Genomic DNA, 227,288 nt, shown 5'->3' on the forward strand with positions numbered 1-227,288 from the left:
CCCAAATCTCCGGGCGAACATCCACCCACGTGCTCCTTGACTCCAAAGTCATTGCGCCCATGGACAACTCCGCCGACAGATCCCTAACCAGCGACGACCGCAACAAGCTCTCAATCAGCAGCCGGAGCGTCCAGCGCGGCGGGGCAGCCAGTCCTCTCGAGCCTCGACCGAGGCAAAACACCATCAGCTACACCCCACCGCCCTGGGCATCCAGGGCACCAACCCCAGACACCTACAAACTTAGGGAATCCACCATGCGTGCCGTAGTCATCGAAAGTTTCGGTGAGCCGAAGGATGTGCTCACCACCGCAGAGCGGCCGACGCCCGAACCCGGTGCCGGACAAGTGCGGATCGAGCTGATCCTCGCGCCCATTCACAACCACGACCTGGCGACCATTCGCGGGGTCTATGGCTACAAGCCGTCGCTGCCCGCGATTCCGGGAACCGAGGCCGTCGGCCGCATCGATGCACTGGGATCGGATGTGACCGGCCTGGAAGTCGGTCAGCGCGTGAGCATTTCCGGCATCCACAATGTGTGGGCCGAGTATTTCCTGGCCAAGGCGACGCAGGTGGTTCCACTGCCGGACAGCATTTCCGATGAGACGGCGGCGCAGTTGCTAGCGATGCCGCTCAGCTCCCTGATGCTGCTGGAAGATCTGCGGGTTTCGCCGGGCGACTGGATTGCGATCAATGCCGCCAATGGCGCGGTCGGTCGCCTGGTGAATGTGCTTGCGCGGCAACGCGGTCTCAATGTGCTCAACCTGGTTCGCGGCCCGGCTTCGGTCAAGGCACTGCAGGAGTTGGGTTTCGAACCGGTCTTCGATACCGAATCCGAGGGCTGGCTGGACCGGGCAGTCGCGACGACGGCGGGTGCGCCGATCGTGCGCGCCGTTGACCAGGTCGGTGGGCGGGCTGCGGATGCGCTGCTTTCGCTGCTCGGCCAGGACGGTGAGCTGATCTCGTTCGGTGCGCTGTCCGGTCAGCCGCTGTCCATCAATCCGGGTCCGCTGATCTTCAAACAGGCTGTGGTCAAGGGTTTCTGGGGTTCCAAGCGGGCCGAGCAGACCAGCAGCGAGGAGATGCGGCGCCTCATCGGTGAACTCGTCGGAATGGCGGCGACGGGTGCACTGCGCCTCGATGTCGAGGCCGTTTATCCGCTGGAGTCCGCCGCCGATGCCGCCGCCGCGAGCGAAACACCGGGGCGGTCGGCCAAGATCGTGCTGTCGCCGCAGCCGGTGTAACCCGATCCGGGTCCGCTATCCGACCCGCACTACGAGTTTGCCGAAGTTACGGCCCTCGAGCATGCCGATGAACGCCTCGGGTGCATGCTCGAGGCCGTCGACAATGTCCTCGCGGTAGCGGACCCGGTCCTCGGCGATCCAGCCGGACATCTCGTGCAGGAAGTCCTGGTACATTTCCCGGACGAATTCGGTCTGGATGAATCCGCGCACCGTGAGGCTCTTGGTCAGAATGCGACCGTAGAAGCCGGGCAGACGATCCGGTCCCTCGGGCGCGCCGGTCGCGTTGTAATTCGCGATGAGTCCGCAAACAGGTACGCGCGCATAGGTATTCAGCAGCGGATACACCGCGTCCGCCACCGCCCCACCGACATTCTCGAAATAGATATCGATGCCGTCGGGCACCGCGGCGCGCAGTTGATCTGCGAAATCCGGTGCGCGATGGTCGATTGCGGCTTCGAAGCCCAATTCTTCACGCACATAGGCGCATTTCTCCGGGCCGCCCGCGATGCCGATCGCCCGCACACCCTTGATACGGGCGATCTGGCCGACGGCGGAACCGACGGGGCCACTGGCCGCGGCGACCACCAGGGTCTCCCCCGCCTTCGGCTGCCCGATTTTCAACAGCCCGGAATACGCCGTGAACCCTGGCATACCGAGCACACCCAGCGCGGTCGATATCGGCACTTTGTCCGGATCCAGCTTGCGCAGCCCCGACGCGGCCGCGACCTGATGCGTCTGCCAGCCCGAATAGGCCTGCACCACATCACCTTTCGCGATCGACGGAGCGCCGGATTCGAGCACCTCGGCAACAGTGCCGCCCACCATCACATCGCCGATCTCTACCGGCGCCGCATAGGACTTGGCGGCACTCATCCGCCCGCGCATATACGGATCGAGGGATAAATACAGGGTGCGCAGCAGCACCTCGCCCTCGCCGGGCTCCGGAAGCGCCGCGGTCTCGATGCGGAAATTCGCCGGGGTGGGTGCGCCCTCCGGCCGGGATGCCAGCACAATCCTCGTCGACTCGACCATATGCCTTACCCTATCGCTGGCCACTCAGCGAAGCACGGAATCGCTAGGTTGGCTAATGGATATCGCGCTGCCACCGATAGAGGACTGTCGACTCCCCTGACGACAGTTCGAGGCTTCACCGACGTTCGTATTCGACTACGACCTGCTCAGGAGTTTCAATTGGCGTCGCAATTTCGCACCCAACGCCCCGCGCGGGCAGCACTCACATCGACCACCGCCGCATTCGCCCTGCTGTTGAGCCTCGGCCTCGGCACCGCAACCGCTCGCCCCGTCGGTCCGTTCGACGTCGGCGGCGCCATCGAGGTCGAATACGACCAGGTGGGCGGTCCCGGCGCGCTCGGCGACCCGACCGCACCGGAAGCTGATGCCGCCAACGGCGGCCGCTATCAGAGCTTCGAACGCAACACCGCGATCTATTGGCATCCCGATACCGGCGCCAATGCGGTCGGCGGCGCGATCCGCGACAAATGGCGTGACCTCGGCTTGGAGACGGGTGTGCTGCGCTACCCCGTCACCCGTCAGCAATCCACACCGTCAGGATCCGGCGCCTACAACCTTTTTCAGGGCGGGTCTATCTATTGGTCACTCGGCACCGCCGCGCACCAGATCGGCGGCGCGATCCGCGATAAGTGGGCGGCCTACGGCTGGGAGAGCGGTGCGCTCGGGTTCCCGTTGACCGACGAGGCGGCCGCGCGCGCGGACAACGGGCGCTACAACCTGTTCCCGGGTGGCGCGATTTATTGGTCCCCGCGCACCAGTGCGCATGTCGTCTGGGGTGCTATCCGCGATCTGTGGGTTTCCAATGGCGCGGAATCCGGGCGGTACGGGTTCCCTACGGGCGAGGAATACGACTACGAGGGCGGGAAGGCGCAGGACTTCCAGGGCGGTCGGATTACCTGGCAGCCCTGATGAAAACAGACCCTAATCCTCGCCCAGCGCCTGCGTCCGGGCGCTGAGCGAACGGCCCAGCCCGGCCACCTCGGCGTCCATATCCGGCAGCCACGCCGGGGTGGTCTTGCTGCCCGCCCGCTCGGCGGAGTGCAGCTGCAGCAGCGGCCGCAGCCAACGCAGCGCGCCGACCCAGGCGGGCACGTTGATCCGTCTGGCGCGCCGCCCGATTCCCCGCTCGAATCTGGCGGCGCACTTCTGCACCGAGGTCGTCTTGCGGATCGGCTTCGGCAGTGCGGCGAGCGCTCGCCCGACCGCGGGCAAGTCGGCGAAACTCTCCCGAACGAGCGGGGTATCGATCCAGGACATGTGCGCGGACCCGACATCGACGCCGTGGTGCGCGACCTCGAGCCGCAACGCGTTCGCGAAGTGCTCGATCCCGGCCTTGGAGGCGTCGTAGGCCGCCATACCCGGCATCGCCAGATAGGCCGCGAGGGAGGAGACGATCAGCACGTACCCGCGCCGCTCGATGACCGATGGCAGGGCGGCGCGGACGGTGTGGAAACAACCGACAAGGTTGACCTCGATCACCCGCCGGAAGGCGGCGGGGTCCACCGTCAGGACCGACCCATAGCTGGCGATTCCCGCGTTCGCGACGACGATGTCGATGCCGCCGAACCTCTCGATCCCCTGCGCGACCGCGGCCTGCATCGCGGTGAAGTCGCGCACGTCGGCGGAAACGGCCGAGACATGCTCGTCGCCGCCGAGTTCGGCCGCGAGTTCTCGCAGCAGGGGCGAGTCGATATCGATGAGCACGAGGTGCGCGCCTTGCGCACGCAGCCGCCGGGCGACCTCTGCGCCGATGCCGCTCGCGCCGCCGGTAATGAGTACGACCTTGCCGGTGAAGGCGGTCATGGTCCTGAATTCTAAACCGTCCGCTACCTGGCAGCATCCACATCGCCGCATCGTCATGGGTTCGCGACCTGGCACCAGGTGGGCCGTATTCGGGGAATGTGCCCCGGGGATCGTTCAGCTGGCAAAACGGTGGGGCCGCTTGCCTTGCGTCCCACCGTATTTCGCTGACTACCCGATCAGGATGGAAGTCGCGGCCACCCGCGACAACGGTCGCGCCCTGAGCGTGCGCAGCGCCCGCCCACAGACAGGTGACACCGGATCCGGTACTCGCCGATGCGGTCCCGACACCGCATTCCAGGCCGCCCGCGGTGACCGCGGCAGCCGCCAGCAGGGTGAATGCCTTGGTTTTCGCACAGTCGTGATCATCAGCACGTCCTCGCCGCGGCGCGGCATACGGTCCAGCCGTCGCCGTCCGGACGCGGTACCCGGGTCCATGTCGTCGTGCCGCAGGTGCGGTTGCCGGAGGAGTCCGAGCCGGACTCGTTCTGGCTGCGGTATTCACGCAGATTGTTCTGTTGTTCGTTGCGCCGCAACGAATTCTGCGGGGTGTGGTGGTAGCCGAACGGATCGATGTGATGCCAGCCGGTGGTATCGCGACCGCTGGTACTGCCGCGATTGTTCGAATGGTCCGAGCGCGCATCCGGATTCGCGAACGCCTCGCCCGCGCCGACCACCGTGCCCAGGGTGATCGCGCCGACGAGCAGCGCGAGAGCTCTGCCTTGTGCTCCGCCGCGCTTGGCCGTGGTTGTTGTTCGATGCATCATGGCCCCTTTGCCTCGGTGCTCCAACTACTGAGACACACAGTAGATGAAGAACCTGAGAAATTTCGGCATCATATGTAGCAGGTATTTTCAGTGCGATTGCGATGGCTAGCACGTACTTGATCAGTAGAATTCGGCGCGGCAAGCGAGGACCTAGGCAGCCCGTGCACGGACGCCCAGCCAGCAGACGCGGTGCCCGCCACACGGTGACGGCACAGAAGATTCACGGCCGACCAGGTGCCGAAATAATTCCGTGCGGGAATAGCTGCGGCCGCGATACGTTGCTTCGGGATGGTTGGTGAAGCGAAGGAGAGGGGCCGGTCGGTGGCAATCGAGGCAATGGAATCGTCCGTCGGTCTGCGATCCGATCGAGGTGCGATCCTTGCTTCGCTGATGCTCGCGACAGGGCTGGTCGCGCTGGATTCCACCATTATCGCCACCGCGGTGCTGACCATCACCGACAGCCTCGGCGGCTTCTCGCAATTCCCGTGGTTGTTCTCGATCTATCTGCTGACACAAGCGGTTACGGTTCCGGTGTACGGCAAGGTTGCCGATACGGTCGGGCGCAAGCCGGTAATCCTGTTCGGCATCGCGGTTTTCGCGCTCGGCTCACTGCTGTGCGGTGTGGCGACGAGCATGTTGGGTCTGATCATTTTCCGCGCGGTGCAGGGTATCGGTGCGGGCGCCATCATGCCGATGACCATGACAATCGCCGGTGATCTGTACACCCTGACCGAACGCGCCAAGGTGCAGGGTTATCTGGCCAGTGTGTGGGCCATCTCGGCGGTGGTCGGGCCACTGTTGGGCGGACTGTTCGCCGAATACGTCAGCTGGCGTTGGATCTTCCTGATCAATATCCCGCTGTCCGCACTCGCCGCGTGGATGCTGGTCCGCAGCTTCCAGGAGAGCACGGTACGGCGCAAACAGCGTGTCGACTATCTCGGTGCGGCACTGCTCACCATCGGCGCGGGTGCGCTGATTCTCGGCTTGCTCGAGGGTGGACAGGCCTGGGCCTGGTGGTCGCCCACCGGGATCGGCATCTTCGTGGGCAGCGCACTCGTGCTCGTGCTGTTCGCTCTGGTGGAGCGGCGGGCCGCGAACCCGATTCTGCCGCTGTGGGTTTTCACGCGACGGGTGATTATCGCCAGCAGTCTGGTCTCGGTGCTGGTCGGCGCGATCCTGCTCGGCATGACATCGTATGTACCGACTTTCACCCAGGGTGTGCTCGGCACCGGGGCGCTGATCGCCGGTCTCACCGTCGGCGCGCTCACCCTCGGCTGGCCGCTGGCCGCCTCCCAGGCCGGAAAGGTCTACCTGCGCATCGGCTTCCGCGCGACCGCGCTGATCGGCAGCACCCTGGCCACGCTCGGTGCCGCCACCACCCTGCTCATCGATGAGAATTCCACGCTGATCCAGGTCGCCGCCTCGTGTTTCGTGATCGGCACCGGCATGGGCCTTGTCGCCACCCCCACCCTGATCGCGGCGCAGACGACGGCGCAGTGGTCCGAACGCGGCGTGGTCACCTCGGCGAATATGTTCGCCAGATCATTGGGCAGTGCGGTCGGTGTCGCGATATTCGGCGCAATCGTGAACTCGCGCGTCGGCGACACCGACCATCCGGCTCCGGCATTGTTGTCCTCGGCGGTGCATCTGGTTTTCCTCGCGGTCGCCGCGATGGCCTTGGTCATGGTGACCGCATCCGCGATGATGCCGCGCCGGGGCGCGAACGTCGCCTAGCGCCAATTGCCCCCGCGGTCGTTGTCTGCGCCGTATGCCGTCCGGAACTCGATCCGCGCGCTGTGGAGGCACGGCCGCCGCCCGACGATCGCCGAGTGACCGGTCAGATCTGTCGTTACCAGGCAGAACGTCGATCGGCGATTTCGGTCAGCGCGCGATCACGCTGCTCGACGGGCAACTTTTCGGCGGCGGCGCGGATCACATCGATCGCGGATTCGGAGAGCACATCCAGCGTGGCGTGAAATTCCGTCCATAGATCGCAATCTGCGGTGGCCCAGAGCATTTCGACGAGCTTGTCCCGAGAGGCCAGATCGACGAAGCGTTCCAGCTGTGCGGCGTCGTCGACAAGAAAGGCCGAGCGGACGAGTGCGGTGCCGTCGAGGGCCGCCTCGGTGGCGCGGGCCGACTTATCGGAAATCGAGGCGACCAGTTCGCCCAGCGTGATCCAATCTTCGCGTGCGGCAAGCTCTTTGCCGACCGCGACAATGGTCGCCTCGGGCAGAGCGCCGTTGATGGCCGCGGCATGCCGCGGATCGAGCAGCGCGGAGATGTCGGCGAGGAAATCGACCGGCAGTCGCTTGGCGACATCCACCGCGTGCGACGGGTCGAGCACGCCGGACATCCGGGCCGCGAGTAGTGCGCCGCGACTGCGCGCCACCATCTTCGCGGTGATCGCCGTCGGAATAACCTTTGATGCCTGGGCAACCCGCCGCAGTCCGGCTTCTTGTCCGGCCACGAACAGATCCGTGACCTGGCGCCGAAACGCGCGCAGATCCGCATCGGGTACGTCGCCGAGATAACCGAGCTGTTCGACCGGAACACCCAGTGTCCGTGCGAGTTTCAGCAATTGCGCCGTCGGTGCCGTCACAATCCGGCCGCCTTCTTGACCGGGCCGCGTAGGAAGCGCGGCAAGAAGTCGAGCATGCCGAAGGCTGCGGCCTTGAGCTCGCCCGCCTGCCGCCATCGGGCATCCTCGATCGCCTGGGCGAGTTCGGCTTGATGCTCCGAGCTCAGCGCGGCAATGCCAGGGGGTAGATCATCGGATATCAGTTCCGCCAGTGTGTGCTCTGCCATGGTTGCCTCCGTCGGGCGCATCGGGCTCGTGATCAACATTGGGACGACTCGCGGCTGGGTGCAAGGAACAGCGCGGGTCATTGACGCCGGTGGCGCGCCGGTCCTACCGTCGGAGCATACGACCGAGTCGATCGGTCACGGGTGGATCGGTGGTCGCCATGGGTGTCGAGCGCACGGTGGATATCGCGGTGATCGGCGCCGGACTGGCCGGTTTGACAGCGGCCCGCCAGTTGCGTCGCGCCGGATTCGATGCGCTGGTCGTCGAGGCGCGGGATCGGGTAGGTGGTCGCACACTGAACCACCCGATCGGGGACGGCAAGATCGTCGAGGTCGGCGGGCAGTGGGTCGGGCCCGGTCAGGACCGGGTACTGGCGCTGATCGACGACTTGCGGCTGGAGACGTTTCCCACCTACACCACCGGGCGGCATCTGTTCGAACATCGCGGGAAGCTGCGGCGCTATCGCGGTCGCATTCCGTTGATCGCCTCGGCCGCCCTGCTGGATGCCTACATCGGTCTGCAACGGTTGGATCGGATGTCGCGCGTGGTACCAGCGGACGCGCCGTGGTCGACGGCGCGGGCGAAGCAGTGGGATACCGAGACCGTCGCGTCGTGGATGCGACGCAATCTGCATTCGGAGATCGCGCGCCGGGCCATCACGATGGTCTGCAAGGCGGTGTGGGCCGCCGATCCAGCCGATGTGTCACTTCTGCATCTGCTGGCCTATCTCAATGCCGGTGGCGGTGTGGATTCGATGATCGAAACCGACGGTGGCGCACAGCAAACCCGCATCGTGGGCGGTTCGCAACGAATCTCGATGACGCTGGCGGAGCAGTTGGGCGACCACGTGCTGCTGAATACGCCGGTGCGCAAGATCGAGCAGTCCCAGGGTTCCGTCGTCGTGCACGGCGATGACACCCGGATTCTGGCCCGCCGCGTGATCGTGGCGATGAGCCCGGCCCTGGCAGGTCGGCTGGTGTACTCCCCTGCGCTGCCCGCCGATCGTGACCAGCTCACTCAGCGTATGCCGAACGGCTCGGTCATCAAGACCATGGCCGTATACGACACGCCCTTCTGGCGGGCGGATGGCCTGTCCGGACAGGTCACCGCTGCCACCGGACCGGTAAAGGTCACCTTCGACAACTCCCCGCCGGACGGACACCCTGGCGTGCTGCTCGCCTTCCTGGAAGGCGGCGATGCCCGGCGACTCGGCCGCTTCCCCGTCGAGGAACGGCGCGATATCGTGATCTCCAGCCTCACAAGGTTTTTCGGCCCGGCAGCAGCCACCCCGATCGATTACATCGAGAAGGACTGGTCCGCCGACGAGTGGACCCGCGGCTGCTACGGAGCCTTCATGCCGCCCAATACCTGGACCGAATACGGCCCGGCCCTACGCGCACCGATCGGCCGAATCCATTGGGCCGGAGCCGAAACCGCGACAGTGTGGATGGGTTATATGGACGGGGCGATCCGCTCAGGTGAACGTGCCGCCGCCGAGATCACCGCGTTGGTCGGAGGGGACCGCAAGCCCACAGCGGTCAGCTGACCCTCCGGTGCTGCTTATTCCGCAGTTGATCGGGTGAATTCGGCCCGCCACCGCTGCGTCTCGTGATCGCTTCGATATCTGCTGACCGAAGTCCCTCGGCCGCAAACGAATTGAGCTCCGACCGGGTCAGCGGCCACGGCGGTCCACTGACCTCCGCAACGTCCGCCCGGATTCCGGCGATCACGATCAACTCACCACCGGGTGCCACGGCCCGTGTCGCGTTCGATCCCGAGTTCGCCCAGCGCCGCATGCGCCCGGCTGTCGAGGGTGAGAAACGCACCGGCGTCGACCGCGGACCGCCGCTCGTACACGGTGGCCGGAAGTCCCGCGCGCGCAAGGGTTCCGGCGAGTATCGTGCCCGCGATACCACCGCCGATGATCGTGACCATGTGCCTCCTCGGGCCGGTGCGGGCCGATGTGCCTACCCACCCCGCCGGTGGCCGTCCCCTATGCGACCGGTCGGGTTACCGCGCCGCCCTTGCCGAGCTTGGTCATCGCCAGATAGCCGCCGCAGACCAGCACACCCCAGACCGCTCCGACGACAATCGCGGTGCGACCGCTCTCGGTCCAGAACAGCAGGACGACGACCAACCCCAGGAAGGCCAGCGCCAGCCAGGTGGTGATCGGTGCGCCGGGCAGGCGATAATCGCTTGCAGGCAGTTCACCACGGCCGACCTTGGCGCGATAGATCAAGTGACACACCAAGATTACGCCCCAGACGAAGATGATGCCGATGGTGCTGACCGAGGTGATGTAGTTGAACGCCTTGTCCGGCGAGATCACATTGACGATCACCCCGATGACCATCGCGGCCGCCGAAGCGGTGATGCCGACATACGGCACCGCACGCGAACTGAGCTTGTTCAGCCCCGCGGGCGCCTCCCCGTGCAACGACAGGGTGCGCAGCATACGGCCGGTGGAGTAGATGCCCGAATTGCACGACGACAGCGCCGCGGTGAGCAGCACGAAATTGATGATGCCCGCGGCACCTGGAATGCCGATCTGCTGGAAAACCTCGACGAAGGGGCTCTTACCCGCGTGGAAGTTGCGCCAACCGGCCACCGACATGATCACCAGGAGCGCGCCCACATAGAACAGGCCGATGCGGAACGGCAGGGTGTTGATCGCCTTGCGCAGCGTCGTGCGCGGATCCCGCGCCTCGCCCGCGGTCACACCGACCAGTTCGACACCGACGTAGGCGAACAGCACGATCTGCAACACCAGCAGCGACTGTCCGAATCCATTCGGGAACACACCGCCATCGGCCCACAGATTGGTGACCGTCGGGTTGGCGGCATGGCCGAAGCCGATCGTCAGCACCCCGATGCCGATGAGGATCATCGCGACGATCGCGGTGACCTTGATGGCGGAGAACCAGAATTCGCCCTCACCGAACAGCCGCACCGAGATCAGGTTGGCGCAGAACATGACCGCCAACACCACCAGCGCGGTCAGCCACGGCGCGATATCGAACCAGTACTGCACATACTTCCCGGCGACGGTGATCTCGGCCATGCAGGTCGCCACCCACACCGCCCAGTACGACCACCCGGTGACGAATCCCGCGAAGCGCCCGAGGAATTCGTGCGCGTACTCGGCGAAGCTGCCCGAGATCGGCCGATAGGTCAGCAACTCCCCCAGTGCCCGCATGATCACGAAGATCGCCAGACCCGCCGCGAGGTAGGCCAGGATCAGCCCAGGCCCCGCCTGCTCGATCGCACCGCCGGCACCATAGAAAAGACCCGTGCCGATCGCACCACCGATCGCGATCATCTGAATGGTCCGCGGGCTCAGCCCCCGGGAGTACCCTTCTTCACCGGATACGGCCGGGTCGGTGGGCGCCGATTCATCTTGTAGCTGACGGTCAGAGGCTGTCATGGATCGTGCGGTCCTTCTCCTGAAGCTCGAGATCGATCAGCCCGTCACGCTACCGGCCGCACCACCGGACCGCCGCGCGACCCGAACCACACCGCGATCAGTGCAGGCGGAAGCCGTGATTTGCCAGGGACTCGCGCAGCCGGTGGCGGCCGTTGAGGCTGGCGGCGGAGGCCAGGCGGGCCAGGACGCGCTCGGTCCAGGAATGCGAAAGTCGCTGTTCGGCGTAGAACTCGGCGATGCGGTCTTCGTAGGCCGCGACATGGGTGCGTTGGGTGGGGAGATCGTAGGTTTCGTGGTGGAGAACGGCCGGTTGCGGGAGGCGCGGTTTGACGCGCGCGTCCTCGCTCGGATCCGGGTGTCCGACAACGAGTCCGAAGACTGCGAAGACCTGTTCGGGCAGTTTCAGTTCCGCCGCAACCTGTTCCGGGTTGTTGCGGATCGCGCCGATGTAAACGGTGCCGAGGCCGAGGGATTCCGCGGCGACGACCGCGTTCTGCGCGGCCAGGGCGGCATCGATGAAACCGACGTAGCTCGATTCGAGGTAGTCGGCTCCAATCAGGGGCGCTTCGCGATCGTCGGCGAGCTGGCGCAGCCGGGCGAAGTCGGCGGTGAAGACCAGCAGCACCGGCGCCTGTTCGATATGTGCCTGACCGCCGGCCAGCGCGGCCAAGCGGGCCTTGCGCGCCGGATCGCGGACGGCGACGACGCTCCACACCTGCAGATTGGAGGAGGTCGGGGCGGACTGGGCCGCCGAGATGAGCAATCGCAGGGTGTCGTCGGAGACCGGATCGGCAAGGTAGCGGCGCACCGAGCGGTGCTCGTGCAGTACCTGCAACACCGGATTCCATTCGGCGGGCGCGGTCGGATTCGGATCCCGATAGCGTTGCTGGACGGCGTGGGCGGGGCTCGGCACGGTCTGCGTCATGCCGATCATCCTGTGACATCTACGGCGCGCCCGTCTGCGGTAACCCTCAGCATGAACCGAACCGAGTACGGTTGGTAAGGCAAGCCTTATTAGCAATTAGTGGAGGTTACCTTGGCACGACCCCGCACCACCCTTACGGTGCAGCGCACCGAGCGGCTGACCCCGCATCTGATCCGGGTGTATTTCGGTGGACCCGGATTCGCCGCGTTTCGGCCGAGCGAGTTCACCGACTCGTATGTGAAGTTCATTTACCCGCGCGACGGTATCGATGTGCTGCGCACCTACACCGTGCGCTCGGTCGATCCGGATGCCGGTGAGCTGGCAGTGGACTTCGTCTACCACGGCGACGAGGGCATTGCCGGTCCGTGGGCCGTTTCGGTGCAGCCGGGCGACACCATCGACTGCTTCGGACCGGGCGGCGCCTATGCGCCGCGTGCCGATGCCGACTGGCACCTGCTCGCGGGCGACGAGGCGGCGCTGCCCGCGATCGCGGCCGCGCTGGAGGCGATGTCCGCCGATGCGGTCGGGCAGGCCTTCGTCGAGGTCGCCGGACCCGATGACGAACTGAAACTGGACAAGCCCACCGGCATCGAACTGACCTGGCTGCATCGCGGCGGACGCGAGCCGGGCGATGTGCTGGCCGAAGCCGTGCGCGCGGCGGCGTGGCGCGATGGCCAGGTGCAGGTCTTCATTCACGGCGAGGCCCGCGCCATCATGCAGGACCTGCGCCGCTACGTTCGCCGCGAACGTGGCGTTTCCGCCGAATGGGCGAACTCGATCTCCGGTTATTGGCGGCGCGGCCGCACCGAGGAGGGCTTCCGCGAATGGAAGGCCGAATTCAAAGCCCAGGACACCGAGGATGCGCCGAACAGGTGAACGGCCGAAATCCCATGACGACCGGATGTTCGCCGGTCGCCATGGGTTTTCGTGGTGTCGCTACTGCTGATTCGCGCGCAGCGCCTCCTGCACGAACTGGGTCGTGTAGGTCTTCGACAGATCGATGCGGTCCTTGACGGGCGCCACATTCTTCGAGTATTTGCCGAGCACGTTCAGCACATTCTCGGCGCCTTCGGATTTCATCAGGCCGGTACCGTTGAACATGCCGATCGAGTCGCGGATGGACTGGACGTAGAGGTCGCGGCCCGCGCTCGCGTATTGCGAGGGCATCTTGGCAGCGATCTCCTCGGCGGTGTGCGTCTTGATCCACTGCAGCGTCTGCACGAAGGCGGTCGCGATCTTCTGCACGATATCCGGATGCGCGTCGACGGTGTCGCAGCGCATGTAGAGCGACGATGCCGGATACAGCCCGCCCAGCGCCGCCCGGGTGCCTTCCTCGGTCCGCATATCCACCAGGATCTTCGCGTCACCGGAGTTCACCATGGTGGCGACCGTCGGGTCTGTGGTCATGCCCGCATCGATGCCGTTGTGGTTCATCCCCGCGATAAAGGTCTGTCCCGCACCGACTTTCACGCGCGTGTAATCGGCGGTGGTCATACCGACCTGTCCGGTGAGCGCCTGGGTGAGGAAGTCGGTCGAGGAGCCGAGCGAGGTCACACCGAGGTTCTTGCCGCGCAGATCCGCCAGCGAACTGATACCGGCAGCATCCGCCTTGGATACGAGTTCCACTTCGCCTGGCACATCGGCGAATTGGACCACCGAGGTCAGGCACTGTTCCTTGGCCTGCAGGTCGATGGTGTGGTCGTAGAAGCCGACCACGGCCTGCACATCGCCGGTCAGCAGCGCGGTTTCGGCACTGGCGCCGGACTGCTCGCCGAGCAGTTTGACGTCGATATCGTTCTTCTCGAAGAAGCCGAGCTTCTCGGTGAGCATGGCGGGCAGGTAGATCACCTTCTCCAGACCGCCGACCATAATGGTGATCTGGGGCCGGCCGTTGGCCATCGGAATGGTTCGGGAATCCCGACAACCGGTCGCCAGCAGCAGTGCCGCGATGACTCCGACAATGATCGTCAGATGTTTGACGTACCGCATGATCAGATCCCGTGATTCGAAGTCGCCTGCGACGGACGCCATTTCAGCAATCGGCCCTCCGCCGCACTGATCGCCCATTCGGCCAGCAGCGCGATGACGGTGATGATGATCATGCCCGCGTAAATACCTGCCGAATCGAAGGTGCCCTGAGCATTGCTGATCAGCAGACCCAAACCCTTGCTGGCACCGGCGTATTCACCGACGACCGCACCGATCAGCGCGAAACCGAATGCGGTGTGCAGGCTGGACAGGATCCAGGTGGTCGCGCTGGGCAATACGATCGAGCTCAGCACCTGACGCTTGCTCGCACCGAGAATGCGGGCGTTATTGATGACATTGCCATCAACCTCACGCGCACCGGTGAAGGCGTTGAAGAATACGGCGAAGAACACCAGCACCACTACCGTCGCGACCTTCGAGCTGAGCCCGAGACCGAACCAGATGATGAACAGCGACGCCAGCACGATACGCGGAACGGCATTGAGCGCCTTGATGAACGGCGCGAGCACCTCGGCCCAGTACCGGCTGCGGCCGAGCAGCGTGCCGAGTACGACACCGGCCACCGCGCCGATGACGAAGCCGAGCACCGCCTCCTGCACGGTGGTGTACATCTGCAGCCAGATCGAGCCGAATTGCGTTCCTTCGGTGAACCATTCGACCAGGCGGTCCCAGATCAGCGAGGGCTTGGAGTAGAAGAACGGGTCGATCCACAGCGTTGCGGTGAGCTCCCAAGCGCCCAGCCAGACCGCGATCAGGGCGATGCGCAGGCCCCAGGTGCGCAGCCGGTTGCGCCGGAGGTTGGTCCGCACGCGCACGAGAATCTGCTCCTCGGTTTCGATTTCGACCTCGGGCGCGGACTTCGCCACATCTTCGAGCACGTTATGCGACACGGGAGGCTCCCTTGCCTCGGGCTGCCTCGACCTGATCGCGCAGCGTTTCCCAAATTTCCTTGTAGATATCCCGGAATTCGTTGGTGAGCCGGACCTCCTCGACATCGCGCGGACGTTCCAGCGAGACCGGGAAGTTGCCGCAGATCGTCGCCGGGCTGGCGGTCATGACAACGACCCGGTCGGCGAGCACGATCGCCTCTTCCAGATCGTGGGTCACGAAGATGACGGCCGCGCCGGTGCCCGCCCACACGCGCAGCAGTTCGTCCTGCATCAGCTGCCTGGTCTGCACGTCCAGCGCGCTGAACGGCTCGTCCATCAGCAGGATCTCGGGATCGTTGACCAGGGTCTGCGCCAGTGCGACGCGCTTGCGCATACCGCCGGAGAGCTGATGCGGGTAGTAGCTCTCGAATCCGGCGAGACCGACCTTGCGCACCCAGCCGCGGGCCTGTTCACGCGCTTCGGCCTTGGACTTGCCGCGCAGGCGCGGGCCGAGGGCGACGTTATCGATCACGCTCTTCCACGGCAGCACCGCGTCCTGCTGGAACATGTAGCCGATGCCGTCCGGGATGCCGTGGACATCCTTGCCGCGCACCAGCGTCCGCCCGGCCGAGGCCGGCTCCAGCCCGGAGACCAACGACAGCGTCGTCGACTTTCCGCAGCCCGTCGGGCCGACCACGGCGACGAATTCGCCGGGTTGCACCGCGAGATCGAGATTGCGGACGGCAGTGTGGATTCCGCCGCCGGTGCCGGGGAAGCGCTTCGTCGCGCTCCGCAGCTCGATGAGTGGTTCGGTCATTTTCTTGCTCCTAGCGGATCAGGTAGAGCGAACCTACGTGGGCCGGGTCACACTTCGAGGCTTGTGCGCACAACCGGCGCAAACGAGGCGATTCGAAGGTTGTGCGCATTCTGCTCACGCCCGTCCGCGTGGTTTATGCTGCGGAAATGGCCAACGACGGCGGAACACCGCGGCGCGCGACCGGACACTTCCGGTTGCGCACCCAGGTGCTGCTGCTGCAGATCGTGATCGTCTCGGTGACCCTCGCCGCCGCGTTCGCGGTATTCGGCTATGTCAGCAGCCAACGGCTCAACGATCAGTACGGGCAGCGTGCGCTGGCGATCGCGCGCAGCATCGCGGCCGAACCGGTGGTGCGCGAAGAGGTCGCCCGGTACGCGCCGGGCACGGTGACGCCCGAGTTGCGATCGCAACTCACCGCGGGACCGCTGGAGCGGATAGCCATCGATACGACGCAGCGCACGGGCGCACTGTTCGTGGTGATCACCGACGATGCCGGAATCCGGTTGGCACATCCGGACGAGGCGCGACTGACCGAACATGTGAGCACGGATCCGTCGGAGGCGCTGGCGGGCCGGGAGGTGATCGTCAAGGAGCGCGGTACGCTCGGACCTTCCGTGCGTGCGAAAGTTCCTGTGGTGGAAGCTGGTTCGGATCGAATCGTCGGTGCGGTGAGCGTCGGAATCTCGACCACCGCGATTCGCGGGCAGTTGCTCTCCGATCTGCGCACCGCCGCGCTGTTCATCGCCGCTGCACTACTGATCGGCGTCGCGGGTTCGGCATTGCTGGCGTGGCGATGGCGCGGATTGACCCTCGGACTCGAACCCGCCGAACTGGCCGAACTCGTCCAAGGTCAGGCGGCGGTGCTGCACGGCATCGGCCGCGGTGTGCTTGCCGTCGATTCCGCTTGGCGCACAACGTTCGTCAATGACGAGGCACGGCGGCTGCTCGGGCTCAGCGCCGAGATCGGCACTCCGGTCGACCAGATCGGTTTGACGCCACGGGTGCTGGAGGTTTTCCGTGCGCTCGACGAACAGCCGACACCCGCCACCATCGGCTCCCATATCGTGGTGGTCGCGGCCCGGCCGGTCACCCGCGACGGACGCAATCTCGGCGCCGTGCTCACCGTGCGCGATCGCACCGATGTCGAGGCATTGACCCGCCAACTCGATGCGGTGCAATCGATGAGCACCGTGCTGCGCGCCCAGCGCCACGAGTTCTCCAACAAGATGCACCTGCTCAGCGGACTGCTGCACGGCGGGCGCACCGAGGAGGCGTCACATGTCATCGATGAGTTGATCGGTGCGGGCCCACTCGGTGCGGCGACGCCCGGCATCGATGCGATCCATGACGCGTATCTGCAGGCCTTCCTCGCGGCCAAGGCGGCGCATTCGCGCGAGAGCGGCGTCGAACTCGTACTCGGCCCGAATACCTGGGTGGACGGCAATCTGGCCGAACCCGTCGATGTCACGACCGTGCTCGGCAATCTGCTCGACAATGCGATCGAGGCGGCACGCGTCGCCGACAATGCGATCAATCAGGTGGAAGTCGAACTGGTGCAGGAGGATTCGACGCTGCACATCGCGGTCGCGGACAGCGGGACGGTGTCGCACCCGAGATGATCGACACCATGTTCACCGAGGGCACCTCCACCCGCGAGGATCACGGTGTGCCGGGCGGACGCGGCGTCGGCCTCGCGCTGATCCGCCAGATCGCCCGCGCGCACGGCGGCGATGTCCGGCTCGCCAGTGCGCGCGGTGGTGCGCCGCCGCTTACCGGCGCCGAATTCATCGCCCGAATCCCCGGAGTACTGGTAGACAGCGAGATGCCATGGCCGCAACAGATCTGACCGTGCTGGTGGTGGACGACGACTTCCGCGTGGCCAATCTGCACGCCGGGATAGTCGAATCCATCGCGGGTTTCACCGTCGCGGGCACCGCCCACACCCTGGCCGCCGCGCGAGAACTCTACGCCGCCAATGCGATCGACCTGGCGCTGGTCGATGTATACCTGCCGGATGGTTCCGGCATCGACCTGGTGCGCGAATTGCACTGCGACGCCATGGTATTGACCGCTGCCACCGAAAGCGCCACCGTCCGAGCCGCATTCGCCGCGGGCGCACTCGCATACTTGGTGAAACCCTTCCCACACACCATGCTCGCGGCCCGCCTAGCCGGATACGCCCGCTACCGCCGCACCCTCGCCGCACCCCAGATCGATAACACGAGCATCGAAGCCGCACTCCAAGCGCTGCGCCCGACCTCGACGCCCACCGCGACCACCGTCATCGCCTCCCCCACCAAAGACCTCGTCCTGCACACCATCCTCGAGGCCACCGCACCGCTGTCCGCCGCCGAGGTGGCCACCGCCATCGGCATCTCCCGCGCCACCGCTCAGCGCTATCTCGCCACCCTGGTCGCCGCGGGCACGGTCCAGATGCGTCTGCGCTACGGCACTACCGGCCGCCCCGAACAGGAATACACCGCCGTACCACCCCGCCGCTGAATACCCCTGTCGATCTCGACCGAAATCGGAGACACTAGCATTAGGCGTGCCTAACCTTAACTAGGTTGGGTGAGTTGTGTGAGTGAGGATCGAGAATGCAGGGCCGCGACTTGGAGCGGCGCCGATGACGGCGCTGGTGGGTGGGGAACATACCCGGCGCGGTTTCGCCATCCGGACGGTCGCCACCTGCGCCGCGCTCGCGACGGCGATCTGGCTGTCGACCCAATTGCATTGCACGCCAGCGCTGCACCATGCGGCGTTGCTCATCCATCTGGCATCGCTGGTCCTGGGCTTCGGCGCGGTGCTTGCGGTGGACTATTTCGCCGTGGCCTGGGTCCTGCGCCGCACACCCCTACGCGAAATGCTGACCGTCGCCGACCGCCTCCAACTGCCCATCTGGCTGGGCGTCACCGGCCTGGTCGCCAGCGGCGTACTCCTCGAACCGAATATCGCCAACCACACCACCCAGACCAAAATGGCGCTGGTCGTCGCCCTGACGCTGAACGGTCTACAAGCATCCGCCTTCACCGACCGAGTCGCGGCCCGCGGCGGGATCCTCGATCGACCACTGATCGCCCGCGGCGCACTGACCCTGCTCATCTCCCAGGCATGCTGGTGGGGTGCGCTGTGGATCGGTTTCTGGAACACCACCAACCACGCATAATCCTCAGTTGGTACCGCTCAGCGCGACGCTCGCACCGACGCCGATGATCATCAATCCGCCGGTGGCACCGACCGATTCGAGGCGGCGCGGTGAGCGGACGAACCATGATCGCGCGGCACCCGCGACCACGGCCCATGTTCCATCGCTGAGTATCTGGATGCCGAGCCCGACCGAACCGAGGGTCAGCAACTGCAAGGGCAATGCACCCGTGGCCGGGTCGGCGAACTGCGGTAGGACGGCGGCGAAGAACACGATGGTCTTCGGATTCGTGGCACCGACGATCACACCTTGCCGGAACATTCGCCGCGGATTCGTATCCGGTGCGTGCGAATGCAGCGCACCCGCGAGACTCTTCCGCTCCCGAATCGCCATGACGCCCAGGTAGATCAGATAACCCGCACCCACCACCTTGACGATCGTCAGCAGCACAGCCGACGCCGCGAGCACCACGCCCAACCCCAGCGCAACGGCAATCAGCGGCAGCGCCGACCCCACCGTCGCCCCCAACACCGAAAGCAATGCCGTGCGCCGACCGTGCGCCAGGGCCCGTCCGATCGCGAAAAGCACATTCGGGCCAGGAATTACGATGATGATCAGTGCGGCGACAGCGAAAGCGGCCACGTGGGAGGCGGGCACCATTCGTCGGAGCCTACGCCCCGACCCGGCCAGGTGCCGCGTCGCCGAACCCGCCGATTACGCGGACCGATCGGATTCGAATGTCGTTCGGTCCGCGAGCAATACGGCGAAAGTGAGTGTCCATGCGCCCACCGCCACCAGAAGCAGCAGGTCGCCGAGCGCGCGCAGCGCGGGCAGGTCGATGGCCGCACTGGTGGTCAGCGTCGCGACCGCGGTCATGCCGAGCGGGAAAACCGTGGCCCAGCGCCGGATGTCGTACTCGGGTCGCGGGCGGATCACCTCGGCGACCATCAGGATCGTGTAGCCGAACAGGTTGCGGCCGAGGACGATCAGCGCGACCACCTCGAGCAGCCGATGCACGGCCCCGGTCCACTGGTGTGCGCCGACAAGTCTGGCGGCTGCCAGTGTCGAAATCGCCAGTGCACCGGTGGCGACCCATTGATCGCCCGCACCGATCCACACCTGCCGAATATCGAAATGAGCGAAGGCCGCGAGATAAAGCAGCACACCGATACAGAACAACGCCAACGCCACCCAGGCGAGCCAATCACCGACATCGGCCCGCGCCAGTGTCCCCGCCAGCACCGCGAGGCCCTGGGTAGAAACACAAACCAGGAATGCCCCGCCCGCCATCCGCCGATTCCAATGCCGCAGTACCGCGAGCAATAGTCCGGGCCAGATCGCCGCGGCAAGCACCAATAGTGCGCAAGCCGCAATCTGCCAGCCCGACAGTGACAACCGCGTCCCGAGCACCGTTGTCGCCGCGACCCCGGTCAATGCGGGCGGGGTATCGGCCTCGGCATCCCATTGCGAACGATGCCACAGCAGTCGCGTGCCGAAGTCGATCGCGAGCAGCAGCCAGACCGCCGCCGCGAGTGCGAATATCAGCCACGAGACGACTTCGAATCCGGTGAGATGCAACCCCACCGACACGATTCCGGTCGCCATGACGAACGACCCCGCCATCGGCGATAGATCCTGCCACCATCGTTGTGCCACCCCGATATCACATCTCGAAATGTGATCTTGGTCAAGCAACTCGGTAGCAATCTATTTCGGCGCGGCGAGTCCACTATCCCGGTATTCGCGGCGGCCGATGCGAATGTATCGGGAAGCCGAGCGTCGAACCGGTGATCCGATCACCGTATGGGTGTAAATCCAGGCCGATCGCATACTGCGCCGGGAGGATCAGCAATCCAAGGGCAAAGGCGCTTTGTTGCGGGCGAATCGAGATGGGGTCGTCGAAATCATCGCCGCAATTCATGTGCACACCATCCAAACCGGTCATATCCCAATACGTTGCGCGGCAATCGATTTGAGGCGGTCACGGAGGGGGTCGCTATCGGAGCCGAAGAATTGTTCGTCGGTGTCGACGACGATGCGGATGGCGCGGCGGGCCAGGGTGCGGCCTTCCGCGGTGACTTCGATGCGCAGGATTCGGGCGTCGTCGGAGTCGGGGCGGCGGGTCAGGAGAGTGCGGTCTTCCAGGACGCGGATTACGCGGGAGCCCATCATCCGGTCGGCGCCTGCCATGTCGACTACCTGCTGTTGGGTCGGTGGTTCGCCCTGCCTGCCGAGCCAACCGGCCGAGGCGAGCAGGTTGAATTGGGTCAGGGTGAGGCCGAGGGGGCGCAGGTTGCGTTCGACGGTGGCGCGCCATTCCAACGCGGCGTGATGCAGCCAGAAGCCCGGACTCATCAGTGGGCCTTGTGGTTCAGCCATGTTCGCCCCCGAGTCGCCGTGCCTCGAGTTCCAGCGCCGCGATGGTCAGCTGCATATCGGCGCGAATGCCGCGCTCCCAGATCAGCCGGAAGATCGGCCGGAACGGGCCGTGCACCTCCATCCGCTTCGCGACACGTACGGCTCCGTCGCCGAGCGGTGCGTAGGTGTAGTGACCGCGGATCTTGCCGAACGGAATCCCGGCCTCACTTGTCCACGAACGTCCAGCATCAACGGCGGTGATGGTGAACGGACCAGCCGGTGCGCCTTTGGGTTTCACCCAGCCCGTGGTTCCCGGCACGAACGGCCCATCGATCCGAGCCTTCTCCTCGTGCGGATCCCAGGACGGCCAGTTGGCCACGTCGGTAGCGGCCCGCCAGATCTCCTCGATCTCTCCGGAAATAACAGCTTCTTCATAGATCACATACATCGGAGCACTCCCCGGTCCGCATTGATTGTTGTTGCGACAACAGTATCTGTTGTCGCAACAACAAGTCAAGAGGTACGGTAGCGTCGCAACGATGAGCCTGCAGGTCGCCATCGTCGGGTACGGATTGGCCGGGTCGGTGTTCCATGCGCCGCTCATCGCCGCGCAGCCGCGGATGCGGGTGGCGGCGGTGGTTACGGGGTCATCCGAGCGGGCGGGGCAGGCGCGGCGCGAGCATCCCGGGGTGCGGGTGTTGGCAAGTGCGGATGAATTATTTGCCGATGCCGCGGGCATCGATCTGGTGGTTATCGCGACGCCGAATCGAACGCATGCGCCGCTGGCTCGGCAGGCGCTGGACGCCGGGCTGCCGGTGGTCGTCGACAAGCCGTTCGCAGTGAACGTGGCCGAGGGCGAGGATCTGATCGCGCGGGCCGAGCGCGCCGGTCTGGCGCTATCGGTCTTCCAGAACCGGCGCTGGGATGGCGACTTCCTGACGGTGCGGCAGCTGATCGAGGACGGGCGGCTCGGCGAAGTACGCCGTTTCGAGTCACGGTTCGAGCGGTGGCGCCCGGTGCCGAAGGGCGGCTGGCGCGAAGTCGGTTCCGCCGACGACGGCGCCGGACTGCTGTTCGACCTCGGCAGTCACCTGATCGACCAGGCGGTGACACTGTTCGGTCCCGCGCGCTCGGTGTACGGCGAACTGGACCGGCGGCGGCCGAATATCCAGACCGATGACGACGCGTTCATCGCACTCACCCACACCTCGGGTGTGCGATCGCACCTCTGGATGAGCGCGGTAACTCCACAGCTAGGACCCCGATTCAGGGTGCTCGGTTCCGAAGCCGGTTACCTCACTTACGGATTGGATCCGCAGGAGAACGCATTGCGGTCGGGCCATCGCCCCGGTGACGATCCTTGGGGCACAGTCGAACCCGATCGGTGGGGAACGGTAGGCGCGGATCCCGACATCGAACCGGTCCCCACACTAGCGGGCGACTATCCGGCGTTCTACAACGCCATGGCCGCCGCAATCCTGGACGGCGCACCCGTTCCGGTCGACCCCCGCGACGCCGTCACCACCTTGCGATTGCTCGAAGCCGCCCGCAGATCGGCGGATCTCGGCGAGCTCGTCACCACCTGACCGGCTCGCGACGACTCAGCGAAGCGCGCCGCGGCCGGATAAGGTGCGGCGGTGCAAACAGCGGAATTCGTCGAGCGCGGCGCCTCCATCGCGGACCGGCTCACCACAACCCAGGCAGCGCCACCATGGTGGTTGGTCATCGCGACAGCAGTCGCGGCCCTGATTCTGGTCGGATACAGCCCGCTGTGGCGGATCACCCGCAATGTGGTCACCATCGCGCACGAGGGCGGCCACGCGCTCACCGCACTGCTCACCGGCCGCAGGCTCAACAGCATCACGCTGCACTCCGACACCTCCGGTCTGACCGTATCGAGCGGAAAACCCTACGGCCTCGGCATGATTCTGACCGCGATGGCGGGCTATCCCTCGCCGCCGCTGCTCGGTCTCGGCTTCGCCGCACTGCTCGGCGCGAACCGGATCACCCTCATGCTCTGGACCGCGATCGCTTTGCTCGCCGCCGTCCTGATCAAGGTGCGCAATGTCTACGGACTGCTGACGGTATTCGGCTTGGGCGCCATCGTCTTCGCGGTGTCCTGGTTCGGAACCGATACGGTCCAGGCCGGTTTCGCGTATCTCGGCGCGTGGTTCCTACTGCTCGCGGGCACCCGGCCGGTGATCGAATTGCAGCGCGGGCGAGTCCGCCGCTGGAATATGCCGCAGGGCGCGGACTCCGACGCCGATCAGCTCGCCCGGCTCACTCATATCCCCGCGCTGCTGTGGGTGTTCGTCTTCGGTGCGATCGCGGTGGCCGCACTGGTCGGCGGGGCGCTGCTGCTGTCGGAGGCCGCGGGTGTCTGTATTCCCAATGTCTCCGGCGGAGAGTGCACCACACCGGCCCTGCCGACCAGATAGGCCCGGTACGCCGCCAGACACAGCGCGAGCCACAGCGCGCCGATACACCAGCCGCCGAGCACATCGGTCGGCCAGTGCACGCCCAGATACCAGCGGGAAAGACCAACAGCCACAACAAATACGGCAGCGACGGTCACCGCGATGCGGCGAGCGGCCGGGCGGTGCAGTCGCGTAAGCACCACCGCGGCAAGGAGTCCGATCACCACAATCGATCCGAGACTGTGTCCGGACGGAAATGCCTGATTGGTCTCGGTGACAAGGCGATCCGCCTCAGGCGGGCGAGTACGACCGACCAGATGTTTGCCGACCACGACGAGCACGCCCGCGCCCGCGGTCGCGACACCGGCCAGCACCGCCTCCGGCCACCGCCGACGCCAGGCCAGCACGAGACACAGGACCATCGCCAGCGCCGTCATCGCCGGCGTGCCGCCCAAGTCGCTGACCCCGATCGCAACCGGCGTGACCAGCCCGGCGCGCCGCTGGATCACCCAATCGGTCCCCGGCTGATCTATCGCGGTAATGCCGTCGCGTCCGAGCACGCTGCCGGTAATGACGAAGACCATCGCGGTCAGCACCGCGATGCTCCGTACCGGTAGCGGGCGATTTGTCATACCTCCACGATGCCAGATTCGCAGCTGTGAGGTTGCTGAGTGTCCGGCCGTGGATCTACCGGATATACCGATCCGATGTCGTAGGGTGTTGGCCGTGAATCGATGGCCGGACCACGCCAGCACCGGACCGGACGAGCACTCGCCAGTGGCCGAGTTGGCTCGCACCCTGATCGACGCGATGTGCGATACCGTCGCGGGCTGGCTGCATCCGCTCGCGGGTGCGGCGACGGTCCCGCTGCTGCTGCTCACCCCACTGCTCATACTCGGCGTGGCCTGGCTGGCGACCCGGGTCGTGCGGCGACGCACGGACACCTGAGTCAGCTCGACTCCCACGCGGTTACCGCCTCGCGGACCAGCTCGGCGGGATCCGCGGTCGCGTCCACGGTGACGCCGAATTCATCCGGGGCCAAGGGCTGCAACGCGGCGAGCTGCGAGTCGAGCAACGTCGCGGGCATGAAATGGCCACGGCGCGTCTCCATCCGGCGAGCCAGTTCCGCGCGCGATGCGGACAGATGGACGAAGAACGCCTCGGGTGCGGCCGCACGCAATCGATCGCGATAGCCGCGCTTGAGCGCCGAGCAGCTGACCACACCGCCGCGCTCGCGCCGCTCCCCCAGCCACGCCGCCACGATATCGAGCCACGGCGCGCGATCCGCGTCCGTCAGTGGCACACCGGCCGCCATCTTCTCGATATTCGAAGACGGATGGAAATCGTCGCCCTCGGCGTATTCGACCTGCAGTGTCTCGGCAATCAGTGCACCGACCGTGGACTTCCCGCATCCGGAGACGCCCATCACGACGACAACCGGCCGATATGTCATGCCTGCGCTCACCACGCCGACCCTATCGGTAGCCCGCGCTACGCCGCCGCGAGGACGAAAGTCTCGGCAACCTTGTCATGCCAGCCCCGCCGGGCGACATGATCGAAATACGGCGACACCGCACACAGCACACCCCAGATAACACAGAGGGCGCTCGGCAGCACGAGAGTGGCCCAGCGGATCAAGGCCGCCGCGAAGCCGATACCCTCCTCCGGCGCGTCGGCGGTGTCGATCCGCGCGACGCGAATGCCGAGCGCCTTCTTCCCGAAGGTCGCGCCCTGGGTCGCGGTCAAGCCGACGTCATAAGCGATGCTCGCGAGCAAGCCGAGTGCAACGACCAGCAGTGCGGCGCCCACGCCGAATCCGGAATCGGTCTCGGCGGGGAATTCGTTCGACGAGTCAGTGCTCGCGACCACGGCCGCGGCAACAATACCGATCGGTATGCCGACGATGACGGTATCGATGAGCCGCGCGCCCAGCCGGTTCCCCATGCCCGCGAGCCGATACCGACCGGAGGGGATTACGAGGTAGGCAGTACTGGACGTACTCAAGGTTCCCCTCCGTGTGTGGTTGCCGACGACCGCGGGAACAGGAGTCGCACCCGCCGAACTCCCCTCCATATGGTCCGGCCGGCGTGATTCCTGTTCCCGCTCGACGACCGGACGTTATGCGGCGGCGCGTGCATGTAGCTACCGATCGGCATGCCGAGTGACGGATCTGCGCAGTTCACGGGCACGCACCGGAATTCCGGACCGGAATGCCGGTATGTCGGTTGCCGTAGCTTGATGCCGCGGAACATCGCACATGCCGCAGGAGGGGAATGACTGCCATCAGGGGAATAGTCGCCGCTGTGCTCGTCGTATTGGCAACGCCGGGCGTCGCGCGGGCCGAGGAGCAGCCGGTCGATATCTTGCAGGCGGGTGCCGACGCCGGAGTCACGAACGGTTTCCCAGGTGTCATCGGATTGGTCCGGAGCGGATCCGAAACGCGTTACGTGCACGCGGGCTACGGCGAGCTGTCGACTCGCACCCCCGCCGACCCGAAGGCACGGTTGCGTATCGGCAGCTTCACGAAGGCGTTCGTGGCCGTGGTCCTGCTGCAACTGGAAGCCGAACAGCGACTGTCCCTCGACGACCCCATCGACCGCTGGATTCCGGGCACAGTGCCCGACAGTGCGGGCATCACCGTTCGCCAGTTGCTCAACCACACCTCCGGGCTGCCGGAATACACCGACGATCCCAGGATCTCACTGCCCTATATCGCCGGGGTCGCGGCGTGGCCCGCGTGGTCCCCCCGGGCGGAGGTCGATATCGCGCTGCAGCGGGGTCGGACCGGAGCGCCCGGCGAGCAGTTCTCCTATGCCAACACCAACTATGTCCTCGCGAGCATGGTGATCACCGCCGTGACCGGTCGACACACGGCCGACGAAGTTCGCGAACGCATCATCGAACCACTGCACCTGCGCGACACGACCTATCCGGTCACCGACCCGAACCCACACGGCAACTGGCTGCACGGCTACACCTGGCAACGCGATATCTCGGTCGCCGACCCGCAGATCTATGGCGCGGCGGGCGCGATGATCTCCACCCTGGACGACTTCGCCACCTTCACCCATGCTCTGTTCTCCGGCCGTCTGTTGCCGCCCGCGCAACAGACCGAACTCACCACCACCGTGCCGACCTCCGATGCGGGCAACGGCTACGGTCTCGGCGTCCTGCATGCGCAGGCATCCTGCGGTCCGGTCTGGACCTACCTCGGCCGGACACTCGGCTACGACAATCGGGTCATCGCCAGTCCGGACGGCAGCCGCATCGTGCTGCTCACCGGCAACGAATTCCACTACCTCGCCGACAACGCCTCCGCCGCACGGTTTCTCGACGATGCGGCCACACGAACCTTCTGCGCACTCTGATCAAGCAGGGCGGGCTGATCAGCAGGGCGGACGATAGGCCATCCGCGGCACATGCGCCTGCCACACCTCCCGGGTCAATACCGCGCGACCGACATCGCAGATACGCGCGATCGCGTGTTGCGGATCCAGATCCCACATGCTCATCACGCCGTTGCCGGTGCCGACCAGATATCGGCCCGCCGGATCGAGGGCCAACTGCCAGCTCGTCGTGCTCGGCACGGTGATCGAATGGCCGAGCGGTCTCGGATGCGCGCGGTCGCTGAAATCCCAGATCCGCACGGTCGAATCCGCGCTCGAGGTCGCCATAGTCGCGCTATCAGGACTGAAGTCGACGGACAGAATATTCAAGCCATGCGTCGCGATCGGCTCACCGAGTTTGCGCACCGCGGCGGGATCGGAGATATCCCAGGTCTGCAGGGTATCTGCCGCGAGACTAACCAGCGTCTTGCTGTCGGGCGTAACACCGATCCAGCCGAACGGTTTGGTCGGCTCGCTCGGAATCTCGCTCAGCACATGGGGTTCGGCCGGATTCGACATATCCCAGAGCCGGATGACGTATCGGTCCTGGCCGGTATGCACCCGATCGAAGGACATGGTGGCCATCAGCTCATCGCCGGAGCTGTACATGGCGAATGCGCCACCGCTGCCGGTGGCCAGCGGCAGCCGACGCCCCAGTGCAACCGGATGGGCCCGGTCGGCCAGGTCCCACGCCTGGAACGACCAGGTCGCGTCGTCGGCAATGGTCCACAGATAGCGACCGCCCGGACTGAACATGGCGGCAAAGACGCCGGGCAGTTCCGCCAGCGTGTGCACATGCGCGGGATCGCTGACATCGTGCAGAATCACCCGCGGCGGTGATCCGACCGTCGATACGGCGGTGCGTCCGTCTCGGCTCAGCGAAGCTCCCGCCGCATACAACTCGGTGGGGCCCGGACCGAGGTCGGCGAGTTTGCGCAGATCGGCGCGATCGCGCACATCCCATAGCCCGACCCGGCCGTTGATCGCGCCGGTCACAATGGTGCCCGCGGCGCTGAATGCCGGCGGCACCGGCAACCACCCGAGCCGCCCGGGAAGCACCGCGGGGGCCAGCGACCAGAGCCGGACCACGCCGAGCGCGCCGGCAGCGGCGACGGTATGCCCGTCCGGGGCGAAGGCCAGCGAGTTCTGCGCGTCCTGGCAGACCAACATGGTACTGACCTCGGGGCACGGTGACGACGATGCCAGCAGCGGTTCGCCGAGCGGCCGGGGATTGGCGCGGTCGGCGATATTCCACACCGTGACGCCATTGCGGTTGCCTGCGGCAAGGACGTCGCTGTCCGGGCTGAACGCGAGCGAGCGCACCGCCGAATTGGCCGTCGCGAGTAGCGAACTGCGAAAGACAGGCCGGACCGGATCGGTGACATCCCACAGTCCGACGGTGGCATCGCCGGTATTCTCCGCCCACGGCGAATCACCACCGCTGCCGACCGCCAGGGTCGCACCGTCCTGGCCGACCGCCACCGCCCGCACCGGCCGCGCCGGGATCGGGATCGGCGCGCCCAGCGGTGTGGGGGCGTCCCCGATCGTCCAGAGTTGGATCGCGTCGTCGTAGGCGACGGCGAGCCAGGATCCCCTGGGGTGGAACGACATCGATCGAACCTGCTGCGGAATCAGCAGCGGGGCACCGATTTTCGTCGGTGCGGCCGGGTTCTGCAAATTCCACAGCGTGACGGTGCGATTGTTGTCCGCCGCCGCGAGCAGCCGTCCGGTCGGACCGAAGGCCACCCGCACGACGCCCCCGGCGATCGGGGCCGTCGCCGGGACCGGGTGTCGCGGATCGTCGACACTCCACAGCTGCAATGCCGTCCCGCAGGCCGCCGCGAGAAGTTCCCCGTCGGGGCTGAATGTCACCGAGGTCGCGGCGGCATCGCAGTTCAATGGCGTGCCCATGGGCTGTGGACGCGCGCGATCGGTGAGATCCCACAGCCGGATGGTGTGGTCTTCGCCCGCCGAAGCGAGCAGCGCGCCGCCTGGTTGATACGCGAGTTGGTCGACCGCGCCGACATGTCCGGACAGCGGAGTGGCCAGCGGCAGATTCTGTGTACTCAGCAGGCGCGAATTCACGTCCCGGTCATCGGGTTCGAGACGATGGGCGACGAGGGCGAGTTGGGCGGACAGGGTGGGATCGGTCGTGCGCAGGCTCTCGGATTCGGCGAGCACCGCCGATAGCAGAGCATTGTCGCGTTGTTCGTCTTTCAGCCGGACCTGGCCGTAGCCGGCGATGCCGAGGACCAGGACACCGACGCCGAGCAGGGCGAGCACCGCACGCGTCGCGGCGGCCCAGCGTCGTGATTTCGTACGGGAAGTCTGTGCCGCGGTGAGGAATTCGGTCACCGTTTCGGTGGCCGGATGCCGGGCGGCGGCTTCTTTCGCGGTCGCCAGCCGGGTGCCGCGGTAGAGCAGGGCCGGGTCATTGCCCGAGGAAAACCAGTCGACCGCATCGGCTTCCAGCCGCTGGCGCACCAGATAGCCGACTCGATCCTCCTCGATCCAGGCCCGCAGTCGAGGCCAGGCGCGCAGCACGATTTCGTGGGTGAAATAGGCGCTGTCGGCATCGGAGGTGACCAGCCTGGCGCGGACCAGCGTTTCCAGCACCGCGTCGGCGGCCTCGGAATCCACCGCGCGGGTGATCAATTCGGCGCGGGCGGCGCGCCGCCTGGTGTCGTGACCGTCCGAGCCGACGCTGACCAGGCTCAGCAGCAGCGGTTTCGCCTCGATCCGCTGAGCGACGGTGAGTTCAACCCAGGCGTGTTCTGCTGTCGCCGCGACCGAACCCGTGACCCCGCCCGCCTTGCGGTAGCCGGCCACCGTCAGGCGTAGTCGTTCCCGATGTTCCCAGGTCGCCGCCATGACATGGGAGAGCAGCGGCAGTGCGCCGGGGTCGTAGCTGCGCCGGCTCTGGTGATCGCCTAGGCCACAGAGTTCGGTGACCACCAATTCGACCAGTCCGGGTTCGAGTTCGAGTCCCGCCGCCGCGGCCGGTCCGGTAATGGCCTCGGACAGTTCGCTCAGGCGCATCGGGCCGAGTACATAACCCCGGTTGTTCAGTGCATCTTCGAGGATCGGATAGTCGAGACACTGTGCGTAGAAGTCGGCACGAACAGCCAATACGACTGTAACCCAACGGCTTTCGTGCGGCGCGGCCATCCCCGCCAACGCGACGAGGAAATCCTCGCGTTCCTGCTCGTCCTGGCAGGCGGTGAACAGTTCCTCGAACTGGTCCACGATCAACAGGCCGCATTTGCCGATCGCCCAGTCGCCGCCAACCGCTTCGGCCAGCGCGGTCCGCGGTTGCGCGCCGGGAGTGAGTGTCTTTACCTGCCAATCCTTTTCGACTTTCCGGACCGCCGGGATCAAACCGGCGTGCAGCAGCGAGGATTTACCCGCACCCGACGCGCCGACCAGGGCGACCATGCCGCCCCCGGGCGTATCGAGCGTGCTCAGCACCAGCTCGGTGAAGTCGTTGGTGGCCCGGCTGCGGCCGAAAAACCATGCGGCATCATCGGATTGATACGACGTCAGCCCCCGATAGGGGCATACGGCGGTGGCCGGATCGTTCTCGGGCTTCCAGCTGACAGCCGCCTGCCACAGCCGCCGCCATTCCGGTAGATCCACCAGCTGGCGTTGCACTGGCCCAGCCGACTTCTTGGCCAGATCGATCAAAGTGAGCAGAATCGGCAACAGCGTCTCGAATTGCGCTGGTACATTGCGGCCCGAGCGCCAATCGCTGATCCGCTGCAGCGATGCGGTACCGCCCTTGGCCGGCCCGCGAGTCGCCTTCATCCGTGCCTCGGCGGCAGCGGCAACCTGCCGCAGTTTCGGATTGCCCGCGGCCTCGAACAAGCTCATCAGACGTTGGGCGAATACCGATCTCGGCGACACGCCCTTGCGTAGATCGGATTCCGATTCGACCGCGCCAACCACGGGCCAATGATAAGCGGGCGCGATCAGACCCGACCGACAAGATCAATCTCGGGCACCATGGTCGGCATGGATCTACGCATCTTCACCGAACCGCAGCAGGGCGCAAGCTACGACACGCTGCTCACCGTCGCCAAAGCCACCGAGGATCTGGGTTTCGACGCGTTCTTCCGCTCCGACCACTATCTCGCCATGGGCGGCCTGGACGGCCGGCCCGGTCCGACCGACGCCTGGATCACCCTGGCCGGGCTGGCCAGGGAGACCAAGCGCATCCGGCTCGGCACCCTCGTGACAGCCGCCACCTTCCGACTACCCGGACCGCTGGCCATCCAGGTCGCCCAGGTGGATCAGATGTCCGGCGGCCGAGTCGAATTCGGACTGGGCAGCGGCTGGTTCGCCGAGGAACATGCCGCCTACGGCATCCCGTTTCCGCAGGACAAGTTCACCAGATTCGAGGAGCAGCTGGCGATCATCACCGGCCTGTGGTCGACCAAGGTCGGCGATAAGTTCACCTTCGAAGGTGCGCATTACGCGATCACGGACTCCCCTGCCCTGCCGAAGCCGGTGCAGGATCCGGTACCGCTGCTGATCGGCGGACACGGTGCGACCCGCACCCCGCGCCTTGCCGCCACCTACGCCACCGAATTCAATATGCCTTTCGCCTCGCCCGAGGACAGCTCCCGTCAGTTCGACCGCGTGCGCGCGGCCGCCGAGGCTCGTGGCCGCCGCCCCGACGATCTGGTCTACTCCAATGCCCTGGTGGCCTGTGTCGGCGCCTCCGATGCCGAGGTGGCGCGCCGGGCCGCCGCCATCGGCCGTGAGGTCGAGGAACTGAAGACCAACGGGCTCGCGGGCTCCCCCGCCGAGGTCGTCGACAAGATCGCCCGCTACGCCGAAATCGGGTCTACCCGTCTCTATCTCCAGATCCTCGATCTCGACGATCTGGCGCACCTGGAACTCATTGCGGCCCAGGTGATGTCACAGCTGTAGATCGTCCACGGTCGCGGATTCGTTGCGGGACAGGTTGATGCCCAGATTCGCCGCCGTCCGATCGATATCGTCCTCGTCGACGCCGCCCATTTCGATGGCGGCGCCGTCGGAGGACAGTACCTCGACATTGAGGCACAGCGACTGGAGCTCCTTCAGAAGCACCTTGAACGACTCCGGGATGCCCGGCTCCGGAATATTGTCGCCCTTGACGATCGCCTCGTAGACCTTGACCCGGCCCGCGATATCGTCGGATTTGATGGTGAGCAGCTCCTGCAGCGTGTAAGCGGCGCCGTAGGCCTGCATGGCCCAGCACTCCATCTCACCGAAGCGCTGACCACCGAACTGCGCCTTACCACCGAGCGGCTGCTGGGTGATCATCGAGTACGGACCGGTCGAACGGGCGTGGATCTTGTCGTCGACCAGGTGGTGCAGCTTCAGGATGTACATGTAGCCGACCGCGACCGGGTACGGGAACGGTTCACCGGAACGTCCATCGAACAATGTCGCCTTACCATCCGCGCCGACCATCACTTCGCCGTCGCGGTTCGGCAGTGTGCAGCCGAGCAGCCCGCTGAGCTCTTCCTCACGCGCACCGTCGAAGACCGGGGTGGCGAGATTGCTGTCCGCGGGCGCGGCCCGCATCTCCTCGGGCAGCGAACTCGCCCAGTCGGGTGTGCCCTGAATCTTCCAGCCCGCCTTGCCGATCCACCCGAGGTGGGTCTCCAAGATCTGGCCGATGTTCATACGACGCGGCACACCGTGACTGTTCAGGATGATGTCCACCGGGGTCCCATCGGGCAGGAACGGCATGTCCTCGGCGGGGAGGATCTTGCCGATGACACCCTTGTTGCCGTGGCGACCGGCCAGCTTGTCACCGTCCTGGATCTTGCGCTGCTGCGCCACATAGACGCGCACGAGTTCATTGACGCCGGGCGGCAGATCATCGTCGTCCTCGCGCGAAAACACCCGAATACCGATAACTTTGCCCGATTGACCATGCGGCACCTTCATCGAGGTGTCGCGCACTTCGCGCGCCTTCTCACCGAAGATCGCCCGCAACAATCGTTCCTCCGGCGTCAGCTCGGTCTCCCCCTTGGGAGTGACCTTGCCGACCAGGATGTCGCCGTGGCGCACCTCCGCACCGACGCGGATGATGCCGCGCTCGTCGAGATCGGCGAGCACTTCGTCGGAGACGTTCGGGATATCGCGGGTGATCTCCTCGGCACCGAGTTTCGTATCACGGGCATCGACTTCGTGCTCCTCGATGTGGATCGAGGTGAGCACATCCTGTTCGACGAGGCGCTGCGACAGGATGATCGCGTCCTCGTAGTTGTGGCCCTCCCACGGCATGATCGCCACCAGCAGGTTCTTGCCGAGGGCCATCTCACCGTTCTCGGTGCAGGGACCATCGGCGAGCACCTGACCGGACTCGACGCGCTGCCCCTCGTCCACGATCGGGCGTTGGTTGACGCAATTGCCTTGGTTCGAGCGGGCGAACTTGCGTAACCGGTAGCTCTTGCGGGTGCCGTCGTCGGCCATGACGGTGATGAAGTCGCCCGAAACCTCCTCGACCACACCGGCTTTCACATTGACGACAACATCGCCCGAATCGAGGGCGGCACGAAACTCCATACCGGTGCCGACAATCGGTGACTCGGAGCGGATCAGCGGCACGGCCTGGCGCTGCATGTTCGCACCCATGAGGGCACGGTTGGCGTCGTCGTGCTCGAGGAACGGAATCATCGCGGTCGCGACCGAAACCATCTGGCGCGGTGAGACATCCATATAGTCGACCTCGTCGGCCGGAACCGATTCGACTTCCTCGCCGAGGCGCCGGGCCAGGATCTTGTCCTCCACCAGGTACCCGTCCGCGTCGGTCAGCGAATTGGCCTGCGCACGCACATACCGTTCCTCTTCGTCGGCGGTGAGGTACTCGACCTCATCGGTCACCCTGCCGTCGACCACCTTGCGGTACGGCGTCTCGATGAAGCCGAAAGGGTTCACCCGTGCGTACACCGACAGGTAGCCGATCAGGCCGATATTCGGGCCTTCCGGGGTCTCGATCGGGCACATCCGGCCGTAGTGACTGTGGTGCACATCGCGCAGTTCGAGGCTGGCGCGTTCCCGGGACAGACCACCAGGACCCAGCGCCGAGAGCCGACGCTTATTGGTCAGGCCCGACAGCGGGTTGTTCTGGTCCATGAACACCGACAGCTGCGAAGTCCCGAAGAACTCCCTGATCGACGCCGTGACCGGACGGATATTGATCAGCGTCTGCGGTGTGATGGCTTCGACGTCCTGGGTGGTCATCCGCTCGCGGACCACCCGCTCCATCCGCGACATGCCGACCCGGATCTGGTTCTGGATCAACTCGCCGACCCTGCGCAGGCGACGGTTGCCGAAATGGTCGATGTCATCGACCTCGACCGGAACCTCGACACCACCGGGCACCGTCATGGTCCTTTCGCCCGCGTGCAACCGGACCAGATACTCGATGATCGCGATGAGATCCTCTTCGCTCAGCACCTGGTCCGTGGTGGTGCTGATGCCGAGCTTCTTGTTCATTTTGTAGCGACCCACGCGCGCCAGGTCGTAGCGCTTGTCCTTGAAGAACAGGTTCTCCAGGAGCGCTTGCGCGGACTCCTTGGTCGGTGGTTCACCCGGCCGCAGCTTGCGATAGACATCGAGCAGGGCATCATCGGTGCCGACCGTATGGTCCTTCTCCAGGGTCGACATCATGACCTCGGAGAAACCGAAGCGCTGCGTGATCTGCTCGGAACTCCAGCCGAGCGCCTTGAGGAAGACCGTCACGGGTTGGCGGCGCTTGCGGTCGATGCGCACACCGACGGTGTCGCGCTTGTCGACATCGAACTCCAGCCAAGCACCACGCGACGGAATGACCCGCACCCCGTGCAGATCCTTCTCGGTGCCCTTGTCGACGCTGTGATCGAAATACACACCCGGCGAACGCACCAGCTGCGAGACGACGACGCGCTCGGTGCCGTTGATGATGAACGTGCCCTTATCGGTCATCATCGGGAAATCACCCATGAAGACCGTCTGGCTCTTGATCTCACCGGTGTTGTTGTTGATGAACTCGGCGGTCACGAACAACGGCGCCGCGTAGGTCATGTCCTTGTCTTTGCACTCGTCGACGGAGGCCTTGACCTCCTCGAAACGAGGATCAGAAAAAGAAAGGGACATCGACCCGGAGAAGTCCTCGATCGGCGAGAGCTCCTCGAGCACCTCCTGCAATCCGCCTGTCGAACTACCCACGCCGAGCTCGGCGGCGCGGGCTTCCCATTCCGGGCCGCCGATCAACCAGGCGAACGAATCGGTCTGCACGTCGAGCAGGCCGGGGACCTCCAGTGGCTCCCGGATCCTGGCGAAGGAAATCCGTTTCGGTGCACCGACCGTCCGGCTCGATTCTGACAAGGTGCGTCCTTCCCCTCACGCAATGCGCGAACATCGCTTGTCTACTGACGAATTCCGCCCCGGTCGCACACCCGAACGAAACTCGCGCACCACGAAGGAAACATCACCACAGCGGATGATGTTTACAACGATTGGTTCGTGAGGTGGACAGGAGGCAACCAGCGCAACGTCCAAAATTACACTCGCACACACTGAATGTCGAGTGCGGAATCAGAATAGAAGACAATGTTTTTGGGCCACGTCAGACCCGCGCTGAATTGCTTCCCATTTATAGAATAACTTGCGGAACCCGCCTACGTCAAGCTTTTCGCCACATTTCAGGCGATGGGCCGGTCCGTTGGCAGATTGACGAAGCTGGGCGCATCCGGATCGAGCTGCAGGTATTGCGTCTTGAGTTCGGTGGCGTTGAGCATCGGTCGAAAAGCCAATGCCTTCGGCACGTTTCCAGCGAACACATCCACCCGCAGCCGATGGCCGGGCAACAAGACCGCCTGCGTCGGGATGACCGCGATATCCAGCGTCATCGGCTTTCCCGGCACGACGGGCAGCATGCTGTCCAGGGTGATCGGGTTGTACGGCGCGGTGTAATCGCCGCTCGCCGAGCGCATACTCCGCGCCTCGTCCACCGCGCGCAGCGACGCGGTGAGCTGGCCGGTGGTCAACACGGTCGACGTGCCGTCGGGCGAGACATCGTTGACGGTGACGTCCCAATAGCCGTCCGTCGCATCGTGAACCGCATTGAGGTGCACATTGATCGGCCCGGAGATCACCGTCGGCTGACTCATCTGCGCGCTGGTGAAGGTCAGCCCGTTGCCCTCGGCGATGCGAGAGTCCTTGGCGCAGATATCGAATGGCGCGGCCAGACCGGCGGAGCCCTGCGCGGCATCGCGTGAGCACGCCATGGTCACCCCCGGCGACACCGGCAGCGCGATGCGCTCCTTCGGCTCCGTCGAGGACAGCGAGCCGTCGTGTACCGCATGCTCGGCGGTATCGCTCGACGTAGCGGACAGGTAGACACGGCGATGCGTGACACCGGTTTCCGGGAACTGCCCCAATGTCTTCCAGCCCGAGCCCTGCTCCCACAGCGTGATCGGCCCGAAGTCGCCGATGCCGTTATCGATGCCCTTGAGCCACTTGTCGAACCACACCCGCTGCAGCACATCCAGCCGCGGCGGCGCGCCGACAGCACCCGTACCGGCACCCGGATTCGCATGATAGGTATCGCCGATCAGCAACTGCTTCTTCGCCTGTGGCAGTGGGATCACGTTGTAGAGTTTGGCCGCGCTGTTGGCGAAGATGTCGTGCCAGCCGCCATACATGAAGGTGGGCACCGTAATTCGGTCGGGATGCCCGAGGATCCCCTGCCGGAATTCACTGTCGTCGTCGAGTGCGGCGGCCAGTGTCGTCGGCACCCGGTCCAGCGACGGGGTGAGCAGTGCCTGGGCCAGCAGATCGGAATTGGTTGCCGGGTCGGCCATCCTGGCCTGGAGCCATTTCCAGTCGAAGGTGCCGTTGAGCATGGACTGCACGTCGGGAATCAACTTCGTCTGGTTCACATTGTTCAACCACAGCGGCAGGAAGGTCGTGCCGATACCGCCGCCCGGCGCGACGACATCGCGCATCAGATCGCTTCCCGCCTCCACCGGGAAGATGGCTTTCAGTGCGGCAGGGGCGTTTTCGGCCGCGCGCAGCTGATTGATGCCCGCATAGGAGCCGCCGCTCATACCGACAGTGCCGTTGGACCACGGCTGCTTCGCCGCCCAATCGATCACCTCGCGGGTGTCCAATTGTTCACGCTTGCCGAGCGTGTTCCAGTTGCCCTGGGAGAAGCCGGTGCCGCGGACGTCCGCGACTACCAGCGTGTACCCGCTGCGGATGAGATTGCGGTCGATGCCGAGCACGGTCTGGATCATGCCGCCGTCGAGTGCCTGCATCAGCTCGCCGAATCCGCTGATCGGCGTGCCGGACAGATTGAGGCGCCGGACGATATCCATGGTGAACGGCCGCAGCCCGGGCGCGGCGAATGCCGAATCGACCAGATTGCTCATGAGTTTGGTGTAGGGCGTGAGGTTCACGATCGTCGGCAACGGCTGGCCGACCACCTTGTTGGCCGCATCGACGGGTCGATACACATTGGCCTTGAGTACGACCCCGTCGCTCATGCGAATCGGGACGTCCCAGTCGATATGGATCTCGGGATACTGCTGCGGGCCGTCGTGCATAGCGGTCCATCGCTCGCCGAGGGTGCTGTCGATGCTTTGCTCGGCAGTCGCGGAGCCCCCGCCACTCGAAGCCAGTGTCACCACGGCCGCGACAACGGTCGCAAGTCGAATCAAACGCGTAAGCGCAGGTGCCACTCCATGCCCCGACAACTCGTGATCCCCTCTCGACTGGTACGCAGCATGCAGACAAGATCGCCCGATTCGACGCGCGACGACCATAGCAATCTATTGGCGAATATTCCGCTAGGTACGGTCCGTTCGGTTCGTCGAATTTCCCCGCAGACTCGCTGGACCCACAACACTGTGTGACCGAACCGTGACCGAGCTACGTCGAATTGCCGATCCGCGCTGCGCCCACGAACTGCGTTATTTCGGAAGTTCCAGGCGATCCGTGATGCCGTCGAGCAGGCTGGTCAGCGTCCATTCCACGGGGTCTACGCCGCTGGTGGTGGTACGCGCGGCGAGCCAGCGGGCGAAGGCCGGGTAGCGACCGTCGGCGAGGATCGGGGCCAGCATCGGTTGCGCGGCGGCGGCCAACTCGTCGTCGGTGTGCAGTCCGGAACGAGCTCGCATGCGGTTCTCCTCGGCGAGTTGCAGTGCGGCGCCGATGAGATGGCCGTCTACGGCGGCGGTGATCAGCGTCATATCGTCGGCGGCGATATCGAGGGGCTCCAGCAGGGCGAAGCGGAAATCGAAGTAGCGCAGCGCATTCGGCCCGAGCGGCGGGCGCGTGTGCACGAGCTCACCGAACCAGAGGTGGCGCTGGATCACCGACCAGGTGGCGAGCGAAAGCTCTTCGAGCGCGGTACGCCAATGGCCCGGAGGTGTCGTGGGTAGCGGAATCTCGCCGTAGACGGCGTCGATCATCAAGTCGACCAGCCCATCCTTGCTGCCGACATAGCGATACAGCGACATCGGCGTGGACGCACCGACCGCCGTGGCGATCCGCCGCATGGTCAGCGCCCGCGCGCCCTCGGCATCGGCCGCGGTCAATGCCGCACGCAGGATGCTCGCCCGGCTCAGCGTCGTGGTCGGTCGGCCCGGCGGTTCGGGTAGCGACCAGATCAACTGTCCGGGCGGCGACGGATCCTCGCTCATGCCTCCACCTCGCCGGCGCTCGCTCACTGCCACCTCCTTGCCGGGCATTCAACCATTCGTGTACAACGTACACATGATGTACAACGTACACGAACCTCGTGTTCTCATCGTCGGCGGCGGATTGGTCGGACTGTCGGCCGCGCTGTTCCTGCGCCGGCAGGGCGTGGCAACGGTCCTGGTGGAACGCAGGCCGACCACCTCACCGCAACCCAAGGCCCGGCGCATCAATATCCGGACCATGGAACTGTTCGGCCAGCTCGGCATTGCCGAGCAGGTACTGGATGCGGCTCGCGACCTCGCAGCGCACCAGCACTTCGCGGCCGGTCCGACGCTCGCGCAGGCCGAACGGATTCCCTTCACACTGCCCGGCGGGGTGCCGGACTGGTCGACCATCACCCCGGCCACCGCGTGCCTGTGTGCCCAGGATCTGCTGGAGCCGGTGCTGCGACGCATCGCGGTGGCTCGCGGCTGCGATGTGCGGTTCGGCGTCGAGCTCACGGACTTCGCCGACGAGCCCGAGGGCGTCACCGCCACGATTCGCGCCGCCGACGGCGTGGTCGAGCGGTTGCGCGCGGATTATCTGATCGCCGCCGACGGTGCGTCGAGTCCGATCCGCGAGCGGCTCGGCATTCCGCGCGATGGTCGTGGCACGCTCGGCCGAGCCGTCAATGTCTACTTCCGCGCCGATCTCGCCGACTTGGTGCGCGGCCGCGAATTCAACCTCTGCCAGATCGAGGGCGCCGATGCGCCAGGAGCTTTCGCCTCGATCGACGGCTCGCAGCGTTGGATATTCACCACCACCGAGGAAGTCGACCGTCCGCTGGACGAATGGCCGAGCGTATTGCGAACGGCCATCGGTGTTCCCGATATGCCGATCGAGCTGCTCAGCGTATTGCCTTGGGAGCCGGGGATGTTCGTCGCCGAGCAATACCGTGCGGGTCGTGTCTTCCTGGCCGGTGACGCCGCTCATGTCATGCCGCCTTTCGCCGCCGCGGGCGCGAATACCGGCATCGAGGACGTGCACAACCTCGCCTGGAAGCTGGCGGCAGTCCTGCGCGGCGAGGCCGATCCGGCATTGCTGGACACCTACCACACCGAACGCCGCCCGGTCGGCTGGTACATCGCCGACCAATCGAGCATCCGAACCGCCGACCTGCGCACCATGAATCGCGAAGCCACCGACGCCACACCACTCGCCGATCCGATCGCCCTCATCCTGGGCAATCGCTACCGCGCGGGCGCGCTCATCGACGACGGCAGCCCGCACACCATGGCGCATCTCGATTCCACCGGCCAACCCGGCACTCGACTGCCCCATCGCCGGCTGCCCGACGGTCGCTCCACACTCGACCTCATCGGAACATCCTGCGCTCTCCTGGTCGGCCCGGCAGGCACCGCATGGAAGACCCAGCTACCGCTGGAAATCCATGAGCTGGACCAGGATTGGCCCGACACCGTCGGCCTCTCCCCCACCGGCGCACTGCTCGTGCGCCCCGATCAGATCATTGCCTGGCGCATGCCGAGCCTGCCGAGCGAGCCGGCCACCGAGCTGAACGCCGCGCTGGATCGCATAATGCGATGACGCTATCTCGGCGGCGTCCCGATGGTCTGGACTTGCCTTCCATCCCAATGGAATTGGACCGGCGTGAGCGTGCCGTCGGGGCAGGCGTTGCAGCTGCCGGGCGTCTTGTAGACCACGCCGACGGTGTCATCGGTCGTGTGCCCCGGATCCAGCGAAGTGAACCCGAGACTCTCCCGCGTGCCGGTACCGACGAATTCGCCCCTGTGGAACAGCAGCACTTGATTCGGCGAACTACCGGTCGCGCCCTCGACCGTAATGATCACGGCCGACAGCGTGACGCACGGATCGAAGGTGCCCTCGAATCCGGCCGGATCAGTGGACCACGGCACCTTGGTGATCGGATCGACGGGCAGCGTGGCGATGGCGGCACCGATCACCGGCGCAGTCAGGTCGACGCCGCATTTCGCCGTAGGCGCGGCACTCGGTGTGGTCGCCGCCGCCGTAGTGGTCGGTCCGTAATCGGTTATCCCGCCATCGTTGTCACCTGAGCTGCACGCGGTCAGACCGAGGAGTCCGATACCGAGGGTGAGCAATACGAGCCGATAGATCTGCATCAAGGGAAGGCCCCTTCAGGTCGGACGAGTATCTCGATCGCGCTCCGTACACCATCATCGCATCGTCTGATCCGGCGATCGCTGCGGCCGGGCTCCCACGGGTGGGGTCGCCGCCCGGACGGTGAGTCGATAACGTCGATAACCGTCCGAGTCCTGATGAGGAGATCTGAATGGGTTCAACGATTTTCGCCGTGTTCCTACCGCTGGCCCTGGCGCTGGTCATGTTCGGACTCGGGTTGACCTTGACCGTCGACGATTTCGCCAGGGTGCTGCGGTATCCCAAGGCGGCGGTGGTCGCGCTGGTGTGCCAGATGATCGTGCTGCCCGCGATCTGCCTGGGTCTGGTCTACCTGTTCCGGCTCGAGGGTGCGCTGGCCGTCGGGGTGATGTTGCTCGTCGCCTCGCCGGGCGGGCCGTCGGCGAATCTGTTCAGCCATATCGCCGGTGGCAATGTGGCCCTGAATATCACGCTGACCGCGATCAATTCGATTCTCGCCGTCTTCACCCTGCCGCTGGTGGTCACGCTGTCGTTCACGCTGTTCATGGACGATGACGCCGCGATCGGGCTGAGGCCGGATAAGTTCGCCCAGGTGTTCGCGATCGTGCTGGTTCCCGTCGCGGTGGGGATGTGGGTACATCGCCGGTTCACCGACTGGGCCGAGCGGATGCGCAAGAACGTCAAGATCGTCTCGGCGGTGGTGCTGCTGCTGGTCGTGGTGGCAGCGGTGGGGCGCGAGTTCGACACGCTGACCGAGAACATCGGCAAGCTCGCCACCCTCAGCCTGCTGCTGTCGACGCTGAGTTTCGTCATCGGGTACACCGTGCCGCGCTTGTTCCGGGTGGAGGCCGATCAGGCGATCGCCTCGGCGATGGAGATCGGCATTCACAACGGCGCGTTGGCCATCGCGGTCGCCTCCAGCGTGCTGCACAATTCGCAGATGGCGGTGCCGCCCGCGGTCTACGGGGTGCTGATGAATGTTCCCGCCGCCATCGCCGCATTCTTGTTGGCGCGGCAGCTGCGCCGCGCGGCTCCCACACCGATTCCGGCCGCCACCGGCTAGGGCAACCGAGCGCGGCCTGGGTAGCCTTTGCGTGTTCGACGTCAGGTGAGAGGACCCCAGTTCGCGATGCGACCGCTCGGCACAGACGATCCCACCCGGATCGGGGACTACCGGCTACTCGGCCTGCTCGGTGCGGGCGGTATGGGCCGGGTGTACCTCGGGCGCAGCGCAGGTGGCCGCACCGTCGCGGTGAAGGTGATCCGCCCGGATCTGATCGGCAACGAGTTCCGGGAGCGGTTCCGGCGCGAGGTCACCGCGGCGCGGCGGGTCGGCGGGAAGTTCACCGCGCCGGTGCTCGACGCGGATGTGGATTCGACGCCACCGTGGCTGGCGACCGGCTACGTGGCCGGATTCTCGTTGACCGATGCGGTCGAGCAGTTCGGCACGTTCAGCGAGAGCACGCTGCTGGTGCTCGCGCACGGTCTGGCCGAGGCATTGATCGCCGTGCACGGTGCGGGGATCGTGCATCGCGATCTGAAACCGTCCAATGTGCTGCTGGCCGTGGACGGTCCGAAGGTGATCGACTTCGGCATCGCGCGCGGCGCCGAGGACAGCGCATTGACGACCACCGGAAATGTCATCGGCTCACCGGGATTCATGTGTCCGGAGCAGGTGGTCGGACCGACCATGGGTCCCGAAGGTGATGTATTCGCACTCGGCGGCGTGCTCGTCTACGCGGCGACCGGGCAGGGGCCGTTCGGCGCCGGCGAGACCGTGCAGATGCTGTATCGGGTGGTGTACGAGGAGCCGCGGCTGACGGCCGTGCCGGACCGGCTGCGACCGCTCATCGCGGCGTGCCTGAACAAGGAAGTGGCGGCGCGCCCGACACCGCAGCAGTTGCTCGATCAGCTTGCCGAACTCGGGGTTCCAGAACGTGGCGGCTGGCTGCCCGCGCCGGTGCTCGAAGAGGTGAGCAGGCGGGCGGTTGCGCTGCTCGATCTGGAATCCGGGCCGGTCGAGGCGGTCGGACCGGATCCGGCACGGTCGGCGGCGACGATTTCGCGGCCGTTACCGCAATCGAATTCGGGGCCGCATACGCTGTCCCGGCCTGCGGCCGATACGGTGGCTTGGCAGTCCGGAAATACCGCATGGCAATCTGGACCCCCTGGGCCGCAAGCCAATTCGAGCCGTGTGTACGCGCCGTATCCGCCCGCGCAGGACCAGCCGGGGCAACAAGCCGCCTACTATTACCCGCCGACTGCGCCGAGAAGTCGTTCACGTCGGACCGCATGGATCATCACGGCCGTGGTGGCCGGTCTCATCGTCGCGGGCGGCGCATTCCTCATCGGGACGCAGCTGACCGACAAATCCTCCGATTCGGCCGCGACAGTGAGCGCTTCGGCGGTGGTCACCTCCGTCGCTCCCACGACGACCGCGACGCCGCAGGCCTCCGCGACAAGCACTTCGGCAGCGGCCACAAATTCGGCGGTACCCGAAGCGCTCGTCGGCAAGTGGACCGGCACCGCACGGGATGCGCTCGCCACCTTCGATATCGAGTTGACCATTCACGAAGGGAAAGTCGGCGAGGAGATCGCCACCTCGGCCAATACCGGCCAGGCATCGCGCAGCCGGTGTGAACGCGCCGAACGTCTGACCAATGCCACCGACACCCAGATCACCTTCGTGGCACGGCTCAGCGGCGGTGCGAGCGGCTGTATGGACGAAGGGTCGACCTCGAAAGTCATCCTGCAACCGGACGGTTCGGTCACCTACAGTTTCAGCGGCGGTTTCAGCGGTGTGCTCGGCGATATCACCGGCACTCTGCACAAGAACTAACGGGCGTGCTCGGTCGGGCGCGCCTTCCGAAGCTTCCGACACCGATCGTCCATCCTGTGGACCGACAACGAGCCGTATCCGTGTGAAGGGATCAATCGAATGCGCGTAGTAGCCGAGGTGCTGGTCGGCCTGGTGGCGTTGCTGCACATCTACATCCTGGTCATGGAGATGTTCCTGTGGACCACGCCGCGGGTGCGCGCGTCCTTCGGCAGCACGGCCGAATTCGCCGAGCAGACCAAGGTTCTGGCCGCCAATCAGGGCCTCTACAACGGCTTCCTGGCGGCCGGTCTGATCTGGGGCATCATCGCCTCGGACCCGGTCGGATTCGCCGCGATGATCTTCTTCACCGCATGCGTTGTCGTCGCCGGGAGCTACGGTGCGGCGACCGCGAACCGCAGGATCCTGTTCGTCCAAGCGCTGCCCGGAGCGATCGCCCTTGTCGCGGTGCTGATCGCGGGCAGCAACTAACGCTTGCCGAACCGTCGACGCGCGCGAGCTCGCTCGATGGCCGCCGCCCAGGACAGCTTCGCGATGGCACTCGCCTCCCGCACCACGGCACGCGGATCGGCCGTGAGCAGATCGGCTCCCTCGCGACCGACCAGCCCGGTCACCCTGCGCCGCGTCGCCGAACTCGCCTTGCTCATATGGCCGCTGTCGAAGGGCGGCTGGGGATCGTATTCGATCATCAATTGGATCGCCTCGGCCTGGTCCTTACCCGCGATCTCACCCACCAGCCACAACCCGAGGTCGATTCCGGCAGAGACGCCCGCGGCGGTGACGATCTTGCCGTCGCGCACGATTCGTTCCTCGGCGCGTGGTTCGGCACCGAGCGCCTTCAGCATCGGTAAACCGGCCCAATGCGATGTGGCGGGCTTACCCTGCAGAATCCCGGCGGCGGCGAGGATCACCGATGCGAACGATGGCGATCTGCATTGATCTTCCCTCCCATGGTGGATCCCGCCCTCGACAGTAGCCGTGACGTCGCGGCGGATGGCAGACCAGCACGTAAGCAGGCACGATCGAGACAGCACCGCCGAATGATCAGTCGGAGGGATACGCATGCGGAAATTCATCGGATTCGCGATCGCCGTGCTGATGATCGGCGCGGTGGCCGGATGCGACAGCGATTCCGGCGCCGGGCCGGACATTGTCACGAGCACCGCGCCCAGCACGCCGTCGGGTGTGCCGGATCTGGCCGCGGGGGAGGAAATCGTGCACGGTATCGACGTGCCGTGGGGACTGGCCTTCCTGCCCGAAGGCGGGGCCCTGGTCGCGGAGCGGGATACCGGCCGAATCATGCGGGTGGTGTCCGGTCGCGAGCCCGAGCAGGTGTACGAGGTTCCGGGTGTGGTCGCGCGCGGCGAGGGCGGTCTGCTCGGACTTGCCGTCGCTGCGGATTATGCCGAAACACGGTATGTCTATGCGTATTTCACCGCCGCCGATGACAATCGGATCGTGCGGTTCCGGCTCGATGGGCAACCGGAGGTCATCTTCGCCGGTATTGCCAAGGCCGGGAACCACAATGGCGGCCGGATCGCGTTCGGGCCCGACGGCATGCTGTATGTCGGAACCGGAGACGCGGGACAGGGCGCCACCTCTCAGGATCCGGCGAGCCCCAATGGAAAGATCCTGCGGCTGACACCCGATGGCGCTCCGGCACCGGGCAATCCGACGTCCGGTTCGCCGGTTTACAGCCTGGGCCACCGCAATGTACAAGGTCTGGCTTGGGATCGGGCAGGCAGATTATTCGCCGCGGAGTTCGGTCAGAACGCCTTCGACGAGATCAATCTGATCGAGCCGGGTCGCAACTACGGCTGGCCGATCGTCGAAGGCAAAGGCGGCACCGATCGGGGATTCACCGACCCCCAAGTCATTTGGAAACCTTCGGAGGCATCACCGTCCGGCATTGCCATCTCCGGCGACACCCTCTATGTCGCGGCGCTGCGCGGCGAGCGATTGTGGACGGTTCCACTACACGACGGCGCACTCGGCACACCGCAGGCCCAGGTGCCCGACCTGGGCCGCCTGCGCACGGTGGCAATTGCCTCGGACGGTGCGCTGTGGCTGACCACCTCCAACACGGACGGCCGCGGTGACGTCCGTGCCGGTGACGATCGGATCATCCGCTTCCCGGCGCGCTGAGTTCCCTTATTTGACAACCTTTCCGACCGAGCGCAGATCGCGGCGCAGCAGTGCGGTCTCCCTGGCGTAGCCACGGCGGCCGAAGACTCGATACAGCAGCCGGAGCGGAGCCGGGATATGTCCGGCGAATTCCGACCACTCGCGCTCATCGGCCTCCTCGGCGATATGACCGAGGAATACCAGGGCCCGCCCCTTCGAAAACGACGCCATACCGCGCTTGCCGAGTTCGGCCCACTCCGATTCGGTCAAGGTCTCGGCCACCATCGGCAGTACCGAATCTTCCTCGAGGCGAAGATGTTCGGTGAGCGCCTCATGTAGTCGACGTAGCCCCTCGACCAGCAGATCCGCTGTTTCCGCACCGCCCTGATGTTCCCACTCGGACAATTCGGAATCGACGCGGCGCATGAGCGCATCGACCTCTTCGTGCTGGGTCTGCATGAGATCGATCAGCGTCGAATCCAACTCTGCCCAACGCAGTTTCGGCCAAACCAGCTCGTCCTCATTGCTGTGATGATGATGCAGGGCGGCGAGCATCTCGCGCGCATGTGCGCTCACGCGCGCTACCTGTTCGGCATCCATGGGCGAGGTCGCCTCGACAATGTCTGCCAGCAAACGGAATTCGCGTCGGAACACCCGGTGCACCAGCACCATGTCGTGGGTATCACAACCCGGCGGCTCGGCCGCCCGGCGGCTCATAACACCTGCTCCAGCGCAGACACAAGATCCCCGATAGTCATTTAGTTCCTCCCGATACTAAATGCACTCCTGTGCAATAAGTGCAACTTAGTATAGTTTTGGCCGAGGTAACACTGTCAAGATGTCACGCGGAGGACACGCAGCGAATGACCGAGCACCGCGCCCGGGTCAGCGAAACCACCCAGGTCGAGGAAACCGCCCAGCTCACTTCGGGCCGCGTCGCGCAGCGCCGACGCACCCGCAAAGCCATCGTCGACGCCTCCATGACGCTGCTGAACCGCGGCATCGAACCCTCGGTCAACGACATCGCCGCCGCTGCGGACGTGTCCAGACGCACCGTCTACCTGCATTTCCCAACTCTCGACCAGTTGATGCTCGACGCCACCATCGGCCTGCTCAGCGCGAATACCGATGAGGCGCTGACGAATATCCATTCCGCGGACCCGCGCGTGCGTATCGCCGAACTGGTGCGGGCGATGGGCGCGGAGATCACCGAGCTGCTGCCGATGGGACGGCGGTTGGTGAAGCTCACTGTCGATCCGCCCACGGAGGACGCACCACCACGACGTGGGCATCGCCGGGTGCGTTGGATCGAATGGGCGCTCGAACCATTGCGTGACCGCATGTCCCAGCGGCAGTTCGACGATCTCGTGTCGAGTATCGCGCTCGTGGTGGGTTGGGAGGCGTTCATCGTGCTGATCGATGTGCGCGGGCTCGAGCCCGATGCGGCCGTCGAGGTATGTGCCGGCACCGCAACGACTCTCGTGGATGCCGCGCTACGCTCGCTCGAAAACTCATAGGCCGCACCGGGTCATCCTGCGGCACCCGGCCATTCAGCCATTGGCATGCGTTGGCCCGAACGCCAGACGGCCAGCGTCAGAGGGACGCCCGGACGGTAGGCAAGATGGGTGACCGAGGGAGCGTCGAGCACCTGAAGATCGGCTCGGGCGCCCACCTCGATGACCCCGACATCATTGCGGCGCAATGCTTTCGCACCCCCCGCAGTGGCCGCGTACACCGCTTCGGCGATCGAGAGGCCCATCTGGAGTACGGCCGTTGCGACGCAAAAGGCCATCGATGTGGTGTAGGAACTGCCTGGATTGGCATTGGTGGCCAGCGCGACGGTCGCACCCGCGTCGAGCAGTGCGCGGGCGGGAGCGAGGGGTTGGCGGGTGGACAGGTCGCAGGCGGGCAGGACGGTGGCGACGGTGTCCGAGGCGGCGAGGGCCTCGATATCGGCGTCGGTGAGATAGGTGCAGTGATCCACGCTGGCCGCGCCGTGGTGGACGGCCAGTTGCACGCCGGGGCCGGTGCCCAATTGGTTGCCGTGCACGCGTAGACCGAGGCCGCGTGCGGCGGCGGCGCGCAGGACGCGAGCGGACTGGTCCTCGTCGAAAGCGCCTGTCTCGCAGAAGACATCGGCCCAGCGCACATGCGGTGCGACGGCGTCGAGCATATCGCCGCAGACCAGGTCCACGTAGGTTTCGGCATCGGCACCGGGCGGCACCAGGTGTGCGCCGAGGTAGGTCACCTCGTCGGCGATGGCGGCGGCGATGCGGGCCGAGCGTGCCTCGTCGGGCACGCTGAGGCCGTATCCGGTTTTGGTCTCCAGGCATGTCGTGCCCTGACGGTAGGCCTCGGTGACGTGGCGACGCAGGTTGGCCGAAAGCTGGTCGTCCGAGGCACTTCTGGTGGCGGCGACCGTTGTTGCGATACCACCGGCACGGTAGGGCTGACCGGCCATTCTGGCCTCGAATTCGGCGGTGCGATCACCGGCGAAGACCAGGTGGGTATGGCTGTCGACCCACCCGGACAACGCCGCGCGGCCGCCGATATCGACCCGATCATCGGCTGCGGGTGCGGATTTCGCCGGACCGATCCAGGCGAACCGATCATCCTCGAGCACGACTGCGGCATCGTGCAGCGGGCCGTCCGGCGCGTTGGTGGTCAGCTCGCCGATTCCGGTGATGAGGGTCGACACGGTGCCCTTTCTGTCGGTGAACATTCCGGTCTATTCGTTGCCGCGTGCGATCAGGGTGAGCACAACGCCCGGATCTCTTCTCGCAGAATGTTTTCGGGACTCTCCACCAGTACATGGCGGCCATCGGAGACCACCTGCCGCCCGGCGATCAGCACCTCGCGGATATCGCCGGCCGAAGCCGCGAACAGTGTGGCCGCGGGTTCGGTGCCCGCGGTCCGTATCGATTCGAGCTCGACGGTGACCAGATCGGCCGCCGCACCCGCTTCGATGCGACCCACTTCCGGCCAGCCGATGGATGCGTGATCTGTTGCCGCACCGAACAACTCCGCAATCTCGAATCGTCCGCGAGTGTGCGCGGCGAGACGTTCGTTCAGCTCCAGCGCACGCCACTCTTCGAAGCCGTCGACGACCGCGTGACTGTCGGTGCCGAGGCACAGCCGGACTCCGGCGTCGAGAAGTTCGCGGGCGGGGCCGATACCGTCGCCGAGATCGCGTTCGGTGGTCGGGCAGAAGCATGCCCGCGACCTTGCCTCGGCCAGCATCTGGATATCGGCGGTGCTCACATGCGTGGCATGCACGGCCACCGTATCCGGCCCGAGCAGCCCGTTGTCCGCCAACAGCGCGGTCGGCGTAAGCCCTTGTGCGGCAAGGCAATCACGATTCTCGGCCGGTTGTTCGGACAGGTGGACGTGCACCGGCCGACCGTCGGCCTGTCGAGCGACCACCGCCAGTGCTCGCGGGGGCACCGCACGCACCGAATGTGCGGCCACACCGGTGCGCACCAGTTCCGACTGCGGCTTGAACGCGGCGCAACGCTCGGCCCAAGCCTCCGCATCACCGTCACTGAAGCGAAGCTGGTGTTCGTCCGGCTGTCGACCGAATCCGCCACTGAGATAGCAGGTATCGAGCACAGTGAGCCGAATTCCGGCCTCCTGCGCCGCTGCTGCCAGGGCCGCACTCATCGCATTCGGATCGGTATAGGCCACGCCGCCGGGGGCGTGATGCAGGTAGTGGAATTCACCGACGCTGGTGTATCCGGCGAGCACCATCTCCGCATACACCCCGCGTGCGAGCCGGTAGTAGGAGTCGGGATCCAGTCGATTCGCGACCGCGTACATCCGCTCCCGCCACGTCCAGAACGTGCCCCGCCCATGGTGGGTACGCCCGCGCAGGGCGCGATGGAAGGCATGTGAGTGCGCATTCGCGAAACCAGGAATGGTCAAGCCGCGCAAGATGTGTCCGTTCGGCGCGGTTTCTCCGGCCACCGATCGGATCGTCGATCCGGCGACATCGATCGTCACCCGTTCGGCCAATCCGTCCGGTAGCCAGGCATATTCGGCCCAATAGACGCTCATTCGGCCGAACTCCCGCGCATCGGATTCCGGTCACGCCGATCCGACATCTGAAACCGCGCCCAGCGCTGCGCGCTCATGTGGTCAAGTCCTCGAGCACGCGAGCCAGGCTCTCCGCACCGAAATCCACATCCGCGGGTTCCGAATATTCCTGCGGCGCATGGCTGATGCCGGTCGGGTTGCGGACATAGAGCATGCCGGACGGCACGTGCGCCGCCAGAATGCCCGCATCGTGTCCGGCGCCGGTCGGTAGGGCGGGCACGCCGCCGAGTACCGCGTCCATTCGGCCCCGCAACGTCTCGTCGAAAACGACATCGTCCGAATAGGATTCCTCGGTCACGGTGACCTCGCAGCCCTCGGCGGCCGCGGCCTCGCGTGCGAATCCGGCGATATCCTCGACCAACGCGGCGGTGCGTCCGTCTCCGGCGACGCGCGCATCCAGCCACAGATCCACCGTCGAGGCAATGACATTCGTGCCGCCAGGCGTCGGTATCAGCTTGCCGACGGTGGCCCTGGCATCGTCGGTGGCCGCGGCTGCCCGGCGGGCAGCCGCGATCACGGCGGCCGCGGGCAGCATCGGATCGTGGCGGTCGGGCATGCGGGTCGCGCCCGCGTGGTTGCCCTGCCCGGTGAAGGAGAACCGGTAGCGGCCGTGCGCGATGATGCTACTGCCGGTGGCGATCGCGCTGTCCAGGCCGATCAGCCCGCGTCCCTGTTCGACATGCAATTCGACGAAGCAGCCGATAGCGGCGAGCGCTTCGGGATCAGCGCCGAAGCGCTCCGGGTCCTGCCCCGCTTTGGCCGCGGCCTCGGCGAAAGTGATTCCGGCGGCGTCGCGCAGTCCGCGAGCGCGGTCGGCGTCGATGGCACCGGTGAGCAATCTGGATCCCAGACACGGCACCCCGAAACGTCCGCCCTCCTCCTCCGCGAACACCAATAGCGCAAGCGGCTTGGCAGGAGTGAAGCCCTTGGCGCGCAGAATATCGACGGCGGCAAGGGCGCTCGTCACCCCGAGCGGGCCGTCGAACGCACCGCCGCCCGGCACCGAGTCCAGATGACTCCCAGTGACCACCGCACCGGAACCGGGCTTCCCCCACCACGCCCAGATGTTCCCGTTGCGGTCGGTCGTCACATCCAGACCGCGCCGGGCCGCCTGCTCGATGAACCAGTCACGCAATTCCAGTTCGGCACGGTCGAAGGCATGTCGGGAGTATCCGCCGCGCCGCGTATCCCGGCCCACATCGGCAATTTCGGCGAGCAGTCCGTTCGCTGTCACTTGTTCTCCTGCATCGGGATTCGCACACCACGCTGCTCGGCGACCGCGCCGGCCCGCTCGTACCCGGCATCCACATGCCGAATCACGCCCATACCGGGGTCATTGGTGAGCACGCGCTCGATCTTCTGCCCGGCAAGCGCGGTTCCGTCGGCGACACAGACCTGTCCGGCGTGGATGGACCGGCCCATGCCGACGCCACCGCCGTGATGGATCGACACCCAACTCGCGCCCGAAGCGGTGTTGACCAGTGCGTTGAGCAGCGGCCAGTCGGCAATGGCATCGGACCCGTCGGCCATGGCCTCGGTTTCGCGATACGGCGAGGCGACGCTGCCGGAGTCGAGGTGGTCACGGCCGATCACCACCGGAGCCTGCAACTCCCCATTGGCGACCATCTCGTTGAAGCGTAGTCCGGCCAGGTGCCGTTCACCGTAGCCGAGCCAGCAGATGCGGGCCGGAAGTCCTTGGTAGGCAACGCGTTCCCCGGCCATGGTGATCCAGCGGCGCAGGGATTCGTTTTCCGGGAACAGCTCCAGCATGGCGCGATCGGTCGCGGCGATATCCGCCGGATCACCCGACAGCGCGGCCCAGCGGAACGGCCCCTTGCCCTCGCAGAACAGCGGCCGGATGTAGGCGGGCACGAATCCCGGGAAATCGAAGGCCCGCTCGCAACCGCCGAGTTTCGCCTCGCCGCGCAGTGAATTGCCGTAGTCGAAGACCTCGGCACCGCGATCGAGGAAACCGAGCATCGCATCGACGTGTTCGGCCATGGATTCGCGGGAGCGGTCGGTGAATTCGTCGGGCTTCTTCGCGGCGTAATCGGCCCAGTCTTCGAGTGCGACACCACGCGGCAGGTATGCGAGGGGGTCGTGCGCCGAGGTCTGGTCGGTGACGATGTCGATCTCGACTCCTGCCGCCAACAGCCTCGGCACTACCTCGGAGGCATTGCCGATCAGACCGACCGACAATGCCTTTCGCTCCTTGCGCGCCTTCGACACCCGACGCACCGCATCATCGAAATCGGTGGCGATCTCGTCGAGATAGCGGTCGTGCACCCGCCGCTCGGCACGCGCCGGATCGCATTCGACGACCAGGGCCACACCGCCGTTCATGGTGACCGCCAGCGGCTGTGCACCACCCATGCCACCCAAACCGGCTGTGAGCGTGAGAGTTCCGGCGAGAGTGCCGCCGAAACGCTTATCCGCCACCGCTGCGAAGGTCTCATAGGTCCCCTGCAGAATGCCCTGGGTGCCGATGTAGATCCACGAACCCGCGGTCATCTGCCCGTACATGGTGAGGCCGAGCGATTCCAGTCTGCGGAACTCGGGCCAGGTCGCCCAGTCCCCCACCAGATTCGAGTTGGCGATCAGTACCCGCGGCGCCCATTCATGCGTCCGGAATACGCCGACTGGCTTACCCGACTGGACCAGCAGGGTCTCATCGGCCTCGAGTGTGGTGAGCGTGCGGGTGATCGCATCGAAACTTGCCCAGTTCCGCGCCGCCTTACCGGTACCGCCGTACACGACCAGGTCCTGCGGGCGCTCCGCAACCTCGGGGTCCAGATTGTTCTGCAGCATCCGAAGTGCGCCTTCGGTCTGCCAGCTCTTGGCCGTCAATTGCGTGCCGCGTGCCGCGCGCACTGTCCGTGTCATCGGATTGCCTCCATATCGACGAATTTTCCGTCCCTCCCGCAGGTCGGTGTCGCACAGCTACGGGTGACCCCGTATGGCCATGTGCGCGAGCCTGATTCGCCGTGCGGGTACCGGATTCCTTCGGGTGTTGTCACGGGCGCTCACTTTCCTGAGGTGCCGAGGTGGGGTGTGACCGCGCCCAGCAGTTCGCCGGAACGGACCAGTTCCGCCGCGGCGGCGATTTCCGGGGCGAGGTGTCGGTCCGGTCCCGGGCCGTCGACCTCGGTGCGAAGCAGAGCGAGGGCCGCTGCGGTCGCCGGGCCGGGACGCAGTGGGGCCCGCAAGTCCAATGCCCTCGCGGCCGTGAGATATTCGATGGCGAGCACCGTGGTCAGACCGTCGACGGCCCTGCGCAGCTTGCACGCGGCCGACCAGCCCATCGACACATGGTCTTCCTGCATCGCGCTGCTCGGAATCGAATCCACCGAGGCCGGCATCGCGAGGCGCTTGAGCTCGCTGACGATTCCCGCCTGGGTGTACTGCGCGATCATATGGCCGGAATCGACACCCGGATCGGCTGCGAGGAAGGCCGGAAGGCCGTGCGAGCGTGCGACATCCAGCATCCGGTCGGTGCGCCGCTCGGCCATGCTGGCGACATCAGCGACCGGAATGGCCAGGAAGTCCAGGACATACGCCACCGGAGCACCATGGAAGTTGCCGTTGGATTCCAGCCTGCCATCGGCGAGCACGACGGGATTGTCGATCGCCGAAGCCATTTCGCGCTCGGCGACCAGTTCGGCGTGGGCGAGGGTGTCGCGGGCGGCGCCGTGCACCTGCGGTGCGCAACGCAACGAATACGCGTCCTGCACCCGGTTGCAGTCCGGACCCCGATGGCTGGCAACGATTTCCGATCCCGCGAGCGCGGCAGCCATGCGCCGCGCCGAGCGGGCTTGGCCGGGATGCGGGCGCAGCGCCTGCAGGTCATCGGCGAAGACCCGGTCGGTGCCGAGCAGCGCCTCGACACTCATCGCGGCGGTGATATCGGCGACGTCGAGGAGTCGGCGCAGGTCATTGATCGCGAGCGCCAGCATGCCGAGCATGCCGTCCGTGCCGTTGGTCAGCGCGAGGCCTTCCTTCTCGGCAAGGGTCACCGGCTTGATTCCCTTGGCGTGCAAGGCCTGTGCCGCTGTCACCACGTTTCCAGCGGAATCCGTGACCTCGCCCTCCCCCATCAGCGCCAACGCGACCGCGGCCAGTGGCGCGAGATCGCCGGAGCAGCCCAGCGATCCGAACTCGTGCACCACCGGCGTTATGCCCGCATTGATCAAGGCAGCCAAGGTGAGCGCCGTCTCCGGTCGCACACCGGTATGCCCGGTGGCCAGCGTGCGCAGCCGCAGCAGCATCATGGCGCGCACTACCTCTGTCTCGACCGCCGCGCCCGCTCCCGCGGCATGCGAGCGGATCAGCGACCGCTGTAGCGCGGCCCGGCTCTCCGGCGGAATGTGCCGGGTCGCCAGTGCACCGAAGCCGGTGGACACGCCGTAGGTCGGGACCGTGCCCGCCGCCAGCGCGTCGACATGCTGGCGCGCGTCGGTCAGCCGCTTCTCGGCGGCCTCGCTGAATCGAACTTCCGCGCCGTCGCGGGCAACGGCGACGATGCGTTCGACGGTCAGCGGCCCGTCCAGTTCCACGGGCGGTAACTGCGTGGTTTCCGGCATAGACCCATTCCACCGCCACCGGGGCGGGTGGAGAATGAGGCTGGGCCAGGATGTGTCTGGTATCCAAGACGCTGGGCCCAGTCGGCTTGGAAGGAAGTGGCGTGGGAACGAGCAGCGACATCCCGGCGCTGCGGCGCGGCCTGGCCGTGCTGCAACTGATGGCGACCCGGGCCGGACCGGTCTCCGCATCCGCGATCGCGCGCGAACTCGACATCCCCCGCTCGACCACATATCACCTGCTCGCCGAGTTGGAGCAAGCCCGCTTCGTCACCCGGCTGCCCGCCGAACGGCGCTACGGCCTCGGTATCGCCGCCTTCGAACTCGGTTCGGCCTATCTGCGTCACGATCCATTGGAGCGGGTGGCCGGACCGTTGCTGCGCGAGTTGGCCGGACGGGTCGGACACAACGCGCACCTCGGGGTCCTGCACGGCAATGAACTGCTGTATCTGATCAAAGAACGCCCGGCACGCCCTGAAACGCTGGTGACCGATGTCGGCGTCCGCCTGCCCGCACAGTTGACCGCATCGGGCCGGGCGATCCTGGCGCATCTGCCCGCCGCCCATGTGCGTGCGCTGTTCCCGTCGGCGGCGGCCTTCGTACGCCGCACCGATCGCGGGCCGACCAGCCTCGCGGCGCTGCGCACCATCCTGGCCGCCGAGCGTCGGCGCGGCTGGGCGAGCGAGGACGGACATGTCACCGCCGGCTTCGCCTCGGTCGCCTATCCGGCGTTCGATCACGACCATCGGCCGATCGCGGCGATCAGCGTGACGCTGCGGCACCACTGCGAGCAGATCCCGTGCGCCGCTGATTGGTCCGGTCTCGCCGCCCAGGTACGGTCCACCGCTGACGATCTCACCCGCCGCATCGGCGGGCGGGTGAACTGACGACGCGAATAGATAGCAATCCCGACGAAATTCCAGGTCTTTCGACTGCATTCGCGACACACCCGACCGGCTGCTGAGACTTCAGCAATCAGACAGTTACGCTTATGGATCACCGACCGGGGCAATGCCTCGCCGGGTGACGCACGACCAACAGCGCCGGATGGGGACAGGAGCACGATGCGAACACCGATGCGCCGCCGCGCCCTGGTCGGGCTCGCGATCATCGCGAGCGCGCTGATGCTGCCGAGCCTCGCCATGCCGACCGCACAGGCCACCATCGCACCATTCGGCCGGGAATTCCTCTGGGGCGTCGCATCATCGGGCTTCCAATCCGAAGGCCGTGCGCCGGACAGCAATTGGACCCGCTACATCGAAACCGGCAAGGCCGGAGACGACTACGAGAATTCGGTCGACTTCTACAAGCGCTACATCTCCGATATCAACCTCGCCGCACATCTCGGGGTCCGGGTGTATCGGATCGGGATAGAATGGGCGCGGTTACAGCCGCAACCCGATACCTGGGACAAGGCGGCATTCGGCTTCTACGACAACGTGATCGCGCGCATCCTCGCCGCCGGTATGCGGCCGATGCTCACCCTTGATCACTGGGTGTATCCCGGCTGGGCCGCTGATCGCGGCGGCTGGCGCAATCCGGGCATGGTCGAGGATTGGCTGGCCAATATGCGAAAGGTGGTGAACCGCTATACCTCTCGCAATCCGCTGTGGGTCACCTTCAACGAGCCCGCCGCCTACATCGGCACCGAATTGCGCATCGGCGCGATCACGCCGGACGAGGCGCCCGCGATGCTGGACCGAATCACCCAGGCGCACAACGCAATCTATGACACCATCCATCAGAACCTGCCCGACGCCCAGGTCACCAGCAATCTCGGCTATGTCGCAGGCGCCGAGACCGAGGTGAATCACCCGCTTGTGGACCGGATCGCCGACAAGCTCGATTTCATCGGCGTCGACTACTATTTCGCGCCCCTGCCGGAAACGAACAAAGCGGTCCAGGGTGGTTCGAACGAGGGTCCGGCGATCTGGGAACTCCCGATTCACACCGAGGGCATCTACTACGCACTGCGCCATTACGCGCAGTTGTTTCCCGACCGCCCACTGTATGTCGTGGAGAACGGCATGCCCACCGAGGACGGCAAACCGCGCGCCGACGGCTACACCCGCTCCGACCACCTCCGCGACACCATCTACTGGCTCCAGCGCGCCAAGTCCGACGGCATGAATGTCATCGGCTACAACTACTGGAGCCTGACCGACAACTACGAATGGGGCAGCTACACACCACGTTTCGGCCTCTACACCGTCGACGTCCGCACCGATCCCACCCTGACCCGCAATCCCACCGACGCAGTCGACGCCTACCGCGGCATCATCCAATCCGGCGGCGTGCCCACCAGCTATCGCCCGACCCGTCCGCCGGTCGAATGCGGATTGGTCGACCCACCCGACAGCTGCGACGAAACCGTCGCCGTTCCCTAGCCGCTGGATCGAGGTTCGCCCGAGCCGGATTCGACCGGCTGATTCAGTCCAGCCGTCGCCGAATTCCGCTGTTGATGCATTTGCCGCCGATGCGATCAGGGTGGCGGGGACCACCGGCCCGACCGGTAGCCAGCGCAAGTCATGCCTCATCGGCAAGATCGCGACGGTATCGGTCGGGCTCCGGCATCTGCGGTCGGCTATCTCTTGTCGGCGGTCAGCTGTCCGGCCGCGCCCCAGCTGTCGGCGGGGGTCTCGTGGATCCACACCTGCACGGTTTCGGCCGGAATCTGGTAGGCGTCGACGAAGGCGTCGGTGATCCGGCGGACCAGATCCCGCTTGAGTTCGACGGTGCGCGGACCCTGCTGGACAGTGACGATGGGCATGACTGATCTCCTCAATGAAAGGGGTTGGGGGCAGACCGCATCCGGGGTTCCGGCTTGTTCTGCGGCCTGTTATCAGTTCACTCGAACGAGGATCGTCGACCAAGGGCCAGTTCGTTCGCGCAGCGATAACGGAGGCTTATCGTCGACGGCTCACTTCGCCAGGAGATCGCGCAACAACTCCGAGCTCGGCGAATCGGTCCCGGCTCGCAGGGCTACGGCAATCGGCAGGCTCAGGCCGCTGTCGGCGAACGGACGGAAAGCCACTCGCGGATTGTGCACCTGGTCGGCATTGGCCGCGTAGATCACCGTCCACATCGCAGCAGCGGTGCCGATAGCGGCCAAATTATCCTGCAGCGTGGTGGCGGTCGGGGCCGGAACCGGCTCGAAACCCGCACGCTGACAAGACATCAGCACCAGATCCACCAGCGCCGGATGATTGCGCCGCTCGGTCATCCGCAGTGGCACCGAGGCCAGATCGGCCAAGCGCACCGTCTGGTGCGCGGCCAGCGGATGCCGGGCCGGAAGCACAGCGACGAGCGGGTCATCCCATGCGCGCAGATACTCCAGTTCCGCAGTGTCGTCGGCGGCGGGCGCACGCACGAAGGCCGCGTCCAATCGTCCGTCGGCCACCTGCGCCAACCGCTCACGCACCGGTAGCGTGACCAACTCGATCCGCACCTGCGGAAGACGCTCGGCAAAGCCATCCAGGATGGCGTCCAGCCGCGCGCCGAGTCCGGTGACCGTGCCGAGCCGGAACACCTCGGCCCGCGCACCGGCCAGATCGACCACCGACGCCCGCGCCTGATCGGCCGCGATCAACACATTGCGCGCCGCGGGCAGAAAACGCCGCCCGGCCTCGGTCAGCCGCACCCGACGCGGCGACCGATCCAGCAGTTGCACCTTCAATTCCCGCTCGAGCCGCTGCACCTGCTGACTCACCGCGGGTTGCGCGATATGCAGTCGCTCAGCCGCACGCCCGAAGTGCAGTTCCTCCGCCACGGTGACGAAATAGCGCAATTGGCGCAGCTCCATGGCGCGGGCTCCTCGAGGTAGCGGTCCTTGTCGATCCATGAAACCAGTTAGGACCAGCACGAGCGGGCCAGGCGCCGTCCGGCTTCGGCTGCTCGTCGCGGTTCAGCACGGTGACACTGCGCGCCAGATCGGTAGCCGGCAACTTCGGGACCGACAGCACAAATCGGCGGGCGCTCGATGCGAGCGCCCGCCGATCGGCTACCAGATTTACTTCGGTGCCACGGGGGCCTGGTTGATCGTGGTGAAGTACTGGATCGCGGCGGCGATGGCGACCGGAGCCGTGACGAAGATCTGTCCGGCCAGGGTGCCGAGCGCGCCGACGGCGATGATGCCGCCGATGCAGCCGATCGCGGCAGCGGGGATGAAGGGGCCGAACAGGCCGACGATGGTGGCCGCGGCGACGGTCGCGCCCGCGATGCCGCCCAGGACGCAGCCGAGGGCACCGCCGCCGAGACCACCGACCAGGGTGCCGATGGTGGCGCCCATGCTGATGGTGCTGGTCAGGCGGCTCCAGGCGGCCTGTTCACGGTCGTAGTCGGACTTCCATGGGGCCTTGTCCTCATACGGCAGCGCGACCGGCTTGTACGCGGCGTGGGCCATATCGAACTGCGGGGTCAGCGTCGCGGTGTGGTCCTGGATATCCGCCGCGATCGGGAAGACGAAATCGTCCACCCGGAACGACAAATCGGTGCCCGCGAGAGTGGTGCCGTCGACGGCCTTGACCTTGAAGACACCGTTCTCCTCGACCAGCGAACCGGCATCGGTCTTGATAATGGTCGAGGACTGGGTCGTGGTGGCCGTGTAGTTCACGACGCCGTTGTCGGTTTCGGGAGCGGCATTCACGGTCCCGGCCGTGACGCCGAGCGCCGCGATCACCAGCGCCGAGGTCGCGGCGAATTTCCTCATCAACATGCTTTGGTATTCCTAACGGGTGGACTTCGGAAGCAACGTCATTAAAGCCGCAGCACGCCGTCCATGCGTAACCAAATCGTTACTATTTGCCCATTAATTGCCGCTGCATCATTCTCAAGTCGATCATGATGTGATATACATCACATTGATGCCTGATTGGCACTTACGTCAGCCGGTTGCACCTCGTGCAGGAAATCGGAACGCCGCACTCGGATTCCGTCATCCGCAAACGCAAATCCTTCCGCGCAAACCCCGCGGCACATCCGTCCCCAGTCATTCCTCGGGTGAAATTAATACGTATTACACATTAGCGGATACATTTTGTGATGTAGCACACATCGATGGTGCATCACCTATCCGAAGTCAGCGAGTTTCGAGGACTGCCATCGCGGCATTGTGCCCGGGGATGCCGCTGACGCCGCCACCGCGAATCGCACCCGCCCCACAGAGGAAGACATTCGGCACGTCCGTGGCCACGCCCCAGCGAGCCGCCGGAGTATCGGCTTCGCCGGAGCGATAAGGGAAGGCCAGGTCTCGGTGGAAGATATGCCCGCCGGGTAGGGCCACCTCTCGTTCCAGGTCTACCGGCGACTTGGCCTCGATACATGGTGCACCCTCCTCGTCGAGCGCGAGGCAATCGACAAGCGGTTCGGCGAGTACCGCATCTAGTTGGGCCAGTGCGGCTTTCACGGCCATCGTCTTCGCCGCCTCCGGATCGGACTCGAAAAGCCTTGCCGGAGTGTGTAATCCGAACAGCGTGAGGGTGTGCAGATCGGAGCCGGGCGCGAGAATCGAGGGATCGGTCAGGGTGTGACAGTAGATCTCCGACGGCGGGGCCGCCGGGATCCGTCCGCCGGACGCCTCGCGATATGCCTGCTCCAGTTGCGAATACGATTCGGCGATATGAAATGTCCCGGCGAATGCGTCGCGCGGATCTGTCGAAACGTCGCGCAACCGAGGTAACCGTCGCAGCACCATATTCACTTTCAGTTGGGAGCCTTCGGGTTTCGGCTCCCCGGGTATGCCCAGCAGCTGCGCGAGCTCATGCGGTGCCGCACTGACGAGCACATGCCGCGCGCTGATCACACCGTCCGCATAGCGCACTTCGGCGGTGAAATCGTCGGATTCGACCTCGGTCACGGCACAACCGGTGATCAGCTCGGCACCGGCGGCGCGCACCGCGTCGGCGAGTGCGTCGGTGAGCGCGCCCATACCGCCGATCGGGACATCCCAGTCGCCGGTGCCGCCACCGATCACGTGGTAGAGGAAGCACCGGTTCTGCCGCAGTTCAGGATCGTGCGCATGGGTGAAAGTCCCGATGAGTGCGTCGGTGAGCACGACCCCGCGCACGATGTCGTCGGCAAAGGTGGACTCGACCGTCTCCCCCAGCGGCCGCTCGAACAGCGCCGCCCAGGTGGCGGGATCGTCGACAACCCGCTCGAGTTCCGACCGCGTCGGCAACGGTTGCGTCAGCGTCGGAAACACCCGCTGCGCGAGCCGCCCGGTCGCGCCGTAGAACTCCTGCCACGCCCGGAAATCCCGGTCCGAACCGGTGAGCCGCACGAAGCTGTCCCTGGTTCTGGCCTCGGAACCGGTATCGACCAGCAGTCCACCGTCCCCGACCGGCGTATACGACGAGATCCGCCGACGCCGCGTCCCGAACCGCAGCCCGAGTTCCTCGACGATCTGCCGCGGCAGCAGGCTCACCAAATACGAATACCGCGACAATCGCGCATCGACGCCCGGGAACACCCGCGCCGAAACCGCGGCCCCGCCGGTGTGCTCCTGCCGCTCCAGCACCAGCACCGAACGCCCGGCTCGCGCCAGGTATGCGGCGGCCACCAGCCCATTGTGACCACCACCGACCACCACCACGTCATAGGAGGAGCGCATCGGTCGCATCCGTCCTGCCTACCACGGATTCCGCGGATCGATCTCCGAATGTGCGATTGCCGAGAGATTACGGCCCGGTTTCCATATTTCCCTGCGATTGACCAGCACTCACTTCACACTTAGCTTCTGGCAAACGCCGTATGAGGGCGGCGTTTTCACCCGGGAGCGATCATGACCGAAGCCACCACACCATCCGATGACGAACGGCGCCTGGCCGAACTCGGCTACAAACAGGAACTGGCGAGATCCTGGTCCGGGTTCTCCAACTTCGCCATCAGCTTCACCATCGTCTCCATCCTGACCGGCGGACTGGCCAGTTATGGCATCGGTCTGGCCAACGGCGGCCCGATCACCATGGCGTGGGGCTGGCCGCTGGTCTCGCTCATGGTGTTGTTCGTGGGCCTGGCGATGGCCGAATTGGCCTCGGCCTACCCGACTTCCGGCGGTCTGTACTGGTGGGCGTCCGAATTGGGCGGTCCGGTCTGGGGCTGGTTCACCGGATGGTTCAACCTGATCGGCCAGATCGCGGTGACCGCCGCCATCGACTACGGCGCGGCCATCTTCACCACCGCGGTGCTCAATGTGATCGGCATCGATATCGGAACCGACCGCACCGCAATCTTTTTGGTCTTCACCGCGATCCTGATCCTGCACGCCGTACTGAATGCTATCGGCCCACATCTGTCCGCGGTCATCAACAACATCTCCGCCTGGTGGCATGTCGGCGGTGTGGCGATCTTCGTCGTGGTGCTCGGGTTCGGCGCGAGCCACCATCAGAGCGTCGGCTTCGTCTTCACCGAAACCGTCGACAACAGCGCGGTCGGCTTCGGCGGGGTGGCGTTCAGCTTTCTGCTCGGGTTGCTGCACGCGCAGTACACATTCACCGGCTACGACGCATCGGCACATATGTCGGAGGAGACCCATGATGCCGCGCGCACGGCGGCCAAGGGCATTATCAATACCATTGTCGTCTCGGCCGTCGCCGGTTATCTGCTCATCATGGCGGTGACCTTCGCCATTCCGAATCTCGACGATGCGCTCGATCCGACGAAGAACAGCGGCTACCCGGTGATCTACATCCTGCAGAACTCGCTGAATTCGTTCTGGTCCGGGCTGCTGCTGATCATCGCCGCGATCGCGCAGCTGTTCTGCGGCTACGCCTCGGTCACCTCGGCCTCACGCATGCTGTTCGCCTTCTCCCGCGACGGCGCTGTGCCGGGATCGGCCTACTGGTCCCGACTTTCGGCCCGCAAGGTGCCGGTGCACGCGGTGCTGTTCATCTCGTTCTTCTCGTTCGTGCTGCTGGTCCCGTCGATGCTGGTGCCCGCGGAGAACGCGCCGACCGCCTACGCGGCGGCCACCTCCGTCGCCACCATCGGCCTCTACATCGCCTACGGGATCCCGATCCTGTTACGCCAACTGCACGGCGGCCGATTCCACACCGGCCCTTGGCAACTCGGTCCCTGGTATCGACCCGTCGGCATCGTCGCCCTGATCTGGATCGTGCTGATCAGCCTGCTGTTCATCCTGCCGACCGATGACCGCGGCTATCCATGGAACAGTGAATTCACTTGGAACACCGTCAATTACGCACCGATCACCCTGGTCGGCGTGGTGGGCGCGATCGGCATCTGGTGGCTCGCGTCGGCCAGACACTGGTTCACCGGCCCCAGGCGAACGGTCGTCGAGACGGGCGAGTCCGAGGCGCCGGTACAGGCCTGACCTGCTCATATCGGTGGCCGCACGTTCGGGATAGAGTCGACGTGTGTCCGTGGAGATCGATTTCCGCGCCGTTTTCGAGTCCGCACCAGGTCTGTACCTGGTACTCGATGCCGACCTGTGCATTGTCGCGGTGACCGACGCATATGCCGCCGCGACGATGACCGAACGACAGGACCTCCTCGGCAAGCACATTTTCCGGGCATTTCCGGACAATCCGGACGATTCGTCGGCAGAAGGTGTCCGTAACCTGCGGGTATCGCTGGAACGGGTGCTGCGGGACCGGGTCACCGATGCGATGCCGGTTCAGCGCTACGACATCCGCAACCCCGACGGCGCCTTCGAACCCCGATTCTGGAGTCCGACCAACTCCCCGGTCCTCGGTACCGACGGCGAGCTGCGCTATGTCATCCACCGCGTCGAGGATGTCACCGATTTCGTCCGGCTCGAAGCATCCGACGCGGCGAAACGAGAGGAAACGGCCGCACTCCGGGCTTCGAGCCAGGAAATGGAACAGGAGGTGTTCGCCCGAGCCCGTGAGGTCGCCGAAACCAGCAGGCAGCTCAAGGAGGCCAATGTCGAGCTGGCTCAGTTGTACGCTCGCGCGAAGGAACTGGACGAACTGAAGAGCCAGTTCGTCGCCAATATCAGCCACGAGCTGCGAACCCCGCTCATGTTGATATTGGCGCCGACCCAGAAGTTGCTCGACCGGTGCGCGCCCGCCGACCGTGATGAGCTCGAGCTGATTCTGCGCAATGCGCGCATACTGCAGCGTCAGATCGACGATCTGCTCGACGCCTCGAAGCTGGAGTCGGGTGCGATACGACCCGATTATGCCTGGATCGATGTCACCGAGCAGGTGCGGCTCGGCTCGGCCTTCTTCGAGTCCATGGCGGTCGACCGCGGCATCCGCCTGGCGGTCGAGGCGCCGCAGCCCGTCCCCGCCGCACTCGATCCCGACCACCTGCAGCGCATTCTGTTGAACCTGCTGTCCAACGCCTTCAAATTCGTCCCCGAAGGTGGCATGGTCCGCTGCACCGTACGCCCTGCCGATGACGACGTGGTCATCGAGATCGCCGATAGCGGCCCAGGCATACCGGCATCGCACCGCGCCGCGGTCTTCGAGCGGTTCCGTCAGGTCGATGGCGCGGCGACCCGCGCGGTGGGCGGCACCGGTTTGGGCCTCAGCATCGTCCGTGACCTGGTGCGCCTGCAGCGCGGTGACATCACTATCACCGACGCTCCCGAGGGTGGCGCGATGATCGTGATCGAGCTGCCGCGAGCCGCACCACCGGGCACCCCGGTCCGCCGCTCGGCCACCGAGCCCACACCGATTCGCGCAGGTAACGCCGCCGACGCGCTGATCGCCGAGCTGACGCCCAAGAGCGGCGAACGCACCACACATGCGGAGACCGAATCGGATGAGTCGGAACCGAAACCGTCGGTCATTGTCGTCGAGGACAATGCCGACCTCAACGCCCTGATCCGGGAAGCGCTTTCCGAGTCCTATCGGGTCACGGCCGCCGACAACGGCGGTACGGGACTGCGGCTGGCCCGAGCACACAAGCCGGATCTGATCGTGTGCGACCTCATGATGCCAGGGATGAGCGGCGACGAACTTCTGCACAAGGTCCGTACCGACCACGAGCTGCGCAACACTCCGGTACTCATCGTCAGCGCACGCGCAGACGAGCGGTCGCGGCTGGAGCTGCTGCGTGCCGGCGCCAACGACTACCTGCGGAAACCATTCGAGGTCGCCGAACTCCGAGCACGGGTGGACAATCTGGTCGACCTCCGGCTGGCCGAGAAACGACTGCGGGCCTTACGGATCATCCACGAACGCGACCGCATCGCCCACGAACTGCACCGCACGGTGATCGATCAACTGTTCGGCATCGGAATGCGATTGAGCGGGATCCGTCCGCTGGCCCGTGTACCCGCCGTCGCCGCCCGCATCGACGACGCGGTCCAAGAACTCGACGCCGTCATCGATCACATCCGCGACACCGTCGCGGAACTCGTCTCGGAAGTCGAAATCGAGACCCCATTCCGCACGGAAATCATGGAACTCGCCAGCGAGGCCGCCGAGGCACTCGGCGCACAGTCCCAAGTCGGCTTCGCCGGACCGGTCAACGACCTCGATCCGGCTCTCACATCCGCAGTGCTCGAAGTCGTGGAACGGGTACTGCAGACAATGCGCCGCCGGGCAGTCGCCGAGGATATCCGGGTCAACGTCCTCCTCGACGACCGCCAATTCGCCATCGTCATGCACGAAATCACTTGGACACCAACCGATCTCGCGATAGCGGAGCATGTGCCCGAACCATTGCCGGAAACACTTGTCGGCTACGGCGCAAACCTGACAGTCACTACGCCCATACCCACCGAAACCGCTTGGTCCCTGACGATCCCGCGCACCGGCAGGTGCTGACCGCCTTCGAGGTCGATTTCGTCAAATACCCCGACCTGGCCGAAGACCCGAAGTACGCCTTCGCTACTGCTGGATGGTATTGGGATTCCAAGGATTTGAACGAAGATGCGGATAAATCGGACATCGACGCGATCACGCATACGATCAACGGCGGAAGCAACGGAAGCGCAGAGCGCAACGAGAATTACAGCCGCGCGCGCAAGGTCCTCGACGCGGAATGATCGAAGCGAAGACCATAGTTCCGCAGTTGCGACGCCCGAGTGGCATATGGCCACAGGACCATATGCCACTCGACGTCTTGCTAATCCTCTTGGGACAGGAACTGTTTCGCGTACTCGTACCCTTCGTCACCTTCGGCCGCTGCCTTGGCGTACACCAGGTGGACGACTCCGGTTTTGAAAGTATTGGACGAAAGCAGTTGCAACGGAAGCGCAGCGTCGGTCTCCTCGAACAATCGCAGGCCCTTGCGCACCGCGATCGGGTGCACCAGCAGGTGCAGTTCGTCCAAGAGCCCGACCTCGAGCAGTTGGCGGACAACCGATACCGATCCGCTGATGCCGATGGGTGCGTCGCCGGGCTCATCCTTGAGCGCCGCGACGGCCTCCGCCAGATCACCTTTCAGCACTTCGGAATTGCGCCAGGTGAAGGTGAGATCCTGATGGGTGACCACGATCTTGCGCGCGTCGCCGAGCTTCTTGGCCATCTCGGCATCCACATCGCCTGCGGCCTCCCGCTCCGGCCAGGCCCCGGCGAACCCCTCGTAGGTCTTGCGGCCCAGCAGCAGCGTGTCGGCCGCGCCGAGCTGGCTGTCGACAGCCGTGGCCATCTCCTCGTTGAAGTACGGGAAGTGCCAATCCTGGGGGTTCTCGACGACGCCGTCGAGTGCGATGAACAGTCCGGCGGTGATTTTCCGCATCGGTATCTCCTTGGTCGGTGGTTGATGCCGTGTCACCAGATCAGACGGACGGAAGCCGGAATAATCATCGCTCGCGTGCTCACCTATTCGGGCGATCGGCGATGCAGGGCGAGTTGGAGTTCGAGCAGCAGGCGATCGGCGGGATCGGTCAGGTCCATCCCGAGAATGTCCTCGACCCGGCGGATCCGGTAGCGCAGGGTATTCGGATGCACCTGCAGCGCCGTCGCGGCATTGCGCACATCGCCGTGTTCACGCAGATAGGTCTCGACGCTTTCGCACAGATTCGCGGAATGCTTACGGTCGTAGTCCAGTAGCTTGCGCAGGCGCGGATCGTGCAGTTCCGGCCGCAGGCCGACGAGATCGAGGATTTCGCCGAGCAGTACCGCGGTGCGCGATTCGGCCAGCGTGGTCACGCGGCCGCGCGGATAGGTCGCGGCCGTACTGTCGAGGACCCGGTCCACCTCGGCGCGCGCGCCCGCGACATGGGCCAGATCCGGTATGGGACAGGCGATGGCGGCGCGCAATTCGAATTCGGCTTCGAGCTGTTCGACCAGCTGACGAGTCCACGCGGTCACGGCATGTGCCGAACGGTATTGCGGCAGTAGCACATACACTCGATCGCCGAGGATGGTCGTCAGCGAATCCCCGCGAAATGAGCTGGCGCGCAGGCGAAGCATATTGCCGAAGGCGGCGGGCGACTTCACACCGGGAGCGACCGCGAAGCCGACCACCGCGGCCGGACCGGTCAGCGACAGATTCAACGCACTCGCCACGGCGGGCACATCGGCGGTAGCACCACCCGTTCCGAACAGCCGCTGAATCAGCAGCGCCTCGGTGGAGGGCGCGTCCAGACTGCGCGAAATCAGCCGGGCGGCAATGGCCGACGCACCGCGCAGGATCTCCGCGGCATCCGGTTTGAACGGCCGGTCGCCCTGCTGCAGCCAGATCGCGCCGAGCACCCGCGGCGCGCTCCCCTCGGCCTGCTCGCGAATGCTCACCACCAGGCGGCGCTTGATATCCAGCTCCTCGTGCGCCGGTATGTCGATGACATCGTCGGTACCGCGCAGCCGATCGAACACTCCCCACTTGCGCAGCACCCGCAGATAGTCGCGCGGCCCCTCCCGGCCGAGGATCGAAAGCACCCGCAGCTGGTCGGCCGCCTGATCCGAGGCCGAATACGCGAGCACATGCGATTGCGGGTCCTCGATGGACACCATCCCGCCCGCATTCTGGGCGACCATCTGCGCCAATCCGAACAGGTCCAGGTCCGCGGCCACCAACTCACCCTCGCTAGCCACGACCACTGCCCACTTTCATACAACTCGCCAATCCGGTCATCCCATCTTTGTCCGCTTGTCCGATTCTGCGGGCTGTTTTGCGGTGTTGACTTCGGCTCACCGTCATATACCAGCGCCGCTCGCGATTGCTTGCAGATCGCTCGAAACAACACAGGAGGACTCATGGACGCCATCGTGTCCACCCCACGCCCGGCCAACGAGCCGGTCGGCACCTTCGCACCGGGCAGCGCCGAACGCGCACGACTGCGGGCGAAACTGACCGAACTCGCCGCGACGCCGACCGAGATCCACCATGTCATCGGCGGCGAGCACCGGCGCACTTCGGGTAAGAGCATCGACGTCGTGCAGCCGCACAACCATGCCGCCGTACTCGGCACCCTCACCACCGCCGAGGCCGGCGATGTCGAGGATGCGATCGCCGCCGCCTCCGCCGCCGCACCCGGCTGGCGGGCGCTGTCCTTCGAGGATCGCGCCGCGATCTTCCTGCGCGCCGCGGACCTGCTATCCGGCCCGTGGCGCGAAACCATCGCCGCCGCAACCATGTTGGGGCAGTCCAAGACCGCCTACCAGGCCGAGATCGACGCACCGTGCGAACTGGTCGACTTCTGGCGCTTCAATGTGCATTTCGCCAGGCAGATCCTGGCCGACCAGCCGATCTCGACCCCTGGTGTATGGAACAAGGTCGAGTATCGCCCACTCGAGGGCTTCGTCTACGCGATCACCCCGTTCAACTTCACCGCGATCGCGGGCAATCTGCCGACCGCGCCCGCCCTGATGGGCAATACGGTCCTGTGGAAGCCGTCGCCCACCCAGGCTGTGGCCGCGTATTGGACGATGAAACTGCTGGAGGCCGCGGGTCTGCCGCCCGGTGTCATCAATATGGTGCACGGCGCGGGCCCGAAGATCTCCGATGTCGCGCTGACCGATCGACGGCTCGCGGGCATTCACTTCACCGGTTCGACCGCGACCTTCCAGCACCTGTGGCGTTCGGTGGCGATGAATATCGCCGACTACAACACCTATCCGCGCCTGGTCGGCGAAACCGGCGGTAAGGATTTCGTGCTGGCGCACAGCTCAGCGGATCCGGAGGTACTGACGACCGCGCTGATCCGCGGCGCCTTCGACTATCAGGGCCAGAAGTGCTCGGCGGCCTCGCGCGCGTTCGTCCCGAAGTCGGTGTGGGCCAAGATGGGCCGCGATCTCATCGATAAGGTCGGTGCGCTGAGCTACGGCGATGTCACCGATTTCGCGAACTTCGGCGGCGCGGTCATCGACCAGCGTGCCTTCGATCGCAATGCCGATGCCATCGCCCGCGCCAAGGCCACCTCGGGCTTGACCATCGCGGTTGGCGGACATACCGACGACACCGTCGGATACTTCGTCGACCCGACCATCCTGCTCGGCGACGACCCGACCGACGAGGCATTCAGCACCGAATACTTCGGCCCGATTCTCGCGGTTCACGTCTACGACGATTCGGTCGCCGGATCCTTCGAGGCGGCACTCGAACTGGTCGACCGCGGTTCGGCCTATGGCCTAACCGGCGCGATCATCGCCGACGACCGCAATGCCGTGGCGAAGGCCACCGAAAGTCTGCGCTTCACCGCTGGCAACTTCTACATCAACGACAAGCCCACCGGCGCGGTCGTCGGTCAGCAGCCCTTCGGCGGATCCCGCGCGTCGGGAACCAATGACAAGGCCGGCTCGCCGCAGAATCTGTTGCGCTGGACCTCCGCCCGCACCATCAAGGAAACCTTCGTCCCGCCGACCGAGCACACCTATCCGCACCAGGCACCCGAGGAAATCTGATGGCCATTTCCGGTCTGCTTCGCCCAGCCATGCTGGCCGCCTCGCGCTCGCCGCGCATGGAGCGCACCGTCACCCGCATGTCGACCACCAAGAAGCTGGTGGATCGCTTCGTTGCCGGTGAATCCGAGCCGAATGCGGTTGCGGCCGTGAAGAATCTGCTGAGTTCGGGTCGCTATATCACCGTCGACTATCTCGGCGAGGACACCACCGATATCGAGCAGGCCCGCAATACGGTGACACACTATCTTTCGTTGCTGTCGCTACTCACGTTGCTCCGTGATTCCGGGGCCGTTGGGCCGCTGGAGGTTTCGCTCAAGCTCTCGGCGCTCGGCCAATCACTGCCAGCGGACGGTCACGCGATCGCTCACGAGCACGCGCACCAGATCTGCACTGCCGCAGCGGATGCGGGCGTGCTGGTCACCATCGACGCCGAGGATCACACGACCACCGATTCGACCCTGTCGATCGTGCGGGAGTTGCGCGCCGACTTCCCGTCGCTCGGTACCGTCCTACAGGCCTATCTGCGGCGCACCGAGGCCGACTGCCGAGACTTTTCCGGTCCCGGCTCGCGAATTCGCCTGTGCAAGGGCGCATATCGCGAACCCGCTTCGGTGGCGTATCAGAGCCGAGCCGAGGTCGACCAGTCCTATCTGGACTGTCTGCGGGTGCTGATGAACGGCGACGGCTATCCGATGGTCGCCACCCACGATCCGGCACTCATCGAGGCCGCCGGGGTTTTCGCCACAGCAACCCGCCGCGGCTCCGATGATTTCGAGTTCCAGATGCTCTACGGCATCCGCGACGCCGAACAGCGCCGACTCGTCCGCGAAGAGCGGCACGTTCGGGTCTATGTGCCCTACGGCGATCAGTGGTACGGCTACTTCATGCGCCGACTCGCCGAACGCCCGGCCAACGTGGCGTTCTTCCTGCGCTCGCTGCGACCGGGCAGCCAGCGCTGATCCTCAGCTCGGCGGCCTTGTCTGTGCAGTCGGACAAGGCCGCCGAAGTTTATTTATCCAACTCGCCGATCACAGCGCGTTTGTGGTCCGATTAGCTGAGTGCTGCTCAGAATGTGATCTGCGTTACTGCACTGTCGGGTAGCGCAGAGGACGAAAGGAAGACCCATGTCCTTCGCGGAGTTGCGCAGCCAGATGTTGCGCCGCAAACCCCTCGAGCAGATCGAGGAGGACGCCGGGCCCGCGGACGAGCAACTGAAGCGGTCACTCGGACTGTGGCAGCTGACGGCGATCGGCGTCGGCGGCATCATCGGGGCGGGCATATTCGCCCTGGCCGGTTCGGTCGCGCATTCCGTCACGGGCCCGGCCGTGCTCATCTCGTTCCTGATCGCCGGTGTCGCCAGCGCCTGCGCGGCGCTGTGCTACGCGGAATTCGCCGGGATGGTGCCGAAGGCCGGATCCGCCTACACCTACGGCTATGTTTCCCTCGGCGAGATCGCGGGCTGGTTCATCGGCTGGGATCTGCTGCTGGAGTACATCGCGGTGGCAGCAGTGGTCGCGATCGGCGTCTCCGGATACTTCAAATTCCTACTGGGACAAGTCGATATCACGCTGCCCGATTGGATGATGGGCGCGCACGGCACCGGCGAGGGCCACGTGATCGACGTCTTCGCAGTGCTGTTCTGTTTGGGCACCGCGTGGTTGCTGTCGCGCGGCATCAAGAGCGTCGGCCGCTTCGAGACGGTCGCCGTGGGTATCAAGGTCGCGTTGGTCGTGCTGATCATCGTGCTCGGCGTCTTCCACATCGACAGCTCCAACTACACCCCGTACTTCCCATTCGACGTGGGCGCGGTATGGACCGGTGCGGCAACGGTCTTCTTCGCCGTCTTCGGCTATGACGCGATGAGTACCGCCGCGGAGGAATCCGTCGACGGCAAGAAGCATCTGCCCAAGGCCATCATCTACTCGCTGGCCATCGCGATGGTGCTGTACGTGCTGGCAACGCTCGTGCTGACCGGGATGCAGAAGTACACCGAGATCAGCCCGACCAGCGGTTTCTCCACCGCGTTCGAGTCGGTCGGCATGCCGGGCGTCGCGAATATCATCGCGATCGGCGCCATCGTCGGCATTGTCACCGTGGTGCTCACCTTCATGCTCGGCGTGACCCGGGTGTGGTTCGCGATGAGCCGCGACGGGCTGCTGCCGGAGTGGTTCGCCAAGACGCATCCGGTCCGCAAGGTGCCGACCCGGGTGACCTGGATCGTCGGCATCGGATCCGCGACGATGGCCGGTCTGCTCGATATCACGGTGGTCGCCGAGCTGACGAATATCGGCATTCTGATGGCCTTCATCGTGGTTTCCGTCGCGGTAATGGTGCTGCGCCGCACCCGACCTGATCAGCCGCGCGCGTTCAAATTGCCGCTCATGCCGGTGGTGCCGCTGGTCGGCATCGGCTTCTCGATCTACCTGATCTGGTCGCTGCCGTGGGAGACCTGGCTGCGCTTCGTGGTATGGCTGGTGATCGGCTTGGCCGTGTACTTCGGGTACTCGCGCATGCATTCCAAGCTGGAGCGCGGCGGGGACGTCTCGCTGGCGAAGTAGGCGCGAATCCGGTTGGGCGGGTGGATAAATGGCCACCTGCCCAACCGAATGGCACTGCGGCGCAGACACGTACGATTGCCGGGGTCGAAGATGGCCGCTGCCTGCGTACTCACATCATTGTCATGTATACGGAATCGCCCGGATTCGTCGGCGAATTATAGGCAGGATGTGGACACCGTCGGTCGCGCGTTGGGTTCTCCCCGACGTGACGAGAACACCTAGGGTAGCTGTCATGACGGCAGCACGAGTGTGGTCGGTTACCTCGACAACCCCGACCGAAGACGACGCGCGGGCCATCGCGAAGGCGGTTGTCGGCGAACGGCTCGCGGCCGGAGCCGAAATCACCGGACCTGCGGCGTCGGTTTTCTGGCATCGCGGCGAACTCGGCGAAGGACTGGAGTGGCGGGTGACGCTTCGCACCGCCACCGCTCGCCGTGAACGGCTGGCCGCGCGCGTCGCCGAACTGCACCCGTGGGACAGTCCCGAAGTCACCGCAATTCCAGTCGAGTGGTGTCTGGACAGCTACGCCGAATGGGTCGAGCGCACTACAACTGGGCCAGAATAGGCGGCCGTGCGGTAGCGGCACGACGCGCGAGTTCGACACCGCCGGTGCCCCTGGTGGCGCACCGCTGCGCGACTTCACGCACTCGGGGCAGCGGGCGCACCGATGCGACGCGACCAGCCAAAGTGAGCGCCTGGTCGATGGCCGTGATGGCACGCGTCTCATTGCCTGCGTCCAGATAGGCGTCCGCAAGCCACGTCAAATAGAGCGCTTTGTCGCGTGCCCAGTGGTCAGGGTAGGCGGTCAGCGCCCGTTCCAGCGGCGCGGTGGCCTTTTCCGGCTGATGTAGCACTGCCCAGACGCGGCCTGTCATGATGTCCAGCTCGGCGTGGTCGATCCAGGCGCACCAGTGCGGAGCCGCCGAGTCGGTACTCTCCAGCGCGTCGCGCGCGATGCCCAGTGCGCGATCCGCCCCGTCGCGGTCACCGGCAATGGCGCACGACCAGGCACGCCGCGATTCCAGCAGGGCACGCGCTTTCGGATGCGCGACGGAAGCGATTGCAGTGCAAGCGGTTTCAGCGGCGCGGGCGGATTCGCTGCTGCCCGTGACATAGGAGATGTGCACGAATGCGTTTGCCGCAAGTTCCGCGCTGCCCGCTTCGTCGGCGGCGCGACGGCTGTAGTCGAACAGGCGCAGCGCCGTATCGGTGAATCCGGCATCGAATGCGGCCCATCCGGCTTGCTGGGCTTGCTCGGAGGCCAGCTCGGTGAGTCTGGTGCGTATCTTCACGGTGCTGCTGGACCGGCTCAGCGTGCGCTCGGTCCGGGTCAACTCCGTGGCGTAGAGCCGGAAAGTGTCGGCGCCGCCGAGATAGCTGTCGAGGTCCGCGAGCCGCGCGAACTTCTGGCGCATATCGTCCACATCGAGAGCACCGATGCGGCGAGGTGGCTCGTCGGCGATCAGAGGCGCAGCCAGACCGGCCCCTACGAGGAAGGCGCGGCGTTTCGTAGCTTCCTCCCGTTCGGCATCGCGTTGGGTCCGTTTCGGATACAGCCCGAGAGCCGCTTCCGTATCGACCTCCAACAATGCCATGAGAGCGCGTCGTGTCGCATGTCTGGGCCAGCGGATCTCGCCGCATTCGATCCGGCTGACGGCCTGTGCGTCCACCGCCGACCGTTGGCCGGTGATTCGCTCGACCTCGGCGCACACCCGCTCGGCCAACTCGGCCTGGGTCCAGCCATGAGCCAGCCTTTGTGACCTGAACTGCTTGTTCATCGTCCGCTCCCCGCGCCCGGATCGACAGCTGCCATTTGCCGATAGTTTTGCGCTGTTGGCCAGGTCGCACAAGCGAGACGCTGATTTCAGCCCCAGCGCGGTCCACAACCCGTCCGACAGCGCAGGGGCCACTCCAAGTGGCAGACCACCAAAAGGGGGCATTCGGATGGGATCGGCAGCCGAGACGGCGGTACTGGACGTGCTCGCGCCCGGCGGCCTGCTGACCGCAGGCCAGATCATGCAACAGGGACAGCTCACCAACTGGAGCGCGCGGCGCGCGATCGGTCGGTTGTCCGACCGAGGTTTGATTGTGACCACGCCGCACCGGGCACGCTGGTCGATCACACCGCGTGGGCGCGCGGCGATGACCGGCTGGAGGGCGCGGCGATGAGGGCGCGGCCAACCGCGCTGGGCTGGATCGATTCGGCCGTGTCGGAGGCTCCACACTGGGACGCGGCGCTGGTGCGGCGGCTGGCGCGCCGTCTCGGCTACCTGCTCGTTTGGCCATCGGACAGCTCCGTACTGCCGCTGGTCGATCAGGTACGTGCTGCCGATGTCGATGCGGTGATCATGCCATCGCCGGGCCACCTGGACGCCATCACGCTGCATGCGGTGATGTGTATCGTGGACATCGAAACCGCCACGCCACGAATGAGTTTCGCGAGATGGGCGACCGTCCGAGCACCGGGGCAACTCGGATGAGCTGCTGGTTCGGGTTGCTGCTGGCAGCCGGGCTGCCGCTGGCGGTGCTCATCTGGGCGATTTGCTGGCCGCGTCGATGAACGGCTTGCGTAGATGATCGACCGATGCCCGTGTGGCATCGGTCGATACAGAAACGGTGTTGGACAGGCATCAATCCAGCGCAATACCCTTCTGACACGTTCGAGCGGAAGTGACCTACCCCACACTTGCGCTCGTACACAGGAGGACACGATGTGCGAAACCAGCAGTTCTGTCGGCATTTTCGGCTGTATGAGCGAGACCGATGCCGCATGAATGATCAGCGAATTCTCATTACCGGCGCCGGGGGCGGTATCGGCACGTTGATGCGGCCGCGTCTACGGCGTCCCGATCGCATTCTGCGGCTATTGGATCTGACCGAACTCCCCGCGCCGACAGCAGGCGAACGGGTCGAGTTCGTCACCGGATCGCTCACCGATCCGGCCACCATGGCAGCGGCCTGCCGGGATGTGGATGCGATCATCCATCTCGGCGGGATCAGCCGAGAAGACAGCTGGGACAACGTTCTCGCCGTCAATATCGATGGCACGCATACGGTTTTGGAGGCGGCGCGGCAAGCCGGTGTACCGCGGGTCGTGCTCGCCTCGAGCAATCATGCCGTGGGATTCCGCGCCGTGGGCGATGAACCGATTCCCGGAGACGCTTCGCCCCGGCCCGATACCTACTACGGTGTCAGCAAAGTGGCCGTCGAGGCGCTCGGCAGTCTCTATCATTCCCGCTTCGGCATGGATGTGATCTGCGTCAGGATCGGATCATGTTTCGAGCGTCCGCACGATGCGCGCGGACTGTCGATGTGGTTGTCCCCCAATGATTGTGCGCGACTGTTCGAGGCCTGCCTGGCCGCCGAGCGACCAGGCTATCGGGTGATCTGGGGCGTGTCCGCCAATACCCGTGCCGTCGTATCCCTGCGCGAGGCCGAAGAACTCGGCTATCACAGCCGCGACGATGCCGAACAGTTCGCCGCCGATATTCCGACTGTCGGTCATCCCCGCCCGTGGCTTATCGGTGGCCCGTTCGTGGAAACACCACTCGGCAAACCGAATCCGCTCTGACCGCCACCGAAAAACGCATCAGCCGATACCCAGACGGAATCGCCTTTCTCCGAACTTCGCACCATCAGCATGTGACGCTGATGACACTTTGCTCCACCGCGAAAGAAGTGCAGCACAATGCAATTCAGAACAACGACGACGGCACCGAAATCGGCGCTCGCGTCCAATGTCAAATTTCTCTATTTCTTCGGCGCACTCGGCGGCATTCTCTTCGGTTACGACCTCGGGGTCATTTCCGGCGTGCTGCTGTTCATCAAGAAGTCCTGGCATCTGTCCTCGGTGACGCAGGGTGTGATCGGTGGCTGCCTGGCCGCCGGTGCGGTGATCGGCGCGGCCATTGCCGGACGGATCACCGATCGGCTGGGACGGCGGCGAACCATCATGTCGGCGGCCGCGGTCTTCGCGGTCGGCGCACTTGGCTGTGCGCTCGCGCCCAATGTGACGACGCTGGTGATCGCCCGTTTCATTACCGGCATCGCGGTGGGGTGTTCGTCGGCGACGGTGCCCACCTACCTGTCCGAACTCGCCCCGACCAGGGCACGCGGCGCATTGTCGACGCTGAATCAGCTGATGATCGTCTCGGGCATTCTGATCGCCTACATCGTGGACTGGGCACTGTCCGGCAGCGGTAACTGGCGCATGATGTTCGCGGTCGCGGCGATTCCCGCTGCGGCGCTGTTGGCGGGTATGTCGGTGCTGCCGGAGACGCCGCGGTGGCTGGTCCATGCCGGGCGCGAGGAGGAAGCGCGGGCCGTGCTGGCGGGTACCCACCGCGCCGATGAGATCGAATCCGAGATCAACAGCATTCGCTCGGTCATTCGATTGGATGAGCAGCAGAAGGGGCGGCTGCGCGATCTGCTGGCACCGTGGGCGCGGCCCGCTTTGGTGGTGGCGCTTATTCTGGCTGTCGGACAACAGTTCTCGGGTGTCAATGCCGTGAATGTATACGCGCCGACCATGTTCAAGGATCTCGGCTTCGGAAATTCGACGTCGCTGCTGGCGTCCATTGTGCTCGGGGCGATCAAGGTGGCATTCACGGCCTGGGTGATCTTCGTCGTGGACCGTTGGGGCCGAAAGCCTTTGCTGCTGCTCGGCAATGTGTGTATGGCCTCGTCCCTGTTCCTGCTCGGCGCCATCGTGCTCGGCGTGCACAATCACACTATTACCGGCCTCACGACGCTGATTCTGCTCAATGTCTATCTCGCGGGTTACGAATTGGGTTGGGGCGCGGTGGTGTGGGTGATGATGGCGGAGATCTTCCCGCTGCGGGTGCGTGGCGTCGGCATGGGTGTCGGCAGTGTCGTGCTGTGGAGTTCGACCTTCGCCATCACCTTCCTGTTCCCGGTGATGAACGATCACCTCGGACTCGGCTATTCGGCGTGGATCTTCGCCGCGGTCAGCGTGGTGATGTTCATGCTGGTGCAGCGGTTCGTGCCGGAGACCAATGGTCGCAGTCTGGAGCAGATCGAGTTGGAGTTGCGGGCCCGGGTCAGCGGTAAATCCGCATGAGCGTGGTTTATGTCTCGAATGCCGACAGTCGCGAAATCTCGGTGCTGCGACTCGACGACGACGGTGCGCTGACGCTCGTCGAGTCGCAGACGGTGGACGGCACGGTGATGCCCTTGGCGATGAGTCCAGACCACCGGTACCTCTACGCATCGCTGCGCTCGACCCCGTTCACGGTGGCGGTATTCGCCAGAGATCCGGCAACGGGGCGATTGACACCACTGTCGACCGCGCCGTTGCCGGACAATATGGCCTATCTCGCGACGGATCGAAGCGGGCGTTATCTGCTGAGCGCGTCGTATTCGGGTGACAAGATCGCCGTCAATCCCATCGCGTCCGATGGCGGCATCGGACCGCCGATCGCGGTGGAATCGACACCACCGCACGCGCATTCGATACTCACCGATCCGTCGAACCGCTTTCTGTTCGCGGCAGCGCTCGGCGGTGATGTGATTCTGCAGTACCGCTTCGATGCCGAAACCGGGCGGCTCACACCGAATGAGCCGCCCCAGGTCGCGACCGCACCCGGAGCTGGCCCACGTCACCTCGTGTTCCAAACGTCCGGCGCGTTCGCCTTCATGACGAATGAGCTGGATGGCACGGTGAACAGTTACCGCTTCGAATCCTCCACGGGCACACTGACTCCCATCGCGTCGGCGTCGGTGCGGCCGCCGGAGTCCGGTGGGCCACCCTGGACTTCGGAGCTGCGCAGCACACCCGACGGCCGCTATCTGTATGTGGCCGAACGGACTTCGAGCACGATCACCGGATTCCGCATCGACCCGGCAACCGGGCTGCTCGATCCGGCCGGACACACCCCCACCGAGACCCGGCCGCGCGGCTTCGCCATTGATCCGAGCGGGCGGTTCCTGGTGGTCGCGGGGCAGAAATCTGATGCCGTCACCAGCTACGCCGTCGATCCCGCGACCGGCTCGCTCACCCCACGACAGCGGCTCGAGGTCGGCCGCGATCCCAACTGGGTCGAGATCGTCGCCCTCCAATAAATACCTTCAAGGTATCGGTTGATGCTGAATTGGCGTTGGACGAGTATCAGTAGCGAGTCATAGCCTGCGGAGAGCGCAATCTGCGGGCGAGGCGGAGTGCACGCCACAACGCAGGAGGAGAACGATGTCGATGCTGTCGCTGGAGCAGGTCCGCGGCTTCGTCACGGTGGCCGAGGAGGGTAATTTCCGGCGGGCGGCCGAACGCCTGCGGATGACGCAGCCGCCGCTCAGCCGCCAGATCCAGAAGCTCGAGCGTGATATCGGCGTGGAACTGTTCGACCGCACTCAGCGGCGGGTCCAACTGACCCCGGCCGGGGAGGTCTTCCTGACCGAGGCGCGCCGTCTGCTGGCGCTGGCCGGTGCCGCGCCCGGCACCGCCCGCCTGGTCGCCGCGGGCGGGGCGGGCACGGTGCGGATCGGGTTCACCGCGGCATCGGGTTTCGGGTTCCTCGGGCGGTTCCTCAATCACATCGAGGCCGGACTCGACCAGGTCGAGATCGTGCTGCGCGAGATGGTGAGCTCCGACCAGTTCGAGAACCTGCGCAGCGGCAGCCTCGATCTGGCGCTGGCCCGTCCGCCGTTCGACCGCACCGAATTCGATTCGCGGCTGGTGCATTCCGAAGGTTTGATACTGGCGGTTCCGGAACAGCACGAACTGGCCGGGGACGGTCCGATCGCGATCGAGGCGCTGGGCGGCGAAACACTGCTGGTGTACGCGCCGGGCCCGGCTCGCTATTTCGCCGATCTGGTCTCCGGCATCCTCGCCGCCGTGCCATACACCGCCACCCATGAACTCACCCAGGTACACACCATGCTCGCGCTGGTGGCCGCCGGACGCGGCCTGGCCCTGGTACCGGAATCCGCCACCCACCTGCATCCCGACGGCGTGCGGTTCCGCCCGCTCATCGGCGTCGAGGATCCCGTTGTCCTGCACGCGATCTGGCGACGTGACTGCGCCAATCCGGCGCTGCACCGAGTCATCGAACTGCTCGATTCGCTGCCGCCCGCTCCTTGAAAGGATCCATATGTCCCATCTGTCCGCCGACGAGTTGGGCCCGGCACTGGGCCGCGGGTTACTGTCCTTCCCCGTCACGCATTTCGATGCCGAGTTGGCCTTCGACGAGGCCGCCTACCGCAAACACATTGCCTGGCTGTCCCAGTACGAGGTGGCGGGTCTGTTCGCCGCGGGTGGTACAGGTGAGGGTTTCTCGCTGACGCCGCCCGAAATCGATCAGGTGGTTCGCGCCGCGGTCGCCGAGACCGGTGGCCGGATCCCGGTTGTCGCACCCGCCACCGCGGGCACCGCCGCGGCGATCGAACAGGCCCGCTCCGCCGAAGCCGCTGGGGCCGAAGGCATTCTGCTCATGCCGCCGTATCTCACCGAGGCCGGGCCGGATGGTCTGGTCGAACATGTCGCGGCCATCTGCGCCGCCACCTCGCTCGGTGTCATCTTCTACAGCCGCGCCAACGCGACATGCAATGACGTGACCTTGGCCAGGATGGCCGAGCGCTGCCCGAATCTGGTCGGGTTCAAGGACGGTGTCGGCAATATCGAGACGATGACGCGCATCTATGCCCGGCTCGGCGACCGGCTCACCTATATCGGCGGGCTGCCGACCGCGGAGACCTTCGCCCTGCCCTATTCCGAAATGGGTGTCACCACATACTCTTCCGCGATCTTCAACTTCGTGCCGGAGTTCGCGCTCGACTTCTTCCGCGCCGTGCGGGCCCGCGACCGCGACGAGGTCTACCGGCGGTTGCGCGACTTCGTCATCCCCTATCTCGATATTCGTGACCGTGCTCCCGGTTATGCGGTGTCGATCGTCAAGGCCGGACTGACCGCCATCGGTCACCCGGCCGGCCCGGTGCGGCCGCCGCTGACCGATCTCACCGTGCCCGAGCTCGCCGAACTGACCGCGCTGGTCGCCACGATCGCATGAACAGCCACAACCTCCGGGAGGATTTGATGGACACCGACCTCGACGAACTAGCGCGGATCATCGCCGCCGCGACCGACGCCGCAGGCCGCCTCGCCGACACCACACCCACCGAACGCGCACAGTGGCTCACCCGGATCGCCGACGCCCTCGATGCCGCCGCCGATGAACTCCTACCGCTCGCCGCGGCCGAGACCCATCTGCCCGAAACACCGCGCCTGCGTGGCGAATTGACCCGCACCGCCTTCCAGTTACGACTGTTCGCCGAAGTGCTCGCCGATGGCGAATTCCTCGCCGCCACCGTGGATCACGCCGATCCGAGCTGGCCGATGGGACCGCGACCCGATATCCGGCGCAGCCTCGTACCGATCGGCCCGACACTCGTTTTCGCCGCGAGCAACTTCCCGTTCGCGTTCAGCGTCGCGGGCGGCGATACCGCCTCGGCACTGGCCGCGGGCTGTCCCGTTGTCCTCAAAGCACATCCGGGCCATCCACGGCTGTCCGAACGGACCGGCGCGATCGTGCGCGAAGCGCTGACCGCGGCCGGGGCACCGGAAGGCACCTTCGCGGTCATCCACGGCGTCGAGGCGGGCACTACCGCTCTGCGCCATCCGGATATCGCCGCCGCATCGTTCACCGGTTCCCTGGCGGGTGGCCGCGCATTGTTCGATATCGCATCGTCACGACCCCGCCCGATCCCGTTCTACGGCGAACTCGGCAGCGTCAATCCGGTAGTGGTACTGCCCGGCGCGATTCGCGCACGCGGACAACAGATAGTCGAGGGGTTCGTCGGATCGTTCACCCTTGGCGCGGGGCAGTTCTGCACCAAACCCGGTGTGCTGCTGCTGCCGTCGGAGCACGGACTCACCGATGCGCTGACCACCGCGGTCGCGGCCGTGCCACGACGGCCGCTACTCAACGAGCACATCGCCAACGGCTTCCGATCGCGCGTCACCACCCTGCGCGAAAATTCCGCAGTCACCGCCCTTTCGGCAGCAAACGATCTGCTCGCACCGACCTTGCTGAGCGTGCGCGCCACCGATTTCCTGTCAGGCGGTGCGGCCCTGCAGGCGGAATGCTTCGGCCCGGCGGCGCTCGTCGTCGAATATGCGAATCCCATCGAGTTGCAACAGGTTCTGCACGAAATAGAGCCCGGACTCACCGCGACGATCGTTGCGGAGGACTCCGAGATCGACGATGTGCGCCCCCTCCTGCCCGCCCTCACCGCACTCGCGGGCCGACTGCTGTGGAACGACTGGCCCACCGGTGTCACCGTCAGCTGGGCCCAACAGCACGGCGGCCCGTATCCGGCCACCACTGCCCCGACCACCACCTCGGTAGGCACCGCCGCCATCGCCCGCTTCCTGCGGCCGATCGCCTGGCAGGGCTTTCCGGATCAACTGCTCCCACCCGCCCTGCGCGAGGCCAACCCGTGGCGGCTGCCGCGTCGCGTCGACGGAAAGCGAGACTGATATGTCCCCCGTTATCACCGATGTTCGACTGACCCCGATCCTCATCGCCGACGCTCCACTGCTCAATGTCGGTGGCGTGCACCAGCCGTATACGCCGCGCCTGATCGTCGAGATCGAAACCGACAGCGGCGCTTGCGGTCTCGGCGAAACTTATGGCGACCGTGTCTACCTCGACCGTGCGGCCGACCTGGCCCCACAGCTGATCGGTATGCCGGTCGCCGCGGTCAACGCCATCCGCCTGCTCGGCGCGAACACCACCGGGGAGGTGCTGATCGACAACCCGATCGCGGGCGGACTGCGCGGCACACTCACCACCGACAAGGTCCGACTCAGCGTGATATCGGCCTTCGAATCCGCCGCACTCGACGCCCACGGTCGCGAACTCGGCCTGCCCGTGCACGCCTTGCTCGGCGGCAAGGTCCGCGACCGGGTCGACTATTCCGGCTATCTGTTCTACAAGTGGGCCGACCATCCGTTCCCCGACGCACCGACCGACGACTGGGGCGAGGTCATCGATCCCGACGGGGTCGTCCGTTTGGCCGAGAAGTTCGCCGCCCATGGCGGATTCCGCTCGTTCAAACTCAAGGGCGGCGTATTCCCGCCCGAGGAAGAAGTCGCCGCGATCGAGGCATTGGCCAAGGCGTTTCCCGATCATCCGCTGCGGCTGGATCCCAACGGCGGTTGGTCGCTGAGCAGCGCAACGACTGTCGCAGAACAACTTTCGGGTGTCGTCGAATACCTGGAAGACCCGACCGTCGGCCGCGAGGATATGGCCGAAGTGCATCGCCGCACCGGAATGCCGCTGGCCACCAATATGATCGTCACCTCGATCGAGGAGGTCCGTCCCGCCTTCGATCTCGATGCCGTCCAGATCGTGTTGTCCGACCATCACTTCTGGGGCGGACTGTTCGCCACCCGCGACCTGGCCGCCGTCTGCCACGCCTACGGCAAAGGCGTCTCGATGCACTCCAACACCCACCTCGGGATCAGCCTGGCGGCAATGACCCACGTCGCCGCAACCGTCCCCGAGTTGACCTATGCCTGCGACACCCACTACCCATGGCAGCCCGAGGATGTGATCGCCGAAGCCATCGTCTTCGAAGCGGGCGCCGTCACCGTCCCCGACGCACCCGGCCTCGGCATCCAACTCGATAGGGACGCGCTCGAGCGCCTCCATCATCGCTGGAAAGCCTTGCCGCAGTGGCACAATCGCGATGATGTTGCGGGCATGCGCCTGGTCGATCCCGCGTACCAGCCGCCGAGCTCACCCAAATATTGAGAGATCGGTCCAGGCGACCGCGCGTAGCGGAAACGAGCCCATCCCACGCACCGGCGCCGGGAGTGCGACCAGCCTGGCACCGGTGTCGGGGACCGCGTCCAGGTTCGTCAGCTGCTCGATGATCGGGATTCCCGCCCCGAGCAGTGTGTGGTGGCACGGCCGCGTCGGCAGGGACGTGTCATCGACGTCGAGCGAGTCGATGCCCACCAGTGCCACATTGGCGGCGACCAGCGCATCGGCGACCTCGCCGACCAAGAACGGGTGGCCGGGGCCTCGATACTCCGACGATCCCCATCGCGCCGACCATCCGGTGTGCACGAGCACCGCCTTGCCCCACAGCCGTGCCGGGTCGCCGATTACATCCGGCCCGACTACGCGGACTCCCGCCGCGCGGATCATGACGATCGGCACGTTGAACAGCCGTTCCAGCGGCAGCTCGGCGATATCGGCGCCATCGGCATGGAAGTGGAAGGGCGCGGTGATATACGTCCCCGTATTGCCGACGGTATCCACGCGCGCGATTTCGTAGGTCATATCGATCAGCGCCGACCGGTCACGTGCAATGTGTGTGGTGACTCGCGGTTCAGGCAGGCCGGGATAGGTGAGCATGCCGTCCGAGATCGGATGAGACAGCTCGACTATCGCCTTGCTCATGTTAGAAACCGTACCCGCAGATCACGCGCGCAGCCCACGCTCCAATATCGCCCACGCCTGCCGGGACGTGGCCTGTCTGGATTTCGGGTCCGTCTTCGCCAGCACGGCCGCCAGCATCGCCACCGCTAATACGACGTCCATTGCCGTGACATCGGCGCGAATATCGCCACGTTGCCGCGGGTCGTCGAGTTTCTGCGCGATGAGCCCGAGTAGCCGCCATGCTGCGCCGAGCAACTGCTCGTCCTCGGTGTTCGACGGATAGATCATGGCGATGAAGGCCGCGGACGCGTTCAGCTGATCGACGATGAGGGCCAGTACGTCCCCGACGGTGGTCGCCGGGTCGGCGGCAAGCTCTTCCAACTCGACGATATTCTCCTCGAATACCGCCAGCGCCATGCTCTCCCTGGTCGGAAAATGCCGGTACAGCACACCTTGTCCGACACCTGCCGCGCGCGCGATCAAACTCAGCGGTGCGTCGAAACCGTTCTCCGCGAATACAGTTCGAGCCGCCCGAATCAGAGCCGCCCGGTTTCCGGCCGCTGCTTTCGGTCCTAAATTCTGTCGGCGCGACGCAGTCACCTGCTCAACGCTACCGCTTGACTCGACCGACGGTCTCCAGCAAACTGTCGAACAAACCGGACAAGACCGTCCGGTTATGTAAGTGAGGAAGAGCATGTCGGTGATCACCCGCCGGACCCTGTTGACCGCCACCGCGGCGGCCGGCGTCGCCATACTCGGCTCACGAACCACCAACCCGACGCACGGCATCGCCGCACGGGTCAACAGCGTCCCGCTCACCCGGGAGGAACGCCGGGTCGTGGTGGTCGGATCCGGATTCGGTGGCGGGGTGACCGCACTGCGGTTGGCTCAGGCCGGCGTCCCGGTGCTGCTGCTCGAACGCGGAATGCGCTGGCCGACCGGGCCGAATGCGGAGACCTTTCCACGCGCCTCGGCGCTCGACAAGCGGGTGCTCTGGTACCGGTCCAGCCCGACATTATTTGGTGTCCCACTGGTTTTCGAACCTTATACCGGGTTGGTGGAGGCGGTACCCGGAACGAATATGACCGCCCTGTGCGCCGCGGGCCTCGGCGGCGGTTCGCTGATCTACCAGGGCATGTCACTACAGCCGACGCAGCCGGTATTCGATGCGAATCTGCCCGAAGAACTCGACTGGGCGACCATGGATCGGGTGCACTACCCGAGGGTGGCGCGCATGCTCGGCCTCGCGGTGGCCCCCGACGAGTTGATCGCGGACCGCAACTACACGGCCGCACGTGTATTCGGTGATCATGTGCGCCAGGCCGGACTGCCGCTGTCGAAGATTCCGATGCCCATCGACTGGAACTACGCACTCGCCGAGCTGCGCGGTGAGATGAAACCGTCGTACACCAACGGCGACGGCGCGATGGGTGTGAACAACGGCGGTAAACATTCGGTCGATGTCACCTACATCGCCGCGGCCGAGTCGACCGGACGGGTAGAGGTGCAGACGCTGCACCAGGTCACCGATGTGGAACGCGGTGCCGACGGCCGCTGGGTCGTATACGTCGAACGGCTCGACACCTCCGGCAATGTCCTGGAAAACAAGATCATCACGGCCAATGCCCTGGTGCTGTCGGCGGGCAGCCTGAACACCACCAAGCTGCTCGTGCGAGCCGGGGCAAAGGGGAAGATTCCGGACCTGCCCGATGGACTGGGTCAGCAGTGGGGCACCAATGCCGACCGGATCTACGTCTGGACCGACCCCATCGCCGATTTCGGTGCGGCACAGGGCGGTCCGGTGGTCTACGGAAGTAAGAACTGGGACGATCCGCAGGCCGCGTTCACCGTCATCCAGGCCTCCATCCCGCCGATGCAGATGGACCCCAAGAGCACCATGCTGGTCGGGTACGGCGTCAGCGCGGACCGCGGCCGGTTCGTCTACGATTCGGCGACCGACGACGCGATTCTGCATTGGCCGAACAACGGCGACGCGAGCATCCAGAACAATCACATCGATCCGGCCGTGCGCCGAATCGCCGGCCCGACAAGCATTTTGGTCGACACCAACGCGCTGTTCCCGTCCACCTGGCACGCCCTCGGCGGCGCGAGCATGGGATCGGTCTGCGATCTCGACGGCCGGGTCCTGGGTCAGCGCGGTCTCTATGTGGTGGACGGCGCGCTCCTGCCGGGTAATGCCGCGGCCTGCAATCCGTCGATGACGATCGCCGCCGTCGCGGAGCGAGCCCTCGACCACCTGGTCACCCAGGACATCGGCACCGCGATCTGACGATTACGGGCGCGGCCAGGGACGGCCGAGATAGCGCTCGATATCGATATTGAAACGCTGCAGGTAATCGGCGAAGGCCGCGGCATCCTGCGGTGACCAGTCCGCGAGGATCGTCGCCAAGGTTTGCAGCGATTCGTCGCGTTCACGGTCGAGTTGCCGTTCGCCTTCGGCGGTAATGCGGAATTTGCGGGCCATCCCGCCATCCGGATCCGGAATGCGTTCCACTACATCGTCGCGCACCATGGCCGCGGTCCGCCGGTTCAGCGTCGACACATCCTGACCCACCGCCTCGCTCAGCTGCCCGAGCGTCATCGGGCCTGCCACCCGCAGCCGATTGAGCAACGTATACGTGTTGCGATCGAGTCGACGCCCGCCGAGCTGCCGGGAGGCGAGGCTGTACCGGCCGAACAGCATGGTCTCGAACTCGATCTTGTCGAGGGTTTTGTCCATTTCGGGGTCCTTCTGCCGATCCGCGCCGACCTGCGCCTGGATTCCGTAGCACCAGGTATACCACGCGATGTGCGTCACACACATCACGTGCAGCTAGCACGCAATGTGTATAAGCCATACAGTGTGCATAGTGCACATTGCATGCGCTCAACATACTTCCCCTGATTTCGACCGATTCGCAGACGCGCGTGAATACTCCAGCCCCCGCTGCCCGGCCAGGCGGCGTCCTCGCCGTGCTGGCAACCGCAGGCATCGTCGCCTCGCTCATGGCGACACTCGTTATGCCGCTGCTCGGCGAGCTGCCGCAACTGCTGCACACCACCTCGTCCAACGCCACCTGGGTGGTTACGATCACCCTGCTCGTCGGCGCCGTGATCACTCCGGTCGCCGGACGACTCGGCGACCTCTACGGCAAGCGGAAGATCCTGCTCGCCTCGATCGTGCCGCTGGTCGCCGGTTCACTCGTCTGCGCCGTCGCGACCTCGATCGTGCCGATGATCATCGGCCGCGGCCTGCAGGGCGCTGGCGTCGGCATCATTCCGCTCGGCATCAGCGCGCTGCGTGATCTGCTGCCACCGGAGCGGTTGGGCGCTGCCATCGCACTGATCAGTTCGTCGCTGGGTATCGGCGCCGCCATGGGCCTGCCGCTGTCCGCGGCCGTTGTGGAATACAGCAATTGGCGGGTGCTGTTCTGGGGCTCGGCCGCGCTTGCCGCGCTGGTCGGCGTGCTGATCTTCGCGATCATCCCGGATACCCCGAACAGCGGCGCCGCCGGACGTTTCGACGCGCTCGGGGCGATCGGCCTCGGCGCCGCACTCGTATCGCTGCTGCTCGCCATCTCCAAGGGTGCCGCTTGGGGCTGGACCAGTGCCGGCATTCTCGGATTGTTCATCGCGGCGGTGGTCTTGCTGCTGGTCTGGGGTTGGTGGGAGCTGCGCATCGATGCGCCGCTGGTCGATCTGCGCGTGACCGCACGTCCGCAGGTGCTGCTGACCAATGCCGCCTCGGTTGTCGTCGGTATCGCCATGTACTCCCAGTCGCTGGTCATGCCGCAACTGCTGCAACTGCCCACCGCCACCGGTTACGGCCTCGGCCAGTCGATGATGGCGATGGGTCTGTGGATGGCGCCCGCGGGTGTCGTGATGATGCTGATCTCGCCGGTGGGCGCCAAGCTCTCCGCCGCCCGCGGTCCCAAGTTCACCCTGGTCACCGGATGCCTGATCATCGCGTTCGGCTATGCCGCCGCCATGGCGCTGATGGGTTCCACCTGGGGCATGCTGGCGGTGACCGTGATCATCAGTGCGGGAACCGGTTTCGCCTACGGCGCCATGCCCGCCCTCATCATGGGCGCGGTCCCGGTATCGGAAACCGCCGCCGCCAACAGCTTCAATACCCTGATGCGCTCGGTCGGCACCTCCGCCGCGGCCGCCGTGATCGGCGCGGTACTCGCCCAGATGACCGTCTCGTTGGGCGGGCACGCCATCCCGACCGAAAACGGATTCCGCGTCGCCCTGCTGATCGGCTGCGGTGTCGCCGTACTCGGCGCCGCGATCTCCGCGGCCATCCCGACCCGCCGGATCCCGGACTTCTCCGAGCCCACCATCACCGCGGAACCCGTCGCCGTCCGGGTGTGACACTCCGCACGGCCCGATCGAGAAAGTGCGCAGCTGCGGTCGGCTACCACTGTTTGCCGGATTCCGCACTCCCAGAATTGATCACGATCTCCATCCGCCACGACCGGCCCCTGATGCGGTGCAAGGCCTCCCAGATCTGGGAGGCCGGCAAATACCCAGTCATCAACTGCCGCCGTAGGTTCGGCGTGCCGGCAACGCAAGTTTCGGTGCAGCGCGAGCGGGTAAAAAACCGAACGCCAGATGTCACATGAAAGACGAAAGGGTTCAACCTTGATCAACGCCAAGAAGCCGATCGCCGTGTTAGCGGCCGCAATCGGGATCACTGCCGGGATGGCGGTGTTCCTCCCAGCCACTGCGGCCGCGGCAACATACGACGGCCAGTGTGGTGCAGGCTTCAAGGTGATCGACTCGCACGAGTTGAAGGGCGGCACAGTCTTTCTCACCTACGACGGCAGGACCAACTGCGTGGTCACCGTGCGGGACAAGCCGGGCGACCCGATCTCGATGGGCGCCGCTGTGCGGCAGTCGAAGGACCACTCCCAGGTGGTCATAAACGACGACCGCGTCTTCTCCGACTACGCGTACGCGAAGGTCGAAGCCGAAGGCAAATGCATCGACTGGGGCGGGCGCATCAAGGACGACCTCTGGGAAGAATTCGGAGTCCACTGCGGATAACCGAGCCTCGACACACCGGCGGCCGCGCGGCCGTCGGTGTGAACGGGAAGTCCCCCCAGACATTATTGGATGTCCTGGCCGGCCGCTTGCCGCATGTTGTCAACGACAAACCCGCCGACGCCCTCGATGCCACGGTGTTCTGTCGTCGGCCGAAGAGGACGTGATTGCCGCGGCGCAGTACGAGGTGAACATCGCCAGTGACTTTGTGCCGCTGGGTATCCGAGCCAGCCGCGGCATTCAACCCTCGGCTTTCGTTATGACGTCCTCCAGAACCGGTATCGCCTGATCATTGCCCTGATGCGGTGGGTTCGGGCATGGTCGATCTGCGTATCTGGAAACCGGCGGACGGGAATATTCATGGGCGGCGATCGGCGACCCCACATTGTGGTGATGGGCGTGACGGGTTGCGGGAAGTCGACGATCGGGCGGCAGGTCGCCGGGTTGGTGGGCGGCGAGTTCCTGGATGCCGATGATCTGCATTCTCCGTCGAATGTCGCGAAGATGGCCGCGGGTATCCCGCTGACGGACGCGGACCGGGCGCCATGGCTCGAGGCCGTGCGCGACTGGATGGGCACGCGAAGTGCCGGTGTGGTGGCGTGTTCCGCGCTGCGGCGGCGGTATCGGGATGTGCTCCGAAATGTCACTGCGCCAGTCGCTTTCGTGCACCTCGATGGCGCGCCTACTACTATTCGGTCGCGGATGGCGGCCCGCCGCGGGCATTTTATGCGGCCGGTCCTGCTCGATTCTCAACTCGCATTGCTGGAGCCCCTCGAGCCGGGTGAGTTCGGGCTCGTACTGGATGTCGGGGCGGGACCGGACGAGATCGCGCGGTCGGTTGTCGATTTCGCGCGGGACCGGGCGGTGGCGCGGTGAGTGCACATCGGAGTTTCGATATCGAGGGCAAGATCGCCCTCGTCACCGGCTCGAGCCGCGGTATCGGATATGCGCTGGCGACTGGCCTCGCCGAGGCGGGGGCGACGGTAGTCCTCAATGGCCGTGACGCGGCGGCACTCGCCCGCAGCCGGGACGAGATCGCGGACAAGACCGGCGCACCAGTCCACGTCTGTGCATTCGATGCGACGGACTCCACGCAGGTGACCGCCGCGGCGCAGCAGGTCGAAAAGGAGTTCGGCCCGGTCGATATCGTCGTGAACAACACCGGAGTCCAGCATCGCAGTCCGCTGCTCGAATTCTCCGACGCCGATTTCCGTCGCGTGCTCGATACCAATCTGTTCAGCGCCTTCTGTGTCGGGCGCGAATTCGCCCGCGCGATGGTCGAACGTGGACGCGGCAAGATCGTCAATATTTGTTCGGTGCAAAGCGAATTGGGCCGGGCCGGTATCGCGCCGTATGCGGCGAGCAAGGGCGGGCTGAAGATGCTCACCCGCGGCATGTGCGCGGATTGGGCTCCACTGGGACTGCAGGTCAATGCGATCGCGCCCGGCTATTTCGATACCGAATTGACCTCCGCGCTTGTGCACGACGCCGATTTCAGTGACTGGCTCACCAGGCGCACACCGGCCGGGCGCTGGGGACGTACCGAGGAACTGGTCGGGGCGCTGCTGTTCCTCGCCTCGCCCGCGTCGGATTTCGTCAACGGCCAGATCCTGTATGTCGACGGTGGTTTGACCGCCGTCGTCTGATCCACTTCCAGCCCGAAAGGCAATCGTGCCGAATATCAGCCGTCCCCGAATCCACCTCGGTCCCGATTCCGATCCCGCCCTCGCCAGGGCGATCGAGCAAGGCGGCGGCATTCTCGTTCCACTCGCCGACGCGGACGCGGTGGTGTGGACGCAGGGACCGGCTGCCTTCCCCGGCCGACTGCCCGACGCAGTGCGCTGGGTGCAGTTGCCCTCCGCCGGCGTCGAACCCTGGATCTGCGCGGGGGTCATTGATGAGACCCGCGTCTGGACCTCAGCGGCTGGTGCGTACGCGCACAACGTCGCCGAGCACGGCGTCCTGCTGCTCCTCGCCGGTGTCCGGGTCCTCGCCGAACAGGTACGCGCGACATCCTGGCACAAGTCGGATTTCGACCCTCGGGTCGGGACGCTGTACGGCTCGACCGTGGCAATCGTCGGCTGTGGCGGCATCGGCCGCGCCATGATCCCCTTGCTCACCGCATTCGGTGCGCAGGCACTGGCAGTCACCCGGTCGGGCGCTCCGGTGCCCGGCGCCGCCGAGACGGTCGCCGCGGATCGGACAACCGAAATCTGGTCGCGGGCAGATCATTTCGTGCTCGCCGCACCGGCGACACCGGACACCGCACACCTCGTGGATGCGGACGCTCTCGCCAGAATGAAATCGACCGCTTGGATCGTGAACGTGGCTCGCGGCTCGCTCATCGACACCGACGCACTGGTACGCGCACTCGAGGACGGATCGATCGGCGGCGCCGCCCTGGATGTGACCGAACCCGAACCACTTCCGGCGGGCCATCCCCTCTGGACGCTGCCCAACGCCATCGTCACCCCGCATGTCGCCAATCCCGCGACGGGCCTCACCGTGGTGCTCGCCGATCATGTCGCGGCGAACGTCGAACGGTTCGCCACCGGACAGCCGCTGCTCGCGACCATCGATATCCGACGGGGTTATTGAGCCGTGCGTCCCGCACTGTTCCTGACGTAGTTGGCGACGACGGCGCGCAATATCTCGCGCACAGCCTCCGCCGGCTTGGACAGCGGCTGATTGGTCGGGGTGCCCAGCGACACCTGGACCGTGATCGCCGGTTCGATGCGGCGCAATTCCAGATTTTCGACGGTCATGATCCGACGAGCCACCGACAACGGTAAAACGGTGGCGCCCAAGCCATTTCGCACTGCCTGCGCCATCAGCGCCACCGACTCGACCTCCCCCACGACATGCGCATGTTCTAGCGCGTGATCGTATGCCTGCTCCACGACCTTCCGGATCGTGTGCATCGGGCCGGGCAGCAGCAGCGGCACACCCTTCAACTGCGCGATCGAGACCGCGGAACCGGTCGTACCGGGGAGCCCGGTCCCGGTCGGTGCGACGACCATCAGTTCTTCGGTGAGCAGTCGCTCGAAGGTCACCCCCTTGATCGGCCCGGCGTCGTACAGCAGCGCCATATCCATCCGGCCGGTCATCATCGCCTCGCTGAGCACGCCGCCGAAGTTCTCGTTGATATGCAGCAGGATGCTCGGATACCTTTCGCGCACCGCGGTCAGCAACGGCAGGGCGATCGCGTTGACCGTGCTGTAGGGCGCCAGCCCGACGGAAACCCCGCCCGCCAGTTCGCGGCCGACCACACCAACCTCGGCCTGTGCGCTCTGCACTTGACGCAGGATGATCTGCGCATGCCGGTACAGAGCCCGGCCCGCGTCGGTGGGTTCGACGCCTTGTTTGTGCCGGATCAGCAGTTGCTGACCGAACTGGGCCTCCAGGGCCGTCATCTGCTGGCTCAGCGCGGGCTGCGCGATGTGCAGGATATCCGCGGCGCGGGTGATGCTGCCGGCATCCACGATGCGCACGAACGAAAACAAACGTCGGGTATCCACGTCGTCGATCCACCTTTCTCGCAGCAACGTCGTCGCACGCGATGATTTCCGTATTGTTGTCCTACGGAAACGCGGCGGTACCGAATTCACGGCCGACATTGTGAGCGCGCCGCATAGCCGCTGCTCAGACACCATAGAGGTTCGTTATTGCCTCACCCGAAACCGGTATTACCCGCGCGAGGGCGAACCTGCGTAGCGTCCTTCTACACCGCACGTTGACTCATACGGTGCTCGCAGTTTCCCACCCAGCGGAGGCATCATGGCATGGCAAATCGATCTCGTCGCCGATATCGGTGAGAGTTTCGGGGCGTGGACGATGGGCGATGATGACGCACTGCTCGACGTCCTCACCTCTGCCAATATCGCCTGCGGCTTCCACGCGGGCGATCCACAGACCATGGACCGGACGGTCCGCCACTGCGTTGCCCGCGGCATCGGCATCGGCGCGCACCCCAGCTTCCCGGATCTGGTCGGCTTCGGTCGGCGGGCCATGGACCTCTCGGCCGACGAGGTGCGCACCGATGTCCTGTATCAACTCGGCGCGCTGCACGCCTTCGCCGTCGCGCATGGCAGCGCGGTGTCGCATGTGGCGCCGCACGGCCGACTGGGCAACCTGGTGGCGACCCGCGCCGACTATGCCGCCGCCGTGGTCGATGCTGTCGGGTCGTTCGATCCGACCCTGATCGTGCTCGCCCAAGACGGCGAACTCGCCGAGCATGCTCGTGCACAGGGGATTCCCGTCGGCATCGTCGGCATCGTGGACCGCGCTTATCGCGCCGACGGCACCCTCGTCCCGCGATCCGAGCCGGGTGCGGTCATTCACGACCCCGAGGTCCTCGCCCGGCGCGCGGTGCGCATGGTGACCGAGGAGTTCATCGAATCCGTCGACGGCACAAGGCTTTCCGTCCAGCCGCACACGCTGCTCTTGCACGGCGACAACGGAGACGCAGTGCGCAATGCGCGGGCGATCCGGGCCGCGCTCACCGGGGCAGGTGTGCACATCGTCCCGCTTCCCGAAGTGCTCGCGGACCATGCAGGCAAGGAGACCGAACCATGTCCGGCGTAGGGGGAGTCGCCTTCCACGTCGCGGACTGCGGTGATTCCGCCGTACGCGTCACCGCGCTGGGGACCGACAGAGAAGAATGCTGGCGAGCTGTGCACGCGATCGCGGCCACCCTGGACACCGATGCGGACCGCTTCGCGATCACCGGCATCATTGCGACCTACGACGCCGTGCTCATCGAATTCGACTGCGCGGCAAGCACTCACGATGATATTCAACAGCTGCTCGCGAATCTACTACGAGAATCGGTGGCACCGAAACAACGCCCGGCCCGGCATTTCGATATCCCCGTGGTCTATGGCGGCGAGTACGGTCCGGATCTCGACGATGTGGCCGACCAGTTGGGGCTGTCCCCGGCCGAGGTGATCCGCGTGCACGGATCGTCACCACTCACCATGCGCTGCTTCGGATCTCCCGGCGGCGCGCCGATGCTCGACGGTCCCGCCTTTCCGCGTCCGGTATCCCGACGTGTCGTGCCGCGCCCACACGTACCCGCCGGAGCCGTCGCGGTAGCCGGTCGACAGGCGGTCGTATCGGCACGGCCCGCGCCCGGCGGATGGCCTGTCATAGGTCGAACCCCGCGCATCATGGTCGACCCGACGACCGAGCCGCTGTCCGCGTTCCGGCCCGGCGATACGTTTCGGTTCCATGCCATCACGGCCCACGAATGGTCCCGGTTCGAGGGAGTGCTGCATGGCTGAGACCATCACCGTAACGACCCCGGGGATCACCACCGTCCAGGATCTGGGTCGCCGCCGAGCCGCCCGAATCGGCCAGCTGACCGGCGGCGCCCTCGACCAGTACAGCGCCGAGGTCGCCAACGCTCTGGTCGGCAGTGCGTGCACAGCGCCGCTGCTCGAACTGGTCGCGCTGGACTTCGGTGCGGTCGCGAGCACCGATCTGCTCGTCGCGATCACCGGTGCGCCCGCCGACGTATGCGTCGACGGTGTCATCCGCGCCCAGTGGGAACCGTTCATATGGGCGGCAGGCACCGAACTCACCGTTCGCGACATCCGCGACGGGCTCCGGGTCTACATCGCGGTGCACGGGACGATTTCCGCGAACTACCTGCTCGAAAGTTGTGCTCCGGACCCGGTACTCGGTTTCGGTCGACAACTGACAGCGGGTGCGAATGTCGACGTCGATGTCGACGGGCCGCGACTCGACCACCCACATTTCCGAATTCCGTTGTTCCACTTCGATATTGCGCGGCCCGCGGGCACCGGAAGTTGGACCGTCGACGTCACCGATGGACCCGATATCGCCGAATTCGGCAGCACCGCGACGCGACTGTTCGAGACCTCGTTCGTCGTCGGCGACAACAGCAATCACATCGGACTCCGGCTGAGTCCCGATGGGGCCGTCCCACAACGAGAGAGCCGAACCGAGGTCCTATCCCGGGGCGTACCGATCGGGGCCGTCGAGGTGCCGGCCGGAAACGAACTGCTCGTACTGCACCGCGGCCGGGGCGTGACAGCGGGCTATCCGGTGCTCGCGGTCGTCACCGCGACCGGCTTGTCGCAGCTGGGCCAAGCCCGGCCAGGTCAGCGAGTCCGATTCCGGCACATCGGCATTCCCGACGCGGTGCGCCGCTACCGCGCTCAGCAGGCCGCGATCGATCGACTACGCACCCGCGTGGCAAATGCCTACGACAGCCTCCGAATTCCCGTCCACGCCAATACTTGCCACCGGCTCACTCACCTGGAGTACCCATGACCGACACGATCTCTCCGGCCCCGGCCGGGTCCGTGCCCACCGACCGAACGCATCCGGCGGGGTCCGGCTCGATCCGCAAGGTCGTACTGGCCGGCTGCGTCGGCATCTTCGTCGAGCTCTACGACAACGGCATCTTCGCCTTCATGGCGACCGCCCTGGCCATCGTGTTCTTCGATGTATCCAAGTCGAGTGACGCATTGTTGCTGGTCTTCGCCGGATATGCGATTTCCTTCTTCGTCCGTCCGCTGGGCGCGGTGATCTGCGGCATCCTCGGCGACAAGATCGGCCGCCAGAAGATGCTCGTCTTCGTCATCATGCTGATCAGCGTCGCGACGGCGGGTATCGGCATCCTGCCGACCTATGCGGCCATCGGCGTCGCCGCACCCCTGCTGTTGGTCGCCTTGCGGTTGGCGCAGGGGTTCTCGGTCGGCGGTGAGGCCGCCGGTGCGATGACCTTCCTCGCCGAACATTCGCCCGAGGGCAAGCGCGGACTGATCACCAGCTACGCCCAGATCGCCTCCTTCCTCGCGCTGCTCACCGGCACTCTCGTCGCCTTCACGATGTCCCCGTGGTTGAACGCGAATGCCATCCACGGCGGCGGATTCGGCAGCTGGGCCTGGCGGATTCCATTCCTCATCGCGATCCCGATGGGCCTGATCGGCTGGTACATCCGCCGCGCCATCAGCGACACCCCGAATTTCGGCAAGCTCAAGGAATCCGGTGGGCTCTCACGCAACCCGCTGAAAGAAGCGTTCGCGACGCCCGAACACCGTAGGGCTATGCTGCTCGCCCTGTTCATCCCGCTGATGAACGGCTCCGGCTACTACGTGCTGTTCTCCTACATGCCGACCTTCCTCAAGGGCGACAAGATCGGATTCTCCACCGGCACAGCACTTATCGTCACCGCCGCCAGTCTGGTGGCGATCAGCATCGCGATTCCGTTCATGGGTGCACTGTCGGACAAGCTGGGCCGTAAGAATGTGATCGCCGGTGCCGCGATCGCGATGGCCATCGGCGCTATCCCCTGCTATGCCCTCATCGCGACCGGCAGTTTCGCACTCGCGGTACTCGGCGCCTGCATCATGGCCGTCATCTTCGCCGGGCACACCGCGGTCATCCACATCCTCATCGTCGAACTGTTCCCGACCCGGGTCCGGTACTCCGCTTACGGCCTCGGCTACAACATCTCCTCGGCGCTGTTCGGCGGTACCGCACCGCTGCTGATGACATGGCTCATCCCGCATTTCGGCATCTATGTCCCGGCCGTCTATGCCGTCGCCACCGCACTCGGCACACTCGCGGCGGTCAGCACCGTCACCGACCGTGCGCACCTGCCCCTACGCGACACGCTCTGACCAGAAGCAGACCGGCCTCACCCGAGACAAGGAGTGTCATGCCTTTCGACGACTACCGAACCGCCCTCGTCACCGGAGCCAATACCGGCATGGGTGCCGCGATCACCGAGACGCTCACCAAGCGTGGCCTCACCGTGTACGGCGTCGCCCGCGATGCCGCACGGCTCGACGAAGTGGCCGCACGGACCGGAATGATCCCCCTGGCCGTCGATATCACCGACACCGCCGCACTCACCAATGCGGTTGGCCACCTCGAAATCGACATCCTGGTCAACAATGCCGGGGTATCGGCCACCGGCAATATCCTCGACGCGGCACCGGAATCGGTCGATGCCATGGTCGATGTCAATCTCCGTGCCGTGCTGCATCTGTGTCGGCTGCTGATACCGGGCATGGTCGAACGAGACCTCGGCCACGTCGTCAATATCAGCTCCATCGCGGGTCTGTACAACTTCTACGGCCACACGGCCTATCACGCGACAAAGGCCGCGATCCACCAGATTTCGCGCCAGCTCCGCAACGATGTCATCGGCAAGCGCATCCGGGTCACCGAGATCTGCCCCGGCCGGGTGGAGACCGAAATCTTCGGACGCAATCTCGGCGGCACACCCGAGGCGATGCGGGCGGCCTGGGAGACCTATTACGAAGGCTACGAATCCATTACGACGAAGGACATCGCCGACACCATCGAGTTCGCGATCGACGCACCGCGGCATGTGAACCTGGGCCTGATCGAGATCACGCCGACGTTTCAGGTGCCCGGTGGACTCGAATTCGTTCGGCGACAGGATTGATACCGCCGATGTCGCCAACCGAATTGCCCTCTCGCACACTGGGAATCGTGGCGCATGCCGCAGGCGATCTCCGCGTCGAAGCCATCGCCCTGACACCGCCGGGATCCTCCGATGCGGTCGTGGAAATCGCGTACGGCGGTATCTGCGGCTCCGACCTGCACTACTGGATCCACGGAGCCGCAGGCGAATCGATCCTCAGGGCGCCGATGTTGCTCGGACACGAGGTAGTCGGCACGGTGGTCAAGCAGGCCGCGGATGGTAGCGGGCCCGTGGCGGGCATCCGGGTGGCGGTGCATCCGGCCACACCGGGTGGCGACAGCCCGCGCTATCCCGCGGAGCGCCCGAATCTATCGCCCGGGTGTACCTATCTCGGCAGCGCGGCCCAATTCCCCCATACGCATGGCGCATTTACGCGTTATGCGGTGCTGCCGTCACGGATGCTCCGTCCGCTGCCCGATGGTCTTTCGCTGCGAATGGCCGCCGTTGCCGAACCAGCTTCGGTTGCCTGGCATGCGGTTTCGAGCGCGGGGCAGGTCGTGGGAAAGACCGCACTTGTGATCGGTTGCGGTCCGATCGGCGCGCTGGTGGTGTCGGTACTGCGCCGCGCCGGTGCCGCCGCGATCACGGCCGTGGACATCCATGACTATCCACTGACTATTGCTCGCGAACTCGGCGCGACCACAACATTGAAGGCCGACGACACCGGCGCAATCGCCGCGGTGGACGCCGACATCGTCATTGAATGCTCCGGCAACCGCTTCGGACTCGAATCCGCCGTTCGCGGCGCCACCCGAGGTGGCCGGGTGGTCCTGCTCGGGCTATTGCCCACCGGACTTCAGCCCGCGCCGCTGTCGCTGGTCATCACGCGCGAACTCGAGGTCGTCGGATCGTTCCGGTTCAACGACGAGATCGACGCGGTGCTCGATGCACTCGCCGACGGGAGCCTGGTCGTCGAGCCGGTCATCAGCCACGAGTTCCCCGTTCGAGATGCCTTGGCGGCCTTCGCCGTCGCCAAGGATGCCGCAGTCTCCGCCAAAGTGCTGCTGGCGTTCTGAACCCTATGCCGATCCGAGGAGAAAGCATGTCCCCTGTCGCCCTCGCCGCCCGTGTCCAGCGGATGCGAGAATCGCCGAGTTCCGCTGCCGCACAACGAGTTCGCGAGCTACGCGCGTCGGGTCGGGTGATCCTCGACCTGACCGTCGGCGAACCGGATTTCGACACCCCCGATCATGTGAAAGCGGCAGCGATCACGGCCATGGACTCCGGGCTCACCAAATACACTGCGGTGAACGGCATTCCGGAGCTGCGGCAGGCGATCGCGGCGCGAATACTGGACCGTACCGGAATCACGATCGGCGACAGCGAGATCACCGTCGGCGGCGGGGCCAAGCAGGTCATCTTCATGGCGCTGATGGCCACGGTCGAAGAAGGCGATCAGGTCATCGTGCCGTCGCCCTACTGGGTGTCCTATCCGGACATGGTCACCCTGCACGGTGGCACGCCCATTGTCGTGGACTGTCCCGAATCGGACCGATTCCTGCTCACCGCAGCCGGATTGGAGTCGGCGATCACGCCCGCCACGAAATGGGTGATCCTCAACGGGCCGTCCAACCCGACCGGCGCGGTGTACAGCGCGGAGGAACTCGCGGCACTCGCCACCGTGCTGGAGCGGCACCCGCATGTGAATGTCTTGTGCGACGAGATCTACGACGAGATCGTCTTCACCGATCAGCGCACCCCGAGCCTGCTGTCCGTGGCGCCGCAACTGCGCGATCAGATCTTCGTCGTCAACGGGGTGTCCAAGTCCTATGCGATGACCGGGTGGCGAGTCGGGTACGGCGTCGGCCACCCACAGCTCATCGCGGCGATCAACAAATTGCAGTCGCAGAGCTCGTCCTGCCCGTCCTCGATCGGCCAGGCGGCCGCGGCCGAGGCGCTTTCCGGCGACCAGAGCTTCGTTTCCGAGTCGATCGTGAGCTACCGTGCGCGCCGCGACCTCATGTTCGACCTGCTCGCCGACGTGGACGGACTCGCACCAGTGCGGCCGCAGGGCGCGTTCTACCTGTTCATCGGATGCACCGGACTCCTCGGCAAGCGGACACTGGACGGACGAGTACTCGACGATGACCAGGACGTCGTTTTGTATCTGCTCGAGACCGCTTCGGTCGCGACGATCCAGGGCTCCGCCTACGGCGCGCCGTCATACCTGCGCATCTCCTTCGCCACCTCGGCTGACGTACTGCGCACAGCCGCCGCCGAAATCGCGAAAGCCATTGCCGCACTGAGCTGACCACAGCCCGACCCATCACGGAGAAACCATGGTTCACGTCACCACCAAGATCGACCGCGCCGACCCCGTACTCATCGACGAACTCGGCGCCTTCTCGGCGGCCACCATCCACGAGGCCCAGGGCCGCAAGGGCGCACTCGACTCGGACATCAAACCCATCGACCGCGACATGTCCTTCTGCGGATCCGCATTCACCGTCGTCTGCCACCCCCGCGACAACATCATGCTGCAGGTCGCGATCAGCTACGCCCAACCCGGCGACGTGCTCGTCGTGGCCTCCGGCGACCAGCCCGCCGGGCAATTCGGCGACGTCCTCGCCAATGCGTGTGCCGCCCGCGGCATTTCCGCCCTCGTCACCGACGGCGGCGTACGCGATACCCGAGAAATCCGCGAACTCGGATTCCCGGTCTTCGCCAAGCACGTCTGCATCGAGGGCACCGTCAAGGAAACCCTCGGCCCCGTCAACCAGCCCCTCGTCCTCGGCGGCCAAGTCATATACCCCGGCGACATCGTCAAGGGCGACTGCGACGGCGTCGTCGTCATCCGACGCGAAGAAATCCGATCCGCGATCGCCGCCTCCCGCGAGCGTGACTCCGCCGAGGCCACCTACATCGAACGCTACAAAACGGGTGAGACCCCCATCCAGGTCTCGAACCTGGCCGCGATCCTGGAAGCCAAGGGCCTCACCGTCGACCAGTAGCCCTCAGAACTCGTCGGGACAGCCGCACGAGCCTCTGGTGTGAAGTACCGCTTCGAGATTCACCACTCCGGGCCGGGGCGTGTGGTCGTCGAGTTGTTGTAGCAGCAGGTCGATGGCCGTCTCGCCCATGAGCCGGGTGGGCTGGACCATGGTGGTCAGGCCCGGGCGGGTGTAGCGGGAGTACTCGATTCCGTCGAAGGCGACCACGGCGAGGTCATCGGGTACTCGCAGCCCGGCGTCGTAGGCGGCGCGGAGCATACCCATTGCCTGCAGGTCGCTGGTGACGAAAATCGCTGTGGGCCGGTGTGAGTCGGCCATGAGGTCGCCCAGTGCGCGGTAGCCTGCGGCGCCGCCGAAATCCGTTCGTACGATGCGTCCTTCGGCAAGTCCGGCGGCCGCCAACGCGTTTCGGTAACCCTGTACGCGGTCTTCGGCGGTCGATACGTGCGGGCCGCTCAGGCAGGCGATTTCGTGGTGGCCGTGTCCGATGAGATGGGCGACGGCCTGTTCCGCGCCTGCGACCGAATCGCACATGACGTGCGCGCAACGCGCCGGATCGATGACGCGGTCCAGTGCCACCAGCACCATGCCCGCCTCCTCGCAGGCGTCGGCGATGCCGGTCTCCCAGGACGACGAAATCGCAAGCAGCCCTTCGACTCTGCGATCGATGAAGGTGCGCACATAGGCGCGTTCGCGTTCCGGGTCACCGGCGGCATTGCCGACGAACAGCGGGTACCCACGTGCGAAGGCGGCCGCCTCGATGACAGCGGACAGTTCGGCGAAGAACGGGTTCGCGCCGTCCGGAATCACCATGCCCAGTGCATGTCCGCGGTTCATGCGCAGGCTGCGCGCGGACATATTGGGCCGATAGCCGAGTTCGGCGATGGCGGCCTCGATGCGGGCCTTGGTCGCGGGCGCGACCTGCCGCGGTCCGCCATTGAGCACATAGCTCACCAGCGCCGGTGACGTGCCTGCCAGCCGCGCCACGTCGGCTCGTGTGACTGCCATCCGAAATCTCTCCTTGCTCCGACCGTCCATCCAAGCACTCCGCACAAGTACTTGACAGCCGGTGACTCGGGTCACACACTACTCATCAACTCGCGTTGATCAACACGAGTTGATACCTGAGATGGATAGGTCGAACTCACGATGAATGCTCGATTCAGGCGTGCAATGGCGCCGCTTGTCCTCATCGGCGCGCTTGCCGCCGCTGCTTGCGGTCGCGGCGGACAGGACGGGAGCGACGGCGACTTCAAGATCGCGATCGTCACCCGGAACTTCACCAACCCCTACTGGGCGGCATTGCGCGACGGCGCCCTCGCGGAGGGACAGAAGCTCGGCGTGAAGGTCACGGTGCAGGCCGGGCAGTCCGAGACGGACGCCGACGGTGAGAACGCCCAGATCTCCACCCTGGCCGCACAGGGTTACGACTGCTTCGGCGTGGTACCGGTCAATGCCACGAATGTGATCACCCCGCTGACGCCGGTGGCGCGCAAGAACATTCCGATCCTCGATCTCGACACCCAGATCGACGCGAAGGCCTCCGCGCAGGCCGGGGTGTCGTATGCGAGCTTCATCGGTTCGGACAATCTCGATGCGGGCCGGATCGCCGGGCAGAAGATGCTCGAGGCGCTCGGCGGCACCGGCAAGGTCGCCATCCTGCAGGGCATCGCGGGCGAGCAGAACGGCATCAACCGTGATCAGGGCTTCACCGACGCGGTCACGGGCAAGCTGGAGATCGTCCAGAAGGCGCCCGCCGACTACGAACAGGACAAGGGCCTGCAGGTCACCGAGGCGATCCTGAAGGCGCATCCGGATATCACCGGCATCTTCGCCGCCAACGACACCATGGGGCTCGGCGCCGCACAGGCGATCAAGAACGCGGGCCGGACCGGTCAGATCAAGGTGATCTCCGTCGACGGCATCCAGGCCGCCCTCGACGCCGTCAAGGCGGGCACCCTGACCGGCACGGTGACCCAATACCCGTATGCCGAAGGTCAACTCGCGGTGCAGAGCTGCCTGGCCCAGCACCAGGGCAAGAAGCTGCCCGAGCGCGTGGTCTCCCCCATCGCCTTTATCGGCAAGGACAATGTCGACCAGCAGATCGCGGCGTTCCCGCGTCCGATCGTCGCCTTCGACAACCCGGTGGAAGGGCTGCTGAACAAGTGACCGCAAAGGCAACCGAAGATCTCCGCGCGCGTGAGGGGCGCACGGAGATCCTCGCCAAGGTCGCCGAATTCGCGGCACCGCTCGCGCTGGTCGTGTTGTGGGTGGCGTTCTTCATCGCCACCCCGAACTTCCTGACGGCGGACAATATCGGCGATCTGCTGGTCGCCTCGACCATCCTCACCGTGCTCGCGCTCGGTCAGCAGTTCGCGATCACCGTCGGCGGCATCGATCTGTCGGTCGGCGCCAACTTGCCATGGGCGGCAGCCGTTCTCGGCTATCTGGCCAGCCACGGCTACCCGATGGCGGTCGCCATCGGGGCCGCGATCCTGAGTGGACTGGCGGTCGGCGTCGTCAACGGTGTGCTGGTCGGTCGACTGCATATGACCGATTTCGTCGTCACGCTCGGCATGCTGAGCGTGCTCAACGGCATCACCCTGCTGCTGACGCACGGCAATACCGAGGCGGTGAGTTCCCGCTTCCTGCAACGGCTCGCACTCGACGGCATCGGTCCGGTGCGCTGGTTCTGGCTGCTGGCCCTGCTCGCCGCACTGGTCGTGGCGGGCATCATCTTCCGCACCCGGATCGGCACCCATCTGCTCGCCACCGGTGGACGACTCGAGGCCGCGCGCGATACCGGTATCTCGGTGAACCGCATCCGGCTGTTCGCCTACGCCATGTCCGGATTGCTGTGCGGCATTGCCGGTGTCATGCTGGTCGCCCGCAACGGCGGCGCGGATCCGTCGCTACAGACCACCTACCTGCTGAGCTCGATCGCCGCGGTGGTGCTCGGCGGTTCGTCACTGTCCGGCGGCAAGGCGTCGGTGCTCGGCACCGTCTGCGGTGCGGTGCTGTTCACCTCGCTGATCAACGGGTTCACCATTCTCGGCATCTCGCAGTACTACCAGCCGGTCGCCGTCGGCGCGGTGCTGCTGCTGGCCGCCGGTATCGCCCGCTTCCGAAAGTAGGCCCAGACATGACGATTCCATTGCTGGAGGCGCGCGAACTCACCAAGTCCTTCGACTCGGTACGCGCGCTGGCCGGGGTCTCGCTGACGATCCCCGAGGGCGAGGTCACCGCGCTGGTCGGCGATAACGGTGCGGGCAAGTCGACATTGGTGCGCTGCCTGACGGGCGTGCAGACCCCCGATACCGGTCAGATTCTGTTCAAAGGCGAACCGGTGCGCCTGCGCTCGCCGGAGGACGCGCGCAGGATGGGCATCGAGACCGTGTATCAGGATCTCGCCCTCATCGATGATCTGGCCGTGTGGCAGAACCTGTTTCTCAACCGCGAGTTGGTATATCCGCTCGGCATCGTCAACCGCAGGGCGATGATCGCCCGCAGCGGTGAGATCATGCGCGATCTGGATGTCGATGTGCCCTCGGTGCGCACCACGGTGCGCCGGATGAGCGGCGGTCAGCGTCAGAGCATCGCCATCGCCCGCGCGGTGGCCTGGGGCAAATCCATGGTGATCATGGACGAGCCGACCGCCGCACTCGGCGTGCGGGAGACCGCGGCGGTCGAGAAGTTGGTGCGCGGCTTGCGCGAGCGCGGGATCACCGTATTGATCATCAGCCACGATCTGGCACAGGTCATGCGCATCTGTGACAACGTGGTGGTGCTGCGGCGCGGCAGATCCGTTGCGGCGCATCGGATCGACGAGGTGGATGGTGACCGGCTGGTCGCACTGATCACCGGTGCCGCACCCGGCAATCTGGAGGTCACCGCGAACGGAGCCGAGTCGTGACGGTTGTCGTCCTCGGCTCGGTGAACCAGGACATCGTCTGTGAGGTGGAGCAGCTGCCACGGCCGGGCGAAACCGTGCTGGCACTGCGCTCGCGAACCAACCTGGGTGGCAAGGGTTCCAATCAGGCCGTCGCGGCGGCACGAGCGGGCGGCCGCGTCGAATTCATCGGCAGAATCGGTCGTGACGCCGATCCCGGATTGCGGAAATCGTTGCGCGAGTGTGGTGTCGAGCTCACCGCGCTGCGTGAGGTGCGGGACGCGCGGACCGGGACGGCCTATATCACCGTCGCCGACGGCGAGAACCAGATCGTGGTCGATCCCGGCGCCAACTTCCGCTGGGAACCCGAATCCGAACTCGACACCATGGCCGAGGCCGATTTGCTGCGGTCGGCGGAAGTCGTTGTCGCACAGCTCGAAGTGCCGCCGAACGTGGTCGAATGGGCCGCGCGGCGGGCGCGCCGGTTCGTCCTCAATGCCGCGCCGGCGACGGCGCTGCCGGATGAGCTGCTGCTCCGCTGCCACCCGCTGATCGTCAACGAATCCGAACTTGCGGCACTGACCGGGGCCACCGCGCGGACACCCGAACAGGCATTCCACCTGGCCCGTTCACTGTGCCTGCGCGGGGTGGAATCCGTCGTCGCCACCTTGGGCGCCGCCGGGTCGGTCTGGGCGCATCGCTGCGATGTGCCTGCACCGGTCGCGGGCGGATATCAGGCTGCGCCACAGGTGAATTCGGTGGATTCGACCGGCGCGGGCGATGCCTTCGTCGGTGCGCTGGCCACCGCACTCGCCGACGGAATGCCGCTGGGCGGCGCCGTGGCCTACGCCACCGCGGCTGGTGCGCTTGCCGTCCAGACGCCGGGAACCCATGCCTCCTACCCCACCGGGGACCAGATCGTCACGGCGCTCGCGGCCATCCCCGTGGCCCAGCCACTTGTCTGACCCTCTTCGAGAAGGAACCGAACCTTGCGCACCAGCGGACTCATTCACGCCGAGTTGCTCGCCGCGCTCACGGCGCTGCGCCATACCGACCTCTTCGCCGTCAGCGACTCCGGACTACCGACACCCGTCGGCGTGCCGGTCATCGACCTCGGCATCAGCTATGGATTCCCCCGGTTCGAGCCGATCCTCGACCTGATCCTCGACGAGGTCACCGTCGAAGCCGCCTGGGGCAGCCGCGACGTCGTGGACCAGAATCCGGAGGCCGCGGCCTTGCTCAGGGGCCGCCTGAACGCGGAGTTGATCGACCACGACGACTTCAAACAGCGCATCGGTGCCTGCCGGTTCGTGGTGCGCACCGGTGAGGCCCGCCCGTATGCCAATGTGTTGCTGCGGGCCGGGGTGCCCTGGCTGTAGCGTTCAGAAATATTGTTACTTGCAACATTGAACCCAGCGCGCGTGCGGCCCGTATCGATTGCGGAATGGTCAGTTGACTATCTACTGTCGGGTGCTCGGATCAATGACTGATTCCACAGGTCACGCCAGCTCGGCGACTGCTCGCAGCTCGCATCGACATGACGTGTGGGTCGGAGGGAGCGGTAGAGATGGATCTTCGCGAGGTCGTGTCCGCGGGTGTGTGGGAGCAGCGACAGCTGCTGGATCAAGGGGTGCTGACGGCCCGTGAACTGATCGAGGCGACCCTCGACGGGATCGACCAGGCGGGCGAGCTCAATGCCTTCACCAGCGTCCTGCACGAGCAAGCCGTCGCCGAAGCCATCGAACGCGATCAGCAGGACGTCGCGTCGCGCGGACCGCTGCACGGCGTCCCGATCGCGGTGAAGGACGAGATCGACGTTGCGGGCGTCCCGACCACTTTCGGCACCCGCGCCAACCTCACCCCGGCGGTCGCCGATGCCGAGGTGGTGCGGCGGCTCCGGGCGGCGGGTGCGGTCATCGTCGGTAAGACCACCATGCCGGAGTTCGGGCAGTGGCCCTACACCGAATCCACCACCTACGGGCTGACCCGCAATCCGTGGGACTCGACCCGCTCGGCCGGCGGCTCCAGCGGTGGTTCAGCAGCGGCGGTGGCGGCGGGGCTGGTGCCCGCCGCGCTCGGCGGTGACGGCGGCGGCTCGATCCGGATTCCCGCAGCCTGCTGTGGACTCTTCGGCCTGAAAACTCAGCGCGGACGGGTGCCGACCGCACCGAACGAACATCTGTGGTGGGCGTTGGGCGTCATCGGCCCGCTCACCCGAAGCGTGCGGGATTCGGCGATCGTCTACGACGTCATCCGTGGCGCCACACCGGCCGACCGTTTCCGCGCCCCCGATCCGGAGCTGTCGTTCGAGGAGGCCGCCCGGCGCACACCGACCAAACTGCGCATCGGCTACACCACGAAATCACAGACGGTGCTCGCGAAGGCGGTGCCCGAACATGTGCGCGCGGTGCACGACACCGGCGAACTCCTTGCTCAACTGGGGCATACGGTCACCGAGATCGATCCGGCCTATCCCGATTTCACGTCCGCCTTCTATCCGCAGTTCTACGGAGGCGTACTCGCCGAGATCCCGCTCGTCGATCATCCGGAACGGCTCGAACGCCGCACTCGCCAAAACCTGATGCTCGGTTCCTGGGCTCGCCGGCCGGTCGTCGAATGGGCCATGCGTCGCGGTGAAGCCTTGGCGCGCAAGGCCGATCGCATTTTCGACAAGTGCGATCTGCTGCTGACCCCTACCATTGCGCACCGTCCGCCGCGGGTCGGCGTCCTCGACAATGTGAACCCCGTCCGCGCACAACTCGCCTCGATCCCCATGGTCGCCTTCACCGGATTCTGGAACGTGACCGGGCATCCCGCCGCCTCGCTTCCGGCGGGCATGGCCAGCGATGGACTCCCCCTGGCGGTTCAACTGGTTGGACCGGCGAATGGCGAGACCACCATCCTGTCCGTTGCCGCCCAACTCGAACAGATCCGCCCGCACCCGCGTCCCGCATAACTCGAAAGCCCGTGCCTGCGCTGCCATTGTCGATAAAATTCGCACCGGAGGTGATGTGCCGTGACAAGCGTATTGCTGATCACCGGAGACGCGGCCGAGGACCTGGAGGTCATGTACCCCTACCAGCGGCTGCTCGAGGAGGGGTATGAGGTCCAGGTGGCCGCCCCCACCGCCAAGAAGCTGCAGTTCGTAGTGCACGACTTCGTCGACGGTTTCGATACCTACACCGAGAAGCCCGGACACACCTGGCCCGCCGATATCGCGCTGGCCGATGTCGATCCGAGTCGGTACGCGGCGTTGGTACTGCCCGGCGGACGGGCGCCGGAGTATCTGCGCGGCGATGCGGAGTGCCGCAGGGTCGTCGAACATTTCGTCGACGAGGACAAACCGATCGCGGCGCTGTGCCACGGTCCGCTGATTCTCCTTGCCGTCGGCGCGCTGAACGGCCGCTCGTCGAGCGCCTATCCGGCGTTGGCACCGGATCTGAATGCCGTTGGCGCGCAATGGGAAGACAGTCCGGCCCATATCGACGGCAATATCGTGACCGGTCGCGCCTGGCCGGATCATCCGCAGTGGATGCGCGCGTTCTTGGAGGTGTTGCGCGCCAAAGCGCCCGCCCCGGGCCAGTGAGGCCTGGCGTCCCGCCTCACACCGCAATACTATCGCGTGTAGTAGACGAGCGGGAGGGGTATTCATGGAAACCATGACAATCGAGCGCTCGACGCCGCCGAATCCGCACTGACACAGGCGAATCGGTAGGCGTCGAGCACCGGTCAGCGGTCGCGCGCGCGGAGTGTCAGGAATGCGAGCCCGAGTGCCGACACCGCCAACCCGCACCACGACGCTATCGGCAACCGCTCACCGACCACGACCACACCGAGCACCGCGGCCACGGCGGGTTCGGCGAGCGTCAAGGTCGTCGCCACCTGCGCGGACGTATGCCGCAGACCGTAGCCGAACAGGCGGTAGGCGACGAAGGTGGTGAACACCGCGAGATGCAGCGCCACCGCGGCGCCGCGACCGGTGTGCAGCCAGGATGTGTCGGTGCACAACACAACCGGCAGCACCAGCAATCCGCCGATGCCGAACATCGTGCCCATCACCGCATTCGACGAATGGCCGTGCGCGATGAGCCTGCCGCCGATCAGCGAATAGACGGCGTAGGTGAGTCCACCGAATGCGGCGAGCACGATGCCGAACAGGTCGACCGATGCGGTCCCACCTGTCATTTCGGGTCCGAGCACGAGGACGGCACAGCCGAGTACCGCCGCCGCGGTGGCACCGATCCACCGCCGAGTCGGGTTACCCTGCCCGGCAACCCAGGCCAACAGCCCGGCGAAAACCGGCGCACTACCGAGGGCGATCACGGTGGCGACGGCCACGCCCGTCCGCGCAACGGCCGGATAGAAGGTCACCGGATACCCCGCCACTGCCAACGCACCGACGACAACCAACCACCACTCGCCGCGCGTGCACCGCAACCGCGTACCGGTGGACAAGAACAACAACAGCCCACCGAACACCAACCCGGCGGAGCCGATCGCCGCCGCGGGCGCGCCCGCGGGAGCCAATGAACTGGTGGTTCCGGTGGTCCCCCACAGCACCGCCGCGGCCAGGATGGGAACCGGACCACTGAACGCCGCGGCACCCGAACGTTCAACCGCGACAAAAGATTTGATATCAGACAAGGCCATGCACTTCCGTCATCGAATTCGACAGGGATTCGAAACGGGCGCACGACATCACACCGAGACTGCCCTCTGGAACAGCCCGGACCGCGAATCAGAAATTCAGCAGGTGCACCCGATCAGGCGCACGGCGGCGGCGTGACAGCACGCCAATAGATATCCACGCGACGATCCTAGCGCAATGACCGGCCCTGGATCGAATGATCTTCGATACAGTTGGCCTGGTGAGGAAGATTGATTCGCCGATCGGCCCTGCGGTCGGTGCAGTGCGAACCACACCCCGTCCGGCGGTGCAGTTGGACGATATCGACCGGATCCTGCTCGATCAGCTCGCACGGGACGGGCGCATGACCAATAGTGCGCTCGCCGATGTCGCGGGGATCGCGCCGTCGACATGCCTGGGGCGGGTGCGGTCGCTGGTGGAGCGCGGCGTGATTCGCGGATTCCACGCCGATATCGATCCGGCGGCGCTCGGCCGGAATCTACAGGCCATGATCGCGGTTCGGGTGCATGCCAATGCACGTCCGCACCTCGCCGAGTTCGGGGAGCAATTGGCCGTACTCGACGAAGTGCTGAACGTGTACTTCATCGCGGGCGCCGACGACTATCTGATCCATGTCGCCACGGCCGACAGCGAGGGACTGCGGGTCTTCGTACTGGAACACCTGAGCGCACATCCCGCGGTCGCCTCCACCGAGACGATCCTCATCTTCGAGCACGTGCGCCCGCGAACCAGCCCGATGGCTTAGCTCGCCCACCCCGCCGGGTGCCATCCCTAGGCGGCGAGTCTCTCGGCGGCGTAATCGTGTGCAGCTGCAACGGATTCGGACAGCAGGTGGCCGCGGTGTGTGCTCAGGCCGGCGGCCAGGCCCGGATCCGCGGCGGCCGCCTCGCGCCAGCCGCGCTCGGCGAGCGAAATCGCGTACGGCAGTGTGGCATTGGTGAGCGCGACGGTCGAGGTGTACGGCACCGCGCCGGGCATATTGGCGACGCAGTAGAAGACCGAATTGTGCACCTGGTAGGTCGGCTCGGCATGGGTGGTCGGTCGCGAATCCGCGAAGCAACCGCCCTGATCGATGGCGATATCGACCAGCACCGAACCCGGCTTCATCTGTGCGACAAGGTCGTTGGACACCAGCGTCGGTGCCTTCGCACCGGGCACCAGCACCGCACCGATCACCAGATCCGCCTCCCGGACCAGACTCTCCACCTCGAAGGTGTTGGAGATGATGGTCCGGACCTGACCGCGATACCGCTCGTCCAGCGCACGCAGTCGCGCGATATTCAGATCCAGCACGGTCACGTCGGCGTGCATGCCGACCGCGACGGCGATCGCATTGCTCCCCGAAACACCACCGCCCAGCACGACCACGTTCGCCGGACGCGCACCCGGCACACCGCCCATCAGCACGCCGCGACCGCCGCCGCTGCGCATCAGGTGATACGCACCGGCCTGCGGCGCGAGCCGGCCCGCGACCTCGCTCATCGGCGCGAGCAGCGGCAGCGAGCCGCCGTTACCGGTGACGGTCTCGTAGGCGATCGAGGTGATCCCGGAGTTCAGCAACGCGTCGGTGCACTCCTTGGATGCCGCCAGATGCAGGTAGGTGAACAGTAGCTGCCCCTCGCGCATGCGCGAATACTCCTCGGCCACCGGCTCTTTCACCTTGAGCACCATTTCCGCGGTGCCCCAGACCTCATCGGCGGTGTCCAGTACCCGCGCCCCGACGGCCGCGTACGCCATATCCTCGAACGCCGACCCCTGACCGGCACCGGCCTCGATGTACACCTCATGTCCGCGCGAAACCAGCTCGTGCGCACCGGCGGGTGTGCACGCGACCCGGTACTCGTGGTTTTTGACCTCTCGGGGAATTCCGATCTTCATCAACACTCCTGTACGTCGATCCAGCGGATTGGCGACACGTGATCGGTTCGATCACCTCAGTGCGAGTATGAAGATCATTCAAGATCAGGTCCATATTCGTGAAGATAGTTCTCCAAGTCACTCATAAAGCATCCTGATATTCATATTCTAGGATTGACGCGCAGCCCGATTCGAAACATATTCGGCCTACCGCTCCGGAATCTGACCGATGGCCCAGTCGGCCCACTCTCGGCTCATCGCATGGAACCGCTTGCCCCACTCCATCGCGATGCGTCCGTAGACGGACAGATCGTCATCGTCCCAGTCGATCGACGCCTCGAGTGCGGCCAGTTCGGCCCCGGCCTTCTCGGATCCGGTTTCGATATCGGACAGGTAGTCGCGGGCGTACGCCCGGGAAACCGCGCCGAGAAAGAAGACGCGCAGCAGCATTTCATTGCGCGCCACACGTTTCGGCTTGGTCGTGGTGAGCCACTCCCGCAGATCCGTCCGGCCCGCGTCGGTGATCGTGTACTCCTTGCGGCCGCGCGGCCCCTCATCCGATACCGCGATCGAGCCCGCATCGGCGAGCTTGGTGAGTTCGGTATAGATCTGACTCTGGGTGGCGGGCCAGACATTGGCCAGCGACACCTTGAATCGTTGCAGCAGGTCGTAGCCACTGGCCGGACGATCGGCCAGCAGTCCGAGCAGGGCATACCGGAGACTCATGCCCTCAGCCTACATTCCACTATTGACATGTCGAAAGCTGAGCCTCTAACTTAGACATGTCAAAACTGGAATATCGAGGAGTTCTCGGACATGTCCTATCTGCGCGCTTTCGCCCCATGGATCGTCTTCGCGGTGGTCCCGTCGCAGTACTGGCAGTGGGCCGCGCTCGCCGCCCTCGGCGTCTCGGTACTCGGCATCGCCCAGCAGGTCCGAGCCGGTCAGCGACTGGAAGCCATGGCCATCGATATCGGCTCGCTCGTCTTCTTCGCGGCGCTGGCCGTCGTCGCCTTCGCCGATCCGGACAGCGCCCTGCACCCCTACACTCCGGCGCTCTCCTCCGGCGTGCTCGCCGTGGTAGCGGGATTATCGCTGGCGGTGCGCGCGCCGTTCACGCTGCCGATCGCCAAACAGACCACACCGCAGGAACTTTGGGATCATCCGGTCTTCATCCGCACGGCGTATGTCATCACCTCGGTGTGGACCGCGAGTTTCGTCATCGGCTGCCTCGCACTGACCGCGCTCGCGCACTCCACCTCGGGTTTGCGCACCATCGTGCAGGTCCTCGCCTTCGTCCTTCCGGTGCTCTTCACGATCTGCTACGTCGCCTACATCCGGGCGAAGGCGAACTCGCTCGACCCTTCCGCATCCTGAACAGACAGGCCCTGTCATGACCACCTCGGTTCCGCACCTGACCGGCAACTACGCAGCCGTCACCGAAGAGCTCACCGCCTACGAATTACCCATCACCGGAACGATTCCCGCCGAATTGACCGGCTGGTACCTGCGCAACGGCCCGAATCCGCATGCCGCGGCCTCCGCGCACTGGTTCCTCGGCGACGGCATGGTGCACGGCGTCCGGCTCGAACAGGGCCGCGCGGTCTCCTACCGCAACCGGTGGGTCCGCACCTCCACCTTCACCGACGGCGCTCAGGTCCGCGATGCCGATGGCAACCTCGATCTCACCGCGGGGCTCGCCAATACACATGTCATCCGGCACGCCGGACGCACCCTGGCACTCGTCGAATCGTCCTACCCGTACGAATTGACCTGTGAGCTGGACACGGTCGGGCCCTACGACTTCGACGGCAAGCTGCGCACCGCCATGACCGCGCATCCCAAGACCTGCCCGACAACCGGCGAACTGCATTTCTTCGGCTACGACTTCACCGCGCCCTATCTGACCTACCACCGCGCGGACGCCGCTGGCAATCTAGTGGTCAGCCGCCCGATCGAGGTGCCCGCCGCGACCATGCACCACGACTTCAACCTCACCGCCAGCCATGTCGTATTCATGGATCTGCCAGTGGTTTTCGATCTCGAGACCGCGAAATCCGGTGGCGGCATGCCGTTCCGGTGGCGCGACGACTACCAGGCCCGGCTCGGGGTGCTGCGCCGTGACGACCCGCACGGCGCGATCCGGTGGTTCCCGATCGATTCGTGCTACGTCTTCCACACCCTCAATGCCCATGATGAGCCCGGCCGGATCGTGCTGCATGTGATCCGCTATCCCAGTCTGTGGCGGCAGGATTCGCACCTTCCGGAGCGCGCCTCGCTCTGGCGCTGGACCATCGATCTGGCCACCGGCACCGTCGCCGAAGAACAGCTCGACGATCGCGACGCCGAATTCCCGCGCATCGACGACCGGCTCGCGGGTCTGGATTCTCGCTTCGGCCACGCCACCGTCGCCGGGGACAGCGGCGCATTACTGCGCTACGACCTGCACACCGGCACCAGCACGGCACACGAATTCGGTCCGGGCCGCATTCCAGCCGAGGCCGCATTCGCACCCGCGGACGACCGCCCCGGCGGCGACGGCTATCTCATGACCTACGTCTACAACGCCGACACCGATCGGAGCGATCTCGTCATCGTCGACGCGTCGGAGTTGGCCGCGCCACCGGTCGCGACCATCCATCTACCCGCCCGAGTGCCCTACGGATTCCACGGAAACTGGCTGGCCGACAAATAGTTTCAGCCGTGGACCGCGAGTACCAGCTTGCCGGTCGAGGCGCGACTGGCCATCAATCGGTGTGCCTCGGCGACCTCCGACAGCGGGAACTCCGCGGTGATCGGCAATTCCACCTGACCTGTGGTGACCAACCGAAAGGCCCGATCGGCAATCTCGCGCAATACCTGCGGCGCATCGGCGGTGAGGCCGAGGATCGAGAATCCGGAGATCGACAGACCCCTCGGATAGAGCTCGGGCTGGCCGATCTGCCAGCCCGGCTCACCACTGGCATTGCCATAGGAGATCAGCCGACCGAACAGCGCCAGCGATTCGAGGCCGCGCCGCAAGGTCTGCCCGCCGACCGGGTCGAGCACGATATCGACGCCGCGTCCGCCGGTGGCCTCCCGGACATCGGTCTCGAAGGTCTCGGCCAGGAAGGCGTCGTCATAACCGAGTTTGCGCGCGTATTCCGCCTTGGCCTCGCTGGAGACCACGCCGTACACGGCGCCGGCCCCCGCCAGCTTGGCCACCTGCCCCACCACGGTGCCCACCCCACCCGCCGCGGCCTGCACCAGCACGGTCTCCCCCGGCTGCAGCTTGCCGACGGTGTTGATCAGCGCGTAAGCGGTCGGCAGCACCGTGGGAAGCGTTGCGGCCGTTCGCAAATCGACACCATCGGGCACCGCGAAGACCGTCGCGGCAGTCACCACGGCGACCTCGGCGTAAGCGCCGCCCTCGGTGATCGCCGCCACCGACTGGCCGACCGTGAACCCGTCGACATCGGCGCCGATCGAACGCACCCGCCCCGAAAGTTCGAGTCCCGGCACGAACGGCAGATCCCGGACCCGATACCCCACCGAACGCGCCTGCAGGTCGGCGAAGTTCACCCCGACATATTCGACATCGATCGCGATCTCACCTGGCCCCGGCTCCGGAGCATCGAGCTCCACCTCCTGCAACACCTCGGGTCCGCCCAGTTCACCGATCTGAATCGCCCGCATAACCCCACACTCCACTCGACAAACACCGACGAGCTAGTTCTAGCAGGAATCGGGGCTACCGGCAGTCCACGACCAGTGCCGTCGCATTGTCGGTGCTACCAGCTTGTAATGCGTTGTCCACCAAGGTTTCCGCGGTGCCGGCCGCGGTTTGCCCCGCGACGAGTATCGACTTGATCTCGACCATATCGAGCCGCTTGTGCACGCCGTCGGTGCTCAACAGCAGTCGGCCCCGGCTCGATCCGGTGGCGGCGCGGCCGATGACATCCGGACTCGCGGTGCGGGTGGAGGTGGTGACGAGGTGGTCCATGCGATTCGCCGGGCGAACCCCCCTGGCGCGCATGAACTCCGCCACGGTGTGGTCAGTCGTGATCTGGTGCAGCACCCGGCCGTTCCAACGGTAGGCGCGACAGTCCCCGACCCAGGCGATATCGCAGGGCCCGTCGGGCTGATCGGCGGCGGGGAGCACGGCGATCACGAGCACGCTGTCGGCCTGCTCTTCCGGGAATTCACGCAGCAACTCCTGCTGGGCCGCGACCACGCCGGCCAGCGCGCCGTTGCCCGCACCGATCCGCGCGGCGACCGAGGCCGCTGTCCGCGCCGCCCTGGCCGCTGGCAGGTTGTCGCCGACCCCGTCGGCGACAACGAACGCGGTACGCCCGACGGCGGGGTCGGTGTAGGTGGCGAAGGCGTCGGCATTGAGCGAGCGCCGCCCACGGGCGCTCACCACACCGGGCGTGATACCGCCGAGCTTTGCCGGATCCGGACGGACGATGGCGATCGAAGCGGTTGTCTGCAAGGTCTGACCTCCTTGGGCTGGACCTGCCCCAACACTGCCGATCCGCACAACTCTGTAACTCCAGTGAACCTCGGTTTTCCGTGTACCGTGCCAAAATTACGTGAGAGAATCCTTTGAATCGTCGGCGGACCCGCCATCGGCATCCGACTGCCGAAATACGATGGCTCGGTGGACAGCGACGACGGCCTCGATCAACTGCTGGCGAACCGCGGTAACTGGGATGCCCGTGCCCCGATTCACGCGGCCAGCGAGTTCTATCGCGATCGCGATTCGTCGTATTGGTTCGCCCCCTTCGAATGGGATGTCCTCGGCGATGTGCGCGACCGCGATGTGCTACATCTGCAGTGCCATCTCGGTACCGAGACAATCGAATTCGCCAAGCGCGGGGCAACGGCGGTCGGTCTCGACTTCTCCCCCGCCTCCATGAGGCACGCCCGAGAACTCGCCGCCGATGCCGTCGAGTACGTGTGCGCCGATGTCTACGATGCGCCGAATGCGTTGGGGCACAGGCAATTCGACATCGTCTACACCGGCAAGGGTGCGCTCTGCTATCTGCCCGACCTGCCGCGCTGGGCGGCGGTGCTCGCCGAACTGCTGCGCCCGGGCGGTCTGGTGTACATCGTCGAATTCCACCCGCTGCTGCACTCCCTCGGACCGACGCCACCGGCTGGCGTCGATCCGGATTCACTTGTCCTGCACGATGATTACCTCGAGGGGCGTGGTGCGCAGCGCCGCGACAGCGACCACACGTACACCGATGGCCCGGCACTGGCCAGCAACACGACGGTATACGAATGGCGCCACGGGCTCGGCGAAGTGATCAATGCCCTGATCGGCGCGGGGCTGCGCATTACCGATCTCACCGAAACCGAGATGTTGCCGTGGCCGCGCTGGTCCCGCATGATCCGCACCGACAACGGCTGGTTCCGGCTCCCGCCGGCGGACCCCATCCTCCCGCTGCTGTACGGACTGGCGGCAACCAAACCGGCCTAGCCGCAGCAAATCCCGCAACTTTGCTACACGATAGCCACCGCACTCCTTACACTGCGACGATCCACATCGAGGGAGCGTCGAGTGTCCACTACCGTCCAGGTCTTGTTCGTTGTCGTCGCCGTGCTCGTCGGCATCATCGTCGCGGTGATATCCGGAATTCTCTCCAAGGTCAGCGGCTCGCCCGCGGGCATCGTGATTCGTGACGGCGGCGTCGCCTTCGCGGGTACGGCCGGTCTGACCCTGCTACTACTCAAGGCCATCGGGGTGCTTTGAGCGCCCGAGGCCGAACAGCCTGAATCAGTTGCCGAAGACGATGCAGGCGAAGCCGACATGTACGCCGGTGCCGACCCGAACGTCGACCGTTCCGATAGGCGTGACGTCCGGGGCCTGCACGGCGCTGAGCGTGTGCGGGCCGGTGGTCTTCGGGATCCAGGTCAGCAGGGCGATACCGCCCAGCGGTCGGACCACTCCGAACAGGACGCCGTTGTCGTAGAAGGAGACCGGTTCGGCGGCATTGCTGACATAGGCCTCGGCGGTGGCCGGGCAGTCGGTACCGTAGTTGGTCGCCATGCCGTAATTCGAATCCGGCATCACCCCCACCCTGGTCACCGCGGCATTCGCCGTCGGCGCGGTGCAGGCCAGTGCGGCGATCGCGGTGCCGAGCACGGTCGCGGTCGTGATCGTTCGGTAGCTCATGATTCCTCGTCGTGCGGTGCCGAGTTGCCAAGCGGAGATCATAGATACTCGCCCGGGCGCTACGCCACGAATCGCCCAGCGTTGCGCAATTATGTACCCGACGGTTCGTTTTGCGGGTCGATATAACTGTCATGCACGGCCCGATCTAGAACGTGTTCTAACGTGTCGGGTATGGACGTGACATACGAAGGCACGAAACGGGAGCTCGCCACCGATCAGGGCGTGCTGCGCTATCACGAGGCGGGCGACGGGCCGCCGCTGTTACTGCTGCACGGCTCCGGGATCGGCGTGAACGGGTGGCGTAACTATCGCGGGAATCTGGCGGTCTTCGCCGAGCACTTCCACTGCTACATCCTCGAATTCCCCGGATTCGGCGTGAGCGACCCGGTGGACGGACACCCCGTGCTGACCGCGGGCGCGGCAGTGCTGCGGTTCATGGACGGGCTCGGCATCGAATCCGCTGCCATGATCGGCAATTCGATGGGTGGCGTGGTCGCGGCGAATCTGGCGATCCAGCATCCGCAGCGGGTGCGCAAGCTGGTCACCATCGGCGGGATCGGTCCGAATATCTTCAGTTCCAGTCCGAGCGAAGGGATTCGGCTGCTGCAGGAATTCGCCGACAAACCCGATCGGGACAAGTTGCTGCGCTGGTTGCGGGCCATGGTCTACGACCCCGCGGTGATCACCGATGAGATCATCGAGGAACGCTGGGCGGCCGCCCAGCATCCGGATACCCAGCAGACCGCCGCCATGATGTACGGCTCGGCCGCGTGGGCCATGCAGCAGAAATTCTTGGCGAATTCGAATACACCGCCCTATTGGTCGATGCTGCACAAAGTGCAATGCCCGACCCTGCTCACCTGGGGTCTGGACGACCGGGTCAGCCCGCCGGATATGGCGCTCGTCCCGATGCGGCAGATTCCCAATGCGGAACTGCATGTCTTCCCGAACAGCGGTCACTGGGTCATGATCGAGGCCAAGGCGGCCTTCGAACGCGCCACCCTGGAATTCCTGCGCCGCTGAGTTCAGGCCCGGTCCGGATAGACCGCGATCTCCACCAGATTGCCATCCAGGTCACGGCAGTAGTGCGAGATCATGTCGCCGAGCGCGCCGGACTTGGTGACCGGGCCATTAGTGATCTCGATGCCACAGGCCACCAAGTGATCTCGCACTTCCTGGGGCGATGCGTGGGTGACGAAGCACAGATCCTCCGAGCCCGCGGCCTCGGTACGCGCTGTCTCCCAGTCCGGGTCGACCGTGCGGGCACCGATCGGCCGCAGGTTGATCTTCTGATTGCCGAAGCACAATGCGGTGCGGCCGTTCGGTCCGAACTTCTGCACCCGCATGCCGAGGACCATTTCGTACCATGCGGCAGTCGCCTCGATATCGACGCAGTTGATGACGATGTGGTCGAACCGATCGACTGTGAACCCCATGATCGGCACCCTACGCCGTACGGCACGCCTTGGCAGTGACCGGAATCTCCGGATATTCCGGCAAGGATTCGTTCGTCTTCGGCGCCATGATGCGTTCCATACCGGCCATGGACTCCAGCACGGGGAGTCGCGTGAGGGTATTCCGAATTGCCATGCCCGAGCGGGTTTTCGGCACCATCAGCCGCAGGTTCGGTCCGATTTGCTGTTTGCGGTCGACCAGTGCGCGGTGGCTCTGCTCGTAGCGGCGAAAACCGGTGCGGTAGTCGCCGTTCGCGGTGGCGAGTGCGCCGGCGAGCCGGTAGGCGCCGACGAGGGCGAGTTCGGCACCGGCTCCGGATGCCGGTGAGGCGCAATAGGCGGCGTCACCGACGAGGGCGATGCGACCGGTCGACCAGGAATCCATGTGGACCTGGCCGAGGGAGTCGAAATACAAGTCCGGATCGGCGAGTGCGCCGTCGAGCAGTTGTGCCACATGCCATGCGGATTCGGTGCCGAACCGTCCGGTCAGCAGCGCGCGGGCCGCGGCGCTGTCGCGCGGATCGAGGTCGAGAAGTGGGCTGCGGAATATGAAGTAGGCCTTGGCCTGTGCGTGATTGCCGGAACGGTAGATACCTGCCATCGCGCCCGGGGTGTTGTAGACGCTGACCCAGCGGTCGGGCCCGAGCGCCGCGTCGGCGTCGCCGAAGGCGAAGTAGTGGTCCAGGTGGCGGACGAAATTCGATTCCGGACCGAAGGCCAGTCGCCGCACGGCGGAGTGCAGCCCATCCGCGCCGATGACCAGGTCGAATCGCTGCTGCGGAGCGTGTTCGAAGGTGACGGTGACGCCGTCGTCATCCTCGTCGAGGGCCCGGATCGAATCGCCGAACAGGTATTCCACGTCGCGGTTGCTGGCGTGCAGGATCCGGACGAGATCGCCGCGCATGATCTCCACCTCGGCGCTGGCGTACTTGTCCTTGATCTTCTGCATATCTACCTGGGCGATGGAGTCGCCGGTGGTGTTCACGAACCGCATCCCGGCGACATCGGCGGCCGCCGATCGGATCTGCGACATGATGCCCATGCGCTCGGCGACCTCTATCGCCTGATCCCGCACGTCCACCCCTTGGCCACCGACACGCAGTCCGGCCGCGCGCTCGACGATGGTCGGCTGGAAGCCGTGCCGCACAAGCCAATACGCCAGGGTCTGGCCGGCGATGCTCGCACCGGAGATCAGAATCCGCATTGCCCGCTCCTTGTCTCGAGACCACCTGACCACTGGTCAGTGAGACCACTGTATGGCGCTGACCAACGGTCAGTCAAGCGGTAGGATCGGTCACCATGGCCGACGATTCGCGTGCCCGCATCCTGCAGACCGCGCTCGACCTGTTCGCCGAACGCGGATACCACACGGTTTCCGTGCGCGAGATCGCCGAACGGGTCGGGCTGACGAAAACCGCTGTGCTCTACCACTTCCCGAGCAAGAGCGATATCGTCGCCGCACTCGTGGAGCCGCTGCTGGTCGACAGCGAAGCGGTGCTCGAGGCGGCGGCACGCGGGCGGGACGCGCAGGCGCGCCGCTGGGCGGTGGTGGCCGGGTTGCTCGAGGTGTGGCTTTCGCACGGTCAGCTATTGCGGATGCAAATGCAGGACCAGGCATTATCCGCCGACGATGCGACCTTCGCGCGATTGCGCACCATCGCACTGTCGGCCCAGGACCTGATCGCCGGGCCCGGCGCCGATTTCACCACCCGAGTGCGTGCCGCGCAGGTCTATGCGGCACTGAGCGATCCGGTGGTCATCTTCGCCGACCGGGCCGCCGACGAGTTGCGCGAGGCGATTCTCGATGGTGCCCGGCGATTACTCGGCACTGCTGCCGATCCACAACCTTCGGCCGCCCACAGCGACCCCGTCCACATACCGGCCGCCAAGGTCCCCATCCGCCCGAACCGCCGCGGCCGCCCAGGCGCAATGACCTCGGAAATGATCGAAACCGCCCGCCACATGCGGGATTCCGGCCGCCCCATCGACGAGATCGCCGCCGAATTCGACATCTCACGCGCGACGCTGTACCGGCACTTGAGCAAGCATGCCAGCAAATTATGAGACCATTTTCGAGATGGTTCGGCGAATACCGCCGAGATCCGAACGGCCGATGCGCGTGGGTCGCAGGCGGAACCGCGGCGGTGGCTGCGCCGGTCGTACAGTTCCTATAGCCGCAGCACCGCCCGCGATGTCCCGAATCAGGGCTCGAGGTCGGCCACTCCTTTGCCGGTAGAAATGTCGAACGGCACTGAAGCCTGGTCGTGCGTGATCAACCAATTGCCGTCGAGCTTCCGGAAGCCGAAAGTGACCCGGACCCACATACCGCTCGTCGCCGGTCCGTTCTTCAGCGTGCCGCTGAGCCGACCGAAGCCGTGCCCGAATGCCACATCGTCGCCCACGGTGAGTGTCAGATCGCGAACCTCATAAGTCACATCTTGGAAGAACATGAACACTTTCGCCCAGTTCTCCAATTTCGCTGCTATACCGACATGTTGCAGCGGCGGCTCGACGTCGAAGGACACGACATCCGTTGCGTAGACCTGCTTCAGGGTCTCGAGATCCTTGGCTCGGATTCCCGCGACTATCTTGTCGACTTGCTGCGCAATCTCGGCTTCGTCTACCTCGCGTTGCGCCGGCATCGCCACTGCGGTACCAACTTCGGAATCGTTCGAAGTCACTGCATTCTCCATTCAAGAAATTTCTGACCGCAAGGCGGTCCTTTGCGGTTTCGATCGTCCGACGACGATGATTCGCCGGAGACGGGCTGCCGGGGTTCAGCGCACGGTAACCGGAGACTCGGCGCGCAGTGGCGCGAGCGCGGCGCTCCAGGCGATGACCTGATCCAGCGTTTTGTTCAGGGCGGCGACATGGTGGTCGCGCGGTGTGAAGGTCGTGTGGTTTTCGAAATCGGTGAGCACCGAGATCGCGACCTGATAGCCCACGTCGGCCATGCCCAGCGTGCCGCAGACCGTCCGCAGCTGCACCACGGCGCGGGCGCCGCCGCTCACGCCGTAGGAGACGAATCCGACCGCCTTGTCGGTCCATTCCGCGCACAGGTGGTCGATGGCGTTCTTCAGCACCCCGGGAACACCGCCGTTGTATTCCGGTGTCACGAACACGAAGCCGTCGAACGGGGCGATCCGCGCGGCCCAGGCGCGGGTGTGTTCATGGACCGATGGGCCGAACATCGGCGGCGCCGGCTCGTCCAGATGCGGTAGCGGGTGGTCACGCAGATCGATCAGTTCGAACTCGGCGTCGCCGCGCTGCGATGCCGTGTCCAGAACCCACCGTGCGACCTGCGGACCGTTGCGGTTGGGCCGAGTACTGCCGAGGATGATGCCGATCCTGATCATTTTCCGAACTCCTGCTTTGCTGACAGTGTCACGACCTTCCGACGACACAGCCGTCCGGAATGTCAGGCCGCCGCACAAATCGGGTCGCTGATTCGTCGATTCAGGTAAGGGACGCAGACCGAAGGAGCCGACGGAGACCGACCCGCACCTCCCCGAGGTGATCAGCGCTTCAGACGGGCCTGGGAGACGAGAGATATCGAGGCGCTGATCGGCCTGGTCGATCCGCAGGCGACCGCGACAGCCGACAGCGGCGGCCTGGCTCCGGCCTTCCTCACCCGATCACCGGCGGCGAGCAGATCGCCCGCGCCTGGATCGACATCGTCGCCCGAGGCCCCGAGATCGCGCTGCTCGAGCGCACGGTGAACGGCCAACCCGGCCTGGTGGCCCAGCTCGCCGACACCATCGTGTCGGTCTACGCCTTCGACATCGACGACGGCCGGATCACCCGCATCTGGGCCATCCGGAACCCGGAGAAACTGCGGCCTTGGACAACCCGCTGACCCTTTTTGTGGGACCCGTGTGGCGATCAGGTATCGACGTCCGCGTGGCCGATCACCGCACCGCGCGAGCGATCACCTGAACGGCTCGGAGGCTGCCGTCGGCCAGTCCACGGGTCAGGTTCTCTGCCTTCTCGGTGAAGTTCGGGACGAAGGCATGCAGCCCAACGGGATCGGGTGGCGAGGCCAGTACCGCCCCAATGGTCGCGGCTGCTTGTTCGGTGCGGTCATTCCACTGCTCGATCACGAAACCCCGCTGTCTCGATCGCCCCGCGCAACGCATCGGAAGTCATCGGCCGGACTATTGCCCCCTGAACGCAGGCCCGGCGCGGAGATTGCCGCCTGGTCAACGGTTCACGGCTTGGCCTGTCTGCTGATCGACGGACCCCTACCCACCGATCCAGCCGCCATCGAGTTCGCAGTCGGGCGGGTGCACGAGCTGATCGACCGGGGACTGCTCGATCAGCGACCGGAAACTTAGCGGATTACTGCTGGGGCCGTCAGGGTGATCGACCGACCCGGGTTGCCTGGAACTACTGCCGCGACCGATTTCCGGAAATGGGCCAGGGAGCTGTCGTCGACGGATGAGGCGACGTCAGTGGACCTGCTCGGGCGGCTCACCGGTCAGCGCGAAGATCGGCGCGGTCAGTAAGAGGCCTGGAACCCGAATCACCGTCCGGAGCAACGGAATGCGCATTCGCCACCTATCGCCCCGACAAGGGGACTACCCTGCGGCGCATGGCAGTTACCTGGCCGGATGAAATCGATGATGTCCTGCACGGTGATCTCACCGTCGGATTGGCCTATATCACTCCGGCCGGTGGGGCGGTGGTGACGGCGGTATCGCCGATCGGGATGCGGGATCGGGAGTTGGGGACGGTCGGGTTCACGACCTCGCTCGGCTTCGGTCGCAAGCTGGAGCGGATCAAACGCGAGCCGAAGGTCGCGCTCGCATATCACGCGCGTGAGCACGGTCTCGGCGACCAGAAAAATCAAAGCTTCGTACTGGTACAGGGCGTCGCCACCTTCGACGCCGAGCCCGACCCCGAGACCCTCGACCGCGTCGGCGAGCAGGCGACGCCCTATCTCGGCGCACCACGGCGCGGCCTCTTCTGGGATCGCTGGCTCAGCGCGTACTACACCGATCGGGTGCTGGTGACGGTCGCGGTCACCCGGATCATCGCTTGGCCGAATCTGGATGCGACCGGCGAACCGGAGGTATTCGGCGAACCGCTGCCCGCCACCGTGGATTCCCAGAAGCCGCCCGCAAAAGGTACCGGCCCCCGGGTGGACAGCGCCAAGGCCGCCGCGCGCGCCACGAAACTGCCGCACTGTCTGCTCGCCTACCGCCAGTCCGACGGCTACCCAGCGGTGGTTCCCGCGCAAGTCACCGGGTCGAGCGAGGCGGGGGTAAACCTCACGGTCCCAGCGGAAATCGCCCAGGGCGGCCGCCGCGCGGGTCTGCTCGCCCATACCTACCGCCCACAGCTCGTCGGCCTCGAATGCCGCCAGCACACCGGCTGGATCGAAATCGACGGCACCGATGCGACCTACGCACCCCACACCGAGGCCGGTTTCATCGCACCGCCCAACAAGACACTGCTGTTGCTGGCCAACGGATTGATGGCCCGCCGCGGACTGGCCCGAGCCCGAAAACAGGGCCGCATCGACGCCTCGAGCTGACCCCGGGAAGACACGAACCCCCTCCCGATCGAAATCGGAAGGGGGTCCGGCTTTTCAGGTGGACTAATCCAGCGTAACCGGCAACCTGGCATGCCCATTCGAGATGAAACTGACCACCGTCCCCAACTCGGACGGATCCGCCGCCAACCGCATATTCGGATAGCGCGCGAAGATCGCGGGCAACGACACCAGCGCCTCGAGCCGAGCCAGCGGGGCCCCAAGGCAATGGTGCACCCCGTAGCCGAAAGCCAAGTGGTCCTTACTGTCTCGGGCCAGATCGAATTGATCGGCGGTCTCACCGTGAACTTTCCGATCACGGTTGGCAGCGGCGTAGGAGGCGAGAATCGGCTCGCCCTTGGCGATATGCACCCCGTCGATCTCGATATCGTCGACCGCGAACCGCAGCGGCAGATGTGCGACCGGCGCCTCGAACCGCAACGCCTCCTCGACCAGATCGGCCCACGTCGCCCGCTCCGCGATCAGTGCGGCGCGCTGCTCCGGATTGGTCAGCAGCGCGAAGATCGCCTGGTCGAGCAGATTGACCGTGGTCTCGTGTCCGGCGCTGATGACAAGCAGCAGCGTATCGATCAATTCCTGCTCGGTGAGCTGGGACCCGTCGTCCTCATCGCGGTGTGAGATCAGCAGACTGGTCATATCGTCGCCGGGATGGTCGCGCCGATACGCCACCAATTCACCGAGGATCCGATACATCTCCATGTAGTTCGCCTGCGACTCCTCCGGACCGAGGGAGGTGTCGAAAATCCCGTCGACGCATTTGCGCAAGCCCGGATTGAGTTCCTCGGGCACACCCATCAATTCGGAGATGACCTGAATCGGCAGCGGATACGCGAAACCCTCACGCAGATCGACCGATTCGCCGGCGGGCGTCTTCGCGAGTTCGGCGAGCAGTTCCTCGGTGATCCGCTCGATCTGCCCGCGCATCGCCTCGGTGCGCCGATGGGTGAACGCGGGTGCGACCAACTTGCGCAACCGCTTGTGGTCCGCACCGTAGGCGGTGAACATATTGTTCACCGCGACCCACAGGAAAAGCGGCCAGTCCTGCGGAATCTCGCCGTTGATGAACGCGGGCCAGTGCTGGCTCGCATCCTTGGATACCCGCGCGTCGACGAGCAGCTTCTTGAGCAGCCCGGCATCGGTTACCGACCACGCCCGCACACCGCCGGGCAATTCCACCAGCGCCACCGGCCCACGCTCGCGCAGGCGTGCGGATTCGCCCTGGATATCGGTTCCCGTGAGATCCAGGGTAATAGGTTGTTGCACTACAGAAATCTCCTTACAGCATGGCTAGCGGAGGGGATTTGGGAAAGGTGACCGGGAGGGATACCAGGGCCCGATGGAACGGACCCGGCCGCCAGGCGAGTTGTTCGGGCTCTGCCCCCAAACGCATTTCGGGAAGTGCGTCGAGCAGCTGGTCGATGGCGTCCTGGACGATGAGATAGGCGACCGACCGCGCCGGGCAGGAATGTGGGCCGACACCCCATGCCAGATGCGAACGGTTGGGCCCGAATTCGCTCACCCCGACGGCGGGATCGTTATTACATCCGGACATGCTGATGACCACCGGTTGGTGGGCGGGCAGCCAGACGCCGTCGATGAGGATCGGCTGTCTCGGATAGGAGACACAGTAGTTCGCCATCGGCGGGTCGGTGAACAGTACTTCGTCGAGTGCGTCACGGGTGGAAAGACTTCCGCCGTGCACGCTGCCCGCGAACCGGTCGTCGGTCATCATCAGCAGCAGTGTGTTGGTGATCAAGTTCTGCTGCGGTTCGATGCCCGCACCGTAGACGGTGACGAGCTGGTGGATCATCTCCTCGTCCGACAGCACGGCCGAATGCGCGATCAGCCGCGAGGTGATGTCGTCGCCCGGAACGCTGCGCTTCAGCGTGACGAGCTGGAACAGCGCGTCGGTGAGCATCGCGTTGCCCTTGTCGGCGTTCACACCTTCGAAGATGGCCGCCATCCCGGTGGCGACCTGCTGACCGATCTCCGCCGGACAACCGAGCATATCGTTCAACACCTGGAAGGTGAGCGGAAATGCGTACTGGCTGATCAGATCGGCCGCGCCGTCACCGCAGAAGGCATTGATCAGTGGAATGGCGGCATCTTCGACGACGGCATGCAGTGCGTGCAGATCGACTTCGGCCAGACTTGCCGCATTCGCCTGTCGATAGCGCAAATGCTCGTTTCCCGCACTGCGCAAGGCATTCGGCCGCCATTCCAGCATCGGCAGGACCGGGCATTCACCGGGAATCTTTTGCTGCCAGATGCGCGGATCTGCCGGAAAGTGGTCGGGATCGTTGAGGATTCGTACGGCGGTGTGATAGCCGATCACCAAAGTCGCTGGTACACCGGGCGATAGGTCAATCGGTACCAGAGATCCGAACTGGCGGCGCATGTCACGGTACGCGCGGTGCGGATCTGCTGCGAACTCCTCCGAGTAGAGCGGTACGCGCGGGCCGTCGGTATCGATCGGCGACCCCAACGCGACAGGGCCGGGCTTTGTTGAATCAGTGTGCAATGCGCGGTTACTTCCGAGACTCCTGGCGATGGAATAGGAACTCGACGAGCGTGATCAGCGATCGCAGACAAGTGCTGCGCTGCCGCGCGTCGAGCGAGGTCAACGGAGTATCCGGAGCGAGATCCAGTGCGTCCCGGATCTCTTCGAGCGGATAGCGCTTGGCGCCTTCGAACTGGTTGACCGCGACCGAATACTGCACCCCGCGCTCTTCGAGCACGGACAGCACCTCGTCGGCCTTCTCGATGCGCCGGGTGTCCACCAGGACCAGGGCGCCGAGCGCACCGCGCGCCAGCTCCTCCCACAGCGGGACGAAACGCCGCTGTCCCGGCGTCCCGAAAAGATAGAGCGCGAGTGTGGGATTCAGCGTGATACGGCCGAAATCCATCGCCACGGTCGTCTGCGATTTGCCGGGTAGCCCGGCCATATCGTCGACGCCGACACTGGCCTCGGTGATCGTCTCCTCCGTGCGCAGCGGTCGGATCTCCGAAACGCTGTTCACGAATGTCGTTTTGCCGACACCGAAATTGCCTGCCACCAAGAGCTTTACCGACCGGGTCACGGTCTCCGGCACATAGTCGACAGTGCGCTCAGGCCGGGAGAGCGCGGAGCCCATTGAGTACCTCCTCGAGCAGGGTGATCTCCGGCATGACTTCGGCCGGGGTCGGAGTGGCCAGATGTTCGCTGTCCAGCAGATCGGCGACGACGATCGTCACGACGGACGGCGGCAGGTCGAGATAGGCGGCGATCTCGGCAATGGACAGGGCACTGCGACGGCTGCACAGGTTCAGTACCTGGCGCGCATCGGGTGTCGCACCAGGTGCCGGATCTTTGGCGGCGACGACCAGGGTGACCAGGTCCAACTCACGACTGGGGCGGATTCGCCCCCCGGTGCGCACGTATGCCCGGACCAAGTCGGGGTCTCGCCGGGACCTCGTCATGACGTCAAGCCGCCCTCAACCCTCCCGCGCGGCTGGGCGCCTAACTCGTGCCCGACCCGCCCGGCGAGTTCGTTCATGCGGTGCGCGACCAGCCCGATATCGGTCTCGGGCGTCGTCGAAACACCGAGCAGTGCACCCTCGCCCGCCGCGGTGATGAGGATCATGCCCTGGTCGTATTCGGTCATGTTCTGGCGCACACCATTGTCGAGGCCACCACAGAATTCGCCGAGCGCCTTACCTAGTGAGCGAAGACCCGAGGCGGCCGCGGCGAAACGCTCGGCATCATCCTTGTTGACACCGTCGGAGTGCGCGATCCGCAGTCCGTCGTCGGACAGCAGCACCGCGAACCGGACGCCGGGAACGTTGCTGAGATCCTCGAGTAGCCAACCCAGCCTATTGCTGCTGTCGGTCACCGGTGTGCTCATCAGGATGACATCCCTTCGCTGTTATCGGAGGCAGCAGCCTCACGGCCGCTCTTGGAACCCATCTGCCAGGCGGAGGCGATTTCGGGACGAGCCTGTCCCGCTTCGGATTCGGTGCCGGTCTGCGCGGGCACCGAAGACACCGCCCGACGGCGTCGCTTGGGTAGGCCGCCACTGGTGATCTCGTGCACAGCGAACTCCTCGTTCTCGGCGGGTTGTTCGCCCACCCCGGCCAAGACCGGAACCGGAGATAATTCGAAGGGCTTATCCTCGGCGACAGCGGTCGGCACGGGTTCCGGGGCCGGGGTGACGGCGGGAACGGCCGGTTCGGCGTTGGCCACCGCGGTGACGAGCAGCGCCTCGGGGATGTAGACCATCGCCCGCATACCGCCGTAGACGTTCGGGCCATCGATGTAGACGGTGAATCCGTAGCGTCGGGCCAGTGCCGCGATGCCCGGGAAACCGACGCGCGGGGACGGGCCGAGCTGGTGGATGTCGATCGGGCGCTCATTGGCGAGCACCTGCCTGGCCTCCTCCATCTGCTCCGCGTTCATCCGCACACCGGCATCGTCGATGATGACGGTGACGCCGTGGTGGCCCTCCTGGAAGGTCACATCCACATAAGACGTCGGCGGGGAGTAGCGCAGCGCGTTGTCGAGCAGCGTGGCCAGGGTGTGCACGAGCGGTTCCACCGCGCGGCTGATGACGATGCGGTCGAGCTGGTTGGCCCGGACCCGCAGGTAGTCACGCACACGCCCGATCGCGCCGCCGACCACATCGGTGAGCGACTGCGCGGGCCAGCGCCGACCCGGCAGACCACCACAGACAATCACATACGACTGGGCCTGCCGCAGCATCTGCTGCACGGTGTGGTCGATGCGAGTGAGGGTGGCGTAGACCTCGTCGTCGCGGTGCTCGCGCAGCGCGGAGCTCACCACCTGACTGACATCCGCGCCGAGGCTGACCACGGAGGTGCCGAAGGAACGCACCGCCGCGCTGGTCGCGGCCCGCGAGGCGGATTCGATCTCGGCTCGAGTGCCCTCCTCGGTCGCCTTGATCGCCTGCTGCGCCTTTTCCTCGGCCTCACGCACGGCCTGCTCGTGCGCCTCCGACTGCACCATGCGCAGGTCGTCGGCGTACCGCTCGGAAATCCATTGCAGGCACTGGGTGAACCGGGAAGTCTCCTGCCCCGTCGGCACCTCGATGGCCGAAACCGGTGCCTCGAAGCGGCGCACCGCCTCGGTCATCGCCGGCAGTGTCTGGCCGGCGAAGTGCTCGAGGGTTTCCTCCTGCGCCCGATTCGCTCTATTGAGGGCGTCGGCGCGGATCTTCTGTTGTTTCGCGTATTGCGCTACATACAACGCCGCCGCCACGGCAATAATGAGAGCGGGGGCGAGGATCCATGAAAGCACCACGGCGATATCTTGATTCATCAGCTCTCTCGTCGTTGCGACAGCCGGTGTCACTGCGCGTTGTCTCGCCTTCCTCGCGACGCCGACCAGGATCAACATTCGTCGAATGCGGCCACATCGACACTGGCACCAACCCCAGAGTGCCCGCACGGCAAGCGATTCGACGAATCACCGACCGGGCGGATCGAGCCGATAAGTAGCTCGGCACCCGACGACCCGCCCACAGTAGCAGCATCGCCGGGAAGTCTCTCTCGATCCGAGGACCACATTCCGATTCCTCGAACCGCCAGTGCCCCCATTGCATTTCGCGTACCGCCCGATCGGTATGACCGAATGCCATAAATAGCGAACCGCGGGTACCGGATACTATGCGCGAATGGCAAAGCTGAAGGTGTCCGTCGACGTGCCGATTCCCCCGCAGGAGGCCTGGTCGCATACCTCCAACCTCACCGAACTCGACAAATGGCTCCTCATGCACGAGGCGTGGCGCAACGAGGTGCCCGCCGAACTGACCGTCGGCACCCAACTGGTCGGTGTCGCATCGGTCAAGGGATTGCGCAATCGGGTCACCTGGACGGTCAAGGCCGCTGAACCGCCGCGGCGCCTGGCGTTGAGCGGCACCGGCAAGGGCGGCACCAAATTCAAGCTCGAACTGCTCGTCGCCGCGAAGGGTGCGGGCTCGGAGGTCACCGTCGATATCGATCTGGGCGGCGCGCCCCTGTTCGGTCCGATCGGTTCCGGTGTCGCGCGGGCGCTGAAGGGCGATATCGAGCGCTCGCTGGAGCGTTTCGTCGCGCTCTACAGCTGAGGGGAGTTCGAACGTGCCGCATGCCGAGGCCGCGGACGGCGCCCGGATCGCGTATCAGACCGGCGGTGACGGTCCGCCGCTGCTGCTGCTCACCGGGCAGGCCAATAATCACCACTGGTGGGATGGAGTCCGCGCCGACTTCGAGACCGCGTATCGCACCGTCTCACTGGACTATCGCGGGACCGGTGACAGCGATAAGCCGGATATCCCGTACAGCACCCTCGGATTCGCCGAGGACGCCATTGCGGTGCTCGACGCTCTCGGCATCGAGAAGACCGCGGTGTACGGCACGTCCATGGGTGGCCGAGTCGCGCAGTGGCTGGCCGCGCGGTTTCCGGATCGGGTGCATGCGCTGGTGCTCGGCTGCACGTCACCGGGTGGCCGCAACGCTGTCGAGCGTGACGCCGACGTACGGAAGTCGCTGGCCCAACCCGATCCGGTGGCGGCACGGCGGGCGCTGCTGGAACTGATGTACACCCCGGGGTATCTGGCGAGCACGTCCGGGCCGTTCAACACCCTCGGTGATCCGAGCATGCCCGCATACGCGAAGCGCAGACATCTCTACGCGAGCAATAGACATGACGCATGGGATGTGCTGGCGGATATCGCGGTTCCGACGCTGATCGTGCACGGGAGCGAGGACCGGTTCAATCCAGCGGCGAACGCACTGTTGCTCGCGGAACGGATTGCCGGTGCGCGGCTGGCGTGGATCCCGGGGGCTCGGCATGCCTATTTCGACGAATTCCGAAGCACCGCAAGCCCGCTCGTTCTGGAATTTCTGGACGCCGACCGTCGGTAGGCCGAGTTCGCCTGGTGCACAGGCGAACTCGGACCCTTCGGCTAATGCACCAGGGCTGGCGCGTCGGCGACCGCGGGCGTCTGCGGCTTGGTACGCGGCAGGAACGCCGCTGGTACCAAGGTCAGCACCATCAGCACCAGCGCCACGATGTAGGTGTGGCTGAATGCCGTCGCGGCCTGGCTCAATCCGGTCTCGACCGCACCGGGCGGCAACTTCGCCGCGATCGAGGGATCGTAGTTCGACGCGATCGCCGGCTTGGCGAACGGATGCTGGTTCAGCAGGCTGCTGAGCACCACCGACATCGTCGCGGTACCGATCGACCCGGCGGACTGGTTGATGATGTTCATCAGCGTGGTACCGCGCGCGACCTGCTGGTGGGTCAGCGTCTGGATCGCCGCGGTCATGGTCGGCATCATGGTGCAGCCCATGCCGAGGCCCATCACGAACAGCGCGCCCAACATGAACGGATACGACGTATCGGACTTCAGCTGCACGAAGAACACCGTGCCGAGTGAGATCAGCGAGATACCGGTCAACACGATCTTGCCCGGACCGATCTTGTCGACGAGCCGGCCCGCGATCGGCATCGTCAACATCGCACCCAGGCCCTGCGGCACCATCAGCAGACCAGCCGCCATGGCTGTTTCGCCGCGCACCTGCTGCAAATAGGTCGGCAGCAGCAGGCCCGCTCCGAAGAAGGCGGTCGCGAACAGCACCATGGTCAGCACCGCGAAGGTCAGCGATCGGTTGCGGAACAGATGCAGATCGATCAGCGGATGTTCGGTGCGCAGCGCGTGGAAGACGAACAGCACGATGAGCACCAGACCGATGGCGGCGGGTATGAGCACCTTGGCCGCCATGACCGTGCCCTCACCCGGAATCGAGGAGACGCCGAACAGGAACAGCGCCAGACCCGGCGAGGCCAGCAGCATGCCGAGGAAGTCGAAGGATTCCGACGGCTCCGGATTGTCCGCGGGGAACACGACGAAGGCGAGAACGAGCGCGATCACCCCGACCGGAGCATTGATCAGGAAGATCCACTTCCAGCCGTAACTGTCGATCAGCCAACCGCCCAGGATCGGCCCGCAGATCGGGCCGAGCAGCATCGGCACCCCGAGCACCGCCATTACCCGCCCGACGCGTTGCGGACCGGCCGCGTGGGTCATGATCGTCATGCCGAGCGGCATCAGCATGCCGCCGCCGAGACCCTGGACAACACGGAAGGCGATCAGCGTTTCCATGCTCCAGGCCTGGCTGCACAGCACCGATCCGAGCACGAACAGCGTCAGCGCGAGCATGTACAGCCGTTTGGTGCCGAACCGGTCCGCCGCCCAGCCGGTCAGCGGGATGACGCTGGCCAGCGCGAGGGTGTAGCCGGTCATCGACCAAGCCGCGATCGCGGTGGTGGTGTGGAACTCGTTCTGGAATTTCGGGATCGCGACGGTTACGACGGTGATGTCCAGGATCGACATGATCGCGCCGAGCACGACCACCCCTGCCACCTTGAAGACCGCGATGTCTAGCTTGTCGGTCGCGGGGTCCGCTGCGGCCGACGTGGTATCCGGAGGATGTGTCACCGCTTAAGCCTCGCACCTCGCCGACCAAATGACCAGCAAATTCTGCGACCTTCGACACACCTCGGGTCTGCCGATATCTCGCCCCGGATGATGGCGGCGTGACATTGCTGATCTTCGATGCCGAGTTCGCCGCGAATCCATGGCCCACGCTGCGGCGATTGCGCGAGGACGGTGGGGTGCATCGGGTCCGGACACCGGACGGCCCACCCGCCTGGTTGGTAACCCGGTTCGCCGATGTCCGGGCCGGGCTGCTCGATAATCGGCTCTCCACCCAGCCGCGCTATGCGGGGAAGACGGACTATCGCGGGTTCGTGGTGCCGCCACCCTTGGACCTCGGATTCCTGGAGAGCGAACCGGAGGACCACGCTCGGCTGCGCAGGGCCGTCACCGCCGAGTTGTCGCCGCGACGGCTCGCCGAATGGGCGCGCACGGCACCGGAATTGGTGTCGGCTTGTCGGTCGGAGGTGGACAGCGGCGGCACCATCGATCTCATCGAGCGGTTCGCCGTTGTCCTGCCCGCGGCCGTGCTCGGCGAATTGCTCGGGTTGGCGGCACCGGAGCGCGAGGCGCTATTGCATTGGGCGCGTTCGACATTGCTGCCGAGCGCCACTCCCCCGCGTGCCCGCGACACGCTCACCACCATGCGCGCCATCGTCATCGCGACGATGGAGGGGGCGCGGGACGACACTGTGCTCGGACGGCTGGTGGGTTCGAGTGACCAGACCGGTGCACCGAGTGCGCACGAGCTGGCCTCGATGATCTTCTATCTGCTGTTCGTCTGGTACGAAGTGCTCGTCGACCTGATCGCCGGATCCGCGTTGGCGCTGCTCACCCATCCGGATCAGCTGGCGGTGCTGCGCGCCATGGCCGATACCCGCCCGGCGGTGGACGAACTGCTGCGCTACCTGTCGCCGCAGGTTGTTTCGGGGCCCAGATTCGCAACCACCGAACTCGATATCGCGGGACACACCATCGGTTCCGGTGACACTGTTCTGCTCTGTCTGGCATCGGCCAACCATGATTCGGAGATCTTCGACAATCCGGCCGAACTAGATCTCGCACGCGCGAATAATCCGCATTTAGGTCTCGGGCACGGCGGCCATTCCTGCCTCGGCACCGCACTGGTTCGGACCATCGCTGGAGCCGTACTGGAGACCTTGCTGCTGGACGGCCGAACTCCGACGCTCGTCTGCGATCCACGAGAAATTCAGTGGCGCTCCGGTTTTCGGCATCGTGGACCGCTCGAGTTGCCCGTCGTATTGGCGCGGTAGCTCTGCGATGCTTCTCGGTGCCGGGATCCGACTTCCTGCGCGCCGATCCGAGTGCCAACTGTCGTGCCGCGCACACCGGCCGCCCCGGAGCCTTCAGGGCGGGCACCGATTGGGACAGTTCAGTTCTGCGGCCCCGGCGACTTCCAGGAGGGATCGCGGCCGAACCACCCCGCGAGCCGATCGTATGCGGGAGCGTCGACGGGCACGGGCACCTCGAGGTCGAAAGCCTTGTCCGGGCCGCGGAATTCCGGGCGCAGCAGCTTACGTGACCAAGCCAGTCCGTACTCCGCGATGGCCGGGTCGAAGTCGATGCGCTGACCGGTCGCACGGGCGAGATCCCAGGTGTGCATGGCCAATTCGGTGATCTGCTGATCGGCTCGGCTGCGCAGCGGCGCTTGTGCGCCGCCGGGTACCGGAACCGGGCGTTCGAGGTCGGCGTGGTGCCAGACGTCGAGGACGGGTGCGGCGGCCGCGCGGTACTCCGCCGCCCAGTTCGGACTCAGCTCGGCGGGCGGCGCCGCCCAATCGGCCATCTCGCCACGCGCCGAATCCAGGAAATTCCGCAGGCTCTGCCCGATGACATGTCGCACGAGCGCCTGCACGTCCCAGCCGGCACAGGGTGTCGGCAGGGTCGCCTGTTCCGGCCGAATCGCCGCGATGACCTCGCCCATCTGGGTCAATGCGCGGTCCAACAGGTCCACGGTGGGGTCGACGGTATCCACGCCTGTCGATTCTGCCCGGCGTCCGCCGCACACATCGCCGAACGCGCAACTCGGCCGACCAACGCGATCAGCGTGGAGCAGGTTCGACAGTTTCCGGATCGACGGATGGGCTGACGCGCGGCCGGGACCGCGTGACGGCCACACCGGCCAGGCACAGGACACCGCCGACGATGGTCAGCGCGCCGGGCACCTCGCCCAGCGCGATCCAGGACATCAACACGACGAGGGCCGGGACCGCATAGGTTGTCACGCCCATTTTCCCGGCCGTCGTGCGGGCTAGTGCGTAGGCCCATGTGGTGAAAGCCAAAGCTGTTGGGAAGACGCCCAGGTACACCAGACTCAGCGTGGACGACAGCGGCGCGTCCGCCGCCTCGGTGATCAGCTGCCAGGAGAACGGCAGACACGCGACGGTTCCGATGACCGAGCCGAAGGTGACCACCTGCAATGCGGATGCGCTCGCCAGCGCCGGTTTCTGCGCGATGGTCGATGCCGCCCAGACGATGGCCGCGAGCAGGCACAGCACGACACCGAGCACCGCCGCGCCGCCGCCATCGGAGGTCGACAGTCCGACAACGACGGTTCCGGCGAACGACACGACCAGACCGACCATCAGCCGGGCCGGAAACCCTTCCCGCAGGACCAATCCGCCGAGCACCGCGATCAGCACCGGACCGATGCCGACGACCATCGCCGCGGTCCCGGCGTCGACATTGCGCTCACCCCAGTTCAACGCCACCATGTAGACGCCGAACCACAGCACGCCGGAGATGACGATGCCCGGCCACGCGGCCCGCGGCGGCAGGCCCTCACCGCGGATGACCAGCACCGTTCCCAGCGTGATCGATGCGGCGAGCAATCGCCCGAGTGCCAGCGCACCCGGCGAAAAGTCGTGTCCCGCACTGCGGATGAAGACGAAGGCCGAAGCCCACAAGACCACCGTCACGGCGGCGGCGACAATGGCTTGCGGCTCGACCGACCCATCCGTACGCATCATGGGCCGAACGTAGATCAGTCGGTCGACAAGTGCCAGCGGTTTTCGGACGCGGGCCGAGCCGGTCGGCCGGACCATCGGTGGGGGCTCCGATTGCCCGGCCGACCAGCGACTACAACGCGAGCAGCGCGTCGATCACGGCCGACGGCACCGCGTCGGGGCTCGCGAAGGGCCGTTCCGCGAGCAACTTCCGTGCTTCGTCGCGGGGCAACCCACCATCGGCGGTGAGCACCTGCAGCGCGTGCGTTTCGGGCAGGGCTGCGAGCCAAGCGACGGTGTTGGCGACCAAGGTCTGCGGATCGATCTCGCCGTGGACCCGCAACCGGGCCACGCCGCCGTCGGGGTACACATCGAGCCGGACATGGGTGACCGGCGCATCGGTTCCGATCCGGAAGAAGTGACGGGCATCGGGCTGCAGCCGCGTGCGCGGCAGCAATTCGGTCCATGTCGACGGATCATCCAGGTCCGCACCGGAATCGGCATCGGCGCCGCGCAGCACCGCCCAACCCGGCGCATTGCCGACATAATTCGAGGTGTCGATTTCCACGCGCCGAATCGCCCCGCGCGCACCCAGCCGCACCGTGACGTGATCATTGCCCGCATCGCGGCGACGCGCACCCTCCCAGCCTTCGTCCATCTGCCGCGACCGGCCGGGTAGCAGGATATTGGTCGGCGCGGAGAAGAACCTGTCGGAGCAGTCCACCACATCGCCGCCGTGTTCCAGAGCGGCGAGATCGACTGTGCCACTGAGGAAACGGGGATCCGGCAGTGGAGTCCCGTGGACGCGGAGGCGGGCCACGCCGCCGTCCGGGTAGATCGAGAGCCGGACGTGGGTAAAGCGGCGCTCGTCGGTGACTTCGAAGAAGTTATCGGTATCGCCGGCGATATCCGACTTCGCGACCAGTGTCACCCATTCGGCCTGCTGGAGTTCGGCAGGCGAGGGCTGGCCCTGCACACTCGTCGCCTCGACCGAGGCGAAGGGCGGGTAATTGCCGATGAACCATGAGGTGTCGACGACGACACCGTGCACCCGCCCCGGCACACCCAGCCGGACAATCGCATAGTCATTGCCGGTTTCGCGACGACGCCGCGTTTCCCAACCGTCGTAGGTCTTGCCCTTGTGGCCGAAGTCCTCGGTGCTGAAAACCGCACGGCCGGGCCGGATCAGATTCTCCCGCTCGGCGAACAACTCGTCGTTGGCGTAGACCACACTGCCCGTGAGCGCGCGGGAGGCGAGATCGGGCAGTCGGGTGAAGGCGGGGGCGGATTGATCGGTCATACTTCTCCTCGGGCCAGGAGCCGCCCCTGCGGCTCGTTGTCGATATCGATTCGGTTGCCGCGCAACCAGGTACCACGGACCGCGCCCGCGAGCGGGCGGGCCGCGTACGGTGTGACGGCGTTTTTGTGGTGCAGGCGATGCACGTCGACGACGAAGGCGTCATCGGGTGCGAAGACACAGAAATCCGCGTCGTAGCCGACCTCGATGGCGCCCTTGCGCCGCAGGCCCGCGTGTTCGGCGGGCGCGCGGCTCATCCAGCGCGCGACGTCCACCAGACTGAAACCGCGCAGTCGCGCTTCGGTCCAGACAGCCGAAAGTCCGAGTTGCAGTGAGGAAATACCACCCCAGGCACGGGCGAAGTCGCCGGTGTCGAAGCACTTCAGGTCGGCGGTCGACGGCGAGTGGTCCGAGACCACCATATCGATGGTGCCCTCGCGCAACCCTTCCCAGAGCAACTCGCGATTGCCGCTTTCACGGATCGGCGGGCAGCATTTGAATTGCGTCGCACCGTCCGGAATTTCCTCCGCGGCGAACGACAGATAGTGCGGACACGTTTCGGCGGTGATCCGGACGCCGTCGCGGCGGGCCGAGGCGATCATCGGCAGCGCATCCGAGCTCGACACGTGCAGAATATGCACGCGACAGCCGGTCCACCTGGCCAGTTCGATCACCTGGGCGACGGCCAGGTTCTCCGCACCGCGCGGGCGCGAACGCAGGAAGCCGGAGTACTTGTCCCCCTGTGGAATCGGTGCGTGTTCGATGGCGTGCGCGTCCTCGGCGTGCACGATTAGCAGACCGTCGAACAAACGGATTTCCCGCATGGCCAGTTCCAGTTGGGTGGCGTCCAGTGCCGGGAATTCGTCGACACCAGAGTGCAGTAAAAAGCATTTGAAGCCGAATACACCCGCGTCTTGCAGTTGCCGCAGATCCGCCAGATTTCCGGGGATCGCTCCGCCCCAGAATCCGACGTCCACATGCACGCGGTCCCGCGCGGTCTTGCGCTTCACTTCGAGTGCCGCGAGATCACAGGTCGGCGGAATGCTGTTGAGCGGCATATCGATAATGGTGGTGACACCGCCAGCCGCGGCCGCCTTCGTCGCACTCGGGAAGCCCTCCCATTCCGTGCGGCCGGGATCGTTGACGTGCACGTGCGCATCGACAACGCCGGGCAGCAGTACCTCGTCGGCGGCCAGCTCGACGACCGTTTTCGCGGTCAGGATGGAATCCAGCGGCTCGATCGCCACGATCCTGCCGTCGCGCACACCGACCGAGCCACCGGTCTCCCCCGCCGTCCCGATGATCCGCTCCGCACGGATCACCAGGTCCAGGTGTGCGGGGACCGGTGAGATCGGCTGGATCTCGAAGTTCTCCCGCATCACACAACTCCGTCCGCAATCATCGGAATCTCCCGTCGAATGTCCTTGCGCCGCCGCCGCTTCGGGAAGGGGCCGCGACAATGTCGTCGGCCAGGCCCGCAACCGAGCGCTCCGGAGTGGCCGGGCCCGCAGATCCTTGGTCCATCGCAGCCCCCGGCGACTGGTACCTGGCAGATAGCAGCTCTGTCGTGGCCGTCCCCGCACCGTGCTCCTGGTCAGTCGCGGCACCCGGCATCTGGTACCCAGCAGATGGCCGACCCGCCATGGCCGACCCGGCGGCATGTCCTGCAGATAGTTGGTCCATCGCAGCCCCCGGCGACTGGCGACCGGCAGATGGCCGACCCGCCATGCTCCCCGCAGCATGGTCTGCAGACACATGGTCCACAGCAGCCCCCGGCACCTGGTGCCCAGTGGACGGCCGACCCGCCGTGGCCGACCCCGCGGCGTGTCTTGCTGACACATCGTCTGGTGCGGCCCCCGGCGACTGGTGCCCGGTGGTGGGCGGGGCGGTCGGGGGCTGCGGCGACACATGTTCCACAGCGATCCGCATGCCCAATTGCTCGAGCAGCTGTTCGCCCTCCGCGAAGCAGCGCGCGATATCGGGTTCGATATCGGCTAGTGCGTATGCGGCCGAGAACCCGGCCTCATGTAATCGCTTGGCGGGCAAAGTATTCCGACCACACACGGCGACTACTGGTACACCCGAGAAGCCCGCGGCAGTAGCGACGCCAGCCGGCGCCTTGCCGTACAGAGTCTGCTCGTCGAGCATGCCCTCCCCGGTCACCACCAGATCCGCACCGGCCACCCGGTCGGTGAAACCGACCAGCTCCAAAACCAACTCGATCCCGGGACGCAGCCGAGCACCGAGCACCGCGACGGCCGCGAACCCGACCCCACCCGCCGCACCGGCACCCGCACGATCGCGCAGATCGGTACCGGTCGCGGCCGCAACACAATCCGCCCAATGGTTGAGCGCCGAATCCAGCTCCGTCACTTGGTCACCGTCAGCGCCCTTTTGCGGGCCGTAGACGGCGGCCGCACCGCGCGGACCGGTGAGCGGATTGTCCACATCGCACGCCACGGTGATCTCCACACCGGCCAGCCGTTCCCGCACCGGCTCGAGATCGATCGTGTGCAGCCGTGCCAATGCCGCACCGCCATACCCGATTTCGTTCCCGCCGATATCGAGCAGCCGGGCACCCAGCGCCGCGAGCAGTCCGGCACCGCCATCGGTACCCGCACTGCCGCCGATGCCGAGCACGACCCGGCGGCAGCCCGCATCGATTGCCGCGGCGATCACCTCACCGGTGCCCCGGCTGGTGGCCGTCATCGGTGCGAACTTCCCGCCGGGTAGCCGCACGAGCCCGGATACGTCCGCGAGTTCCACGACGGCGATATCGTCGCGGCGGGCATACGCCGTGCACACCGGTTCGCCGGTGGGGCCGGACGCGGTCACCAGGACCGCCTCGAAACCCGCGGCCGAAGCGGCGGCGACGGTGCCGTCCCCGCCGTCAGCGATCGGCACCACCGACACCTCGGCACCGGGCCGGACGCGGTGGATACCGGCGCGGACAGCGGCACCGACCTGCGCGGCGGTCAATGACCCCTTGAACTTATCGGACGCGATCAGGACGCGAGTCATGCTCAGTCCAGTCGCGCGGTCGCGGTCGGGACGTCGGCCGCGGACTGCGCGAGTTCCTCGAATTCGACGATATTGTCGATCTCGAGTCCCATCGACACATTCGTCACCCGCTCGAGGATGACCTCCACGATCACCGGCACCCGGAATTCGGTCACCAGCTTCTTCGCCTCATCGAGGGCTGATCCGATCCATGCCGGATCGAATACGCGAATCGCCTTGCAGCCCAAGCCTTCCGCGACCTTGACATGGTCGACGCCGTAGCCCGCGAGCTCCGGGCTGTTGATATTGTCGAAGGCGAGCTGCACGTAGTAGTCCATATCGAACGCTCGCTGCGCCTGCCGGATCAGGCCGAGGTACGAATTGTTCACCACGACATGGATGTACGGGATATTGAACTGCGCGCCGACGGCCAATTCCTCGATGAGGAACTGGAAGTCGTAATCACCCGAGAGTGCGACCACGGTGGCATCGGGATCGGCCGTCGCGACACCGATGGCCGCGGGTACGGTCCAGCCCAACGGCCCGGCCTGGCCCGCATTGATCCAGTGCCGCGGCCGGTAGACGTGCAGCAACTGCGCCGCCTGGATCTGTGACAGACCGATGGTGCTGACGTAGCGCACCTCGGGCCCGAATGCCTTGTTCATCTCCTCGTAGACGCGCTGCGGCTTGATCGGCATATCGTCGAAGTGCGTCTTACGCAGACCGACCTGTTTCCGATTTCGGCACTGCTCGGCCCACACACTGCGATTCGGCCGCTGTCCGGCCGCGTCCAGTTCGCGCGCGACCTCGACGAAGACGCGCAGCGCGGCGCCCGCGTCGGAGGTGATGCCGTAATCCGGCGCGAACACCCGGCCGATCTGGGTCGGCTCGATATCGACATGTACGAAGGTGCGGTCCTTGGTGTAGGTGTCCACACCGCCGGTATGCCGGTTGGCCCAGCGGTTTCCGATGCCGAGCACGAAGTCGGATTCGAGCAGGGTGGCATTGCCGTACCGGTGCGAGGTCTGCAGTCCGACCATGCCCGCATGCAGCGCGTGATCGTCGGGAATCGTGCCCCAGCCCATCAGCGTCGGCACCACCGGCACCCCGGTGAGTTCGGCGAATTCGACGAGCAGCGCCGCGGCATCGGCATTCACGATGCCCCCGCCCGCGACGATCAGCGGCCGCTGCGCCGCATTCAACATCTCGATGGCCTTGACCGCCTGCGCCCGCGTCGCGGCCGGGCGGTGCACCTCGAGCGGCTCGTAAGTCTCGATGTCGAACTCGATCTCGGCGAGCTGCACATCGATCGGCAGGTCGATCAGGACCGGACCCGGCCGGCCCTCGCGCATCAACCGGAAGGCCTTCTGGAAGGTCCCCGGTACCTGTGCGGGCTCGAGTACCGTCACCGCCCACTTGCTCACCGGTGCGGCGATCGAAGCGATATCGACGGCCTGGAAGTCCTCCTTGTGCAGCTTGGCCACCGGAGCCTGACCGGTGATGCACAGGATCGGAATCGAATCCGCGCTGGCGGAATACAGGCCGGTGATCATATCGGTGCCCGCGGGCCCCGAGGTGCCGATGCAGACACCGATATTGCCCGCGGCCGCCCGGGTGTACCCCTCGGCCATATGCGAGGCGGCCTCGACGTGGCGGGCCAGCACGTGCTTGATCCCGCCGTGCGCGCGCATCGCGCTGTAGAAGGGGTTGATCGCGGCACCCGGCAAGCCGAATGCCTGTGTCGCGCCTTCCTTTTCGAGAATCAGAACCGCGGCATCCACGGTGCGCATGCGTGCCATGGTCAGTTCTCCCGACCCGACAGCGCCTCAGTCACCTTCAGCAGACCCGAGTGGTCCAGTGAACCGTGACCCATCGCGCGCGCGGCCGCGATCAACTGCGCGGTCAGCGCACCCATCGGGATCGACACCTCGGCGTCGCGGGCGGCCTGCAGGATGATGCCCATATCCTTGTGGTGCAGGTCGATTCGGAAGCCGGGCTTGAAGTCGCGCCTCAGCATGGAGGCGCGCTTGAGTTCGAGGATCTTGCTGCCCGCGAGCCCGCCTGCCAGCACATCGAGGCCCTTCTCGGCGTCGGCGCCCAGGTTCTCCATCAGCAGAATAGCCTCGGCCACCAGGGCATAGGTGCCGCCGACGACGAGCTGGTTGGCGGCCTTGACCACTTGACCGGCACCGTTCGGTCCGACCAGCGCGAAGGTCTTGCCGACCGCCTCGAAAATCGGTGTGGCCGCGGCGAAGTCGGCCTCGTTACCGCCGACCATGATCGACAGCGCGGCATTGATCGCGCCCGGCTCGCCACCGGAGACCGGGGCGTCGAGCACCCGTAGCCCCTTCTCGATGCCCCGCTCGGCGGTCGAGCGCGCGGTCTTGGGCGTGATAGTGGAGAAGTCGATGTACAGGGTGCCGGGCGCGGCGTGCACGAGCACATCGGCGAAGACCGCCTCGACGTGCTCGTCCTGCGGCAGCATCGTGATGACGATGTCCTTGTCCCGCACCGCTTCCGCGACACCGGAGGCGGCCGAACCACCCGCGGCCTTCAGTTTCTCCAGACCGGTGGGACCGATGTCGTAACCGGTCACCTCGTGCCCGGCGGCGACGAGGTGACCCGCCATCGGGCTGCCCATGATCCCCAGGCCGATAAACCCGATCCTGCGCCCACCCGTCGCCCGGCCGCCACCTCTCACGGAATCGCTATGCGATGCTGCAGTCATTTCATCCACTTCCAATCCAGCTCGTGGTCTTTGTATTCGAGGCCGATCCAGCCGTCGTAGCCGCTCTCGGCCAGGGTTTCGAAGAGCGCGGCGAAGTCGAGTTCACCGGTGCCGGGACGGCCGCGGCCCGGACTGTCGGCGATCTGGACGTGGCCGAGATACGCCGCGTGCGTGCGGATCACCGTGTGCAGGCCCTCGCCCATGCGGGCCAGGTGGTACAGGTCGCAGAGGAACCGCACGTTGGATTCACCGGTCTGCTCGATGACCTGCACGGCGTGCGCGGCGCTCACGATCGGATAGTTCGGCGACTCGAAGGAATTCAGTGCCTCCAGCAGCACTACGGCACCGATGGCACCGGCGGCCTGTGCGGCCAGACTCAGGTTCTCCAGCGCGAGTTCGTCCTGCTTGTCCGGACTCTCGCCCTCGACGCGGTTGCCGTAGAGGGCATTCAGCGCGCGGCAGCCGGTCTCCTCGGCGATACCGACGGCGACGTCGATATTGTCGCGGAACCGGGTGACCTCACCCGGAACCGAGACCAGACCGCGCCCGCCCGCCGGAATCAGGTCGATGAAGTTCAGGCCGACCAATTCCACCCCGGCATCGCGGATCGCGCGCACGAACGCGTCGATCTCCTTGTCGCCCGGCGTCGGATCCTCGCCGAACGGCCACCAGAATTCCACCGCGTCGAATCCGGCCTGCTTTGCCGCGGCGGGGCGTTCCAGCAGCGGGAGATCGGTGAACAGGATCGAGCAATTGACATCGAATTTCGGGAAGGCGAAGTCCCCGGCCTGCTTACTCATTCAGCTCCTTGACGGTATTTCTTCCAGCTGCCGACGGCGGTGATATCGATCAGCTCCGGATATGAGGTCGGCGCGCGGCGCAGCAGCATCGATAGGACCGAACGTCCGTCTTCGAGTTCGATCGCGCCGAGTTCGAGTTCGGGTGGTTCGGCAGGCAGCAGCCGCTGTCGCAGCACTTCCATGGGGATATCGAACAGTTCACCGGAGATCGAATCGCCCCCGTCGGCGACGGGATCCAGCCCCGGGAACCGATCGCCGACCGAATAGAAACGGTAGCGCGGCGCGGTTTTCGCTTCGCCGGCGAAAGGCGCGCCGTCGAGCAGATGATTGAGCGGTTCGCCACGCATGGCGGAACCGTTCAGAAATATCAACGGCATTCGGTGAATCCTTTGTTCGCAATTTCGTCAATTATGTGGGCCGACCACACTGTCGGAATAGCGGCGATTACCCCGAAGCCGATCGGATATCCCGAAGTCGATTTCGTAGGATGCTCCAGCCGCAGACGCGGTGCCGAAACCGCGCGCCCCCGCGTACCGGGTGTACGGATGCACGGCGGGGTGCGCGGCTCACCAGACCGGGATCAAGTCCCGGTGGATCGGTCCGCCGGTGGCGGTCAGCGGTTGGGCCGAGCCGCCGCGGCGCACCGCGACGATCTCGGCGGCGATGGATACCGCCGTCTCCTCAGCGGTCCGCGCGCCGAGATCCAGCCCGATCGGTGAATGCAATTGGGCCAGTTCGGATTCCGTCACTCCGGCGGCGCGCAGCCCGGCCATGCGGTCCTCATGGGTGCGGCGGGAACCCATCGCGCCGACATAGGCCACCGGCAGGCGCAGCGCCACCTCGAGCAGCGGGATATCGAATTTGGCGTCATGGGTGAGCACGCACAGCACCGTGCGCGAATCGACCTGTGTGCGTGCGAGATAGCGGTCCGGCCATTGCACGACGATCTCGTCGGCATCCGGAAAACGCGCACGCGTGGCGAACACCGGGCGAGCATCGCAGACGGTGACGTGGTATCCGAGGAAGCGGCCGATCCTGGTGACGGCCGACGCGAAATCTATTGCGCCGAAGACGATCATGCGCGGCGGCGGTACATACGATTCCACGAAGACCGTGAGTGCACCGGCACCACAGCCGATCTCGCGCACGCCGGTCGCGCCGGTATCGAGCATTGCCCTGGCCTCGGCCACAACCACCTCGTCGAAGGCGGCGCCGACGGTCCACCAGGACCCGATCGCCATGGCCGCACCGGTCGCCAGATCACGTACCAGCGCGACCGCCTCGTCGGTGCGCAGGATCGCCTCGATGGCGACCCGCTCGACCGCGGTGATCCGCTGGACGAATACCTCGAGCTTGCCGCCGCAGGTCAGCCCGACCGCGAAGGCGTCGTCATCGCTGTATCCGAAGGTTTCGCGCACCGGCTGCCCGGTGCGCAGGACCTCACGGCAGAGTTCGTAGACCGCGCCCTCCACACAGCCACCGGAGATGCTTCCGATGACAATGCCGTCGGCGTCGACCGCCAGCGCGGCTCCGGGCGGCCGAGGGGCGCTTCCGGTGACGCCGATGACGGTGGCCACGGCGTAATCCTTCTCCGCCGCATGCCATTTCCGCAGTTCTGCCGTGAGGTCGCGCATTGTGCTATCCGCCCAGGAGTAGTTCGATGGCCGAGATGCCGAAGTAGCCGGCGAAGACGAGGCTCACCACCCCGATCAGCCAATGGATTTCACGGAATTTGCCACGTGCCAGCTTGATCACCACATACGCGATCAGCCCCGCGCCGACACCGTTGGTGATGGAGTAGGTGAACGGCATCAGCACGATCGTCAGGAAGGCGGGCACCGCCACCTCCAGATCGTTCCAATCGATCTTGCGGGCCTGGGTCATCATCAGCGCACCGACGATCACCAGCGCCGGCGCGGCGGCTTGGATCGGCACCACGGCCGCGAGCGGGGTGAAAAATACTGCGAGACAGAACAATCCACCGGTCACCACGCTGGTCAGTCCGGTGCGGGCGCCCTCACCGACACCCGTCGCGGATTCGACGTAGACGGTATTTCCGGCGCCGCCGCTGACACCACCGATGACCTGCGAGATACCGTCGATGGTCAGCACCTTGCCGATACCCGGCATGGTGCCATTCGCATCGAGCAGTCCGGCCTCGTCACAGACGCCGAAAACCGTTCCCATGGCATCGAAGAACCCGGTCAGCACCAGGGTGAACAGCACGACCCCCGCGACCAGCCCGCCCGCCTCGGCGAAACCGCCGAAGAGGTCGATATTCAGCGCCAGCCCGAAATCGGGTGCGGCGAAGAATCCCTTCGGCTTCTCCGGCACCACCGGCCCCCACGCTTGCGGGTCGATCTTCGCCAGCGCGTTGACGACAATGGCCAGCACGGTCGAGATGGCGATGCTGATCAGAATCGCACCGGGCACCTTGCGGATGAACAGTGCCAGCATCACCAGCAGGCCGACCGCGAAAATCACTACGGGCCAACCGGATAGGTGACCACCGGCGCCGAGGGTGACCGGCGGACCGGTCTGCGCACCGTGTCCGACCACCCCGGCCGAGACCAGTCCGATCATCGCGATGAACATGCCGATCCCGACCCCGATCGCATTCTTGAGACCGAGCGGGATGGCGTTGATGATCATGGTCCGCAGGCCGGTCGCGGCCAGGATCACGATGATCACGCCCATCAGGACGACCAGACCCATGGTCTGCGGCCAGGTCATATGCGGCGCCGCCTGGAAGGCGACCACCGGAACCACACCGAGTCCGGCGGCGAGCGCCAAGGGCACATTGCCCGCAACGCCCATCAGGATGGTGCTGAGTCCCGCGGAAAACGCGGTGGCCGTGGTGAGTTGAGCGATGCTCAGCTTGTCACCGTTGACATCCGCGACGCCGCCGAGAATCAGCGGCACCAACAGGATGACGTAGGCCATGGCGACGAAAGTGGTGATGCCGCCACGGATTTCGCGGGAAACGGTGGTTCGGCGTTCGCTCAGCCGGAAGAACCGGTCGAGCGCAGACCTTCCTGCTACCGGCTCTGGCGTGCTGGGCTTGGTCTGAATCTGGGTCATTGGCGTGCCCTCCTCGGGGCGTAGCCGACCTACGGTTCGGCGGCTGTCCTTGTGGACTGGGGCCGGACCGCACGGTTCGGGTACTGCTGTTGTGGAGTCTGTCCGGTCCACTCCGAACCGGCTGCCCCTGTTGATCAACTGCTCCGGATGATGTCTTCCGGACGCACCGGCACTCGGTTGATGTGCACGTTTCCACCCCGTGATCGGCAGGCGTCACGGATCGCCGCGGCGATCGCGGGGGTCGAAGAGAGCGTGGGCGGCTCTCCGGCGCCGCGCAGCCCGTAGGGGGCGTGCGGATCGGCATTTTCGAGAATCTCCAGCCGCTGTGACGGCGTATCGAGAATCGTCGGGATCAGGTAGTCGGTGAAGGACGGGTTGCGCACCTTACCGTCTTCGACCTGGATTTCCTCCATGACCGCCAGGCCCAGCCCCTGTACGGAGCCGCCGTGGATCTGCCCTTCCAGGGACAGGCGGTTCATGATCTTGCCCACGTCCTGGACCGCGTCCAGGGAGACGACCTTGACCAGGCCGAGGTCTGTATCCACGTCCACTACCGCGCGGTGTACGCAGAGAGCCAGCTGGGTGTGGCTATTCCCCTGTCCCGTCACGGGATCCATGCCGGTGGTCGGCCGGTGGTGGTACTCGCGGGTCTCTTCGACAACCCCCTCATCCAGGACATCGACGATCGCCGCGAGCACCTCCCCCGTGCGGGAGACGACCTTGCCGCCGACCAGTCGCAGTCCCGACATGGCACCGAACTCGGCCTGGGCCAAGGCGAGTACGCGCTGGCGCACTGCTTCACAGGCCGCCTTCACCGCACCACCGCTCATATAGGTCTGCCGGGAGGCAGACGACGAACCCGAGTCGCCGACCTGGTTGTCGGCCGGGTGAATGGTGACCCGTTCGATACCGAGTTCGGTGCGCGCGATCTGCGCCTCGACCGTCACCAGTCCCTGACCGACCTCGGCGGCCGCGGTGTGCACCAGCGCAACCGGTTCTCCGGCAATGACTTCCAGCCGCACCCGAGCGGTCGAGTAGTCGTCGAAGCCCTCGGAGAAGCAGATGTTCTTGATGCCGACGCCGTAGCCGACACCACGCACCACGCCTTCGCCGTGCGTCGTCTGCGATGCGCCGCCGGGCAGGTTCCGGATATCCGAGGCGTCCAGCTCCGGCGGCATCGGCATATCCCGCAGCTGCCCGAGCATTTCGGCCATCGGCGTCGGCGCGTGCAACACCTGACCGGTCGCCAGCTTGGACCCCTGTGACACCGCATTGATCTGGCGCACGTGCACCGGATCCAGATCCAGTGCCTCGGCGACCTTGTCCATCATCGACTCGTGTGCGAAACAAGCCTGCACCGCGCCGAATCCGCGCATCGCACCGCACGGCGGGTTATTGGTGTAGATGCCGTACGCGTCGACCTCGATATGCGGAATCTCGTACGGCCCCACGGCGAGCGAGGACGCGTTGCCGGTGACATTCAACGTCGCCGAGGTGTACGCGCCACCGTCGAGGACGATGAGAACCTTTGCGTAGGTGAGCTTTCCGGCATCATTGGCACCGTATTCGTAGAGCATCTTCGCCGGGTGCCGGTGCACGTGCCCGAAGAACGACTCCTCGCGGTTGTACATCATCTTGACGGGCTTGCCGGTGTGCATGGCCAGCATGCCCGCGTGGATCTGCATGGACAGGTCCTCGCGGCCACCGAAGGCTCCGCCGACACCTGCCATGGTCATGCGAATCTGGTCGTCGGCCAGGCCGAGGCAAGGCCCGATCTGGGACAGATCGTTGTGCATCCACTGGGTGGCGACGTAGAAGTCGAGTCCGCCGTCCTCGGCCGGAATCACCAGGCCGGATTCGGGGCCGAGGAATGCCTGGTCCTGAATGCCGACCTCGAATTCCTCGGTGATCACCACGGTGGCCAGCGCGCGGCCCACGGTGATATCGCCGACGCGCACCGGCTGGTGCCGGGCGATACCGCCGCGCTCCTGCACCGCGAGCCGTTTCGGAGCCGACAGCACCGCCATCGGGTCGGTAATGGGTTCCAGTACCTCCCAATCGATTTCGATGGCTTCGAGGGCGCGCCGGGCGATCTCGGGGTGGTCGGCGGCGACCAGGGCGATGGGCTCACCGTGATGGCGCACCTCGCCGATGGCCAGGACCGGCTGATCCCAGGTGTGGTCGAGGCCGTACATCTTGCGGCCGGGCACATCCTCATGGGTGAGTACGGCGTGCACACCGGTCATGGCCAGTGCGGGCGCGATATCGATCCCGCGGATGATCGCGCGCGGATGCGGGCTGCGCAGGGTCGCACCCCAGAGCATGCCATCCATCCAGAGATCGGAGGCGTAGGCGAACTCGCCCTTGACCTTCAGCGTGCCGTCGGGGCGCAGCGGGCTCTCCCCGATGCCGCCCTTACCCGGTGCGGCAACCTCTTGGGGGAAGCGGGTGGTCCGTGGGACAGTCATCATGGCTCCTGTCGCATCAACCGTTTGCGGGCGGTAACACCGGCGCGGCCGACGACATCCTGTGCGACGGTGCGCAATTCGTCGTTCTCCACGACAGTGCGCCCGCCGATGAGCAGCCGGGCCAGTGGCGGTGTCGGTCCGAAAACCAAGGAGCAGACCGGATCCTCGATCGCCGAGCGGAAGCCGTCGACCCGCCAGATGGCGAGGTCGGCGAGCTTGCCGGGTTCGATACTGCCGATCTCGTTGTGGCGGCCGAGATTACGGGCACCACCCAGGGTGCCGATCTCGAGCGCCTGGCGCGCGGTAAAGGCGGTCGGGCCGTTGACCGCGCGCTGGAACAGCATGGCCTGCCGCATTTCGCCCGCCATGGAAGTCAACTCACTCGAGGCCGCGCCGTCCACGCCGAGACCGACCGGCGCACCGGCGGCCACCAGATCACTGACGCGGGCGATACCCGCACCGAGCCGGGCGTTGGAGCTGGGGCAATGCGCCGAGCCGCTGCCGGTTTCGGCGAAGCGCCGGATATCGGCGTCGTGCAGGTGCACCGCGTGCGCGAACCAGACATCCTCGCCGAGCCAGCCCAGCTTTTCCATGTATTCGACCGGGGTGCAGCCCATCTGCTCGATGCAGTGCTCTTCCTCGTCGAGTGTTTCGGCGAGATGGGTATGCAGCCGAACACCTTTGGCGCGCGCCAACGTCGCGGAATCGATCATCAGACCCTCGCTCACCGAGAACGGCGAGCAAGGCGCGACCGCGACACGCAGCATCGAATCGAACGACGGATCGTGATACTTGTCGATGACTTCGGCAGTGTGGGTGAGGATTTCGTCCCGGCTCTCGACCACCTCGTCCGGCGGCAGACCGCCGTCCTTCTGTCCGCGGTCCATGGAACCGCGGCACGGGTGGAAACGCAGGCCGATCTCGCTCGCCGCGCGCACCTCGGCCTCGAACAGGTCGCCGCGCCCCTTCGGGAAGATGTAGTGGTGGTCGCTGCTGGTGGTGCAGCCGGTCAACGCCAGCCAGCCCAGGCCGGCGGCGGCCGCACCGTAGACGACGTCGGCGTCCATGCGCGCCCAGGTGCGGTAGAGACCGGTCAGCCATTCGAACAGGGTGGAATCCTGGAACAGGCCCTGGCTCGCCCACTGGTAGAGGTGGTGGTGGGTGTTGACCAAGCCCGGTGTCACCAAACATCCTGTGCCGTCGACCTTTTCGGCACCCGGGACGATCGGTGCCGGTCCCGCGCCGAGGGCTTCGATGCGGCCATTGGAGATGACGACATATCCGGACGCGATCTCGTCACCGACGACCGGCGCGATATAGGCATTCTCGATGACAGTCTGCCCGACCGTTACCTGGCCACCGCCCGTCACCGAATCGCTTCGCGATGCTGTACGCCCACCCGTCGCCCGACCGCCACCCCTGACGGAGTCGTTGCGCGATGCTGTACTCATCGGCCCGCCTTACGTGCCGCGGCCAGTCGCACCGCGTCGAGGATCTTCTCGTATCCCGTACAGCGGCAGAGGTTTCCGGCGAGCGCCTCGCGGATCTCCACATCGGAGGGATCGGGATTGCGTTCGATGAGATCGTGCGCCTGCACGATGAGCCCCGGTGTGCAGAAGCCGCATTGGACCGCACCGGCCTCGACGAACGCCTCCTGCATCGGATCGAGTTTCGCGCCGTTGGCCAGCCCCTCGACGGTGCGCACCGAGCGATCCTGTACCTGGCCTGCGGCCACGACACAGGAACACACCGGCGTGCCATCCAAATAGACTGTGCACGAACCACATTCGCCTTGCTCACAGGCATTCTTGGAGCCGGGCAGGCCCATGCGCTCGCGCAGCACATAGAGCAGGCTCTCGCCCTCCCACACATCGTCGACGGTCTCTTGCGAGCCGTTCACGTCGAAGGTCACACGCATCAGGCTGCCCTCCTTCTTTCTGCTAGGTAGTCCGTCCAGGCCCAGGACAGGGTGCGGCGGGCCAGCACCGTCAGGGCGTGTCTGCGGTATTCCGCGGTGCCGCGGACGTCATCGATCGGCTTGGCGGCGGCCGAGACCAGCGCACCGAATTCGCGGACGACATCGAACGGCAATGGGGCCGGGTCATCCCAGTCCAGCGCATCGGCGAGGAACCACTCGGCGGGTGTCGCGCGCAGCGGCGTCGGTCCGGCGGATCCGATGCCGGTGCCGACCGTGCGGGTGGCGGGGTGCAACGCGATCGAGAACGCGCAGACCGCGATCACCATGGCATTGCGGGTGCCGACCTTGGAGAAGTACTGCGGCCCGGTGGCGGGCTCGATCCGGATGGCGCGGATCAGCTCGTCGGGCTCCAGGGCGTTCTTCTTCACCCACACGTAGAAGTCATCGATCGGGATCAGGCGGGTGCCGCGTGCGGCCGACTCCACCTCGATCACCGCATTGCCCGCCAGCAACGCCGGGTGGGCGTCACCGGCCGGGGACGCTCCGCCCAGATTGCCGCCGACAGTGCCGCGATTGCGGATCTGCGGCGAACCGACCGTGCGCGAGGCCTGCGCCAGACCGGGCAGCTGGTGGTTGAGCCGGTTGATGATGCGCACATACGGGACGCCCGCACCGATCCGGATGCGGCCGTCGGGCTCGGTCGAGTAATCGAACAGGTCGCGACAGCGGTTGAGATCGAGCAGTGCCGCCGGACGGCCGTGGTCGAAGTTCATCTCGACCATGACATCGGTGCCGCCCTGGATGGGTTTGGCCGCCGGATTCGCGGCCTTGAGCTCGAGCGCCTCGGCCCAGGTAGCGGGTCGTAGGAAATCCATCGTCACTCCCAAGCCGGTCCGGGCGCGGGGGCGTCCTCGGTGAGTACGGTGCCCTCGATCAGGCCGTAAGGGCGGTCGGCGGCGAAGAACACCTCGTTGTCGTTCTCCAGTCCGAAGCCGGACAGATCCACGACGAAGTGATGCTTATTGGGCAGCGACAGCCGGACCTCGCAGACCTCCGGGACCGCGCCGATCACCCGGTCGCCCATGGCGTAGAGGGTCTGCTGCAGCGAGTAGCTGTAGGTATCGGCGAATGCCTCGAGCAGCGCACCGCGGACCTCGCGGTAGGCCTTGTCCCAGTCGCCCGGTTCGCTCGCGAACCGCCACTGCGCGTTGACCTCGGTGGCCAGAACGCGGTCGTAGGCCTCCTGCAGCGTCGTGTACTTGTCCTTGATATAGCCGTGGAATTCCGAGCCGGTGGAGTTGAGCACCACCAGACCCGTCAAACCCGAGACCACCCAGGCGTTTTCGCCGTCGTAGTGCACCCGCGAGGTACGGGTCTCCTGGCCGGAGCGCACGAACGAATACTGGTTGTCACCGGGGCCGACCACGATGCGCTCCCAGGCGTACTCCGCCAGGGAGACCCGCGCGTGGTGGATGGGCGGCTGGGAATCGACGAAATGCCGTGCCAGCAAAAGACCGAACGCTTCCGGCGAAGTGATGCCGTGTTCCTTGGCGAAGGCGAACACGGTGTTCTTCTGGGTGTCGGTCGGCAGGACCGTCGCATTGTCACCGGTCAGGTGGACCTCGTCCATGTCACCGGATAACGCGACACCGACGTTCAGATCCCGGATCTCGTGGACGCCACCGGTTTTCGTCACCCGGACGACCCGGTTTTCCGCTTTGCCGTATCTATTCGGCCCGAGCTTGATCGACATGGTTCAGCTACCTCGGTAGGTCGAGTAGGAATAGGGACTGAGCAGCAGCGGCACGTGGTAGTGCTCGGCTGGGTCGGTGACGCGGAAGTCGATGGACACCGACGGGTAGAACGGACTGAGGTCACCGGTTTCGAAAATCAGCCGGTGGACACCGATTTCGGGTGCAGGCAGATCCTGGACGCGCCCGTCGTCATCGGTGCGGCGCTCGGCGAGCACGGTGCCGTCGGCCTTTTCCAGCCGCACCGGCAGCCCCGCCGCCGGGCGACCGGATGCCGCGTCGAGCACATGGGTGGACAGACTCACCTGTCCTCCAACAGCTTTCGGATCCGCAGCCGGGTGATATCGGCGAGTTCGCGCTGGGTCGCGATGCGCTCGCCCTCGGCGGTATTCGCCAGGCGCCTGCGCAGTTCGGCGCGGATCTGCTCAGCGGAGCGGCCGGCGGCACGAATCAGGAAGACATGCCCGAACCGCTGCTCATAGGCCAGGTTGCCGGCAGCGATGTCATCGAGTGTCTGCTGGTCGGCGCTCGCCGTGCCGGACTGCTCACCGGCGGACCACTCGGCCTCCCGCGTGCCCGCCTTCGCCCGGTCGCCGATGCGCGGATGCGCGGACAGCGCCTCCTCGATATCGGGCCAACTCAGCTCCCGTACCCCGGCGACCGCGGCGGCCATCAGGCTCGTGCTGTCCACGTACGGCCGGTGCGCTGCCACCTTCTGCGCCCAGACGTGTGAGGCGCAGCAGGTCAGCAGTTCCGCCTCGGCCTGGTCCGCAGGCAGCGAGTTGAGCCATCCGATCTCACCGGACATCCGATCTCCCATCGAGCTTGTTCTGGTGCTGGGAGTAAGTACACCCGCCGTTCATCTGCGCTGCTAGGACCCAGAAATCCGAAGTGTGCGCCAGTTCACACGGGCTCGTTTGTGTGAATATCCAAAGCGTCGCCGGGAGGGCGCGAGCTGGGCTGTTAGCCTCGGCAAGTGTGCGACTTAGATCACTTCTGACCATGAATCTCGGTCTCGAGCTCGTCACCGGCGAGGAAGAGCTCGACCGTTTCGTGCGCTGGGTAGTGACCACCGACATGCTCGATCCGAGTCGTTATCTCTCCGGCGGTGAGCTCGTCCTGACCGGGCTGCAATGGCGGCTTTCGCCGGAGGACAGCGAGACCTTCGTGCGGGCGCTGGCCCAGGCCGGAGTCGCCGGACTCGCCGCCGGTGACGCCCGCTATGGCGGCGCTCCGCCCGACGTCGTCGAGGCCTGTCGACGGCATCGGATTCCGCTGTTCCGTGTCCGTGAAGATGTCGCATTCGCCCAGGTCACCGAGACATTGACCCGCAATCTGTCCACCGGGCGCGCTGCGGACCTGACCGCCATACTCGACCGCCACCGCCAGCTCGTCTCGGGTACCGGGCTGGGCTCGGTGCTCGAGCTGATCGAACGCGATCTCGGGATGCGCTGCTGGGTCGTCGCATCCACCGGACGCGTGGTGGCCGGACCCGCCGCACCGCCACCGGTCGAGGCAACGGCAGCATTCCTGAACGCTCGCCGTCTCCCCCACGTGCTGGTCCAGGACAAGGCGCGCTACTCGCTGTTCGCCGTCGACGAGCACAGCACCTCCCGCGCCGCCGACTGGTTCCTGGTCTTCGAAGGCGACTTCAAAGACTGGCCGGAGGAACGTCGCGCCCTGACCGGCGAGCTCGCCGCGGTCGTATCGCTCGAACGCGCCCGGCTCGACGACCGTCAGAGCGCCGAGGGCCGCCTGGCCCAGGAACTCATCGAACTGATCGTCTCCGATGCCAAACCCGCCGAAATCATTTCCCGCCTGGAACTGACCGGGCTCGGCCGCGCCGAAACCTATATCGCAGTGGCGGCCGGAGCAGATGCCTTGCGCCCCGGCGAATTACGCGTCCTACTGCGCGAAATCCTCTACGGCAAAAGGCCTGCCGCAGGTGTGGTCGACGGTGAAGCCATTGCCCTCATCCCCGCAGACGGCTCCGTCATCAGCGAAACCCACCGCGCCGTAACCGCTTTGGAGCCCGGACTGCAGGGTGCTCACCTCTCGATCGGTGTCAGCGGCATCGTCGACGGCGAAGGTCTGCGCGGCGCGGTAGAAGAAGCCCGCTACGCGCGCCGCCTCGCTGCCGACCGTCCCACCCCCACCACCGTCGTCGGCCACGACGAACTCGCCACCCATATGCTTCTGCTGGCCAGCGTCCCCGACGAGGTCCGCCGCATGTTCCGCCTGCGCCTGCTCGACCCGTTGAGCAGCTACGACCAGGAAAACCGCGCCGAGTTGGTGCACACCTTGGAAACCTTCCTCCAGGTGTCCGGCTCGTGGACCAAATGCGCTGAGCTACTTCACGTTCACGTGAATACCTTGCGCTACCGTATCCAACGCATCGAGGAACTGACCGGCCGCGACCTGTCCCGCCTCGAAGACCGCGTCGACTTCTTCCTCGCCCTCGCCCTACGCTGAAGGAACCCATGGACAGCACGGATCTATACATCCCGACTCGGCTCGGTACCCTGCACGTCGTCACAACCGGGCACGGCGATCCGCTCGTGATGTGGCCGAGCCTGCTCATGGACGCCGGACTCTGGGACGCTCAGATCGCCCACTTCGCCGAGAATTACCTGACCATTGCGGTGGACCCGCCCGGCCACGGAAAATCCAGTCCACTCACCCGCGGCTTCACCTTCGACGACTGCGCGGGCTGCGTGGTCGACATCCTCGACCACCTCGAACTCTCGCGGACCCACTTCATCGGGAACTCCTGGGGCGCCATGATCGGCGGCACCTTGGCCGCCGAATATCCGGACCGCGTCCGATCCGCCATCTTGATGAACGGCACGGCCTCCCCGGCGCCGAGCGCTCAGAAATTGCAGTACAGGGCGCTGCTCGTCATCGTCGGCATCCTGCGCGGCATCCGCCCACCGCTCACTCGCTCGGTAGTGAGCGCCTTCCTCGGGCCGACCACCGAAGCCACCCGTCCCGATGTCGTGCGCCGGGTCCTCGATACGGCACGTCGCAATGATCCGAAATCGGTCGCTCATGCCGTCCGATCGGTGGTGATCGAACGCCCGGACCAACGCGACCGGTTCGCCGCGATCACCTGTCCCACACTGGTCGTCGGCGGTCGCGAGGATCGCACCTTTCCGGTACCCGAACTGGAGACCATGGCTCGGTCCATACCCGGCGCGGAACTGGCGGTCATCGAGGATGCCGCGCACCTTGCCGCCGCCGAGGTTCCCGAGGTCGTCAATCAACTGGTCGAAACCTTCCTGACGAACTGCGCCGAAGCGCATTGACTCGCACCGGTCTTGCGTACGGCCGCACCACGGCGAACGATTAGCTGTGCGGTGGCCGTGTTCGCGGGCCGTGCGGTCCGAGCACCCTCGGTGGACCGCGACGCGTCAGCCTCGCTATAGAGCGGAGTGATCTCTCCGCACTAGGAGGACTCGATGTTCATCCAAGTTATTCAAGGAAAGGTTTCCGACGCCGATCGGCTACGTCGGTGTATGGATCGGTGGACCGAGGAATTGCAGCCGGGAGCCGTCGGCTATCTCGGGACGACCAGCGGGTTGTGCAATGACGGAACGTTCATCGCATTGGCGAGGTTCGAATCCGAAGAAGCGGCGCGGCGCAATAGCAATCGTCCGGAGCAGGGCGCATGGTGGGCCGAGACCGAGCAGTGCTTCGACGGACCGGTGCAGTTCATGGATTGCCCCGAGGTGACGCAGTGGCTGGGCGGTGGCTCGGATCAGGCCGGGTTCGTCCAAGTCATGGAGGGCCATACCCGCAATCCGCGCCGCATGCGCGAACTGCTCGCCGAAGGCACCGAGCGCATCCACGAACTGCGCCCCGAAATTCTCGGCGGCACCCTGGCGACATATGGCAGCGACGGTTACGTCGAGGCCGTCTACTTCACCTCCGAGGCCGAGGCCCGCGCCCACGAAAAGCTGGAGATTCCAGACGATCTGCGCACCCTGTTCGACGAGGAAGGCGAACTCATGGGCGAAGTCGAATACTTCGACCTGCACGAACCGATGCTCGTCTCCCGCCGCTGACCGGAGCCGTCGCATATCCAGTGACACCCGCGCGCAGGCGACTGCGCGAGGCGCTCACTGGCAATGTGACACCCTCGACTGATACCCGCATTCCGTCAAGACAATTCGGGCGGGGGTTCGATGTCGGTGGTCGGCGCTAGCGTTGCGGCGTGAACCGTACGGATCGGCTGTATGCGATCGTCGAGGAATTGCGGGCGGTGGCGCCGCGGATGCGGACCGCGCGGGAGTTGGCGCAGCGTTATGAGGTGAGCGTTCGGACGATCGAACGCGATATCGCGGCACTGCAGCAGGCGAGTATTCCGATCTACGCGGATGTCGGCAGGCGCGGTGGCTACGCGTTGGAGAAGAGCATGTCGCTGCCACCGCTCAACTTCACCGCAGCGGAAGCGGTCGCACTCGCCGTGGCTTTGGCGCGCAGCGAGGCGACGCCCTTCGACCAGGCCGGGCGCAGCGCGTTGCGCAAGATTCTCGGGGTGATGTCGGAGCGCAATGCGGCCGCCGCCCGCGACCTCGCCGCGCGGGTTCGGTTGCTTGATCCGGTCGATGCGCCGCCCGTCCAGGCCATTCCGTCGGTCATCGGGCAATCGATCGAGGCGGGGCGGGTGCTGCGGATCAGCTATTCGGATCGCTTCGGCGCGGCCAGCGACCGGGAGGTCGAGCCGACGGCATTCCTCAACGGATCACGCGGCTGGTATCTCATCGCATGGTGCCGGTTGCGTGCGGAGTCGCGCTGCTTCCGGCTGGACCGCATCCGCACGGCGACCATGATAGATACACCGACGTCGCCGCGCCCGCTCACCCCTTCCGATATTCCGAAGGACCTCGAACTCCGAACCGTCGCGCTGTGAGAGGAAATCGGCGGGAAACACCGACAGGGGGTTGTCGCCGCGCCGGGTGATCGTGATCGGGCAAGACACCGATACCCGATCGCGAGGAGACGACACGGTGAGCACTCCCCCTTTCAACACGGTTGCCTGGTTCCAGGTCGGCAGCGACAAGCCGCAGGAGGTCGAGAAGTTCTACGGCGACCTGTTCGGCTGGAGCTTCGCCGCCGACCCGAACGCCGACACCTACGACTTGGTCAGCTACCCGGCGAGCGAGGCGCCCAGCGGCGGCATCTCGCGCACCCCCGATGCCTCGGCCAATCACGCGACCTTCTTCGTCCTCGTCCAGGATGTGGCGGCCACGGTCGCCGCCGCCGAAAAGCTGGGCGGAAAGGTGTCGGTCCCGCCGATCACCGGCAAGGACGGACTGGTCTTCGCACACATCCTCGACACCTCCGGAAACGACTTCGGCATCTTCAGTCCACCGCCGCAGTCGTGAACCGACGGGGACCTCGGCCATCGGCCGGGGTCCCCCGGTCGGCTCGAACTTTGTTGCGGGGAGCCAACATAAGGCCATATCTCGAGTCCATCGCAATTCGGCAGCTATCCGATTTATCGAATGGATAGCCGTCGAATGCGCGGGCTAGCCTCGAAGTCCGTTGCGCTGCGCAATCAGATGCTGACGACCACCAATCGCGGTTGAACTCGAGAATCGAGGATCCCGATGAGCAATTCCCCGGGCGTCGGACCGCACATGAGCCGCACACGCTGGTCGGCGGCACTCGGCGCGGTGATTCTCGCGGTAGCACTCGGCGGGTGCGCCTGTTCGTTCGGCGAGTATTCGGATGACGCGAGGGTGGCGGTCGAAAAGTTCACCGAGCTGCTGAACAAGCGGGATGCGGATAACGCCGCGAAATTGACCACCCAACCGAGCAATGCCGCCACATCGCTGCGACAGGTGTTCGAGGGATTGGGCCCCGGTGCTCCCGACTTCCGTTTGTCGCAATTCATCGCATTGGATTCCAAGGAGGGCATCTTCGCCCTGCAGGGCGCGTGGGCATTCGGACGCGATCGAAACTGGACATACGACGCGCAGGGCACGATCCGAAAGTTGGCGACCGGCTGGCGAATCTCCTGGGACCCCACTATCGCCTTGCCACAACTGGACAACACCCGCAAGGTCAACCTGGTAAAGGCCTACCCGACGCCGTCGCCCGTGGTGAAGGACAGTCTCGGACAACCGTTGCTGACCGAGCAAGTCATCGCTGTGGTCCGGCTCGATCCCGCCCGCATCACCGATCCGGTCGCCACCACCGACGCACTGGCGAAGGCCATCGCACCGGTCGCCCCACTGATCACCGGCGAGTCCTTACGCGCGCAACTCGCCGCCGCCAAAGGTCAACCGGTCGTCGCGGTGAATCTGCGGCAGGACGACTTCGCGGTTCTCGAACCTGACATCACGCCGATTCCCGGGGTGGTGGCACAGCCGCAGCCACGGCTGATCTCGGCCGACCGGCGCATCCAATCCCCCATGCTCGACGCACTGCGCACGGTGTGGCAGGACAACCGGGACCGGACCGCGGGCTGGGCGGTGCAGCTATCGGGACCCGACGGGCTGCCGATCGCAAACATCGCCGGACAGCAGGGCACACCGGCGCCGGATGTGTCCGCGACCCTGGATCCGCACTGGCAGCGCGCCGCCCAGGATGCGGTCAACTACCTCGGGAATCCGGCGGCCGTCGTCGCGATCCATCCCGCGACCGGAGCCATTGTCGCCGCCGCCGAGAACAACGCGGCCAGCACGAACGAACCGGTGGCCTTCGCCGGGCTCGCCCCGATCGGCGGCACTTCCGAACTACTGCGGACGGCCGCGGCCACCATCGCGCACAAACCGCCACAGGATGTATCCCTCGACGAGGTCACCCAGGCCGCCCGCATGCTGGGTCTCGGCGTCGATTTCGAGCTGGCGGGTCTGGACAAGGTGAGTTCGCGAATCCCGGCCCCGGGCACCGCGGACGCCCGACGCGGCGGCCGGGCGAGCGAAATCCAGGCCAGCCCCTACGGCATGGCGATCCTCACCGCCGCCATCGCCAATGGACGCATCACGCCACCCATGATCGAAAATGGCCGCCCGGCAACGACTTCCGCCGAATCGAGTCCGCTGCCCGCCGCGGTTGTCGACCAACTCCGGAGGCTGATCGGCGGCGGCGGATATGTCACCACAGCGGCCGGGCAGGGCTGGCTGCTCGCCAATACCGGCGAGTTGGTCTTCGCACTCCACGTCGAAGATCCCGACAGCAGCACCACTGTGCGGAACGCGGCCGAACGCATTTTCCATCCGGATCTCGGATAGGTCCAGGGCTCACAGCCAACACCCAGCTTGTCCTGAGCTGCGACCTTGCTCGGCCCGTCACGCTAGTGGAATGAGCAGAGCAGAGCCGGAAGCACGCATTCTCGTCATCGATGATGAGCCGATGATCGTCGAGCTCCTCGCGGTGAGTCTGCGATTTCAGGGGTTCGAGGTAGTCACCGCGATCAGCGGGACGGACGGGCTGGACAAAGTGCGCCGGTTCCGGCCGGACGCGCTGATCGTGGACGTGATGATGCCGGGCATGGACGGGTTCGGGCTGTTGCGACGGCTGCGCGCCGACGGGATCGATGCGCCGGTGCTGTTCTTGTCCGCGCGCGATGAAGTCGACGACAAACTCACCGGACTGACCCTCGGCGCGGACGACTACGTCACCAAACCGTTCAGCCTCGAAGAGGTGATCGCCCGGCTGCGGGCCATCCTGCGGCGGTCGGGCAGGGATGCCGTCGCGGACCTGTCCTCCCGCATCGCGGTGGGCGATATCGAACTCGACGAGGACAGTCACGAAGTCTGGAAAGCCGGCGTGCCGGTGGCATTGTCGCCCACCGAGTTCACGCTCCTGCGGTATTTCATGGTGAATTCGGGCAAGGTGCTCAGCAAGGCGAAGATCCTGGATCACGTGTGGCGCTATGACTTCGGCGGTGACGCGGGCGTGGTCGAGTCGTATGTGTCGTATTTGCGGCGCAAGGTCGATACCACCGAACCCAAACTCATCCACACGCTGCGCAGCGTCGGCTATGTGCTGCGCGCACCACAGCCGAGTCGGATATGAGACTGCGCGAATCACTCGCCCGGCGGGTGTCGGCCATCCCGCTGCGGGTGGGACTCGTCGTCGCCCTTGTCTTCCTGGCCGCCATGGTGCTGCTCTCCACGGGTTTCGCGGTGACCTCCGCCCTGAGTCGATCACTGACCGCGCGCACCGACGAGCAGCTCTACGACGCCGCTCGCTCATGGGCCGAACCACGCGAGATGAAGCAGGTCGTCACGAATGACGGTGCGACGGTGTGGGTGCCGGCCGACCTGCCGCAGGCGCCGACCCCTCGGCCGTTCACCGATCAACCCCGCCGCTTCTATGAGTTGCACAAAGGCCCCGGGGGACAGATCTATCCGGGCACCTCGGTCGCGGTTGCCGGCACCGGCACCACGCCGGATGTCGACGGGCAAATGGCATCGGTCCCAACGACAGTCGGCTCGACCGACGGATCCGAGCTGGAATGGCGCGCCCTGACCACCAGCAACCAGTACGGCTCGACGACCATCGCGCTGCCACTCACCGATAACCAGGAGACGGTATCGCGCTTGATCTACTTCGAACTAGGCACCGGCGCGGCCGCATTGATCGCGCTCGGTGTGGTCGGGTACTTCGTCGTGCGGCGCAGCCTGCGCCCGCTGCGTAATGTCGAGAAGACCGCGGCGGCGATCGCGGGCGGTGATCTGCACCGGCGCGTTCCGGTGCGTGGTGTCGATACCGAGGTCGACCGGTTGGCGCGGTCGTTGAATGCGATGCTCGCGCAGATCCAGCACGGCGTCGCAGCCACCGAGGCCTCCGAGGAAGACGCCCGGCGCTCGGAACGCCGGATGCGCCAGTTCATCGCCGACGCCAGCCACGAATTGCGGACTCCGCTCACCACGATTCGCGGTTTCGCCGAGCTCTACCGCCAAGGCGCGAGCACGGATGCGTCCATGGTGGTGGGCCGCATCGAGGGCGAGGCCGAACGCATGGGCCTACTCGTCGAGGACCTGCTCATGCTCGCGCGGCTGGATGCCAAACGCCCACTCGACCGCCGCCAAGTGGATCTGCTGACGCTCGCGGGCGATGCGGTGCACAATGCGCAGGCCATGGCGGCGCGGCAGCAACCTCGACGCCCGATCACCCTCGAGGTCCGTCCCGGCGTCGGCACCATGGACGTGACCGGCGACGAAGCGCGATTGCGGCAGGTGCTGGCCAACCTGCTCGGCAACGCCCTGGCCCACACTCCGGCCACCGCCGCGGTCACCGTGCGGCTCACCCCGTCCGCGGATGACGTGCGCATCGATGTCATCGACACCGGCCCCGGCCTGACGCCGGAGGCCGCCGCCCGCGTCTTCGAACGGTTCTATCGCACCGACGACTCGCGCACCCGGGCCAGTGGCGGAACGGGTTTGGGGCTGTCGATCGTGCAGGCCCTTGTGGCGGCGCACGGCGGTCGGGTGAGCGTGGACAGCGAGCCGGGCAACGGCGCGACCTTCACGGTGATCCTGCCGCGTGCGACGGCCGCCTTATAGCTCACTGGCTCGGCACGAGTTGCGCTGGAGTCGGTGCGGACCTCGGCCTTTCGTAACGCATCGGCGCCGTCGCGCCGAAGTTGTTGCGAACCTCGGTGCACACCTGGATGAGTCGATCCACCTGCATATCGGTGAGCCCGGCATGCAGTGAGAAGCGGATGCGCGCGCGGTCGGGCGCGGTAGCGGGCCAGCACAGGACCGAACCGAAAACGCCACGGGCCTCCAGGAAGTCGCGGATCGCGATGGTGCGCTCATCCGAACCGGTCTGCAGCGCGACGATATGGCTGGCCGAACCCTCCAGATCGAATTCCAACGCCATCAGCGCACGCCGCACGACAGCGGAGATCTCGCGCAGCCGGACCCGCCGCCACTCGTCGACGCGAATCACTTCGAGCGTCGCGGCCAGACCGGCGATATCGTGCGGCAGCAGTGTCGCGGAGAAGACCGCGGGATCGGATTCCATCTTGAAGTAGTCGACGAAATCGATATTGTTCGCGGCGACGAAACCGGCGCGTCCCGCGAAAGCCGTTGCGAGGCTGGCGGTCCGGAATGGCACCCGGTCGGTGAGGCCGAGCGCGACCACCATGCCCGCACCGTAGGGCCCGTCGGTGCCGAGCGAATGCGATTCGTCGACCAACAGCACACTGCCGGTTTCGTCGGCGACATCGCAGATCTGGGTCAGCGGACAGCGACTCCCGTTGCTGCTGTATATCGAATCCACCGCGACGATGCCCGGGCCGTGCTTGCGGATCTCGTCGCGCAGATGGCCCGGAAAATTGTGCCGGAACGAATATACCGGCGCACCAGCGGTTTTCGCGCCGTGCCACAGCGACATATGCGCAATGTGATCGATGTAGACCGGCGTATGCGAGTCGGCGATCGACTGCATCAATCCGGCGTTCGCATCCCAGCCCGACTGACACAGAATTCCGGCGGCCGCCCGCATATGTTCGGCAAGCGTGGTTTCCAGCGCGATCTGCGGATGGTCGGGACCGTGTACGAAGACGCCCGACGGGGGTGCTCCCCCACTCGCGTACTGCAATGCCGCGCACATCGCGCCGACGATATGCGGCTCGTGCGCAAGCGCGAGATAGTCATTGCTGGCCAGCACCACGTCACCCGGCCTGTGCTTACGGCCGTGCAGAATATGCCGTCCGCCCCATGCGATCGCGACCCGTTCCCTGTGGAATCGGTTGACGCGAAAGAATATGCGGTCGGCAACCGACATTGTCATCTGAACTCCTTTCACTACTATCAGCTACTACAGAGCACACCGAGCAGATTGAATCACTCCGCATGGCCGGATGCGCCGAAATCGCCAACTCGACGCGGGGTCTGTCGCCCTAACAGCGCCCTAACAGCGACAACAGGCACGATGGTCGGGTGCGGGTACTGGTGGTCGAGGACGAGCAGTTGCTGGCCGACGCGATAGCCGATGGGCTGCGGCGGCATGCGATGGCGGTCGATGTGGTGTACGACGGCGCGGACGCGCTGGAGCGGGTCGGCGTGAACGACTATGACGTGATCGTGTTGGATCGCGATCTACCGACGATATCCGGGGATATCGTCTGCACCTCGCTCACCGAGGCAGGCAGCGACGCCAGGATTCTGATGCTGACGGCCGCCGCGGCGGTGGCCGAGCGAGTAGCGGGGCTCGGTCTCGGCGCCGACGACTACCTGACCAAACCGTTCGCATTCGCCGAATTGGTGGCCCGCATTCAGGCGCTGGGGCGGCGCGCGCGGCCGGCGACCCCGTTGGTACTGGAGCGGGCCGGGATTCGGCTCGACCCGCATCGGCTGACGGTCACCCGCGACGGCGAGCCGGTTTCATTGTCGCGCAAGGAGTTCGCGGTACTGGCCGAATTATTGCGTGCCGACGGCGGAGTGGTGTCGGCGGAGCAGTTATTGGAGAAGGCATGGGACGAGAACATCGATCCGTTCACGGGGGTGGTGCGCTACACGATCATGATGGTGCGCCGGAAATTGGGCGATCCGCCGGTGATCGAGACCGAGGCGGGCGTGGGGTACCGCATCCGGTGAGGGGCCGCACCATTCGGCTCCGGCTCACCCTGCTGTACGCGGGCGCGTTCTTCATCGCCGGGGCGATTCTGGTTGCGCTGATGTACTTCTACCTCGACCGGTCGCTGGATCGGCGACACGGGATGGGTGCGCAGATCCTCGTGCGCGAGTACCTGGCCAAGCGGAATCGCCCGATCGTCACCGAGGAGTTGTACACGGCGCTGACCGCGCAGGCCGCGAAGGAGCGCCGCGACACCTTGGAGGCGATGCTCGTCTGGTCGCTGGTTTGCCTGGGTGCGATCGGGATCGTCGCGGGCGGACTGGGTTGGCTGCTGGCCGGGCGGGCCTTGCATCCGCTGCAGCAGATCACCGCGACCGCGCGCCGGGTGGCCGATCGCAGCCTGCACGAGCGGATCGCGCTGACCGGACCCGAGGACGAAATCAAGGATCTGGCAGACACTTTCGATGCCATGCTGGAACGGTTGGATCGCGCCTTCGACGGTCAGCGGCGCTTCGTCGCCAATGCCTCACATGAACTGCGCACACCCTTGACCATCAATCGCACGTTGATCGAAGTGGCGCTGGACGATCCCGACGCACCCGAATCCACGCGTCGGCTCGGAGCAACGCTTTTGGAGGTCAACAATCGGCACGAGCGGCTGATCGACGGATTGCTGGTGCTCGCGAGCAGTGAGCAGCGGCTCATCGAGCGCAGTCGGGTCGATCTGGCCGAGGTGGTCCGTCGGGTGGTCACTGTGGCGGGTGATGCCGCCGACCGGGCCGGTATCGAGATCCGCACCGATATCGAGGCGGCTCCGGTCTCCGGTGATCCGGTATTGCTGGAACGTCTGGCACAGAACCTGGTGGACAACGCGATTCGCTACAACGTCGGCGAAAAAGGTTGGGTCTCGATCAGATCGGTGAGCAACGGGGGCAATGCCCAGCTCGTTGTCGAGAATACCGGCCCGATCGTGCCTGCCTTCGAAGTCGACGGACTCTTCGAACCGTTCCGCAGACTGCCCTCCGGCGAACGGGTCGCCGAATCGGCGCACGCACCGAACAGCCGGGGCGCGGGGCTGGGTCTATCGATCGTGCGATCGGTCGCGCACGCACACGGTGGCGAGGTCCGGGCGACCGCGCGGCCCGAGGGCGGACTCACCGTCACGGTCACCATCGAAAATCGAACGGGCGACGCCGGATAGCGCCGCCCGCGTTCGACTCAGTAGTTGTGGCAGGTGTTCGCGATCTGGCGCAGCTTGTCGATCTTCTGCTGGCCCTCGGGCGAATTGCGCTTCTCCTCGATCTTGGTCCGCGCATTCGGGTGGTTATCGATCCACTGCTGGGCGCGCTGCTTGCGCTGCTCGACCGGCAGCCCGAGGAATTCCTGCAACTTCGCCTTGCGATCGGGATGACTGTCCAGGCGTTCGGCGAGCTTGGGCGCCTCGGCGTGAATGGCCGCGTCCACCTGCGCGAAGCTGCATGTCGTCTCGATCAGTCCGCCGCCGATGCCCGGTTGCGCCGAAGCGGTTCCAGGAACCAGTAGCGCCCCCGCCGCGAGCAGACCGCCGAGTGCAACAGCGGTTCGCACGAATCCGGTACGGGTGTATGTCATGACGAATGACCCTTTCCATTGGCGATCGGATCACGGCAGGCAGTGCCGCGACCCGATGCACAGTCCATCAGGCAGGGTGTTTGCGCGGCGCTAGGAACGGCGAACGCGGGCGAGCCAGGCTGCCTCATCGACAATGCTGCCGGGGACAAGGCCGAGCTCTTGTGCCTCGACGACCGCCTCGCTGACGCGTCCGCGATACCGTGCGGGCTTCAGTTCTTCCAAATCCCAGCCAGCGCCGAACGGGTTGGAGATCGCGGAGCGGCTGATGCGCGGACCGAAGCCGGGTTCGGCATCCGACAGCGCGAGGATGTGGAGGTACCCGCCGGGCTTCAGGACCCGGTGCAGGCTGCGGAGATAGTCGGTCGGATCGCCGTTGTCGTGGGCGAAGACATGGAACAGCGCACTGTCGAGAATGGTGTCGTAGCGCGGCTCGTCCCCCAGATTCAGCGCATCGGCCACCTCGAACCGCGCGGCCACACCGTGCTCGCGCGCATTGGCCCTGGCATATGCGATCGCACTCGGCGCGAGATCCACCCCGAGCACGTCATGGCCGAGCTCGGTCAGCCGAATGGTGTGCTCACCGGCACCACACCCCACATCGAGTACCGCACCCCGAATCCACCCCTGCTCGATCAGCTCGAGCACTGCGGGCTGCGGCTCCCCGATCACCCACGGAGCGGACCCGTTGTCATAGACGGCATTCCAGAATTCAGGCGGTCGATTCATGTCTCCAGCCTTCAACCTCAACCAGGGTTCATGTCAACCCAACGGGGCTACATTGCGTTGATGACCGATTCTCCACACCTGCGCCCCGCCCGTTCCGAGGACGCCGAATCCATCGCGACCATCTGGTACGAAGGCTGGCGCGACGCCCACCTCGGCAATGTCCCCGACGAGCTCGTCGCCGTCCGCCCTCAGGAATCGTTCGGCACGCGCGCCGCGGAGCGCATCGACGACACCGTTGTCGCGATCGTCGCCGACCACGTAGCCGGTTTCGTCATGACCCTCGATGACGAAGTCGACCAGGTCTACCTATCCCGGCACCACCGCGGCACCGGAGTCGCCGCATCCCTGCTCGGTGCCGCCGAGCAGCGCATTCATGCCGGCGGTCATTCCCGCGCCTGGTTGGCCGTGGTTGCGGGCAACACCCGCGCCCGCGCCTTCTACGCCCGGAACGGATGGGTCGATGAGGGGCTGTTCAGTCACCGAGCACCTGGACCCGATGGCCCCGTGTCGGTTCCTGCCCACCGCTACGTCAAGCATCTGGGGCTTTCGCCGAAGAACTAGGCATCGATCCTGGGAATCTCGACCAGCCCGTTATTGCGTTGCTCCACGTCGGATCAGCTGCCAACATCCCAGGATGGACACCGAGCAGCCCGCCGCGCTTGCGTCCGGAATCGCGCCGCCTCAACAGATCAACCTGGGCGATCTGCTGCTGCGCCGTTGGCGGCCCGAGGATCTGATGCCGCGATTCGACGCGGTCACCGCCTCCTTCGACCACCTCCATCCATGGATGGACTGGCTGGCCGAACCCATGACACTCGAACAGCACCGTGCCTTCGGCGACGCGATGGCGACGAGCTGGCCGAGCCCCGACGGAAGCTGCAACTACGGCATCTTCGACGGCGACGGGACCCTACTCGGTGCGATCGGAATCCACGACCGCGTCGGCCCGCGCACACTGGAAATCGGGTACTGGTGCCATGTCGCGCATACCGGCCGAGGAATAATCACCCGCTCCGCCGCCGCGCTGACCCGAATCGCGTTAGACCTACCCGGCATCGACCACGTCGAAATCCATTGCGACGAAGCCAATATCCGCAGCGCCGCGGTCCCCCGCCGACTCGGATACCGGCTCGACCGGGTCGCACCACGCGAGGTCCGCGCCCCCGCGGAGTCGGGCCGCGGGATGTTCTGGATCAAAGACAACTTCCCGACGGCGAGCCGCCCAGTCGCACGTTCCGAACACGGCTGAGGGAGACCAGTTCGGCACGAACTTAGCCCGGCGGCGTAGACGACAGCTGAACGCTCGCTCAGGTATCTGCGTCATGCACCCTGCCCGAATCGCCCCCGATGGCGTCGCTCTCGTCCGAGTCGGCATTCAGGAGCCAGCCGTCTTCGCCGACTCGACACAACCAGCCATCGGCCGTGCTCTCGTAGATCGGCATGCTGTCGACGGGGGCGAGGTCGAGCTTTAAATGGGTTTCTTCGTGAAAAGCGGCGAGCAATGCGCGCACAGCCGGAGCGATCTCGCCCCGAGGGATCTCGGACATCTGCCCTACGCCTCCAATGAGTTCGGCAGGGCCTTCGAATTCATGAGCGCCGCCCAGTAGTCGTCTCGAAGCACGTCCCACAGATCACTGTGCTTGGGCAGCAATTCCCGAGCGGCGGCCAAATCGGGATACGGATCGAACACGATCGTTCCGGGTTGCACTCCCGTCAGCGGCGCGCGCGACGGCAAGCAATACGCTGCGAACGACTCCGAAATGAACTGCACGCGCAACACCCGCGCGGAGCAGCCGACCAACTGCCACCCAGCAACCTTGCGACCGTCCCGAGTTTGCGTGGTACGCAACCGATCTCGTCGCATCACACCGCCCCACGATTCGCAGCTGCCGTCGACTCGATACCTCGGCGCTCCGTTCGCCCGGACTGCCCAGCCCACTCGCGAACGGCATCCGCGAACCGCTCAACCACATCGGCCGTAGCACCGCTGTACGCGCCTGGCGGCCCGACAATCGGATACCGCTGCGGCAGTTTCGAATTCGTCATGATCCCTCCCCTTGGCTTCGGTCGACGCACCCGACCTCGGATGCCCATAAAGCGTCGCCGAACAGCCACTTCGATCCCAGCCACAAAACCGCACGCAAGTAATACGCTTCCGATATCGAGCGTTGTCGACGCGAAACAGGGGTGGCCATGATCGTTACCAATTGGACCGGTATTGAAGTCAAGGCTCTTCGCATTGCCGCTCTGCGACTCACCCAGGAAGCGTTCGCGGAGCAACTCGGCTACCAGCCGGTGACCGTGCGGAAATGGGAGCGCGCGCTCGACACCCGTCCAGTCCGTGGCAAGTCCGCACTAGACCTCGACACCGAACTCGCGCGGCTGAACGACGACCAGGCCGAACGGTTTTGGGCGGCCGTCACCGAAGCGCGTTCGACAGTTTCGGTGCATCCTGGCGTGTATGCGGCCGACGCCTCGACCGATCGGTCTGGCGGGTCGCTCGGTGTCTATGCGTGGGAAGTCGATGGTGACGTGAAACGGCGGGAGTTCGGCAAGTTGGCTGCGGCTACAGGTGCCGCTGTGGTTCTGAACTCGTGGGATCTCCACGGAGACCGACTCGGCATGTCCGATGCCCGGCGACTGCTCGACCGCGTCGACCAACTGGTGGGTGAGGATCAGCGAGCCGGTGGGGCACCCCTGGTGAGCTACGCCGTGGAAGGGCTTGCCCGCGCCAAGAACCAGCTGGAAACATGCGCGTTCGATGCAGCCACAGGCGACGCATTCGCCAGTGCGACCGGCGAACTTGCGGTAATGACGGCGTGGCTGGCATTCGACGCGGACATGCATCCGCTAGCGCGGCGCTGCTTCTCCGATGCCATGGCGCTGGCGAGTCAGGCAGATAACGCCGATCTGACCACACACACGTGCTTATATGCGGCGAACCAGTCGATCGCGCTCACCCAGATGGGACAGGCAAGCCCGCACCATGCGTTGAAGCTGGTCGATCGAGCGCGAGATCTCATGCGGGGCAGACCACCTGGGCGGATCCACGCCCTGATCGCAATCCGGCAGGCGCAGGCTGTGGGCCTGCTCGGGGATCGAAACGCGTTCGGGCGTGCGATTGCTACTGCGTGGCGGGAGGTAGACCAGGCAATCGATCACGAGCCCATCGAAGAGTGCCCCGCTTGGCTCCAGTTCGTCGGCCACGCCGAGGTCCGCGGCCATGAGGCACGCGGATATGGACGGGTCGGTGACCTCACGAGGGCGGTTGATCTGCTGGAGACCGCCGTGAACGACCAAGCGTCCGTTCGGAATTCGGTAAATGCACGGGCATGGTTGGCATCGGCGCGGGCCGCGACCGGGGACATCGCAGGCGCAGTGGCCGAAGCGATGCCCGTAATTGAGCATCTGGACAATGCGGTTTCGTCACCACGCACCGTAAGGGTCCTCGTACCTGTCCGGCGCGCAACCGCCGGTTTGTCCATGGGAGCGGAGTTCGGCCAACGATTCGACACCCTCGCGCAGAAGGCGATCAATGCATGAAACCGCCCGACGCAGTCGTATTCCAGCACCTCGATGCCGCGCAGGCCCGCGAGCTCCGCGCGACCGTGGCCGACATCTACCGCCGGTCCTATGTGGACGCCATCGCGTCCGGCGACCCGTTCGACTCGCCGGACCAGTTCATGCATCGCTTCGACTCCTACACCGCCCCAACGCGCCGCGACGTATTCGCGATGGTCATCGCATACCTCGACGGCCAACCAGCCGGACAAACCTGGGGATGGACACTCAGCCCGAATGCCGCCTGGTGGAATAACTTTCGACCAGACAACACGATCGTCAACCGCGACGCCTTCACCGCCGAAGACGGCACCCGCACCTTCGCGCTATCGGAGATCATGGTGTGCGCAAACAACACCGGCCGAGGCCTGGCCCGAGCCCTGCACGACGCGCTGCTGAACAGTCGACCCGAGCGACGCTCGACACTCTTGGTGGAGCCGGACAACGAGCGCGCCTACCGGGCATATCGAAACTGGGGTTGGACCCGCGCCGGGATCACAAGACCGAGCTGGCCCGACGCACCCACATTCGACGTGCTGATCCGCGATCTGCCTGCTGGTGCCTCGTCTGGATAGGTTGCTGCAGTGCCGGCTAGAGGAATCTGGGCGCAAAGAGGTCGGCGGTGCGCAGCGCGAAGGCGAGGGGGCGAGCGAGGGATGCCACGAGCGCGCCGGTCAGGCGTCCGCGACGCCTTGCCGAAACCCGCGGCGGGAGCGTCGCGAACAGGGTTACGAGGCCCGGTAGTGGACGGACGAAAACCTTGTAGTCGACGATCTGTTCCTTTCCGTTGCAGCGCACCAGATTCATAGCCTCCAGTTCCACCCCGCGCACGCGTGCGTGGAACGAGAACGATCCCGTATCGCCGAGCACGAGTGGCTCAGTGGTGGTGAGGTCGTCGAGGACGGCGAAAATGTCGCGGTGCAGAGCCACGACCTCCTCCTTGCCCTCGAACCGCAGTCGCGCGGTGAGCGGTGAGTGAAAGACGATATCGGGCGCCAAGAACTCGGCGACCAAATCGGCGTCGCTGCTTTCCCCTGCGGCGCGCAGGGCGGCGAGCGCCGGTGAGACCGGCGAGGTAGCAGGGGCTGGGGTACCGGAGACGGACATGAGGACCCTCTCATGAGAGAAACGTGCGATACTGGCACTTGATAAAATCAAGCATTCTTGAGGAGGTCAAGCATATGCCGACTCGCTCCTACGGGCAGTTCTGCGGTCTGGCGCGCTCGCTCGACGTGGTGGGTGATCGCTGGAGCCTCCTGATCGTGCGCGAGCTGATACCCGGACCGATGCGTTACGGCGAACTCGTGGCGTCGCTGGATGGGATTGCCACCAATCTGCTCGCCGACCGCCTGAGGAGCTTGGAGTCCTGCGGCGTCATCGAGCGGCGGCTGGGCACGACCAGTGGCGTGGTGTACGCCCTGACACCGTGGGGTGGTGAGCTGCGTGAAACGATTGAGACGCTCATCCGCTGGAGTTTCCCGTTGATGGTCAGCGGTCCAGGCGGCGACGCCTTTCAGCCTCGCTGGCTTGCTGTCGCACTCCCGGCGCTGCTCCGCGGAAGGACCGCAGAGCCTCCGGCCGAGCTGGGCATCGAGGTTGCCGGTCTATTCATGACCGTGCGGATCGACACCGACGGCCCCCACGTGATTCTCCAACCCGACCGGCACCCCGACACGATCCTCGAAACAGAGCCGGAAGTGGTCCTGGGACTCGCCGCCGGCGCGATCACCATCGACGAAGCGCTGTCCCTGGCGAGCGTCCACGGCGATCCGCGCGTCCTCAGCACGGTGCTGGCAGGAGCGTCGAGATGAGCGAGCTGCTCGATGAGGTCCTCACCGCCTATGGCGGCCTCGAACAGTGGCGAGCCGTGAACGCCCTCACCGCCCACGGGAGATTCGGCGGCCTCCTTCGATCACGCTTTCCCGGAAACCGAATGGCCAACCTGACTGTGCGGGTGCAGTTGGCACAACAGCAGGCCGTCTTTCACGGCTTCCCACAACCCGACCAGCAAGCGGTGTTCGATCGAGGCGACGTACGGATCGAGACCCGCGATGGCGAAGTGACCAACGCCCGGCGTAACGCCCGCGCCGTCTTCGCCGGGCTCAGCGGATTGCGGCGCAACCTCCACTGGGACGCTCTCGACGCCGCGTACTTCGCCGGATACGCATTTTGGAACTACCTATCGACACCCATACTTCTGACGCGTGCAGGAGTCACCATCACCGAAGGCGATACCTGGTCGGAAGCCGGCGAGCGGTGGCGACGCCTCGAGGTCGGCTTCCCGCCGGGCCTCCACACCCACTCCCAGCACCAGACCTTCTACGTCGACGCTGCCGGCCTCATCCGCCGCCACGACTACATTGCCCACCCGATCGGCGGGTGGGCGCACGCCGCCCACTACTGCGACGACCACCGACGCTTCGCCGGACTCGTCTTTCCCACCTGTCGACGAGTGCGCCCACGACGCCCCGGCGGCCGAACTCTTCCCTTTCCGATTCTCGTCGCACTCGATATCGACCGAATCGAGATCGAGACATGACCGCAATCTGCTCCACTTTGGGTCCAGGGCGCCGAACCCTTTCTCGGTGAAGTCGTGAATCACCTGTGCCCGATGGGAATCGGTGCTGGTGCCGCAGCCGGTGGTGAGCAACACGGCGACCACGGGTAATGCGAGCACCGCCCGGATTCGTCGCGATAGTGCGCGGTGATGCGACCCAGACATTGCGGAGTCCCCTCCCCGCCGGGTCAGTACCGGCGCCCGTTGCCGAGGTTAGCAGCCGTGATCGTGGAGCGGCATCATTCGAGTTCGCGTCCGGCCAGCCACAGTTGTTCGAAATGCCCGATCGCGCCTCGAACGAATGTCGGTTCGTCGATGCGGAATCCACTCAGCTGCTGAGTGGTTCCGGTGGTGAAGGCGAGGAAGGCGACGGTGTCGTCGAAGATGGCGAAGTTGACCGCATCGGCCGCCAGCGGCCAGTCGATCACCCGGATGCGGTAGTTCGGATGCTCAGCTGCTGCCTTCGCCAATTGTTGGGCCCACGCCATCATCTCTTCATTGGGTGTGGCGATGACCCGGCGCACGGAGCGTCGGCCCGGTGCCTCCGACCACGCGACGATGGCGTTGAAGTATGCGGCGGCCGCGCGGCTGGTCTTCGCATCGGTGAAACTGAGGAAGTAGGCAGCTGGCCGTAATCTGATGTAGCTCGTCATGATTCGGTAGCGCGCCCGGTGTACCTCGGCGAGCATCGCAGTATAGAACTCGCTGTCGGATACCGGCATCAACGTCGCACCTGCGTATGCCGCGTGACCGCTGAAACTGGCACTGTCGACGCCGCGTGATCGGTCTGCTCGCATCCAACGCTGCTTCCACTCCGAGCTATCGCCGCCGCACGCTTCGACGAATGCCCGTGTCTGCTCCCAGGACGGGAACCGGTGGCCATTGAGTATCGCGGAGACGGTGGCGTTACTCGCGTTGATCGCAGCCGCGAGCACTCGATATTTCGGACGGCCCGCGGCGCGGTGTAATTCCCTGAGCGACAGGGCGAAGCTTTCGGTAGGCCGGTCCGGATCGAGCGGACGGCATCGGTGAACCCCCTGATGGAAGATACCGGTTCATTATCTGTCGTTGTCCGTGTCGATCCGGATTTTTCCGTCCGGGCTCGATCGCATCCGAAGCCGCAGCGTCCTGATCCGGTGTCCGTCTTTTCTGCCGATGTCGCCGCTATACCTGACATTACGGCTGTGCGCGGGCGCGGCGTGATCGAAGGACGTGACGTAATGCCCAGTGAAACAAGGAGATTCGGTGACCTGGACCTCACCGTTCGACGGCTCGGTCATCCGGCGCTGTCCACGCAGCAGTGTGCCGTGCTACAGACTCTCGCGGCCATTGTCGCGTTGGCAGACGCATGTGCGACAACATGGTTGCTTGCTGCCGCTATCACCGCCTGCCTCACGCTGGCGCGGCCGCTGGGTACTGGTGTCCGATAGTGTCTGGCGGCCTTCCACCTGCCGCGAGGCCGGATAACCGCGGTCGATGCCGGGCCGGCACGACAAGCCGCGTAACGCCGCAGCGCGGGGGCTTCAGAACGACCCAGATCTCCTTGTGCTGTTGGTACTTGCGCACCGTCCCGGTTTGCTGCTGCCTGCTCGGGCTGTCGTGCGCGACACTTGGGCCCGGCGTACTTCTCGCCGTGGCCCGCCCGGGAAACGTTCATCCGGCGACCGGATGTGGGTCGGTGGTGCGCAGAGGCGCGCCGACGTGGTGCAGGTGCAGCAGCGCCTCGCGGTAAGAGGAGATCAGCCCGGTCTCGTGGTAGGGCACGCCGATTTCGGCGCAGTAGTCGCGGACGATCACCTGGGCGTGACGCAGATTCGGCGTCGGCATGCTCGGGAACAAGTGGTGCTCGATCTGATAGTTGAGCCCGCCGAGGGCGAGGTCGGTCAGCACGCCACCTCGCACGTTGCGGGAGGTCAGCACCTGCTTGCGCAAGTAGTCGGGGCGGTCGTCGCTGGTCAGGGTTGGCATGCCCTTGTGGTTCGGGGCGAAGATGCAGCCCATGTACAGGCCGAACAGCGCCTGGTGGACAGCGAGGAACGCGAAGGCTTTATCGGCGGGCAGGACCGCGAACAACGCGGCCAGATAGGCGGCGAAGTGGCCGAAGAGCAGCACGCCCTCCACTCCGCGGTATTTGACCGATCGATTTCTGAGCGCACGTACGCCGGCCACGTGGAGGTTCAGGCCCTCCAGCATCAGCAGGGGGAAGAACAGGAATGCCTGCGCCCTCCCGATCAGACGAGACAGACCACGGCTGGCCCGCGCCTGCTGATGTGACCACACCAGAATGTCGGGTGCGACATCGGGATCGAGTTCCTCGTGGTTCGGATTGGCGTGATGCCGGGTGTGCTTGTCCTGCCACCAGCCGTAGGCCAGGCCTATGCCGGCGTTGCCGACCAGTCGGCCCACGACCTCTGTCGGCCGACGTAACCGGAAGACTTGGCGGTGCGCGACATCGTGCATGACGAGTGCGACCTGAGCGCACGTGACGGCCATGAGCGCCGCGACCACGAGCGTCCACCACGAGTCACCGACGAGGACGAACGCCGCCCAGCCTGCCGCGAACGCAATGCCGACCAGGCTGAGCCGGACGGCGTAGTAGACGGGACGCCGGTTCATCAGTCCCGCATCGGAGATCCGGCGCAGCAGACGGGCGTAATCACCGCCGGCGCCTGGCCGCGATGACTGTGGAAATGACTGTGTAGCAAAGGCCGGTGTCGTCATAGATCTTCCTGAGAGCCGAGTCGGAGATGCCACCTCCGCCCGTCTTCGATGCCGACCCGTTGATGTCGATCGGAGATCTGATCCAGCGGCCGCAGCTCGGTGTGTCCGGAGCGGGGTGACGATTTCGATGAACCGAAGCTATCGGCCGGATTCTCATTCCATGTAATCCCTTGGTATGACCCGGAATCGGACTGCGGTGTGATATCGCGGGTGCGAATTCGGGCGTCGTCATCCGCCTGAAATCCGGTGTCGATGGGCGGGCGACACCGGCGGCGGGCACCCATCAGGCCGGGCGCTGACTATCGGCACGGCGGTGGCACAGTGAACCAGAGGCGGCCCGAAGAGAAGAGGAACAGACCATGAGCGGACGTACCCCCAGCCAGTGGGAAGAACTCACGGCTGCCGACCCTGCGCATTCGACGTGGTACGTGGAGCGGTTCCGAGCAATGGCGGCCGAAGGCACCGATATCGTCGGGGAGGCGCGGCTGGTCGACGCGATGCTCGACCGCGGTGGCCGAGTCCTGGATGCGGGGTGCGGTCCGGGGCGTGTGGGTGCCTACTTGCACCGAGCCGGCCACGTCGTGGTCGGCGTCGACGTCGACCCGGTGTTGATCGCTGCCGCGGAGCAGGACTATCCGGGGCCGACCTGGATAGTCGGTGATCTCGCCGAGCTGGACTTGCCGGGCCGTGGGGTCGTCGGCGACTTCGATGTCATCGTGTGCGCGGGGAACGTGATGACATTTCTGGCGCCGTCCACCCGGGACGCGGTGCTGGCCGGGTTCGCCCGCCATCTCGCCCCGGCCGGTCGGGTGGTCGTGGGGTTCGGCGCCGATCGTGGTTACGAGTTCCCGCAGTTCCTGGCAGACGCCGAGAACGCCGGCCTCACGGTGGATTTGCGGCTGTCGACGTGGGATCTGCGTCCATTTACCGACGATTCCGACTTTCTGGTGGCGGTATTCTCGCTCGCTTGACCGGACCGGTGATCGAGTCCCTCAGCGCGACAGGCTCTTTGGTGCGCATCGATGGCAGCACCCACGATGGGCCAGCGGTGTGTCCTGTCATCGCCTGACACCGCGCAGGTCGAAAGGCGAGCCGGTCGCCGGAAGTAGCGGCGCGCGACCCATGCCCTGCTCCTGGGCATGGGTGCGCCGCTCATCTCTCGGCTTCAGGCGGCCGCGTGTGGAACGCGTGTCTGCACAGTTTGGATCACGTGGGCGCACAGCTCGCCGGACTCGTCCGCGATTTGCACACCCACCACCACCGCGGTGCGGCCGACGCGCACCGGCGCGGCGACCGCATGCGCCGCGCCGCGGACCGGACGCAGGAAATGCGTCGTCGAATCGGTCGTCGCGGGCAGCGCCCCCGGGGCGAAATTGAGTGCGGCACAGACCGCCGCAGCCGCATCGGCCAACCCCATCAGGGCACCGCCGTGCAGGCCGCCCCCTGTTGTCGACAGCTCGACGGTGTGGGTCAGGCGAGCCGTGACCGCGGCGGGGGTGAGTTCTGAGAACTCCACTCCGAGAGTGCGGACGAACGGAGCCAGTCGGTAGACGTCTTCGGCGGTGATGGTCATGGTCGGCCTCTCATCGTTGTAGAGACCTCACTCTACAACGAGTTCTGGAGAGTAATCTCTACAGCGTGGTGAGATTCGTACACGACACCGCGGCGATCCTCGACGCCGCTGCGCGGCTGCTGGCTACGCAGGGTCCGGCCGGCGTCACGATGTCCGGGGTGATCCGGGAATCCGGTGCACCGAGCGGATCGGTCTACCATCGCTTCGCCGATCGGCCCTCATTGCTCGCCGCCCTATGGAACAGGGCCATCGGGCACCTGCACCGCGACGCCTACGTCCTGTTCGACGAGGACGATCCGATCGAGGCCGCCGCCGCGATCACAGGCCACATCGTGCAGTGGTGCCGGAGCAGCCCGCTCGACGCCCAGGTCCTGCTCGCAGGTGTCCACCACTTCGCTCCCCAGAGCTGGCCCGCCACCGCGCGTGCGGAGCGCGCCGCCGAAACAGCCCGGTGGGATGCCGCCATCCGCGGACTCGTCCACTCGATACGCGCCGAAACCGGGTTGTCCACGGCGACAATCGTTCTCACCATCGTCGACCTGCCCTACGCCGCGGTGCGGCGATATCTCACAGCCGACCGGCCGATCCCCACAGAACTCGACGTCCAGGTACCCACCATGGTGCGCACGCTGCTGAACGGCATGCCTGCCGCAGAAGACTAGAGCCGACGTCTGATGCTCGGTTAAGCTGGACCAGTGAATGCCCTGCGGCGCTTGCTGTTCGGGTCGGGGCGGTTACCAGAGGACCTGCGTGCGTCGCTGGACGGCTCCGACGGCATCGTGTTCTTCGAGGAGGGCCTGAGCGGTTCGGTCATCCGACGCAGTTTCCGGCCATCCGGTCGTCTCGTGGAATGGGAGCGCCGGGAGGTCTCGGGCGCGATCGTGGTCACTGTCGGCGGACGGGTGCTGGTGTGGGCGGGCCGGTTCAAGCACATCGATGTGCCGATGACGCATCCGCTATGGGCGGCAATCGAATTCGGACTCGATCGACCCGATCGAGTCTGCTTCGCCTACCACCCGGCGACGACCGATCCCCGGCAGCCGGAACGGGTCGAAGTGAGACTGAGAACATCGCAGGCGAAGCAACTCGCTCAGCTGATGACACGACCGACATGAAGCCACCGGTCTGTCGGGCGAGTCCAAGATCCGGCTGCACCCACGCCACGGATACCGCGATGCGGCTGCCGACCCGACGGATAAGGACGAACGGCGCAGACGGAGCCGATCCCCGGTGGCGTGACATCACGCTATCGGGGTGAGTTCTACAGTCGGCGCAGGGTTGCCGTGGGCTCAGCGGCCCGCTGTGGTGAGCTGGTAATCCGCTTCGAGCAGCATCCACCCGCTCAGCTGTACCGAGAGATCGCGGCTCAGGTTCGCCGACGAAGCGGCGGACGAGTGGGTGAGCGGGGGAAGGGTTCCCGGAGGCTCCGGCACCGCGACCGCGCGAGTCCAGTCCGGACCGAACAGGGGTAGCCCGTCCACCTCGGCGCGATTTTCCCAGGCCGCCCGCGCGGAAGCGTGCACGATATTCGCGGCGGCGGTGTCGTCCAAGGCCAGTGCGGCTTCGGCGAGATACCTGGCGAGGATACCCATGAACAGCCCCGAGTCGTTCCCGGAGGCCGCGGCGATCACCCCTGCGTCCGTGAGGCGGTCCTCGGTTACGGCGACGATCGCCGCCACGCGGCTGCGATGGCTCGATTCGCCTGTGCGCACTGCCAACTCGGTTTCCAGCCCGATGGTCACGCCCTGACTGTAGGTGTGAACAGTCCGGTCCACGCGTCCGCCGGGCTCATGGACGCCGTCGAGGATCAGGCCGCTGTCGGTATCGCGCAATCGGGTGAACAGGAAATCGGCAAGTTGCCGGGCGCGGGATAATTCGCCCAAACGTGCCATGGCGATACCGGTCGGACCGATCGCCGGGGTGTTGTAGAAATCGTCACCGGACCGCCAGGGCACCGCACCGACGGCCGGGTTCCAGCCTTCGATCAAGGCGGCCCGCAAGTCCCCGATGGCGTTGCCGAACCGGATACCGAGCAGCCGGTCGGCGCGTTCGAGCGCCAGCACCAGCCACGACATATCGTCGTAGTACCGGTTGGTCCAGCCGGTGAGATTGCGGGTCAGAATTCCTCGTGCGAGGGCGACGACCCGGTCGATTCGTTCGGGAGTGCGGGCGCGGTACGCGGCGTCCACCGCACAGTCGAGAAGGTGGGCTTGCCACCAGTAACACCATCGCACGAACGACTGATCCAGCAAGGACGCCGGCCAGACGAGCGCGCCCAACCGCATTCCCGACTGCCCCCAGAGCGCGCGCACGTGCCGCTGCACGATCGCCTGTTCCGCCAGGTCAGCCCGCTTCCCGGGCTCCTCGGGACCGGCTGACACCTTCCGCGTGATCGTGCCCGCCCGCGTCGGCTGCGCCATTGCGGTGAGCGCGATCGAGGCTCCGCCCGCCAACAACACACCGCGCCGGCTGATCACCTTGTTCCGGCGATCCATCCGCTCGGACTCCCTTTACTGAACAACGTTCCCCGCAGCCGGAAACCGCGCAGCTACACCCTATCTCGCAACGACCACCACCGCGCGGCGCCGATCGGAACCGATTCCGCAAGGGCAGGACTCGACCGTGAAATCGGCAGTGGGTGCGGCCATCCGCTCGCGTCACGGGCGAGGGTGCCCGGCGGTTCGGCGCCGCTCGGCGCGGTGAGCGAGCGCATCGATGATGCGTTGCCATGCCGGTGACGCCTCGGAGATCCGGGCAGAGATCAGCTGCAGGCTCTCTGGTCGGCTGCTGTCTCGTTCGTGTTCGATCTCCCATGCGTCCAGGTCGTCGATGAGCCGATCCAGGCGTGGATCGTGCGGATCCCAGTCGACTGCTCGATCGCAGGCGAGATACAGGCGCGTGGTCTCGGGGTCGTCGAGGCCCGCGGTCTTGTCCCGTATCCGCTGCGGCATGGCCTGCGGGTCCAGCGCCTGCAGCAGGATCCACGAGTCGCGCTCGAGTCGAACCCGCTGTTCGCTGACGCCGAGACTACGCATCCGATTCAGGATGGCGACCACTTCGGGAGGCAGAACAAGGCGTTCACCGCTTGCCAAATCGGCGATGCGGCTGCGGTATTCGGTGAGCTGGTCGATCTTGCACTGCAATTCGACGTCGATGTCGATGATGGCCGCGGCGAATTCGGCCGGCTGTGCATGGAGCAGCGCATCGATACGGGCCAGCGGAACACCGGCGTCGGCGAGGGTCCTGATCCGGATGAGGTCCACCGCGGCTTGCGCGCTGTAGCGGCGGTAGCCGGAGGCATCGCGCTCGGGCTCGGGCAACAGGCCGACGTGGTGGTAGTGGCGAACGGCGCGCACGGTCACGCCTGCCGTCGCCGCTAGCCGGCCGATGGTCAGCACCGTTCCCCTGTCGTCGTCGGGCCTGGTTGTGCCGAGTCTAGAGGGGCGCCAACCGGTCTACGACGTCGCGGATCGCCTGGACCACGGCATCGGGGCGGTCGAAGCAGAGCCGGTGGTGGAGGGTGTCGGAGAGGATGCGTTGTTCCCCGTGCGAAACCCCGCTCACCAGGGACGCGTCCATTCTCGTCTTGGCGTCGTTCATCTCCGGCGAGGTCAGCGCCTGCTGGTTAGGGTCGCGGCCCACCACGGTGAGTGCGACCACCGGGACATCAGGGATGCTCGGCCCCGCTCGCAGTTCGGCGGCGAGGTCGGTCACGGTGCCGCGCTCGGCGATGCCGACCCGCATCCATTCATCGCTCACCTTGGCATCGATCAGTGGTCGCCGTATGTGCTCGGGGTAGTCCGCGAGCAACTCGGCGTGTATCTCGCGCAGGGCCGGACGCATCTTTCGCAACTGCTCCAGATCGGATCCCATCTGCTCGACGGCGGCCAGACTCGCTGCGGGAGGCATGAATTCGTCCCAGTCGCGGTGCAGGACGTCCAAGCAGACCAGCCCCGCCACCTCCTGCGGGTACAACTGCGCGAACCGGTGCGCATAGAAGCCGCCGAGGGAGTGCGCCGCGAGCACGTAGGGAGCTGTGACGTTCTGGGCGCGCAGCAGCTCGCGCAGTTCCGTGGCGACCGCGGCGGCAGTGCGCGGTAGGGCCGGCGAATCGCTGTAACCCGTGCCGCCCCGGTCGTAGACCACAGCGGTGGTGAATTGCGAAACCTGTTGCTGGACACCGAAGTAGTCCAGGCCGACCGCGCTCGCGCCGGGCAGGAACACGACGGCCGGTCCGCCACTACCCGACCGATGCACGAAAAGACGGCGGCCGTCGATTTCCTGGAACCCGCCGATCGGCGGTGCGAGCCGAGTCGAGGAAGTGATGTCATTCGTCATGCGATAACACTCCAACCCTGACGCAGGGTCAGGGTCAATCCCTTCCGCCGCAATACCCGAAACGTACTGATCAATGCGCTGCCTGCGACAGGTCGGATGGCCTGTGCTCGAAGACGAAGCCGCGCAGCGCCAGAAAGCGCATGCCGCCGACCGCCGCGAGGATGGCGATCACCGCGCAGATCTGTGCGATCTCATCGAGGCCGGGTGCCCAGAACTCGAGACCGGCCAGCGCTGCGGTGCTGATCAACAGGCCGATCAGCGCCAGACCGCCGCCTTCCCACTGTGCGGTGAACCAGCCGACCCGTCCGGCCGCGTGGAAGGTGAGCTGGCGGTGCATTTCGTTCGCGATCACCGTGCTGACAATCGAGCCGGCGATATTGGCGACCAGCGGGCCGATCCCGTTCATGGCAATGAACAGCAGGATGTAGACAACATTGCTGGACCCGCCGACCAGGGCGAAGCGAATCAGCTGGGCGAACGCGCGATCACCACCCAGATACCGCATCACCCGGGCGAATCGGTCGGGCCATTCCGTGCGCAGCATCGGGTAGTGGCCGGCACCGATAGTCAGATCGATGCCATCGAGGATCGCCATGTCCCCGTATGCCTTCCACAACCCGGAAGCTGCAATTGCTGTGCTGTTCACGTGAACACTGTCGCCAGCCCGGCTGATGCCGACCTGACGCCGACCTGACACGCCCACTGATGCCGCACCCGCGCCGCCCGCTTCCGGCACGGGATCTCGAACGCGCTTCAAGCGTGAGCGATGAGTTCGGGTGGCGAATCACATCTGAACTGTGCACACCTGGGCGCCGGGACACCGCCGTTCACCGGTGGCGCGCCGCGCACGCAATAAGCCACCTCATGCGAACCGACAAGATCGGTAGCAGCCTGCGAATTCAGTGTGCGCGAGCGCGTTGGCGAGCAAAATGGCAGGTACGGCACAAGTAGGGAGGTTTCATGGAGACCCATACCGACGAAATCGCCGAAGATATCTACCGCATCTCGACCTTCATTCCCGAGGTCGGGCCGACGGGTTTCACCTTCAACCAGTTCCTCGTCGATGCCGAGGAACCGTTGTTGTTCCACGCCGGCATGCGTGCGTTGTTTCCGCTGGTGTCCGCGGAAATCGCGCGGATCATGCCGGTCGAACGGTTGCGCTGGATCACCTTCGGTCATGTGGAAGCCGACGAATGCGGAGCGATGAACCTCTTCCTCGCTGCCGCACCGCATGCGCAGGTGGCGCACGGTGAGCTCGGCTGCCTGGTCTCGATCGACGATATGGCGGATCGGCCGCCGCGCCGGTTGGCCGACGATGAAGTCATCGATCTCGGCGGCCGTCGAGTACGGCATCTGGATACTCCGCACGCACCGCACAACTGGGAGGCGCGCGTGCTGTACGAGGAGACCACCGGCGTGCTGTTCTGCGGTGACCTGATGACCCAGCTGGGAAATGGCCCGGCACTGACCGATTCCGACCTGGTCGAGCAGGCGGCCGTCGCGGAGGATGTGTTCCACGCCACCTCGTTGGGCCCCGCCGTGCCCGCCACTCTGAATCGGCTTGCGGAGTTGGAACCCACAACGCTGGCGATCATGCACGGTTCCAGCTTCATCGGAGACGGGGCCACTGCGCTACGCGATCTCGCCACGGTCTACCAGGACCGCTTGGACTCCTGATCGCCCGAAAGCTCACGGCCGCAGATGTTTCCGTGCCGCTCGGGGCAGCTGAGAATGCCGATGGCGACGCCTGCGCCAACCTCGACCCGCCACGGTGCGGGCCGCGAGCTAACCGGGGCGAACGAGGCCGAGACTGTGCGCTTTGCGCAATGCCGAGACACGGTCGCGCACACCGAGCTTGCGGTAGATGTTCTCGGTGTGCTTGGACACGGTCGCTTGGCTGATCGCGAGTCTGGTGCCGATAGCGCGAGCGGTCAGCCCATCGCATAGCAGACTCAGGACCGCGAACTCACGTGGCGTGATCTTGTGTTCGGCGGCGTCCCCCGGTCCCGTACCGGCGATGACCACTGCCTCGTGGGCTTCGACGGTGTCGAGCAATGATCTGGCGAGCACAGCGTATTCGAGGTCACGATCGCTGAACCCGAGGCCGCTGCGGCTCATGATGACACTGCGGATTTTGCCCGGCCCAGCGGCCAGCGGCAAAGCGAGCTGGCGGTCGATGCCGATCGCGTCCTTACCCGCTCGATACCCCTCCCCTTTCCACCAGCGGTGGTCGGCGACCTCGTCCATGCTCAGCGGTGTCATGTCCCGAGTGTGTGCGTAGTGCCGCAGCAAGGGATGAGATCGCATGTGCGCGTGGATGAGTGCGTCCAGCGGGGCCTCGTACAACCAGTCCGGGGAACCGGTGAGCGCGTGACCGGTGCCGGCCTCCCAGTTCAGGTCGACCAGGACGGCCAGGTCGCACGGTAGGTCAGCGGTCAACCGCTGCATCAATAGCGGCCAGACCCGCGCCGGCTGCTTCTCGGTGATGATCTCCAGCGCAAGATCGTGAATCTTCTTGGCGTCCCCACCCGGCCGATCGGTCACTCTCGCATTGTGCACCAACAGATCTCGCATATCAGCCGAAAGGCCGGACTGCTATACGCAAGTCTGCGTATAGCAGCGGGCGCAGCACCGAAACTACCGTTGTACTGCACGTAATCAGTTGGCCGACAGACGCTTTCGAGCCAATCGGCTCGATGGCAGGGTGTCGGAAGACACGAACAGGGGACAATCATGATGCGACGGACCATGGTATCGATGGGGTCGGTGTCGGCGGCGCACGGAAATGCACGTTTCCGTCGTCAGCGCCTCATGATCTCGGCGGCTGCGCTATTGGCCGCTGCGGGAATCGCCGGGACTACTCTCACTACCGCACCCACCGCACACGCGGACGTACCGTCGCTGTACCCGCTCTACACATGGTGGAATCCGGAACGCGGCGACAACTTCACCACCGGCAACCGCAACGACGAAAACAGCGCCACCGCCGCCGCCTACCTGCCCATCCGCAAGGAAGCATTCGTATACGAGACCCAGCAGCCGGGAACCGTACCGCTGCACCTGTTCTGGAGCAACAGCCGCCAGGACAACTTCAGCACAGCGACACAGGTGGGCATCGATTCCGCCTACAGTGCCGGATACACCTATATCGGCATTCAGGGATATATCAATACCAGTCAGGAGCCCGGCACAAGCCCGCTGTACCAGTTCTGGAGCGAAGCGCGCCAGGACAACGTCGTCGCAGTCGATCAGACCACCATCGACTCCGCGTACAGCGCAGGCTATGTGCTCATCCGCGTCGAAGGCTACGCGCCGCACTACTGACCTGAGAAGACCGACCGCGCCCGGCTGCGATCTCTGTGGCGGTATAGAAAGTTCCCATGGCTCGCATCGGCGTCACCGGACATATGAACATCACGGCCGACACAGTCCCGTCCGTGTACGACGGGATCAGGAAAGTCCTTGCCAGACAGGGAGACCCCGACGATCTGGTGGGTGGCAGCTGCATTGCTCGCGGTGCCGACTCGGTATTCGCCCGGGCGGTGCTCGATGCCGGTGGGCGGCTGGAAGTAGTACTGCCGTCGACGAATTACCGGCAGCGGAAGGTGAAACCCGATCACGCGGAGCTGTTCGACGAGCTGATCGCACACGCCGATACGGTGCGCGTCATGGACTTCGACGACGCCGGGCCGGAAGCCTACGAAGCCGCCAACAAAGCCGTGCTGTCATCCTGCGATCGGCTCGTCGCGGTATGGGATGGCGAGGCCGGTAGCGCTGGCGGGACCGGCACGTGGTCGAGCTGGCGCGCGCCCGTGACGTGCCGGTGGAGATCGTTTGGCCGGATGGAGCCGAGCGCGAGTGAGGTGAATCCGACTGCCTCAATCAGTGTTTCGAGCTGACCGCAGCAACCGCAACTGGCCGATCTCGGTGGCATTCTTCATCAGCTCGGCATTCACCCATGCGATGGTGTGGGCTACCCGTTTTTCGGGGTCGTTCTGCCATGGAAAGGCGGTTGGCGCATCCAGATCGGAGGTCAGCTCCAGGACCTGCAGCCAGTCCAGGTGCAGGCTGCGCAGCCAGTCAATGGTCGGCGGCCCCGGTCCAGGCCACGTGATCTCGGTACGGTCCGGTGGAGTGCGTCCGCGCACGTGGTCGATGGTGACGCTCCACCACCATCCGATATGCCAGCTGATCCAACCGATGGTGGGTGCGGGGATCGGATCAGGCTCGGCGTCCGCCCAGTCCGGCACCCAGACGCCGGTCTCGTCCTGACGCACTGTCCAAATCAAACCTGCCGGCTCCCAGAGGAAGTCGTCTGTCTCCAGTCGCTCGAGATGAAATTCGAACAACGCCCAGACCAGCTCGAACTGCCAGCGCAGCACAGTGGAACGCGATGCAACCATGCGCGGCATCCTGCTCGGCCGCCGCGGATCCGACAACCGATTTGTCGCACCGGGCTCAGCCGAACAGACCGGCGCGCGCCGCGGTCAAAGCCACTGCCGCGGCCGCGTCTGCGGTGCTGTCGTCCACCGGCTCACGGGTGATCAGCACGCGGAAATAGATCGGCGCCACAAGAGTTTTGATCAGCTCGACGGGGTTTGTGCCAGCGGGGAGTTCACCGCGTTCGACCGCGCGCGTCACGACCGGCAGCGCCTTGCGGATGCGGTCACGGAAGGCATGGCGGGTCGGATCGGGCGGCGCGGCGTTGGACAGCATGACAGCGAGGACCGCCCGGCCGGACGGGCTGCTGATCCACGCGACCAGACTGCGCGCCAGCGCGCGCAAGTCGTCCTCGACCGAACCCGTATCGGGGATGGGGATTTCCGCTTCGACGCTGTCGGCCAGTGCATCGGCGATCAGTTCGTCCCGGTCGGCCCAGCGCCGGTAGACGGTGGTCTTGTGCACACCGACGCGCTGGGCGACGTTCTCGACGGTGAACGCGGCGTACCCGTGCTCGCTCAACTCGTCGACGGTCGCGGCGAGCACGGCGGCGCGAACCTTCGGTCCGCGTCCGAGGGGTGCGGTCATTGCAACTCCTTGTTGCGATATCGGCGTAAGGCAGGCATGCTGACGATATCGCAACTCGATGTTGCGATACGAGATGGGAGTTCCGATGTTGTCGAAATCCGTCCGGACCGCGGCACTGCTGTTCCCCGGTCTGCTCGCCGGTGCGTTCGGCTACGGCGCGGTGAACGTGCTGTACGCGTTTCGCGAAGTGCCCCTTGATGTTCGGTTCACTTTTCATACCGCGCTGATGCGCGTCAACGGCCCGGTGATGCAGTCACTGATGGGGCTCGCCGTCCTGAGCACACTGATCCTGGCGGTGCGGTCGAAGTCATCGTCACGGTGGATCGCGACGGGCGCCTCAGCGCTGACGTTCATCTCATTCCTGGTGACCCGCTTCGGAAACGTGCCGATCAACCAGCAGATCAAACGCTGGGCCGTAGGGACGCCACCCAGCGACTACGCCGACATCCTGCGGCGTTGGGAACTGTTCCATTTCACCCGAACCGGCTGCGCACTGATCGCATTCATTCTCGTGATCACCGTCGTCGTCGGATCCATCCCGACCAACGACGAAGCCACGCGCCTCCGCCCCGCCGCCGACGAACCCCCGGCCGAGGTCGCCGCAGCGACCCCGTGACGACACAGACCGAACCGCCGTCGACGGCGGCCCCGGTATCGCGTCCGGGGCCGCACACGAATGGCTAAGCCGACCCTCGATTACCGGCCTCGGCGAGACCGCCGATTTCGGCGAGTCCGGTCAGGGCCCGCGGAAGAGGGCCCTGGTGCAGGACGCCGAGGCGCTGGGTGGCACGGGTCAGGGCGACGTAGAGTTCGGCTGCGCCACGTGGCCCCTCGGCGAGGATTCGTTCCGGCGCTACGACCAGGACGGCGTCGAATTCCAGGCCCTTCGTCTCCGAGGCAGCCACGGTGCCCGGCACACCCGGTGGCCCGATCACGATGCTGGTGCCTTCGCGACCGGCTTCATCGCGGACGAATTCCGCTATGGCATTGGGCAATTCGTCCTCGGCCACCTGCTTGGACCAGGGCTGCACGCCGCACGCGCGGACCGACTCGGGTGGCTGGACTCCCGGTGCGAACTCGGCGAGCACCGCGGCGGCGACGCTCATGATCTCCGCCGGAGTGCGGTAATTCACCGACAGCGACCGATAGACCCAGCGGCCGGGCACGTACGGTTCGAACATCGTGTCCCACGATGTCGCTCCGGCCACCGACCTGCGTTGCGCGAGATCGCCTACCACCGTGAACGATCGACCCGGACAGCGCCGCATCAGGACCCGCCAGTCCATTTCGGACAGTTCCTGGGCTTCGTCGACCACGACATGTCGATAAGTCCAATCCCGGTCCGCGGCAGCGCGTTCGACGAGTTCACGGGTGTCGCGTTCGAGAAAGCGCTCGGCGAGGTCCTCGGCGTAGAGCATGTCCTTGGCGAGCAGGCCGATGTCGTCGTTCAGGTCCTCGCGTTCGATGAGCGTGTCGAACACGCCCGCGGCGTACTCGGCCTCGGCCTTGCGTTCCCGCTCGACGGCACGCGCGGCGGCCTCGTCGGCCGCCTTGTCGCGGCCGAGCAGATCGACCAGTTCGTCGAGCAGCGGCACGTCCGACACCGTCCAGGCCTCGCCGTCGGCACGCCACAGGGACTCGTCGGCACCAGCCGCACGCAGGCGGTCAGAAGACGAATACAGCTGTGCCAGAAATGTTTCCGGCATCATTATCGGCCAGAGTTCGTCGAGCGCGGCGGTGAACTGGTCGTTGTCGGCGAGTTCGGCGAGCAGGTCGGCCCGCAGGTTCTCCCATGCTTCGCGGTCCTTCCTGGTCAGCCAGCCACTGCCGATCCGGCCGATCGCCCGTTCGGTGAGCACGTAGGTGACGATCTCGCTGAACACCGCGCGGGCCTCGTTGTGCGGCAGTCCGCTCGCGCGTGCCTCCTCCCGCGCCCACTCCGCGGTCTCGGTGTCGATCCGCACCGTGACGTCTTGCAGTTCGATCGGCACCGGATGCTCCGGCACCCGCTGACGATCGGCGATGGCCGCCGCGAGCACGTCCAGGATCTTCAGCGAGCCCTTGAGTCGCGCGGCATCCGGGGTGTCCTCGGCGGTGACGCGCAACCCGGGCAGCAGATCACCAGTGGTCATGAACACGACATTCGTCTCGCCCAGCGACGGAAGCACGCGGCCGATGTGGTCGAGGAACGCCGGATTCGGCCCGACCACGAGCACACCGTGGCGCTCCATCCGCTCCCGCTGGGTATAAAGCAGATAAGCGACGCGGTGCAGCGCCACCACGGTCTTCCCGGTGCCCGGGCCACCCTCGATCACCAGCACACCCGGGTGATCGAGCCGGATGATCCGGTCCTGTTCGGCCTGGATCGTCGCCACGATGTCGCGCATCCCCGCACCGCGCGGCGCATTGACCGCCGCGAGCAAGGCCGCGTCGCCGCGCTCGCCATCGCTCGGACGGCCGAGCACCTCGTCGGTGAAATCGACAACTCGACGCCCGTGCGTGTGGAACTGGCGCCGGCGTCGCATGTTTTCGGGGGTGGCGGCAGTGGCGACATAGAACGCCCGCGACGCCGGTGCCCGCCAATCGAGCAACAGCGGCTCGTACTCGTTGTCCTCGTCGAAGATGCCGATCCGGCCGATGTAGGAATGTTCACCCGAAATGGTGTCCAACCTGCCGAAACACAGCCCGCTGTCGGCCACGTCCAGCCGCTTCGCCGCCCTGGCCAGCGTGCGCACCTCGACATCGCGTTCCATGGGTGTCCCGCCGGTTCCGCGTAACGCGGCGGTGTACTTTCCCTTCACGCGCGCGCGTTCGGCGTCGAGCCGCGTGTAGAGCCCGGCCACGTAGTCTCGCTCGGACTGCAATTCGTCTTCGTACCCCTGAGTCGCCATCCGTCCCTCCCTCTCTCGGCTCGACGGGCTCGCCCCAAACGTCGACGGCAACACACGCAATTCGCGACTCCCATTTCCGCAGGTTCTGGCTTCGGCAAGTGATTCTGCGGTACGACCGGGGTCTTGCCGCAAGCCCCCGGGTGCGCTATAGATTGAATATGGAAGGGAGTTCCCTTCCATTCGCCGGTCCGCTGTGACGGACAAGATCCTCGGCAACGTACGCACGTCGGCGACGACATCACCGCGGCCGTAGTTCCAGCATCACTCCTGCCAGAGCAATATCTGACAGGATTTCGCCACTGCGTGCTCATCGCTGGCACCGGTACGCGGCACCGACATTGTCTCCGCATCGAGTGCTGCGCGGGCGTCCTAATTCATGAAATTCAGCAGGCCGAGTTGCGGTTCGAGTGCGCCGTCCTGGCCGAGTGCCAGGAAGTCTGCTTCTACGGCCGAGCGGTCGAGTTTCCCAGCGCGCACCGCGCGGTAGCGCACGAACGACCAGAGGAAGACGTCGAGGTTGTCGAAGCGGGTGCCGCCTTCGAGCACCTCCTCCTCGTGGAACCACACGGCCACTTGGCCATTGGTGAGTACGACATACAGATTGCCGCCGCCGTCCGCACCGATCGAGTAGACATCGTCGTCGGTCAGCTCGGTCGTGTAGTCCGAATCGATGATGCCGCAGTCGTTTCCGGCGAAATCGAACCCGTAGGACCAGTCGAAGATGTCCAAGAACTGCGGCAGCAGGCCTGACCGCACCCGGCGGTCGAACGCGGCCAGCGCCGCCGCATCCGTGGGAGCCAGGCGCGTGAGAAACGCTTCCACCGGTCGGGTCTGCTCGGGAAGCTGTACGGCTTCGGTAGCGGGGAACCAACGCGCCAGGTCGGTGTCGAGGTCGCGATCGGTGTAGCCGACCAGGTCGGCGGGGGTAAGGCTCACGCACGGATTGTAGAAGTACCTCCGCGCCGTCGATACACGAGAGCCGATGCGGCACAACAGGTCAACGGTATTACCTCGGAGGTAATCGACGGGCAACCTCGCTGCGGGCATGGTGGCAGGTATGAACGATCTCGGGACGATCACCACCCGCACCGTCGTGGAGGAGTTGCTGCGCCGAATCGGTGCGGGCGATCCGGACGCCACCGCCGCGCTCTACGCCCCGATCAGCGACTGGAAACTGAATTGGCCGGAGCGCGAGCACAACCGACCCGCCACCCCATGGATCCGGCACCGCGCCACACGTACCGACGCGGCTGAGCATTTTCGCGAGATCGCCCGCCACCACGTGCCCGAGCAGGTCGGCACCGTGATCGAACGCATCCTGGTCGACGGCCCGGATGCGGTGGTGCTCGGCGAAATCCGCCAGACTGCCCGGCCCACCGGACGCGCCTATCGCTCCCGGTTCGCCTTGCACCTCACCATCGAAGACGGCCTCGTCACCCGCCACCATGTCTACGAGGACAGCCTCGCCGTCGCCCAGGCATTCGACACACGGCTACTCCCGCACGATCAAAGCGGCTCGAACGCACCATAGTTCCGCACATCGCTCTGTCCGACTCGCACTCAGGGGGCTGAGCTGCCCGATTAGTCGGTCGTTGGTCGGTCGTTGGTGAGTCCGCACAGAGTTGGTGTCAAGCCGTCGGAAGGCCGACACCGATTCTCACGAAGGACATCACCATGAAAATCAACCACCGCGCCAACGCCGTTCGCCGTCTGGTCCCGATCGCCGCGGCCGTGCTGACACTCGGCACAGTCGCGGGTGGCGCGATGATCTCGGCCGCCCCGGCATCCGCGTCACCGAGCTACGACTGCCCGGGCGGATTGTTCTGCGGCTGGGACGGCGCCAATGGCACGGGCAGCATGCTCTTTCAGTACGACGCGGGCTGTTTTCTGCACGACATCGGCAACGGCGGCGTCGGCGACCGTTTGACCTCGTACTGGAACCGCACCGGCGTAACCGTGGCGGTGTACAACTGGACGGGCGAACGCTGGCAGCTGCTCGCCTCCGTCGCGGACAACGCTCGGGGCACCCTGCCATCCAGCGCGGACAACAAGGCCGACGCGGTGGAGATGTGCCGCTGAACCTCGCCTGTGTGTGAGTGCGAAGTGCCCCTGGGAACGTCGCACTCACACACCCGTTTCAGAGCTGGGATCCTCACGACTTCCCATCGGCTGCATAAAGACTCACGATCAAGGCGTACGAAGTCGTCACGGAGTGTGTTGTAGCGGGATAGCATCAGTCCGATTCCCACGCTGTCGAGGGCCGCGACTGCCGGGACGCACCTGGAAATCATGCGACGCCCACAGGACGGCCTCATAGATGCACGAAGATCCCGACCTTGCCCAAGCACAGGTCTTCTTGGAACTACTGACGAATCGGGCCGAAAGGCTCACCCGTGAACTCGGACTCGCCCATCGCCTCCACCCGGCATTCCGCGAAGAACTCGTGGTAGAACTGCGCGCCATACAGCGATTCATCGACCGGCTGCACCGCCGATTCCCGGAGACCTGTCCTGGTCGCTATGCCGGTGAATTGCGACGTTGATCGCCGGCGAACTACGTCGGGGACGCAGCAGGAGATACCGGTGAAAAACCATGTCGCGGACCGGCTTTTCGAGGAGTTTGTGCTTGGCTGAATTCGTGCGGAAACGGACGTGGCTTTCGACTACCGGTCTCGTGCTCGTGCTGCTGTGGGGCGAGTGGGAGAACTGGCGCGCTTCCCACCGGCTCGTGGGATCGGTCACGGGCGCCTCCGAGGCCATCGTGGTTCTCGGCTATCGCAATGCGGGCACGCGCGCGAACATGATGAACCGGTGGCGCGTGCGAGCCGGTCTGCGGTCCATCGACCCGACCGTGGCCAGCAGTCGTCTGGTGCTCTGTGGCGGGGCATGCGCGGGTCCGCAATCCGAGGCAGCCCTGATGGCCCGCTACGCCACGGAGACGTGCGGATACAGCGGCGAGCTCGTCCTGGAAGATCAAAGCCGGACCACGTGGGAAAACATCAGTTTCGCGATCCCATATCTGAAGGACAGCGACCGGATCAAGATCGTCTCGATTCCCCTGCACGCCGAAAAGGGCCGACAATACCTCGCCCAGCAGTGCCCGGAGCTGGCGTCGCGTCTGGTGCGGGGAGCGGATTACCGGTTCGGTGAGTGGATGGCGGCAAAGCCATTACTGGCCCTCTACGGCCTGTGGAAGCAAGCTCGCGACCGTACACGGTGACCGGCGTGCCCGCACTTACGATCACGGCCTCCTCGGTCGTATGCACCGCGACATCACCGGGCTTTTGCCATGTGCCGACATATCTGTCGGGGCACATCGTTAACCTGCGGATATGGTCAGACCTGAGTCGGCACTGCGCCGCCTGCTGCGTGAAACAGGAAAACTGTTGCAACCGTATGGGTTTGACGGCTCCGACCCCAGGTGGATACGGGTCGAGCCGGGCGGTGTCGCCTCCGTCGGGCGCACCCGAGTTTCGCGCACCTGGACCAGCGGACAGCAGGTGCTCGGATTCGGCCTGGAGCTGAGCGCCACCCCGACGGCCTGGTGGGAATTCCGCAACTGGCGCAACACGCAGCTGGGCTTACCGGCCATACCACTGGAAGAGGCCACCGGCCCCGACCTGATCAATACCCAGACCCTGCCCGACGAGCTGACGGCGTTGTGGTCCTTACGGCTCGACCCGGAACAATCCGGCCAGCACGTACTGCAAACCGACATCGATACCATCCGCACCGAACTGCCCCGGCGCGTACACACATTCGCGCGCCGCGCATTACGGTTGCTGGAACCGGACCGCTACCTCGACGAGCTACTTACCCATCCCGACCCGCACAGCGGCACCTGGGAAGCGATCGTCGTCCTGCTCGCCGATCGCGGACCGGGACCACAACTCGACGACGCATTCGACCAGCTCCGAACATGTTTCGCGGAGCGAGACGCCTCGGCCTACGCAGAAGATGTCGTCGCGTACGCACGAAATCGAGCCGCCCTGGTTCACTGAGGCCGTGCGATGTCGGCGACTGCCGACCATGGTTCGCCGGGACATTCAATCGCGGAGAGTACGCGCCGGAGACCGCTAAACTGCTGATTGCTGTCCCGTCGTAGGGAGGTGGTGCGGTGTCTATTCGTCGAAGCGTGCTGATAACGGCGGTGCTGTGCGCCCTGCCGGTGCTGGGCGCGCCGCAGGTGCAGGCCTCCCCACCGAGTGCGGGCAGCGGCGGTTGCCGCCAGGGCGGTCTGATGACCGGCCGGTTGGTGCCCGGCACCGGTAGCGCGGCGCAGAGTATCCGGCGCACTGCCACACTGCGGGATTGCGTCAGCTCGTTGCTTCCGGGTATCGGCTCCGGTCAGTTCGATGTGACCATTCCATGGAACGCACCCGGTACGCCCAGTTCGGCCCAGTTCACATGGTCGGATGGCAGCATCAGCCCGGCGACCGGATACGGCAATGGCTTGTGGTTGATCACCGACGGTCCGGCGCGTGGTCATGCGATCCAGGTGATTGTCGCCGATACGTGGAACGGCTGGTATTACAGCTTCGCCGATGTGCCCGTCACATCGGCGATCTTCCAATCCTGAGTTCAGTGCGCGCCGAGCGCGTCGAGGATCATCGGACGCGCCGACGCGAGCGCTTGCTGCCAATAGGGCCAGGTGTGTGTTCCGTTGATGATGTCGAAGCGCGCGGGGATGCCGAGTTCCGACATTCGATCACGCAGCATCTGGGCCGACGTCAACGTCATCGCTTCGAGGGCCATCGCATTCACCGTGTTGCCGAGTCCGTACGGCAGGTCGAGCGGTCCGGGCTGGCCATTGCCGGTGCAGACGTAGACCGGCAGCCCGCGCAGCAACTCCGCCTGGTTGGTGGCATCGTTGCGGCTCCAGGCGGGGTCATCGGCCGGACCCCACATATCGTCCACATTGAAGTTGCCCTCGTCCCACATGGCCGCGCGCATCGCTTCGTTCCAGAGCGGAAAAGTCGGGTGCACGAAGCCGGAAAATGATCCGGCGAACTTGAATTGGTCGCGATGGTGGCCGGCCAGCGTCAGTGCCGCATTCCCGCCCATAGAAGCACCGACGATGGCGTTGTTGGTCGGCGAAACGCCGAACCGCGCCAGGTACGCGGGCAACTCCTCGGTGAGGAAGGTTTCCCATTTGTACGTCGCCTGCTGACCATTGGTACTACTGGGTCGGTACCAGTCGGTGTAGAAGCTCGAGCGACCGCCGACCGGGAACACCAAAGTGACGTTGTCGCCCGCGAATTGGCGCAGCGCGTCGGTATCGCTGACCCACTGACTGTGATCGGCGGGCGCGCGCAGACCGTCGAGCACATAGAGGGCCGCGTTCCCGCCCCGGGCCGCCCACTGCACCTGGACCTTGATCGGCCCCATGCTCGACGGCACGAACAGGTCCTCGTAACCACCCGCGGGGGTGCGCAATCTCGGTGTGGCGGTGGCAACCGCCGCTCCGATCGACGACAGCAGAACAGCTGCGGCCAGCACAGCGCCGGCCTTGCCCAGCCAACCCCAATGATTTCCAGACCGTGCTGCACCCACCCGCACACCTCCTACCGATCGGAAAGATCATCATAGTTTGCGCGACAATCGCTCTCGCCTCAGCGGACCGCCTTCTTCACGAGCGCGCCGAGCCGTTCCTCATCGGCGGCCGTCAACTTCGTCAGCGCGAAGGCGGTCGGCCACATGGTGCCTTCATCAAGGGTCGCGATGTCGTTGAAGCCGAACGTCGCGTACCGCGACTTGAATTTCTCGGCGGTTTGGAAGAAGCAGACGACCTTGCCGCCCATGGCATACGCGGGCATACCGTACCAGAGTTTCGGCGTAAGAGCTGGTGCGTTGGCTTTGACGATCGCATGGATCCGTTCGGCCATGGTTCGATCCGGTTCCGCCATCTCTGCGATCTTGGCGACTACGTCGGCTTCCCCATCCGCCTTGGTAGCCCGCGAGCCGCGCCGCGCGGCGGTCTTCAACTCCTGGGCGTGCTCCTTCATCGCGGCCCGCTCTTCTTCGGAGAATCCGACCGAGGCCGGGCTCTTCGCGGTGGTTGCCTTGGTGGACTTCTGCGCTTGGTTCATCGTCTTTTCCTCCGTGATCGTCTCGCTGGGAACGTTTCCAATGCTATGGAGCCGACCCCACGCCGGGCTTCTTCGAAACTGATCAATCGATGCGATCCGAAGATTCACGCGGCGGACGGAGTGCGTCGCGGATGGTGTCGCGGAGCCAGCGCTGTGCCGGGTCGGCGTCGAGGCGGGCATGCCAGAACAGTCGCACTTCGACCTCCGGGAGGGGTGCGGGGACCGGAAACCAGCGAAGGCCGAGGGACTGGCCGTATTGCTCGGCAAGGCGTTGCGGGACGAGTCCGATGTACGGACTCGAGGCGACCAGGAGTGCGGCGACGGCGGAAGTAGGCACAACGGCCGCGACGTGGCGTTGCAAGCCCGCGGCGTCGAGTGCGTCGTCGAGTGGCCCGCGAGCACGACCGCGGCGAGAGGCCGAGACGTGGGGATATCGGCACAGTTGCCGCAATGTCGGGCGAGGGCCGAGTGGGCTGTCGGCCCGGACGATGCCCACTATTCGTTCGCGGTACAGCACAGCTGATCGCATATCTGGAGCGACGATGTCGCCCGCACCGATATCCAGATCGACCGAGCCGTCGCGCAGCGCCTCGATGCTCTCGCTGCCCTCCGCGACGAAGCGCAGCGTCACGCCGGGAGCGGCCGCGGCCGTGGCATCGACCGCCACCGCCGCCAGGGTCGCGGCCACACCGTCGTTGATGCGAATTGTGAAGGTGCGCTGCAATTCTGCGACCGTAACCTCGCGATCGGCGCTGATCAGTGCCGACGCTTCGTCCAGCAGGGACCGTACCCGCGGCGCGGTGCGCAGTGCGAAAGGTGTCGGAGCCATCCCACGACCGGCACGCACCAGGATCGGATCGCCCATCGCCCGCCGCAACCGGCCCAAAGCCCGGCTGGTCGCCGGGATGGACAGATGTAGGCGCTCGGACGCCACCGTGACGCTGCCGTCCTGGAGCAGGGCATCGAATACGCGTAGGAGGTTCAGATCGAGTTGCTCTGGCACAGTTGCATTGTACGCAATAATTAGTTGTGGAAGTTGCGTGGCACGGAGACTGCACCCGTCCATAACGTCGTGGCCATGCAATTCGATGTCCTGAATCACGCTCCAGACCTGCCGACGCGTTCGGCCTCGCGGCGCGGCCTGCTCGCGGTCATCTGCGCGTGCGTCGTGCTGGTCGTCGGCATGGTCGCCGCGATCAATCTCGCCGTCCCGTTGCTCGCCACCAGCGCACTGCGCCCGTCCGCGTCGGCCCTGGTCTGGATTGTCGACACCTATGTGATCGTCTTCGCCTGTCTGGTGATCCCCGGCGGTGCGGCGGGAGATCGCTTCGGGCGCAAGGGGATTCTGCTATTCGGACTGGGGCTTTTCGCGCTCGGCGCGCTCGCGTCCGCAGCGGCACCGAACGTGGCGTTCCTGCTGGCCGGTCGGGCCGTCACGGGAATCGGTGCTGCCGCCGTACTGCCCAATACGCTCGCCGTCCTGCTGCACGCTGTTCCCGCTGAGCGCAAGGGCGCGACTATCGCGGTGTGGGCATCGATGACGGGCATCGGTGGAGTCGTCGGCAATGTCGGTGGCGGGGCGATCCTTTCGGGCGGTTCGTGGCGTTGGCTGTTCGCCGGTGTGGTGCCGATCGCGCTGGTGCTCGCTGGTCTCGTGGGACGGATCGCGCCGGTGTCGCCACGCCATGATCGTCGGCTCGACCCGTTCGGCGCGGTATTGCTGGTCGGTGCGTCGGTCGCGCTGCTGCTCGGCATCGTCCACGGGCCAGAAGCGGGTTGGGACAGTGCGATCGTTATCTCCGGATTCGCCTGTGCCGCAGCGTTGTTCACCGCATGGACTATTGTCGAGCTGAGAGTCGAACACCCGCTGCTGGATCCGCGGTTGTTCCGCCTCCCGGCCCTGCGCAGCGCCTGCCTCGGTATGACGGCGGTCTTCTTCGGCATGTTCGCGCTGTTCTACGTCAACGCGTCGTTCCTGCAGTACGGCAAGGGATTCGGCGTACTGCAAACCGGTCTCGGGATCATCCCGCTCACCGTCCCGATCATCCTCGGCGCCAAGCATGTCGGACGACTGTCACAGCGGATCGGGCTCGACGCCACCACCGCGCTCGCATTCGTATTCGTCGGCGGCGGACTGCTCGGACTGTCCACGAGCGGCGTGCAGACCCCCTATGCCGAATACGCCGCGTGGCTCGTCGTAATGGGAATCGGTGTGGCGCTGGCACTTCCGACATTGTCCGGTGCGATCGCCGGGGCGCTGCCGCCGGAACAGGCAGGGGTCGCGGCCGGCTTGCAGTCCACCACCCGCGAATTCGGCAGCGCCCTCGGCGTCGCCGTCATCGGCACGGTGCTCACCGCACGATTCGTCGCCGCACTACCGTCGCAGATCCGCGCCGACCACGATCCACACACCGTAGCGCAGGCACTGGCCATCTCCGACCGCACCGATGACATTGTCGCAGCGTTCATTTCGGGTGCAGACAGCGGATTCCGGGTGATCGGCATGCTCGTGCTCGTCGCGGGTGCGCTCGTCGTACTGCAATCGCTACTGTCCCGACGTCGATCCGCTCGACGAGCGCACGTCTCGGGGGCAGGGGCTACGGAGCCGTCGCCCTCCCCCGCGGATCACACGGCATGATTCCCCGAGACCGCCGATCGCCCTCCGGCGCGGGCGACGAGGGCGGAGCGCAGATACCACAGTCCGCTGGGTTCGGTGGGGTCGAAGCCGGTGATCTGGGCTATTCGGCGGAGTCGGTAGTCGACGGTGTTCGGATGGACGCACAGTTTGCGAGCGGCACGCGTTCGACTCAGGCCGGTGTCGATGTAGATCTGGAGGGTTTCCAACAGGTCCGGGTGTTCGTGCAGTGGGGTGAGCCGGTTGACGAGGACGTCACGTCCCAGCCCAGGACGGGTCAGTTGATATTGCAGCGCCAGTTCGGTGAATCTGTATGCGCCGGGCGCCAATTCGAGCTGTTGCACGGTGTCGAGGAGTTCGTGGGCATGGCGGGCGGCGGTGGGCACCTCGTCGGGGCGGGCGGTGACAACGGCGACGGTGAGCGGCACCTGCGTCGCCGACGACATCCGTTGCACCAAGCCGTCGAGTTCGGGATCGGTCCGCGCGGTGGACGGGACGAGAATCGTTCCGCCGTCGACGGATAACAGCGACAGCGCCGTTCCTCCGAATATGGTCGCGAGTGCGGCTTGGAGGCGGCGGAGCTTACGGCGCGCGACGACCTGTCCGTCGAGTTGCGGATGGCGCTCATCCGGATGCGCCGGAATCGCCACGGCGAGCACCGAGTACTCGTCGGCGATCGGTAAACCGCTTTCCCGCGCCGCCGAGGGATCGAGATGGCCGGCGAGCAACGCCGAGGTCAGGCTGTGCGCCGCGGTCTGCTGCTCGGCGGCAACGGCCTTGTGCTCGAGAACGTAGGCCTTGCTCACGGCGGCGGTGATCAGCTTCGACAGCTCCAGCACCGTAGTCGCGCCCCTGACGACGCCGAGTACGTCCGCCGGACCCGTACGAGCGAATATCAGATCCAGTCCCACTCTGAAGCCCTCGTGAACCGCATGCAGAACGGTATCGACGGGGACCCCTTCCCGGGTACATCCGGCGGCCGCAATCGCGAGCCGGTCGGTCTTCGTCGGCAGCGCGTGCCCGTTCACGCACTGGATCAGCCATCCCAGGCAGATCCGGACCACGGCCTTCACATCGCGGACCAGCGTTTGTCCCGGCAGCGCGCCGCACTGTTCGTCCGACTCCGCGAGATGTGCCATCACCTCACGGGTCAACCTGTCGATATCGCGCGTGGATGGCGTAATCGGCCGATCCAGCCCATTGCGTTCGGGCCGAACGAGACTCTCGATCGTCACGTATGACCTCCTATCCGCTGCCTGCTGTGTCAGAAAACGTTAAACCGAGCGCTCGCTCACCTTCTACTCCTCTTTTAACAATCCGCAACGGCCGCAATCACAGTCGGCTACCAGGCACAATGCTGATTCTCGCCGACGTCGAGGAGCGCTCACCGACCAATAGATGGGGAAGTGCTCACTTTTGAAGCCGCGACCTCAGGCCGTCCTGGCCTTGATTTCGGCCTCGGCCATCGCCGTGATCATCCGCGCGGTCATCTCGATCGCCTCTTTGCGCTCCCGGCTGTCGACCTCGAGCGCCGATGCGCGGAGCACCGCGGCAAAACCGGTGTTGATCAGCACGAAGGTCATCACATCGTATTCGTGATCGTCACCGGGGCCGAGCAGCTGGATCAGCAGCAGCTTGACCAGCAGCCGCAGCCGCGGCTCCAATTCGGGAATACCGCTGCTGTAGAACTGGACTCCGGCCACCAGTGCGCGCACCAATCGGGCGTTGGCCACCAGTTCGTCGGTGATGACTTCCAGGATGCCGGTGATCATTTCCAGCATCGGCTTGTCCGACAGCCCGAAGACCCGCTCGGTAAAGCGCCTTTCGACGTTTTCGAGCAGGCGCCTGAGCAGCTCTTCGACGATGACCGAGCGGTCGGCGAAGTACCGATAGACGGTGCCGATGCTCACCCCGGCCTCGGCCGCGATCCGGTTCGTCGAGGTGTCGGCGATACCGCGCTCCCCGAAAAGCTTTGCGGCGGCGTCGAGTATGTGTTCTCGGGTCGCCCTGGCGCGTTCCTGTGTCGGACGACGGCGCTGCCCAACGGCTTTCGGCGGCATCGCACCCTCCTGCCGAACTGTCTCGAGAAGATGAGCGTCGCTCAGTTTAGCGGCGCGCAGACCTGTTCACCCTCGCCGTGTTGGGCCAATTGGGGACCACGAACAATTGGCACCGAATCGCCAGGGAATGGCTCTACCACGAACCTCCGGCAACCGAGATCGGACGGGTGACAGCGCGCTGGCGCGCCGACCGGTGACACCTTGGTGGTGATCCGGTCCACCTTGGGGGCACGAGCTCAGCACTCGGGGATCTGATATCGGCGGGCGATGCGGCGGACAGTTAATCAAGTCACCGCAACCGAACCGGAGCCCCCGATGTCGATCACCAGCACCATCGCCACCTCGGCGGAACGTCGTGCCACGGTCTCGACCGAGGACGGCGTGGAACTCGCGGTTCGTGAATACGGCCCGCGAGACGCCGACCTCACCGTCGTCCTGCTGCACGGGCACTGCCTGCGCACCGCGTCGTGGACTTACGTCCGCCACGCGCTGGTGCGCCAGTACCCCGGCGCCCGGATCGTCTGCTACGACCATCGCGGCCACGGCGATTCCGCCGCGGCCTCCCGGCGGACCTACCACCTCGAGCAGCTCGGCAAGGACCTGCGCGACGTTATCGACGCCGTCGCCCCCACCGGGCCGGTCGTCCTGGTCGGCCACTCGATGGGCGGCATGACGGTGCTCACCTACGTCAGCCAGAATCCGCACGAGATCGGCACGCGCATCACCGGCGTCGCGCTCATCGCGACCGCAGCGAGTGGCATTGCCGACGCCGGTTTCGGCCGTCTGCTGCGCAATCCGGCCGTATCCGCATTCCAAGCGGCCGTCCGACGCGCTCCGGGACTGATGCACCACGCCAAGGTCGTGGCCTGCAAGGTCTTCGCCCCGATCATCCGGACCGCCGAATTCGGCGATCGCAAGGTGAGCTCGCGGGTGCTCGCGCTCGCCAACGCGATGCACAACGAGACACCGATCGTGACGATGGCGAGCTTCCTGAGCGCCTTCATGGTCTTCGACCAGACCGACGCCCTCGCGGTCCTGTCGAAGATCCCGACGTTGGTGCTGTGCGGTAGCGCCGACCTGATGACGCCGCCGTCGCATTCCGTCGCGATGGCCGCCGCCGTCGAGTACTCGGATTTCGTCCTGGTCGACGGCGCCGGCCACTCGGTGATCCTCGAGCAGCCGAGGAAGGTCGCCGAGGCCATTACCCGCCTGATGACGCGCGCCGGCGGGACCGCGAGCGCGCACCTCACCCTCGTCGCGTAGTCCGCTCAGGGCCGAAAGCTGAGATCGCTGCCAGCTCCGACTCGCTGCCTGGTGCTTCGCGATTCCCGATCGGTCCGAGTCACCGATGGGAAATGGTTGGGCGCGACGGCATCCGGGCTGGTAGCGTGCCGGAGACCGTGAGATCGCGCGAGGAGGTGAGACCCATGAACGCTGTATCCATGTGGGTGCTCCCCTTCGGGTTCACGGTCGGGCGATTGCGGTAGGTGTCGCCGGGAGTGCCGCTACAAGGCAATCCCGAAAGGCAACAACCAAATGCATTTCACCTCGCAGACATCATCGAACGGTGTCATCGAACGCGACTTCATTCTGGGCGAGGTCCCCGGTGTGCTCTGGTCACCCGAGTCCCGCGCGAATGGTGCACCCCTGATCCTGATGGCGCACGGCGGCGGCCAGCACAAACGAGCCCCGGGAATCCTGGGCCGCGCCCACCGCTTCGTGACGACCTGCGGTTTCCATGTCGCCGCCCTCGACGCGCCTGGACATGGCGACCGGTCCCGAACGGCGACCGACGAACAGCATGTGGCCGCGTTACGGCAGGCTCAGGCGGCGGGCGAACCCATCGGCCCGATCGTCGTCGAGATCCACCTCGACCTGGCGGCACGTGCCGTACCCGAATGGCAGGCGACCATCGACGCTGTTCAGAAACTGCCGGAGCTCGGCACCGAAGCGCCGATCGGCTTCTGGGGCATCATGCAGGGCACCGGAATCGGCGTGCCGTTGACGGCGGTCGAACCCAGGATCAGCGCCGCGGTCTTCGGTTGCCTCGGGCACGAAACCCTGACCGAGGCGGCGGCACAGATCACCGTCCCGATCGAATTCCTGCTCCAGTGGGACGACGAACTCGTCGATCGCCGATCCGGGCTCGCGCTGTTCGACGCCTTCGCCTCGAAGGAAAAGACGTTGCACGCCAATGCGGGCGGACACGCTGGGGTACCCCGGTTCGAAGTCGACAGTGCGGTCCGTTTCTTCACCCGGCATCTCGGCCGGGACGGCACATCACCGGCCTGATGTAACGGGTATCGGCGACCGGCGGTGCCGGTCGCCGATACCCGTCGCAAATTTCGTCGTACCGGTGCGGATCGGGTGCAGGCACTGAAGAGGGCAGGTCGATCACGGCGGGGAATGCACCATCGGCCGCCGCCCGATCCGCGGGCAGCAGCACGGCGACACCGAGGCAGGCGAGCGCGGCGGCGAGACCGGAGATTCGGCTTATCAGTAACCGACGGTGAAATGTTGGGTATCGCAGGGGATTTCGAGTTCGTCGACGACTGCCACGGCGAGATCTTCGGCCGAGATTCGGGATGCGCCATCGGCATCGGTGATGAGGGTGGTGGTGCCGCGCCGGTATTTTCCGGTGCGATGTCCGGGTTCGAGGAGGGCGGGCGGACTGAGATAGATCCAGTTGGCCGAATTTGTTCGGCAGGCTTCCAGTTGCGCGACACTTGCGGCGGCGATGGGGCGGATCGCGGGCGGCACATACTCAGGGCTGTCGATGACGAGCCGGTCTGCGCGTCCGGGGATCTGCAGCGGTGCGGCGCCGCCGACGACGAGGATGCGCGCTCGGACTGCCGCGGCCGCGTCGAGCAACGCCGTCGTGGTTGCGGCGACGGTGTTTTCCTGTCCTGGAGCCGGACGAGTCGCCATCACGATCGCGTCGGTGCCGTCGAGCAATCGGCTCATCTGGTCGGCGTCCTGCGCGACGGCGACCACTCCAGCGGGCAGCGTGGTCGGCCGCTCTTTCCGGAATACGGCTACGAGTTCATGGCCTCGGCTCGCGGCTTCGTCGACGACGCGTGAACCGACCATGCCTGCGGCTCCGACGACGGCAATCTTCATCGAGGTGTCCTTTCCAGGGTGGGAACGGGAAGTTGTCCCGCGACTATGGCGGCGAGTGAGAGCGCGAACCCCACGAGTTGGATCGGGCCGAGTGTCTGGCCGAGCAGAACGGCGCCGAGCACGGCGGCCACCAGCGGCGAGAGCAGGGAGAGAATCGAAACGGAGTTGACGGGCAATGTGGTGATGCCGCGGAACCACAGGACGTAGGCGATCAGGCCGCCGATCAGACCCAGCCAGAGGTAGCCGAGGACGGCGTCCGAGTCGATCGCAGCAGGTGCGCCCTCGAAGACGAAGGTGACGGGCACCAGGAACAGACCGCCCGCGGTGAGTTGCCAACCGGCGAAGGCCGTGGGGCTCACCTCGGCGGGCCGTCCCCAGCGTTTGGTGAGCGTCACGCCGAGCGCCATCGTGGCCGCGCAAGCCAGACCCGCGACGATCCCGATGCTGTCGAGTGCCGCATTCGGCCCGATCACCACCAGGCCGACGCCGACCACCCCCATTGCACCCCAGCCGATCCGCCATGCCGATGGGCTCTCGTGCAGAACTGTCACGGCCAGGATCGCCACGATGAGCGGCTGGGCTGCCGCCAAGGTCGCGGCGACACCGCCGGGCAGTCGTTCGGCCGCGACGAACAGCAGCGGGAAGAACAGCCCGATATTCAGCACGCCGAGCACGGCGGCCTTCCCCCACCAGGTCCCGCGCGGCAGCGTCCGGGTGAGCGCCAACGCGATCAGACCGGCGGGCAGCGCCCGCAACAGTCCTGCGAAGAGTGGATGTCCCTGCGGGAGAAGTTCGGTGGTGACGACATAGGTCGTGCCCCACGCCAAAGGCGCGAGCGCCGTCAGGCCGGCGCGAGGCAGGTTTACCGTCGAAGCACCGGAAACCCGCTGTGCTACTGAACTTTTCACACTCGCAGTCTCACCCGGCCACGATCAATGAGTCCAACACATGTTTGTCACCGGATCAATCTCGATTCAAGATTGATCCATGGAGCTCCAGCAGATGCGCTACGTCGTCGCGGTCGCCGAGACGAATAGCTTCACCAGGGCCGCCGAACGATGTCTGGTAGTCCAGTCCGCCCTCAGTCACCAGATCGCGCGCCTGGAACGCGAACTCGGCGCGCGCCTCTTCGAGCGCACCAGCCGCCGGGTGCGGCTGACACCGGCCGGTGCGGCGTTCCTCCCCGCCGCCCGTCAGTGTCTCGACGCCGCCGAGCGCGCAGCCGCTGAGGTCGCCGCGGCAATCGGTGAGATACGCGGGCGGCTCGCCGTCGGCCTGATCCCGACCGTCGCCGCGGTCGACCTCCCGGGCGCACTGCGCGATTTCCGTCGGCAGTACCCGCAGGTGCGCATCGACCTGCGGGTGGGCGCGAGCGACGACCTCATCGAACAGGTCAGGGACGGCGCCGTCGACGTGGCCTTCCTGGGGCTGCCGACCACGGCGCGGCCCCAGAGCGTCGCCGTTCACGAACTCGCCCGCGATCGACTCGTCGCTGTGGTCGCCCCGGACCATCCCCTCGCTGCCGAAACACTGGTCGACCTGCACAGACTTTCATCCGAGGTTTTCGTGGACCTCCCAGCAGGCACGGCCGGGCGAATCCAATCCGACCAGGCCTTCGCGGCCGCCGGTCTCGACCGTGACGTCGCCTTCGAAGTGACCAGCGCCGACTACATCGCCCGACTCGTCGGGCCGGGTCTAGCCGTGGCCATGCTCCCCGCCGCCTACGCGCCCCAGCTGACCGGCGTTGTCACCATCGAGGTCACCGACGCGCCGGCCCGGGTCGAGTACGTCATCTGGAGCCGCGCAGGCCGCACGCCCGCGGCAACCGCCTTCCTCGCCGTTCTCGGCATCCCGGCGCACACCGGCGACTGAAACATCAGCCGGATGTTCCACAGCTCACATCGTGGGACATGCCCTTGCATTCAGAACAGTTGTGATTACACAATCATTGTATGAACACAACTGTCGGAGAGCTGACGCCGCGGCGCAAGCTGGTGGTATTGGCGACGTGTTGCCTGAGTCTGCTGATCGTGTCGATGGATTCGACGATCGTGAATGTCGCAGTGCCTGCGATTCGAGCGAATCTGGACGCACCGCTGGGGCGGCTGCAGTGGATCATCGACATCTACACGCTCACGCTCGCGAGTCTGCTGATGCTCGCCGGTGCAACGGCGGATCGGTTCGGGCGGCGTCGGGTGTTCCGGATCGGGTTGACGGTCTTCGCACTCGGGTCGCTGGCCTGCAGCCTCGCGCCGAATATCGAAACCCTCATCGGGGCAAGGTTTTTGCAGGCTGTCGGCGGGTCGATGCTGAATCCGGTTGCGATGTCGATCATTACACAGGTCTTCACCGGGAAGGTGGAACGCGCTCGCGCGGTGGGCATTTGGGGTGCGGTCGTCGGTATTTCGATGGCCTTGGGGCCGATGGTCGGCGGTGTGCTGATCGATGCGCTCGGGTGGCCGTCGGTGTTCTGGATCAATCTGCCGATCTGTGCGCTCGCGCTGGTTCTGACGACTCTATTCGTGCCGGAATCGAAGTCGGCCACGGTGCGCGGACTCGATCCGATCGGGCAGTTGCTGGCGATCGCGTTTCTGTTCACGGTGGTGTTCGGGTTGATCGAGCGGTTGCCGATGGTCTTCGCGGCGTCGGCGGTGGCTCTCGCGGCCTTCCTGTGGCAGGAATCGCGGCGCTCGGATCCGTTCATCGATCTGCGCTTCTTCCGCAGTGTGCCGTTCGCGTCGGCGACGGTGACCGCAATCTTCGCCTTCGCGGCACTCGGGGCGTTCCTGTTCACCTGCTCGCTGTATCTGCAAGAGGTGCGCGGTTATTCGGCGGTGCACACCGGGGCGCTGTATCTGGCCATGGCGGTTGCGACGCTCATCTTCTCGCCGCTGTCGGGGCGTCTGGTCGGGCGCTACGGAACCAAACCCTCACTGCTCGCGGCGGGCGTCGCGCTGACCATCGCCGCCGTGCTGCTCACTCGACTCGACGGGACAACTCCGGTCTGGCATCTGCTCATCGTCTTCGCGATCTTCGGAATCGGATTCGGCATGGTCAATGCACCGATTACGACGGCGGCGGTCAGCGGGATGCCACTGGATCGCGCGGGTGCCGCGGCGGCGGTCGCCTCGACCAGCAGACAGGTGGGCGTGAGCATGGGTGTCGCGCTGTGCGGCGCGCTGACCGGCGCCGGTCTGTGGTGGCTGATTGCGGTTTTCACCGCCGGAATCGCCATACTCGGCATAGTCGCGAACACCCGCTGGGCCGCGCGGTCCCGCGATCGCGTCGCCCCGATATTGGAAGAGAAGGTCCCCGCACATGCCGGATGACGTACCCACCGCCGATGAGGTGTGGGCCCAGCTCACCAACCTGGTGATGGATACCCGCGACTCGTGGAAGCGGGCGGTCAGCGAACGAACCGGCTTGCCGTTCAGTCGAATTCGCATTCTGCGCCGCCTGCGTCCCGGCCCGCTCACGCTCAACCAGATCGCGCAGGCGACCGGCATGGATGCGCCCGCGACCACGGTCGCGGTCAATAATCTCGACGAACTCGGCCTCGTAGTGCGCGAGATCGACCCGACCAACCGCCGCCGCAAACAGGTCTCCATCACCTACGCCGGTCGCGCCGTACTCGCACAGGCCATGGCCACCCCCGACCCCGCCCCGGCCGCCGTCGCCGCCCTCTCCCCCGACGACCTGCGCTCGCTGCATCAGCTCTTACACAAGCTCGAGCACTGACGCATTTCACCATTTCGGAGCGGCGCACTGTGCTTCAATCATATGTAGAACGTGTTCCAGCTCTGGGAGGTGGCCATGGCCACGCCGTCGATTCCCGCCGGATTCGATTTCACCGACCCGGACCTGTGGGCGAGACGCAGACCCACCGCGGAATTCGCGGAGCTGCGCCGAGCCGCGCCGGTCTGGTGGTGCGCCCAGCCCGACCGCTCCAGCGGCTTCGATGACGGCGGCTACTGGGCGGTCACGAAACTCGAACACATCAAAGAGATCTCGAAACATCCGGAGATCTTCTCCTCCACGGCGAACAGCGCGATCATCCGCTATCAGTCCACCATCACCCGCGAACAGATCGATATGCAGCGGCTGATTCTGCTCAATATGGATCCGCCGGTCCACACCAAGAATCGCCGCATCGTGTCCAAAGGCTTCACACCGCGCGCGGTGGAGGGTCTGCGGGCGGCGCTCACCGAGCGCGCGGCCCGGATCGTGCACGAGGCCAAGAAGTCCGGCAGCGGCGATTTCGTGGAGCAGGTAGCCTGCGAGCTGCCGCTGCAGGCCATTGCCGAACTGCTCGGGGTGCCGCAGCACGATCGCAAGAAGCTGTTCCACTGGTCCAATCAGATGATCGGCGCCGACGATCCGGAGTACGCCACCGATGCGCCGACCGCACAGCTGGAATTGACCGGCTATGCCTGGACCATGGCCGAGCAGCGGCGCGCCTGCCCGGCGGACGATATCGTGACGCAGCTGGTCAATGCCGATATCGACGGTGAGCATCTGGGTTCGGACGAGTTCGCGTTCTTCATGATCCTGCTGTCGGTGGCTGGTAATGAGACCACCCGCAATTCGATCACCCACGGCATGAAGGCCTTCGTCGACAACCCGGACCAATGGCGGCTCTATAAGGAGCAGCGGCCGCGCACCGCGCCGGATGAGATCGTGCGCTGGGCCACCCCCGTCTCGGTATTCCAACGCACCGCGATGCGCGATGTGGAGCTCGGCGGTCAGTTGATCCGCAAGGGCCAGCGCGTCGGATTGTTCTACAGCTCGGCCAATTTCGACGAGGACGCCTTCGAGGACCCGTTCAGGTTCGATATCCTGCGCGACCCCAATCCACACGTCGGATTCGGCGGCGCGGGCACGCACTACTGCCTCGGCGCGAACCTGGCCCGGCTCGAGATCGATCTGATGTTCAATGCCATCGCCGACACCATGCCCGAATTGAGTCAGATCGCCGAACCCGAGCACCTGCGCTCCGGATGGCTCAATGGCATCAAACGGTGGGAAGTACGTTTCGATTGATGCACGCGACCTCGGCAAAGCCGTTGCAAGCGCGCATCATGTAACTATGGAACCTGAACCAGTGCGGGTGCGGGTGATCCTGTTGTTCGGCGATCGGGCGCAGGTGCAGACACCATGGCATCCGGCACATTCGCCCATGTGGATACCGGCTGCCGATATCGCCGAACAGGCCGGGCTGCCACAGAACGAATTACCGGGACGGGAGTTCTGGGCCTCCGGTGATGAGCACGGGCTGACCGGTTTTCGGCTGGTCTTCGATCCGCGGCTCTGATTCGCGTCCGAGTCTCGCAGTGCGGCACACACATCCGCGTGCCGCGAGAGCGTCAGCAAGTCGTGAACTAGTTCGCCACCATGTCGTACTGCAGTAGTTCGAAGCCGGTGGGCACGGTGGCACTCATCGAGATGCGATCCCCGGACCAGGTCCCGACCAGTGCGGCGTCGCCGCCGGCGCAATCCGCGCCTTCCGCAGTGAGCATCGGCAGCGGATGGATGCGGTGGCGGTCGTCGCCGTGCCGGACCGTCGCTTTGTCCACATAGGTGCGTTTGTCGTGGTTGAGGATGTAGCGGCCGATGAAGCCGTGCTGCGGCGCGACCAGCGGCGCGACGGAGGCGGCCTTGTCGTAGAGGCTGGTCTGCCTGCCCACCTGCGGTCCGGCCCACACCACCCGTGTCGGCACCGTCAGCAGGCGCTCCACACCCTGGACGAAGTCGTCGCCGATCCAGGCGCGTCTCAGGAATCGGATCTTGGGTTCCAGATACCCGATCAGTTTGTGGTCGGCGTCCAGGAAGACGGCTCTGCAGAACTGCCCCACGGGGGTGATTTCCTCTCTGGGATAACGGCTTTCGGATAATCTAGCCTGCGCGCATCGTTACGGCTCGGCGGGTGGTTACAGTCGAGTTACCGGCATGTTCGGGTCTGGCTCGATGACTCGGAACCGCTGCTTCGATGCGCGCGATAGGCTCGGCTGATGCGATACGCCATTTCGCTTCCGCAGCTCATTCCCGACGGATCATTCCAACCGGAAAATCTGCGGGCCTACCTGGATCGAGCCGAGGCGCTCGGCTTCGAGAGCGCGTGGACGACCGAACAACTGCTCGGATCCGCGCCCAATCTGAGTCCGATCGAGTTGTTGACCTTCGCGGCCGCATGCAATGAGCGGTTGCGCTTCGGATGCGCGGTGTTCGTGACGCCGCTGCACAATCCGGTGCATCTCGCCAAACGCATCAGCACGCTGGATCAGCTCACCCGCGGCCGGCTCGAGATCGGCGTCGGGATCGGCGGACGCAACCGGATGTTCTCCGCCTTCGACGTCGACCCCGCCGACAATCTGGTGACCCGCTTCAACGAGGGCCTGCGCGTCATGAAGGCACTGTGGACCCAGCCACGTATCGATATCGACGGCGAGTTCTGGCAGCTGACCGGCGCCACCATGGAGCCGAAACCGTTCCAGAAGCCTTATCCGCCACTGTGGTTCGGCGGCAGCACACCCGCCGCACTCCGGCGGGCGGTCCGGCACGGCAACGGGTTCTTCGGCGCCGGTTCGAGTACGACGGCCAAATTCGCCGAACAGGTCCGGTACGTGCGCGAGACTCTCGCCGAAAACTCCGACGCCCCATCGGATTTCCGCATTGCCAAACGCGTCTACATCGCGGTCGACGACGACCCGGCACGGGCCGAACAGCGCATGGCCACCGCCCTGACCGACTTCTACGGCGAATTCGGAAAAACCCTGCTGCCCGTCGCCGTACACGGCACACCCAAGGACTGCATCCAGGGTTTACGCGAGGTGGCCGACGCCGGGGCCGAAATGATCCTGATCAACCCGCTGTTCGACGAGGCCGCTCAAATGGAGCGCATCGCCGCGGAGGTGTTGCCGCACGTCGACTGAGCGGGCGGTAACGCCAAGGCGCCGGTGTCTACTGAGCTGGCGTCAGCGCGGGTCGGGAGCTTCGGCGGGTTCGTAGCCGAGCCGGACGTCGTGGGTCACTTCGCCGCCGGAGACTGTTACCCGGGTGGTGACGGGTGGGTAGCCGCGGGCTATTACCGTGTAATGGCCTTCGGGGAGGTCGGTTACCAGGTAGCGGCCGTTGGCGTCCGTGCGGGCCGTGGCGGTGAGATCGCCGGATGCGTCCAGGACGGTGATCTGGATGTCCGGGACGGCTCGGTCGCCGTCGGCCCAGGCGGATCCGGCCAGCACGGCCATCGATGCCATATCGATGTCGTGATGCAGGAGACCGCTGTCGGGGATGGTGAGGGTGGTGGCGCTGGGGCGCATATGTTCGGCAACGGCCACCAGGGTGTAGGTGCCCGAGACGACACCATGACAGACATACGCGCCGTCGCCCGCGGTGATGGCCGCGCCGACCACCTCACCGTGGATATCGGTCAGTGTCACGGTGGCACCTGGCAACGGGGTACCGCGACCGGCCGAACGGACCACACCGGACAATTCGCCGGAGCCGGTGAGGGTCAGGTCGAGCAGCTGTGGGCGCTGTCCGATGGCCACGCTGACCGCCTCCGGCCGATGTCCGGTCGCCGACGCGATCAAGACGTAGTTGCCCGCGGCGGGCGCCTCGATCCGGTAGCCGCCGTCGGCATCGCCGCTCGCGCGCGAAACCTGGTGTCCCCGTTGGTCGATCAGGGTCAGCACGGTGCCGGGCACCGGTCTGCCGTCCTCGCGTCCGATCCGCCCGCCGATCGATGCGCCTTCGTATTCGATGCTCGAATGCGACTGCGGCACAACGGCGGCCACATACACACCATTGCCGTCGTGATCCACCGAGATTCGGCCGACCGCACCCGCCAGCACCGGTTCGGGTTCGGAGAGCACCTCGGCGGCACCCTCCCAAACCTGCGCCTGCGCCCAACTGTCCTCGGCCTCCGAAGGCACCTGCTCCACAGCGGGTACCGGATTGTCTTGCAGCGGAATCTCTTTCATGAACATCAGCACCAGGCACGCCAGCAGCGCCACCCCCGCCGCGGCATAGAAGACGCCGTGCATCGCATCGGTGAACCCGATCAGAATGGGCACTCTCAGCTCGTCGGGCAGCGCCGCGATTCCGCTGGTGTTGCTCTGCATGGTGCTCAACTGCGCGGCATCGAAACCGGGGGGCAGCGCACCACCGAACGCGTCGATGATCCGGTGCGGCAACAGGTTGAACAGGATGGTCAGGAATACCGCGACACCGAGGGTGCCGCCCATCTGCCGGAAGAAGGTCGCCGAAGCGGTCGAAACACCCATATCCGAACGCGGACCGGCATTCTGCGCCGCGATGATCAGGGTCTGCATGCAGCAACCGAGCCCGAATCCGATGACGCCGCCGTAGACCAGCGGCTGCCATAGCGGACTGTCGTAATGCACTCGGCCGTAGAGCGCCGCGCCGACCGCGATGATGAATGTCCCGATCACCGGCAGGATCTTGTAGCGCCCGGTCAATTTGGTGGTCAATCCGGCCAGCTGCGAGCCGAACATGATGCCGAGCACCAGCGGGAGCATCAGCAGACCCGATTTGGTCGGCGAATATCCGCGCACCACTTGGAAGTACTGCGGCACCATGACGATCGCGCCGAACATCGCGATACCGACAATGAATCCGCCCGCGATGGTCACGCTGAAGGTCGAATTCTTGAACAGCCGCAGGGGAATCAGCGCCGCATCCTTCATCAGGAATTCGACGAGCACGAACAGCAGCAGCCCGCCCGCACCGATTCCGTAGCAGATCAGCGACCGCTGCGAACTCCAGCCCCAATCCCGGCCCTGTTCGGCGACGATCAGCAGCGGCACCACACAGGTCGTCAATGCGACGGCGCCGAACCAGTCGATGCGGTGATCCTGGCGCTGATGCGGAGTATTGAGCACCTTGGCGACCACGCCGAGCGCGAGCACGCCGATCGGCACGTTGACCAGGAACACCCAGCGCCAACCCTCGAGACCCCAGAGTTGGTCGTAGTTCGAGAAGAAACCGCCGAGCACCGGCCCGAGCACGGTCGCGGTACCGAAGACCATCATGAAATAGCCCTGGTAGCGCACCCGCTCCCGGGCCGGCACGATATCGCCGATGATGGTGAACGCCAACGACATCAACCCACCCGCGCCCAGCCCCTGAAAGGCGCGGAATCCGGCGAGTTCGTACATCGAGGTGGCGAAGGTGCAGGCCACCGAACCGATGACGAACAGTCCGATCGCGGTGAGGTAGAACGGCTTTCGGCCGTAGATATCGGCCAGTTTGCCGTACAGCGGGGTGGTGATCGTCGCGGTGATCAGATATGCCGTGGTCGCCCAGGCCTGTTCGTCGAATCCGTCCAGGCTGTTGGCGATCCGCACGATCGCGACGCTCACGATGTTCTGATCCAGCGCGGCGAGGAACATGCCGAGCAGCAGTCCCGACAGGATGGTCAGGATCTGCCGGTGCGACAGTGACGTCCCCTCACCGGCATCCAGGTTCGGCGACTTTGCCGGGGCCTGGACGGTCGAATTCGTCATAGTTTGAGCCCTAGTTCTGATCGGCTATCCGTGGTGGAAGTGTCTCGAAACCTGAGTCGAGCCGGTCGAGCAGTTGGCACACTGCGCCACAAGCGATCCGCCCCCACACGCCGATCACCCGTAACTAGTTGCGCTCGCTAATATACATACGGCCGCTCAGGGCGAAACGGCCTGGTCGGATCATCCCGACATCCAATGCCTCAGCGGCCGAGCGGATCCGGGCGGCACTGCACCGGATCGCTGGCTACGGCTCGGCCGCAGCCGAAAATCATAACGGGCTCGGCGTGATTCGACGGATCCCAGATCTGGTCGACGCTGAGCAGACCGACCCACTTGTCGGCGGTCACCCGACCAGACCGCGCGCCGAGGCTGACCGAGAAGTCGAGTACGCCGCTGCTCGACTCGATCACCGGCTGCTTCGGCAGGTCACGCAGCGCAGCCCACACGGCAGCCGCACTGATCGGAATCTGTTCTGTCCAAATGCCGGCCACCGCGGGAATCAGCGACTGCACCGCCCGCGCGAACAGCCCAACCGCGTCGTAACCCAGGATGACCTGTTCACCCAGTGGATGAAGTTGGCGGCGCTCGCCGGCAGGTTCGCCGGACTCGGCACAGGCGTCCCAACTCGGAATATCGGGATCCTCGGTGACGGCCAAATTGTAGAACTCGACGCGGCTGCGGATGCCCTGGCCTTTGTTCGCGCAGGTCACGAGGCCGGATTTGGCGACGTAAATCAGGGGGCGGGCACTGTTGGCCGCCTTCCGGCGCTCGGCGCTGGCCATGAATCGGTTCGCGGAATCGTCGGCGATCAGCACGACCCGTTTGTCACCACAGGACTTGTTCAGGCTCTGCAGAAAGTCCGGAAATTCCCAATCCCGACCGGCGAAGAACATCACCTCATCGCAGGCGTCCACACCATCGGCCCGGGTGAAGGCATCCTGGCGATCCCAGGACCCATCCCAGACGGGATGTCCGTCCGCACCGAGAACATGCAGATCCGCGGCCATATTCTCGGTGTAGAGATCGGAGCTGTCGGGCCGGTGGTAGATCCGCAGACCGCGCCCCGCGAGGCGGGGTACCGACCGCACGTATTGCCGGACCATATCGGCGACCATCTGGTTCGAAGCAGAAATCTGAAAATACAAAGGCGATGAACGCACCATCTGATCCGCCGACAAGCTGGGCGCGACCATCGGTAAACCCAATCCCGTCAACGCATTGACGATGTCGACGGTGGCGGTTCGGCTCTGATCGAATCCGATCACCCCGACGATGGTCGGCTCGGAACGGACCAGTGGGGCGAGCATCTCGACAGTCCGCTTGCTCTGCGCGGTGAGCGGACCGCTATTGGCCAGCACGAAGCGGACGAGCGGAACGGTGTCGGAGGTTACCGGTTCGATCGGTCCCACAGACCTGATGGCGTGGTACTGGGCCAGCGCCAGCCCTTCGAGATCCTCACTCTGCGCGGGGTAATCGGTCGGCAACCCCGTCAGCTGACCGACATAGACCAGGGTGAAGAACGGCCGAGTCGGTTGCTGGGCGGCCAGCCGCTCCGCGATGCGATTCTGCTTGTACAGGCGCTTCTGTACCTCCACCAACCGTTGCGCATTGGGCTCATTCTTGGCGAAAAGATAACCTCGACCACTGCTTTCGGGATCATCGGGGTCATAGGCGCTGAATCCGAGGCACTCGGCTCCATTCCCCTTCGCCACCTGCACCCACTTGCTCGGTGCGCCGGAGCCGCAGGCCTCAGCGAGGGGCCGCCACGGCTGCCAGACCGCCGCGCCGATCGCGGCGATCGACAAGATGACGACGGCGCAAATCGGCAGGGCACGCCGCGCCCACCACGGCGGTCGCGGTACCGGGATCCGCTGGAAACCATCGGCATTGCCGTCATGTTCGGCGCTCGTGGGTACGGCGAAAACCAGAAACCACGCGCGCGGCCGCTGCCGCTGCCGCGCGATCGGCAGCTCTTCTTCCCATTTCCGGTATGCCCGCATCGCCCGGTGCGGCGAGCGCACCACGACGCCATCCGGCACCGGGCGCACGTCGGACACCAGCAGCAGTGGGTCGTCGATGCCGGTTTCGTTCCGGATTTCGTCGACCAGACCCAGCAGTCGACGGCCGACTTCGGTGCCACCGTGCTGCAATACGACAACCGGATAGGTTGTGCGCCGGGCGGCGCGGATGCGCCACATTCGACGACCGTAGGCGACCCGCAGGTCCTCCAGGAAGGCATGCAGCAGTAGCTTGTCGAGTTGTTGCCAGTTCTCCTGTCGACGCGCGTTTTCGGTCAGGCGATGTGCGAATCCGACGAATTGGCTCGACTGTTCGGGCGCCAGATAGCGCTGGTTCATGAGCCAGCGGAACTCCCGGCCGATTCCGGGAATCCGGCCACCGGTACGGACCCGGAATACCGCCTTCGGCAACAGCAACCGCACCACACCGAGCAACAGACGCTGCAATGGCCCCACCGTGGACTCCGCGTGCGCGAGTAGTTCCTCTCCCCAACGCCCGAAGTCTCTGCGCAGCAGGGTTTCCAGTTCGCGCAACTCATTGTCGGAGGTCAGCTTCTTTGCCATCAGCCATTCGACGAGCCGGTAGTGCCGGAACGTCAATGGCCGCATCCGTCCGAAGCGATCCGCCGACAGCCCCTTGCAGAGTGTGTACAGCAAACGCCGCAGTTCCGTCAGGCCCGGTGTGGTGTCCTCGGCGAGCGAGCTACCGGCCGGGAGTTCGGCCGGATCCGCGGCATCGGCCGTCACATGAACGGCGTCGGCGAGTGCATCGCTGAACGTCGTCAGGGTCGCGACGACCTCGGCGGCGGCACCGGATAGCCCGATTATCGGCAACATTCGATCGGCACGTCGCTCACGACGCACCAACCACGGCAACAGATCTTCGAACGTACCCGCGGCCGGAAAACTCGCGGCCGGATCGTGTGACATACGGGCTCCCCGGTCTCATCGGCAATCAGTGGCCGTGAGTCAACCACTGTGTTCCGGGACCGGTCCGCGCAAACTCTTGGCATACTTGGATCTATGTTTGTCAATAGGGGTTGAACTGATCGCGCCAGCGCGGATTCAGTTCGTCGGCAAGGAGTCCGGGAGCCGAGATCTTGTCCGGGTTGCCGTCGGAGGTGTAGCGCTGGTCCGGATGCTGGTCGAGGCGGTCGAGCCAGTAGGCGGAAGCGAAGACGACCTCGGCCTTCCCTGACCGGATGCGCGGCACGCCAGCAGGATCGACCTGGCCGAATGGAGAGGGTGCGGGTGCTGCGCCGACCAGCAGCACGGCCTCGAACGCGTAATGCGTGCCGTCCCAACTTCCTGTGGTGGCGAGTGCACGATCGGTCGGGAAAATGCCGAGCGGCAAGGCCATCGTGCGCACCCGATTGCCGGGGGCCGCGGTTGTGATCGCACGCAGGTTCTCGACCAACTCGCGCTGCACTCCGGCGCTGTCCAGGCGACCGAGGTTGGCGTGGCTCGCGGTGTGCGCGCCGATTTCGTATCCGTGGGCGGCCAGCCAGGGCAGTGCGCGCGGGTCACCGGCGAACGGCTCGTTATTGACGTAGAACGTCGCGGTGGGCCGGAAGTCCGGATTGCGCGCGCCGAACTCCTCGAGAATCCCGATCGCGGTGTCCGGGGCCACCTTTGCGTCCTCGGTGAACCGAACCTGGGTGATGGTGGAGTCGTCGAAGGTGAGCACCACCGGGTGGGTGCCCGCGGGGATGTCGATATGGCCGCAGATGTAATCGGCGACGGTCACCGGTCGGTAGTTCTCGCGGTGCAACCGCTCGAGTTCAGCGCGAAACTTCTCCGGAGTCTGGTCGTATTCGCCGACCGGATTCGGCGTCACCTGGTGGTACATCAGGATGGGAACGAGTCCGAGTTCGTTGGCTCCCACCGCAATCGGATCGAGCGTCGGTGTGGTCACCGGAACCTTTTCGATGGCCGCCGGGACCGGATCCGGCGCCGCATCACATGCGGTGGCCGTTGCGAATATCAAGGCCGACACGACAACCCGAGTTCCGATAGCCGAGCACCGCACCACCGATCGAACGGTACGCGGTCGCACGGAATCTCGGTTGCGAATCGGCGTAACCACGCCCGACGGAGCTGTTCGAGGTAGATAGTTAGGCAATAGCGACGGATGAAAGTTGGTGTGCGCGTTGGACAAATTGGTCCCGGTTACCGGGCGATGGCGGCTCGCGGCAATAGCGGTTATCGGAGTTTTATCAATCCTCATCGCATCCGTGATCATCGGCGCCAATCGGTCCGAGCCCGCGGGTTTGGCACTGGCCGGATTGCCGGACGGAGTCGTCGGTGCCGGCACGCTGACCGGTCTGGTATTGCGCGTGGACGCCCGCGGCCACAACCCGAACGATATGCGGCTCGAACTCGACGGCAAGGCGGTGAACGGCACAGTCGAAGGCGATTCGGTGGCGTACCGGCCCGGACCGCTCACCGATGGTGACCACAAGTTCACCGCAGAAATACCACGCGGGGGCATCCTCGGCCTGTTCAGCGCCGGTCCGGGAGTTACCGCGACCTTCACCGTGGATACCGAGGCGCCGAAACTCGAAGTGACCCAGCCGGGTACGGCCGGATCGTATCGTCAGCCGATCACATTGCGCGGCAAGGAATCCGGTGCGGTGCAGGTGTCCGTCGGCACACAATCGGTCACTCCCGCCGCGGACGGCACCTTCGAGATCACACTGCCGCGCACACCGGTCGGCGGTGCGGTGACCGCGGTCGACGCGGCCGGAAATAAGGCGACGCAGGCGATTACGACCTCGATCGATATGCCCCGGGTCAAGGCCGTGCATATAACGGCGTACGGATGGGCATACGAGGGTTTACGCGAGCCCATTCTGGATATGGCCCGTGCGGGGCGCATCGACACCGTTCAGCTCGATATCAAGGATGAGGACGGGGTTATCGGCTACGACTCGCAGGTCCCGCTGGCGCGACAGGCGGGTGCGGCCACCAATATCTACGATGTGCGCGCCGCACTGCGGCAATTACACGAGATGAATCTGCGGGTGGTCGGGCGGATCGTGGCGTTTCGCGATCCGACCATGGCCGAATGGGCATGGCACGCAGGACATCCGGACTGGGTCATCCAGAATCCCTCCGGTCAGCCGTATGCCAGCAAGTACGGGGCGATCGCTTTCACCAACTTCGCAAATCCCGAAGTCCGCAAGTACAACATCGATCTCGCCACCGAGGCGGCCGAACTCGGCTTCGACGGAATAATGTACGACTATGTCCGGCGGCCGGACGGTGCGCTGTCGCAGATGCAGTTTCCGGGGCTGACCGTCACGCCCAGTGAATCCATCGCCGAGTTCCTGCACGAGAGCCGAGATCCGGTACGCGACAAAGGCGCGAATCTCAGTGCCGCCGTGTTCGGCATCGCGGCGACCCGGCCGGATGAGATCGCGCAGGACATTCCGGCGATCGCTCGGTATGTCGACTATGTCGCTCCGATGCTCTACCCATCGCATTGGAATGCCGGTGAATACGGTGTGGCGAACCCCAATGGCCAGCCGTACGACATTATTTTCCGATCGCTGGCCGACTTCTTCGAGCAGACCAAAGGTACCGGCGCGAAAGTCATTCCGTGGCTACAGGATTTCAGCCTGGGGGTGAACTACGGTGATGCCGAGGTCAAGGCGCAGATCGATGCCGCGGCGGCCGCGGGGACGAACAGCTTCATTCTGTGGAACGCGGCGTCGCGGTACCACTCGTCGGCTGTCGTGCCCGGTTGATTCCTACTGGTCCGCGTGGCAGGTGACGTCGGCGGCGGGCAGGACGCCGTCGGCATAGTAGGTATTGATCGCACTGTTGACGCAGGCGCTCAGGTCGGGACGGAAAGTCATGTGAATGCGGACGTCCTGCAGGGTGACCATGCGGGATTCGGACAGGTGCTGATGCAGTCGGACACCGTGGGTATACGGGGTTCGAGCGTCACCGGTCGCCTGCAGGATGAGGGCGGGCACCGAATTCCGCACGGTGGTGGCGGGTTCGACAGGCCGGGGCCAGAATGCGCACGGCTGGATATTGTTGGCCAGCGGACCGAATACCGACTGCGTCGCACGGCTGGCTTCGATATTGCTCGCGTACCACGCCGGATCCGTCGGTGCCGCGGCATCACCGCAGGCGATCTGGGCCAGGACGGAGTTCTCCTCGGACCGCAAGGCCTGCAAGACGATTTGCAGGCGTGGCGCCCGCGCCGCCACGGGTGGGCCGCCCACAGCGTCGGCGATCTCACGCAGCGTTTCGGCCAGCGCTTGGTTACGCCGGAAATCGGTCACCATGTTGTGCAATAGAAATGGCAGCCAGTGATCATCGATCGGGAAGTCGTCGATCACGATCGGTTGCCGTGCCGCTGCGGCGAGCAGCTCGGTCAGCGATGCACGCACTTCGGTCGGGGTCGAACCGAAGTGATACGCATCGTCCTGTCCCGCAGCCCAATTCGACCATTCGTCGATCGCCCGCTCGTCCGACGAACCCCAGTCCTGGACGAGGCCGGTCCAATACCGATCCGGATCGATGGCGCTGTCGAACACTATCCGGTCGCTGCGTTCCGGAAACATCTGGGTGAATACCGCACCGAGGTAGGTGCCGTAGGAAACGCCGTAGTAGCTGAGCTTCGGCTCGCCCAGCGCCACTCGGATGACATCCATATCGCGAGCGGTATTGCGGGTGGTGAGCTCGCGCACCTTCACCGGATCATCGGCCAGACAACCCTCGGCCATATCCGCCGCCAGCGCGGTTTCCCGTGCGAAGCCCTGCGAAGTCAGACCCGCCGAATGGATCATTTCGCCCACCGGCCAACCGCAGCGCGGCGTGCGCCCGGACTCGCCGACACCACGCGGATCCATACCGATCAGATCGAAGCGGGCCCGCACCTGTGGGCTGAGCACGTCGCCGAGCAGGTCCACGGTGTCCAGACCCGATGCGCCGGGACCACCCGGATTGGCCAGCAGGACGCCATGGCGCTGATCCGGATCGGTGGCCCGGACCCGGGATATCGCGATCTTCAGCTTGCGATCGTAGGGCCGCAGATAATCGAGCGGCACCAGCACATCCGCGCATTCGGCCCCGGCCTTGTCCAAATCCTCGATACCGCAGGCGTGCCAATGCAGCCGCTGGTGATAGAACCGGTATGCCGGATCGACCTGCGCCCCGGGCACGGTGATCAGCGCCGCCCCGGCCGCTACCAGCACCAACCACCGCAAAAGCCTCGCCGACAACCCACTCGCCTCTCACCGCCAAATCCCGCAACTTCGTACCACACCGCGCCGCGCAGTCCCTTGCCACAATTGGTGGTGCCGCCGATACTCCAAGGGGACCGCGCCACCGCCGGCGCCGAATCGAGGGGAGGAATCAATGCTTCGAGATCAATTGAATTCACTACGGCCAGTGGAGGATTCGCTTGCCTACGGGCAGCCGTACGAAACAGCCGACGGCACCACGATCATCACTGTCACCAGGACGGGCGGTCTGCTGCGCACCGCTCGTCCGGTGGGTGCTTTCGTGGTCCACAACGGCGAGGTCAGCTGGACGCCCGCGGTCGATGCGACCCGGATCGCGTTGATGGGTGAATTGATCGGTCTGCTGGCCGCGGTCATCGCCACGCTCGCGGTGCTGCGCAGGCCGCCGTGGCCGGATCTATCGCGGGTGGTGGCAATCGGACGGGACTCGCGACACACTTGATCCCGTGAATCGCATGCCACTCGGACATATCGACCGGGGCGGTCCGCCGTGACCGCACTCGCACGCGGGGAAAATCGCCCCGCGCCCGGCGACCGGATGATCGTGACCGTCACCTGCGCAGCGCCGGTCGATGTGTCGGCGCTGCTACTCGGCGCCGACGGGCGGGTCCGCTCCGATGCCGACTTCGTCTTCTTCAATCAGCCTGCCGGCCCCGGAGTCACCTATCGGCACGGCCGCGGCGCCGGCGATATGGTCGATGTGCAGACCTCCGCACTGCCCGCCGATGTCGACAAGGTCGTGGTCACGGCCAGCCTCGACGGCAGCGGGCCGCCGACCTTCGCGGGCGCGAGTTCGCTGACCGCGACGATCGGATCCGATGCCGGAACGCTGACCTTCCCGATGACCGGGCTGAGCACCGAGACCGCCGTGGTGTGCGTGGAGATCTATCGGCGTGGCGGTGCGTGGAAGGTGCGCGCGGTCGGGCAGGGCTATGACAACGGGCTGGCCGGAATCGCGACGGCGTTCGGCGTGAATATCGATGACGAACCAGCAGCACCGCCGCCCGCTGCGGCGCAGCCGCAGGCTCCGATGCCGCCGCAATATTCGGCCCAGCCGCAGTACCGAGCTCCGGTGCCCCCCGCTGCGCCGCCACCGCAATACCCGGCCCAACCGCAGTACCAGGCTCCGGCTCCACCGGCCTATCCCCCGTCCGGCGCCGTGCCGCCGCCCCCACCGATTGCACCCCAGCAAGGAGCGCTGCCGATGCAGAGCGAACTGTTCAATCCGAGCCACGCCGAGGTCAACGGCATGGGCATCCAGAAGCAGGGCGGCAAGATGATCAAGGTCGCCGTCAATGGCGAGACCATGGCGCGGGCCGGCTCGATGGTCGCCTATCAGGGCGACCTGCACTTCAAGGCGCTGGGTTCAGGCGGTATCGGCCGTGCGATCCAGCAGCGGCTGACCGGTGAGGGAGTGCCGCTGATGCAGGTGTCCGGTCGCGGCGATCTGTTCCTCGCCGATGCCGCCGCCGACGTGCACACCGTCGATCTCGACGGCACCGATGGGCTCACCATCAACGGCTCGAATGTGCTGGCTTTCGATACCTCGCTGTCCTACAACATCCAAAGGGTCCAGGGCGCAGCCGGTTTCGCCAGTAACGCGGGCTTCTTCAACTGCGTGTTCACCGGGCGCGGTCGCATCGCCATCACCACCCACGGCTCGCCCGTCGTCCTCAATGTCGACCAGCCCACCTACGCCGACCCACAGGCCGCGGTGGCCTGGTCGTCGAGCCTGTCCACCGGCATCAAGCGCAACGACTCCTTCGGCCTCGGCCGCCTCATCGGCCGCAGCACCGGCGAGGGTCTGACGCTGTCGTTCTCCGGGCGCGGCTTCGTCATCGTGCAGCCGTCGGAACTGCCGCCGGGCGGTTTCATCGGCGGCACCGGTGGTGGTCAGGAGGCCGGACAAAGCGGCGGCGTGCTCGGCGGCTTGTTCGGATAACCGTCCTGTGCTGGAACCGGCTGCGCCGTAGCCGGTTCCAGCGCTGTGGATCAGTTCAGCAGACCGCGCCGGACCAGGAGCGGTTCGATTACGGGGGCGCGGCCGCGGAAGGATTCGAAGGCCTCGAGCGGGTCGACCGAGCCACCGCGGGAGAGCAGTTGGCGGCGGAAAGTCTCACCCTTTTCCCGGACGGACTCCTCGCCCTCGTCGAACCACTCGACGGTGTCCGCGTCCAGCACCTCGCTCCAGATATAGGAGTAGTAGCCCGCCGCGTAGCCGCCGGAGAAGATGTGGGCGAAGTAGCCGGTCCGGTAGCGCGGCGGAATCGCATCGATAGCCAGACCCGCCTTGCGCAGAGCTTCCTCTTCGAACGCCTCGGCATCGGTGTCGGCCAACGCCTCTGGTGCGGGCACGCGATGCCACGCCCAGTCCAGCAGTGTCGCGCCGAGGTATTCGACGGTTTTGAAGCCCGTGCCGAAACGCTCGGCCTGCGCCATCCGCTCGACGAGTTCGGTGGGCATCGGTTCACCGGTCTCGATATGCCTGGCGTAGTTGGCGAGTACCTCCGGTCGCGACATCCACATCTCGTTCACCTGGGACGGGAATTCGACGAAATCCCGCGGTACTTCGGTCCCGGAGAAGAACGGGTACATCACATCCGAGAACAGCCCGTGCAGCGCGTGCCCGAACTCGTGGAAGAGCGTGCGCACGTTGTCCCAGGTGAGCAGGGCGGGTTCGCCCGCGGGGGGCGGCACGATATTGAGGTTGTTGACCACCACCGGCCGCTTGCCCAAAAGCCGTGACTGGCTGACCAATTCGTTCATCCACGCCCCGCCACGCTTGGACGGGCGCGCGAAGAAGTCACCGAGGAACAGTCCGAGTGCCCTGCCGTCCGCGTCGAATACCTCGAAGATCCGCACTTCCGGGTGATATCCGACCAGATCCTGCCGCTCCTGGAAGGTGATCCCGTACACCTGCTCGGCGGCGAAGAAGACACCGTCGCGCAACACCCGTTCGAGCTCGAAATAGGGACGCAACGCTTCCGCGTCCACCGAAAAACGTTCGGCCCGAATCTTTTCCGACCAGAACTGCCAATCCCACGAGCGCAGCTCCTGCCCACCCATGGCCTGCGCCAACTCGGCTGCCTCACGCTCTGCGTTGGACACTGCGGGCGCGACCAACCGCCCGAGCATTTCCTCCACCGCCGCAGCGGTTTTCGCGGTCTGATCCTCGACCGCATACGCCGCATGGTCCGAATAACCCAGCAGCGCAGCCCGTTCGGCTCGCAATTTCGCGATGCGCACGGCGAGCGCGCCGTTGTCACCCAGGCCGCGCCCCAGCGAAGCCGCCATCACCCGCCGCCGCACGTCCCGGTCGGCCAGTTCCGCCAGTACGGGCTGATTCGAAACGTTCTGCAGCCGAAGCGCCCACGCGCCGTCGCGCCCCAACTCCCGAGCGTTCGCCGCGGCGGCTGCCACCGCCGTCTGCCCGAGCCCCGACAATTCCGCCGCCGACTCGACGACTACCGTCGCACCATTGGTCGCCGCCAAAATATTCTGACCGAATTCAGTTGCCGCCGTGGCGAGTTCCGCATTCAACTCACGCAAACGCGCTTGCCCGGCCGCATCCAGCCGAGCCCCTGCCCGCACGAACCGAATATGATATCGCTCCAGCAGTCGCGCTTCCTCGGGATCCAATCCCAGTTCGCCGCGGCGACCGTAGAGTGCCTCGACCCGCGCGAAGAGCTCAGGATCCAAGTAGATCGCGTCCCGGTGCGCCGCCAGCTTCGGCGATACCTCGGCCTCGATCGCATCGGTGGCCTCGCTGGAATCGGAGCTCGCGATATTGAAGAACACATTCGCGACGCGCGTCAGCACCGCTCCCGAACGCTCCAACGCCGCAATGGTATTCGCGAAACTCGGCGCTTCCCCACTCGAGGTGATGGCGGCAACCTCTGCCAATTGCTCCGCCATCCCTCGCTCGAACGCAGGCAAATAGTGCTCCGCACCGATCTCGGCGAACGGAGGAAGCTCATACGGCAGCGCACTTGGCTCGAAGAACGGGTTGCTCGTCATAGGTGAACCCTATGCTCCTATCGTGCTCCCCCGGCAGCGAAATCGCTGGCGAGCAAGATCCACTGCGCTGACGACGGCGCCCACACGCCGTCCGCCGCGATCGGTAATGTCGAGCGAGTGAGTAGCTGGGTGCGGCGAAAGTTCCACAGAGTCGGACGATTCGATCGGGCGGTCGGCAGCGCGGTCGCGGAATTACCGGCCTCCATGGTCGACGACGGCCTGCTGCGGGTCACCAAGAGCGCCGATTTCAGCGCGCTGTGGCTGGTCTGCGCGGCGCTGCTCGCCACCCGCCAGGGCACACCGCGGCGCGCCGCGCTGCGTGGGGTCGTCTCCGTCGGGGGCGCGAGCCTGGCCGTCAACCTCGGACTCAAGACGCTCATTGCGCGGCGCCGACCGGCCGCCGAACTCTTGCCCGCATACCGGCGGCTGACGCCGGCCCCGAAGTCGTCCTCCTTCCCGTCCGGCCACAGCGCCTGCGCGGCGGCATTCGCCACGGCGGTCGCGCTCGAAAGTCCGCGCACCGCACTGGTTGTCGCCCCGCTGGCGGCCACCGTCGCCTACTCGCGGGTGCACACCGGCGTGCACTGGAGCTCCGATGTGCTGGTCGGGGCGGCCGTAGGTTCCGGTATCGCATTGGCCACCCGACGCTGGTGGCCGGTGCGTGAATCGGACGAGGCACAGGCCAGGCTGGTCCGTGAGGCGCCCGCATTGGCGGACGGCAAGGGTCTTTTGGTTTTGGTGAATCCGGTTTCCGGCGATCCGAACTACGATCCCACCGCCGATATCATCGCGGCCCTGCCCGCCGCCACCGTCCTGCGCACCGAACCCGACCTGGATGCCGCCGAACAACTCGAGCGGGCGCTCGCCGAAAACGCCGCGCCGGTGCTGGCGTTGGGCATCGCCGGCGGCGACGGCACCGTGGCGGCCGCGGCCGCGGTGGCGCTGCGGCACGAGTTGCCGCTGGCCGTCATCCCCACCGGCACGCTCAACCATTTCGCGCGTGATCTCGGCGTCTACGATTTGCGCGAGGTGATCGATGCGACCGGTACCGGCGAGGCGGTCGCGGTCGATATCGCGCGCGTCGAATACGGTGACGAAACCGGTTCGCACACCAGGCATTTGATCAATACCGCCAGCATCGGCGCCTATCCGGACCTGGTGCGGCTGCGCGAGCAATGGCAAGCGCGCTGGGGCAAATGGCCCGCCTTCGCGGCCGCGCTGGTGGTCACCCTGCGCCGGGCCGAACCGATCGAGATCTATCTCGACGATCGCTGGCAGCGAGTGTGGTTCCTGTTCATCGGCAACGGCCCCTACCACCCGCACGGCGCCGTACCCGCCTTCCGCGACCGGCTCGACGCCGGACTACTCGACGTCCGCTGGCTGCGCGCCGATCTGCGCTGGTCGCGCACCCGCGCATTGGTGGCTCTACTGCTGGCCGCGATCGGCCACAGCAAGGTCTACGGCGAGCGCCGGTTGCCCGAGCTGTATGTGCAATTGCCGAGGCCGGAGGCGCTTGCCACCGATGGTGAGGTGATCGGCAAGGCCACCCACCTGCACTTCACGATGGCGGGCCAGCTCGCTGCCTACCGCCGCGACGAATCGAACCCCCGCTGGGCCGACCGGTTCCGCCCGCACCACCGCCGAGCGCCCTGGCTCCGCGATGCCTTCCGCACGAACCGATGAATTTGCGACGGGAGCGACGTCGATACCGGTATGACGACACACACGCTGGAAACCGCCGGAGCCGACATCGTGTACGACGTGCACGGGCCGCTGCCCACCGATGGGGGACGCCCGCCGCTGGTCATGATCGGGCAGCCCATGGATGCCGGTGGGTTCAGCACGTTGGCCTCGTACTTTCCGGATCGCACGGTGGTCACCTACGATCCGCGCGGACTCGGCCGCAGCACACGCAAGGACGGCCGGGTCGACAACACGCCGACGGTCCAGGCCGAGGACGTGCACGCCGTGATCGAGGCGCTCGGCGCGGGCCCGGTCGAGCTGTTCGGGAGCAGCGGCGGCGCGGTCACCGCGCTCGCGCTGGTAGCGGCCTATCCGAACGACGTCAGCACGTTGGTGGCCCATGAGCCGCCGCTCATTCCGGTGCTGCCCGACGCGGCCGCCGCGGAGCGCGCCCGTGCGGGAGTTCGCGAGGCATACGAGGCCAAGGGCTTCGGTGCGGGCATGGCGACCTTCATCGCGATGACCTCATGGCAGGGCGAATACACCGACGACTACTTCGCCCAGCCCGCCGCCGACCCCGCCATGTTCGGAATGCCGAGCGAGGACGACGGTTCTCGGGACGATCCGCTGCTGTCCGACCGGTCGTGGGCGATCAGCAGCTACCACCCCGATATCGCCGCGCTGTCGGCCGCACCGACCCGGGTCGTGATCGCCGTCGGCGAGGAGTCCGTGGGCACCTTCACCGCACGCACATCGGTGGCCGCCGCAGAGCTGCTCGGCCAGCAGGCAACCGTATTCCCGAGCCATCACGGCGGCTTCCTCGGCGGCGACTACGGGTATCAGGGTCAGCCCGAAGCCTTCGCGCGCACACTGCGCGAGGTCCTGGCCGGACAATAATGACGGAAGTATGACGCGCTGCTCGGCGGGGACTTTCCGGATCGGACCGCGGGTTGTACGTGGGGCCGATATGAGGAGGTCAGGTGGCACAGGAATACAACCGGAACCCCGCCGCGGTGGACGCGCTGTCGCCCGAGCAGTACCACGTCACCCAGCAGAACGGGACCGAGCGGGCGTTCACGGGCGAGTACTGGGACAATCACGAGCCGGGTATCTACGTGGACGTGGTCTCCGGTGAACCGTTGTTCGCCTCGGTCGACAAGTTCGACAGCGGTTCGGGATGGCCGAGTTTCACCAAGCCGATCGATAGCGAGAACGTCGTCGAGAAGCGGGATTTCAGTCATCTGATGGTCCGCACCGAGGTGCGTTCGACGCACGGTGACAGCCATCTCGGGCATGTGTTCACCGACGGACCCCGCGCGGCGGGCGGTCTGCGGTATTGCATCAACTCGGCGGCCCTGCGGTTCATCCACCTCGATGACCTCGAGGCGGAAGGCTACGGTCGGTACAAGACCATGTTCAGTAAGGAGGACGCGTGAGCGAGCGCAGCGAGCGACCAATCAGCACAGCCGACCTGTCGGTGACGGAGCCGAGCGTCAGCGAGGCGGAGTCATGAGCGACACGCGAAAGGCGATTCTGGCCGGCGGATGCTTCTGGGGCATGCAGGACTTGATTCGTAAGCAGCCGGGGGTGATTTCGACGCGCGTCGGCTACTCCGGCGGGCAAAACGATCACCCGACCTACCGCAACCACCCGGGCCATGCCGAGGCCGTCGAGATCATCTACGACCCGGCGCAGACCGACTACCGTGCGCTGCTGGAGTTCTTCTTCCAGATCCATGATCCGACGACGAAGGACCGCCAGGGCAACGACATCGGCTCCAGCTACCGTTCGGCGATCTTCTATCTCGACGACGAGCAGAAGCGCGTCGCGCAGGAAACCATCGTCGATGTCGACGACTCGGGCCTGTGGCCGGGCAAGGTGGTCACCGAGGTGACCGCGGCGAGTGCGTTCTGGGACGCCGAGCCCGAGCACCAGGACTACCTGCTGCGCTACCCGGACGGCTACACCTGCCACTTCCCGCGACCGGGCTGGAAGCTGCCGAAGCGGCAGACCGCACAGTAGGTTGTGCGCCGCAATTGATTGCGGCACAAGGCATTCGACGCGCCGGGCACCCCTTGACACCACGGGGTGCCCGGCGGACCGATCGGCGAAATGTTTTCGCGCGGCTGCAACTGCAGATCGCATTGGACCGAATACTGGCCCGGCTGACCAACTTCCGGCTCGTACCGGGCACAACGATTCGCCGGCGGTCGGCATCAGCGTGGGAGCGCCCGAAGAACTCCACCTGGAATTCGATCGGGTCGCCTGACTAAAAAAATTGCGCGGCAGCGAATCCCGTTAACAGGACACAGAATCCACCGATTTCACCGACGATCAGCGCGACCAGCACCCAGCGCATGGCGGGCGGCGGGTTGTGCATCTGGTTGTCGGTGTCGCGGCGGACGCCGTGGTTGATGTAGTTGGCGATCGTGATGACGAACATCAGGACCAGCACGGTGGCGGCGATCGCATCGACCGCGGTTGGCCAGCCGGACAGTTCGACGAAGATCGCGATCATCGCGGTCGCGAACGAATAGAGCAGTGCCGAGCGGTGGGCGATATCGACGTACGGGTGCGCCCGGCCATCGGGTGCACCGACCATCGCTATCCACTTCCATACCCCGAGGCCGAGGGCCGCCAGGAAG

224 protein-coding genes and 6 pseudogenes (2 of these 230 running past the window's edge) are annotated in these 227,288 nt (G+C 65.6%); 117 read left to right on the top strand and 113 right to left on the bottom strand.

Going from position 1 to position 227,288, the window contains the following annotated elements; all coding sequences use genetic code 11:
• A protein-coding gene (locus ACQPYR_RS26610) for an IS110 family transposase (RefSeq protein WP_433621482.1) crosses the window boundary here: on the bottom strand, positions 1–25 show its start. It extends 1,190 nt beyond the left edge of the window; 25 of the gene's 1,215 nt are visible here — the first part of the coding sequence; the start codon lies at positions 23–25; its stop codon lies beyond the left edge, outside the window.
• Positions 26–254: 229 nt separating this feature from the next.
• Here ACQPYR_RS26610 and ACQPYR_RS26615 point away from each other — a divergent pair, with 229 nt between their 5' ends.
• On the top strand, positions 255–1,241 hold the full coding sequence (locus ACQPYR_RS26615; protein ID WP_433621667.1) for a zinc-binding dehydrogenase: 987 nt from the start codon (positions 255–257) through the stop codon (positions 1,239–1,241).
• Between the two features lie 15 nt (positions 1,242–1,256).
• Here ACQPYR_RS26615 and ACQPYR_RS26620 read toward each other — a convergent pair whose 3' ends face one another.
• Positions 1,257–2,273: an NADP-dependent oxidoreductase gene (locus ACQPYR_RS26620; protein WP_433621668.1), complete on the bottom strand. Its 1,017-nt coding sequence runs from the start codon at positions 2,271–2,273 to the stop codon at positions 1,257–1,259.
• Positions 2,274–2,432: 159 nt separating this feature from the next.
• Here ACQPYR_RS26620 and ACQPYR_RS26625 point away from each other — a divergent pair, with 159 nt between their 5' ends.
• The gene (locus ACQPYR_RS26625) at positions 2,433–3,182 is read left to right on the top strand and encodes an LGFP repeat-containing protein (protein ID WP_433621669.1); all 750 of its coding nucleotides are present in this window, start codon (positions 2,433–2,435) and stop codon (positions 3,180–3,182) included.
• Positions 3,183–3,194: 12 nt separating this feature from the next.
• On the opposite strand, the gene ACQPYR_RS26630 is transcribed toward ACQPYR_RS26625, so the two are convergent.
• Positions 3,195–4,076 (bottom strand): SDR family oxidoreductase, encoded by an 882-nt coding sequence (locus ACQPYR_RS26630; protein WP_433621670.1) that lies wholly within the window; start codon positions 4,074–4,076, stop codon positions 3,195–3,197.
• Between the two features lie 365 nt (positions 4,077–4,441).
• On the bottom strand, positions 4,442–4,840 hold the full coding sequence (locus ACQPYR_RS26635) for a hypothetical protein (RefSeq protein WP_433621671.1): 399 nt from the start codon (positions 4,838–4,840) through the stop codon (positions 4,442–4,444).
• A gap of 321 nt (positions 4,841–5,161) precedes the next feature.
• On the opposite strand from ACQPYR_RS26635, the gene ACQPYR_RS26640 reads away from it, so the two are divergent.
• Entirely contained in the window at positions 5,162–6,574 is a 1,413-nt protein-coding gene (locus tag ACQPYR_RS26640) for an MDR family MFS transporter (protein WP_433621672.1), read from the top strand.
• A 115-nt stretch (positions 6,575–6,689) separates the two neighbouring features.
• Here the strand turns inward: ACQPYR_RS26640 and ACQPYR_RS26645 are convergent, their stop codons facing one another.
• Together ACQPYR_RS26645 and ACQPYR_RS26650 are read right to left on the bottom strand one after the other, a co-directional pair.
• The gene (locus ACQPYR_RS26645) at positions 6,690–7,442 is read right to left on the bottom strand and encodes a hypothetical protein (protein WP_433621673.1); all 753 of its coding nucleotides are present in this window, start codon (positions 7,440–7,442) and stop codon (positions 6,690–6,692) included.
• A complete protein-coding gene (locus tag ACQPYR_RS26650; RefSeq protein WP_433602654.1) occupies positions 7,439–7,648 on the bottom strand; it encodes a hypothetical protein in 210 nt (69 codons plus the stop codon). The genes ACQPYR_RS26645 and ACQPYR_RS26650 overlap by 4 nt, the downstream gene beginning before the upstream one ends.
• Positions 7,649–7,806: 158 nt before the next feature.
• Here ACQPYR_RS26650 and ACQPYR_RS26655 point away from each other — a divergent pair, with 158 nt between their 5' ends.
• Positions 7,807–9,192, top strand: a complete 1,386-nt coding sequence (locus ACQPYR_RS26655) for a flavin monoamine oxidase family protein (protein WP_433621674.1) — start codon at positions 7,807–7,809, stop codon at positions 9,190–9,192.
• Positions 9,193–9,383: 191 nt separating this feature from the next.
• On the opposite strand, the gene ACQPYR_RS26660 is transcribed toward ACQPYR_RS26655, so the two are convergent.
• The 3 genes from ACQPYR_RS26660 to ACQPYR_RS26670 form a co-directional block, all read right to left on the bottom strand.
• On the bottom strand, positions 9,384–9,581 hold the full coding sequence (locus tag ACQPYR_RS26660; protein ID WP_433621675.1) for an NAD(P)-binding protein: 198 nt from the start codon (positions 9,579–9,581) through the stop codon (positions 9,384–9,386).
• Positions 9,582–9,639: 58 nt separating this feature from the next.
• Complete coding sequence (locus ACQPYR_RS26665) at positions 9,640–11,070, bottom strand: amino acid permease (protein WP_433621676.1); 1,431 nt, start codon at positions 11,068–11,070, stop codon at positions 9,640–9,642.
• Positions 11,071–11,167: 97 nt separating this feature from the next.
• On the bottom strand, positions 11,168–11,995 hold the full coding sequence (locus ACQPYR_RS26670) for an NADPH-dependent oxidoreductase (RefSeq protein WP_433621677.1): 828 nt from the start codon (positions 11,993–11,995) through the stop codon (positions 11,168–11,170).
• Positions 11,996–12,106: 111 nt separating this feature from the next.
• On the opposite strand from ACQPYR_RS26670, the gene ACQPYR_RS26675 reads away from it, so the two are divergent.
• Positions 12,107–12,871 (top strand): siderophore-interacting protein, encoded by a 765-nt coding sequence (locus ACQPYR_RS26675; protein ID WP_433621678.1) that lies wholly within the window; start codon positions 12,107–12,109, stop codon positions 12,869–12,871.
• A 60-nt stretch (positions 12,872–12,931) separates the two neighbouring features.
• Here the strand turns inward: ACQPYR_RS26675 and ACQPYR_RS26680 are convergent, their stop codons facing one another.
• From ACQPYR_RS26680 to ACQPYR_RS26690, 3 genes are read right to left on the bottom strand one after another with little or no spacing between them, the layout of a single operon-like run.
• Entirely contained in the window at positions 12,932–14,026 is a 1,095-nt protein-coding gene (locus tag ACQPYR_RS26680) for an ABC transporter substrate-binding protein (RefSeq protein ID WP_433621679.1), read from the bottom strand.
• Positions 13,987–14,874, bottom strand: a complete 888-nt coding sequence (locus tag ACQPYR_RS26685) for an ABC transporter permease (RefSeq protein ID WP_433621680.1) — start codon at positions 14,872–14,874, stop codon at positions 13,987–13,989. Before ACQPYR_RS26685 ends, ACQPYR_RS26680 begins: the two co-directional genes overlap by 40 nt.
• Complete coding sequence (locus tag ACQPYR_RS26690; RefSeq protein ID WP_433621681.1) at positions 14,864–15,670, bottom strand: ABC transporter ATP-binding protein; 807 nt, start codon at positions 15,668–15,670, stop codon at positions 14,864–14,866. The genes ACQPYR_RS26685 and ACQPYR_RS26690 overlap by 11 nt, the downstream gene beginning before the upstream one ends.
• Before the next feature lie 146 nt (positions 15,671–15,816).
• Between ACQPYR_RS26690 and ACQPYR_RS26695 the strand changes: the two are divergent.
• From ACQPYR_RS26695 to ACQPYR_RS26705, 3 genes and pseudogenes are all read left to right on the top strand, one after another.
• Positions 15,817–17,516, top strand: a pseudogene (locus ACQPYR_RS26695) (ATP-binding protein).
• Entirely contained in the window at positions 17,498–18,172 is a 675-nt protein-coding gene (locus tag ACQPYR_RS26700) for a response regulator (protein WP_433621682.1), read from the top strand. The pseudogene ACQPYR_RS26695 and the gene ACQPYR_RS26700 overlap by 19 nt, the downstream one beginning before the upstream one ends.
• A gap of 124 nt (positions 18,173–18,296) precedes the next feature.
• Positions 18,297–18,836, top strand: coding sequence for a hypothetical protein (locus ACQPYR_RS26705; RefSeq protein ID WP_433621683.1), 540 nt, complete (start codon positions 18,297–18,299; stop codon positions 18,834–18,836).
• A 3-nt stretch (positions 18,837–18,839) separates the two neighbouring features.
• Here ACQPYR_RS26705 and ACQPYR_RS26710 read toward each other — a convergent pair whose 3' ends face one another.
• The 4 genes from ACQPYR_RS26710 to ACQPYR_RS26725 all read right to left on the bottom strand — a co-directional run bounded on the left by ACQPYR_RS26710 (position 18,840) and on the right by ACQPYR_RS26725 (position 21,621).
• The gene (locus ACQPYR_RS26710; RefSeq protein ID WP_433621685.1) at positions 18,840–19,475 is read right to left on the bottom strand and encodes a LysE family translocator; all 636 of its coding nucleotides are present in this window, start codon (positions 19,473–19,475) and stop codon (positions 18,840–18,842) included.
• Positions 19,476–19,529: 54 nt separating this feature from the next.
• The gene (locus ACQPYR_RS26715; protein ID WP_433621687.1) at positions 19,530–20,438 is read right to left on the bottom strand and encodes a tellurite resistance/C4-dicarboxylate transporter family protein; all 909 of its coding nucleotides are present in this window, start codon (positions 20,436–20,438) and stop codon (positions 19,530–19,532) included.
• A 318-nt stretch (positions 20,439–20,756) separates the two neighbouring features.
• A complete protein-coding gene (locus ACQPYR_RS26720) occupies positions 20,757–21,194 on the bottom strand; it encodes a MarR family winged helix-turn-helix transcriptional regulator (RefSeq protein ID WP_433621689.1) in 438 nt (145 codons plus the stop codon).
• Positions 21,187–21,621: an SRPBCC family protein gene (locus ACQPYR_RS26725; protein ID WP_433621691.1), complete on the bottom strand. Its 435-nt coding sequence runs from the start codon at positions 21,619–21,621 to the stop codon at positions 21,187–21,189. Before ACQPYR_RS26725 ends, ACQPYR_RS26720 begins: the two co-directional genes overlap by 8 nt.
• A gap of 91 nt (positions 21,622–21,712) precedes the next feature.
• Between ACQPYR_RS26725 and ACQPYR_RS26730 the strand changes: the two genes are divergently transcribed.
• Positions 21,713–22,759 carry a Gfo/Idh/MocA family oxidoreductase gene (locus ACQPYR_RS26730; RefSeq protein WP_433621692.1) on the top strand — a complete coding sequence of 349 codons (1,047 nt, stop codon included), beginning with the start codon at positions 21,713–21,715 and terminating at the stop codon, positions 22,757–22,759.
• Between the two features lie 51 nt (positions 22,760–22,810).
• Positions 22,811–23,611 (top strand): M50 family metallopeptidase, encoded by an 801-nt coding sequence (locus ACQPYR_RS26735; RefSeq protein WP_040695980.1) that lies wholly within the window; start codon positions 22,811–22,813, stop codon positions 23,609–23,611.
• Positions 23,612–23,628: 17 nt separating this feature from the next.
• Here the strand turns inward: ACQPYR_RS26735 and ACQPYR_RS26740 are convergent.
• A pseudogene (locus tag ACQPYR_RS26740) lies at positions 23,629–24,222 on the bottom strand (phosphatase PAP2 family protein); the annotation flags it as partial.
• 94 nt (positions 24,223–24,316) lie between these two features.
• Between ACQPYR_RS26740 and ACQPYR_RS26745 the strand changes: the two are divergent.
• Positions 24,317–24,538, top strand: coding sequence for a hypothetical protein (locus tag ACQPYR_RS26745; RefSeq protein ID WP_433621694.1), 222 nt, complete (start codon positions 24,317–24,319; stop codon positions 24,536–24,538).
• 1 nt (position 24,539) lies between these two features.
• On the opposite strand, the gene ACQPYR_RS26750 is transcribed toward ACQPYR_RS26745, so the two are convergent.
• Positions 24,540–25,043 carry a gluconokinase gene (locus tag ACQPYR_RS26750; protein ID WP_433635251.1) on the bottom strand — a complete coding sequence of 168 codons (504 nt, stop codon included), beginning with the start codon at positions 25,041–25,043 and terminating at the stop codon, positions 24,540–24,542.
• A 38-nt stretch (positions 25,044–25,081) separates the two neighbouring features.
• Positions 25,082–25,594 (bottom strand): RDD family protein, encoded by a 513-nt coding sequence (locus ACQPYR_RS26755; RefSeq protein WP_433621695.1) that lies wholly within the window; start codon positions 25,592–25,594, stop codon positions 25,082–25,084.
• Positions 25,595–25,863: 269 nt separating this feature from the next.
• On the opposite strand from ACQPYR_RS26755, the gene ACQPYR_RS26760 reads away from it, so the two are divergent.
• A complete protein-coding gene (locus ACQPYR_RS26760) occupies positions 25,864–26,958 on the top strand; it encodes a serine hydrolase domain-containing protein (RefSeq protein ID WP_433621697.1) in 1,095 nt (364 codons plus the stop codon).
• 18 nt (positions 26,959–26,976) lie between these two features.
• Here the strand turns inward: ACQPYR_RS26760 and ACQPYR_RS26765 are convergent, their stop codons facing one another.
• Positions 26,977–30,921, bottom strand: a complete 3,945-nt coding sequence (locus tag ACQPYR_RS26765; RefSeq protein WP_433621699.1) for a hypothetical protein — start codon at positions 30,919–30,921, stop codon at positions 26,977–26,979.
• 66 nt (positions 30,922–30,987) lie between these two features.
• On the opposite strand from ACQPYR_RS26765, the gene ACQPYR_RS26770 reads away from it, so the two are divergent.
• Complete coding sequence (locus tag ACQPYR_RS26770) at positions 30,988–31,908, top strand: LLM class F420-dependent oxidoreductase (RefSeq protein WP_433621701.1); 921 nt, start codon at positions 30,988–30,990, stop codon at positions 31,906–31,908.
• On the opposite strand, the gene ACQPYR_RS26775 is transcribed toward ACQPYR_RS26770, so the two are convergent.
• The 3 genes from ACQPYR_RS26775 to ACQPYR_RS26785 all read right to left on the bottom strand — a co-directional run bounded on the left by ACQPYR_RS26775 (position 31,897) and on the right by ACQPYR_RS26785 (position 38,663).
• On the bottom strand, positions 31,897–35,343 hold the full coding sequence (locus ACQPYR_RS26775; protein ID WP_433621703.1) for a DNA-directed RNA polymerase subunit beta: 3,447 nt from the start codon (positions 35,341–35,343) through the stop codon (positions 31,897–31,899). The two genes, ACQPYR_RS26770 and ACQPYR_RS26775, sit on opposite strands and share 12 nt — an antisense overlap.
• A 317-nt stretch (positions 35,344–35,660) precedes the next feature.
• The gene (locus tag ACQPYR_RS26780; RefSeq protein ID WP_433621705.1) at positions 35,661–37,679 is read right to left on the bottom strand and encodes a CocE/NonD family hydrolase; all 2,019 of its coding nucleotides are present in this window, start codon (positions 37,677–37,679) and stop codon (positions 35,661–35,663) included.
• 252 nt (positions 37,680–37,931) lie between these two features.
• Positions 37,932–38,663: a TetR/AcrR family transcriptional regulator gene (locus ACQPYR_RS26785; protein WP_433621707.1), complete on the bottom strand. Its 732-nt coding sequence runs from the start codon at positions 38,661–38,663 to the stop codon at positions 37,932–37,934.
• Between the two features lie 73 nt (positions 38,664–38,736).
• Here ACQPYR_RS26785 and ACQPYR_RS26790 point away from each other — a divergent pair, with 73 nt between their 5' ends.
• Positions 38,737–40,245, top strand: a complete 1,509-nt coding sequence (locus ACQPYR_RS26790; protein WP_433621709.1) for an FAD-dependent oxidoreductase — start codon at positions 38,737–38,739, stop codon at positions 40,243–40,245.
• A 2-nt stretch (positions 40,246–40,247) separates the two neighbouring features.
• Here the strand turns inward: ACQPYR_RS26790 and ACQPYR_RS26795 are convergent, their stop codons facing one another.
• Positions 40,248–40,799 carry an LppP/LprE family lipoprotein gene (locus ACQPYR_RS26795; protein WP_433635252.1) on the bottom strand — a complete coding sequence of 184 codons (552 nt, stop codon included), beginning with the start codon at positions 40,797–40,799 and terminating at the stop codon, positions 40,248–40,250.
• Positions 40,800–40,969: 170 nt separating this feature from the next.
• Between ACQPYR_RS26795 and ACQPYR_RS26800 the strand changes: the two genes are divergently transcribed.
• From ACQPYR_RS26800 to ACQPYR_RS26810, 3 genes are all read left to right on the top strand, one after another.
• On the top strand, positions 40,970–41,860 hold the full coding sequence (locus ACQPYR_RS26800) for a bile acid:sodium symporter family protein (RefSeq protein ID WP_433621711.1): 891 nt from the start codon (positions 40,970–40,972) through the stop codon (positions 41,858–41,860).
• Positions 41,861–41,926: 66 nt separating this feature from the next.
• A complete protein-coding gene (locus ACQPYR_RS26805; protein WP_433621713.1) occupies positions 41,927–43,636 on the top strand; it encodes a protein kinase domain-containing protein in 1,710 nt (569 codons plus the stop codon).
• 99 nt (positions 43,637–43,735) lie between these two features.
• A complete protein-coding gene (locus ACQPYR_RS26810; protein ID WP_433621714.1) occupies positions 43,736–44,104 on the top strand; it encodes a DUF1304 domain-containing protein in 369 nt (122 codons plus the stop codon).
• On the opposite strand, the pseudogene ACQPYR_RS26815 reads toward ACQPYR_RS26810, so the two are convergent.
• Positions 44,101–44,547 (bottom strand): annotated as a pseudogene (locus ACQPYR_RS26815) (DJ-1/PfpI family protein); the annotation flags it as partial. The gene ACQPYR_RS26810 and the pseudogene ACQPYR_RS26815 sit on opposite strands and share 4 nt — an antisense overlap.
• A gap of 148 nt (positions 44,548–44,695) precedes the next feature.
• Here ACQPYR_RS26815 and ACQPYR_RS26820 point away from each other — a divergent pair.
• The gene (locus tag ACQPYR_RS26820; RefSeq protein ID WP_433621715.1) at positions 44,696–45,778 is read left to right on the top strand and encodes a PQQ-dependent sugar dehydrogenase; all 1,083 of its coding nucleotides are present in this window, start codon (positions 44,696–44,698) and stop codon (positions 45,776–45,778) included.
• Between the two features lie 6 nt (positions 45,779–45,784).
• Here the strand turns inward: ACQPYR_RS26820 and ACQPYR_RS26825 are convergent, their stop codons facing one another.
• Positions 45,785–46,474 (bottom strand): hemerythrin domain-containing protein, encoded by a 690-nt coding sequence (locus ACQPYR_RS26825; RefSeq protein ID WP_433621716.1) that lies wholly within the window; start codon positions 46,472–46,474, stop codon positions 45,785–45,787.
• A 146-nt stretch (positions 46,475–46,620) separates the two neighbouring features.
• On the opposite strand from ACQPYR_RS26825, the gene ACQPYR_RS26830 reads away from it, so the two are divergent.
• Positions 46,621–47,274 carry a TetR/AcrR family transcriptional regulator gene (locus tag ACQPYR_RS26830; protein WP_433621717.1) on the top strand — a complete coding sequence of 218 codons (654 nt, stop codon included), beginning with the start codon at positions 46,621–46,623 and terminating at the stop codon, positions 47,272–47,274.
• A gap of 11 nt (positions 47,275–47,285) precedes the next feature.
• On the opposite strand, the gene hutI is transcribed toward ACQPYR_RS26830, so the two are convergent.
• From hutI to hutH, 5 genes are all read right to left on the bottom strand, one after another.
• Positions 47,286–48,455 carry an imidazolonepropionase gene (gene hutI, locus ACQPYR_RS26835; RefSeq protein ID WP_433635253.1) on the bottom strand — a complete coding sequence of 390 codons (1,170 nt, stop codon included), beginning with the start codon at positions 48,453–48,455 and terminating at the stop codon, positions 47,286–47,288.
• A 50-nt stretch (positions 48,456–48,505) separates the two neighbouring features.
• A complete protein-coding gene (locus ACQPYR_RS26840; RefSeq protein ID WP_433621718.1) occupies positions 48,506–49,810 on the bottom strand; it encodes a formimidoylglutamate deiminase in 1,305 nt (434 codons plus the stop codon).
• 73 nt (positions 49,811–49,883) lie between these two features.
• A complete protein-coding gene (locus ACQPYR_RS26845; protein ID WP_433621719.1) occupies positions 49,884–51,083 on the bottom strand; it encodes an allantoate amidohydrolase in 1,200 nt (399 codons plus the stop codon).
• Positions 51,080–52,732 (bottom strand): urocanate hydratase, encoded by a 1,653-nt coding sequence (hutU, locus tag ACQPYR_RS26850; RefSeq protein ID WP_433621720.1) that lies wholly within the window; start codon positions 52,730–52,732, stop codon positions 51,080–51,082. The genes ACQPYR_RS26845 and hutU overlap by 4 nt, the downstream gene beginning before the upstream one ends.
• A gap of 140 nt (positions 52,733–52,872) precedes the next feature.
• Positions 52,873–54,429, bottom strand: a complete 1,557-nt coding sequence (gene hutH, locus ACQPYR_RS26855) for a histidine ammonia-lyase (protein ID WP_433621721.1) — start codon at positions 54,427–54,429, stop codon at positions 52,873–52,875.
• 101 nt (positions 54,430–54,530) lie between these two features.
• Here hutH and ACQPYR_RS26860 point away from each other — a divergent pair, with 101 nt between their 5' ends.
• The gene (locus tag ACQPYR_RS26860) at positions 54,531–55,313 is read left to right on the top strand and encodes an IclR family transcriptional regulator (RefSeq protein WP_433621722.1); all 783 of its coding nucleotides are present in this window, start codon (positions 54,531–54,533) and stop codon (positions 55,311–55,313) included.
• A 177-nt stretch (positions 55,314–55,490) separates the two neighbouring features.
• Entirely contained in the window at positions 55,491–56,813 is a 1,323-nt protein-coding gene (locus ACQPYR_RS26865; RefSeq protein ID WP_433621723.1) for a family 1 glycosylhydrolase, read from the top strand.
• A gap of 197 nt (positions 56,814–57,010) precedes the next feature.
• On the opposite strand, the gene dmpI is transcribed toward ACQPYR_RS26865, so the two are convergent.
• From dmpI to ACQPYR_RS26885, 4 genes are all read right to left on the bottom strand, one after another.
• The gene (dmpI, locus tag ACQPYR_RS26870) at positions 57,011–57,196 is read right to left on the bottom strand and encodes a 4-oxalocrotonate tautomerase DmpI (RefSeq protein WP_433621724.1); all 186 of its coding nucleotides are present in this window, start codon (positions 57,194–57,196) and stop codon (positions 57,011–57,013) included.
• A gap of 150 nt (positions 57,197–57,346) precedes the next feature.
• Positions 57,347–58,228 (bottom strand): LysR substrate-binding domain-containing protein, encoded by an 882-nt coding sequence (locus ACQPYR_RS26875; protein WP_433621725.1) that lies wholly within the window; start codon positions 58,226–58,228, stop codon positions 57,347–57,349.
• Positions 58,229–58,435: 207 nt separating this feature from the next.
• On the bottom strand, positions 58,436–59,140 hold the full coding sequence (locus tag ACQPYR_RS26880; RefSeq protein WP_433621726.1) for a hypothetical protein: 705 nt from the start codon (positions 59,138–59,140) through the stop codon (positions 58,436–58,438).
• Positions 59,141–59,503: 363 nt separating this feature from the next.
• Entirely contained in the window at positions 59,504–61,033 is a 1,530-nt protein-coding gene (locus tag ACQPYR_RS26885) for a phytoene desaturase family protein (protein ID WP_433635254.1), read from the bottom strand.
• A gap of 171 nt (positions 61,034–61,204) precedes the next feature.
• On the opposite strand from ACQPYR_RS26885, the gene ACQPYR_RS26890 reads away from it, so the two are divergent.
• From ACQPYR_RS26890 to ACQPYR_RS26900, 3 genes are read left to right on the top strand one after another with little or no spacing between them, the layout of a single operon-like run.
• Positions 61,205–62,755, top strand: coding sequence for an amino acid permease (locus ACQPYR_RS26890; RefSeq protein WP_433621727.1), 1,551 nt, complete (start codon positions 61,205–61,207; stop codon positions 62,753–62,755).
• Between the two features lie 43 nt (positions 62,756–62,798).
• The gene (locus ACQPYR_RS26895; protein ID WP_433621728.1) at positions 62,799–65,183 is read left to right on the top strand and encodes an ATP-binding protein; all 2,385 of its coding nucleotides are present in this window, start codon (positions 62,799–62,801) and stop codon (positions 65,181–65,183) included.
• Positions 65,147–65,404 (top strand): hypothetical protein, encoded by a 258-nt coding sequence (locus ACQPYR_RS26900; RefSeq protein ID WP_433621729.1) that lies wholly within the window; start codon positions 65,147–65,149, stop codon positions 65,402–65,404. Before ACQPYR_RS26895 ends, ACQPYR_RS26900 begins: the two co-directional genes overlap by 37 nt.
• An 80-nt stretch (positions 65,405–65,484) precedes the next feature.
• On the opposite strand, the gene ACQPYR_RS26905 is transcribed toward ACQPYR_RS26900, so the two are convergent.
• Positions 65,485–66,099 (bottom strand): dihydrofolate reductase family protein, encoded by a 615-nt coding sequence (locus tag ACQPYR_RS26905; protein WP_433621730.1) that lies wholly within the window; start codon positions 66,097–66,099, stop codon positions 65,485–65,487.
• Positions 66,100–66,182: 83 nt separating this feature from the next.
• Positions 66,183–67,379: pseudogene (locus ACQPYR_RS26910) on the bottom strand (PucR family transcriptional regulator); the annotation flags it as partial.
• Positions 67,380–67,559: 180 nt separating this feature from the next.
• Here ACQPYR_RS26910 and pruA point away from each other — a divergent pair.
• The 4 genes from pruA (at position 67,560) to cutA (ending at position 72,329) form a co-directional block, all read left to right on the top strand.
• A complete protein-coding gene (pruA, locus tag ACQPYR_RS26915; RefSeq protein WP_433621731.1) occupies positions 67,560–69,206 on the top strand; it encodes an L-glutamate gamma-semialdehyde dehydrogenase in 1,647 nt (548 codons plus the stop codon).
• Positions 69,206–70,165, top strand: a complete 960-nt coding sequence (locus tag ACQPYR_RS26920) for a proline dehydrogenase family protein (protein WP_433621732.1) — start codon at positions 69,206–69,208, stop codon at positions 70,163–70,165. Before pruA ends, ACQPYR_RS26920 begins: the two co-directional genes overlap by 1 nt.
• 165 nt (positions 70,166–70,330) lie before the next feature.
• Positions 70,331–71,764 carry an amino acid permease gene (locus tag ACQPYR_RS26925; RefSeq protein WP_433621733.1) on the top strand — a complete coding sequence of 478 codons (1,434 nt, stop codon included), beginning with the start codon at positions 70,331–70,333 and terminating at the stop codon, positions 71,762–71,764.
• Positions 71,765–71,996: 232 nt separating this feature from the next.
• Positions 71,997–72,329: a divalent-cation tolerance protein CutA gene (gene cutA, locus ACQPYR_RS26930; protein ID WP_433621734.1), complete on the top strand. Its 333-nt coding sequence runs from the start codon at positions 71,997–71,999 to the stop codon at positions 72,327–72,329.
• Here cutA and ACQPYR_RS26935 read toward each other — a convergent pair.
• The gene (locus tag ACQPYR_RS26935) at positions 72,310–73,542 is read right to left on the bottom strand and encodes a hypothetical protein (RefSeq protein WP_433621735.1); all 1,233 of its coding nucleotides are present in this window, start codon (positions 73,540–73,542) and stop codon (positions 72,310–72,312) included. The genes cutA and ACQPYR_RS26935 overlap by 20 nt on opposite strands.
• Positions 73,543–73,708: 166 nt before the next feature.
• Here ACQPYR_RS26935 and ACQPYR_RS26940 point away from each other — a divergent pair, with 166 nt between their 5' ends.
• The 9 genes from ACQPYR_RS26940 (at position 73,709) to ACQPYR_RS26980 (ending at position 82,533) form a co-directional block, all read left to right on the top strand.
• On the top strand, positions 73,709–73,933 hold the full coding sequence (locus ACQPYR_RS26940; RefSeq protein WP_433621736.1) for a hypothetical protein: 225 nt from the start codon (positions 73,709–73,711) through the stop codon (positions 73,931–73,933).
• On the top strand, positions 73,930–74,244 hold the full coding sequence (locus ACQPYR_RS26945) for a hypothetical protein (RefSeq protein WP_433621737.1): 315 nt from the start codon (positions 73,930–73,932) through the stop codon (positions 74,242–74,244). The genes ACQPYR_RS26940 and ACQPYR_RS26945 overlap by 4 nt, the downstream gene beginning before the upstream one ends.
• A gap of 290 nt (positions 74,245–74,534) precedes the next feature.
• On the top strand, positions 74,535–75,335 hold the full coding sequence (locus tag ACQPYR_RS26950; RefSeq protein WP_433621738.1) for an NAD-dependent epimerase/dehydratase family protein: 801 nt from the start codon (positions 74,535–74,537) through the stop codon (positions 75,333–75,335).
• Between the two features lie 117 nt (positions 75,336–75,452).
• Positions 75,453–76,844 (top strand): sugar porter family MFS transporter, encoded by a 1,392-nt coding sequence (locus ACQPYR_RS26955; protein WP_433621739.1) that lies wholly within the window; start codon positions 75,453–75,455, stop codon positions 76,842–76,844.
• On the top strand, positions 76,841–77,845 hold the full coding sequence (locus ACQPYR_RS26960) for a lactonase family protein (RefSeq protein ID WP_433621740.1): 1,005 nt from the start codon (positions 76,841–76,843) through the stop codon (positions 77,843–77,845). The genes ACQPYR_RS26955 and ACQPYR_RS26960 overlap by 4 nt, the downstream gene beginning before the upstream one ends.
• A gap of 124 nt (positions 77,846–77,969) precedes the next feature.
• Positions 77,970–78,860: a LysR family transcriptional regulator gene (locus ACQPYR_RS26965; protein WP_433621741.1), complete on the top strand. Its 891-nt coding sequence runs from the start codon at positions 77,970–77,972 to the stop codon at positions 78,858–78,860.
• 10 nt (positions 78,861–78,870) lie between these two features.
• On the top strand, positions 78,871–79,785 hold the full coding sequence (gene kdgD, locus ACQPYR_RS26970; RefSeq protein ID WP_433621742.1) for a 5-dehydro-4-deoxyglucarate dehydratase: 915 nt from the start codon (positions 78,871–78,873) through the stop codon (positions 79,783–79,785).
• Between the two features lie 26 nt (positions 79,786–79,811).
• A complete protein-coding gene (locus ACQPYR_RS26975) occupies positions 79,812–81,254 on the top strand; it encodes an aldehyde dehydrogenase (NADP(+)) (protein ID WP_433621743.1) in 1,443 nt (480 codons plus the stop codon).
• Position 81,255: 1 nt separating this feature from the next.
• Entirely contained in the window at positions 81,256–82,533 is a 1,278-nt protein-coding gene (locus tag ACQPYR_RS26980) for a glucarate dehydratase family protein (RefSeq protein WP_433621744.1), read from the top strand.
• Here the strand turns inward: ACQPYR_RS26980 and ACQPYR_RS26985 are convergent.
• Complete coding sequence (locus ACQPYR_RS26985) at positions 82,519–83,187, bottom strand: cyclase family protein (RefSeq protein WP_433621745.1); 669 nt, start codon at positions 83,185–83,187, stop codon at positions 82,519–82,521. The two genes, ACQPYR_RS26980 and ACQPYR_RS26985, sit on opposite strands and share 15 nt — an antisense overlap.
• A 21-nt stretch (positions 83,188–83,208) precedes the next feature.
• Positions 83,209–83,766: a TetR family transcriptional regulator gene (locus tag ACQPYR_RS26990; RefSeq protein WP_433621746.1), complete on the bottom strand. Its 558-nt coding sequence runs from the start codon at positions 83,764–83,766 to the stop codon at positions 83,209–83,211.
• Between the two features lie 94 nt (positions 83,767–83,860).
• Between ACQPYR_RS26990 and ACQPYR_RS26995 the strand changes: the two genes are divergently transcribed.
• Complete coding sequence (locus tag ACQPYR_RS26995) at positions 83,861–85,456, top strand: GMC oxidoreductase (RefSeq protein WP_433621747.1); 1,596 nt, start codon at positions 83,861–83,863, stop codon at positions 85,454–85,456.
• 3 nt (positions 85,457–85,459) lie between these two features.
• Here ACQPYR_RS26995 and ACQPYR_RS27000 read toward each other — a convergent pair whose 3' ends face one another.
• Positions 85,460–85,984, bottom strand: coding sequence for a MarR family winged helix-turn-helix transcriptional regulator (locus ACQPYR_RS27000; RefSeq protein WP_307676533.1), 525 nt, complete (start codon positions 85,982–85,984; stop codon positions 85,460–85,462).
• A 110-nt stretch (positions 85,985–86,094) separates the two neighbouring features.
• On the opposite strand from ACQPYR_RS27000, the gene ACQPYR_RS27005 reads away from it, so the two are divergent.
• The 5 genes from ACQPYR_RS27005 to ACQPYR_RS27025 all read left to right on the top strand — a co-directional run bounded on the left by ACQPYR_RS27005 (position 86,095) and on the right by ACQPYR_RS27025 (position 90,810).
• Entirely contained in the window at positions 86,095–87,540 is a 1,446-nt protein-coding gene (locus ACQPYR_RS27005; protein ID WP_433621748.1) for an MFS transporter, read from the top strand.
• A 270-nt stretch (positions 87,541–87,810) separates the two neighbouring features.
• A complete protein-coding gene (locus tag ACQPYR_RS27010; RefSeq protein WP_433621749.1) occupies positions 87,811–88,215 on the top strand; it encodes a hypothetical protein in 405 nt (134 codons plus the stop codon).
• 357 nt (positions 88,216–88,572) lie between these two features.
• Entirely contained in the window at positions 88,573–89,088 is a 516-nt protein-coding gene (locus tag ACQPYR_RS27015) for a gluconokinase (protein WP_433621750.1), read from the top strand.
• Positions 89,085–89,858 (top strand): glucose 1-dehydrogenase, encoded by a 774-nt coding sequence (locus ACQPYR_RS27020; RefSeq protein ID WP_433621751.1) that lies wholly within the window; start codon positions 89,085–89,087, stop codon positions 89,856–89,858. The genes ACQPYR_RS27015 and ACQPYR_RS27020 overlap by 4 nt, the downstream gene beginning before the upstream one ends.
• A gap of 25 nt (positions 89,859–89,883) precedes the next feature.
• Positions 89,884–90,810, top strand: a complete 927-nt coding sequence (locus tag ACQPYR_RS27025) for a D-isomer specific 2-hydroxyacid dehydrogenase family protein (RefSeq protein ID WP_433621752.1) — start codon at positions 89,884–89,886, stop codon at positions 90,808–90,810.
• Here ACQPYR_RS27025 and nac read toward each other — a convergent pair.
• Positions 90,804–91,715, bottom strand: a complete 912-nt coding sequence (nac, locus tag ACQPYR_RS27030) for a nitrogen assimilation transcriptional regulator NAC (protein WP_433635255.1) — start codon at positions 91,713–91,715, stop codon at positions 90,804–90,806. The two genes, ACQPYR_RS27025 and nac, sit on opposite strands and share 7 nt — an antisense overlap.
• Positions 91,716–91,989: 274 nt before the next feature.
• Between nac and ACQPYR_RS27035 the strand changes: the two genes are divergently transcribed.
• From ACQPYR_RS27035 to ACQPYR_RS27070, 8 genes are read left to right on the top strand one after another with little or no spacing between them, the layout of a single operon-like run.
• Complete coding sequence (locus ACQPYR_RS27035) at positions 91,990–92,796, top strand: LamB/YcsF family protein (protein ID WP_433621753.1); 807 nt, start codon at positions 91,990–91,992, stop codon at positions 92,794–92,796.
• The gene (locus ACQPYR_RS27040; protein ID WP_433621755.1) at positions 92,784–93,494 is read left to right on the top strand and encodes a 5-oxoprolinase subunit B family protein; all 711 of its coding nucleotides are present in this window, start codon (positions 92,784–92,786) and stop codon (positions 93,492–93,494) included. The genes ACQPYR_RS27035 and ACQPYR_RS27040 overlap by 13 nt, the downstream gene beginning before the upstream one ends.
• On the top strand, positions 93,487–94,509 hold the full coding sequence (locus ACQPYR_RS27045) for a biotin-dependent carboxyltransferase family protein (protein ID WP_433621756.1): 1,023 nt from the start codon (positions 93,487–93,489) through the stop codon (positions 94,507–94,509). The genes ACQPYR_RS27040 and ACQPYR_RS27045 overlap by 8 nt, the downstream gene beginning before the upstream one ends.
• Positions 94,506–95,864 (top strand): MFS transporter, encoded by a 1,359-nt coding sequence (locus ACQPYR_RS27050; RefSeq protein WP_433621757.1) that lies wholly within the window; start codon positions 94,506–94,508, stop codon positions 95,862–95,864. The genes ACQPYR_RS27045 and ACQPYR_RS27050 overlap by 4 nt, the downstream gene beginning before the upstream one ends.
• 38 nt (positions 95,865–95,902) lie before the next feature.
• Complete coding sequence (locus tag ACQPYR_RS27055; RefSeq protein WP_433621758.1) at positions 95,903–96,658, top strand: SDR family oxidoreductase; 756 nt, start codon at positions 95,903–95,905, stop codon at positions 96,656–96,658.
• An 8-nt stretch (positions 96,659–96,666) separates the two neighbouring features.
• Entirely contained in the window at positions 96,667–97,713 is a 1,047-nt protein-coding gene (locus ACQPYR_RS27060) for an L-idonate 5-dehydrogenase (RefSeq protein ID WP_433621759.1), read from the top strand.
• Positions 97,714–97,739: 26 nt separating this feature from the next.
• Positions 97,740–98,948, top strand: a complete 1,209-nt coding sequence (locus ACQPYR_RS27065; protein ID WP_433621760.1) for an aspartate transaminase — start codon at positions 97,740–97,742, stop codon at positions 98,946–98,948.
• A 28-nt stretch (positions 98,949–98,976) separates the two neighbouring features.
• Entirely contained in the window at positions 98,977–99,648 is a 672-nt protein-coding gene (locus ACQPYR_RS27070) for a 4-carboxy-4-hydroxy-2-oxoadipate aldolase/oxaloacetate decarboxylase (RefSeq protein ID WP_433621761.1), read from the top strand.
• A gap of 3 nt (positions 99,649–99,651) precedes the next feature.
• On the opposite strand, the gene ACQPYR_RS27075 is transcribed toward ACQPYR_RS27070, so the two are convergent.
• Complete coding sequence (locus tag ACQPYR_RS27075; RefSeq protein WP_433621762.1) at positions 99,652–100,656, bottom strand: LacI family DNA-binding transcriptional regulator; 1,005 nt, start codon at positions 100,654–100,656, stop codon at positions 99,652–99,654.
• 165 nt (positions 100,657–100,821) lie between these two features.
• Here ACQPYR_RS27075 and ACQPYR_RS27080 point away from each other — a divergent pair, with 165 nt between their 5' ends.
• From ACQPYR_RS27080 to ACQPYR_RS27110, 7 genes are all read left to right on the top strand, one after another.
• Complete coding sequence (locus ACQPYR_RS27080; RefSeq protein WP_433621763.1) at positions 100,822–101,817, top strand: sugar ABC transporter substrate-binding protein; 996 nt, start codon at positions 100,822–100,824, stop codon at positions 101,815–101,817.
• Positions 101,814–102,782 carry an ABC transporter permease gene (locus ACQPYR_RS27085; protein WP_433621764.1) on the top strand — a complete coding sequence of 323 codons (969 nt, stop codon included), beginning with the start codon at positions 101,814–101,816 and terminating at the stop codon, positions 102,780–102,782. The genes ACQPYR_RS27080 and ACQPYR_RS27085 overlap by 4 nt, the downstream gene beginning before the upstream one ends.
• An 8-nt stretch (positions 102,783–102,790) precedes the next feature.
• Positions 102,791–103,561 carry an ATP-binding cassette domain-containing protein gene (locus ACQPYR_RS27090; protein WP_433621765.1) on the top strand — a complete coding sequence of 257 codons (771 nt, stop codon included), beginning with the start codon at positions 102,791–102,793 and terminating at the stop codon, positions 103,559–103,561.
• On the top strand, positions 103,558–104,502 hold the full coding sequence (locus ACQPYR_RS27095) for a ribokinase (protein WP_433621766.1): 945 nt from the start codon (positions 103,558–103,560) through the stop codon (positions 104,500–104,502). The genes ACQPYR_RS27090 and ACQPYR_RS27095 overlap by 4 nt, the downstream gene beginning before the upstream one ends.
• A 24-nt stretch (positions 104,503–104,526) precedes the next feature.
• Complete coding sequence (gene rbsD / locus ACQPYR_RS27100) at positions 104,527–104,916, top strand: D-ribose pyranase (RefSeq protein ID WP_433621767.1); 390 nt, start codon at positions 104,527–104,529, stop codon at positions 104,914–104,916.
• Between the two features lie 188 nt (positions 104,917–105,104).
• Positions 105,105–106,493: an amidase gene (locus ACQPYR_RS27105; protein ID WP_433621768.1), complete on the top strand. Its 1,389-nt coding sequence runs from the start codon at positions 105,105–105,107 to the stop codon at positions 106,491–106,493.
• 60 nt (positions 106,494–106,553) lie between these two features.
• Positions 106,554–107,123 carry a DJ-1/PfpI family protein gene (locus ACQPYR_RS27110; protein WP_433621769.1) on the top strand — a complete coding sequence of 190 codons (570 nt, stop codon included), beginning with the start codon at positions 106,554–106,556 and terminating at the stop codon, positions 107,121–107,123.
• Between the two features lie 143 nt (positions 107,124–107,266).
• Here the strand turns inward: ACQPYR_RS27110 and ACQPYR_RS27115 are convergent, their stop codons facing one another.
• Positions 107,267–108,187: an EamA family transporter gene (locus tag ACQPYR_RS27115; protein WP_433621770.1), complete on the bottom strand. Its 921-nt coding sequence runs from the start codon at positions 108,185–108,187 to the stop codon at positions 107,267–107,269.
• A gap of 239 nt (positions 108,188–108,426) precedes the next feature.
• Here ACQPYR_RS27115 and ACQPYR_RS27120 point away from each other — a divergent pair, with 239 nt between their 5' ends.
• Positions 108,427–108,930, top strand: a complete 504-nt coding sequence (locus ACQPYR_RS27120) for an Lrp/AsnC family transcriptional regulator (protein WP_433635256.1) — start codon at positions 108,427–108,429, stop codon at positions 108,928–108,930.
• A 26-nt stretch (positions 108,931–108,956) separates the two neighbouring features.
• Here the strand turns inward: ACQPYR_RS27120 and ald are convergent, their stop codons facing one another.
• Both ald and ACQPYR_RS27130 read right to left on the bottom strand, forming a co-directional pair.
• The gene (ald, locus tag ACQPYR_RS27125) at positions 108,957–110,063 is read right to left on the bottom strand and encodes an alanine dehydrogenase (RefSeq protein WP_433621771.1); all 1,107 of its coding nucleotides are present in this window, start codon (positions 110,061–110,063) and stop codon (positions 108,957–108,959) included.
• 186 nt (positions 110,064–110,249) lie between these two features.
• Positions 110,250–110,768, bottom strand: coding sequence for a PadR family transcriptional regulator (locus ACQPYR_RS27130; protein WP_433621772.1), 519 nt, complete (start codon positions 110,766–110,768; stop codon positions 110,250–110,252).
• A gap of 90 nt (positions 110,769–110,858) precedes the next feature.
• Between ACQPYR_RS27130 and ACQPYR_RS27135 the strand changes: the two genes are divergently transcribed.
• Together ACQPYR_RS27135 and ACQPYR_RS27140 are read left to right on the top strand one after the other, a co-directional pair.
• Complete coding sequence (locus ACQPYR_RS27135; RefSeq protein ID WP_433621773.1) at positions 110,859–111,419, top strand: hypothetical protein; 561 nt, start codon at positions 110,859–110,861, stop codon at positions 111,417–111,419.
• A 16-nt stretch (positions 111,420–111,435) separates the two neighbouring features.
• Complete coding sequence (locus tag ACQPYR_RS27140) at positions 111,436–112,737, top strand: carotenoid oxygenase family protein (RefSeq protein WP_433621774.1); 1,302 nt, start codon at positions 111,436–111,438, stop codon at positions 112,735–112,737.
• Positions 112,738–112,739: 2 nt separating this feature from the next.
• Here the strand turns inward: ACQPYR_RS27140 and ACQPYR_RS27145 are convergent, their stop codons facing one another.
• Positions 112,740–113,717, bottom strand: coding sequence for a quinone oxidoreductase family protein (locus tag ACQPYR_RS27145; protein WP_433621775.1), 978 nt, complete (start codon positions 113,715–113,717; stop codon positions 112,740–112,742).
• Positions 113,718–113,772: 55 nt separating this feature from the next.
• The gene (locus tag ACQPYR_RS27150; protein ID WP_433621776.1) at positions 113,773–114,513 is read right to left on the bottom strand and encodes a PP2C family protein-serine/threonine phosphatase; all 741 of its coding nucleotides are present in this window, start codon (positions 114,511–114,513) and stop codon (positions 113,773–113,775) included.
• A 168-nt stretch (positions 114,514–114,681) separates the two neighbouring features.
• Between ACQPYR_RS27150 and ACQPYR_RS27155 the strand changes: the two genes are divergently transcribed.
• Both ACQPYR_RS27155 and ACQPYR_RS27160 read left to right on the top strand, forming a co-directional pair.
• A complete protein-coding gene (locus ACQPYR_RS27155; protein WP_433621777.1) occupies positions 114,682–115,506 on the top strand; it encodes a class I SAM-dependent methyltransferase in 825 nt (274 codons plus the stop codon).
• Positions 115,507–115,587: 81 nt separating this feature from the next.
• Positions 115,588–115,779 (top strand): hypothetical protein, encoded by a 192-nt coding sequence (locus tag ACQPYR_RS27160; RefSeq protein ID WP_062987240.1) that lies wholly within the window; start codon positions 115,588–115,590, stop codon positions 115,777–115,779.
• Positions 115,780–115,803: 24 nt separating this feature from the next.
• On the opposite strand, the gene ACQPYR_RS27165 is transcribed toward ACQPYR_RS27160, so the two are convergent.
• A complete protein-coding gene (locus ACQPYR_RS27165; RefSeq protein WP_433621778.1) occupies positions 115,804–116,202 on the bottom strand; it encodes a hypothetical protein in 399 nt (132 codons plus the stop codon).
• Positions 116,203–116,373: 171 nt separating this feature from the next.
• Between ACQPYR_RS27165 and ACQPYR_RS27170 the strand changes: the two genes are divergently transcribed.
• Positions 116,374–117,225, top strand: a complete 852-nt coding sequence (locus ACQPYR_RS27170; protein WP_433621779.1) for an alpha/beta fold hydrolase — start codon at positions 116,374–116,376, stop codon at positions 117,223–117,225.
• A gap of 2 nt (positions 117,226–117,227) precedes the next feature.
• On the opposite strand, the gene ACQPYR_RS27175 is transcribed toward ACQPYR_RS27170, so the two are convergent.
• Positions 117,228–117,638, bottom strand: coding sequence for a VOC family protein (locus tag ACQPYR_RS27175; RefSeq protein WP_433621780.1), 411 nt, complete (start codon positions 117,636–117,638; stop codon positions 117,228–117,230).
• Positions 117,639–117,648: 10 nt separating this feature from the next.
• Positions 117,649–118,860: an FAD-dependent monooxygenase gene (locus ACQPYR_RS27180; protein WP_433621781.1), complete on the bottom strand. Its 1,212-nt coding sequence runs from the start codon at positions 118,858–118,860 to the stop codon at positions 117,649–117,651.
• 95 nt (positions 118,861–118,955) lie between these two features.
• Between ACQPYR_RS27180 and ACQPYR_RS27185 the strand changes: the two genes are divergently transcribed.
• Positions 118,956–119,720, top strand: a complete 765-nt coding sequence (locus tag ACQPYR_RS27185) for a TetR family transcriptional regulator (RefSeq protein ID WP_433621782.1) — start codon at positions 118,956–118,958, stop codon at positions 119,718–119,720.
• Positions 119,721–119,857: 137 nt separating this feature from the next.
• Here ACQPYR_RS27185 and ACQPYR_RS27190 read toward each other — a convergent pair whose 3' ends face one another.
• The 3 genes from ACQPYR_RS27190 to ACQPYR_RS27200 form a co-directional block, all read right to left on the bottom strand.
• A complete protein-coding gene (locus ACQPYR_RS27190; RefSeq protein ID WP_433621783.1) occupies positions 119,858–120,337 on the bottom strand; it encodes a YybH family protein in 480 nt (159 codons plus the stop codon).
• Positions 120,338–120,433: 96 nt separating this feature from the next.
• Positions 120,434–121,012 (bottom strand): NADPH-dependent FMN reductase, encoded by a 579-nt coding sequence (locus tag ACQPYR_RS27195; protein ID WP_433621784.1) that lies wholly within the window; start codon positions 121,010–121,012, stop codon positions 120,434–120,436.
• A gap of 161 nt (positions 121,013–121,173) precedes the next feature.
• A complete protein-coding gene (locus tag ACQPYR_RS27200) occupies positions 121,174–121,383 on the bottom strand; it encodes a hypothetical protein (RefSeq protein ID WP_433621785.1) in 210 nt (69 codons plus the stop codon).
• Here ACQPYR_RS27200 and ACQPYR_RS27205 point away from each other — a divergent pair.
• A complete protein-coding gene (locus ACQPYR_RS27205) occupies positions 121,372–121,512 on the top strand; it encodes a hypothetical protein (RefSeq protein ID WP_433621786.1) in 141 nt (46 codons plus the stop codon). The two genes, ACQPYR_RS27200 and ACQPYR_RS27205, sit on opposite strands and share 12 nt — an antisense overlap.
• Positions 121,513–121,564: 52 nt before the next feature.
• On the opposite strand, the gene ACQPYR_RS27210 is transcribed toward ACQPYR_RS27205, so the two are convergent.
• Complete coding sequence (locus tag ACQPYR_RS27210; protein WP_433621787.1) at positions 121,565–121,756, bottom strand: hypothetical protein; 192 nt, start codon at positions 121,754–121,756, stop codon at positions 121,565–121,567.
• Positions 121,757–122,247: 491 nt separating this feature from the next.
• Here ACQPYR_RS27210 and ACQPYR_RS27215 point away from each other — a divergent pair, with 491 nt between their 5' ends.
• The gene (locus ACQPYR_RS27215; RefSeq protein WP_433621788.1) at positions 122,248–123,192 is read left to right on the top strand and encodes a hypothetical protein; all 945 of its coding nucleotides are present in this window, start codon (positions 122,248–122,250) and stop codon (positions 123,190–123,192) included.
• A 63-nt stretch (positions 123,193–123,255) separates the two neighbouring features.
• On the opposite strand, the gene ACQPYR_RS27220 is transcribed toward ACQPYR_RS27215, so the two are convergent.
• From ACQPYR_RS27220 to ACQPYR_RS27245, 6 genes are all read right to left on the bottom strand, one after another.
• Positions 123,256–124,473: a cytochrome P450 family protein gene (locus ACQPYR_RS27220; RefSeq protein ID WP_433621789.1), complete on the bottom strand. Its 1,218-nt coding sequence runs from the start codon at positions 124,471–124,473 to the stop codon at positions 123,256–123,258.
• Between the two features lie 13 nt (positions 124,474–124,486).
• Positions 124,487–125,545, bottom strand: coding sequence for a cytochrome P450 (locus ACQPYR_RS27225; RefSeq protein WP_433621790.1), 1,059 nt, complete (start codon positions 125,543–125,545; stop codon positions 124,487–124,489).
• A 193-nt stretch (positions 125,546–125,738) separates the two neighbouring features.
• Positions 125,739–126,344 (bottom strand): GTP-binding protein, encoded by a 606-nt coding sequence (locus tag ACQPYR_RS27230; protein WP_040689533.1) that lies wholly within the window; start codon positions 126,342–126,344, stop codon positions 125,739–125,741.
• The gene (locus ACQPYR_RS27235) at positions 126,319–126,669 is read right to left on the bottom strand and encodes a DUF742 domain-containing protein (RefSeq protein ID WP_433621791.1); all 351 of its coding nucleotides are present in this window, start codon (positions 126,667–126,669) and stop codon (positions 126,319–126,321) included. Before ACQPYR_RS27235 ends, ACQPYR_RS27230 begins: the two co-directional genes overlap by 26 nt.
• Entirely contained in the window at positions 126,666–127,094 is a 429-nt protein-coding gene (locus ACQPYR_RS27240) for a roadblock/LC7 domain-containing protein (protein WP_062987265.1), read from the bottom strand. Before ACQPYR_RS27240 ends, ACQPYR_RS27235 begins: the two co-directional genes overlap by 4 nt.
• Positions 127,094–128,524: an ATP-binding protein gene (locus ACQPYR_RS27245; protein ID WP_433621792.1), complete on the bottom strand. Its 1,431-nt coding sequence runs from the start codon at positions 128,522–128,524 to the stop codon at positions 127,094–127,096. The genes ACQPYR_RS27240 and ACQPYR_RS27245 overlap by 1 nt, the downstream gene beginning before the upstream one ends.
• 355 nt (positions 128,525–128,879) lie before the next feature.
• Between ACQPYR_RS27245 and ACQPYR_RS27250 the strand changes: the two genes are divergently transcribed.
• Both ACQPYR_RS27250 and ACQPYR_RS27255 read left to right on the top strand, forming a co-directional pair.
• Positions 128,880–129,311, top strand: coding sequence for a type II toxin-antitoxin system Rv0910 family toxin (locus ACQPYR_RS27250; protein ID WP_040689525.1), 432 nt, complete (start codon positions 128,880–128,882; stop codon positions 129,309–129,311).
• 13 nt (positions 129,312–129,324) lie between these two features.
• Entirely contained in the window at positions 129,325–130,110 is a 786-nt protein-coding gene (locus ACQPYR_RS27255) for an alpha/beta fold hydrolase (RefSeq protein ID WP_433621793.1), read from the top strand.
• Positions 130,111–130,151: 41 nt separating this feature from the next.
• Here ACQPYR_RS27255 and ACQPYR_RS27260 read toward each other — a convergent pair whose 3' ends face one another.
• A complete protein-coding gene (locus tag ACQPYR_RS27260) occupies positions 130,152–131,687 on the bottom strand; it encodes a DHA2 family efflux MFS transporter permease subunit (protein ID WP_433621794.1) in 1,536 nt (511 codons plus the stop codon).
• A 98-nt stretch (positions 131,688–131,785) separates the two neighbouring features.
• On the opposite strand from ACQPYR_RS27260, the gene ACQPYR_RS27265 reads away from it, so the two are divergent.
• Positions 131,786–132,958 (top strand): cytochrome P450, encoded by a 1,173-nt coding sequence (locus ACQPYR_RS27265; RefSeq protein ID WP_433621795.1) that lies wholly within the window; start codon positions 131,786–131,788, stop codon positions 132,956–132,958.
• Between the two features lie 119 nt (positions 132,959–133,077).
• On the opposite strand, the gene ACQPYR_RS27270 is transcribed toward ACQPYR_RS27265, so the two are convergent.
• The 18 genes from ACQPYR_RS27270 to uraD all read right to left on the bottom strand — a co-directional run bounded on the left by ACQPYR_RS27270 (position 133,078) and on the right by uraD (position 152,501).
• Positions 133,078–133,680, bottom strand: a complete 603-nt coding sequence (locus ACQPYR_RS27270; protein ID WP_433621796.1) for a TIGR03086 family metal-binding protein — start codon at positions 133,678–133,680, stop codon at positions 133,078–133,080.
• Between the two features lie 67 nt (positions 133,681–133,747).
• Positions 133,748–134,674, bottom strand: coding sequence for a DMT family transporter (locus tag ACQPYR_RS27275; RefSeq protein ID WP_433621797.1), 927 nt, complete (start codon positions 134,672–134,674; stop codon positions 133,748–133,750).
• 109 nt (positions 134,675–134,783) lie between these two features.
• Positions 134,784–135,950 (bottom strand): allantoicase, encoded by a 1,167-nt coding sequence (gene alc, locus ACQPYR_RS27280; protein ID WP_433621798.1) that lies wholly within the window; start codon positions 135,948–135,950, stop codon positions 134,784–134,786.
• Positions 135,947–137,326, bottom strand: a complete 1,380-nt coding sequence (allB, locus tag ACQPYR_RS27285) for an allantoinase AllB (protein ID WP_433621799.1) — start codon at positions 137,324–137,326, stop codon at positions 135,947–135,949. Before allB ends, alc begins: the two co-directional genes overlap by 4 nt.
• 19 nt (positions 137,327–137,345) lie before the next feature.
• Positions 137,346–138,968, bottom strand: a complete 1,623-nt coding sequence (locus tag ACQPYR_RS27290) for a glycerate kinase (protein ID WP_433621800.1) — start codon at positions 138,966–138,968, stop codon at positions 137,346–137,348.
• 2 nt (positions 138,969–138,970) lie between these two features.
• On the bottom strand, positions 138,971–140,746 hold the full coding sequence (gene gcl, locus ACQPYR_RS27295) for a glyoxylate carboligase (RefSeq protein ID WP_433621801.1): 1,776 nt from the start codon (positions 140,744–140,746) through the stop codon (positions 138,971–138,973).
• Between the two features lie 2 nt (positions 140,747–140,748).
• Positions 140,749–141,675 carry an NAD(P)-dependent oxidoreductase gene (locus tag ACQPYR_RS27300; RefSeq protein ID WP_433621802.1) on the bottom strand — a complete coding sequence of 309 codons (927 nt, stop codon included), beginning with the start codon at positions 141,673–141,675 and terminating at the stop codon, positions 140,749–140,751.
• Positions 141,672–142,475, bottom strand: a complete 804-nt coding sequence (locus ACQPYR_RS27305) for a hydroxypyruvate isomerase family protein (RefSeq protein WP_433621803.1) — start codon at positions 142,473–142,475, stop codon at positions 141,672–141,674. Before ACQPYR_RS27305 ends, ACQPYR_RS27300 begins: the two co-directional genes overlap by 4 nt.
• On the bottom strand, positions 142,472–142,852 hold the full coding sequence (locus ACQPYR_RS27310; RefSeq protein ID WP_387287755.1) for an allophanate hydrolase-related protein: 381 nt from the start codon (positions 142,850–142,852) through the stop codon (positions 142,472–142,474). The genes ACQPYR_RS27305 and ACQPYR_RS27310 overlap by 4 nt, the downstream gene beginning before the upstream one ends.
• Before the next feature lie 189 nt (positions 142,853–143,041).
• On the bottom strand, positions 143,042–144,109 hold the full coding sequence (locus tag ACQPYR_RS27315; RefSeq protein ID WP_433621804.1) for an XdhC family protein: 1,068 nt from the start codon (positions 144,107–144,109) through the stop codon (positions 143,042–143,044).
• 4 nt (positions 144,110–144,113) lie between these two features.
• Positions 144,114–145,556, bottom strand: a complete 1,443-nt coding sequence (locus ACQPYR_RS27320) for an NCS2 family permease (RefSeq protein WP_433621805.1) — start codon at positions 145,554–145,556, stop codon at positions 144,114–144,116.
• A gap of 134 nt (positions 145,557–145,690) precedes the next feature.
• On the bottom strand, positions 145,691–148,027 hold the full coding sequence (locus tag ACQPYR_RS27325) for a xanthine dehydrogenase family protein molybdopterin-binding subunit (protein ID WP_433621806.1): 2,337 nt from the start codon (positions 148,025–148,027) through the stop codon (positions 145,691–145,693).
• Entirely contained in the window at positions 148,024–149,475 is a 1,452-nt protein-coding gene (locus tag ACQPYR_RS27330; RefSeq protein ID WP_433621807.1) for an 8-oxoguanine deaminase, read from the bottom strand. The genes ACQPYR_RS27325 and ACQPYR_RS27330 overlap by 4 nt, the downstream gene beginning before the upstream one ends.
• On the bottom strand, positions 149,472–149,942 hold the full coding sequence (locus ACQPYR_RS27335; RefSeq protein ID WP_433621808.1) for a (2Fe-2S)-binding protein: 471 nt from the start codon (positions 149,940–149,942) through the stop codon (positions 149,472–149,474). The genes ACQPYR_RS27330 and ACQPYR_RS27335 overlap by 4 nt, the downstream gene beginning before the upstream one ends.
• Positions 149,942–150,817, bottom strand: a complete 876-nt coding sequence (locus ACQPYR_RS27340; RefSeq protein WP_433621809.1) for an FAD binding domain-containing protein — start codon at positions 150,815–150,817, stop codon at positions 149,942–149,944. The genes ACQPYR_RS27335 and ACQPYR_RS27340 overlap by 1 nt, the downstream gene beginning before the upstream one ends.
• A 2-nt stretch (positions 150,818–150,819) precedes the next feature.
• Entirely contained in the window at positions 150,820–151,695 is an 876-nt protein-coding gene (gene pucL, locus ACQPYR_RS27345; protein WP_433621810.1) for a factor-independent urate hydroxylase, read from the bottom strand.
• Positions 151,696–151,698: 3 nt separating this feature from the next.
• Positions 151,699–151,998, bottom strand: a complete 300-nt coding sequence (gene uraH, locus ACQPYR_RS27350) for a hydroxyisourate hydrolase (RefSeq protein WP_433621811.1) — start codon at positions 151,996–151,998, stop codon at positions 151,699–151,701.
• Positions 151,995–152,501 (bottom strand): 2-oxo-4-hydroxy-4-carboxy-5-ureidoimidazoline decarboxylase, encoded by a 507-nt coding sequence (uraD, locus tag ACQPYR_RS27355; RefSeq protein ID WP_433621812.1) that lies wholly within the window; start codon positions 152,499–152,501, stop codon positions 151,995–151,997. Before uraD ends, uraH begins: the two co-directional genes overlap by 4 nt.
• A gap of 194 nt (positions 152,502–152,695) precedes the next feature.
• Here uraD and ACQPYR_RS27360 point away from each other — a divergent pair, with 194 nt between their 5' ends.
• The 8 genes from ACQPYR_RS27360 (at position 152,696) to ACQPYR_RS27395 (ending at position 161,214) form a co-directional block, all read left to right on the top strand.
• Positions 152,696–154,165 carry a PucR family transcriptional regulator gene (locus ACQPYR_RS27360; RefSeq protein WP_433621813.1) on the top strand — a complete coding sequence of 490 codons (1,470 nt, stop codon included), beginning with the start codon at positions 152,696–152,698 and terminating at the stop codon, positions 154,163–154,165.
• A gap of 8 nt (positions 154,166–154,173) precedes the next feature.
• Positions 154,174–154,998: an alpha/beta fold hydrolase gene (locus tag ACQPYR_RS27365; RefSeq protein ID WP_433621814.1), complete on the top strand. Its 825-nt coding sequence runs from the start codon at positions 154,174–154,176 to the stop codon at positions 154,996–154,998.
• A gap of 153 nt (positions 154,999–155,151) precedes the next feature.
• Positions 155,152–155,757 (top strand): hypothetical protein, encoded by a 606-nt coding sequence (locus ACQPYR_RS27370; protein WP_433621815.1) that lies wholly within the window; start codon positions 155,152–155,154, stop codon positions 155,755–155,757.
• Between the two features lie 149 nt (positions 155,758–155,906).
• Complete coding sequence (locus tag ACQPYR_RS27375) at positions 155,907–156,605, top strand: helix-turn-helix transcriptional regulator (RefSeq protein WP_433621816.1); 699 nt, start codon at positions 155,907–155,909, stop codon at positions 156,603–156,605.
• A gap of 97 nt (positions 156,606–156,702) precedes the next feature.
• Positions 156,703–157,080, top strand: a complete 378-nt coding sequence (locus tag ACQPYR_RS27380) for a VOC family protein (protein WP_063038227.1) — start codon at positions 156,703–156,705, stop codon at positions 157,078–157,080.
• A gap of 225 nt (positions 157,081–157,305) precedes the next feature.
• On the top strand, positions 157,306–158,934 hold the full coding sequence (locus ACQPYR_RS27385) for an NTF2-like N-terminal transpeptidase domain-containing protein (protein ID WP_433621817.1): 1,629 nt from the start codon (positions 157,306–157,308) through the stop codon (positions 158,932–158,934).
• A 70-nt stretch (positions 158,935–159,004) separates the two neighbouring features.
• Entirely contained in the window at positions 159,005–159,721 is a 717-nt protein-coding gene (locus ACQPYR_RS27390) for a response regulator transcription factor (protein WP_063037967.1), read from the top strand.
• Positions 159,718–161,214: a sensor histidine kinase gene (locus ACQPYR_RS27395; RefSeq protein ID WP_433621818.1), complete on the top strand. Its 1,497-nt coding sequence runs from the start codon at positions 159,718–159,720 to the stop codon at positions 161,212–161,214. Before ACQPYR_RS27390 ends, ACQPYR_RS27395 begins: the two co-directional genes overlap by 4 nt.
• A gap of 1 nt (position 161,215) precedes the next feature.
• Here the strand turns inward: ACQPYR_RS27395 and cqsA are convergent, their stop codons facing one another.
• Positions 161,216–162,448, bottom strand: coding sequence for an alpha-hydroxyketone-type quorum-sensing autoinducer synthase (gene cqsA, locus ACQPYR_RS27400; RefSeq protein ID WP_433621819.1), 1,233 nt, complete (start codon positions 162,446–162,448; stop codon positions 161,216–161,218).
• Positions 162,449–162,597: 149 nt separating this feature from the next.
• Between cqsA and ACQPYR_RS27405 the strand changes: the two genes are divergently transcribed.
• Entirely contained in the window at positions 162,598–163,254 is a 657-nt protein-coding gene (locus ACQPYR_RS27405; protein ID WP_433621820.1) for a response regulator transcription factor, read from the top strand.
• Positions 163,251–164,435, top strand: a complete 1,185-nt coding sequence (locus ACQPYR_RS27410) for a sensor histidine kinase (RefSeq protein ID WP_433621821.1) — start codon at positions 163,251–163,253, stop codon at positions 164,433–164,435. Before ACQPYR_RS27405 ends, ACQPYR_RS27410 begins: the two co-directional genes overlap by 4 nt.
• Before the next feature lie 17 nt (positions 164,436–164,452).
• Here the strand turns inward: ACQPYR_RS27410 and ACQPYR_RS27415 are convergent, their stop codons facing one another.
• Entirely contained in the window at positions 164,453–164,845 is a 393-nt protein-coding gene (locus tag ACQPYR_RS27415) for a hemophore-related protein (protein WP_051182880.1), read from the bottom strand.
• Positions 164,846–164,935: 90 nt separating this feature from the next.
• Complete coding sequence (locus tag ACQPYR_RS27420; RefSeq protein ID WP_433621822.1) at positions 164,936–165,571, bottom strand: class I SAM-dependent methyltransferase; 636 nt, start codon at positions 165,569–165,571, stop codon at positions 164,936–164,938.
• 60 nt (positions 165,572–165,631) lie between these two features.
• Here ACQPYR_RS27420 and ACQPYR_RS27425 point away from each other — a divergent pair, with 60 nt between their 5' ends.
• Positions 165,632–166,132: a GNAT family N-acetyltransferase gene (locus tag ACQPYR_RS27425; protein WP_433621823.1), complete on the top strand. Its 501-nt coding sequence runs from the start codon at positions 165,632–165,634 to the stop codon at positions 166,130–166,132.
• Positions 166,133–166,205: 73 nt separating this feature from the next.
• Positions 166,206–166,820, top strand: a complete 615-nt coding sequence (locus tag ACQPYR_RS27430) for a GNAT family N-acetyltransferase (protein WP_433621824.1) — start codon at positions 166,206–166,208, stop codon at positions 166,818–166,820.
• Positions 166,821–166,878: 58 nt separating this feature from the next.
• Here ACQPYR_RS27430 and ACQPYR_RS27435 read toward each other — a convergent pair whose 3' ends face one another.
• Both ACQPYR_RS27435 and ACQPYR_RS27440 read right to left on the bottom strand, forming a co-directional pair.
• A complete protein-coding gene (locus tag ACQPYR_RS27435; RefSeq protein WP_433621825.1) occupies positions 166,879–167,118 on the bottom strand; it encodes a hypothetical protein in 240 nt (79 codons plus the stop codon).
• Between the two features lie 5 nt (positions 167,119–167,123).
• On the bottom strand, positions 167,124–167,420 hold the full coding sequence (locus ACQPYR_RS27440) for a hypothetical protein (RefSeq protein WP_433621826.1): 297 nt from the start codon (positions 167,418–167,420) through the stop codon (positions 167,124–167,126).
• Positions 167,421–167,764: 344 nt separating this feature from the next.
• On the opposite strand from ACQPYR_RS27440, the gene ACQPYR_RS27445 reads away from it, so the two are divergent.
• Together ACQPYR_RS27445 and ACQPYR_RS27450 are read left to right on the top strand one after the other, a co-directional pair.
• Positions 167,765–169,114, top strand: a complete 1,350-nt coding sequence (locus ACQPYR_RS27445; RefSeq protein ID WP_433621827.1) for a hypothetical protein — start codon at positions 167,765–167,767, stop codon at positions 169,112–169,114.
• On the top strand, positions 169,111–169,707 hold the full coding sequence (locus tag ACQPYR_RS27450) for a GNAT family N-acetyltransferase (RefSeq protein WP_433621828.1): 597 nt from the start codon (positions 169,111–169,113) through the stop codon (positions 169,705–169,707). Before ACQPYR_RS27445 ends, ACQPYR_RS27450 begins: the two co-directional genes overlap by 4 nt.
• Positions 169,708–169,723: 16 nt before the next feature.
• Here ACQPYR_RS27450 and ACQPYR_RS27455 read toward each other — a convergent pair whose 3' ends face one another.
• Positions 169,724–170,239 carry a nuclear transport factor 2 family protein gene (locus tag ACQPYR_RS27455; RefSeq protein ID WP_433621829.1) on the bottom strand — a complete coding sequence of 172 codons (516 nt, stop codon included), beginning with the start codon at positions 170,237–170,239 and terminating at the stop codon, positions 169,724–169,726.
• Between the two features lie 74 nt (positions 170,240–170,313).
• Here ACQPYR_RS27455 and ACQPYR_RS27460 point away from each other — a divergent pair, with 74 nt between their 5' ends.
• Both ACQPYR_RS27460 and ACQPYR_RS27465 read left to right on the top strand, forming a co-directional pair.
• Positions 170,314–170,943 carry a winged helix-turn-helix transcriptional regulator gene (locus ACQPYR_RS27460; RefSeq protein WP_433621830.1) on the top strand — a complete coding sequence of 210 codons (630 nt, stop codon included), beginning with the start codon at positions 170,314–170,316 and terminating at the stop codon, positions 170,941–170,943.
• The gene (locus ACQPYR_RS27465) at positions 170,940–171,671 is read left to right on the top strand and encodes a hypothetical protein (protein WP_433621831.1); all 732 of its coding nucleotides are present in this window, start codon (positions 170,940–170,942) and stop codon (positions 171,669–171,671) included. The genes ACQPYR_RS27460 and ACQPYR_RS27465 overlap by 4 nt, the downstream gene beginning before the upstream one ends.
• A gap of 257 nt (positions 171,672–171,928) precedes the next feature.
• Here ACQPYR_RS27465 and ACQPYR_RS27470 read toward each other — a convergent pair whose 3' ends face one another.
• Together ACQPYR_RS27470 and ACQPYR_RS27475 are read right to left on the bottom strand one after the other, a co-directional pair.
• Positions 171,929–172,486 carry a hypothetical protein gene (locus ACQPYR_RS27470; RefSeq protein ID WP_433621832.1) on the bottom strand — a complete coding sequence of 186 codons (558 nt, stop codon included), beginning with the start codon at positions 172,484–172,486 and terminating at the stop codon, positions 171,929–171,931.
• A 27-nt stretch (positions 172,487–172,513) separates the two neighbouring features.
• A pseudogene (locus ACQPYR_RS27475) lies at positions 172,514–172,738 on the bottom strand (helix-turn-helix domain-containing protein); the annotation flags it as partial.
• Between ACQPYR_RS27475 and ACQPYR_RS27480 the strand changes: the two are divergent.
• Complete coding sequence (locus ACQPYR_RS27480; protein WP_433621833.1) at positions 172,730–173,119, top strand: hypothetical protein; 390 nt, start codon at positions 172,730–172,732, stop codon at positions 173,117–173,119. The pseudogene ACQPYR_RS27475 and the gene ACQPYR_RS27480 overlap by 9 nt on opposite strands.
• A 223-nt stretch (positions 173,120–173,342) precedes the next feature.
• Here ACQPYR_RS27480 and ACQPYR_RS27485 read toward each other — a convergent pair whose 3' ends face one another.
• Positions 173,343–174,410, bottom strand: a complete 1,068-nt coding sequence (locus ACQPYR_RS27485; protein ID WP_433621834.1) for a fatty acid desaturase family protein — start codon at positions 174,408–174,410, stop codon at positions 173,343–173,345.
• Between the two features lie 359 nt (positions 174,411–174,769).
• Here ACQPYR_RS27485 and ACQPYR_RS27490 point away from each other — a divergent pair, with 359 nt between their 5' ends.
• A complete protein-coding gene (locus ACQPYR_RS27490) occupies positions 174,770–175,381 on the top strand; it encodes a class I SAM-dependent methyltransferase (RefSeq protein ID WP_433621835.1) in 612 nt (203 codons plus the stop codon).
• A 194-nt stretch (positions 175,382–175,575) separates the two neighbouring features.
• Here the strand turns inward: ACQPYR_RS27490 and ACQPYR_RS27495 are convergent, their stop codons facing one another.
• Positions 175,576–175,983, bottom strand: a complete 408-nt coding sequence (locus ACQPYR_RS27495; protein ID WP_433621836.1) for a PaaI family thioesterase — start codon at positions 175,981–175,983, stop codon at positions 175,576–175,578.
• Positions 175,984–176,048: 65 nt separating this feature from the next.
• Between ACQPYR_RS27495 and ACQPYR_RS27500 the strand changes: the two genes are divergently transcribed.
• On the top strand, positions 176,049–176,645 hold the full coding sequence (locus ACQPYR_RS27500) for a TetR/AcrR family transcriptional regulator (RefSeq protein ID WP_433621837.1): 597 nt from the start codon (positions 176,049–176,051) through the stop codon (positions 176,643–176,645).
• Positions 176,646–176,678: 33 nt separating this feature from the next.
• Positions 176,679–177,098: a hypothetical protein gene (locus ACQPYR_RS27505; RefSeq protein WP_433621838.1), complete on the top strand. Its 420-nt coding sequence runs from the start codon at positions 176,679–176,681 to the stop codon at positions 177,096–177,098.
• A gap of 174 nt (positions 177,099–177,272) precedes the next feature.
• Here ACQPYR_RS27505 and ACQPYR_RS27510 read toward each other — a convergent pair whose 3' ends face one another.
• From ACQPYR_RS27510 to ACQPYR_RS27525, 4 genes are all read right to left on the bottom strand, one after another.
• Positions 177,273–178,478 (bottom strand): glycoside hydrolase family 76 protein, encoded by a 1,206-nt coding sequence (locus ACQPYR_RS27510; RefSeq protein ID WP_433621839.1) that lies wholly within the window; start codon positions 178,476–178,478, stop codon positions 177,273–177,275.
• Between the two features lie 162 nt (positions 178,479–178,640).
• Positions 178,641–179,381, bottom strand: a complete 741-nt coding sequence (locus ACQPYR_RS27515) for a MerR family transcriptional regulator (protein ID WP_433621840.1) — start codon at positions 179,379–179,381, stop codon at positions 178,641–178,643.
• Positions 179,382–179,418: 37 nt separating this feature from the next.
• Positions 179,419–180,321, bottom strand: a complete 903-nt coding sequence (locus ACQPYR_RS27520) for an alpha/beta fold hydrolase (RefSeq protein WP_433621841.1) — start codon at positions 180,319–180,321, stop codon at positions 179,419–179,421.
• Between the two features lie 70 nt (positions 180,322–180,391).
• A complete protein-coding gene (locus tag ACQPYR_RS27525) occupies positions 180,392–180,865 on the bottom strand; it encodes a GtrA family protein (protein WP_433635257.1) in 474 nt (157 codons plus the stop codon).
• Between the two features lie 416 nt (positions 180,866–181,281).
• On the opposite strand from ACQPYR_RS27525, the gene ACQPYR_RS27530 reads away from it, so the two are divergent.
• The gene (locus tag ACQPYR_RS27530) at positions 181,282–181,998 is read left to right on the top strand and encodes an MBL fold metallo-hydrolase (RefSeq protein WP_433621842.1); all 717 of its coding nucleotides are present in this window, start codon (positions 181,282–181,284) and stop codon (positions 181,996–181,998) included.
• Positions 181,999–182,106: 108 nt separating this feature from the next.
• Here ACQPYR_RS27530 and ACQPYR_RS27535 read toward each other — a convergent pair whose 3' ends face one another.
• Complete coding sequence (locus tag ACQPYR_RS27535; RefSeq protein WP_433621843.1) at positions 182,107–182,865, bottom strand: response regulator transcription factor; 759 nt, start codon at positions 182,863–182,865, stop codon at positions 182,107–182,109.
• Positions 182,866–183,078: 213 nt separating this feature from the next.
• On the opposite strand from ACQPYR_RS27535, the gene ACQPYR_RS27540 reads away from it, so the two are divergent.
• Together ACQPYR_RS27540 and ACQPYR_RS27545 are read left to right on the top strand one after the other, a co-directional pair.
• A complete protein-coding gene (locus tag ACQPYR_RS27540) occupies positions 183,079–183,645 on the top strand; it encodes a hypothetical protein (protein WP_433621844.1) in 567 nt (188 codons plus the stop codon).
• A gap of 56 nt (positions 183,646–183,701) precedes the next feature.
• Positions 183,702–184,220: a hypothetical protein gene (locus tag ACQPYR_RS27545; RefSeq protein ID WP_433621845.1), complete on the top strand. Its 519-nt coding sequence runs from the start codon at positions 183,702–183,704 to the stop codon at positions 184,218–184,220.
• On the opposite strand, the gene ACQPYR_RS27550 is transcribed toward ACQPYR_RS27545, so the two are convergent.
• Positions 184,200–184,724 carry a DinB family protein gene (locus ACQPYR_RS27550; RefSeq protein ID WP_433621846.1) on the bottom strand — a complete coding sequence of 175 codons (525 nt, stop codon included), beginning with the start codon at positions 184,722–184,724 and terminating at the stop codon, positions 184,200–184,202. The genes ACQPYR_RS27545 and ACQPYR_RS27550 overlap by 21 nt on opposite strands.
• Positions 184,725–184,779: 55 nt before the next feature.
• On the bottom strand, positions 184,780–185,349 hold the full coding sequence (locus tag ACQPYR_RS27555) for a TetR/AcrR family transcriptional regulator (protein ID WP_433621847.1): 570 nt from the start codon (positions 185,347–185,349) through the stop codon (positions 184,780–184,782).
• An 85-nt stretch (positions 185,350–185,434) separates the two neighbouring features.
• Here ACQPYR_RS27555 and ACQPYR_RS27560 point away from each other — a divergent pair, with 85 nt between their 5' ends.
• Complete coding sequence (locus ACQPYR_RS27560; protein WP_433621848.1) at positions 185,435–185,965, top strand: anthrone oxygenase family protein; 531 nt, start codon at positions 185,435–185,437, stop codon at positions 185,963–185,965.
• 64 nt (positions 185,966–186,029) lie between these two features.
• Here the strand turns inward: ACQPYR_RS27560 and helR are convergent, their stop codons facing one another.
• Both helR and ACQPYR_RS27570 read right to left on the bottom strand, forming a co-directional pair.
• Positions 186,030–188,240 (bottom strand): RNA polymerase recycling motor ATPase HelR, encoded by a 2,211-nt coding sequence (helR, locus tag ACQPYR_RS27565; protein WP_433621849.1) that lies wholly within the window; start codon positions 188,238–188,240, stop codon positions 186,030–186,032.
• A 369-nt stretch (positions 188,241–188,609) separates the two neighbouring features.
• Positions 188,610–189,176, bottom strand: a complete 567-nt coding sequence (locus ACQPYR_RS27570) for a hypothetical protein (protein ID WP_433621850.1) — start codon at positions 189,174–189,176, stop codon at positions 188,610–188,612.
• 121 nt (positions 189,177–189,297) lie between these two features.
• Between ACQPYR_RS27570 and ACQPYR_RS27575 the strand changes: the two genes are divergently transcribed.
• The 6 genes from ACQPYR_RS27575 to ACQPYR_RS27600 all read left to right on the top strand — a co-directional run bounded on the left by ACQPYR_RS27575 (position 189,298) and on the right by ACQPYR_RS27600 (position 192,818).
• Positions 189,298–189,771 carry a nuclear transport factor 2 family protein gene (locus ACQPYR_RS27575; RefSeq protein WP_433621851.1) on the top strand — a complete coding sequence of 158 codons (474 nt, stop codon included), beginning with the start codon at positions 189,298–189,300 and terminating at the stop codon, positions 189,769–189,771.
• A 143-nt stretch (positions 189,772–189,914) separates the two neighbouring features.
• A complete protein-coding gene (locus ACQPYR_RS27580) occupies positions 189,915–190,319 on the top strand; it encodes a peptidase inhibitor family I36 protein (RefSeq protein WP_433621852.1) in 405 nt (134 codons plus the stop codon).
• A 238-nt stretch (positions 190,320–190,557) separates the two neighbouring features.
• Positions 190,558–190,782, top strand: coding sequence for a hypothetical protein (locus ACQPYR_RS27585; protein WP_433621853.1), 225 nt, complete (start codon positions 190,558–190,560; stop codon positions 190,780–190,782).
• Between the two features lie 83 nt (positions 190,783–190,865).
• On the top strand, positions 190,866–191,459 hold the full coding sequence (locus tag ACQPYR_RS27590; RefSeq protein ID WP_433621854.1) for a YdcF family protein: 594 nt from the start codon (positions 190,866–190,868) through the stop codon (positions 191,457–191,459).
• 112 nt (positions 191,460–191,571) lie between these two features.
• A complete protein-coding gene (locus tag ACQPYR_RS27595; protein WP_433621855.1) occupies positions 191,572–192,240 on the top strand; it encodes a hypothetical protein in 669 nt (222 codons plus the stop codon).
• A gap of 116 nt (positions 192,241–192,356) precedes the next feature.
• The gene (locus tag ACQPYR_RS27600) at positions 192,357–192,818 is read left to right on the top strand and encodes a hypothetical protein (protein ID WP_433621856.1); all 462 of its coding nucleotides are present in this window, start codon (positions 192,357–192,359) and stop codon (positions 192,816–192,818) included.
• 2 nt (positions 192,819–192,820) lie between these two features.
• On the opposite strand, the gene ACQPYR_RS27605 is transcribed toward ACQPYR_RS27600, so the two are convergent.
• From ACQPYR_RS27605 to ACQPYR_RS27615, 3 genes are read right to left on the bottom strand one after another with little or no spacing between them, the layout of a single operon-like run.
• Positions 192,821–193,792, bottom strand: coding sequence for an alpha/beta hydrolase (locus ACQPYR_RS27605; RefSeq protein ID WP_433621857.1), 972 nt, complete (start codon positions 193,790–193,792; stop codon positions 192,821–192,823).
• 59 nt (positions 193,793–193,851) lie between these two features.
• On the bottom strand, positions 193,852–194,436 hold the full coding sequence (locus ACQPYR_RS27610; RefSeq protein WP_433621858.1) for an iron chaperone: 585 nt from the start codon (positions 194,434–194,436) through the stop codon (positions 193,852–193,854).
• Entirely contained in the window at positions 194,411–195,331 is a 921-nt protein-coding gene (locus ACQPYR_RS27615) for a LysR family transcriptional regulator (protein WP_433621859.1), read from the bottom strand. Before ACQPYR_RS27615 ends, ACQPYR_RS27610 begins: the two co-directional genes overlap by 26 nt.
• Positions 195,332–195,406: 75 nt before the next feature.
• On the opposite strand from ACQPYR_RS27615, the gene ACQPYR_RS27620 reads away from it, so the two are divergent.
• Positions 195,407–196,966 (top strand): MFS transporter, encoded by a 1,560-nt coding sequence (locus ACQPYR_RS27620; RefSeq protein ID WP_433621860.1) that lies wholly within the window; start codon positions 195,407–195,409, stop codon positions 196,964–196,966.
• Here ACQPYR_RS27620 and ACQPYR_RS27625 read toward each other — a convergent pair.
• Positions 196,954–198,198: a PucR family transcriptional regulator gene (locus ACQPYR_RS27625; RefSeq protein ID WP_433621861.1), complete on the bottom strand. Its 1,245-nt coding sequence runs from the start codon at positions 198,196–198,198 to the stop codon at positions 196,954–196,956. The two genes, ACQPYR_RS27620 and ACQPYR_RS27625, sit on opposite strands and share 13 nt — an antisense overlap.
• 195 nt (positions 198,199–198,393) lie before the next feature.
• Positions 198,394–199,023, bottom strand: a complete 630-nt coding sequence (locus ACQPYR_RS27630; protein WP_433621862.1) for a TetR/AcrR family transcriptional regulator — start codon at positions 199,021–199,023, stop codon at positions 198,394–198,396.
• A 50-nt stretch (positions 199,024–199,073) separates the two neighbouring features.
• Here ACQPYR_RS27630 and ACQPYR_RS27635 point away from each other — a divergent pair.
• The 3 genes and pseudogenes from ACQPYR_RS27635 to ACQPYR_RS27645 all read left to right on the top strand — a co-directional run.
• Positions 199,074–199,220, top strand: a pseudogene (locus ACQPYR_RS27635) (AarF/ABC1/UbiB kinase family protein); the annotation flags it as partial.
• A 118-nt stretch (positions 199,221–199,338) separates the two neighbouring features.
• Complete coding sequence (locus ACQPYR_RS27640) at positions 199,339–200,286, top strand: alpha/beta fold hydrolase (protein WP_433621863.1); 948 nt, start codon at positions 199,339–199,341, stop codon at positions 200,284–200,286.
• A 273-nt stretch (positions 200,287–200,559) separates the two neighbouring features.
• The gene (locus ACQPYR_RS27645) at positions 200,560–201,315 is read left to right on the top strand and encodes an alpha/beta hydrolase (protein ID WP_433621864.1); all 756 of its coding nucleotides are present in this window, start codon (positions 200,560–200,562) and stop codon (positions 201,313–201,315) included.
• Positions 201,316–201,519: 204 nt separating this feature from the next.
• Here ACQPYR_RS27645 and ACQPYR_RS27650 read toward each other — a convergent pair whose 3' ends face one another.
• A complete protein-coding gene (locus ACQPYR_RS27650) occupies positions 201,520–202,143 on the bottom strand; it encodes an NAD(P)-dependent oxidoreductase (RefSeq protein WP_433621865.1) in 624 nt (207 codons plus the stop codon).
• Complete coding sequence (locus tag ACQPYR_RS27655; protein ID WP_433621866.1) at positions 202,140–203,051, bottom strand: EamA family transporter; 912 nt, start codon at positions 203,049–203,051, stop codon at positions 202,140–202,142. The genes ACQPYR_RS27650 and ACQPYR_RS27655 overlap by 4 nt, the downstream gene beginning before the upstream one ends.
• Before the next feature lie 79 nt (positions 203,052–203,130).
• Here ACQPYR_RS27655 and ACQPYR_RS27660 point away from each other — a divergent pair, with 79 nt between their 5' ends.
• The 5 genes from ACQPYR_RS27660 (at position 203,131) to ACQPYR_RS27680 (ending at position 207,454) form a co-directional block, all read left to right on the top strand.
• Entirely contained in the window at positions 203,131–204,015 is an 885-nt protein-coding gene (locus ACQPYR_RS27660) for a LysR family transcriptional regulator (protein ID WP_433621867.1), read from the top strand.
• 80 nt (positions 204,016–204,095) lie between these two features.
• Complete coding sequence (locus ACQPYR_RS27665) at positions 204,096–205,472, top strand: MFS transporter (RefSeq protein WP_433621868.1); 1,377 nt, start codon at positions 204,096–204,098, stop codon at positions 205,470–205,472.
• Entirely contained in the window at positions 205,462–205,881 is a 420-nt protein-coding gene (locus ACQPYR_RS27670; RefSeq protein WP_433602560.1) for a MarR family winged helix-turn-helix transcriptional regulator, read from the top strand. The genes ACQPYR_RS27665 and ACQPYR_RS27670 overlap by 11 nt, the downstream gene beginning before the upstream one ends.
• A 75-nt stretch (positions 205,882–205,956) precedes the next feature.
• Positions 205,957–207,183 (top strand): cytochrome P450, encoded by a 1,227-nt coding sequence (locus tag ACQPYR_RS27675; protein WP_433621869.1) that lies wholly within the window; start codon positions 205,957–205,959, stop codon positions 207,181–207,183.
• Between the two features lie 46 nt (positions 207,184–207,229).
• Positions 207,230–207,454, top strand: coding sequence for a hypothetical protein (locus ACQPYR_RS27680; protein ID WP_387287899.1), 225 nt, complete (start codon positions 207,230–207,232; stop codon positions 207,452–207,454).
• A 67-nt stretch (positions 207,455–207,521) separates the two neighbouring features.
• On the opposite strand, the gene ACQPYR_RS27685 is transcribed toward ACQPYR_RS27680, so the two are convergent.
• The gene (locus ACQPYR_RS27685; protein WP_433621870.1) at positions 207,522–207,995 is read right to left on the bottom strand and encodes a hypothetical protein; all 474 of its coding nucleotides are present in this window, start codon (positions 207,993–207,995) and stop codon (positions 207,522–207,524) included.
• A 156-nt stretch (positions 207,996–208,151) separates the two neighbouring features.
• Here ACQPYR_RS27685 and ACQPYR_RS27690 point away from each other — a divergent pair, with 156 nt between their 5' ends.
• Entirely contained in the window at positions 208,152–209,072 is a 921-nt protein-coding gene (locus tag ACQPYR_RS27690; RefSeq protein ID WP_433621871.1) for an LLM class flavin-dependent oxidoreductase, read from the top strand.
• Between the two features lie 42 nt (positions 209,073–209,114).
• Here ACQPYR_RS27690 and ACQPYR_RS27695 read toward each other — a convergent pair whose 3' ends face one another.
• The 3 genes from ACQPYR_RS27695 to ACQPYR_RS27705 form a co-directional block, all read right to left on the bottom strand.
• Complete coding sequence (locus ACQPYR_RS27695; RefSeq protein ID WP_433621872.1) at positions 209,115–211,667, bottom strand: MFS transporter; 2,553 nt, start codon at positions 211,665–211,667, stop codon at positions 209,115–209,117.
• 200 nt (positions 211,668–211,867) lie between these two features.
• Positions 211,868–214,615, bottom strand: coding sequence for a hypothetical protein (locus ACQPYR_RS27700; RefSeq protein ID WP_433621873.1), 2,748 nt, complete (start codon positions 214,613–214,615; stop codon positions 211,868–211,870).
• 100 nt (positions 214,616–214,715) lie between these two features.
• The gene (locus tag ACQPYR_RS27705) at positions 214,716–215,681 is read right to left on the bottom strand and encodes a polysaccharide deacetylase family protein (RefSeq protein ID WP_433621874.1); all 966 of its coding nucleotides are present in this window, start codon (positions 215,679–215,681) and stop codon (positions 214,716–214,718) included.
• 238 nt (positions 215,682–215,919) lie between these two features.
• Between ACQPYR_RS27705 and ACQPYR_RS27710 the strand changes: the two genes are divergently transcribed.
• Positions 215,920–217,434 carry a putative glycoside hydrolase gene (locus tag ACQPYR_RS27710; protein WP_433621875.1) on the top strand — a complete coding sequence of 505 codons (1,515 nt, stop codon included), beginning with the start codon at positions 215,920–215,922 and terminating at the stop codon, positions 217,432–217,434.
• A gap of 3 nt (positions 217,435–217,437) precedes the next feature.
• On the opposite strand, the gene ACQPYR_RS27715 is transcribed toward ACQPYR_RS27710, so the two are convergent.
• Positions 217,438–218,922: an alpha/beta fold hydrolase gene (locus ACQPYR_RS27715; protein WP_433621876.1), complete on the bottom strand. Its 1,485-nt coding sequence runs from the start codon at positions 218,920–218,922 to the stop codon at positions 217,438–217,440.
• Between the two features lie 136 nt (positions 218,923–219,058).
• Between ACQPYR_RS27715 and ACQPYR_RS27720 the strand changes: the two genes are divergently transcribed.
• Together ACQPYR_RS27720 and ACQPYR_RS27725 are read left to right on the top strand one after the other, a co-directional pair.
• Positions 219,059–219,385 (top strand): hypothetical protein, encoded by a 327-nt coding sequence (locus ACQPYR_RS27720; protein ID WP_433621877.1) that lies wholly within the window; start codon positions 219,059–219,061, stop codon positions 219,383–219,385.
• 48 nt (positions 219,386–219,433) lie between these two features.
• Positions 219,434–220,885 carry an AIM24 family protein gene (locus ACQPYR_RS27725; protein ID WP_433621878.1) on the top strand — a complete coding sequence of 484 codons (1,452 nt, stop codon included), beginning with the start codon at positions 219,434–219,436 and terminating at the stop codon, positions 220,883–220,885.
• Positions 220,886–220,935: 50 nt separating this feature from the next.
• Here the strand turns inward: ACQPYR_RS27725 and ACQPYR_RS27730 are convergent, their stop codons facing one another.
• A complete protein-coding gene (locus tag ACQPYR_RS27730; protein WP_433621879.1) occupies positions 220,936–222,960 on the bottom strand; it encodes a M3 family metallopeptidase in 2,025 nt (674 codons plus the stop codon).
• 117 nt (positions 222,961–223,077) lie between these two features.
• On the opposite strand from ACQPYR_RS27730, the gene ACQPYR_RS27735 reads away from it, so the two are divergent.
• From ACQPYR_RS27735 to msrA, 4 genes are all read left to right on the top strand, one after another.
• Positions 223,078–224,643 (top strand): bifunctional phosphatase PAP2/diacylglycerol kinase family protein, encoded by a 1,566-nt coding sequence (locus ACQPYR_RS27735; protein ID WP_433621880.1) that lies wholly within the window; start codon positions 223,078–223,080, stop codon positions 224,641–224,643.
• Positions 224,644–224,673: 30 nt separating this feature from the next.
• Positions 224,674–225,540 (top strand): alpha/beta fold hydrolase, encoded by an 867-nt coding sequence (locus ACQPYR_RS27740; protein WP_433621881.1) that lies wholly within the window; start codon positions 224,674–224,676, stop codon positions 225,538–225,540.
• An 83-nt stretch (positions 225,541–225,623) separates the two neighbouring features.
• Positions 225,624–226,079: a peptide-methionine (R)-S-oxide reductase MsrB gene (gene msrB, locus ACQPYR_RS27745; protein WP_433621882.1), complete on the top strand. Its 456-nt coding sequence runs from the start codon at positions 225,624–225,626 to the stop codon at positions 226,077–226,079.
• A 73-nt stretch (positions 226,080–226,152) separates the two neighbouring features.
• Complete coding sequence (msrA, locus tag ACQPYR_RS27750; protein ID WP_433621883.1) at positions 226,153–226,665, top strand: peptide-methionine (S)-S-oxide reductase MsrA; 513 nt, start codon at positions 226,153–226,155, stop codon at positions 226,663–226,665.
• Between the two features lie 247 nt (positions 226,666–226,912).
• Here msrA and ACQPYR_RS27755 read toward each other — a convergent pair whose 3' ends face one another.
• A protein-coding gene (locus ACQPYR_RS27755) for a hypothetical protein (RefSeq protein ID WP_433621884.1) crosses the window boundary here: on the bottom strand, positions 226,913–227,288 show its 3' portion. It continues 50 nt past the right edge of the window; only the last 376 of its 426 coding nucleotides appear in the window; its start codon lies off the right edge, out of view; its stop codon occupies positions 226,913–226,915.

Source organism: Nocardia sp. CA-120079 (assembly GCF_050955745.1).
Classification (GTDB): domain Bacteria; phylum Actinomycetota; class Actinomycetes; order Mycobacteriales; family Mycobacteriaceae; genus Nocardia.

Bases quoted from the DNA above. Each gene is read 5' to 3' on its own strand.
- ACQPYR_RS26760 (WP_433621697.1), top strand. From the start codon at position 25,864: ATGACTGCCATCAGGGGAATAGTCGCCGCTGTGCTCGTCGTATTGGCA.
- ACQPYR_RS27720 (WP_433621877.1), top strand. From the start codon at position 219,059: ATGCTTCGAGATCAATTGAATTCACTACGGCCAGTGGAGGATTCGCTT.
- ACQPYR_RS26960 (WP_433621740.1), top strand. From the start codon at position 76,841: ATGAGCGTGGTTTATGTCTCGAATGCCGACAGTCGCGAAATCTCGGTG.
- dmpI (WP_433621724.1), bottom strand. From the start codon at position 57,196: ATGCCCATCGTCACTGTCCAGCAGGGTCCGCGCACCGTCGAACTCAAG.
- ACQPYR_RS27455 (WP_433621829.1), bottom strand. From the start codon at position 170,239: ATGTCCGTCTCCGGTACCCCAGCCCCTGCTACCTCGCCGGTCTCACCG.
- ACQPYR_RS26705 (WP_433621683.1), top strand. From the start codon at position 18,297: ATGACGGCGCTGGTGGGTGGGGAACATACCCGGCGCGGTTTCGCCATC.
- ACQPYR_RS26635 (WP_433621671.1), bottom strand. From the start codon at position 4,840: ATGATGCATCGAACAACAACCACGGCCAAGCGCGGCGGAGCACAAGGC.
- ACQPYR_RS27585 (WP_433621853.1), top strand. From the start codon at position 190,558: ATGCACGAAGATCCCGACCTTGCCCAAGCACAGGTCTTCTTGGAACTA.
- ACQPYR_RS26880 (WP_433621726.1), bottom strand. From the start codon at position 59,140: ATGTTGATGAGGAAATTCGCCGCGACCTCGGCGCTGGTGATCGCGGCG.
- ACQPYR_RS27235 (WP_433621791.1), bottom strand. From the start codon at position 126,669: ATGACGAGGTCCCGGCGAGACCCCGACTTGGTCCGGGCATACGTGCGC.
- ACQPYR_RS26965 (WP_433621741.1), top strand. From the start codon at position 77,970: ATGTCGATGCTGTCGCTGGAGCAGGTCCGCGGCTTCGTCACGGTGGCC.
- ACQPYR_RS27310 (WP_387287755.1), bottom strand. From the start codon at position 142,852: ATGCCGTTGATATTTCTGAACGGTTCCGCCATGCGTGGCGAACCGCTC.
- ACQPYR_RS26720 (WP_433621689.1), bottom strand. From the start codon at position 21,194: ATGGCTGAACCACAAGGCCCACTGATGAGTCCGGGCTTCTGGCTGCAT.
- ACQPYR_RS27230 (WP_040689533.1), bottom strand. From the start codon at position 126,344: ATGGGCTCCGCGCTCTCCCGGCCTGAGCGCACTGTCGACTATGTGCCG.
- ACQPYR_RS27660 (WP_433621867.1), top strand. From the start codon at position 203,131: ATGGAGCTCCAGCAGATGCGCTACGTCGTCGCGGTCGCCGAGACGAAT.
- ACQPYR_RS27055 (WP_433621758.1), top strand. From the start codon at position 95,903: ATGCCTTTCGACGACTACCGAACCGCCCTCGTCACCGGAGCCAATACC.
- ACQPYR_RS27675 (WP_433621869.1), top strand. From the start codon at position 205,957: ATGGCCACGCCGTCGATTCCCGCCGGATTCGATTTCACCGACCCGGAC.
- ACQPYR_RS26980 (WP_433621744.1), top strand. From the start codon at position 81,256: ATGTCCCCCGTTATCACCGATGTTCGACTGACCCCGATCCTCATCGCC.
- ACQPYR_RS27065 (WP_433621760.1), top strand. From the start codon at position 97,740: ATGTCCCCTGTCGCCCTCGCCGCCCGTGTCCAGCGGATGCGAGAATCG.
- ACQPYR_RS26935 (WP_433621735.1), bottom strand. From the start codon at position 73,542: ATGAACAAGCAGTTCAGGTCACAAAGGCTGGCTCATGGCTGGACCCAG.
- alc (WP_433621798.1), bottom strand. From the start codon at position 135,950: ATGACCGATCAATCCGCCCCCGCCTTCACCCGACTGCCCGATCTCGCC.
- ACQPYR_RS26875 (WP_433621725.1), bottom strand. From the start codon at position 58,228: ATGGAGCTGCGCCAATTGCGCTATTTCGTCACCGTGGCGGAGGAACTG.
- ACQPYR_RS26710 (WP_433621685.1), bottom strand. From the start codon at position 19,475: ATGGTGCCCGCCTCCCACGTGGCCGCTTTCGCTGTCGCCGCACTGATC.
- ACQPYR_RS26725 (WP_433621691.1), bottom strand. From the start codon at position 21,621: ATGTATGTGATCTATGAAGAAGCTGTTATTTCCGGAGAGATCGAGGAG.
- ACQPYR_RS27015 (WP_433621750.1), top strand. From the start codon at position 88,573: ATGGGCGGCGATCGGCGACCCCACATTGTGGTGATGGGCGTGACGGGT.
- ACQPYR_RS27595 (WP_433621855.1), top strand. From the start codon at position 191,572: ATGGTCAGACCTGAGTCGGCACTGCGCCGCCTGCTGCGTGAAACAGGA.
- ACQPYR_RS26790 (WP_433621709.1), top strand. From the start codon at position 38,737: ATGATGTACAACGTACACGAACCTCGTGTTCTCATCGTCGGCGGCGGA.
- ACQPYR_RS26840 (WP_433621718.1), bottom strand. From the start codon at position 49,810: ATGAGCGTCTATTGGGCCGAATATGCCTGGCTACCGGACGGATTGGCC.
- ACQPYR_RS27640 (WP_433621863.1), top strand. From the start codon at position 199,339: ATGTCGATCACCAGCACCATCGCCACCTCGGCGGAACGTCGTGCCACG.
- ACQPYR_RS26805 (WP_433621713.1), top strand. From the start codon at position 41,927: ATGCGACCGCTCGGCACAGACGATCCCACCCGGATCGGGGACTACCGG.
- ACQPYR_RS27290 (WP_433621800.1), bottom strand. From the start codon at position 138,968: ATGACTCGCGTCCTGATCGCGTCCGATAAGTTCAAGGGGTCATTGACC.
- ACQPYR_RS27365 (WP_433621814.1), top strand. From the start codon at position 154,174: ATGGACAGCACGGATCTATACATCCCGACTCGGCTCGGTACCCTGCAC.
- ACQPYR_RS26945 (WP_433621737.1), top strand. From the start codon at position 73,930: ATGAGGGCGCGGCCAACCGCGCTGGGCTGGATCGATTCGGCCGTGTCG.
- ACQPYR_RS27445 (WP_433621827.1), top strand. From the start codon at position 167,765: ATGATCGTTACCAATTGGACCGGTATTGAAGTCAAGGCTCTTCGCATT.
- ACQPYR_RS27135 (WP_433621773.1), top strand. From the start codon at position 110,859: ATGTCCTATCTGCGCGCTTTCGCCCCATGGATCGTCTTCGCGGTGGTC.
- ACQPYR_RS26680 (WP_433621679.1), bottom strand. From the start codon at position 14,026: ATGGCGTCCGTCGCAGGCGACTTCGAATCACGGGATCTGATCATGCGG.
- ACQPYR_RS27730 (WP_433621879.1), bottom strand. From the start codon at position 222,960: ATGACGAGCAACCCGTTCTTCGAGCCAAGTGCGCTGCCGTATGAGCTT.
- ACQPYR_RS27470 (WP_433621832.1), bottom strand. From the start codon at position 172,486: ATGCGAGCAGACCGATCACGCGGCGTCGACAGTGCCAGTTTCAGCGGT.
- ACQPYR_RS27170 (WP_433621779.1), top strand. From the start codon at position 116,374: ATGGACGTGACATACGAAGGCACGAAACGGGAGCTCGCCACCGATCAG.
- ACQPYR_RS27175 (WP_433621780.1), bottom strand. From the start codon at position 117,638: ATGGGGTTCACAGTCGATCGGTTCGACCACATCGTCATCAACTGCGTC.
- ACQPYR_RS27560 (WP_433621848.1), top strand. From the start codon at position 185,435: ATGTTGTCGAAATCCGTCCGGACCGCGGCACTGCTGTTCCCCGGTCTG.
- ACQPYR_RS27620 (WP_433621860.1), top strand. From the start codon at position 195,407: ATGCAATTCGATGTCCTGAATCACGCTCCAGACCTGCCGACGCGTTCG.
- ACQPYR_RS27630 (WP_433621862.1), bottom strand. From the start codon at position 199,023: ATGCCGCCGAAAGCCGTTGGGCAGCGCCGTCGTCCGACACAGGAACGC.
- ACQPYR_RS27185 (WP_433621782.1), top strand. From the start codon at position 118,956: ATGGCCGACGATTCGCGTGCCCGCATCCTGCAGACCGCGCTCGACCTG.
- ACQPYR_RS27315 (WP_433621804.1), bottom strand. From the start codon at position 144,109: ATGCGCGACCTCACGGCAGAACTGCGGAAATGGCATGCGGCGGAGAAG.
- ACQPYR_RS27530 (WP_433621842.1), top strand. From the start codon at position 181,282: ATGGAGACCCATACCGACGAAATCGCCGAAGATATCTACCGCATCTCG.
- ACQPYR_RS27195 (WP_433621784.1), bottom strand. From the start codon at position 121,012: ATGATCAGGATCGGCATCATCCTCGGCAGTACTCGGCCCAACCGCAAC.
- ACQPYR_RS27650 (WP_433621865.1), bottom strand. From the start codon at position 202,143: ATGAAGATTGCCGTCGTCGGAGCCGCAGGCATGGTCGGTTCACGCGTC.
- ACQPYR_RS27485 (WP_433621834.1), bottom strand. From the start codon at position 174,410: ATGACGACACCGGCCTTTGCTACACAGTCATTTCCACAGTCATCGCGG.
- allB (WP_433621799.1), bottom strand. From the start codon at position 137,326: ATGCGGGAGAACTTCGAGATCCAGCCGATCTCACCGGTCCCCGCACAC.
- ACQPYR_RS27555 (WP_433621847.1), bottom strand. From the start codon at position 185,349: ATGACCGCACCCCTCGGACGCGGACCGAAGGTTCGCGCCGCCGTGCTC.
- ACQPYR_RS27510 (WP_433621839.1), bottom strand. From the start codon at position 178,478: ATGGATCGCCGGAACAAGGTGATCAGCCGGCGCGGTGTGTTGTTGGCG.
- ACQPYR_RS26865 (WP_433621723.1), top strand. From the start codon at position 55,491: ATGCGAACACCGATGCGCCGCCGCGCCCTGGTCGGGCTCGCGATCATC.
- ACQPYR_RS27215 (WP_433621788.1), top strand. From the start codon at position 122,248: ATGGCAGTTACCTGGCCGGATGAAATCGATGATGTCCTGCACGGTGAT.
- ACQPYR_RS27690 (WP_433621871.1), top strand. From the start codon at position 208,152: ATGCGATACGCCATTTCGCTTCCGCAGCTCATTCCCGACGGATCATTC.
- ACQPYR_RS27465 (WP_433621831.1), top strand. From the start codon at position 170,940: ATGAGCGAGCTGCTCGATGAGGTCCTCACCGCCTATGGCGGCCTCGAA.
- ACQPYR_RS26785 (WP_433621707.1), bottom strand. From the start codon at position 38,663: ATGAGCGAGGATCCGTCGCCGCCCGGACAGTTGATCTGGTCGCTACCC.
- ACQPYR_RS27050 (WP_433621757.1), top strand. From the start codon at position 94,506: ATGACCGACACGATCTCTCCGGCCCCGGCCGGGTCCGTGCCCACCGAC.
- ACQPYR_RS27250 (WP_040689525.1), top strand. From the start codon at position 128,880: ATGGCAAAGCTGAAGGTGTCCGTCGACGTGCCGATTCCCCCGCAGGAG.
- ACQPYR_RS27575 (WP_433621851.1), top strand. From the start codon at position 189,298: ATGAACGATCTCGGGACGATCACCACCCGCACCGTCGTGGAGGAGTTG.
- ACQPYR_RS26820 (WP_433621715.1), top strand. From the start codon at position 44,696: ATGCGGAAATTCATCGGATTCGCGATCGCCGTGCTGATGATCGGCGCG.
- ACQPYR_RS27550 (WP_433621846.1), bottom strand. From the start codon at position 184,724: ATGGTTGCATCGCGTTCCACTGTGCTGCGCTGGCAGTTCGAGCTGGTC.
- ACQPYR_RS27060 (WP_433621759.1), top strand. From the start codon at position 96,667: ATGTCGCCAACCGAATTGCCCTCTCGCACACTGGGAATCGTGGCGCAT.
- ACQPYR_RS26730 (WP_433621692.1), top strand. From the start codon at position 21,713: ATGAGCCTGCAGGTCGCCATCGTCGGGTACGGATTGGCCGGGTCGGTG.
- hutH (WP_433621721.1), bottom strand. From the start codon at position 54,429: ATGCCGGAAACCACGCAGTTACCGCCCGTGGAACTGGACGGGCCGCTG.
- ACQPYR_RS27695 (WP_433621872.1), bottom strand. From the start codon at position 211,667: ATGACGAATTCGACCGTCCAGGCCCCGGCAAAGTCGCCGAACCTGGAT.
- ACQPYR_RS26995 (WP_433621747.1), top strand. From the start codon at position 83,861: ATGTCGGTGATCACCCGCCGGACCCTGTTGACCGCCACCGCGGCGGCC.
- ACQPYR_RS26620 (WP_433621668.1), bottom strand. From the start codon at position 2,273: ATGGTCGAGTCGACGAGGATTGTGCTGGCATCCCGGCCGGAGGGCGCA.
- ACQPYR_RS27525 (WP_433635257.1), bottom strand. From the start codon at position 180,865: ATGCTGCGCACGGAATGGCCCGACCGATTCGCCCGGGTGATGCGGTAT.
- ACQPYR_RS26615 (WP_433621667.1), top strand. From the start codon at position 255: ATGCGTGCCGTAGTCATCGAAAGTTTCGGTGAGCCGAAGGATGTGCTC.
- helR (WP_433621849.1), bottom strand. From the start codon at position 188,240: ATGGCGACTCAGGGGTACGAAGACGAATTGCAGTCCGAGCGAGACTAC.
- ACQPYR_RS27425 (WP_433621823.1), top strand. From the start codon at position 165,632: ATGACCGATTCTCCACACCTGCGCCCCGCCCGTTCCGAGGACGCCGAA.
- ACQPYR_RS27480 (WP_433621833.1), top strand. From the start codon at position 172,730: ATGGAAGATACCGGTTCATTATCTGTCGTTGTCCGTGTCGATCCGGAT.
- ACQPYR_RS27360 (WP_433621813.1), top strand. From the start codon at position 152,696: ATGAATCTCGGTCTCGAGCTCGTCACCGGCGAGGAAGAGCTCGACCGT.
- ACQPYR_RS26665 (WP_433621676.1), bottom strand. From the start codon at position 11,070: ATGACAGCCTCTGACCGTCAGCTACAAGATGAATCGGCGCCCACCGAC.
- cqsA (WP_433621819.1), bottom strand. From the start codon at position 162,448: ATGACAATGTCGGTTGCCGACCGCATATTCTTTCGCGTCAACCGATTC.
- ACQPYR_RS27435 (WP_433621825.1), bottom strand. From the start codon at position 167,118: ATGTCCGAGATCCCTCGGGGCGAGATCGCTCCGGCTGTGCGCGCATTG.
- ACQPYR_RS27370 (WP_433621815.1), top strand. From the start codon at position 155,152: ATGTTCATCCAAGTTATTCAAGGAAAGGTTTCCGACGCCGATCGGCTA.
- ACQPYR_RS27340 (WP_433621809.1), bottom strand. From the start codon at position 150,817: ATGGATTTCCTACGACCCGCTACCTGGGCCGAGGCGCTCGAGCTCAAG.
- ACQPYR_RS27080 (WP_433621763.1), top strand. From the start codon at position 100,822: ATGGCGCCGCTTGTCCTCATCGGCGCGCTTGCCGCCGCTGCTTGCGGT.
- ACQPYR_RS27540 (WP_433621844.1), top strand. From the start codon at position 183,079: ATGGGGTCGGTGTCGGCGGCGCACGGAAATGCACGTTTCCGTCGTCAG.
- uraD (WP_433621812.1), bottom strand. From the start codon at position 152,501: ATGTCCGGTGAGATCGGATGGCTCAACTCGCTGCCTGCGGACCAGGCC.
- ACQPYR_RS26975 (WP_433621743.1), top strand. From the start codon at position 79,812: ATGGACACCGACCTCGACGAACTAGCGCGGATCATCGCCGCCGCGACC.
- ACQPYR_RS26660 (WP_433621675.1), bottom strand. From the start codon at position 9,581: ATGGTCACGATCATCGGCGGTGGTATCGCGGGCACGATACTCGCCGGA.
- ACQPYR_RS27165 (WP_433621778.1), bottom strand. From the start codon at position 116,202: ATGAGCTACCGAACGATCACGACCGCGACCGTGCTCGGCACCGCGATC.
- cutA (WP_433621734.1), top strand. From the start codon at position 71,997: ATGACGGCAGCACGAGTGTGGTCGGTTACCTCGACAACCCCGACCGAA.
- ACQPYR_RS27245 (WP_433621792.1), bottom strand. From the start codon at position 128,524: ATGAATCAAGATATCGCCGTGGTGCTTTCATGGATCCTCGCCCCCGCT.
- ACQPYR_RS27580 (WP_433621852.1), top strand. From the start codon at position 189,915: ATGAAAATCAACCACCGCGCCAACGCCGTTCGCCGTCTGGTCCCGATC.
- ACQPYR_RS26750 (WP_433635251.1), bottom strand. From the start codon at position 25,043: ATGACATATCGGCCGGTTGTCGTCGTGATGGGCGTCTCCGGATGCGGG.
- ACQPYR_RS26925 (WP_433621733.1), top strand. From the start codon at position 70,331: ATGTCCTTCGCGGAGTTGCGCAGCCAGATGTTGCGCCGCAAACCCCTC.
- ACQPYR_RS26795 (WP_433635252.1), bottom strand. From the start codon at position 40,799: ATGCAGATCTATCGGCTCGTATTGCTCACCCTCGGTATCGGACTCCTC.
- ACQPYR_RS26950 (WP_433621738.1), top strand. From the start codon at position 74,535: ATGAATGATCAGCGAATTCTCATTACCGGCGCCGGGGGCGGTATCGGC.
- ACQPYR_RS27450 (WP_433621828.1), top strand. From the start codon at position 169,111: ATGAAACCGCCCGACGCAGTCGTATTCCAGCACCTCGATGCCGCGCAG.
- ACQPYR_RS27105 (WP_433621768.1), top strand. From the start codon at position 105,105: ATGGATCTTCGCGAGGTCGTGTCCGCGGGTGTGTGGGAGCAGCGACAG.
- ald (WP_433621771.1), bottom strand. From the start codon at position 110,063: ATGAAGATCGGAATTCCCCGAGAGGTCAAAAACCACGAGTACCGGGTC.
- ACQPYR_RS27390 (WP_063037967.1), top strand. From the start codon at position 159,005: ATGAGCAGAGCAGAGCCGGAAGCACGCATTCTCGTCATCGATGATGAG.
- ACQPYR_RS26655 (WP_433621674.1), top strand. From the start codon at position 7,807: ATGGGTGTCGAGCGCACGGTGGATATCGCGGTGATCGGCGCCGGACTG.
- ACQPYR_RS27305 (WP_433621803.1), bottom strand. From the start codon at position 142,475: ATGAGTAAGCAGGCCGGGGACTTCGCCTTCCCGAAATTCGATGTCAAT.
- ACQPYR_RS26630 (WP_433621670.1), bottom strand. From the start codon at position 4,076: ATGACCGCCTTCACCGGCAAGGTCGTACTCATTACCGGCGGCGCGAGC.
- ACQPYR_RS26985 (WP_433621745.1), bottom strand. From the start codon at position 83,187: ATGAGCAAGGCGATAGTCGAGCTGTCTCATCCGATCTCGGACGGCATG.
- ACQPYR_RS27740 (WP_433621881.1), top strand. From the start codon at position 224,674: ATGACGACACACACGCTGGAAACCGCCGGAGCCGACATCGTGTACGAC.
- ACQPYR_RS26810 (WP_433621714.1), top strand. From the start codon at position 43,736: ATGCGCGTAGTAGCCGAGGTGCTGGTCGGCCTGGTGGCGTTGCTGCAC.
- ACQPYR_RS26920 (WP_433621732.1), top strand. From the start codon at position 69,206: ATGGCCATTTCCGGTCTGCTTCGCCCAGCCATGCTGGCCGCCTCGCGC.
- ACQPYR_RS27075 (WP_433621762.1), bottom strand. From the start codon at position 100,656: ATGGCAGTCACACGAGCCGACGTGGCGCGGCTGGCAGGCACGTCACCG.
- ACQPYR_RS26885 (WP_433635254.1), bottom strand. From the start codon at position 61,033: ATGCGCTCCTCCTATGACGTGGTGGTGGTCGGTGGTGGTCACAATGGG.
- ACQPYR_RS27325 (WP_433621806.1), bottom strand. From the start codon at position 148,027: ATGATGACTGTCCCACGGACCACCCGCTTCCCCCAAGAGGTTGCCGCA.
- ACQPYR_RS27520 (WP_433621841.1), bottom strand. From the start codon at position 180,321: ATGACGAATGACATCACTTCCTCGACTCGGCTCGCACCGCCGATCGGC.
- ACQPYR_RS27240 (WP_062987265.1), bottom strand. From the start codon at position 127,094: ATGAGCACACCGGTGACCGACAGCAGCAATAGGCTGGGTTGGCTACTC.
- ACQPYR_RS26830 (WP_433621717.1), top strand. From the start codon at position 46,621: ATGACCGAGCACCGCGCCCGGGTCAGCGAAACCACCCAGGTCGAGGAA.
- ACQPYR_RS27335 (WP_433621808.1), bottom strand. From the start codon at position 149,942: ATGCGTGTGACCTTCGACGTGAACGGCTCGCAAGAGACCGTCGACGAT.
- ACQPYR_RS26690 (WP_433621681.1), bottom strand. From the start codon at position 15,670: ATGACCGAACCACTCATCGAGCTGCGGAGCGCGACGAAGCGCTTCCCC.
- ACQPYR_RS27320 (WP_433621805.1), bottom strand. From the start codon at position 145,556: ATGACCCAGATTCAGACCAAGCCCAGCACGCCAGAGCCGGTAGCAGGA.
- pruA (WP_433621731.1), top strand. From the start codon at position 67,560: ATGGACGCCATCGTGTCCACCCCACGCCCGGCCAACGAGCCGGTCGGC.
- ACQPYR_RS26670 (WP_433621677.1), bottom strand. From the start codon at position 11,995: ATGACGCAGACCGTGCCGAGCCCCGCCCACGCCGTCCAGCAACGCTAT.
- ACQPYR_RS27395 (WP_433621818.1), top strand. From the start codon at position 159,718: ATGAGACTGCGCGAATCACTCGCCCGGCGGGTGTCGGCCATCCCGCTG.
- ACQPYR_RS27300 (WP_433621802.1), bottom strand. From the start codon at position 141,675: ATGACTGCAGCATCGCATAGCGATTCCGTGAGAGGTGGCGGCCGGGCG.
- ACQPYR_RS27130 (WP_433621772.1), bottom strand. From the start codon at position 110,768: ATGAGTCTCCGGTATGCCCTGCTCGGACTGCTGGCCGATCGTCCGGCC.
- ACQPYR_RS27145 (WP_433621775.1), bottom strand. From the start codon at position 113,717: ATGCGGGCGATTCAGATCGGTGAACTGGGCGGACCCGAGGTGTTGCAG.
- ACQPYR_RS27420 (WP_433621822.1), bottom strand. From the start codon at position 165,571: ATGAATCGACCGCCTGAATTCTGGAATGCCGTCTATGACAACGGGTCC.
- ACQPYR_RS27070 (WP_433621761.1), top strand. From the start codon at position 98,977: ATGGTTCACGTCACCACCAAGATCGACCGCGCCGACCCCGTACTCATC.
- ACQPYR_RS27090 (WP_433621765.1), top strand. From the start codon at position 102,791: ATGACGATTCCATTGCTGGAGGCGCGCGAACTCACCAAGTCCTTCGAC.
- ACQPYR_RS27460 (WP_433621830.1), top strand. From the start codon at position 170,314: ATGCCGACTCGCTCCTACGGGCAGTTCTGCGGTCTGGCGCGCTCGCTC.
- ACQPYR_RS27180 (WP_433621781.1), bottom strand. From the start codon at position 118,860: ATGCGGATTCTGATCTCCGGTGCGAGCATCGCCGGCCAGACCCTGGCG.
- ACQPYR_RS26940 (WP_433621736.1), top strand. From the start codon at position 73,709: ATGGGATCGGCAGCCGAGACGGCGGTACTGGACGTGCTCGCGCCCGGC.
- ACQPYR_RS26800 (WP_433621711.1), top strand. From the start codon at position 40,970: ATGGGTTCAACGATTTTCGCCGTGTTCCTACCGCTGGCCCTGGCGCTG.
- ACQPYR_RS27040 (WP_433621755.1), top strand. From the start codon at position 92,784: ATGTCCGGCGTAGGGGGAGTCGCCTTCCACGTCGCGGACTGCGGTGAT.
- ACQPYR_RS27385 (WP_433621817.1), top strand. From the start codon at position 157,306: ATGAGCAATTCCCCGGGCGTCGGACCGCACATGAGCCGCACACGCTGG.
- ACQPYR_RS27645 (WP_433621864.1), top strand. From the start codon at position 200,560: ATGCATTTCACCTCGCAGACATCATCGAACGGTGTCATCGAACGCGAC.
- gcl (WP_433621801.1), bottom strand. From the start codon at position 140,746: ATGGCACGCATGCGCACCGTGGATGCCGCGGTTCTGATTCTCGAAAAG.
- ACQPYR_RS27045 (WP_433621756.1), top strand. From the start codon at position 93,487: ATGGCTGAGACCATCACCGTAACGACCCCGGGGATCACCACCGTCCAG.
- ACQPYR_RS27415 (WP_051182880.1), bottom strand. From the start codon at position 164,845: ATGACATACACCCGTACCGGATTCGTGCGAACCGCTGTTGCACTCGGC.
- ACQPYR_RS27115 (WP_433621770.1), bottom strand. From the start codon at position 108,187: ATGGCCTTGTCTGATATCAAATCTTTTGTCGCGGTTGAACGTTCGGGT.
- kdgD (WP_433621742.1), top strand. From the start codon at position 78,871: ATGTCCCATCTGTCCGCCGACGAGTTGGGCCCGGCACTGGGCCGCGGG.
- ACQPYR_RS27670 (WP_433602560.1), top strand. From the start codon at position 205,462: ATGCCGGATGACGTACCCACCGCCGATGAGGTGTGGGCCCAGCTCACC.
- ACQPYR_RS27680 (WP_387287899.1), top strand. From the start codon at position 207,230: ATGGAACCTGAACCAGTGCGGGTGCGGGTGATCCTGTTGTTCGGCGAT.
- ACQPYR_RS26825 (WP_433621716.1), bottom strand. From the start codon at position 46,474: ATGAGCCGCCGGGCGGCCGAGCCGCCGGGTTGTGATACCCACGACATG.
- ACQPYR_RS27490 (WP_433621835.1), top strand. From the start codon at position 174,770: ATGAGCGGACGTACCCCCAGCCAGTGGGAAGAACTCACGGCTGCCGAC.
- ACQPYR_RS26955 (WP_433621739.1), top strand. From the start codon at position 75,453: ATGCAATTCAGAACAACGACGACGGCACCGAAATCGGCGCTCGCGTCC.
- ACQPYR_RS27140 (WP_433621774.1), top strand. From the start codon at position 111,436: ATGACCACCTCGGTTCCGCACCTGACCGGCAACTACGCAGCCGTCACC.
- ACQPYR_RS27700 (WP_433621873.1), bottom strand. From the start codon at position 214,615: ATGTCACACGATCCGGCCGCGAGTTTTCCGGCCGCGGGTACGTTCGAA.
- ACQPYR_RS26700 (WP_433621682.1), top strand. From the start codon at position 17,498: ATGGCCGCAACAGATCTGACCGTGCTGGTGGTGGACGACGACTTCCGC.
- ACQPYR_RS26890 (WP_433621727.1), top strand. From the start codon at position 61,205: ATGACCGAAGCCACCACACCATCCGATGACGAACGGCGCCTGGCCGAA.
- pucL (WP_433621810.1), bottom strand. From the start codon at position 151,695: ATGTCGATCAAGCTCGGGCCGAATAGATACGGCAAAGCGGAAAACCGG.
- ACQPYR_RS27495 (WP_433621836.1), bottom strand. From the start codon at position 175,983: ATGACCATCACCGCCGAAGACGTCTACCGACTGGCTCCGTTCGTCCGC.
- ACQPYR_RS27430 (WP_433621824.1), top strand. From the start codon at position 166,206: ATGGACACCGAGCAGCCCGCCGCGCTTGCGTCCGGAATCGCGCCGCCT.
- ACQPYR_RS27545 (WP_433621845.1), top strand. From the start codon at position 183,702: ATGGCTCGCATCGGCGTCACCGGACATATGAACATCACGGCCGACACA.
- ACQPYR_RS27275 (WP_433621797.1), bottom strand. From the start codon at position 134,674: ATGATGCGTACGGATGGGTCGGTCGAGCCGCAAGCCATTGTCGCCGCC.
- ACQPYR_RS27330 (WP_433621807.1), bottom strand. From the start codon at position 149,475: ATGAGTACAGCATCGCGCAACGACTCCGTCAGGGGTGGCGGTCGGGCG.
- ACQPYR_RS26770 (WP_433621701.1), top strand. From the start codon at position 30,988: ATGGATCTACGCATCTTCACCGAACCGCAGCAGGGCGCAAGCTACGAC.
- ACQPYR_RS26650 (WP_433602654.1), bottom strand. From the start codon at position 7,648: ATGGCAGAGCACACACTGGCGGAACTGATATCCGATGATCTACCCCCT.
- ACQPYR_RS27035 (WP_433621753.1), top strand. From the start codon at position 91,990: ATGGCATGGCAAATCGATCTCGTCGCCGATATCGGTGAGAGTTTCGGG.
- hutU (WP_433621720.1), bottom strand. From the start codon at position 52,732: ATGACACGGACAGTGCGCGCGGCACGCGGCACGCAATTGACGGCCAAG.
- msrA (WP_433621883.1), top strand. From the start codon at position 226,153: ATGAGCGACACGCGAAAGGCGATTCTGGCCGGCGGATGCTTCTGGGGC.
- ACQPYR_RS26905 (WP_433621730.1), bottom strand. From the start codon at position 66,099: ATGCGGAAAATCACCGCCGGACTGTTCATCGCACTCGACGGCGTCGTC.
- ACQPYR_RS27665 (WP_433621868.1), top strand. From the start codon at position 204,096: ATGAACACAACTGTCGGAGAGCTGACGCCGCGGCGCAAGCTGGTGGTA.
- ACQPYR_RS26715 (WP_433621687.1), bottom strand. From the start codon at position 20,438: ATGGCGGGGTCGTTCGTCATGGCGACCGGAATCGTGTCGGTGGGGTTG.